Here is a 184406-nt window from a genome sequence, read left to right as displayed (position 1 = left end):
CCCCCCCCCCCCCCCCCCCCCCCCCACCACTCGTCTGTCAGGACAGACGCGGCGGCATCGCGTCGAGCAGGACGGTCTTCGCCTCCAGATACGGCTGCAGGCCCTCCAGCCCGCCCTCACGGCCCATTCCGGACTGCTTGAACCCGCCGAACGAGATTCCGAAGTCGGTCTTGAAGCCGTTGTGCCCGACGGTGCCGGAACGCAGCTGCCGAGAGACGGCCCACGCGCGTTCGAGGTCGTTCGTGAAGACGGACGCGTTGAGGCCGTAGATGGTGTCGTTCGCGATGTCGACGGCGTGGTTCTCGTCGTCGGCCGCGATGACGCTCACGACGGGGCCAAAGATCTCCTCACGCGCGATGGTCGAGTTGTTGTCGACGTTTCCGAAGACGGTGGGCTCGATGAAGAAGCCGCGCTCGAGGTGCGCGGGCCGGCGCCCGCCGGTGACCAGCGTGGCGCCCTCCTCGCAGCCCTTGGCGATGAGCCCCTCGACCCGATCGAGCTGGCGGGACATCGCGAGCGGTCCCATCTCGGTGTCGGTGTCGAACGGGTTGCCGACGCGGATCGCGGACATCGCGGCGCCGAGCGCGTCGACGAACTCGTCGTGCCGGTTGCGGCTGACGACGATGCGGGTCAGCGACGCGCACACCTGGCCCGTCATGAGCCGCGCCGACGTCGCGATGGACTGTGCCGCGGCGGCGAGGTCGTAGTCGTCGAGGATGACGCCCGCGGACTTGCCGCCGAGTTCGAGCGTGCAGCGGGCGATGCGCTCGCCGCACAGCGATGCGATGCGACGACCGGCGGCGGTGGAGCCGGTGAAGGCGACCTTGTCGACGCCGGGGTTGCGCACGAGCAGCTCCGACACTTCCCGATCGGCCGTGACGACGTTGACGACGCCGGCGGGCAGCCCACACGCCTCGGCGATCTCCGCGAAGGCGTAGACGGCGCCGGGAGCCTCCGGCGACGCCTTGACGACGACGGTGCAGCCCGCGAGGAGCGCCGGGGCGACCTTGTTGGCGAGCAGGCCGAGGGGGCTGTTCCACGGGATGATCGCGGCGACGACGCCGACCGGCTCACGGACGAGCAGTCCGACACCCCGGCCCGAGCTGGGCTGGTGCTCCTCGACCCACTCGTAGGTATCGGCCAGGCCCGCGTAGTAGTCGAAGACGTCGCCGGAACCGGCGGAGGCGTAGGAGGAGACGGCGGCGAGGATGCCCATCTCGCTGGTCCAGATCGCACCGAGTTCGCCGCTGCGCTCGCGGATGCCGGCGCCGATCGCCCGCAGGTAGGTCGCGCGCTCGGCGTGGGTCATCCGCGGCCACGGGCCCCGGTCGAAGGCGTCGCGGGCGGCATCGACAGCGTGGGCCATGTCCTGGGCGTCGGCTTCCGCGACGGTGAGGAAGACCTCTTCGGTAGCGGGATTGACGACGTCGAACGTGGCAGACGTGGACGGCTCCACCCAGCGTCCGCCGATGAACAGCCTGCCGGGGTGCTGCAACTTCGGTGACGTCTCGTTCGCGTCGATCAGACCTGTCATCGCGGAATCGGCTCCTTCGCGTTCCTGCGCACCCGCCCTGTGACGGACGCCACTCACGATCGGACGCTAGACAGCACCGGTCCCGAAGAAACCCCGCGGTCTCGATCAGTGGGATGGATCACACCTCAAGCGGACGGAGTCGGGGCGACACGAGCCCCGAAAACAGTTCAGCCCCGACCTTTTCAAGGTCGGGGCTGAATGTGTGGCAGATGTAGGATTCGAACCTACGTAGGCATAAGCCGACGGATTTACAGTCCGCTCCCATTGGCCGCTCGGGCAATCTGCCGGGCTGCGCCCAGAGTATCTTGCTCGCTCTGACGCGTATTGAAGAATACATCGAAGTCCCCCCAGATACGCAAACCGGGTGGATACGGGGGGTAGCGACCCGATAGCGTCAGGGCTACCCACCGCTGTCCGGGTGGGGTCTACCGCCAAGAATTCAGGAGTGTGCCGTGGCTGATTCGTCCTTCGATGTGGTGAGCAAGGTTGATCGTCAAGAGGTGGACAACGCTCTGCATCAGGCTGCGAAGGAGCTGGGCACCCGGTTCGACTTCCGCAACACCGGGGCGAGCATCGAATGGTCCGGCGAGGAGACCATCACGCTGACCGCCGACACCGAGGAGCGTCTCACCGCGGCCCTCGACGTGTTCAAGGAGAAGCTGATCCGTCGCGACATCTCGCTCAAGGCGTTCGACGCCGGCGAGCCCGCGCAGTCCGGCAAGATCTACAAGCTGAGCGGATCCCTGGTCCAGGGCATCAGCAGCGAGAACGCGAAGAAGATCTCGAAGAAGATCCGCGACGAGGGCCCCAAGGGCGTCAAGGCCCAGATCCAGGGCGAGGAGCTGCGCGTGAGCAGCAAGAAGCGAGACGACCTGCAGGCCGTCATCTCGCTGCTCAAGGGCGAGGACTTCGGGATCGCGCTGCAGTTCGTCAACTACCGCTGACGCCACCCCGCTGCCGAAACACAGGCCGCACACCTTCCCGTCGATACGGGAACGTGTGCGGCCTGTGTCGTCTCGAGCGGCTCAGTGCTCCCGGTAGGTCGGGGGAAGACCACCGTCGGACGGGCCGCCGCCGGCCATCCTCTCCAGGCGCGCGATCCGGTCGGCCATCGGCGGATGGGTGGAGAACATCTTGCTGACCCGGTCACCGGGGCGGAACGGGTTGGCGATCATCATGTGCGACTGCGCCGCGATCTTCGGTTCCGGCGGCAGCGGGGCGGCCTGCGTGCCGCGCTCGAGCTTCCGCAGCGCCGACGCGAGCGCCAGCGGGTCGCCCGTCAGCTCGGCGCCCGACTGATCGGCCTGGTACTCCCGGGACCGGGACACCGCGAGCTTGACGACCGTCGCCGCAATCGGGCCCAGGAGCGAGACGAGAAGCAGCGCAATCGGATTGGTCCCCTGCCCGTCACGTCCGCCGAACATGTTCGCGAAGATCGCCATGTTCGCCAGACCCGAGATGACCGCGGCCATCGCGCCGGCCACAGACGAGATCAGGATGTCGCGGTTGTAGACGTGCGACAGCTCGTGGCCCAGTACGGCCCGCAGTTCGCGTTCGTCGAGGATGTCGAGGATGCCGCTCGTGCAGCACACCGCGGCGTGCCGCGGATTGCGTCCGGTCGCGAACGCGTTGGGCGCAGCCGTGGGGCTGATGTAGAGCCGCGGCATGGGCTGGTGCGCGGCCGTCGCGAGTTCGCGGACGATCTTGTAGATGACCGGGGCCTGGACCTCGGTGATGGGTTGGGCGTGCATTGCCCGCAGCGCGAGCTTGTCGCTGTTGAAGTACGCCCACGCGTTGGTACCGACGGCCAGCAGGATCGAGAAGATCAGAATGTTGCGGTTCCCGAACAACGAGCCGATGAAAACGATCAGCGCCGACATTCCGACCAGCAGTCCGAACGTCTTCGCGCCGTTTGCGTAACCGTGCACGACTCGCCTCTTCCCTGTTCACAACCGTGTGGCTTGCTGACCTGACAACGAACCAGCCCGGGAACAAGGTTCCCGGGCTGGTTCGCAGGCTACTTCAGAAGTTGATCAGCCGACGCGTTCGACGGTGTAGTCGACGAGTCGCACGAGCGCGTCGTTCGCCGGCCCCTGCGGCAGCTGGGCCAACTCGGCACGGGCTCGGTCGGCGTACTCGCCGAGCTTCGCCTTGGCGGCGGCCATGCCGGGCGAGCGGTCGAGCAGTTCGAGGGCCTCGGCAACGGCGTCGTCGTCGGTGACCGGGCCGTCGAGCAGGACCCGCAGCCGGTCGGCGTCGGCGCCCTCCTCGCGCAGCGCGTACAGCACGGGCAGCGTGTGGACGCCCTCGCGCAGGTCGGTGCCGGGGGTCTTGCCGGACTGCTCGGACGCCGAGGAGATGTCGATGATGTCGTCGGCGATCTGGAACGCGGTGCCGACGGCGTCACCGAGACGCTCGAGGCGCGCGATCTGGTCGGCGTCGGCGCCCGAGAACGTGCCGCCGAAGCGGCCGCTGGCAGCGATGAGCGAGCCGGTCTTCTCCCACACGACCTTGAGGTAGTGCTCGACCGGGTCCTGCTTCTCGCGCGCGCCGATCGTCTCGCGCATCTGGCCGGTGACCAGTTCGGCGAACGTCTCGGCGATGATCCGGACGGCCTCCGGGCCGAGCGTCGACACCAGGCGCGACGCGTGCGCGAACAGGTAGTCGCCGGCGAGGATCGCGATGCTGTTGCCCCAGCGCGCGTTCGCACTGGGCGCGCCGCGGCGCATCGTGGCCTCGTCCATCACGTCGTCGTGGTACAGCGTCGCGAGGTGCACGAGTTCGACGACGGTGGCCGCGGTGACCACGGCCGGATCCGAGCCCTGCGGCCCGAGCTGGGCGGTCAGCACGGTGAACAGCGGACGGAACCGCTTGCCACCGGCCTTCGCGAGGTGCAACGCCGCCTCGGTGAGGAAGTCCTCACCGTCGGACAGTTCGCTGACGAGAAGCTCCTCGACGCGGGCGAGCCCGTCGCGCACGACGTCCGCGAGCTGCTGGTCGCCGAGATCGACTCCGGCGACGACAGTGGTCGACCCCTCAGTGCTCACGATGTCAGTACTCATTCCTGTAGTCGGTGACGCCCCAGCACGCCCGGAAAACGCAGAAACCACGCTAGTGAACCTAGCGTCAACAACGCTCGGCACCACACCTGCCCTGGCCGCGTCGCGCAACGTCGGCCTGAGAAGATACTGGGGTGGTGGCCGAACAATTCCCGACCGCTGGGTCCAGCGATGCCCCGAACTCCTCGCCGCATCTGCCGTCGAGCACGGAAGTCCTGGTCGTCGGCGCAGGTCCGGCCGGTTCCGCGGCTGCGACGTGGGCGGCGCGCGACGGACGTGACGTCCTGCTTCTCGATGCAGCCACGTTCCCCCGCGACAAGACCTGTGGTGACGGGCTGACGCCCCGCGCGGTCGCCGAACTCGATCACCTCGGTCTCGGCGAGTGGGTCCGCGGCCGGACGATCAACCGCGGGCTGCGGCTCACCGGCTGGGGGCGCGAACTGGAGTTGCCGTGGCCGGGCGGAGAGCTGCCCGCGGTGGGGAGCGCGGTTCCCCGGACCGAACTCGACGACCGTCTGCGGCGCACGGCGGTGGAGGCCGGTGCGCAGATGGTGCAGGGCGCGAAGGTCGTCGGCGTCGAACGGGACGGCGACCGGGTGCGGGCGGTGACGGTGAAGACCGCGAACGGCACGCACACCGTCGGCTGCGAGAAGCTGATCGTCGCCGACGGCGTTCGCTCGACGCTCGGCAAGCAACTGGGACGGCAGTGGCACCGGGACACCGCGTACGGCGTCGCGGCCCGCGCGTACGCGCCGTCGGGGCGCAGCGACGATCCGTGGATCACCTCGCACCTGGAACTGCGTGACGACGCCGGCGCGCTGCAGCCCGGCTACGGCTGGGTCTTCCCGCTCGCGACCGGCGAGGTGAACATCGGCGTCGGCACGCTCGCCACGGCGAAACGTCCGGCGCCCGGCGCGCTGCGCCCGCTGCTCGATCTGTACGTCGCGCAGCGTCGTACCGAGTGGCAGCTGGACGGCGACGTGCATTCGGTGGCGTCGGCGCTGCTGCCGATGGGTGGCGCCGTCTCGAACGTGGCCGGACGCAACTGGGCGCTGATCGGCGACGCCGCCGCGTGCGTGAACCCGCTCAACGGCGAGGGCATCGACTACGGGCTCGAGGGCGGGCGCCTGGTGGCTCGGATCCTGGACGACGCCGACCTGACCGACGTGTGGCCCGCGATCCTGCGGGACCGGTACGGCCGCGCGTTCTCGATCGCGCGTCGTCTCGCGGGCCTGCTGACGCTGGCCCGGTTCCTGCCGGCGACCGGGCCCGTGGCGATGCGCTCGCGCGCGATGATGACCGTCGCGGTGCGGGTGATGGGCAACCTCGTCACCGACGCGGACGCCGACGCCGTGGCCCGCGCGTGGCGGACCTCGGGCGCCGGGTCCCTGCGTCTGGATGCGCGGCCGCCGTTCTCCTGAGCGGAGTCTGTCGTGAGCGGTATCAGCGAGTCGCGCGGTGCAGCGCCACGACGCCACCGGTGAGGTTGCGCCACTGCACGTTCTTCCAGCCGGCGGCCTCGATGCGCTCGGCGAGCTGCTCCTGCGTCGGCCACGCCCGGATCGACTCGGCCAGGTAGACGTAGGCGTCGGGGTTGCTGCTGACCGCGCGCGCGACCTGCGGGAGCGCCTTCATCAGGTACTCCATGTAGACCTTGCGGAACGGCCCGAACACCGGAGTGGAGAACTCGCTGACGACGAGACGTCCGCCCGGCTTGGTGACGCGGGCGATCTCGCGCAGACCGGCGTCGAAGTCGGAGACGTTGCGCAGACCGAACGAGATCGTGGCGGCGTCGAACACGGCGTCGCCGTACGGCAGGTGCATCGCGTCGCCGGCGACCATCGGGACCTGGCGGCCGATTCCGGCCTGCAGCATGCCCTTCGAGAAGTCGGTGGCCACCACCCAGGCGCCGGAGCGGCCGAGTTCGACCGTGGAGACGCCGGTGCCGGCCGCGAGGTCCAGGACCCGCTCCCCCGGCTTCAGGTCGAGCGCGGCCCGGGTCGCCTTGCGCCAACTGCGGTCCTGACCGAACGAGAGCACCGTGTTCGTCAGGTCGTATCGCTTCGCGACCCCGTCGAACATCGACGCGACCTCGTGCGGCTTCTTGTCGAGCGAGGCCCGCAAGCCGTGTGTATCTGCCACGGCGTCAGACGCTACCAACCGCTCACGCGTCGACATCGGCCGCCGGGTTGTCCTCGGTCGTTCGCGCCGGTCGGCGGGCGAGCGAGCGCGCCCGGTTGTGCGCCCACGGCAGCAGCATCGCGACGACGGCGACCGTGACGGCGGATCCGACGACGGCGCCCGCCAGGACGTCGTGCGGGTAGTGCACGCCCTGCAGGACCCGCGAGAGGGCGATCAGCGCGGCCAGCCCGATCACCAGGCCACGCTGCAGCGACGACAGCGTCCGTTCGGTCGCGAGCACGATTGCCGTCGCGAGGCCGACCGCGATGACGGTGTGGTTGCTCGGGAACGACCAGTCCCCGGGCGCCGGGCAGTCGGCGAGCGTGAGTTCGACGCGGCACGGCCGGTCCTCGCTCACGAAGACCTTGACCACCTCGCTGAGGGCGTACGCGACGACGACGCCGAAGCCACCCATCAGCAGGTCGCCGAGGTACGGCGAGCGGGTGCGCCACATCTGGGCGGCGAGCACCGCGAACAGCGCGACGAGCGCGAGCAGTCCGACGTCCGCGATCAGCCCCATACCGGGCAGGTCCGCCGTGTGCGGGACGATCGCACGATAGATCGCCGCACTGACGCCGCGCAGCAGGTACAGGGCCACCACGACGACCGCCGCGGCGACGAGCATCATCCCGGCCCGCTCCGAAGTTCTCCGCATTCGGTCGAGGATAGAAACCCTTCCTGAGTGAACTTCTCAGGAACCCCCGGCGCGGGCCCTGCGGCGGAGCACCAGCAGCACCGGCAGCGCCACGAACCAGGTGATGACGATCACCGATCCGGCCGGCACGATCGCGACGCTCGCGTCCCTGCCGGCGACCCGCACGAGATCGGGTTCGCTGCGCGCGTACTCGACGTCGATGCGCTGGCCCGCCGTGAGATTGGTCGGATACAGCACCCCCAGCTTGGGGTTGTGGGTGACGCCGTCGGGGGTGACGAAGCTGACGGCCGACCGCAGCGAGCCGGCGGACAGCACCTCCGCGGTGGCGGTGCCCATGTCCGACTCGATGGTCCGGTCGTTTCGCCACGCCGCGAGGACCAGCAGCACGGCGAGCACCGAGATCCCGGTCGCGACGACGATCACCGACACCGCCGCACGACGTGCGGCGCGCGGGGTCACAGCTGCGCTCGCACGGCGGCGTGCAGCTCCCGCAGGCCCGAACGCTCGGTGGTGACCTCGAGGACTCGGATGCCCTCACCGGGGCCCGCGAGCACCGCGGTGAGCTCGGCGAGGTCGACCCGGCGGTGCGGCACCCGGTAGGCGGCGCACAGCGCGGCCAGGTCCATGCCGTGCGGGGTCCCGAAGACCCGCTCGAACACCCCGGCGTACTGCGGATCGCCCTGCTCGAGCAGTTCGAAGATGCCGCCGCCGTCGTCGTTGGCGACGACGATCGTCAGGTCGGACGGCCGCGGTTCCCCGGTGCCGATGAGCAGGCCGGACGCGTCGTGCAGGAAGGTCAGGTCACCGAGCAGGGCGACGGTGCGACCCTCCGATTCGTACGCGAGCGCGGCCCCGACCGCGGTCGACACGGTGCCGTCGATGCCGGCGACCCCGCGGTTGGAGAGCACCTTCACCCCCGGCCGCGGGTAGCTGACGAGCGCGGCGTCACGCACCGGGTTCGACGCGCCGAGCAGCAGCTGGTCGCCGTCGGACAGCGCGTCCATGACTGCCGCGGCGACGTGCAGCCCGGTGGCCTTCGGGTGGGAGTCGAGCTGCGAGCGGACGGCCTTGTCGGCGTGCTCGGACAGGTGCCGGCAGCGCGCGATCCACGCGGGATCCGGCTCCCCCGTCACGACGGCGCGGGTGCCGGTCGCGAGGACGTTGCCCGAGACGTCGGGCCAGCGTGGGCCCGTCGTGAGCGCGTACACCGCGACGGACGGGTCGGCCAGCAGCTTCGACACCGGACGGTGCAGCGTGGGACGGCCGGTGATGATCGCCTGGCGCGGCTTGAGCTGCGGCAGTGCGAGCGGGTGCAGCGGGATGCCGTGCATCGGCGCGGTCGGTTCGGCAACCGTCGGCAGGTTCGCCAGCTCCGGCCGGTAGGCGGAGCCGTGCCCCGAGACGACGACCGTGTCGGCGGTGATGTCGAGGTCCACCGGGACGTCGAGGGTGGCGTGGGCGGTCGTGGTCCACGCGGCACCGCCGGGGCGCCCCTCCGGGACCAGGCCCTGCGCGCGCATGTCCGGGACCAGCGGCTCGCGCAGCGGGATGTCGAAGTGGACGGGACCGGCGTTGCCGGACCGGGTGCCGCGGGCGGCGGCGAGCACCCGGCACACCGCGCTCCGCCACTGGCTGTTCTGCTCGTCGAAGCGGATACCACGCATCGACTCGTCGCCGGACTCCTCGGCGAGGCCGAGGCTGATCGCGGCCCGCACCTGGCTGCCGAACAGGCCGAACTGCTCCACGGTCTGGTTGGCGCCGGTGCCGAGCATCTCGTAGGGCCGGTTGGCGCTGAGCACGATCAGCGGGATGCGCGCATAGTTCGCCTCGAGCACCGCGGGCCCGAGGTTGGCGACCGCCGTGCCCGACGTCATGACGATCGGGACCGGCTGCCCGCTCGCGACGGCGAGACCGATCGCCAGGAATCCGGCGGTGCGCTCGTCGATCCGCAGGTGCAGACGGAGCCGGCCGGCCGCGTCGGCGGCCTGCAGCGCGAACGCGAGCGGCGCGTTGCGCGAACCCGGGCAGAGCACGACCTCACGGACCCCGCCGCGGATCAGTTCGTCGACGACGGCGGTGGCTTGCGCAGTGGACGGATTCACGCCTTCCAGATTGGCAGACGCGGCGGCCGACGCGCCGGGAGGGGCGGTGCCACGATGGTCGGATGGTGCGCACAATCTTCGATCCCACCGAGATGGGTCCGGGTCGCTTCTATCCGGTGCTGACCGCGTCGGTGGTGCCGCGTCCGATCGCGTGGGTGTCGACGCTGTCGACCGACGGGGTGCCGAACCTGGCACCGTACAGCTTCTTCACGGTGTCGAGCGCCGAGCCGCCGGTCGTGCAGTTCACGTCGGTCACCCGCAAGGACAGCCTCCGGAACGTCGAGGCGACCGGAGAGTTCGTGGTGAACCTGGCGACCGAGGCGATGCTCGACGCCGTCAACGCCAGTTCGGCGCCGTACGAACCGGGCACCGACGAGTTCGCCGCGCTCGGCATCGCGGCCGAGCCGAGCGAGCGGGTCCGCCCGCCGCGGGTCGCGGACTCCCCCGTCGCGATCGAGTGCCGGCTGCGGCAGGTGGTCGAGGTGGGCACGTCGTTCGTCGTGATGGGCGACGTGCTGGCGGTGGCGGTGCGGCCGGAGGTGCTGGCCGACGACGGCCTGCCCGCGTTCGCCGCGATCGCCCCGCTGAGCAGGCTGGGCCGCGACGAGTGGGGCATGACGCCCGCGGTCCGCCGCATCCAGCGCCCCGGCGCGCCCTGACCGTCACGCCGCCGACACGGCCACGTTAGGGTTGGCTAAATTGTCGCCGGATTCGCGGGACGGAATGTCATGGCCAAACGCTCCAAGTTCGTCAAGCCCGAGCAGCGCGAGATCGTCTCCGCGCACGTGCTGGGCAGCAAACAGATCAGCCCGAACTTCATGCGCGTCACGATCGGCGGCGACGACCTGCGCGGGTTCACGTCGATGGGCTTCGACCACTGGTTCCGGATGTTCCTTCCCGACCCGGAGCTGACCGGCTTCCGGCTACCCACGTCCGCGGGCCACCTCTGGTACCCACAGTTCAAGCTGATCCCCAAGGACGTCCGGCCGGTGCTCCGCAACTACACCGTGCGTGAATTCCGTCCCGCGGGAGGACTTTTCGGGGACGGACCCGAACTCGACATCGACTTCGCATCGCACGGCGACCTCGGTCCGGCGTCGGCGTGGGCCAACTCGTGCGCGCCGGGCGACCCACTGGGCCTGCTCGACGAGGGCCTGATCTACAACCCCACCCCGGACGCCCGCTGGCACCTGCTCGTCGGCGACGAGAGCGCACTGCCCGCGATCGTCGGCATCCTGAAGTCGGTCGACCCGGGGCTGCCGGTGCGCGCCTACATCGAGATCCCGCACACCGACGATCGGCAGGACGTCCCGGTGGGCACCGACGCCGAGGTGCACTGGCTGGTGCGCGAGGATCCGTCGGCGAAGCCCGGCGAACTCGCCCTCGCGACGGTGCGGGCCGCCGATCTGCCGGACGGCCCGTCCTACACGTTCGTCGCGGGCGAGAGCGACCTCGCGACGGGTCTGCGCCGCCACCTGGTGAACGACCGGCGGGTCCCCAAGTCCGATATCGCCTTCACCGGGTACTGGCGCCACGGCCACGCCGCGTACTGAGCCCCGAACGACAACGAGCCCGCCCGGATCACCGGGCGGGCTCGCTGTTGTTCACGACTAGGCGGCGTGCTTCTGCACCAGGTCGCCGAGACGCGGCAGCGCCTCGATCACGTGCTTCTTCGCCGACGGACGCAGCGACGAGTAGACCCTCTTGATCGCGCCCTTGTCGGTGCCCTCGATGCGCTCGTCGGTGACGCCCAGCAGCGCGTCCGCCGCGGCATCGCTGCGCGCGGTCAGGAACGCCGAGAAGCTGCCCTCACCGCTGGCCCCGAACTCCTGCCAGAACGGCTCGAGCCGCGCGACGAACGCCGGCAGCAGGCCCTCGATGGCGTCCGGCACGATCGACGGTCCGACCTTCTTGACGGCGCCGTAGCCGCCCTTGAGCGCCAGTCCGGACGCACCCTTCTTGTCCGAGACCTCCGCGTCGACGAGCGCCTGGACGTCCGCGAGGACCGCGGGCATCCGTGCATCGTCCAGCAGGGTGTCGTTCAGTGCTGCAACCACTTCTTGCCTCCGTATCGACTGGTCCGTATCTGACCGGGCACGAGACTATACGAGGTCGGTGTCGCCGCTGGTGGCGAGGATTTGGTGACAGCGGCGCAGCCGCGCGAGCCACCATTGCGCCCGTTCCGGCGGGGCCGCGAGGTCGGTGAGCCGGGCCGGATCGGGGACGACGGGACCCGCGTCGAGCGTGCCGTCGGCCATCTCCCGCGGGTCGGCGACGTCGGCGGCGAACAGTCCCCCGGTGCCGAGTCCGCACGCGTGGTTCAGGTTCGGCAGCGCCGCGGCCGCGGCCAGCCCCGCACCCATCCCGACCGCGGTGTCGAGTGCGCTCGACACCACCACGGGCACGCCGTACCCGGCGAGTTCGTCGGCGAGCGCGAGCAGACGGCGCATCCCACCGAGCGGCGGCACCTTCACCACCGCGACGTCGGCGCCGCCCGCACGCACCACGCGCAGCGGGTCCTCGGCGCGGCGGATGCTCTCGTCGGCCGCGATCGGCACGCCCGGCAGCCTGCGGCGAACCTCGACAAGCTCGGGCACGCTCGCGCAGGGCTGTTCGGCGTACTCGAGCGGGCCGGCGGCGGTCAGCGCAGTGAGCGCTGCGACGGCGTCGTCGACGTTCCAGCCGCCGTTGGCGTCGACCCGCACATTGGGGATCGACTCACGGACCGCGTTCACCCGGGCGACGTCGTCGGCGAGCGACTGCCCCTTCTCGGCGACCTTGACCTTCGCGGTGGCGGCGCCGGGGAACCGGGCGAGGATCTCCGGCACCTGCTCGGGTCCGATCGCCGGCACGGTCGCGTTGATCGGCACCCGCTCGCGCAGCGGTGTCGGCGGGCCGACCCACGCGGCCTCGATGCCGGCCCGGAGCCAGTGCGCGGCCTCGGCGTCGTCGTACTCGGGGAACGGCGCGAACTCGCCCCATCCGGACGGCCCCTCGAGCAGCACCGCCTCACGAGTCATGATGCCGCGGAAGCGAACCCGCATCGGCAGGCTCACCACGAGCGCGCCGGCCAGGACATCGGCGAGCGGCGGGAAGGTCACGGCTGCCCCGGCAGGAGCTCGATCATGAGCGCCTCGCAGTCGGCCAGGACGGTGCCGTCCAGGTCGCGCAGTTCCGCGGTGCAGAAGAGCTTGCGACCCTCGACGCGGTCGACGCGACCCTCGACCACGAGTTCGGTGTCGAGCGGCGTGACCTGGCGGTAGTTGACGTGCAGATAGGCCGTCCGCGCGATGGGGTGCCCCGACGCGAAGACGATCATCCCGAGCATGTCGTCGAACAGCAGGCCGATGGTGCCGCCGTGCGCGGCGCTGTTGCCGCCCCGGTGGAACTGGCGGAAGACACCGCGGGCGCGGATGCCGTCGGCCTCGACCTTCTCGAACAGCCAGGGCAGGAGCAGCAGGCTGCCCCGACCCGGCAACTGCCGGTTGAAGCCCGCCGGGGACTTGCCCTCCGGAACGCGGTACGGCTCGAGCAGGTCGCTGAGCGCGTTCACCCGAGCGGTCGCCTCCTCGACGACGTCGTCGGGGATGTGCGTCGAGACCGCGAGATCCTGCAGCCGCCGCAGCGACTCGACGAACTCCCCGTAGTTCGGCCCGGCCTGCACCGGCGTGAACACCGGGAAGCCGCCGTGGTGTTCGTGGACGTCGTCCCCGGATCGGACCTCGGGTCGAACACCGGACTGCACTGACTCGCTCATGCCCTGCACGTTATCGCCGGAAAGGGGTGGTTCGGGCGTGAGGCACTGCCCGACACTCCGACGGCCGGGGCATATCCTTCGGTCCGTGACCTTCAACCCGCAGCTCTGGCGTCCCGTCCCCGGTTTCGAGGATCTCACCGACATCACGTACCACCGTCATGTCACCGAGGGCATCGTCCGCATCGCGTTCGATCGCCCCGAGGTCCGAAATGCCTTCCGCCCGCACACCGTCGACGAGCTGTACCGCACGCTCGACCACGCGCGCATGACGTCCGACGTGGGCTGCGTGCTGCTCACCGGCAACGGCCCCAGCGAGAAGGACGGCGGCTGGGCGTTCTGCTCGGGCGGCGACCAGCGCATCCGCGGCCGCAGCGGCTACCAGTACGCGTCCGGCGAGACCGCCGAGACCGTGGACCCGGCCCGTGCCGGACGTCTGCACATCCTCGAGGTGCAGCGCCTGATCCGCTTCATGCCCAAGGTCGTCATCGCCCTGGTCAACGGCTGGGCCGCCGGCGGCGGGCACAGCCTGCACGTCACGTGCGACCTCACGCTCGCCTCCCGCGAGCACGCCCGCTTCAAGCAGACCGACGCCGACGTGGGCAGCTTCGACGGCGGCTACGGCAGCGCGTACCTCGCGAAGATGGTGGGCCAGAAGTTCGCCCGCGAGATCTTCTTCCTCGGCGACACCTACACCGCCGAGGAGATGCACCAGATGGGCGCGGTCAACCGGGTCGTCGACCACGACGAACTCGAGAACGTCGCGATCGAGTGGGGCACCAAGATCAACGGCAAGTCGCCGCAGGCGCAGCGCATGCTCAAGTACGCGTTCAACCTGCAGGACGACGGCCTGGTGGGCCAGCAGCTGTTCGCCGGCGAGGCCACCCGCCTGGCGTACATGACCGACGAGGCCGTCGAGGGCCGCGACTCGTTCCTGCAGAAGCGCGACCCGGATTGGGCGCCCTACCCCTGGTACTATTGACCTCCCCTTTACTCGTAAATCGAGTAAAGGTTCCTACGCCGGAGTTCGAGAATCGGCCCGGCGGGTTCCCACTTCACCGGGGTCTGCGAGCGCAAGCACCCGTCTGACATCCCCTCCATGGGCGTTTAGCCTCTCCGCAAGCCCTGCGGCGAGCAATACGTTGACTGCTGCGTTGTAATCACGGTCGAGGGTCGCTCCGCACCTGCATGTCCACGTGCGGATGCGGAGCGGCTTCGGACCATCGACGGCAGCACATTGCGAACACATCTGAGTGCTCGGAAACCACCGGTCGATGATGACGATCTCTCTGCCGGCCTCCGCAGCCTTCGATGCGAGGAGTCCCAACAGGATTCCCCAGCCCGCGTCGGTGACCGACTTCGCGAGCCGCGTCTTTCCGAGGGCCGCGATGTCCAGATTCTCGACGGCAATGACTTGGTTCTCGTCAACCAACCGGCGTGAAACCTTGTGTAACTGGTCCAAGCGCGACCGCGCAACCTTCGCATGGAGACGGGCGACCTCGCGCCGTGTCTTGTCTCGGTTCCTTCCCCCTTTCGCCTTGGCACTCAGTCGTCGTTGGGCACGGACAAGATCGAGTTCGGCAGTACGCAGACATTTGTTGTTCGTAACGCGATACCGCTCACCTGTGCTTCTCACGACGATTGCGAGATGCGTCAGACCCAGATCGACACCCGCGGCCGCAGCTACTTCGACTCGGGTGACCGCGCAGACCTCGACGACAAAGCTCACTCGATACTGCCCCGACGGTTCGCGAATCACTTTGACGGTGGAGGGCTCGGAAGGCATCTCGCGCGAGAGCCTGAACCTCACCTCCCCGATCTTCGCCAGGCGGACGAATCCCCATCGAGAACACCCGTCCGCACGAACCGAGAAAGCGCTCCTGGTGAAGGTGGCGACCTGTCGCCCAGACTTCTGTTTGAACCGCGGCGGGTTTACCCGGGGTCCGCGTCGTGTTCGTGCAATCGATGCGAAGAAGGCGCGGTATCCCGCCTGTGCGTCTCGCGCAGCTTCTTGGAGCGGCACAGAACTCACTTCTGCCAACCACTCACGCTCTGGCGTTCGTTTCGCCTGCGCGGTGACGAGTGACTTCACCTCGTTGAGATCAGGGACGAAGCCCCGCTTCTCGTACGAGTCCCGGCAGTGGGCCACGAAATCGTTGAACACGACACGCGCGCATCCAAAGGTCTTGGCGAGCATGAACGCTTGCGCGTCATTCGGGTAGGCCCGGTAGCTATAGCGCTTCTTCACGGCACCCCTCCCCAAGCCCGCCCCTGCTTGGTCCGGGAGTGTGCCATCTCCCACCGACAAGTCACGTCGCTGCGGATTCAAGTCCGAACCGGCGATTAGGATGCATCGGACACTGCCGAAGCGGGAGCCGTGGGGGAGATCGATCCAGACTGGTAGACGTGGCGCGCGAGTCGGTCAACTTCGGGCACTTGGTTGGCCGCGGGACACCGATACCTTCCACCAGGTCGACGACCTCGAGACCAGGTCTGACGGCGTGGTGATCAGCCGGTTCCTCGCATCCGGTGCACGACATATCGCCGGGTCGAGTGCCGTGCTGTCATGCCCCGCACCCGGTGCACGATTGCAGCTCTGCGCGGAGCCCGAGAACCCGGTGAACGAACGCGCCGAGCTCATCCGTGAATCCACCGGCGAATCGGTCGCCTACGTCCTGGATTGGCTTCTCGACGACCTCGAAACGCTGTTGGCCCGGGCCAACACCTTCGAAATCGTCGCGGAGGGCATCACTCCCGACGCGCACCCGCACATGCGGGCTGCTCTGCCGTATCGAGGCTCGCCTCGGAGCTTGACCGATACTCGCACGGCGACAGCCACACGATATCCAAGGTTGTCGATGGTGAATGCGATGCTTCCGGAATGGCGCTCAATGACCAGGAAGGCAGATGGGTAGGCAGGATTCAAGATGCATCCGCGATCGCCGCGAGCATGGCCGACGGTATGCGGCGATCCGGTGGCGCCCCACTGATACGCAACTTCCTTTCCTACCTTCGGCAGAGTCCACTCGGCATTGCCTTCGATGCAGCGGCCACGGACACCCCGCCCATCGGGAGCGAACTGGAGCTGATCGTCGCTCCCGTTATCGCGGCGCTGCGCGATGTGTTCAGCGGTCCCGAGCCGTCTCATACCGACGATCTCGTCGAAACACTCAGGAAAGTCGCCATGACGTGCCATACGGCGATGACGCGCCTCGAACTGGCGGACGCGGCTCGTCCTCACTCGGTCCAGTCGGTAATTGACGATTTCGAACGTGACTATCAAGTTTCACTACTCGCGACGCTGACCAGTCAGGTCGGTATTTTTCACATCAGCGCTGAGTGGGAGCGCAAACACGCAGCGACGCGCGGAAACGCGCCCGGATATCTCCATATCCCCAGCCAGCAGCTTGTTACCGAGCCAGGGCCGGGGCGTGTTTCCATGCACGTTGTCAACAGTGCGATCGATAGCGGCCTGGTGATGATGACCCCCTACTCCCAGTCAGTTATTGATCGGCCGCCCGCGCTTCAGCGGATCTTGTTCGGTCAGTGGTTCACATACATCCACGCCACCTGGGAGGACGTATATCGGGGGCGCCTTGCCAAGGCACACGGACACGACGTCGACGGCAACGCTTGGGCGAAGAACGACGTCCGGTCCCTGTTCTTCGCTGAGGTTGCCCTGATTCGTCAGGACTTCGCCCACCACGACGGGATCTGCAACAACAGCGGGACGAACATGCTGCTGAACTGGGCAACCGAGGGCGAGCCGATCCACGGCAATGCCGAACAGATGCTCGGCCTCCTGAATAAGTTCCCCCGCGACGAATTGGCACAGACACCCGTGCGCACGAAGAAGAAGACCTTGCCGCTGCCCTGGCAGTTGCCGGCGGAGTTCGTCGATCGACTGCGCCAACGGGTGAACCGCATTCCCAAGAAGCGTCGCACGACCGTCCTGCAGGAGGTCCTGCAGGCGTGGCTCGACGACAACCCCTGAACCCGCACAAGGACGCTAGCCAGCCTGACCTTGCGACGCCGAGGCGCCCACCGACTGCTCTCGTCGCGTAAGCAACCCTGCCGAACTCCACCATCTCGTCGACAGACTCTGGATCACCAACTCGCGCAGGGTCCTCGCCGGCGGCTGATCGGCCCGGTTCCGCTTGGGTGCCGCCACGATCGGGTGTGCAATGGACAGGTGAGTACCGAGGTCACGTTCGACGTCGACGGCGTCCACCTGTCCGGCGCGCTGACCGATCCGGCCGGCGACCTGCCGGTGGTGGTGTTCGCGCACGGCAGCGGTAGCGGGCGGTTCAGTCCGCGCAACCGCTTCGTCGCCGAGCTGCTGCAGGACGTCGGCCTGGGCACGCTGCTGTTCGACCTGCTCGCACCGGACGAGGAGGGCGACCGGCGCCTGGTGTTCGACATCCCGCTGCTGGCATGCCGGCTGCTCGAGGTGACCGCGCAGCTGCGCGAGACGGCGGCGTCGATCGCGTACTTCGGGGCGAGCACCGGCGCGGCCGCGGCCCTGCACGCCGCAGCGGAGAGGGGCAACGACATCTCCGCGATCGTGTCCCGCGGTGGCCGCCCCGATCTGGCTGGGTCGCGCCTGTCGATGGTGCGGGCACCGACGTTGCTGCTGGTCGGCTCGCTCGACACCGCGGTGATCGACCTCAACCGGCAGGCCGCGAAGCTGCTCGAGTGCGAGCACGAAGTGGAGATCGTGGAGGGTGCGACGCACCTGTTCGAAGAACCCGGCACCCTCGCCGTCGTCGCCGAACGTCCCCGCGAGTGGTTCGTCGCGCACGCGGCCCGATCCTGAAGGATTCCTCTCGCGTGCCGACGGAAATCGTTCAGGATCACGGCCGCGAGAGGTACGCGCGATCCGCAGTCCGCCAGGCACACTGGACCACATGACCGTCGACCGCGAGCAACCCGAACCGGAGCACCGCCGCCCGGACGGCGTCACCGACGCCACCGTCGAGGCCGTCGGCAAGCTGTCGGAGGCCCTCGAGACCGTCGAGCAGGCCCGCGGTCACCTGTACGCGTTCCACCAGCTGATGGGGCGCGCCGACCGGCAGCTCGGCGAGGCGGTGGAGAAGCTGATCGCGTCCGGGCATCCCGCGGCGGCGGATCGTCTACGGACGGCGATGGTGGGGCGCAACGTCCTCGAGGGACGGTGGACCTTCCAGATCGTCGAGGAGTTCGACGACGGCTACTGGTCCGAGTTGCGCGAGCACGAGAAGGCCGTGCGCGGTGTGCTGCTCGACGGCCGACGGCACCTGTTCGAGGCCGAGATGAAGGAAGCGCGGCGCACGAAGGGCCGGGCCGGGCACGAGTCGCGCCCGGCGCCGGAGCAGTGACAACGGGTTCGGCCCGAACAGTGACGCCGGGATCGAGAGAGAGGAACAACCGTGGAGATACTCAGCAGCAGAACGATTCTGCGCCCCCGGGACTACGAGGTGACGCTGGCGTTCTATCGGGACGTGCTGGGGCTGGCGATCGCCCGCGAGTACCCGGGCGGCACGGTGTTCTTCGCGGGTCAGGGCCTGATCGAGGTGAGCGCGCACGGCGGGACCGGGCTGGACAACCGCTTCTCGGGCGCGCTGTGGCTGCAGGTGCGGAACCTGGCCGAGGTCCAGGAGGAACTGGTCCGCGCCGAGGTGCCGATCGTGCGTGAGGCGCGGCAGGAGCCGTGGGGTCTGCACGAGATGTGGATCGCCGACCCCGACGACATCCCGATCGTGCTGGTGCAGATCCCCGAGGACCATCCGATCCGCCGCGACCTGCGCTGAGACAGCAAAGCCGAGACCGGACAGACGAAAGAAGCCGGGCCCGACACCCTCTCCCCCGAGAGGCGTCGGACCCGGCAGTCTCGGGTGTCGACTACTTCGACAGCGCCGCCGCGATCTGATCGGCCTGCGCCTGGCCCTCGTGCAGCTGACGCAGCAGCCACAGACGCAGGACCCGGGCGATCGCGCCCGCCAGGTAGAGGGCACCGCCGATCACGGTCAGCGCGAGGAACGCGGTGGCCAGGATCTGGTACGACGCGATGTCGCGCAGGTCGTTCTGCGTGAGCGACGAGATGTAGACGACGAATGCGGCGACGACACCGACGACCATGAGCGCGAGGCCGGCGACCCGGGCGGCACCGTCGCCGCGGGACTGGCCGGTCTTGAGCTTGAGATCGTCGACGTCGGACTTGAACTGGGCGCGACGCTCGTCTGCGAGAGTGGTCATCGTCATCCTCCTAGGTAGCTGTTGGAAAGTTCGTTCTCGATTTCGTCGGGTGCCCCGACGCGGACCACTCGTCCGTGGAGCATGAGCGCTGCCCGATCGGCGATCGGCAGCACGGCGCGGGCGAACTGCTCGGCCACGAGGATCGTCAGACCCTCGTCGACCAGTTGGCCGACGATGTCGTACATCTGCGAGACGATCCGCGGGGCCAGACCCATCGACAGTTCGTCGAGCAGCAGCACGGTGGGATCGGTGCCGAGTGCCCGGGACAGCGCCAGCATCTGCTGCTCACCGCCGGACATCGATCCGGCCAGCTGGTTCTTGCGCTTGCCCAGGATCGGGAACCGGTTGTAGGCGATCTCCTCGAGCTTCGCCAGACCCGATCCGGTTCCCGTTGCGATCCAGAGGTTTTCGCGAACCGTGAGGTTCGCGAAGATGCCGCGACCCTCCGGGATCGAGCACACGCCGAGCTTGGCGAGGTCGGACGCCTCGGCGCCGTTGACGCACCGGCCGGCCATCCGAAGCTCGCCCTGAGTGATCGGCAGGATCCCCGAGCAGATCTTGAGCGTCGAGGTCTTGCCGCCACCGTTGGGTCCGAGCAGTGCCATCACGGTGCCCGGCGCGACCACCAGGTCCACGCCGTGCAGGACCTCGATCGGCCCGTATCCGGCTCGGACACCGGACAATTCGAGTAGCGGCGTGGGCTCCTCGTGGCGGCCGCCCGGCGCTTCCGCCGCGTTCGTCGTCATCGTCGACATCACACCGCCTCCTCTGCCGTGCCGATGTACGCGGCGATCACGGCCGGATCGTCGCGAACCTGTTCCGCGCTGCCCGACGCCAGCACGGCGCCGTAGTCGAGCACGTGAATGTGCTTGCACAGCTTCATCACCAGCGGGATGTCGTGCTCGACCAGGCAGATCGCGAGGCCGTCCGCCGCGAGTTGCTGCAGCAGTTCCGCGAAGTCCTCGGTCTCCTGCTCGGTCTGACCGGAGGCCGGCTCGTCGAGCAGCAGCAGGCGCGGCGACGTCATCAGCGCGCGCGCCGCCTCGACGACGCGAGCCCGTCCGGTCGGGATGTCGGAGACGTCCTTGTCGGCGACATCGGTGAGCTTGGTGAGCTCGAGGATGCGGTCGGTCTCCGCGTCGACGTCGATGCGGTTGCGGGTGTTCGACCGGTGGATGTCGCCGGCCACCCGGATGTTGTCCCGCACCGACAGCGACAGGAACAACTCGAGTCGCTGGAAGGTGCGGGCCAGACCGCGGTTCGCCCGCTTGGCGGGCGACAGCCGCGTGACGTCGTGCCCGTCGAGCAGGATCTTGCCCGACGCCGGCTTCTGCAGACCGGTGATGGTGTTGAACAGCGTCGTCTTGCCGGCGCCGTTCGGACCGATCAGGCCCGTGATGGCGCCGCTCTCGACGGTGATGCTGACGTCGTTGACGGCGACGTTGCCGCCGAACTTGACGGTGATCCCACGCGTTTCGAGGATGGGGGTGTCAGGCATGGACGATCGCCTCCTTCGGCTTCGCGGCGGACGACGGCTCGCCGAACTGTGCCACCGCGGTGTGCTCGGTGACGACGGCCGGCAGGCCCAGTTCGCGGTCGAGTTCGGCCAGACGATCCTCGGCGTAGGCCTCGTCGATGCCGATCTCCTCGGGCGGGGTGCCCCGCTTGGCCGCGGCCGCCTCGGGACCCAGCACGGCCTCCGGCATGAACATCGGGCCGACGACCGGGAGCATGAACACCGTGACGATCGTGATCGTCGCGAACCACCAGTTGCCGAGAACACCGGTCAGGGAGAGCACGTAGGCGATCGCCACGACGGCCGCGCCACCTACGAGAACCGGCTTGGCGTTGCGCAGATGGCGGTAGCCCTCGAGGACGTCGTGGACCGTGCCGGACGGGTTCTTGCCGACGCCGAGACCGATCAGCGCGGGGCTGACGGCGGCCAGGTGGCCCATGAACGTCCACAGCCCTTCGAGTTCGGGCTGTGCCGCGCCGAGGTTGTTGAACGACACCATGATCACGGCGAAGCCGACGCCGGCCATGAGTCCGCCGAACAGCGCGCCCGTCACGTAGCCGATACCGGCGACGACGGTGAGCATCAGGATCGTGAGGCTGATCATGATCGAGAAGTTCTCGTTCGAGACCGCGCCGATCGCGCTCGACATCAGGATGCCGCCCAGTCCGGCGATGCCAGCCGAGATCATGAAGACGCTCAGCTTGAGCTTGACCAGGTTCTGGCCGAGCATCGCGGCCGCGGCCGGGCTGTCCTTCATGGCGGCGAGGCGGCGTCCGTATCCGCTGTTGCGGAGCGCGACGACACCGATCGCCAGGACCGTGAAGATGGCGGTGACCGTCATGAGGAACGCCGTCTGGTTACTCAGGTCGAGCGGCCCGACCTTCAGCGGCGGGATCGACAGGCTGCCGCCGGTGAACAGCGAGAACTTGACGCCGAACAGTTCGTGCTCGGTGGTGTCGCGCAGCACCATGTTGCTGAGGAACACACCGAACGCCATCGTCGCGAGGGCCAGGTACAGCCCGCGCAGGCGCAGGGCCGGCAGCGCGACGAGGCCACCGATGACCGCCGCGACCAGGGTGCCGATGATCAGGCCCCACAGCGTCAACCGGGTCGCCAGGCCGCTGCCCGACGTACCGAAGTGGTAGGCGACGATCGTCGAGATGGCGCCGAACGAGACCACCGCGAGATTCATCTCGCCCGCATAGCCGGTGAGCAGGGTCAGCGACAGCGCGATGATCGCGAACGACATGCCCAGGGTGAGCGTGGTGATCGCAGACTCGACCATGAGCAGTCGGACCATGTAGACGATCACCAGGAGCGCGGCGCCCCACGCGACGGCCTTGCGCACGCTCGGAACCGTGTACCGCTCTCGGGTACGGACGGCGGCGCCGCGCAGGCGGTCCTGCGGCAGCACGATGAGGACGACGAACAGCGCGATCATCGGCAGCGAGACACGCAGGTTGGAGGTCCACGTCCACTCGGACGGGAAGTAGCCCAGCACGTAGGTGCCGGCGAGGCCGAGGACGATCGCACCGACGAACGTGCGCGGGATGCTGCGCAGTCGGCCGAACATCGCGGCGGCGAACGCATCGATCACGAGCAGGGTCAGCAGGTTCGCCTCGAGCGTGCCACCGCTGATCGGGGTGATCAGGATGCCGGCGACGACCGCGAGCGTGGAGCCGAGGGCCCACGAGAAGGCGGCGATGCGCTCGGGGTTGTGACCGTTGAGGCGCAGCAGGTCCGGATCGTCGACGACGCCGCGCATCGAGACGCCCAGGCGGGTGCGGGTGAACAGGAAGCGCAGGCCGACGGCGATCAGCACGGCGGCGATCAGGCAGATCAGTTCGTGCATGTGCACGGTGGCGCCGAAGAACGAGAAACGGCTGTCGTCGCCGAAGAACATCTTGACGGTCCGCGGGTCCTCGGGGTGCCAGAACCAGTGCGAGAGCGACACGCCACCGAGAAGGATCGACACCGTGACGACGATCTTGGTGACCTCGGCGGTGTCACGCAGGCCGCGCATGATCAGCGCGTACAGCAGAAGCCCCATCAGCGGGCCGGCGACACCGATCGTCAGGAGCAGCGCCAACGGCGTCGGCATGCCCCAGCCGTAGCGGAACTGCCAGTAGAGGAAAGCACCGAGCATCGCCTGCGCGCCGTGCGCGAAGTTGAAGATGCCGGACGTGTTGTAGGTGAGTACCAGCCCGGAGGCGGCGATTGCGTACACCGAGCCCAGGACGAGACCCAGGATCGTGAACGTCACGAATGTGTCCATCTGGAAACCCTCTGAGTTCCAGTAAGGATGGACGCGGCGCCCCGGGGCGGTAGCCCGGGGCGCCGCGTTCATCGGTGGGATCGTTGGTGCCGGCGGTCGATCACCTGTGGGTGTCGGCCGGACGGCGGGGCTGGATCAGGCCTTGGGCGTGATCACGTTGGGGTTCAGGTACTTGGTGGCGACGCGGTCCGCATTGAGCTCGGTGCCCCACGTGCCCTTGTCGGTCTTGACCAGGTACTGCGGGTCGCACTTGAACTCGCCCTTGTCGGCGGGGAAGGCCTGCGTGTACTCGGCCCCCTTCAGCGAGACCATGAGGCCGCACTGGGCGGGGATGTTGGCGCCCGGGTCGGTCGACGCGTGCAGACCGCCACCGTCCCAGTCGTGGATCTGCGACAGCTCGTTGATGACGCACTGACGGGTCAGGTCCGATCCACACTCGTTGGCCGCGCTGGCCCACAGCAGGAACGACGACGTGGCCTGCATGCCGAGCAGCGCGGTCTTGCCGCCGCCCGCGGTGACGAGGTCCTTGTACTGCTTGACGGCGGGATCGTTGCCGTTCTCGAGCATCTGGAACACCATGCCGGCGTTCAGGTTGTCGAGCAGACCGCTGTCCTTGTTGAACGCCTGCGCGGAGTTGGCGTACCAGGTGGCCTCACCGAAGATGATCGGATCGAGACCGGCCTGGTCGACGGCCTTGAAGAAGTTGAACTCGTTCGGGACCGGCGAACGCGAGGTCCACATGCCCTTGGCGCCGCACTGCTTGATCTTCTCGGCGAACGGGACGTAGCTCGCCTCACCCTCGTAGTTGAGGACGACACCGCAGTCCTTGAGATTGAAGCCGGCGGCCTTCGCCATGGACGACGTCTTGGCCAGCGACGTGATGATCGCGGGCATCGTCGAGCCGATGAGCGTGAAGTCGTTCTTCATGTCGGGGTGCATCTCGCCCATCTGGAACCAGGCGGAGGCGTTGGCGATGTCGACCGGGAACGGCACGCCCTGGTAGGACATCGGGCCGTTGGCGGCGTCCGGGGACACGGTGAAGCCCGGCACGGTGGCCATGTTGCAGGCCACGCGCGTCTGCTCCGAGGTGGCGTCCATCGCGAAGCCCTGGCCGACCATCATGAAGTCGGAGCGGCACGAGTCCTGCATCACGGCGTTGGCCTGCGTCATCGCGGCGTCGTAATTGGTGCCGACGATCTTGCGGCCGTTGATGCCGCCCTGCTCGTTGCACCACTTGATCATCGCGCTGACGGCGTCGGACATCTCCTTGTTGAGGCCCGGGCTCTTGGCGTAGCCGCGGTCGTCGCCGTAACCGATCTTGATCTCGGTGTCGGAGACGCCCTGTTCGGTCGCGCCCTTCGCGTCGCCCTCGCCGCACGGGGAGGCCAGCGTGCCGAACTCGACGTCCGCGGAGGACGTGGACTTGCTGTTGCCCGAGTCGCCGCTGCCCGGAACGACGGCGTCGCCGCCGCGGTCGCCGGAACAGGCCGAGACCAGGGCCGCGGTCGCGGCGAGCGCCACGACCAGCTTGGCTGTCTTGTTTCTCTTCACGGTCGGTGTTTCTCCTTCTCAGTGCCCGTGCGACCGGGCCGGGGTCGAACCAACAGAGCGAAATCCGGTCGGAGCTGCGGCGATGACACCGCATGCGAACCCACCCGGGCCTTTCGCAAAAACTAGGTAAGGCAAATACTTTGCTTAGGTAAAGAAGGAAGGGAACGGCGCGCCCCGACCGCCGCCGTCATCCCACCACCGACCTCCGCGAAACTTCGGTCACCGGGACGATGAGCTCCCGGTGGCGAGGACCGTAACGAGCGTCACATTGTCGACCGGGGGCCGATCCCGGTGAGTGGGACCATCCAGTGAGGCCCGACACACCGATTCCGGAACGTGAGTGTCGACACACTCCGGCGACCGTCGTGCGAGGTGATAGCAGAATGTGGTGATGCGCACCGTCTGTTCGCCGGTTGCTCGCTGTACTTTTGCGCCTTCGATACGCACAATTCGGTTGTGACCGCAGAGCTCGTCGTTCTCTTGGTAGTGGTCGTCACTGCCCTCGCTTTCGATTTCACGAACGGCTTCCACGACACCGGAAACGCGATGGCCACCTCCATCGCCACCGGCGCACTTCGACCGAAGGTCGCAGTGGCACTCTCTGCAACCCTCAACCTGATCGGCGCTTTCCTCTCCGTCGAGGTCGCGGCCACCGTCGCGAAAGGCGTGGTCAACCTCGGGACCGTCGGCGGTGAGGATCTACTGCTGATCGTCTTCGCCGGCCTCGTGGGCGGCATTCTCTGGAACCTCGCGACATGGCTGTTCGGCATGCCGTCCAGTTCGTCGCACGCGCTCTTCGGCGGCCTCATCGGCGCCGCCATCGCCTCGATCGGTATGAGCGGCGTGGAGTGGAACGGTGTGATGGGCAAGGTCATCCTGCCCGCGCTGCTGGCCCCCGTCGTCGCGGCGCTCGTCGCCGCGGTAGGCACCAAGCTGATCTACCGCATCACCCGTGACGTCCCGGACGACACGAAGGGCAAAGGCTTCCGCATCGGCCAGGTCGGCACCGCATCACTCGTCTCCCTGGCACACGGCACCAACGACGCCCAGAAGACGATGGGCGTGATCTTCCTGGCGCTCGTCGCGCACGGTTCCATCTCCGCGGACGCCGAGATGCCGTTCTGGGTCAAGCTCAGCTGCGCCGTCGCGATCGCACTCGGCACCTACCTCGGCGGCTGGCGCATCATCCGCACCCTGGGCAAGGGCCTCGTCGAGATCGCCGCGCCGCAGGGCATGGCCGCCGAGTCGTCGTCGGCCGCGATCATCCTCACGTCGAGCCATCTCGGGCTGCCGCTGTCCACCACCCACGTCGCGACCGGGTCGATCCTCGGCACCGGGCTGGGACGCCGGGGCGCGGAGGTCCGCTGGGGCGTGGCCGGACGGATGGCCGTCGCGTGGCTGATCACCCTCCCGTCCGCCGGTATCGTCGGCGCGATCTGCTGGGCATTGGCCCACTTGATCGGCGGACTCCCGGGCGTGCTCGTCGTCTTCGCTCTCCTCGTGGCCCTGTCGGTCTTCATGTACCTGCGCTCGCGCCGCCAGCCGATCGATCCCACCAACGTCAACGCGGAGTGGGAGGACGGGCTGGCGCCCGGAGCCGAGGACGTGGACGCCGGATCGGGGCTGAAGGCCGACACCGACACCGCCACCCACAGCAACACCTGAGAGGAGACGACCAATGGATCTACTGACGCAGACCGCCAACTCGCTGTGGCAGGTCGTCCTCGTGGGGCTGCTCCTCGGTGCGGGCCTGCCGGCCGTCTTCGCACTGGGGCTCAAGTCCCTGTCCGCGGGTGCGCGGACGAACCCGGACGGGACGTCGACGGCGACGACCGCCGGCAAGGTCGGTGCGGTGGCGTGCTTCGCCGTCGTGCTGATCGCGATCATCGCTGGGATACTGATGCTGATGCAGGGCTTCCTGGCAAGCAGCTTCGGCATCCACGTCTTCTGAGCGGGGCCCCAACCCACCCCACCCCCGCTCCTTCGTGAAAGTGATCGCACCCGTGAACAGCAAGTATTCGCTCCGCTCGGTACTCGACTGGCTCCGCGCCGGCTATCCGGAGGGCATTCCGGCGAAGGATCACTTCGCTCTACTCGCCGTGCTGGGACGGCGACTCACCGACGAAGAGATCGGGCAGATCGTCGAACTGTCCATCGCGACGGCCCACGAGCATCCCGATCGACACGTCGACTACGACGCACTGAAGAGCATCATCGCGGGTGTCATCCACGAGGAACCCACCGAGGAAGACATCTGCCGCGTCACCGAACGCCTCGTCGCGGGGGGCTGGCCCGTCGTCGGCGACGAAGAAGCAGACAAGAGCGAAGCAGACAAGGAAGCACCGGATACCCGGAGCTGACGGACCGAGTTCAGGAGCACCATTGAGCCTGCCTCCGTTTCTCTCCTCGATCATCGACTGGCTGCGCGCCGGATACCCCAACGGCGTGCCCGAGCAGGACTACGTCCCGCTGTTCGCACTCCTCACCCGCCGACTCTCGGAAGATGAGGTCGATCTGGTGACCGCGGCTCTCGTCGAGAACGGCGACCTTCCGATCTCGAAGACCGACATCCAGGTCCTGATCACCAAGATCACGAACGAGATGCCGCTCGAGTCCGACGTCGATCGTGTGCGCTCCCACCTCGCGGCCGGGGGCTGGCCGCTCGCCGGTCCCCCACCCGCCTGACCTCTCGGGCGGGCCCCGGTCCTCCGTGAAACGATCGACGGGTGAGTTCGCTGCTGCATCCGCTCCCGATCCCTACCGGCTCCGTGCTCGAGTCGATCCTGCCGCGACTCGAGCGCGCGCTGCGCGGTGACGGCCCGCCGCTGCTCCCGATGCCGGAGGGCGATGCCCGCGAGAGCGCCCGGCTGACGGACGCCCTGCGCCCCGGCGAATCCATCGACGACGTTCCCGACGCCGACGACGTGGCACTCGTGATGGCGACGTCGGGCACCACCGGGGTGCCGAAGGGCGCGCTCCTCACCTCGCGCGCATTGCGGGCCAGCGGTGAGGCGACGCATCGGCGCCTCGGCGGCCCCGGCGCGTGGCTGCTGGCACTGCCCGCTCACCACATCGCCGGGATGCAGGTTCTGCTCCGCGGCGTCCTCGCGGGCACCGCCCCGGTGATCATCGACGTGACGGGAGGCTTCGATCCGTCCGCGCTGCCCGTGGCGATCGCGTCGATGACCGGGCCGCGCCGCTACACGTCCCTCGTGCCCACACAGTTGGTCAAGGCCCTCGACCACCCGGAGGCCGCCGCCGCACTGGCCGACCTCGACGCGGTCATGCTCGGTGGCGCCGCGACACCCGCGCCACTGCTCCGCAGAGCCCTGGATGCGGGTATCCGGGTCGTGCGGACGTACGGCATGAGCGAGACCTGCGGCGGTTGCGTGTACGACGGCGTGCCGCTCGACGGCGCGGAGGTCCGGATCGGCGACGACGGCCGGGTGCTGCTCGGCGGAACCATGATCGCCTCGGGTTACCGCGGCCTGCCCGGCCACCCCGCGTTCGCGGAGCCGGGCTGGTTCCGGACGGACGACGCCGGAACCCTCGCCGACGGAGTTCTCGCGATCCGCGGCCGGCTCGACGAGGCGATCTCGACCGGTGGGCTCACCGTCGTCCCCCAGGTGGTGGAGTCGGTGCTCGTCGAGCACCCGGCGGTGCGGGAATGCGCCGTCCTGGGAGTGCCCGACGACCGTCTCGGACAACGGGTCGTGGCGGCGGTCGTTCCGGAGAACGGGTACGTGCCGACCGCCGCAGAGTTGCGCGCCCACGTGAGCGCCGCACTCGATCCCACGGCGGCGCCACGGGAGGTTCGACTGATCGACACGTTGCCGTTGCGGGGTCCGGGGAAGGTGGATCGCGAGGCGCTGCGATCAGCCTGGAACAGGTAGGCGTCGAAGCATCGGAGTCAGCGACCCTCCCGAGCCACGCAGGGCCGAATTCTCGCTCAGCGCACACCGCTTGACGTGCTCCGCACAGGTAGTTGAACAAGCAATTGAAAAGTCCAGACCCTCGACAGACCGAGATGAAATCGTTACGAATGCCCGAAAGGGCTGAAACGACACAGATTTCCGCTGATCACCTGTCGTTACCGACCGGTAAGAACTATTCTTAGCGCACTCCGACCTGGGAAATTCCTTACTTTCACACTGGCTATCTGTTGCAGAAACCTGCCGCAGGCCAGATGCTTTCGCAAGTGATCTTGGATGTCGGGGACAAGGCGCCGCGGTCACTCTTCGCATGGACTTTTCCAACAAGGGGTAGTGAATGAACCTACGAGCACGAAACCTGCTCGGCCGCAGCGCTATCGGTGTTGCCGCTATTGCCGCCGCCGGAATCGTCGCACCGGCCCTGGCCGGCGCGACGCCCGTCGTCAAGGCACCGATCGTGAACACGTCCGTGGCGGGCAACACCGTCTCGGTCTCCGTGCAGAACACCAACACCGACGCCACCGTGACGTGCGGTGCGGTGGTCGTGATGGCCACGAAGATCACCGAGCTCGAAGCCGATCCCTCCAAGCTCTTCCAGCCCGGGTTCGCGGCCTACCGCACGGCCCCGGCGGAGCGGGTGGCCGCGTCGAGCACCAAGACGTTCACCACGCCGGACCTGAACAACGGCGCGTATGCAGCCTTCGGCGAGTGCGCTTCGAGCGCCGATCCGTCCAATCCGAAGGTCAGCAAGGCGCCGATCGTCTCCGTTCCGGACAACGCCATGTTCGGCAGCCTCCAGAACGGCGCGTTCCAGAACATCATCGACTTCGTCACGACGGGCGCGTTCGACAGCCTGATCGACGCGATCTCCGCCGGCTCCTCACAGCCGGCGCAGTAGGGGATCACCCAGTCGTGCGCGGCGGTTCGGACACCAGTCGGGGATGTCCGAGCCGCCGCGCATTGTTTCATCTGCAGAACGGTACGTTCGTACCGGATTCGATTCTTCCGATTCGCTTGCCAAATCCGGGTTCACCGTCGATGCTGTGCCGCAGGCGATCTTGATCGAGGCCCCGGTTCGAACGAACCGTTGATCAAGGCGCCGCTCCCCTACCACCCCGAAAGGCCACGACCATGCGTACCAACGCCACCGCTGTCCTCACCCGTGCCGCCGCCGGCCTCGCCGTCGCCGCGGCCGCCGCCCTGGCCGCTCCCGCACTCGCATCCGCCGAGCCCACGCCGCTCGTGCCGCCGACGCTGGAGACCGCGGTCGACGGCAACGTCGTGTCCGTCACGCTCACCAACCCGAACCTCGACCCGTACAGTGGTTGCACCGCCGTCGCGATCGACTCTTCCAAGGTGCCGGCGCTGATGGACGATCCCACCAAGTTCCTCGAGCCCGGATTCGTGTCCTGGACCAGCGGCGTCGACGGCGTGACCGCCGGACAGACCAAGACGTACACCACGCCGGCACTGAACGACGGAATCTACGCGTTCATCGGCGGCTGCGTCTCTGCCGGCGATCCCACCCAGCCCGCACTCGGGGATCCGTCGCTCGTCACGATCGGCAACCCGCTCGGCAGCCTCGGCGATCTCGGTGGCCTCACCGGGAGCCTCGGCGACTTCGACCTGGGCGGTCTGCTCGGTGGCCTGCTGAAGTAACCTGCACTTCCCCGGGAGCCGGGGCCGTGGTGTCGTACACCGCGGCCCCGGCTTCTTCCGTGTGACCAGCGTGCAAGCCGGGCGCAAGGCCGCTGCAAGCGGGTGCCGCCACTGTGAGTTCATGAACTTCGACACCTCACCCCCGGCCATCGAGGCCGTCGGGCTCGTCAAGACCTTCGGGCAGCAGCGCGCGGTCGACGGCGTGAGCCTCACCGTGCCGACCGGCGCGGTGTACGGCGTGCTGGGACCCAACGGCGCCGGCAAGACCACCACCGTCCGCATGCTCGCGACCCTCCTGCGGCCCGACGGCGGCGAGGCCCGGATCTTCGGCCGCGACGTCGTCCGCGAATCGACGGCCGTCCGGTCCCTCGTCGGCGTCACCGGTCAGTACGCCTCGGTCGACGAGGACCTCACCGCGACAGAGAATCTCGTGATCTTCTCCCGGCTGCTGGGTCTGAGCCGCGGCGACGCCAAGCGCAAGGCAACCGGACTCCTCGAGGAGTTCGGGCTCACCGAGGCCGCCTCCAAGCCGCTGAAGAACTTCTCCGGCGGCATGCGCCGACGTCTCGATCTCGCCGCCAGCCTCATCGCCCGTCCCCCGCTGCTGTTCCTCGACGAGCCCACCACCGGTCTCGATCCGCGGACCCGCGCCCAGATGTGGGACACGATCCGCCGGCTCGTCGCCGAAGGTTCGACCGTGCTGCTGACGACCCAGTACCTCGACGAGGCCGATCAGCTGGCCGACCGGATCGCCGTGATCGACCGCGGCAAGGTCATCGCCGACGGCACCGCGGACGAACTCAAGGCGTCCGTGGGAACCTCGGCGCTGCAACTGACGGTCGCGGACCGCGACCGGATCGACGAGGCTCGGACGCTCATCTCCGCGGCGCTGGGCCTCGACGCGACCGTGACCCCCGAGTCGGGACGCATCACGGCACCGCTCGCGGACCCGTCGATCACCGCAGACCTCCTCGTACGGCTGCGCGACCATTCGATCGCCGTCGACGAGATCACCGTCTCCAAGCCCAGCCTCGACGAGGTCTTCCTCACCATCACCGGTCACGAGACCGCCGAGACCGAAGGGAGCGCCGCATGACGACCACCCTCACTTCGCCTGCGCGGCAGGCGAACACCCGCACCATCGAGGCCACCGAGCGCATCGGCCTGCGCGAAGCGATCGCGCACAGCTTCACGCTGGCCTACCGCGGTCTGCTGAAGGTCAAGCACAACCCCGAGCAACTGTTCGACGTGGTGATCCAGCCGATCATCTTCACGTTCATGTTCACGTACATCTTCGGCGGTGCGATCTCCGGCGACGTGAAGTCGTACCTGCCGATCATCATCCCGGGCATCCTGGTGCAGACCGTCATCACGGCGTCGATCGTGACGGGCACCCAGTTGCGCGAGGACATGGACAAGGGCGTGTTCGACCGGTTCAAGTCGCTACCGATCGCCCGGATCGCACCGCTGTCGGGCGCACTGATCGCCGACATCGGCCGGTACCTGATCGCGACGACCATCACGCTCGTCGTCGGCCTCGCAATGGGCTACCGCCCGGGTGGCGGCGTCGTCGGCGTCGTGTGTGCGGCGCTACTGATCATGGTGTGCGCGTTCGCGATCAGCTGGATCTTCGCGCTGATGGGCGTGCTGATGAGCAAGGCCGCTTCCGTGCAGGGCACCTCGATGATGATCCTGTTCCCGCTCACCTTCATGTCCAACGCCTTCGTGCCCTCGGACACGATGCCGGGCTGGATGCAGGCGTTCGTGAACGTCAACCCCGTCTCGCATCTGGTCACGGCCGTCCGCGATCTCGCGAACGACGGCCACTTCGGCATCCACGCGGTGTACGCGTTGTTGGGCGCCGCGGTGATCGTCGCGGTCATGGCTCCGTTGACCGTGCGAATCTACATGCGCAAGGCCTGACCGGTCACGAACTGCCCGACACCAGGAGATCGAGGATCTCCCGGCGCGCGGCGGCGCGGGACGTCCTCCGCGAGGACTCCAGCGCCGCCGCGACGGCGTCGTCCCCGAGGACCGCGCGAGCCGCGTCGAGGTGACGATCGAGTCGCATCGACGGATAGTCCTGCCGTGCACGCACTCTCGTCGCCAGGGCGAGCAACCGAATTCCGCGTTCGACGGCGCCGCGGCCGGTGGCGATGTGGAAGCTGCCGACGGCGCAGGCCACCGCCCCGGTCTGCGGCAGGTCCGGGTAGCCCCGGGAACCGAGGCGCGCCGTCGCGACCGCCTCGAGCCGCAGTGCCAGCTCGGAGATCGGCTCCAGGCGTCCCGCGAGCACGTGTGCGTCCACGACACCGGACACCACCATCATCTCGAACGGATCGGCCGGGAGGTCGCCGTCGAGGTCACCGGCGTACCCGGCCGCCCGGCGATACTCGGCCAGCCCCGCATCGACGGCACCGGCGGCGAGGTCGGCCTCCGCGGTGCTCGCGGCCAACGCGGCCTGGTTGTGCACGTCGTGATCGCTGCTGGGGCCACCGCTCGATGCTCCGGCCTGTGCCGGGGCGAGCGACGCGAGTTCGGCACGCGCGTCGGCGATCCGGCCCGCACCGATCAGAGCCGCCACCAGGAAACCCCGCACCTGCAGGCTCTCGTCGTACAGGTGCATCTCCCACAGGATCTCGGCCGAACGCCGGTAGTACCCGATCGCCTCGCCGTAGCTCGCGGACTGGGCGTACAGGCTGCCCAGGTGCTGGCACACCATCGCCAAGCCCCAACTGTCGTTCGACTCCTCCGCGAGGACGAGTGCCCGTCGGGCGTCGGACTCGGAGCCGAAGAGATCCCCGTTGTTCTCCCGGAGATTGGCCCGCGCGACCAACGCGGAACTGCGCGCCCCGGGATCGGGTGAACGAACTGCATTCGCAAGCATCCGCGCCAGGCCACGGCCCGAGCCGGGGACCAGCAGCAGCCTCGCGTACATCCGCGACGACTCACTGATGTCGGTCCGAGTGGCGAGCAGTCGGCGCAGTCGGGTACGGGCGATCGCGACCGCCCGCTGGTTGCCACCCATCGCCATGTGGGAGGCGGCGAGCACGTACACCGCCGCCAGGAGGTCACCCGGAACGTCCTCGGGGGTGTCGAATTCGAGAAGCCTCGGCACCCACGTGAACACCTCGGAGTGCGCGCCCCGCATCGACCACATGCCGCCGATCACCGGGAAGATCGTGAAGACGGCGCGCACGAGCTGCTCCGAGTACGCGTAGCGCAGCACCGCGAGCAGGTTGTCGTGCTCGGCCTCGACCCGGTGCGCGGCGGCAATCTGCCGACCGGACATGAAGTCGCCGAACGCCTCTCGCGAGAACCGCTCCGCCCAGTCGACCGTCCGGGCAAGTACCTCGGCCGCCTCGTTGCCGTCCGACTGCTCCTCACCGAACTCCCGCACGGTCTCGAGCATGTGGTAGCGCAGACCCACCGTCTCGGAGTTCTCCGTCACCGACAGCATCGACTGGTTCACCAGCCCCTCGAGGGCATCGGCGACATCGACGATCTCGCCCCACTGCGCGACCGCCTCCGCGGCGTCCGCGGTGAAACCGCCCGGGAACCGGCACAATCGGCGCAGCGCAGCCCGTTCCGGATCCTCGAGCAGGTTCCAGCTCCACTCGATCACCGCGTGCAGGGTGCGGTGCCGTGCGGGGGACGTCCGGTCCCCGGAGCGCAGCAGCGCGAACCTGTCGACGAGGCGGGCGTTGATCTCCTCGACGCTCATCGTGCGCACCCGGGCGGCGGCGAGTTCGATCGCGAGCGGCAGGCCGTCGAGCGTGCGGCACAGTCGCTCCACCTCGGCGCGGTCCAGGCGCACCGAGGGTCGCACCGCGAGCGCCCGCGCCCGGAACAGCTCGATCGCAGGAGATCCGTCGTCGCCGATCGCCAACGGCGGCAACGGGTACACCGATTCGGCGGTGATCGCCATCGGAGCCCGGCTGGTGGCGAGGACCGTCAGGTGCGGGCTCGCAGAGATGAGATCCGACACCACGTCCGCTACGTCGTCGATCAGATGCTCACAGTTGTCGACGATCAGCAGCATCGGCCTGGCGGACAGCGCGTCCCGCAGGCGCTGCCGTGCGTCGTGGATGCGGGTGCGGGTGAGTCCGCCCGGGGTGAGATCGTTCTCGCTCAGGCCGAGGGTGCCACTGATGGCCGCGATCAGGTCCTCGCCGCTGCGCAGCGGGGCGAGTTCGACGAGGGCCACCGGCATCCGCCTCGCGACCTCGTCGCCGAGAGCGTGCGCCACCCGGGTCTTGCCGGTGCCACCGGGTCCGAGGACCGTCACGACGCGCGACGACGCCACGAGCAGCTCGAGGGCAGCCAGATCGGTCGTGCGCCCCAGCAGCGGATTGGGGGCGGCCCGGAGCCCGATTCTGTTGGGCAGCAGACGCGTCGTCCGCTCCGCTGCGCCGGCCGGTTCGTCGTCGACCGCCGCCGCCGCCGCCCCGCGTCCACCGCGCAGGATCGTCGCGTTGAGATCGATCAGGCGGGCCGACGGGTCGACGCCCAGACGGTCCGTGAGCCTGCCGCGCAGTCCTGCGAACACCTCGAGCGCCTCGTTCGGCCGTCCCGAGCCGTGCAGGCACTCCATGAGCAGCGCGTGCGCCCCCTCGTCCAGGGGAGACGACCCGGCCGCGGCCCGCGCGATCGGCAACGCGTCGTCGTACCGCCCGGAGGCGACGAGGGCCGCGAGTTCGACGGCGTCGAGGGCGTTCCGGTGTGCCGCAGCCTCCGTCGCCAGATCGTCGGCGAGGTCGCCGTCGGGCAGGTCGGCGCCGGGTTCGCCGCGCCACAGCCCTCGCGCCTCCCGCACGGCCTCGAGCGCGCCCGACTGGTCTCCGTCCGCGTGCTGCCGGCCCGCCTGCCGCGCCAGCAGCCGCGCTCTGGTCAGGTCGACCTGCTCCGGTGCGAGCGTCAACCGGTAGCCCGCCGGGCCGGCCTCGACGGCGCCGTCGGGCAGCGCCGAGCGCAACCGGGAGATCTGGGTGTGCAGGGCATTGGCCGGCGACTTGGGCGGGGCGTCACCCCACACGTCCTCGACGAGGGCGGACGCGCTGCGACTGTGTCCCGGACGCCGGGCGAGCGCGACCAGCAGGCTGCGGGCCCGCGGGCCGGGCAGCGACACCAGGACGCCGTTCCGGCGTGTGGCGACGTCACCCAGCAGGGCCACTTCTACCGGCGGTCCTGTGGGTGCCGGAGTCTCGGAATCCCTCGTCACTGGTTGCACCGGCGCTCAGCCTATGGGAGCACCCGACCGTGCGGCCACCCGATTCGGCGGAGGTGAAAGGATCGCCACATGGCTTCTGTCTCGCAGTGGATCGAGGGCGCCCGGCCGCGCACCCTCCCGAACGCGATCGCACCGGTGTTCGCCGGTACCGGCGCGGCGGCGTCCCTCGACGGCGCGGTGTGGTGGAAGGCGCTGCTCGCGCTGGTCGTCTCGCTGGCGTTGATCATCGGCGTCAACTTCGCCAACGACTACTCGGACGGCATCCGCGGCACGGACGACGAGCGGGTCGGCCCGCTGCGCCTGGTGGGATCGGGACTGGCGTCACCGGCGTCGGTGAAGGCCGCCGCAATGGGATGTTTCGCGGTGGCCGCAGTCACCGGTATCGCGCTCGCCCTCGTGTCGGCGTGGTGGCTGATCCTCGTCGGCGCGGTGTGCATCCTGGGCGCCTGGTACTACACGGGCGGCAAGAAGCCCTACGGCTACAGCGGTTTCGGTGAGATCGCGGTGTTCGTGTTCTTCGGCCTGGTGGCGGTGCTCGGCACCGAATTCGTGCAGGCCGGCCGCGTCGACTGGGCGGGCCTGCTCGCGGCGATCGCCGTCGGCTCGTACTCGAGCGCGGTGCTGGTGGCGAACAACCTGCGCGACATCCCCACCGACACCGAGTCCGGGAAGATCACGCTCGCAGTCAAACTCGGAGACACCCGGACCCGAGCCCTGCACCTGGCGCTGCTGGTGGTGCCGTTCGTGGTGACCCTCGCGCTGGTGGCGCGGACGCCGTGGGCCCTCGTCGGACTCCTGGCGCTTCCGTTGGCGATCAAGGCCAATGCGCCCGTGCGCAGCGGTGGCCGCGGCCCCGCACTGATCCCCGCCCTCGCAGTCACGGGACAGTCGATGCTGGTGTGGGCCACGGCCACCGGTCTGGCGCTGGGCCTCGGCTGAGTCGTTCGCAGCCGTTCGTCAGCCGTGCTCGGCGCGGTGCCCGAGCACGTTGACGATCTTGCCGTCCGGATCGCGGACGAAGAACCGTCGCACGCCCCACTCCTCGTCCTGCAGTGGGTGGACGATGGTCGCGCCGCGAGCGACCATCGCGTCGTGCACGGCGTCCACGTCGTCCACCTCGATGCTCAGGTCGGGGTGCACCGGCGCGGTCGCGTCCTCGCGCAGGAACGTCACCTGAGCGGTGGGATTCGACGGCGATGCCATCGTCATCACCCACCCCTGGTTCATCACCTCGGCGAACCCGAGCGCACCGTAGAAGTCTCGGCTGGCATCCATCGATGCCGCTCGGATGTCCGGGACGACCCGTCTGATCGTCATGTCACTTCTTGTCCGGGACGAGGGCGCTGAGCACGAAGTTCACCACCGAGATGATGATCGCGCCCCACACCGCGGTCCAGAAGCCGTCGACGCTCAGGCCCCATTCGGTCTGCGAACTGATCCACGACGTGAGCAGCAGCATCAGCGCGTTGATCACGAGGGTGAACAGGCCCAGGGTGAGGATGAGCAGCGGCAACGACAGCAACTGGACGAACGGCTTCACGAACGCGTTCACGACGGTGAACACCAGCGCGATGCCGAGGATGATCAGGATGTCCGTGCCGGTGCCCTCGCCGGAATCCGCAATGGAGATGCCGCTCACCCACTGCGACGCGAGCCAGATGGCGACCGCGTTGATCACCAGGCGTATCAGGAATGTCATTCCCTCATGCTGGCACGGATCGCGTGCCGCGGAGAACCGGCGGAGTCGCCGTCACTCCCGGCGGACGAGGCTGGCGTTCAGGCGGAGACGTTCGTGCAGCAGATGCTCGATCGCCTCGACCTCGTCGGGCGAACAGTCGAGCAGGATCTTCACCTCGACATCACGTTTGGTCAGGTCGGCGGTGAGGACGATCCCGACGATGCCGGCACCGGACGCGGTTCCCCGGAACACGTCGACGCCCTCACCGTCGCCCCCGCTCGTGCCTTCGAGGTAGCCGTAGTCGACCGGATAGATCACTTCGGGAAACCGCGGATGCGCACCGCCGCGGGGCCGGTCGATGTGCAGCGACGCCCCGCCGACGAGGCGGTCGAGTGCCGAGAAGAAGGCGTGCATCGTCTGCTCCATTCCCACAGCCTGCCACGGCCACGGCGGGGCGACGGCCGAACGCGTCGGCCGTCCCCGAACGCACCGTCATCGAAACGTGACCAATGCCGGGAACGGGAAATCACGTAGATCCCACCCATTCCCGACTAACATCCACCCAATGACCGCGCGCCGCGCCAATTGGCTCATGGCCGTCTGCGCGGGAGTGTTGCTGCTGGTGGTCGGCGTGGTGGCCGGCCGAACGGCAGTCGGGGACGACGCCTCCGTGCGAGCAGGCCGAGAATACGGCTCCAGCCAGGCCGTCATGTACAAGCAGATCAACCATGCCGACCCCAGCGATCACGATCTGGCCCAGTGGTGCACCCAGGGCGCGGAACTGTCTGCGACGACGCAGATCTGGTACCGCGGCGGCGTCATCCAGGTGGGCGAACTCGACCGGAAGCGCTTCGCGGACGGCTGTGTCGAGACCTACCGCGACGGCGTCCGCTGACCGCTCGCGTCGGCGGCGATCGCCCCGTCCACCGCGGCCTGCATTTCGGCCGCAACCGTGCGGGTGATGTTCATGGGCGTCGTCGGGAGATCCACGACCGGGCACGAGACGAAGACGTCGGCGGGGCGGTCCGGGTGGTAGCTGATTCCCAGAGCGAGGAGCGCGGGTTCGGATCCGAGCTTGCGCGCCTTCACCGCGATGTGCCCGACGCCGCTGTTGATCTGCTGGATACGCGCCGGGTCCCCGTCGTTGCACGTGCCCTCGGGGAAGATCGCGAGAACGTCTCCGCGGTGCAGGCGTTCGGCCGAGACGTCCATCATCGCGCGGCCGGCGTCGGCGACGGCCCGCAGCCCGTGGTCCTTGCCGCGGAACACCGGGATCGAGCCCATCATGTCGATCGCGCGGCGCATCCTCGGGCCGGCGAACAGTTCGTCCTTCGCAAGCACCCGGGTTCGTCCGATCACCGGCCGCAGCGGCGTGCGCCAAGCCGTCGCCGCGAGCGTGTACTGGTCCCGATCGGTGAGGTGGTTGGCGACGACGATCAGCCGGGTTCCGCTGCGCAGCAACTCCTGCAGTTGGGAGCGGGCGCCGTCGGCGTAGCTGATCCGCGGCCGGAAGCGCGCGCCCAGCGCGGCATACGCGGCCCGAGCGAGGAACCGGTTCTGCTGGTGATCCAGGTAGAAGCGGTAGACGTCCTCGTAGTTCTCGAGCGTCACTTCTGGCCGGATCATGGCACGCCTCTCGTTCGGATGCCCCCCACCTGACCCACCACGGTACACAACCTACGGTTGCGTAGGTTGTGTACCGCCGGTGAACGCGATCAGTGCAGACGCGCCCGGAATGCCGCGACCAGCTCCGGCAGGACGGCCTCGGTCACGTCCGGATCGGCGTCGATCCCCGCGACCGCCATCATCAGATCCGTCGCGCCGCTCGCGACCAGCGCCTCGGCGCCGTCCATCGTCCGGGAGACGTCGATCGAACCGTCCGCGGCGCGCTCCACGACGAGCCGACCGCGGACCTGCAGCGACTGCGGATCACGCCCGGCGTCCTCGAAACTGCGGCGGAGCAGCGCCGTACCCGCCGCGAGGTCCTCGTCGGTGGCGCCCATGATCGGGATCCAGCCGTCGCCCCACGTCGTCACCCGGCGCACGACGGGCTTCGACAGCGAACCCGACACCCAGATCGGGATGCTGCGGCCCGGCGCCGGACGGGGCGAGCAGTAGGCGTCGTCGAACGACAGGCTCGGCGTCGACACCGCCGCCGGGGCACCCGACCACAGCGCCCGGCAGGTTGCGAGGGCGTCGTCGAGCAGCGGACCGCGCTTCGCGAAGTCCAACCCCGCGACCTCGTATTCCTTTGCCTGCCAACCAGTTCCGACCCCCAGATCGAGACGGCCGCCCGAGATAAGGTCGAGCGTCGCGGCCGTCTTCGCGAGCACCGCACCACCGCGCAGGGCCGCGATCACGATGCCGGTACCCAGCCGCACCCGTTCGGTCTTGCCGGCCAGCAGCGCCAGCATGGTCAGCGGCTCGAGCCACACGGCGTCGGGCTCGGTGGGGAATGCCGACCACGTGTAACCCGAAGTGTCCGAGCCCATCACCACGTGATCGGTGACCATGATGCGGTCGATGCCGGCGCGGTCCGCGGCGACACAGAACTGCACGAAGCGGCCGTAGTCGTCCTGCGCGAGCAGCGGGCCGAAGTTGGGGACGTTGATACTCAGCGTGGGCTTGTCGATGGACACGATCGACCTTTCGGCAAAGTGGGACATGTTTTCGATCACGGGTTGCGGGGCCGGTTGGTCCAGCCGCCCTCGGGCTTCGGGAACCAGCCGCCGGCTGCGAACGTGCCGCCGTCGACGTGCACCGTGGTGCCGGTCGTGTAGCGGCCCAGATCCGACGCCAGGAACAGCGCGGAGCCGGCGACGTCGTCCGGCTGACCCGGACCGCCGAGCGGAGCCCACGTCGGCCACTTGGCCCACTCCTCCTCCGAGAGCCACTCGGTGTACGGCACCTGCACCGACTCGATGAGGTCGGGAGCGATCGCGTTCACCCGGACACCGATGCGCCCCACCTCGACCGCGAGGCTGCGGCTGAACTGCGTGACGGCCGCCTTGTACGCCGCGTACACCGAGTGACCCGGGATCGCCCGATGCGCCTCGACGGTCGTGAGGTTGATGATCGAGCCGCCACGGCCGCGCTCGGCCATCCCCGGCAGCACCGCGTGCGTGAGCCGCAGGACGTGGTCGAGGTTGATGCCGCCGATCTCCGACCAGAACTCGGGCTCGGTCTCCGCGAACGGACGCGGCGGGCGCAGGAAGTGACCGGCGTTGTTCACCAGGACGTCCGGGGCGAATTCGACGATCCGCGCGGGCACCGTGGCGTCGAGGACGTCGTACGCGAGCACCTCGATCGCTCCCCCGGCCGCCGAATCGAACTCGAGCGCCCGCGCCGCGTCGGCGTCGATGTCGGCGACGAGGACCTGGGCTCCGTGGGCGGCGAACGACCGGGCGATCGCGGCGCCGATACCGTGCGCGCCACCGGTGACGATCGCCTTCTTGCCCGCGAGCAGCGGGCCGGGGTTGAACGCCGGCCGGGGCGACTTCGCTTGCTGGGTGGCTTCTGAAGACACGGTTCCTCCTCGATTCGCGGGTGGGCGCCTGGCCCGATGTCACACGCGTTCGGTTGAACTGAACGCGTGTGACATTCGGCCAATGATCGACCGCAGGTGACGGCGTGTGCAGACCGTTTCCCGGCTATCGAGAAACAGCGCCCGCGGGGTTCTGCCGACGGCGCGGACGGCGGGCTGTCGTAGCCTCGAATCGAACGATCACGACACCGGAACGGGAGTACCTCACGATGCTGAACAAGACCGCCACCTCCGCCCTCGCCGCAGCCGGACTCGTCGGCGGCTACGCCGTCGCACGGCAGACCGGAAACCGCCAGCTCGGTGGCGTGGTGCTCGCGGCGGTCGGCGGCGTCTGCACCTACAGCTGGGCCAAGAGCTCCGGACCGGGTCGGGCCGCGGCTCTGCTCGGCACCTACGTCGGCGCCTTCGGTGGCTCGCACCCGCTCGCCAAGAAGATCGGCGCGTGGCCGTCCGTCGGCGTCGTCGCGGCCGGCACCGCGATCGCCTCGCAGGTCGTCTCCAAGGGCTGAGAGTGATCCGACTCGCCGAGCCCGCCGACCTGGCGTATCTCCCCGAGATCGACGTCGCCGCGGGTGCAGCCTTCCGCGACGTCGGCATGGAGGCCGTCGCCGACGACGACGCGCCTCCGCTCGAGCTGTTCGAGGCGCATCTCGCCGAGGGCCGCGTGTGGGTGTGGGGGCAGCGCAAGCAGCCTCCGGCCGCCTTCTGTCTCGTCGAGGTGGTGGACGGCACCGCCCACATCGAACAGATCTCGGTCCGCCCCGACCATGCCCGACGCGGCATCGGCGCGGCCCTGATCGACCACCTCGACCAGTGGGCGCGGGACCGCGGCCTTCCCGAGGTGACACTCACGACCTTTCGGGACGTGCCGTGGAACGCGCCGTACTACGCGCGCCTCGGGTTCACGGTGGTCGCCGACGAGGATCTCGGGCCGGGACTGCGGGCGATCCGCGAACACGAAGCCGAACGCGGCCTCGACCGCTGGCCGCGGGTCGTGATGACCCGCCACGTGCCGATCGAGGCGCCCGACCTCACGGACGGCGAGGACGACTAGGCCGTCCAGCGCCCGGTCGCGGTGAACTCGGCGAGCACCGCGGCCGGGCCGGCCAGGTCGATGCCCTCCGACGCGACCCAGTCGTCGTCGAAGTAGGTTCCGGCGTACCGCTCACCGCCGTCGCACAGCAGCGTCACGACGCTGCCGCTACGACCCTGCCCGAGCATTTCGGCGACGAGCCCGAACGCTCCCCACAGGTTGGTGCCGGTCGAGCCTCCCACCTTGCGCCCCAGCACGTCGCTGGCGTGCCGCATCGCGGCGATGGACCCGGCGTCGGGCACCTTCACCATCCGGTCGATCACCTGGCCGATGAACGACGGCTCGACCCGCGGCCGGCCGATCCCCTCGATCCGGGAGCCCCGTTCGAACGTCGGGGCGGTCGCGCAGTCGCCGCTGCGCCAGGCGTCGAAGAACACCGAATTCTCCGGGTCCACGACACACAACCCCGTGTCGAGCTTGCGATACCGCAGGAAGCGCCCGATCGTCGCTCCGGTGCCCCCGGTGCCGGCGCCGACCACGATCCACTCCGGAATCGGATGGTCCTCCTGCTGGAGCTGCGTGAAGATGCTCTCGGCGATGTTGTTGTTCCCGCGCCAGTCGGTCGCACGTTCCGCGTGAGTGAACTGGTCCATGTAGTGGCCGCCGGTCTCGGCGGCCAGGCGCTGGGATTCCGCGTAGATAGTCGACGGATCGTCGACGAAGTGGCAGCGTCCGCCCTGCGCCTCGATGAGGGCGATCTTGGCGGGGCTGGTGCTCGCGGGCATAACCGCGACGAAATCCAGCCCGAGCAGCTTCGCGAAATACGCCTCGCTGACCGCCGTCGACCCGGACGAGGCCTCGATCACCGTGGTGTCCTCACCGACCCAGCCGTTGCAGATCGAGTACAGGAACAGCGACCGCGCCAAGCGGTGCTTGAGGCTGCCGGTGATGTGGGTGGACTCGTCCTTCAGATACAGCTGGACGTTCCACTCAGGCGGCAGCGGATAGCGCAGCAGGTGGGTGTCGGCGCTGCGCTGCGCGTCGGCCTCGATGAGACGGACGGCGTTGTCGACCCAGGCCCGCGAACCCCGACGGTCCAGGACCGCCGTCACCGCCGATCCTCACCCCGGAGCTTGGCGTGCAGGTCGGCCTTGTCGGCCCGTCGCTGCGCGTCCACCGACGCAATGTCCAAGTTCACCTTCTTGCGGAGCTTCGCGAACAGGACCAGCGACAGCGGCAGCGCGATGAGGACCGCGAAGAGCGCGGCCACGATCAGCGGCACGTCCACGCCGAACGCCTTGCCGCCGAAGAGGATCACGACCGCCAGGAGGACGACGAGGGCGAGTCGGGCCACCGAGTAGAGGGCGACGTCGCGGACCAGAGTCCCGGTCGTCACGGTGCCGGCGGCCGGTGCACTGTCGCCTCGGGCCTGATCAGGACGGTTCTGCGCTGCTTCACTCACACGACCAGGGTACCGATCCGCAGGTCGCGACACAGTGGCGCACTCAGAAGACCAGCGGCAGGACGCCCGGACCGAGGTTGTTGAACGTCGAACCCCACTCCCAGACGCCGAAGGTCGCCATCAGGTTGCCCCAGTTTCCCGTCACCACGGCGTTGCCGATGGTCGCACCCTGCTGGAAGGCCGAGTAGATGGCCTGGATGACGGTCGCGCCGGCGTTGGGGCCGATGAATCCGGTGATCATACGTACCTCCGTCGTTCCTCACGAGTGGTACCGCTTCACGTCCGTCACACGGGCGGGGGCACCACCGGGACTGTGTTGGTGAAGGTCGAGCCGAGTTCGAGCGTTCCGATCGTCGTGACGACGTTGACGAGTCCGCTGGTGAGCCCCGTCATGATCGCGTTCCCGAACGTCGCTCCCTGTTGGAAGGCCCAGTAGACGCTGTCGATGATGTTCGTACCGAGGAGCGGACCGAGGTTCTCCGCGATCATGCACATCCCCCTCCCGGCTCGTACGGACATCGAGCCGCTGCAGACGGTTCCGTGAGACGCGATGCCCGGCACCGACGTCCCGCGCTTCCACCCCCGAAGGTCGACCTCGTCCCGGCTCCGGTGTCCTGCCGGATGTCCGGTCGGACGCTTTCGCGTCGAGGCAGACACGGGCCACCATAGGGGCCGTCCGTGGGGTTCGTACCGCGATTGCCGATTCCGGAGACCCGGTTGATACACACCGGCCCGGGTAGTCCGATTTGTCTATTACCTCCGCTTTACCAACTTTAGATCGTTCGAGTACCTGGGGGGTTGAGTGCCACTATGTCGAAGCCGGTCGACAAACGAACCGGTCCCGAATCTCCCGGCCGACCGTCCTGGTGGGCCCCGAACCTTGGAGGATCGATGAGCGCACCCACCTACAACGGCGCCAAGGAAGCCCTGCTGACCCCGGGCCAGGTCGCCGCACTGTTCCATGTCGACCCCAAGACGGTCACCCGTTGGGCGCACGCCGGCCGGCTCGGATCGCTGCGTACCCCCGGAGGCCACCGGAGGTTCCGAGAGGCCGAGGTGATGGCACTCCTCTCGTCCTTGACCACCGAGGCACATCACAGCTAGTCCCGGGGTCCGGAACATCGGACTCCAGGTGGATGCCGGGAAGACCCGGACGCGGCTACCCTCGTAACCAGGAGGTGCACCGTGATCTACCTACTGGCGCTCATCGGCCTGGTGACGCTTGCGGTCCTGTTCTGGAAGGCGTTCGGGCCCACTCCCACCACCGCGGCACGCGGGGGTGGTCGTGGTACAGGGAAGGGCGGCGGGGCTGTCGGCCCCGACGACGACCCCGAGTTCCTGTGGCGCGTGGATCGCGAGAACCACCGCCGGCACTCGGACCGACCCGGTAGCGATACCCCTACCGACCCGGACGCCTAGGCCACGCGAGAACGCAACGAAAGGAATCGGCCGCTGTATCCACAGCGGCCGATTCCTTTTCGCGTTGTACCGGGTTTTCGCGTTACGCGGGAACGATCAGGTGAGACCCGCATAGGAGTGCAGACCCGAGACCACCATGTTGATGATGAACAGGTTGAACAGCATCGCCACGAAGCCGGCGACGTTGATCCAGGCAGCCTTGGTGTCGCGCCAACCCGACGTGGCGCGCGCGTGCAGGTACGCGGCGTAGATGACCCACGCGATGAACGAAACCGTCTCCTTGGGGTCCCAGCCCCAGAAACGTCCCCAGGCCGCCTCGGCCCAGATCGCGCCGAGGATGATTCCGGCACCGAACAGCGGGAACGCGACGATCGTCGACTTGTAGGCGAGGCGATCGAGCGTCTCGGCGTTGGGCAGCCGCGCCGCGATCTTGCCGAACGGTCCGTTGCCCTCCTCACCTGCCGGGTGCTTCATGCGGTAGAGGAACAGGATGCTCGCGACACCGGAGACCATGAAGATGCCGCTGCTCACGCTGATGATCGTGACGTGGATCGGCAGCCAGAACGAGCGCAGCGCCGGGACCACCGGTGCCGCGTCGGCGTAGAGCACGGTCGCCGCGAGGAACATCAGGATCAGGATCGGCACCAGCAGGAAGGCCCAGAGGTCGGCCGTCTTGCGCAGTGCGACGAGCCCGGCGACGACGGCCGCCGCGCACGCCATCGTCACGAACTCGTACATGTTGCCGAGCGGGAACCGCTCGGTGGCGAAACCGCGCAGCACGATCGACGCGACGTGCAGCACCGCACCGACCACCAGCAGGGCGTAGCCCATGCCGCCGAGCTTCTCGGACCACGTCTTACCGGGCGTTTCGGCCACCCGGCCCGGCACGAGCTCCGGCGCGTCCGCGGAGCCACCGGAGGCGCCCGCCACGACGAGTTCGCGGTCCTGGACCGCCTTGGCACGCATCGACGCGTACCGGGCGATGAGCAGCACCGTCGCGAGCGCGTAGATCGCGAAGGCCGACTCGAACGACCAGTCGCTGTAGCGAGCGAGTGTCTCGTTGATCGTCATATTCATCTCCTGCGCGTCGCGCGCTCGTCGTCCAGCAATCGGGTGCACAGCCGATCGAACTCGTCGCCCCAACCGGCCTGATCGGTCCTGGCGAGACCACCGAGCTCTACTACGGTGCGTCGTTCACCCTCGGCCAATGTAGCCGACATGGTGTCGGCATCCTTGCCGGGGCCGTTCACGGGGTAGATCCGGACCCACACACGACGCCGCTTGATCACCAGCGAGACCAGCAGTCCCGCCATCATCACGATCGACGACACCAGCACCCACTGTTGTGCCGGGTCGTGCGAGACCTGCAGGTTCACGAAGTCCACAGCGCCGTCGAACCGCACCTGGGTGCCGTCGGCGAGGGTCTTGGACTCACCGGGGAACAGGTTCACGCGCTCCTGCTTGACCAGCCGGCCCTGGTTGATCAGTTCCTTGTTCAGTGAGAACAGGCTCTGCGGGTTACCGGTGTCGAGACCGGTGTCGCCCTTGTAGATGTCGATCGCGACGGCCGGATCGTTCATCGCCGGATAGCCCGACGACAGCAGATTCCCGTGGAACACCGCGGTCGGCGCGAACAGGCCCTCGATCGCGACCTGGTTCTTGCGGCGCTCGTCCTCGTCGGCGTACATGCCGCCGGGCGGATCGAATCGCATCGCGCCGCTCGACAGGAACGTCGTGGCGTCGTCCGGGCGCCACTGCAGCGTCTCGGTGCGGGTCTCGCCGTTCGGGAAGGTCACCGTGAAGGTCGGCGCGTAGCCGTGCCCCTGCAGGTAGACGCGGTCACCGGCGACGCGCAGCGGGTGGTTGACCCTGAGCTGGGTCTCGCGCCACGTGTTCGTCTCGAGGTCTTCGCCCGACTGGTACGAGATGTTCGAGGTGAACATCTCGGCCTGGCCGTTGTCGAGGTAGTCCGCGGTGAAGTCCTTGACCTTCACGCACAGCGGGGTCATGCCGGTGCCGTCACGCTCGTTGCCGGCCCGGAAGGAGTCGAACACCGCGGGCGACGTCGTGCACAGTCCGGCGCCGTCGTTGGCGATGACGATGACGTTGCCCTCGTAGCTGTTCAGCTTGCCGACGGCGAGCGAGACGAGCAGCGCCACGAGCGACAGGTGGAAGACCAGGTTGCCGGCCTCGCGCAGGAAGCCCTTCTCGGCGGAGAGGGTGATCTCCTCCGGATGCTTGGCTCGATCTCCACCGACGCGCTGGACCACGCGCCAGCCGCGCAGCTGCTTGCGGACCCGTGCGGCGACCGCCTCGGGATCCTCGTCGACGGTCTCGCTGCGGTGGTGCGGCAGCCGGCCCAGGTTGCGCGGCGCCGCCACGGGCTGCGCGCGCAACGCCTTGGCGTACTCGACGCACCGCGGCAGGATGCAGCCGACCAGCGAGATGAACAGCAGCACGTAGATCGCGGTGAACCAGAAACTGCCGAACACGTCGAACAGTTCGAGCTTGTCCATGATCGGACCCAGCGTGGGCCGGGCCGCGATGTAGTCGTTGACCTTGCCCTCGTTGAGGCTGCGCTGCGGCAGCAGTGCGCCCGGGATGGCCGCCAGCGCCACCAGGAACAGCAGCACCAGGGCGGTCCGCATCGACGTCAGACCGCGCCACGTGTTCCGGGCGAGGGCGACGGCACGCCCGGCCGGCGACTGCTTCGGCGGAGGAGGCGGGTTCTTCGGGGCGTCGGCGGGTGTGCCGCCGTCGCTCACTGTGTCTCGAACCGTCATATCGGCAGGGTCACCTCCGAGATAAATGCGTCACGGACCCAGCCGACGAACTGGTCCCACGCGCCGGTGACCAGCGCGATGCCGACAGCCACCAACATGATTCCACCGATGATCTGAATGGTTCGGGTGTTGCGGCGCAGCCAGCCGACGCCGCGCAGGGCGCGCGCCGAACCGAGCGCGACGATCACGAACGGGAGCCCGAGACCGAGGCAGTACGCAACGATCAGCGCCACGCCACGGGCCGCGGTCGCCCCCTCGGTACCGGACGCGACCGAGATGACGCCCGCGAGCGTCGGCCCCAGGCACGGCGTCCAGCCGAGCGCGAACACCGCACCGAGCAGCGGGGCACCCGCCAGGCTCGAGATGCGGCGCGGAGCCATCCGCGTGTCCTTCTGCAACGCCGGGACGAGACCGATGAACACCAGGCCCATCACGATGGTCACGACGCCGCCGACGCGCTGGAGCACGTCGCGGTTGAGGGCGAGTGCCTCGATGGCCCCGAAGACCGAGACCGTGGCCAGCACGAACACGACCGTGAAGCCCGCGACGAACAGCCCCGCAGCGCCCGCGACCCGCAGGCGCCCGTCGCGCAGCGTCGTCGTGCGCGTGGTGGCCTCGGACGCGGTGACCGCGGGGGCGTCGGCTCCGACGACACCCGCCAGGTACGACAGGTAGCCGGGGACGAGCGGCACGACGCACGGCGACGCGAACGACACGAGACCCGCGAGCAGGCACGCGCCGAGCGCGAGCAGGAGCGGTCCGCTCGCGGCCGCCGACTGGAAGCTGTCGCCGACACTCGCGAGGAGGACGGTGTCGGCCGTCATCCCTGGTCCTGCGGTTCCTGTGCGATCCGTTCCACGACCGGCTGGAGATCCTCGACCAGCAGTTCCTTGAGGAACACCGCCGCCACCCGGTGCTGACGATCGAGCACGATCGTCGTCGGGATGACGCTGGTCGGGTAGTTCTTACCGAGGGTGAGCAGCGTGCGCATCTCGGGGTCGTAGATGGACGGGTAGCCCACCTTGTTGTTGACGACGAAGTCCTGCGCCTTGTCCTTGGTGTGGTCGCGGACGTTGATCCCGAGGAACTGGACGCCCATGTCCTTGGTGTTCTCGTAGACCTTCTCGAGGTCGTCGGCCTCACCGCGGCACGGTCCGCACCACTGGCCCCACACGTTGAGCACGACGACCTGGCCCTCGTAGTCGGTGAGCGACGTCGTCTTGCCGTCGGTCATCAGGTCCTCGCCGGACACCTTGCCGACCGCCCCGCGATCGGACGGCGGATCGTAGAACAGTTCGGTCTTGCCGCCGGGCGAGACGAAGACGAACGTGCCACCCTGCGCGACGGCGTCGTCACCGGTCGCGCAGCCCGCGACGGTGGCCGCGACAACCAGCGAACACGCCGCGGCCGCCAGGCGGAGGGACGGGAACTTCATGCGCCGGTCACCCTCGGGTCCGACGATCCGGCCGGCTCGGAGTAGACGATGTCGACGAGGGTGTCGCCCTCGTAGACCAGGGACGTGAGCGACGCGAGGCCGCACTGACGATTGCGGGGGTCGTGCCACAGGCGCTCGCCCTGCAGGAAGCGGCGCAGCGTCCACACCGGCAGCTGGTGGCTCACGCACACGGCCTCGTGGCCGACCGCGGCGACGCGCGCGGCGTTCACCGCGGCGAGCATGCGGTGCGCGATCTGCAGGTACGGCTCACCCCACGACGGCGTGAACGGGTCGCGCAGCTTCCACCAGTGCCGGGGCCGGCGCAGCGCACCGTCCCCGACGGCCACCTTGAGGCCCTCGAAGTCGTTGGCCGCCTCGATGAGGTTGGCGTCGGTCGCGATCTGCAGGCCGTGCTTCTCGGCGATCGGACCGGCCGTCTCCTGCGCGCGCTGCAGCGGAGACGCGACGACGTGCGTGATGTCGTGGTCGGCGAGCGCCGCCGCGACGGCGCGGGCCTGCGACTCACCGTTCTCCGACAGCCGGAAGTTCGGGAGGCGTCCGTAGAGGATGCCGCTCGGGTTGTGCACCTCGCCGTGCCGGAGCACGTGAACGATGGTCCGCGTATCGGAGTTGTCGGAGTGCGGGTGGTCGGCAGCGCTCGCGTTGTCGGCGACGGTCACGGTGGTGGTCCCTGCGTTTCGGTCGGTCGGCCGGATGGTCTCCGGTCGGTCCTGTCTGGTCAGTTCTGGGCTGCGGCGGCGGCCTTGGCCGCGTGCGGTGCGGCGTCGGCGATCTTCGAGAAGGCGTCGTCGTCGAGCGCCGATGAGACGAACCATGCCTCGAACGCGCTCGGCGGCGCGTAGATGCCGCGCGAGAGCAGGGCATGGAAGAAGTCCGGGAAGCGCCACGTGTCGGCGGCCTTGGCCTCGGCGTAGTTGGTGACGGGGTTCTCGGTGAAGAAGACGCTGACCAGCGTGCCGGCGTACTGGACGCGGTGCGGGACGCCCTCGGCGGTGAGTGCGTCGCCCAGCAGCGTGCCCAGGGTCTGCGCGTTGCGCTCGAGCGCCGCGTAGACGGCGTCGTCGGCGGCGCGCAGGTTCGCCAGGCCCGCCGCGACGGCGACGGGGTTACCCGACAGCGTGCCGGCCTGGTAGACGGGGCCGGCCGGAGCCAGCTTGGCCATGACGTCGGCGCGACCACCGAACGCGGCGGCGGGCAGGCCACCGCTCATGACCTTGCCGAACGTGTAGAGGTCACCGGCGACGCCGTCGCGGCCGAACCAACCGGAGCGGCTGACGCGGAAGCCGGTCATGACCTCGTCCATGATCAGCAGCGCACCGTGCTCGGTGGTGAGCGCGCGCAGGCCCTCGTTGAAGCCGGGCAGCGGAGCGACCGCGCCCATGTTGCCGGCGGCCGCCTCGGTAATCACGCACGCGATCTCGCCGGGGTTCGCGGCGAACGCGGCGCGGACGGCCTCGAGATCGTTGTAGGGCACGACGATGGTGTCCTCGGCCTGCGCGCCGGTTACGCCGGGCGAGGTCGGCAGACCGAACGTGGCCAGGCCCGAACCGGCGTCGGCGAGCAGCGCGTCGACGTGGCCGTGGTAGCAGCCGGAGAACTTGACGATCTTGGAACGGCCGGTGAAGCCGCGGGCCAGGCGCACCGCGCTCATGGTGGCCTCGGTGCCGGAGTTCACCAGGCGGACCTGCTCGACGGGCGCGACGCGGGAGACGATCTCCTCCGCGAGCGCGATCTCACCCTCGGTGGGGGCGCCGAACGACAGTCCGGTGGTCGCGGCCTTCTGCACCGCCTCGACGACGGCGGGGTGCGCGTGCCCGAGGATCATCGGACCCCACGAGCACACCAGGTCGACGTAGTCGTTGCCGTCGACATCGGTGAGGGTGTAACCGGACGCCTTCTCGATGAACCGGGGCGCGCCACCGACCGAACCGAACGCGCGGACCGGGGAGTTGACGCCTCCGGGGATCACCTTGGACGCCCGGTCGAAGAGTTGGGCGGAACGGGCGTCACGAAGATCGGGTCCCAGGCCGGACCCGCTGGAGGCAGCAGTCACGGTTTCCAGTGTCCCAGTTCTGTCGAATTTGCCAACGACAGGGTGTAGGAGGTGGCCGGAATCACACCGCCTCGGCGTGTCCGTTCGTGCTGGTCGGGTGGTCTGCCGTTGCCCAGCGGGACCCGTCCGACCGCATTACCGTCGGTTCATGGCGACCACGGCTGACCATCTGCGGACCACTCTCGACGGCCGATGGGCGGAGGTGCGCGCGAAGGCCCGGATCGATCTCTCCACGGACGAGTTCCGGCCGCACCACACGCCCGACATCGCGGCGGCCCGGGCCAAGACCCTCGAGCAGATGCGGGTCCTCGCGGCCGGCGGCTTCGTCGACCGCGGCTTCGGGGTCGAGATCGGCAGCGGCGCCGACCCCGGCGCGGCGGTGACCGCGATCGAGATGCTGGCGATGTCGGATCTGTCGCTCATGGTGAAGGCCGGCGTGCAGTGGGGCCTGTTCGGCGGCGCGATCGAGAACCTCGGCACCGCGGACCATCACGCCGAGTTCCTGCGCCCGATGATCGACCTCGATCTGCTGGGCTGCTTCGCGATGACCGAGACCGGGCACGGCAGCGACGTGCAGAGCCTCGAGACCACCGCCACCTACGACCCGGCCACCGACGAGTTCGTCGTGCACTCCCCCACCGCATCGTCGCGCAAGGACTACATCGGCGGCGCCGCCGAGCACGCCCGGGTTGCGGCGGTGTTCGCGCAGCTGATCGTCGGCGACGAAGGGCACGGCGTACACTGCCTTCTGGTGCCGATCCGGGACGCCGACGGCAACGACCTGCCCGGCGTCACGACGTCGGACTGCGGCCTCAAGGGCGGCCTGCCCGGCGTCGACAACGGCCGCATCGTGTTCGACCAGGTCCGGGTGCCGCGCACGAATCTGCTGAACCGGTACGGGTCGGTGGACGCCGACGGCGTGTACTCGTCGCCGATCGAGAACAAGAACCGCCGCTTCTTCACGATGCTCGGCACGCTGGTGCGCGGCCGGGTGACGGTGGGCGGATCCGCGGCTGCCGCGGCCCGGGTGGCGCTCACGATCGCGACGCGCTATGCGTTGCAGCGCAAGCAGTTCAGCGCACCGAGCGGCGACGAGACGACGCCGGATCCCGAGGTGCCGATCATGGACTACCTGGTGCACCAGCAGCGTCTGCTGCCGCACATCGCCCGCGCCTACGCACTGGGCTTCGCGCAGAACGAACTGGTCGCGAAGATGCACGACGTCCAGACCGCCGACGAGGTCGATCCAACGGAGCAGCGCGAACTCGAATCGCGCGCCGCCGGACTCAAGGCCGCGAACACGTGGCACGCGACGCGCGCGATCCAGGAGTGCCGGGAGGCGTGCGGCGGCGCCGGTTATCTCGCCGAGAACCGTCTGACGGCACTCAAGGCCGACACCGACGTGTTCACCACGTTCGAGGGCGACAACACCGTGCTCACCCAGTTGGTCGCGAAGGAGTTGCTCACCAAGTACTCCGACGAGGTGCGCGGGATGAGCCCGGTCGAATGGATGGCGTTCGCCGCCAACGCGTTCGGTGATGCGGTCCGTTCGCGCACGGCGGCGCAGCAGATCATCCAGACCATCCTCGATACCCGCCAGGACAACGAGGAGGACGGCAGCCTCTTCAACCGCGGCACCCAGTTGACGATGTTGGAGGACCGCGAGGAGTACCTGCTGTCGACCGCGGCCCGGCGCCTGCAGGCCGCACGCAAGCGTGAGGACGATCCGTTCGAGGCCTTCAACTTCGTGCAGGACCACGTGCTGCACGCGGCCCGCGCGCATATCGACCGGGTGGTGCTCGAGGCCTTCATCGCGGGCATCGGCGAGTGCGACGACGAGGCCGCGCGCGACCTGCTGAACGAGCTGTGCGACCTGTTCGCGCTCACCGTGATCGACGAGGACAAGGCGTGGTTCATGGAGCACCGCCTGCTCTCGGTGGAACGGGCCAAGGCGGTGCGCCGCGGCATCAACGAACGCTGCCGGACACTGCGCCCGCACGCGGCGACCCTCGTCGACGGCCTGGGCGTGCCGGACGCCCTCGCGGGGGCGGCGATGCTCGACGGTCAGTAGTCGACCGGCCGGGTTCCCACGATCGCGGTGGCATCGAGCTCGTCGGAGTGGACGATTCGCGCGAGTAATCCTGCGCGCGTGAAGATGTCGGCCGCGGTGGCGGCCTGGTGAGTGCTGGTCTCGACCAGCAGGTGGCCGCCCGGACGGAGCCATCGCGGCGCTGCGGCGGCTACGGCCCGCTGGACGTCCAGGCCGTCGGATCCGCCGTCGAGCGCCGTGCGCGGCTCGTGATCACGTGCCTCGGGCGGCATCAGCGCGATCGCGCCGCTGGGCACGTACGGGACGTTGGCGACCACGACGTCGACACGTCCCCGCAGCGTCCCGGGCAGGGCGTCGAACAGGTCGCCCGCGTACACGCGCCCGCCTATCGGTTCCACGTTGCGCCGCGCGCACCTGACGGCGACGGGATCGACGTCGGCGGAATGGAGTTCCAGACCCTCGACGGTCCCCGCCAGGGCGGTTCCGATCGCGCCCGATCCACAACACAGATCGACGACGACGTCGCCCGGCCGTACCAGCGCCGCGGCGCGGTGGACGAGCAGTTCGCTGCGGCGACGTGGCACGAACACTCCGGCGTCGACGTCAATTCGCACACCGGCGAACTCGACCCACCCGAGGACGTGTTCGAGGGGCACGCCGGAAGTGCGGCGTTCGACCATTCGGGCCAGTTCACCGGCCTGCGTTGCCGTGTCGACGAGCAGGCGCGCCTCGTCCTCGGCGAACACGCATCCGGCCGCGCGCAGCGTCGCAACGATGGTCGCCGGCGCGAGATGCGGAATGTCCGGTTCAGGAGCTCGCACGAAACGCCTTTCGAGATATCGAAGAGGCTCGTCCGGCGAGACTACCGCGGACCGGAGCGCTACTCCCTACGATTGTTCTATGCCGAAGTGGTTCGAACTGTCTGCCGGTGACGAGACACTCCTGGAGACTGCGCCGTTCGTCCGGCGATTCTCCGTCGACCTCTCGGTTCCCGCGGAATCTGCGTGGGCCGGACTGACCTGCGACAACACGCTCGCATGGTGCGGGTCCATCAGCGGCACCCGATACCTCACGCCGCGCCCCTTCGAGGTGGGCACGCGGCGTGAACTGTCGATGCGCCCGTCTGCCCTGAAGGCCACCGAGGAGTACTTCCGCTGGGAGGAGACCCCACCAGTCCGGTACCGGAACACCTTCTACGTCAGCCGGTTCACCGCCCCCGGTCTGCGACGGTTCGTCGAGGACGTCCTCGTCGAACAGTGCGCTTCGGGTTCGCGACTCACCTGGACGTTCGCTATCGAACCGGGCCCCGTGCTGCGGATGCCGTTGCGACTCGCTGCGGGGGCGGTCACCGCCGGGCTGCACCGCGTCGTGACAGAGACCGCGGAGCATCTCGAACGCGCGTCGGCTAGGGACGCCTCCTAGCCGGCGGTGGGACCCTGCCAGAAGGCCTGACGTACGAGACGTCTGTTCTGCGTCAAGGATCTGCCAGGTTTTGAGCCTGAGGCGGTGCGGGCGAGTCTCGCCCGCACCGCCGGTTCCGTCAGGGCTGGATGCGATGGATGTCCCGGGGGAACAGGGTGGCGTACCGGATGTTGTCGGCTTCGAGTAGTCGTGAGACAAGTCGCTCGAGGCCGATGGCGAAGCCGCCGTGTGGCGGCATTCCGTGCGCCATTGCTTCCAGGTAGGAGGAGTAGTTCGCCGAATCCTCGCCGCTGCGGGCGAGTGCTGTGACGTAATCGGAATGGTTGTGCAGACGCTGTCCGCCCGTGACGAGTTCGAGTCCGCGGAAGAGGAGGTCGAACGAGTTGGTCCAACGCGCGTCATCGGGTTGCGGGTGTGTGTAGAAAGGCCGCTTCGCGGACGGGTAGCCCTCCACTGCAAGAAAATCCGAGCCGAACTCCTTCTTGGCCCACTTCCCCAGAGCACGCTCGTGCTCCGGCGCCAGGTCGGGTTCGCCCGGGTGGGCTCCGACAAGTTCGAGCGCCTCGGTGAAGTGCAGGACCGGCATCTTCTCGGGGACCACCGGTAGGTCGACGCTCAGAGCATCCACCTGCTCGCCGGCGCTGTCACCGATGTGGCCGATGACGGCAGCGAGGGTGTCCCGTAGCAGCGAGAGGACGTCGCGGTGGTCGCCGATGAAGCCGAACTCGACGTCGAGGGAGACGTACTCCGCCAGGTGCCGGGCTGTGTCGTGTGGCTCCGCCCGAAAGACCGGTCCGATCTCGTAGACACGCTCGAACACCCCGACAAGCATCTGCTTGTAGAGCTGGGGTGACTGCGCCAGGTAGGCGGCCGAACCGAAGTAGTCGACCGTGAAGACGTTGGCCCCGGACTCCGAGGACTGGTCGACAATCTTGGGGGTCGTAACTTCGGTGAAGCCTTCCCCGTCGAGGTGCTTGCGGAATCCGGCCATGGCGGCCGCTGCGATCTTCCACACGGCCTGACGGGCGGGGTGGCGCCAGGTCAGTGCTGCGTGGTCGAGCATGGTCGGCAGCGTGGCGCTGAGCTTCGGCCGCCAAAGCTCGACTGGTTGCGGCTGCGACGGCTCACTCAATGCGGTGATGGTCGGGTCGACGATCTCGACGCCGCCGGGCGCTTTTTCGTTCGCTGCAAGTGTGCCGGTCACACGGACCACGGTTTCCTCCGGCAGGTTCGCGACTTCGCCACGGACTGCAGGGTCGGTCACGACGACCTGTGCGAAACCGGAACGGTCTCGGACGACGACGAACGTCACGTTTGCGAGCTGTCTGCGGCGGTGGACCCAGCCTTCGACAGTGACGGGTTCACCGGGCATCGATGTGGATGTCGTGGACAGTGCTGAACTGAGGATGCGTGGCACGATGCTCACCTCCTGGTTGTTGTCCCCGGGAGGTGTGGGCGATCGGGTCCGTCGCGGTGCCACCACACCTTCGCAGCGAAGAACGCTGCCTCTGATGGTCCCTTTTACTCGGTGACCAGCCGATACCGGCTCAGGGCTCGTCACACCCGTCATGGCCGACAACGAGCACTCTATCGCCGAAACAGTGCCAGGTGGAATGACCCACGACACCCCAGACAGCCATTGACTAGAACATATGTTCGAACTACAATCGAGTCATGAATCCGGGGGGACTCAATAATTCGCTCGTCGCAGTCGCCGCGCCGCGACCTGAAGACGTGCACACGCTGCCCGAAGTCTTGCTGCTGCAGACCACCCTGGACATCTGCCATGCGCTCGAACAACTCGAAGCACTACGTGCTGCTGCCATCGCCGAAATCGACGAGCGCGCCGTTTCGTTCGACACCCTCGGATTCCGCAGCGTCAAGCAGTGGCTGGCCGCCAACACCCTTCTGGAAGTGTCGACCGCGGGACGGATCCTCGCGTTGGGGCGCATGCTCGGCCGGCAGCCCGAGGTCGCCGACGCGTTCAACTCCGGTGCGGTGTCGGCGGAGCATGCCGCGTTGATTGGGAAGTTCTGCGAGACACCGCCCCGCGGCATGCCGAACGAGGCACTCGATTCGTGCCGGAAAGTGCTGCTGGACAGCGCCACCGGACCCACAGCCACCACCACGACGGTCCGCACCTGCATCTCCCGTCTCGAGCGGATCTTCGAATCCGACGAACTCCCACCCAGTGAAGACAGCGAACGCAACGAGTTCCACGCCTCGAAGACGTTGAACGGGCGGGTCGCGGTCAAGGGGGATCTCGACGCCGTCACCGGTGAAATGCTCCTGACCGCGCTGTCCGCGTTGACCAAGCCCCGCAACCCGATGGACGACCCCGCCGGCGCCCGCACCCCGGCACGGCAGCGAGCCGATGCGTTCGCCGAGATACTGCGCCGCTACCTCGACTCCGGCGACGCACCCATCGAAGGCGGCGAACGACCGCACCTGTCCCTACATGTGAACGCCAGCGATCTCGCATGCAGCGACGCCGACCACGAGTGGGCGGGATCAGACGGCGATCCGGACCTGTTCGGCGACAGGGACGTTGCGCGTATGCCACACATGGGACCACTCTCCATCGCGACCGCCCGACGGCTCGCCTGCGACTGCCACCTCACCCCCATCGTCATGAGTGACGGCGTCCCGATCGACCTGGGGCGCACCAACAGGACCGTGTCGAAGAAGCAGCGGCGCGCGTTGGTTGCCCGCGACCACGGCTGTGCCTTCCCCGGCTGCGGTGCACCTCCCGCCCACTGCGAAGGCCACCACGTGATGCACTGGGCCGACGGCGGACCCACAGACCTCGACAACCTCGTGCTCCTCTGCGGCTATCACCACAGGCTGCTCCATCACTCGCACTGGGAAGTGATCGTCGGCGCCGACAGACATCCTCCCCCAAGCACTTCGTGCAGGGGGTGCCCCCAGGTTCACACCGCCATCGACGGTGGATCCGTACAAGAAACCCATCCCTGCCCACAACCGCGCAGGCCCACGAGCCGCATGATTCTGCAGCCGGCACCCGAACCGGGTGCCGGCCACCGCGGGATGGCACGCGGGCCGCGGCGTTCCCGGCGGCGATCTGCGGGTCATGCGGCGACCGGGGCCGAGCCCCGAGTCCCGCGCCCCGCGGCTAGCCGGTCGTGAGCGCGAAGACCGGGTGGTCCACGGGTTCCGGCAGCTTCTCCCAGTACCCCTCCACCGTCCTGCCCGCCTTGGCCCGGTAGGCCGCGATGATGGGATCCCGATCCGCGACAGGGACCTCGGCGGCGTTGTAGTGCACGGTGTGGCCGCGGCGGCTCACGTCCACCTCGGGGCTGGCGCGCAGGTTCCGGACCCACTCCGATTCGCCACGCGTGGAGACCAGGTAGCGCACCCCGTCGACGTCGACGGGGACGACGGGCACCGAGCGCGGTTCGTGACTGCGCCGGCCGGTGACGGTGATCTTCTCGGTGCCGCTGATGCCGGTCGCGAGGGCGATACGGTTGAACACCTCGCGGACCAGCAGCGGCGGTTTCAGGTATGCCATGACCGCAGTATGAGCGCCATCCGCCGGTATGTCACCGACGCGGCGGCGCGGATCGATCACGGTACCGGCACCACCCCGCGCGGTAGCTTGGGACGAACCGGACGATTCGAGGGGGAACGATGACGGCGTGGGTCGAGGTACTGGTGACGATGGCCGACGGACCGAGCCTGCCGACGAGGGGTGTAATCCGGAAGACGCCGGACGCACCCGAGCGAATCAACTTCGCGTTTGCCGCGGACCGTGAACCGGTCGTCGTCGGGGTCGGCGGCGGCGATATCCGCGTCTGGCGCGACCGATCCAGGATGCGGATCGAAACCCCCGACGGGCGGCCGGTGTTCATCACCGACGGCGTCAGCGCGTGGCAGTTCGGACCGACCGACGAGCCACCGATCCGCAGCGACGCCCGCCACGTCCGCTACCTCGGCACCGGGAGCGAACTGCTGTCCAACCGGCCCGCACACGACTGGCTCGGCGACGACTACACCCGACCGGCCGGGCCGATCGAGGACGTCACGTTCCTCGGAAGAGACTGCTGGGCAGTGGACCTGGCGCCCGGACCGCGTAAGGCAGGTCTCCTGCGGATCATCGTCGATCGCGAGAGCGGCGCTGTGCTCGAGCAGCGAAACGACACCGCCGAGGTGGAAGTCGCCTACACCGAGATCACGGTCGGGGAACCCGTCGGCCGTGAACTGTTCACCTGGACCGGGCCGTCTCGCGACTTCGACGAAGAGCATCGCGCACGCACAGAACTGGCCCGAGCCGACGACGCGAACAGGCTCGAGTGGTTCCACACCAACGTCGCCGACAGTCTGCCCGTCGTCCGGATACCGCTCCCGCTGCGGGTCGAGAGCATTCACACCCTCAACAAGGGAACCGGTGCATTCCAGGCGTCCATCGCCGCCGGGTTCGTCAATGGCATGCTCGCACGCCGTCCCCGATCCGATCAGCGGTGGAACCTCCGCTGGCACGGAGACATTCAGCGCTGGTCGACCGACGAGTTCGACTGGGCCACAGTTCTGTACCAGAGCGAATTCGACGCCGATACCCTCGCGGCACTGCAGGCCGCACTGCATCCCGGCGAAACCGCGATCACCGACTGAGTGACTCGACGTGCCGGTGTGGGTCAGTCCACGAACGCCAACACCCGGCACGGCCCACCCGACCCGCCGCGATGCTTGGGCGCCCCGACCACGACGGTGGCACCCACCGGCGGCAACGCCGACAGGTTCGCGAGCGATTCGATGCCGTACTTACCCGCGCCGAGGGCCGCGACGTGCGCGCCGTACGTGCGACTGCGCGCGGCGTCCAGGCTCAGTGTGTCCACCCCGATCGCCACGATGTCGCGCTCCTCGACGAGGAACGTGACCGCGTCGGGGTCGAATCCCGGGGAGTGTGGAGTCCCCGTCAGGTCCAACCCCACGTACTTACTCGGGTTCGCGACGTGCGCGTCCCACCCGGAGTTCATCGCGACCACCGACCGCGCGGGTAGTCGCCCGTGCGCACGTTCCCAAGCCTCGAGATCGGCAACCGTGAGCACAGCGTCCGCATCGGCGCGGGCCCTGTCCGAGATGTCCACGACGACGATGGGTGCGACGAAGTCCTCGATCGGCAACTCCTCGACCGTGCAGCCGTCGGCGATCTTGTGGGCCGGCGCGTCGACGTGAGTCCCGACGTGCTCGCAGTACGAGACGCGATTGACGAGGAACTCGCCGTGCGCCGGTCCGGAGGATCCACCCAGTGATCCTGTGATCGACCCGAGTGGACTCGGGTCGATCACGACGACGGGCTCCATCGCAAACGCCTCGCTGCCCGGCCACACCGGGAAATCGGCGGTGAGCGTGTGGGTGAGATCGACGATCGAGCGGGCCTGGATCGAGATCGCCGGGGCCGCGGGAGTGGCGGCAGCAACCCTGGGAGCGAGCACCCCGCCGAGTGCCGCCAGGCCGGCGGCACCGAGCAGCCCTCGTCGGGTCATCCTCGGCCCGGTCTCACCGATCGTGCGGTGGACATGCGTCATCACCTCGGGTGCACACACGACTTGCTCCTACGATGCCGCGGGGGCGACGCGGAGCACCTTGTCACCCGATCCGTTGTCGGTGGTGACCAGCAGGCTGCCGTCGGGCATCCGGGTGGCCGAGCGCAGGCGTCCCTGATCGGTGAGCACCGACTCCGTCTCGGTCACGGCGGTACCGTCGTCGGACAGTTTCAGCAGCAACATCTTGCGCCCCTGCTGGGCGGTGACCGCGAGCGCGCCGTCCCACTCACCCCACGCGGGCCCGGAGACGAACGTGCCACCCGGGGTCGCGATGGTCGGCGCACCCGAACTCCACACCGCCGCAACCGCACCGGGGACACGATCCGGGTCGGTCATCGGAACGCTCTCGTCATAGACGAGCGGGGCACGATCAGGGCGGTACCCGTAGTTGTTGCCGGCCGCGAGCAGGTTCACCTCGTCGTCCCGGCGAGTGCCCTGCTCGATGCCGTAGAGCCGACCGCTGCCCGGCTGCAACGCCAGGCCCTGCACGTTGCGGTGCCCGAGCGTGAAGACCGGGCTGTTCGGGAACGGGTTACCCGCCGCGGGCGAACCGTCCCGGTTGACGTGCAACACCTTGCCGCCCAGCGAGTTCCGGTCCTGAGGAACCTTCGGGCTCGCCGTGTCACCCGTCCCGACATAGAGGGTGCCGTCCGGGTGCGCGAGGATCCGGCAACCGCCGTGGCGCCCGCCTTGGCCGGTGGGGATCCCGGTGAGGACGTCACCGGTGCGGGTCAACGTCGTCCAGTCGGGGTCCACCGTCCACGAGACGACGCGGATGTCGTTGCCGTCGGCCGCGCTACCGAGCGAACCGGTCCCGAGTGATCCTGTTCCGAGCGAGCCGAGCGAACCGTTGCCCGATCCGCGGTGCCCCTGGCACGTGTAGACCGTGCGACTGGTCTCGAAATCCGAGGCGAGCGCGATGCCCATGAGCCCGGTCTCGCCCTCGGCGTACAGATCCGACAGGTCCGCGGTCACCTCGCCGACACCGCCGCCGGGACGCTTGACGACGAAACGGCCGGCGCGTTCACCGGTGAGGATCGCGCCGTCGGGGGCGACCACGACATCCCACGGCTTCGCGAGGCCGTCGATCACCGTGGTGACCTGAAGGGGCGGCGCGGGCGCGACGGGTTCCGCGCACGCCGTCGGCGCCGTCCCGATTCCGATGATCGCTGCCACTACGGCAGCCCCTCCTCCGAGCGTCGACCGGCGCACGAACGACCCCTCCCCTGTCAGCTTGTGATGTGCCGCTCACCCTACGCGGACCCACCGACGAGTTGTGCCGAAGCCGACAGACGAGCCGTGGCCGGTCAGGAACAGGCGGCCACCGCCATGTCGAGGATTCGCGACGCCTGCTCGTCGGACGGCACCGTCGTGCCGTTGGCGGCGAGGCCCTGGACGGCCACCTTCAATTCGTCGTCGCTCGCGCCCTTTTCACGCAGCGCGCACGTGTCCTCGGTGATGGCCTCGATCGAATCGTCGTCGCGGTCGGTCGCCAGATCCGAGTACGAGGCGCGGAAGGCCGCGACGAACGCGGCCTGCTTGGCGCTGTCCACGGCGTCGCCGGCCGCGGCTGCCACGCTGGACGCAGCACTCGACGCCGAGGACGCCATCTCGGAAGCCTTGTCTCCGAGGTCGTCTGACGCCGACGAAGCCGTCGTCGTGGCGGACGCCGTGACCGACGCATCGGTCGAGTCGTTGTCGTCACTGCTGCACGCCGTCGCGAAAGCGACTGTGGCAGCGGCGATCATGATTGCGGAGGCGATCCTGTTCCTGTTCATGACTACGAGTCTTGCACCGCTCGGGAAGTTCCGCCGGGCAACTGTTCCACACCACCTGGGTCCATGTAATACGTTGCACAACAGACTGATCCACGACGAAGGAAGATCAGCGGGACGGAAGCAACAACGCCGAGGCCGCCACGACGAGGGCGGTGAGCGCGACGACGGTGACGGCTTCGAGCACGGAGCGCCCCAGCAGCATCGTCACCGCTCCGGGCACCATCGAGGCGGCCACGCCCAGTACCCATCCCGGCGAGGACACCTGATCCTCGCCCTCCCTCGAACCCTCGGACCACGCGAACTCGCGGCTTCCGGCAACGACCCGTGTTCTTGCCGAGCTCATCGGCGGCAACCTCCCGAACGGACGACGACTGCGGTCCCGGCCGAGTGCAACGACACGGAACCCTGCACGCCGTACTTACCCACGATCACCGAGATCCATACCTGTGACGTCGGCGCCCCTGCCCTCGATCAGTGGAAGCGACGCAGTCGCAGGCTGTTCCCGACGACGAACAGCGACGACAGCGCCATCGCCAGACCCGCGATCATCGGATTGAGCAGACCGGTCGCGGCCAGCGGGATCGCCGCGACGTTGTAGGCGAACGCCCAGAACAGGTTGCCCTCGATGGTGGCGAGGGTGCGCCGCGACAACCGGATCGCGTCGGGCACCGATCGCAGGTCGCCGCGCACGAGCGTCAGGTCGCTCGCCTCGATCGCCGCATCCGTGCCCGTGCCCATCGCGATGCCGACGTCGGCGGTGGCGAGCGCTGCGGCGTCGTTGACGCCGTCGCCGACCATCGCGACGGCACCGTCCTCGCGCAGCCGCGCGATCGTCGCGGCCTTCTGGTCGGGCAGCACCTCCGCGATCACCCGGTCGATGCCGACGTCACGCGCGACCGCGGTGGCGACGGCCTCGGAATCGCCGGTGAGCAGAACCGGGGTCATGCCGAGGTCGCGGATCTCGCGGATCGCCTCGGCGCTGCTGGGCTTCACGGCGTCGGCGACGACCAGTGCACCCCGCACCCGGCCGTCCCACGACACGATCACCGACGTCCTGCCGTCCGGGAGCAGGCCCCGCACCTCGGACGGGACCTCGCCCTGCGCACGGCCGACACGGACCTCGTGTCCGTCCACGACGCCCTCGACGCCGATGCCGGGCCGGTTCACGAACCCGGTCACCGGCAGCGGCTGCGGGACGGCACGCGCGATCGCCTGCGCCACCGGGTGCTCCGACCCGGATTCGACGGCCGCGGCCAGCGCCAGCACCCGGTCGCGGTCCTCCCCCGGCGCCGCGACGACGTCCTCGAACTCCATCCGGCCGGTGGTGACGGTGCCGGTCTTGTCGAGCACCACCGTCTCGATCCGGCGGGTCTGCTCGAGCACCTCGGGCCCCTTGATGAGGATGCCCAGCTGGGCGCCGCGCCCGGTCCCGACCAGCAGCGCCGTCGGTGTCGCGAGCCCCAGGGCGCACGGGCACGCGACGATCAGGACGGCGACCGCGGCCGTGAACGCCTCCGTCGCCTCGTGCCCCAGCAGCAGCCACACCGCGAGGGTCACCGCGGCGATCACCAGGACCACCGGCACGAACACCGCCGACACCCGGTCCGCGAGGCGCTGGGCGTGGGCCTTGCCGCTCTGCGCCTCGGTCACGAGTTTCGCGATGTGCGCCAGTTGGGTGTCGGATCCGACGCGTCGAGCCCGCACGGTGAGCAGGCCGTCGGTGTTGAGCGTGCCGCCGACGACGGCGTCGTCCTCGCCCATCTCGACCGGCACGGACTCGCCCGTGAGCATCGACGTGTCGACGGCCGAGCTGCCCCGGACGACCGTCCCGTCGGTCGCGATCTTCTCGCCGGGACGCACCACGAACTCGTCGCCGACCCGCAACGCCGACACCGGGATCCGCTGTTCGGTGCCGTCCCGCAGCACCGAGACGTCCTTGGCGCCCACCTCGAGCAGCGCCCGCAGCGCGGCGCCGGATCGGCGTTTGGCCCGCGACTCCGCGTACCTACCGGCGAGCAGGAACGTGGTGACACCGGCGGCGACCTCGAGATAGATCTGCCCGGACGGATCGTGCGCGCCCGGCCGGAACGTGAACTCGTGCGTCATCCCGATGTGGCCGGCGGTACCGAACACCAGCGCCCACAGCGACCACCCGTACGCGGCGAGCGTGCCGAGCGAGACGAGGGTGTCCATCGTCGCCATCCCGTGCCGGGCGGTGACGGCCGCGGCGCGGTGGAACGGGTAGCCGCACCAGAACACGACGATCGTGGTGAGGGCGAAAGCGATCCACTGCCAGTAGTCGAACTGCAGCGGCGGGATCATCGACACCAGCACCACCGGGACCGACGCGACGGTCGCCACCGCGAGCCTGGCCCCGAGCCGGTCCCGCGTCCCCTCCGCCTCGGCGGGTTCCTCCGGCGCCGCGACGACGGCCGTGTAGCCGGTCTTCTCGACTACGTCGATGAGGTCCTGCACCGGCATGGCGTCGGGGTATTCGACGTGCGCCTGCTCTGTGGCGTAGTTGACCGTGGCGGTGACGCCGTCGAGTTTGCCGAGTTTGCGCTCGATCCGGGCCGCGCACGACGCACATGTCATGCCGCCGACATCGAGTTCGACGGTGCGCGGCGCGGTGGTGGTCACTACGGGACCAGTTCGTATCCCGCCTCGGTGACCGCGGCAGCGACGGCGATGGTGTCCAGCAGGGCATCGCTGTGCACGACGACCCGGCCGGACTCGACGTCCACGTCGACCCCCGTGACACCGGACAGCTCGCTGATCTCCTCGGTGACCGCGGCCGCGCAGTGCTGGCAGGTCATGCCCTTGACGAGGTAGGTGTGCTCCATCGTGGGCCTCCTTCCGTTCAGGATCGCACCGGACTCAGGATCGCACCAGGCGCGCGATCGCGTCGGACGCTTCCTTGACCTTGGCGTCCGCCTCCGGGCCACCCTTCTTCGCGGCCTCGACCACGCAACCCGCGAGGTGCGCCTCGAGCAGCTTGAGTGACACCGACTGCAGTGCCGACGTGGCCGCCGACACCTGGGTGAGGACGTCGATGCAGTAGCGGTCGTCCGCGATCATCCGCGAAATACCCTGCACCTGGCCCTCGATGCGCCGCAGGCGCTTGAGCAGGTCTTCCTGCTGCGGGCTGTATCCGTTCATGTCATTCATGATACCCCCTACGGGTACTGGAGCGGCGGCGTCGACGGTTGGCGTCGAGCGCCAACAGACCGGACACGAGCACCGCGGCGAACGCCGCCGCGATCCACGGACCCGAATAGTCGGCGGACACGAAGGACGGCGCACCCGGCACGATCGGCGCGAACTCGTCGTCGGTCACACCGCGCGTCCAGCACCACACCGCGGCGGCCAGCAGTGCGACGGCGGCGACCACCTCGCCGACCGGCACCAGCACCGACCGGTTCACGACGCCACACCCTTCGCATCCGCGACCGCCGCGGTCAGCGCGTCCCGCAGGCCCTCGTCGTCACGCGCCCACGCCTGCGCGAGGCTGCCGTCCCGCAGGCGCAGGCCGATGCCCGTCCGCCGACGCGGCACCCCGGACAGTTCACCGAGAGTGCGCGCGCTCTCCCACGGTTGTGGTTCGTCCGCGTACGGATCGGCCTCCGGCAGCACCTCGTCGATCTCGCCGAGCGGCACCTCCTCGGCCCCCTGGCGCAGCAACGAGGCGGTCAACAGCACGCTCACGTGCCGCCGCGCCGCGGCCACCTGCACCGAGACGATGCCGGCCAGGATCGCCGCGAACAGTGTCAGGGCGAACCAGTGCACCACCGGTCCGGTCACCAGTTCGATCACGAGCGCGATCACGCAGAAGACGGGGCCGTACGCGACCGTCCGCCAGCGAGCACCCTCCTCGAGGAACAGCGGCGCCTGCCCGTCGCCGCCGTCCGACTCAGGCACCCCGTCCGACTCTGGCACTCCGTCCGATTCAGGCATTCTGCTCGAACCAGTCACGCGCGCCCTCCCGATAGACCAGCACACTCGCCACCGTCAGTAGCACCGGGAGCGCCAGCAGCACCGGTGCGAGGACGCCGATCACCACCATCGCGACGACGGCCAGCGCGAACACGCCGCACAGAACCGCGACGACCGCCCTCAGCCGCCGGTCCCCTGCGCGCACCGGCGCGGCCAGGAATCCGATCACGACCCCGAACACGACGGACACGACGCCGATCACGCGCAGCAACCACACGAAGGCGTCGGCATCGGAACCGAGATTGCCGCGGATCGCGTCGGCGGACGTCGTCGCCGCGAGCAGACCGAACAGCACCATGACGGCGGCGCACAGCACCCAGATCCAGTAGGCGACCGACACCGGACGCGGGGAACGTTCGCTCACGACCACATCCTGCGGCACCGCGTCTGCGGGCGCATCACAGAGGTCTCGAGCGCGGTTGCGGACGTCACGCAGCGAGGATGCCCGGCAGGATCAACAGCAGCAGCGTGGCGATCCCGAACAGTGCGATCAACCCGATCCACACCAGTTCTCGTCGCCCACCGGTCCGATGTTCGACGCGCATGCCAACCCCCTGAGCCTGACCGAACACGCTGTTCATGTGACTCGATTCACACTACAGCGCGCGGTCGGGAAGGCCGAATCGGAAGAACCGGTCAGCGGCTGGGAGGCGCCGGCGGCAGGTTCAGGAAGTACGCGTTCGATTCCTTGCGGTGCATCAGCACGATTGCACCGATCGCGGCGACCGCCTGCAGGATGCCCGCACCGCCCATCAGCAGTGCGGCGGTGCCGCTTCCCGGCCCCGCCCCGAACACCGTCGGCAGGGCGGAGAACACCGTGAACACGCCGGCCATGGTGAGCAGGATGCGCGCCCAGTTCTTGCCCTTGCGCATCTTGAAGGCGAACAGGATCGTCAACCCGCCGAGCACGAGGGTGAGGATCACGCCGGTGGCGACGAGGCCGAGCGTCAGGAGCTGGTCGACCTCCGCCCGTGTGGGCAGCGGATCGATCTGCTGTTTGGTGAACTCGTCCATCAGCTGGTCGACGAACGACGCCCGGTCGCTGTGGACGAACAGCAGCGCCGCGACGAGATACACGACACCCAACGCCGCGACGACGAACCACAGCTGGAATGCAGTCAGGACGTCGGCCGGCACCGGACGCTTCTCCGGCTGGACCGGCGGCATCGGGTACTGACCCTGCGGCTGCCCCGGGTACTGGGGCGGACCCGACGGGTATTGCGGGGTACCAGGCCACTGGTCGGGCTGACCCGGCTGCTGCGGCGGCGGCCACTGTCCGGTCATGCCAGCCACCCCGCGGCCTCGGCGGCCCAGTAGGTCAGCACGATGTCGGCACCGGCACGGCGGATGCTCAGCAGAGACTCGAGGACGGCCGCGTCACGGTCGATCCAGCCGTTCTGTGCAGCCGCGGTGATCATCGCGTACTCACCCGAGATCTGGTACGCGGCCACCGGCACCGTCGACCGGTCGGCGACCTCACGCAACACGTCCAGGTACGACATCGCGGGCTTGACCATCACCAGGTCGGCACCCTCGGCGAGATCCAGATCCACCTCGAGCAGCGACTCGCGGCGGTTCGCCGGATCCTGCTGGTAGGTGCGGCGGTCGCCCTCGAGTGACGAGCCGACGGCCTCGCGGAACGGTCCGTAGAACGCCGACGCGTACTTCGCCGAGTACGCCAACTGCCCGACGTCGGTGTGGCCGGCGGCGTCGAGACCCTTGCGGATCGCGGCGACCTGGCCGTCCATCATCCCGCTCGGTCCGAGCAGGTGAGCGCCGGCGTCGGCCTGCGCGACCGCCATGTCCACGTAGCGGGCCAGGGTCGCGTCGTTGTCGACCCGGCCGTCGGCGGTCAGCACACCGCAGTGCCCGTGCGAGGTGAACTCGTCGAGGCACGTGTCCGCCATCAGGACTGTCGCGTCACCCAGTTCGGCCCTCAGCGCGGCCAGGCCGCGGTTGAGGACGCCGTCCGGATCGGTGGCACCCGATCCGTCCGGGTCCTTGTCCTCCTCGCGCGGCACGCCGAACAGCATGAGCCCGCCCACGCCGGCCGCGACCGCGTCGGTCGCCGCCTTCCGCAGCGAGTCCAGCGTGTGCTGGACGACGCCGGGCATCGACGAGATCGGACGCGGCTCGTCGATGCCGTCGGCGACGAACATCGGTAGCACGAGATGACGCGGTTCGAGCGACGTCTCGGCTACCAAACGGCGCAGCGCGGGAGTACCGCGCAGACGACGGGGACGGTGAACTGGAAACACGGTTCTCCCGAGGGTGGGGTCAGCGGCGGGCGCGGGACTTCTTACGCGGAGGCGGCAGCGCACCCTCGGCGCGCAGTCGGGCCGCGTGCTCGGCGAGCGCCTCCACCAGCGGTCCCATCTGCGCCGTCTCCGGCTGGACGTCGACGCGCAGACCGAACTCGATCGCGGTCTCCGCCGTCTTCGGACCGATGCACGCGACGATCGTGCGGGCGTGCGGCTTGCCGGCGATGCCGACCAGGTTGCGCACGGTCGACGACGACGTGAAGCACACGGCGTCGAAGCCACCCGTCTTGATCATCTCGCGGGTCTCGGCCGGCGGCGGCGCCGCCCGGACGGTGCGGTACGCGGTGACGTCGTCGATCTCCCAGCCGCGCTCGCGCAGGCCCTCGGCGAGGGTCTCGGTGGCGATGTCGGCGCGAGGCAGCAGGACGCGGTTGACCGGGTCGAACACCTCGTCGTACGGCGGGAAGTCGGCCAGCAGGCCCTCGCTGGACTGCTCGCCCGACGGCACCAGCTCGGGGGTGATGCCGAACGAACGCACCTTCTCGGCGGTGGCCTCACCGACGCACGCGATCTTGACGCCGGAGAAGGCGCGGGCGTCCAGACCGAACGCCTCGAACTTCTCCCACACCGCGCGCACCGCGTTGGTCGAGGTGAACACCACCCACTGGTAGCGGCCGTCGACCAGACCCTTGACCGAACGCTCCATCTGCGCGGGGCTGCGCGGCGGCTCGACCGCGATGGTCGGCACCTCGATCGGGATGGCGCCGTGCGTGACGAGACGGTCGCTCATGTCGGCGGCCTGCTCCTTGGTGCGCGGCACCAGGACGGTCCAGCCGTACAGGGCGCGCGACTCCCACCACGACATCTTGTTGCGCTGCGAGACGACCTTGCCGACCGTGATGATCAGCGGGCCGACCAGCTCGGAACCGGCGTCGTTGAGCGTCGCGAGGGTGGCCTCGACGGTGCGCTGCTGACGGGTGGTGCCGCGGACGGTGATCGCGGCCGGGGTCTGCGGTGCCAGGCCGTGTTCGACGAGCGCGCTCGCCGTCTCGGCCAGGTGCGCGGACGTGGCGTGCAGCACCAGCGGACCCGGTGCGGCGGCCAGCGCGGCCCAGTCCACCTCGCTGCGGACGTCGGCCTCGGTGTGACCCGAGCCCAGCGCCATACCGGCGTAGCTGGGGACCGCGGATCCGGACGGCAGGCCCGGCAGCACCTCGAACACCACCTGGGTGCGGGCGACGGCCGAGACCTCCGCGATCACCGAGTCGGTGGTCAGCGGGTCGCCCGAGACGAGACGGACCACGTCGTGGCCGTTCTTGGCCTCGGCGACGAGGGTCTTGGCGACCTCGGCGGGCTCGCCCAGCGCGGGACGGACCTCGGCGATCGGCAGATCGGTCTCCGGGTCGCGGCCGAGTGCGGTGCCGACGAGGGCCGTCACGCCCTTGTCCACATCGGGGTCGGTGAACGCCAGCGCGGCCGACGCGAGCACGTCGTGGGCGCGGACGGTGAGCAGCGCCGGATCACCGGGTCCCGATCCCACAAAGAGGATCCGTCCGGGGCTGTTCTTACGGACTCGGCTCATCGGTAGTTCTCCAGTGCGGTCTCATGTCGATAGGTAGTAGAAAGCGTGAAATCAGGCCTCGGACGGCCGAGCAGGTCAAGCATCGGCATCACCGTCCTCGGCAATCGTCATCAGATCGCGTGCACCCAGGTCGAGGAGTTCCCGTGCAACCGCACGCCCCAACTCGTCGGCACGCTCGGGCGACCCCACAGCGGACGCCCGAATCACATCGGAGCCGTCGATCGCGGCGGCACAGCCGCGGACCGACAGTTCCTCGAAAACTCTGCCGTCGTCGTCGAGCGACTCGACGACCTCGGCGATCGCGCCCACCGGGGCGGTGCAGCCCGCCTCGAGCTCGGCGAGCAGGGCGCGCTCGGCCACCACCGCGGCGCGGGTCGCGTGATCTTCGAGCTCACCGAGGACCGCGATGAGCTCCGGGTTGTCGGAGCGGCACTCGACGGCCAGGGCACCCTGCGACGGCGCGGGCAGCATCTGGACGGGGTCGAGCGTCTCGGTGATCTCGCCGGCGCGACCGATGCGGGACAGGCCGGCGCGCGCGATCACGATCGCGTCGAGCTCACCGGACGCGACCTTGCCGAGCCGCGTGTCGACGTTGCCGCGCAGCGGCTCGATCTCGAGACCCAGCCCGAGCGCCCGCAGCTGAGCGCGCCGACGGGGCGCCGACGTGCCGATCCGCGATCCCGGCGGCAGTTCGCCGAGCACGAGGCCGTCCCGGGCGACGAGCGCGTCGCGCGGATCCTCGCGCGGCGGGACCGCGGCGATCGTCAGGTCGTGGGGCTGCTCGGTGGGCAGGTCCTTGTAGGAGTGGACCGCGACGTCCACCTCGCCGGCGACCAGTGCCTCGCGCAGCTCGGCGACGAACACGCCGACGCCGATGCGCTGCACCGGTCCGGGGGTGACGTCACCCTTGGTCTTGATGATCACCAGCTCGGCGGGGTGCCCGGCGGCGATCAGCGCGTCGCGCACATGGCCGGCCTGGGTCGTCGCGAGCAGACTGCCTCGCGTGCCGATCCGCAGGGTGCGGGTGTCCGGGCCGACGTTCAGGTCGGTGGCCGGCGACGCGGCCGCATCGGTGCTCATGCCTGCGCATCCTTTCCTGTGATGTCGGGTCCGGTGGTGAAATCGTCCAGATCGATCGGCGCGGCAACCGCCTCCGCCGATCCGGGGCGCAGTTCGAACAGCTCCCGCAGCGCCGCGGCGTACGTGTCGCCGCCCGGAGTGGACGCGAGCTGTTTGACCCGCACCGTCGGCGCGTGCAGCAGCTTGTCGACGACGCGGCGGACGGTGCGCGCCACCTCGTCGCGCTGTGGGTCCTCGAGCCCGGGCAGGCGCGAGTCCAAGCGCAGCAGTTCGGCCTCGACGACCTCGGCCGCGCGCTGACGCAGCGCGGTGACGGTCGGGGTGACCTCGGCGAGACGCTGCGAGGCCAGGTACTGGGAGAGTTCGGAGGCGACGATCGCGCGGGCGGCTTCGGCGTCGGACGCGGCGGCACCGGCAGACGGATCCCGTTGCAGCGCAGCCATGTCGAGGACGACCACCTCGGGCAGTCCGGCGACGGCCGGCTCCACGTCGCGGGGCAGACCCAGGTCGCAGATCACCAGCGGACGGTTCGGCTCGCGTCCCGGGGTTGCCAGGGCCCGGTGCGTGTCGGCGAGCGTGACGACGGAACCGACCGCGCCGGTACAGGTGACGAGGACGTCGGACTGCGCCATCGCGTCGGACAGGTCGTCGAAGCTCATGGCGGCCGCGTCGACGCCGTTGCCCACCGCGGTGGCCGCGAGGTGCTCGGCGCGTTCGCGGGTGCGGTTGACGACGAGGATGCGGCCGATCCCGGCGCGGGTGAGGTGCGCGACCGACAGGCTGCCCATCGCGCCGGCGCCGACGACGACGGCGGTGCGGCCGACCAGTCCGCCGTCACCGAGGATCCCGGCGGCGCGGTCGAGGGCGACGGACACCACGGAGGCACCGGCGGCGTCGATGCCGGTCTCGGAGTGGACTCGCTTGCCGACCCGCAGTGCCTGCTGCGCCAGTTCGTGCAGCGCGCGGCCGGCCGCCTGCTGCGAGTCGGAGGCCGCGTACGCGGCGCGGATCTGGCCGAGGATCTGCTGCTCGCCGATGACCATCGAGTCGAGGCCGCTGGCGACCGCGAACAGGTGCTCGGCGGCGGCCTCGCTGTACCGGACGTACGCGTGCTTGTGCAGTTCGGTGAGGTCGAGCCCGGAATGCGCGGAGAGCAGTTCGCCGATCTCGGTGAGTGCGCCGTGGAACGCGTCGACGACGGCGTAGATCTCGATGCGGTTGCACGTCGAGACGATCATCGCCTCGGAGATGTGCGCCGAGGCGAGCATCTTGTCCGTCAGCTTCGGGCGGTCGGTATCGGTCACCGCGATCCGCTCGAGGACCGAGACGGGAGCACTGCGGTGCGAGATCCCGACGAGAAGCACACTCACGGCCTGATCACCGATCCGTTTCTGGTCGAAGCGCCAACCGCCACGGATGCGGCGGAGGCCTGCTGGGGAGACTGTTCCTCGTTGCGCGCCAGGTTGAAGGAGAGCACCTGCATCTCCATCGCGAGGTCCACCCGGCGCATCTCGACGTGGTCGGGGATCTCCAGCGTGAGCGGGGAGAAGCTGAGAATGCAGCGCAGTCCGGCGCCGACGAGCTGATCGCAGACGTCCTGCGCGGCGGTGTCCGGGGTCGCGATGACGCCGATCGTGGCGTCGAGTTCGCGGCACGCGTCGGCCAGTTCGGCGACGTCGCGAACCGTGAGGCCGCCGATGTCGGCGCCGACCAGTGCGGGGTCGCGGTCGAACAGGCCCACCATCGAGAATCCGCGGCGGTCGAACCCGCCGTAGCCGGCCAGGGCCCGCCCCAGGTTGCCGACACCCACGAGCACCACGCGGTGGCCCCGGTCGAGCCCGAGTGCGGATTCGATGCGGGCCCGCAGCCGGGTGACGTCGTAGCCGACACCGCGAACACCGTTGGGGCCCAGGAACGAGAGGTCCTTGCGCAGCTTGGCCGATCCGACGCCGGACGCGGTGGCGAGTTCCTCGCTGGAGACGATGATGGCGCCCTCGTCCGCGAGTAGTCCGAGGACCCGCAGGTACGTCGCGAGACGCGTCACCGTAGCCTGGGGAATGTCCCGGTGCTGCGCAGCGGGAGGCGTTCCACGCCGAGAAGCGGACGGAGCAGCCCCGGAGACGCCGCGGGCCACTGTCCCCTGCGTCTGGTGCTGTTCACTCACGTCGATGGTTCCTCGTCCGGTCGGCCGTGTACCCCGGCCTTCACACGAAGGTCCGGGGCGTTTGTTCACACCACGGTAACCGCTTGTGAAGCCATGCACAAAGTTGCTCGACCGCCCTCACACGTGCTCTCACCTGCAAAGCGACCGAACCCGATGGTCCGGCGTGACCCTTCCCACTCGACGATGCGAGCGGTGCCCGAGGCCCGGAATCAGCCCGCCGTGAGGTCCGCGCGCAACCGGTCCTCGTCGACCTCCCAGTAGCTGTGCTCCTTGCCGTCGAGGAGGACGACCGGCAAGCGGTCCCCGTACTCGGCACGCAGATCGGGGTTCTCGGCCGCGACCTCGTCGACGTCCACGCAGGTCAGTTCCAATTCGAACTCGCTGCAGATCGCATCGAGAAGCTCGCGCGCCGGGAGACAGGCGCCGCAACCGGCGCGAGTGAGCAGAGTGATCCGGTGTCGCGACTGATCCATGCGCCCCAGTGTTCCTCGAGGCTCGCGGCGGGGTTCGGGAGCGCCCCACCCCCGGGGGTTCCGGACCGTTCCGTTTCGAGACGAACATCACACGCCGTGGACCGCTGGACCATCCAGCGGGATCGGCGCCGACGCGCGGGCTAGGGTGAGCCAGAGGTGAGCCGGAGCTGTCTTCGACACGGGAGGTGCGAGTGCCTGGACGATCACTGCCGAACGGCGCGAAATTCGGTGTGGGTCTGTCCGGGATTCTGCGCCCGGGCCGCCGCAGGATCCGTAACCTGCTGGGGCCGAGCGAGGCCGAGTTGCGGGCGAACCTTGCCGGCGAGGCGAGCGCCGACGCCGCACTCGCGATCCAGGAGGCCGAGGCAGCCGAGGCGGCGGCCGCACTGGAGGCCGCCGAGCCCGACACCGAACCGGGCCTCGAAGTCCCCGAGATCGTCGAACCCCCGGCCGAGCCCGCCGTCCCACGGGATCTGACCGCCGCCGCGTTCTTCGACGTCGACAACACGATGGTGCAGGGCGCGTCGATCATCCACTTCGCGCGCGGTCTCGCCGCCCGCAAGTACCTCAAGACCTCCGACCTGGTCGACTTCGCGTGGAAGCAGGTCAAGTTCCGCATCACCGGCAAGGAGAACAGCGACGACGTCGCGGAGGGCCGGGAGAAGGCGCTGTCGTTCGTCGCCGGCCGGTCCACCGCCGAACTCGCCCGCCTCGGCGAGGAGATCTACGACGAGGTCATCGCCGACAAGATCTGGGCCGGCACCCGGGCCCTCGCGCAGATGCACCTCGACGCGGGCCAGCAGGTGTGGCTCGTGACCGCCACCCCCGTCGAACTGGCGCAGGTGATCGCCAAGCGCCTCGGCCTGACCGGCGCGCTGGGCACGGTCGCCGAGAGCGAGGACGGCGTCTTCACCGGCCGACTCGTCGGCGACATCCTGCACGGGCTCGGCAAGGCCCACGCGGTCCGCACGCTCGCGGTGCGCGAGGGCCTCAACCTCAAGCGCTGCACCGCGTACTCGGACAGCTACAACGACGTCCCGATGCTGTCGCTGGTCGGGACCGCAGTCGCCGTCAACCCCGACGCCGATCTACGGGAACTCGCCAAGACCCGGGGCTGGGACGTCCGCGACTTCCGTACCGGGCGCAAGGCCGCCAAGATCGGCGTGCCCACCGCGCTGCTGCTCGGCGCCGTCGGCGGCGCCGTGGGGGCCATCCTCAGCCGACGCCGCGACCGCGCCCTGCTGGCGCAACTGGCCGCCGATCGGGCCGCTTCCGGGTCCGGCCGTCAGCCCATGAAGACGTTGCGGCGCTGCGCCAGCAGCCGGTAGAGCGTCTGCTGGATGATCTCGCGGACGTGGTCGGTGACCTCGAACAGCACCATCGGATCGTCGGCCTCGGCGGCGTCGTAGGTGTCGGTGGGGATCGGCGTCCCGAACTCGATGTACCACTTGGACGGCAGCGGCACGAGACCGAGCGGACCCAGGTGCGGGAACAGCGGGGTCACCGGGAAGTACGGCATGTTCAGCAGTCGGGCCAGCGGGGCGATGTCGCCGATCTTCGGGTAGATCTCCTCGGATCCGACGATCGAGCACGGGATGATCGGCGCGCCGGCCCGCATCGCGGCGGAGACGAATCCGCCCCGGCCGAACCGTTGCAGCTTGTACCGCTCGGAGAAGGGCTTGCCGATGCCCTTGAAACCCTCGGGGAACACCGCGGCCACCTCACCGCCGCGGAGTAGCCGCTCGGCGTCGGGATGGCACGCGAGCGTGTGCCCGGCCTTGCGTGCGATGTTGCCGACGACCGGCATCTCGAACGCCAGGTCGGCCGCGAGCATCCGCAGCGCGCGCTGCTGCGGGTGGTGGTCGTGCACCGCGACCGAGGTCATGAGCGCGTCGATCGGCACCACCCCGGCGTGGTTGGCGACGACGAGCGCGCCCCCGTCGGCGGGGATGTTCTCCACGCCGCGGACCTCGACCCGGAACCACTTCTCGAACAGCGGACGCAGTGCGGGCAGGAAGACGCCGTCGGCGAAGTGCGGGTCGTACCCGAACTCGTCCACCTCGTAGTCGCCGGACAGCCTTCGTCGCACGAACCCGGCGGCGCCGGCCACCTGACCGGCGACCCGGGCCCGCAGTCCGCTGCCGGACGCGTCGTCCGCCGGCGATCCGTTCCCGGCCCCGTCCGTCCCGTGCGGGTCGTGGAGCGTGCTGGTATCGGCCGCGGGTCGGGACGTGCGTCGGTCCGTCGCCCGGTCACGCGTCGACCGAGCGCGCGCGTCCGCATGCAACGGGATCACCTTCGCCACCTCGTTCACCACAACCCCCTTCGATCCGACCCCACTGCTCTCCCGCTGCACCGAGCCGTCACCCGCGGCGGCCATCCGCTCCGACGAGGCCGAGCGCGGTCGCCTCGACGCGATCGACCCACTCAGGCCGGATCACCGGGGTCAGCCCCGTGCCCCGCACGAAGTCGTCGAGGGCCTCGACGGTCGTCCAGCGCGGCTCGAATCCCAGTTCGGCGCGCATCCGGGTGGTGTCGAGCCCGCACCCGAAGTGGAAGTAGTCGAGCTGCTCGTGCGTGAAGGAGCGCATCTGCGACCCCATCAGGGCCCGGCCGGCGCTGCGGAACAGTGAGAACGGCATCGGAACCTCGACGCGTCCGGCCCGGCGCACGGCCTGCGACATCATCACGATCCCGTCGCCGGCCACGTTGAAGGTGCCGGTGGGCCCGGCGACCGTGGCGCGATGCAGCGCCGTGAGCGCGTCCTCCTCGTGGAGCAACTGCATGCGGGCGTCACGACCGAGGATGCTCGGCACGATCGGGGACGACAGGTACCGCGCGACCCACCCGTGCCGGTGCGGGCCCATCAGGGGCGCGAGCCGCAGGATGGACACGGCGATGTCGGGGCGGCGTCGGCCCATCGCCCGCGCGTAGCCCTCGATGTCGATGCAGTCCCGGGCCCAGGCGCCGCGCGGTGGGCGCCGCGCGCCCATTTCCTCGGTGAACTTGGCGGGATCGGCGGGGCTACCGCCGTACACGGCCGACGCGGACCGCAGCACCACCTTGCGCACGCTGGGCGATTTCTGGCACATCGCGAACAACTGCATCGCGCCGATGACGTTCATGTCCTTCATCGCCGCGCGACTGCCCGACCGGGGGGCCTGCGCGACGGTGGCCGCGTGCACCACGGTGTCGACCTCGGCGCCCCGGATCACCTTGCCGATCAAGGGGTTCCGAATGTCGGCGCGGACGAACTCGGCGCGGCCCATCCGGCGCATCATGTCCTTGCTGGGCGAGACGGCGTCGACTGCGACGACGCGCTCGATTCCCGGGTCCTGGACCAGCCGCGACACCAGGAACCCGCCCGGGAACCGGCTCGCACCGGTCACCAGGACCACCCGTGGCGGCTGCACACCCCGCTCGTCAGGACTCACCGCTACCCCCGTCCATTCGCCCCACCGGGGAGCCTAACGAATCCGGGGGGCGAGGCAAGGGTTCCGCGCGAGCCTTTACACCCTGGCAACACGGCTCCCGGCCCGGCCGGATACGCGGCCCCGAACGCACGGATGCCCGCCACCGCGAGGTGACGGGCATCCGTGAGCAAGTTCTTACTTACCGAGCTTCCGACGCTGGACGCGCGTGCGACGGAGCAGCTTGCGGTGCTTCTTCTTGGACATACGCTTGCGGCGCTTCTTGATCACTGAACCCATGGTGGGTGTCCCTCACAGTCTTCTCTAGCGTTCAGCGCACGCCGGTCACGTACGCCTGTGTCTGCCTCTGGCGCTGAGGCCTCGTTGCCATGGCCGCTTTCACGACCCCAGCGCCTGACGACACCGGCTGGCTGGTACGACGACTAACGATCGTACCGGGGCGGATCGGCTCGGCGAAAACCGAGGCCCATCCTTTTCGACTCCGACGGGTCAGCCGGCGTCGAAATACGAGGTCTGCAGATATTCGTGCACGGCTTTCGCGTGGACGCGGAACGACCGTCCCACGCGGACCGCGGGCAGTTCGCCGCTGTGCACCAGGCGGTACACGGTCATCTTCGAGACCCTCATCAAAGCCGCGACCTCGGCGACCGTGAGGAACTGCGTCCCGACCAGACCGGGCTGCCCTTCCTGTTGTCCCTTGGGGGACCTGTCAGGTTTGTCGATGGATCCCATCTCTTCAATTACCTCCGGCACGTGTCGCGCCGCCGGCTTCCCCTCCGGCGGACCAGACACGCACGTGCTGACACGAGCTTAGCGGGACCAGAGGGATTGATGCGACGGGTGTTGCAAACAAGATCGACAATTACGGGGAAGCCGAGCGCTGCCGCCTAGCCACGTGCGGCGACCGGGGCGCCGTCCGCGCGCCCGGACGGCTCGATGTGGTGCCGTCTGACCAGCAGGATGATCGCGAGGATCGGGTAGGCCAGGATGGGCGCCATGGTGCCGAGGTAGAACGTCTGGTCGACGAGGACGGCGACGCCGCTCAGCAGGGCGAAGTCGAAGAGTCCGTGCATCACGGAGTTGAGCGCATTGCTACCCGAGACGCGGCGCGTGAGGTAGAAGAAGTAGCCCGCGAGGCTGACGATGACGGCCTGCGGGATCGCCGACACTCCGCCGTGCCCGAAGACGTTGGACAGGTGGACCAGCCCGAAGATGAGGCTGGACCACAGCGCGACCTGACCTTCGCGGAGGCCGTGGTTCCGCAGGACCGTCACGCCGATGCCGCGGAACATGCACTCCTCGCCCCACCCGACGAACTGGGTGGCGACGAGCAGGGCGAGGACGAACAGCCACCCCTTCTCGGACAGTGCGCTGTAGTTGATCCCCAGCAGGATCGCGATCAGAAGGATCACGGGCACGGCCCACACCCAACGGTTGACCGGCCGATCGTCCTTCATGACCGGACGCCACCAGCCGAGGGCCGCGACGACGCCGTATGTGAAGGCGAGGGCGATCCCGAGTGGAATCACCATCGTGAAGACCACCCCGCGGGTGGTCAAGGCGTCGCTCTCGTCGGCCAGACCGGAGATCAGGCGGCCGCCGAACTGGATGATCGCCAGGTAGGCGACCACCACCACCGCGAAGGCCACATAGGAGAGGCTGCGTCCGGTGATACGAGGCGACGCCTCGTGCTTCTGAGTGTCCACGGCGCAACGGTAGAACTCGCGCAGGCCATTTCGCGCGATATGGGCGAACTCCCGCCCGTGTCGGGCCGACGCTCGTCGCGCCGGCCCGACCGAGAACTACTCGGGTGCGACGCCCAGTTCGGCCGACCGGTCGCGGGCCGCGGCGAGGCCCTCGTAGAACGCGGTCCGGATCCCGCAGCGTTCCAGGGCGCGCACCGCGGCGGCAGTGGTGCCGCCCGGGGACGTGACCGCGGCCCGCAGATCGGTCGCGCTCTCCCCCGACTCGGCGAGCATCGCCGCCGAGCCGACCATCGTCTGCACCGCCAGCTCGCTGGCCGTCGCGCGGGTCAGCCCGAGCGAGACGCCGGCGTCGATCATGGCCTCGGCGACGAGGAAGAAGTACGCCGGTCCGGAACCGGACACCGCGGTCACCGCGTCGATCTGCGACTCCGGCACCGTGGTGACGGTGCCGACGGTCGCGAGGATTCCACGAACCAGGTCGAGGTGCTCGGCCTTGACGTGCCGTCCGGGAGCGATGACGCTCGCGCCCTGCCCGACGAGCATCGGGGTGTTCGGCATGACCCGCACCACCGGGAAGCCGGCCGGAAGCTTCGACTCGTAGCGGGCCGTCGGGATTCCCGCGGCCAGGGAGACGATGATCTGCTCCCGCTCGCCGTCCAGGTCGACCTTGGACAGCGCGGCGAGGACCGAGTCGACGTCGGTGGGCTTGACCGCGACGACGATGACGTCGGCGCCCTCGGCCGCGTCCGCGGGGGTCGTCACCCGGATCGAGTAGGTCGCAGCCAGTTCCTCGGCCCGCGCCTCGTACTGCTCGGCGACAACCAGGTCCCGCGTCGCGTGACCACCCTGCAACAGCCCAGAGACCAGCGCCTCGCCGATCTTGCCGCCACCGATCACCGCAATTCTCGTCATGCCGACAGCTTAGGCACTGCGTGCCCGTGCACATTTTCGGCAGTCGGAACTACCGAAAAGGCGCACGGGAGCCGGGGCGCCTACCGGGGAATCATCGCGAGCTGGCGGCTCTGCACGACGACCGCGCCGGTCGAGTCGAGCACGGTGTGGTCCTCCTCGAACCACGTGTCCCCCAGCACCGTCGAGCTCGCCATGACGCGGAGCCAGCCCGGCGCGGGACGGCGCCGCAGATACGTCGTCAGCTGGACGGTGGGCGCCCAGCCGAAGATGCCGCGGTTCATCGTGACGGGCGCGCAGATGTCGCCGGTCATGATCGCGAACAGCGCTGCGGTGGCCGCGTCCTCCTCGTCGGCGGCCCACGGCCGCGCCCACATCCGCACCTGGGGTTCGCCCTGCTTGCCGCTCAGGAAGTGCGCCGACGTGCCGTCGACCCGGAGATCGCAGCCCTGCGAGACGTGCACGATCTGCGCCATCGGATGGTCGGCGACGAGTGCGTGCGCCTCCGCGGGCGGTTCGACGGGCAGCTGCGCGAGCGCCTGCTCCTGGGCGTAGTGCGGTTCCCCCGCGTCGGGGACGCCGAGCGTGACCGCGGCGTGCACGGCCGGGCGGCCGTTCTGGGACAGCTCGACGTCGACGAGCGAGACCTGACGGCCCCGCTTGCGGACGGTCGCGACGATGTCGACGTCGCCGGGATCGGGCGCGGCGAGATAGTTGGCGCTCACGGCGAGCGACTGGACGGCCGGATCGACGGGCATGTCCGATGGCGCCGTCCCGCTCAGCTCGGCCCGGGCCGCGGCCGCGCAGACGGCCATCATGCAGCCGCCGTGCACCTTGGGCCCGATGGTCCAGATCGGGTCGATGTGGGCCGAGTACCGGCCGCTGCCGCTCGGGGTGACAGTGGTGAGGTCCCGGAACGGGTGAGTGGTCACGGCTGGTCCTGTCTGTCGGGTGTGTCGAAATCGTCGAAGGTGCGGCCCGCGAAGCGCGCGGCACCGATGTCCTGGTGGGCGAGCCTGCGCAACGCGGCCAGCACGGGTTCGTAGATCGCGGTTCCGAGGACCGCGTACTCGATCGCGGACTCGGCGGAGTCGGTGGGCATGAGATCCAGGTCGATCTCGGCGATGCCGCGGACGTGGCGCGCGTACGCGTCGAGCCGCTCGTCGGTCATCGGGATGCCGACATCCTCGGCCGCGGCGAGCGCCCGTTCCAGTTGCGCGACAACGGGGTACGCTGGTTGGTACACCTGCCCCAGTCGTTCGAGCACGGCGCGGGCACGCGGATAGTCACCGGCCCGATCCTCTGCTTCAGCGGCATACGGCGGCAGCGCGGCGAGCGCCCGGCCGATGGTCTCGAACACGGTGTCGGCGGGGTTGTCGACGAGTCCGACGATCGCGCGGATCTTGCCGAGCGGCAGTCCGACGCCGGCGAGCGCCTTGACGAGCGCGAGACGCCGCACGTGCTGCTCGCCGTATTCGGCCTGCGTCGCACTGCTCGCCGCGCCGGGCATGAGCAGCCCCTCACGCAGGTAGTACTTGACGGTCGCGAGGGGCACGCCGCTGACCGCGACCAGTTCGGACACCCGCACGTCGAACCTCTCCTGCTTGACACCCGGCCACACCGGGTCGACCATGAAACCAGATTGGATAGTTGAACTATCCAATCTGGGATCGAGCCTACCGCACCCCGAGGAGCTCCCCATGATGGATCCCGTTCTCACGATCGTCGTCGGCGTCACCGTGCTCACGGTGGTGGGCATCGCGTCCGGCGGCGCGTTCCTGCTCCGCATCCTCACCGGGCACCAGGGCGCCAACGCCCTGCAGAAGAGTTTCTTCCGCGCCGGTCACGCCCACGCGGGCGTGCTGGTCACACTCGGCATCCTGCTGGCCACCCTCACCGCGGTCGTCGACGCGAGTCCCGGCTGGGCCGCGGCCGGCGCGATCGCGGTGCTCGTCGCCGCGATCCTCATCCCGGCCGGGTTCTTCCTGTCGGTGCTCGGCACGGATCCGGAGAAGCCCGGTCCGATGGTCGCCTCGATCTGGCTCGGCGCGGCCTGCCTGGTGGCGGGCCTGGTGATCTCGGGGATCGCGGTGATCAGCGCGGGCGTGTCCGCGCTGTAGACCGGCCGGCGACCGTCAGCGCAGATTCTCGCGCGCGAAGCTGAGGGCCTGGCCGAGCATCGATGCCCGCTCCGGCCGGGTCCGGGCGTTCTGCGTGTTGATCTCGACGACGACCTGACCGGCGAATCCGCTGTCGCGCAGATGGCGGAACACCTCGACGCACGGCTGGCTGCCGTGACCGGGGATGAGGTGTTCGTCGACCGAGGCGCCGCGACCGTCGGCGAGGTGCAGGTGCGAGAGACCGCTGCCCATCCGGTCGGCCAGTTCGAGGGCGTCCATGCCGGCGGTCGCGGTGTGCGAGAGGTCGAGCGTGTAGTGCCGGTAGCCGGAGTCGGTGGGGTCGTACGACGGGCTGAAGGCGGACAGCGCCGCCCCCGGGCCGCCGCGCTTGCGCAGGCGCTCCGCGCTCTTCTCCTTGCCGCCGAAGAAGCTGTCCGCACGCATCGGGAACATGTTCTCCACCGCCACGATCGCGCCGGTCTTATCCTCGAGCCGCTCGACCTGCTCGGCGAACCCGTCGGCGTACCGGCGCTGCCAGCGGAACGGCGGATGCACCACGACATTCGACGCGCCCAGCGCCTCCGCGGCCTCCACCGACCGATCCAGCTTCGCGACGGGGTCGGCTCCCCACACCCGCTGGGAGATCAGCAGGCACGGCACGTGGACGGCCTGCACGGGCACCGCGTACTTGCGGACCAGACGCTTGACGGCGGAGATGTCCTGACTGACGGACTCGGCCCACACCATCAGCTCGACGCCGTCGTAGCCGACCTCGGCGGCATAGCGAAACGCCGCCTCGGTGTTCTCCGGGTAGACGGAGGCCGTGGACAGCCCGACGAGGACCTTCCGATCCGACATGCGCGCCCTCCCCACGATCCGCTCCGCCCGGTCCGGTCAGCTCGTGCTGAGCAGGAAGGCCAGGGGCCCGAGTGTGACGAACACACCCGCGACGACGGCGATGACCAGGCTCGTGATGTCGTCGGTACGGCGCAGGATCCGAACCATCGCCACCAGCCCGACGATCACCAGGACCGCGAGGATCAGGGCCACCATCGGCAGCATGTCCCACAGCTTCTCGAAGCCCTTGAACATCAACGCACCCGCGACGACCGCGACCGCACCCTGTCCCAGCAGTACCGCCCACTGCTTCGCGGCGCTCGGCTCGTCGGGCAGGTCCTCGGGGTCCGCGGGGCTCTCGTCGTCGAGATCGGCGTCCGCCGCGACGAAGTCGTCCTGAGCCGGCGCCGCATCGCCGTCCCGTCGGAGCAGATCGCCTGCGACGCTCTGGCCCGACAGCAGCCGCGGCTCCGGCTCCACGCTGTGCGCGAGGGACTTGGCCGGGACCGGCTCGAGAACCGTGGTCGCCGCCGACCGCCAGCCGGAGTCGAACGTGCGGTCGGCGGCCTTGCGGTCGTCGGCCTCGACGGCTCGGGTGATCAGGGTCGGGGCGTCGTCGACCGGCTTCGCGTCAACCGGCTTCGCGTCAACCGGCTTCGCGTCGACCGGCTTCACGTCGGCCTTCGGCGCCGGCTTCTCGGCGGCAGGCTTCGCGTCGACCGGCTTCGGGGCGGCCGGCTTCGCGTCGACCGGCTTCGGGGCGGTGACCTCTTCCGCGTCCGCCTTGTCGGCAGCATCGGCGTCGGCGAGCGAGAACGCGGCCGTGGCATCGACGTCCGGCGTCGGGGCGGGCTTTGCTTCGGCGGCGGGCGCCTCGACGGCAGGAGCCTCAGCGGGAGCCTCGGAGACCGGCGCCTCGGCCTCGGTCTCGCTTTCGCTCTCGGGCGTCTCCGATGTCGCGGCGCGGACGGCCTGGAACTCGCCGGTCAGTTCGGCGACGGAGATGCCGCCCTTGACACCGCGACGACGTCGGCCGCCGCCACCGGCACCGACGCGCTGGCCGTTACGGGCCAGCAGTTCTGCAACCGAGATTGCTTGGCTGTCGCCTTCGGGCTCAGTCATCGAGCGCTCACCACCAGTTCTCCACCCATATCCGTATCGAGCTTGCGAAGAATCAGACCCTCACGCAGTGCCCACGGGCAAATCTCGAGAGTGTCGATCCCCAGCGCGCGCATGCTGGCCTCCGCAACGAGAGCCCCGGCCACGATCTGCTGGGAACGGTCGGAGCTCACGCCCTCCAATTCTGCACGGTCCGCCGCCGTCATCCGCGAAATGAACGCGATCAGCTGTCGCAGCCCGCTCGCGGTGAGGGTGCGCTTGACGCGCGGACCTGCACCGGAGGGTGCGGCGCCGGTGAGCCGGGCGAGGGATCGGAAGGTCTTGGAGGTGCCGACGCACAGGTCCGCGCCGCCCGAGGCGCGCAGTTGCTTGGCGGGGGCGGCCAGTTCGGCGTCGAGCCAGTCCCGCAGGACGGCGACGCGGCGCTTGCCGGGCGGGTCCTCCTGCAGCCAGTCCCGGGTGAGGCGGCCGGCGCCGAGTTGCAGCGAGAAGGCGACGTCGGGGTCCTCGTCGCCGCCGCAGGTCAGCTCGAGCGAGCCGCCGCCGATGTCGAGGTTGAGGATGCGTCCGGCGCTCCAGCCGTACCAGCGGCGCACCGCGAGGAAGGTCAGCCGGGCCTCGTCGACGCCCGAGAGGACCTCGAGGTTCACGCCGGTCTCGGTGCGCACGCGGGCGAGGACGGCGTCGGAGTTGTTGGCGTCCCGGACGGCGGACGTCGCGAAGGCCATCAGCTCGCCACAGCCCGACGACCTGGCGATACCCGCGAAGTCGTTCACCGTCTCGACCAACCGGTCGGCCCCGAACGAGGTGATGTCCCCGCGGTCGTCCGTGTTCTCGGCAAGCCGTAGAGCGGCTTTCGTTGAACTCATCGGGGTGGGGTGCCCACCACGATGTGCGTCCACCACGAGCAGGTGGACGGTGTTGCTTCCGACGTCGAGTACCCCAAGGCGCACACGGTTACGGTACTGGGTCTACCGTCGGGCACTGTGACAGCAGGCAGCACCGACAGGTCCCACAAGTTGGCTCCCGCGCCGGAAGTAGATCTCGATTTCCCCCGCGAGTGGGTGCAGTTCGTCGATCCGGAGAACGCCGAGCACACCATCAAAGCCGACATGACGTGGCTTCTTTCCCGCTGGACCTGCGTGTTCGGCACCCCCGCATGCCAGGGCACGGTCCCCGACCGGCCCGACGACGGCTGCTGCTCGCACGGCGCTTTCCTGTCCGACGAGGAGGACCGCGAGAAGCTCGACAACGCGGTGAAAATGCTCACACCGGACGACTGGCAGCTCATGGAGAAGGGCCTCGGGAAGAAGGGGTACCTCGAGGAGGACGATCTCGAGGACGAGCCCGCGCTGCGCACCCGCAAGTACAAGGGCGCATGCATCTTCCTCAACCGGCCCGGACACCCCGGCGGCATCGGGTGCGCACTGCACCAGATGGCGCTGCGCAAGGGCATCGAGCCGCTCGAGGTGAAGCCCGAGGTGTGCTGGCAGCTGCCGATCCGTCGGACGCAGGAGTGGGTGGACCGCCCCGACGGCGAGCAGATCCTCGAGACCACGATCACCGAGTACGACCGCCGCGGCTGGGGCGAGGGCGGCGAGGACCTGGAGTGGTACTGCTCGGGCTCCCCCGACGCGCACGTCGGCACCCGGCCGGTGTGGCAGTCGTACGCCCCGGAACTCACCGAACTGCTCGGCAAGGCCGTGTACGACGAACTGGCGTCGCTGTGCCGCCGGCGGGCGGGCCTGGGCCTGATCGCCGTGCATCCCGCGACCACCGCCGCGCAGGCGAAGGCGCAGCAGGACTGACACCCTTGTGGCCGAATGTCACACGCGTTCAGTCCAACCGAACGTGTGTGACATCCGGCCACAGAGGACTCACTCCTCGAGCTTGTACCCGAGGCCGCGAACCGTCACCAGGTGCTTCGGCTTGCCGGGATCGCCCTCGATCTTGGCGCGCAACCGCTTGACGTGGACGTCGAGCGTCTTGGTGTCGCCCACGTAGTCGGCGCCCCACACCCGGTCGATCAACTGGCCGCGGGTGAGCACCCGGCCGGAGTTGCGCAGCAGGTACTCGAGCAGGTCGAACTCCTTGAGCGGCAACGTGACCGGGTCGCCGTTCACGTGCACCAGGTGGCGCTCGACGTCCATCCGGACCGGACCGGCCGCGAGGACGCCGTCGTCCACGTCGGTGGCGGCCTCGTTGTCGACGCCGCGGCGCAGCACCGCCCGGATGCGGGCGATCAGTTCCCGGGCCGAGTACGGCTTGGTGACGTAGTCGTCGGCGCCGAGTTCGAGGCCGACCACCTTGTCGATCTCGCTGTCGCGCGCGGTGACCATGATGACCGGCACCGACGACTTGGCGCGCAACTGCTTGCAGACGTCGGTTCCGCTCATGCCGGGCAGCATGACGTCGAGCAGGACGATGTCGGCGCCGGAGCGCTCGAACTCGGCCAGCGCGGACGGACCGTCACCCACGACGGTCGTCTCGAAGCCCTCCTTGCGGAGCAGGAACGCCAGCGGATCGGCCAGCGATTCCTCGTCCTCCACGATCAGCACACTCGTCAACGGTTGGCCTCCAGGCTCGTGGCGGCGGCGCCTCGCGCCGCGGCCTTCTTGTCGTTCATCGGGGAATCACGGCTCTCGCCCGCCGCGGCGGCGGACTCGGGTGGAACGGTCTCGAAATGCGCGGGGATCCGCAGTGTGAACGTGGACCCGGTGCCGGGCCGGCTCCACAGGTCGATGGATCCGTTGTGGTTGGCGGCGACGTGCTTGACGATCGCCAGGCCCAGCCCGGTGCCGCCGGTCGCCCGGGAGCGGGCCTTGTCGACGCGGAAGAACCGCTCGAAGACGCGTTCCTGGTCTTCCTTGGCGATACCGATGCCGCGGTCGGTGACGGCGATCGCGACGTCGTCGCCGCGGACGGTGCGGCTCACCGACACCGGGGTGCCCTTCGGGGAGTACGCGATGGCGTTCTCGACGAGGTTCGACAGGGCCGTCACGAGCAGCGTGCGGTCGCCCATCACCTCGAGCCCGCTCGGGGCGTCGGCGTGGACGGTGATGTCCGCGGCCTCGGCGGCCACGCTGGACCGGCGCAGCGCCTCGGCGATGACGTCGTCGACGTCGACCACCTCGAGGTCGGGCAGCTTCTCCGCCCCCTGCAGGCGCGACAGCGCGATCAGTTCGGTGACCATGTTGCCCAGGCGGCCGGACTCGCTCAGCACCCGCTGACCGAAGTAGCGGACCGAGTCGGGGTCGTCGGCCGATTCGAGCAGCGCCTCCGCGAGCAGCCCCATCGCGCCGACCGGGGTCTTGAGTTCGTGACTCACGTTCGCGACGAAGTCGCGGCGGGTGGCCTCCATCCGAACCTGCTCGGAGTCGTCGTCGGCGAACACCACGACGAAGCGGCGGTCCTCCTCGCTCAGCAGCCGCGCGACGCCGCGCACGGCGATCTTGTCGCGGCCGCGCTGCGGTGTGCGCGCTGTCAGGTCGATCTCGACCGGCTCCCCCGTCGCGAGCACGTCGGTGGCGGCGACCCACGCACGGTCGTCGAGCATCCGGTTGCGGACCAGCCCGAGTTCCTCGGCCCGCGGATTGACCAGCACCACGTCGTTGAACTTGTCGACGACGGCGATGCCGCTCTCCGAGGTGAGGACGATCAGGTCGAGCACCTGGGACATGGTCAGGCCCGCCTGGGCCTGCTGGCGCTCGGCGTGACGCGCGCTCAGTCGGGGAACGACGACCCCGCCGACGATGCAACCGACGATTGCGGTCGCGACGGCCAAGATTACGGCCTGAACAACAGTCACACGTGAATCGTACGTTCGCACGGACGGTGCACGAAGGCGGGTGTGACCGTTTTCTCGCACGTCACAGGCCCGAGAGCTGGCGTTTTCCGCCTGTTCACCGTTTGTTTCCCGGCCCCCTCGCGTTTCGCGCACTTATCGCGCTCCGGACGCAGAAAACCCCGCGTTTCGCGCACTTGACGCGGGCCCGGAGGGGCCGTTGTCGCGACAAGTGCGCGAAACGCGGGGCTGAGATCAGGCGCGGAACCTGGGGAAGCTACTTGGCGCCCTGGTTCGCGACGGCGGCGGCGCCGGCCGCGGCGGCAGCCGGATCCAGGTAGGTGCCACCCGGGTTGAGCGGCTTCAGGTTCTCGTCGAGGTCGTAGCGCAGCGGGATGCCGGTCGGGATGTTCAGGCCCGCGATGTCCTCGTCGGAGATGCCGTCGAGGTGCTTGACCAGCGCGCGCAGCGAGTTGCCGTGCGCGGTGACCAGGACGGTCTTGCCCGCCTTGAGGTCGGCGGCGATGGTCTCGTCCCAGTACGGGATGAGGCGCTTGACGACGTCGAGCAGGCACTCGGTCAGCGGGACCTCGGGCAGGTCGGCGTAGCGCGCGTCCTGGTCCTGGCTGTACTCGCTGCCGGCCTCGATGGCGGGCGGCGGGGTGTCGTAGCTGCGACGCCACAGCATGAACTGGTCCTCGCCGAACTCGGCCTTGGTCTGGGCCTTGTTCTTGCCCTGCAGTGCGCCGTAGTGGCGCTCGTTGAGACGCCAGTCGCGCACGACGGGGATCCAGTGGCGGTCGCACGCGTCGAGCGCGAGGTTCGCGGTGCTGATCGCGCGACGCAGCAGCGACGTGTAGAGCACATCCGGGAGCAGGTTGTGCTCGGCGAGCAGTTCACCGGCACGCTTGCCCTCGGCCATGCCCTTGTCGGTGAGGTGCACGTCCACCCAGCCGGTGAAGAGGTTCAGCGCGTTCCATTCGCTCTCGCCGTGGCGGAGCAGCACAAGTGTTCCGGTACTCATGCCCCCAATCCTGGCATGACCCGTTCCGGCGTCTGCGACAGCCGTCGGTGCGCACCCCGCGGCTTCGTCACGACAGGCCGACGGTGTGGTGCGACTCCCACTTCTCGATCACCGGCCCGAACTCGTCGAGGAACGCCCGGACGTGCGCCGTCGTGCCGTGATCGTCGAGCGCCTGACGGCTGTCCCAGTGCTCGAAACAGTGGAACAGCGCCGGGTCGTCGAGGTCCCGATAGAACTCGTAGGTCAGGCAGCCCGGTTCGGCGAGCGTCGGCTCCACCAGGTCGAGCATCGCTCGCGCCGCGCGGTCTGCGTGGTCGGGCCGGACCGTGACCCGGATGAATGCGGTGTGCACGTCGGATGTGTCCTCTCGCCGATCGAACATGTCGCCACACCGTAAGAGGCGCAACACAAATGGCGGCAGGACCCCTCCCGCGGAACGGGAGGTGCCGGGATCTCGCGAATCCGCCGCGTCTTCGCCGCCACGGAGCCCACAATGATGCCGACCCGACGGAAGGGAAAGGCGCTATGCGCTTCGAGACGGAAGTCCTGGTGGTGGGCGCGGGCCCGGTGGGTCTGACGGCCGCCCTCGAACTGCGCCGCCGCGGCATCGACGTCGCGATCGTGGACGGTCTGACCGAGCCTCCGCAGTATGCGAAGGCCGTCGGCATCCAGCCCCGAACCCTCGAGGTGTGGGACGCGATGGGAGTGCTCCGCCCCGCGCTCGACGCGTCGACCCCGATGCGCGGCCAGGTCGTCTACGTCGACGGCGCACTCTCGACCAGGCTCGATCTCACGCTGCCCGACGACGTCCCGTACGGCTTCGTCGCGATGCCTCAGTACGCGACGGAGCGGGTGCTGACCGAGGCGCTGACCGATCGGGGCACCCCGATCCGCCGGGGCGTCGAACTGGCCGGCTTCACGCAGGCTGCCGACGGCGTGACGGCGACGCTGCGCCACGGCGACCTCGAATTCACCGTCACCGCCGAGTATCTGGTGGGCTGCGACGGCGCGCACAGCACCGTCCGGAAGGGGCTCGGCGTCTCCTTCGAGGGCGATGCGTTTCCCGAGGAGTACATGCTCGCCGACGTCGAGGTGGACTGGTCGATGCCGGAAGGCTACGGCGTCCGAGCGATGCGCACCCAGGACGGGCAGACCGCCGACATCATGGTGTGCATCCCGCTGCCGGGCACCGGGCGCTACCGGATCTCGTCGCTGGTCTCCCCCGACCTCGCCACCGCGCCGAAGGATTCCGGAGCGGTGGCCCACGGCTTCGAGGCCGGACGCAGGCCCACGCTCGATCACATCCAGGCGGTGCTCGACCGGCTCTCCCCCGAGCCGACGCGGGCTCGGAACCTGCGGTGGTCGTCGGTGTTCCGGATCAGTCACCGCCTCGCGGGCAGCTATTCGGCGGGCCGGGTCTTCCTCGCGGGTGACGCCGCCCACATCCATCCGCCCACCGGCGCGCAGGGGATGAACACCGGCATCCAGGACGCCTACAACCTCGGCTGGAAGATCGCGCTGGCCGTGCGGGGCCACGCCGCCGACGGTCTGCTCGACAGCTACGACGCCGAACGACGGCCGATCGGCGAGGAGGTCGTCGGCCGCACGGTGCGCCATGCGCGCGCGGGAATCGGTGCGGGCGCGACGGATCCGCAGCGAATACTGCTTCGTGAGGCGCAACTCCTGGTCGGGTATCGCGACAGCCCGCTCGTCGACGGCGGGCCGGGCGAACCGGCTCCCGGCGATCGCGCCCCGGACGCGTCGGGCCTACGGCAGGACACCGTCGCGGCCCCGGTCCGCGTGCACGACCTACTCCGCCATCCCGGTCACACCCTGCTGTTGTGGGCGCCGAGTGCGTCGGACATCGACTCCCACCACGTGACTGCCAGGTCGGTCACCGACAGGTACGGCCCGCTGGTGCGGTCGTACGTGATCACGCCCGATGCCTCGGCGACCGCAGCGGGCACGGTCCTGCACGACGCCGAGACCCGCTTCGCGAAGGCCTACGGCGTCGGCGCCGTGCCCGCGGCTGTCGCGGTTCGCCCGGACGGCTGTCTCGGGTACCGCGGCGATTCACCGACGTTCGGCGATCTGACCCGGCACCTCGACCGGACGTTGCTCCCCCGCAGCTGACCCACCGCGCGGGGCGAGGTCCGATGACGGGCGGTCGAGGTCCGCGCCCCCGACACGGCCGAAGGGTCCCTTCGTGCGCTCGTAGCGCGCGAAGGGACCCTTCAGCTCGTCCGACGGGGCTCAGCCCAGCCCGGCTGTCGAACTCAGTGATCGATCAGAGGTACTGACCGCACACCGGCCATGCACCGCGGCCCTGACCGGCCAGCACGTTCTCGGCGACGCGGATCTGCTCCTCGCGCGAGTTGTTGTGGGCCATGCCCGAGCCACCGAAGGACTGCCACGTGCTTGCGGTGAACTGCAGGCCGCCATAGAAGCCGTTGCCGGTGTTCGCGGCCCAGTCGCCGCTGCTCTCGCACTGCGCGACGGCGTCCCAGTTGCCCGAGGCGGCGTTGGCGGTGCCGGCGCTCAGGGCGAACGGGGCGGCGACGAGGGCGGTGGTGGCGGCGACGGTACCGATGGTGCGCTTGATGTTGAACTTAGCCATGGGGGGTGGATCCTCTCCGTATTGCGGGCGAGGCGGCCTGCGGACGAAATGACATCGATCCGGGCTCTGGGTTGGGCCTCGCTTCTGCCCCTCGAAGGTCTTGCTCTGTCCGATCCCGCGGGGCAGAGCCGGCGGCGGCGGGTCGGGGTCTTGCTCTCTTGCGGTTGTTGCTTCTCGAGTTCGTTCGTCTCGAGCTGGTTACAACCGTAGGCGCCGATCACGGATAGGTCACGGGTCGATTTTGTGAGACGGCCGTACGTGAAATAGGCCATGATCTGGTAAAAGTCGCAGCTCAGGCATCAAGAAGCGCACCGGGACACCGGCGTCGTTGCATAGTCGTTATGTGACTCAGGTCACATGAAATGAGTGAACGGGGTCACGAAATCTCGGCCGTATAACGGCTCGGATGCCCCTGGGACGAGCCGCGGAGCGCTACCGAGACCGGGGATCGGGGCCCCAGCCGGCCCCGCTCGGCGCGTCCTGCGCATCCTCGACGAGATGCTTGAACGGCTCGAGGTTCGCGAGCGACTCGCCCCGCGACACCCGCCAGGCCCACTCACGCTTGATCGACGACGCGAAGCCCAGTTCGAGCAGCGTGTTGAAGTCGCCGTCCGCCGCCTCGAGGATCGAGCCGAGCACGCGATCCAGTTCCGCCCCGGTCACCGCGTGCGCGGAGATGCGGCCCACCAGATAGATGTCGCCGATCTTGTCGATCGTGTAGTACGCCCCGTACAGCCTGCGGTTACGGCGCAACAGGTACTTGTAGACGCCCTCGAAGTTCTCGTCGGGCTTGCGGCACACGAACGCCTCGACCCGGATGCCGTGGTTGCCGACGGTGAGCAGCGTCGTCGTCTTGAGCTTGTGCTCGCCGGGCAGTTCCACGACGAACTGGTTCTCGCCCTGGCGGCTGAACTCGAGTTCGCGCTCCTTCAGCGCCGCGTCGATGACGTCGATGACGACGTCCGCCGTCGGTTCCTGTTCGCTCACGCCCGCACTCCGCTCGTCCGACGCAACTTCCACAACCCGCGCGACCTACGCTGCCAGAGTTCCCCGCCGTCGGCTCGGTGATACATCGCGGTCGCGGCCCGGTAGCTCGCCAGCAGCGCGTCCGCCGTGTGCTCCCACGAGAAGTTCTCGGCGTGCCGCGGCGCGCGCGCGGCCAGTTCGTCGAGGCGATCCGGCGCCGCCACGAGAGACTCGAGCGCCGCCGCCCAGTCGTCGATGCGGTGCCCCTGGACCAGCAGACCGGTCTGCCCGTCCCGCACGGCCACGCCCAGCCCGCCGACGTCGGCCGCGATCACCGGCGTGCCGCACGCCTGCGCCTCGATCGCGACGAGTCCGAACGACTCCGAATAGCTCGGCACCGCAACGAGATCCGATGCCCGGTAGACGTCGGCAAGCTGGTCGGGCGGCTGCGGCGGCAGGAACGTCACGCGCGCGGTGATACCCAGTGCGGCGGCCAACTCGATCAGCGAATCCGGCCGCTCGAGCCCGGTGCCGGAGGGTCCGCCGACCACCAGCACGCGCAGCGGCAGGTCCGGGCGGCGGGCGGCCACCTCGGCCGCGGCGCGCAGCAGGACATCGGGTGCCTTGAGTGGCTGGATCCGGCCGACGAACGTCACGACCGTCTCGGACGGATCGAGACCGAGCGCCGCACGGGCGGCGAGGCGGTCACCGGGCCGGTAGCGCGTCAGGTCGGCGCCGGGCGCGACGATGTCGATCTTGTCCGCGGACGCCCCGTAGGTGGCGGTGAGCTGCGCCGCCTCGTCGACGGTGTTGGCGGTCAGCCGGTCGGCCTCCGCGACCACCTGCTGTTCGCCGATCTGCCGGGCCGCGGGCTCCGGCGTGTCACCCTCTGCGAGCGCCGCGTTCTTGACGGCCGCCAACGTGTGCGCGGTGTGTACCAGCGGCACGCCCCACCGGTCACGGGCCAGCCAGCCCACCTGCCCGGACAGCCAGTAGTGCGAGTGCACGAGGTCGTAGTGGCCGGGCTCGTGCCGGACTTCCTCCCGCAGCACGCCGGCCGCGAACGCGCACAGCTGCGTCGGCAGTTCGTGCTTGTCGAGACCCTCGTACGGACCGGCCGCGACGTTTCGGACCCTCACGCCCGGCGCGGCGTCCTGCACCACCGGGTCGGCCGACGACGTCGCACGGGTGAAGATGTCGACCTCGACACCGCGGCGCGCAAGCTGGATCGCAGTCTGCAGCACGTACACGTTCATTCCACCCGCGTCACCGGTTCCCGGCTGGGCCAGCGGCGACGTGTGTACGGACAGAACCGCGACCCGCCTCGGCGTCGCATTGTGCTTGGGTGTCACGCGTCCATACTGCCCTGTCGCTCTGTCAGGAGGTAATTGCGGCCGCGGTGTTCTCGCCGACCGGGACACCCTCGACGGCGGCCGACAGGAACGCGTCGACCTCGCCGACGAACCGCTCCGGATCCTCGACGAACGGGCCGTGCCCGCAGCCCTCCCAGTACGACGCGGTCGCGTGCGGGATCAGCGCGGCGGCATGCTCACCGGCGGAGACGTCGACGACGGCGTCGGTGGTGCCGTGCAGCACCAGCGCCGGAACGTCGAGCGCGCGCAGCAGGTCGTCGTGGCCGGCGGCCCGCCGGAACAGCGCCGACCGCACCCGCGGCGGCGTGGACAGGCTCGCCCCGAACAGCGCCTGCGACCATGCGCCCTTGCCGGCGTCGTCGCCGATCGGACCGGTCAGGGCGGTCCCGAAGCTGCCCAGTGCCCGGGTCGCGACGTCGGGGTCCTCGGCCATGGCGGCGGGGATCGCGGCCTTCATCGCCGATCCCACCGCGCCGCCGGCCTCGCCGCGTCCGATGCTCGTGATCGCGCCGACGAAGACCACCGCGTCGACGGCGCCCGTCCCGTGCGCGGCCAGGTAGTCGCAGATCACCAGCCCGCCGTACGACCAGCCCAGCAGGGCCGCGCCCGACGTGATCCGCTCCGCCGAGAGCACCGCGTCGACGTCGGCGGCCCAGTTCGCGGAGTCGTCGTAGCCGGCGGCAGGGGCGTCGGAGTAGCCGTGCCCGCGCAGGTCGACGGCGATCACCCGGTACCGCTCCGACAGCGCACCGAGGACGTCGTCGCCCCAGCAGCGCGACGACTGGGCCCACCCGTGGAGCAGGACGAGCGGTCGGGCCTCCGAGTTACCGAACGTTCGATAGACGATGGTGGTGCCGTCGGCACTGACGGTTTCGCGGATGGCCATGCGGCCACCCTAAGGGGCAGCGGTCAGCGACTGCTGCGCGCGCGGTGCAGGAGGTACGCGGCCAGCGCGACGACCAGGGCCACCGCACCCGCGCCCACCGTGACCGCGAAGCCGGCCCGGGTGCCGAAGCGGTCGATCATCTGGCCGGCGAGCGCCGAACCGACCGCGACACCGACGCCGAGGCCCGTCACCGTCCACGTGATGCCCTCGGTGAGCTTGTGATGCGGGACGACCGTCTCGACGAGCGTCGTCGCGATGATCAGCGTCGGGGCGACCGAGATGCCGGCGAGCGCGAGGGCCGCGGTGAGCGTCGGGATCGAGTCGACGAGCAGCAGCGGCCACACCAGCACCGCGACGACGACCGTGGCGAACACCAGTTGGCGGCGCAGCGCCGCACCGGGTCGCAGCGCGCCGAACACGATGCCCGCCACCGCGGACCCACCCGCGAACAGGGCGAGCGCGATCGTCGCGGCCGCAGGGGCTCCCCGATCGGTCGCGAACGCGATGCTCGTGACGTCGACGGACCCGAAGATCGTGCCCATCCCGAGCATCACCGCGACCAGCGCCCAGATCGCCGGGTTCCGGACCACCGAGGCGCCGCCGGACGTATCGTGCTCGGCGACCGCAGGTTCGGTGCCGCGCTGCGCGACGAGCGCGAACGTGCCGACCACCAGCAGGATCAGCGCCAGCAGCGGACCGGCCTCGGGGAACACCGACACCGACAGCCCGACCGAGATCACCGGACCGGCGATGAAACAGACCTCGTCGAGCACCGACTCGAACGCGAACGCGGTGCGCAACTGCGGTTGCCCGCGGTACAGCGCCGTCCATCGGGCGCGGACCATCGCGCCGATCGTCGGCATGCAGCCGGCCGGGATCGCGAGCAGGAACAACACGAAGTCGGGCGTCTCGAGGCGCACGCACAGCAGCATCGCGGCGAGCGCGCACGCGCTCACCGCGGAGGCGGCCGGCAGCACCCGCCGCTGCCCGTACCGGTCCACGGCCCGCGACACCAGCGGCGTGATCGCGGCGTAGGAGAGGGCGAACACCGCCGAGAGCGCTCCGGCCACGCCGTAGTCGCCGCGCAGCTGCGACAGCATCGTCACGATGCCGATGCCGACCATCGCGATCGGCAACCGGGCGACGAACCCCGCGGCGGAGAACGCGGCGGACCCGCGGGCGGAGAAGATCTCCCGGTAGGTGCCGATCATTGCCGGTCTCTCTCCTGACGCATCCGCGACGAGGCGCGCCCGCGCCGGCCGGTAACCAGTTGTCGAGAGAAGTCTCGCACCCTTGCCCCGGGGCTCGATCGGCGTGTAAGCATTCTCCGCATGAGCGTTCTGGTCTGCTTCCACGCACATCCCGACGACGAGGTCTTCGTGACCGGCGGGGTGATGCGCCAGGCCGCCGATGCCGGGCACCGGGTCGTGGTGGTCACCGCGACCGACGGGGCGCTCGGCGAGGTGCCGGACGGCGTGCTCGCCGACGGCGAGACCCTGGCGCAGCGGCGCCGTCGCGAACTCGAGGCGTCGACGAGCGTGCTGGGCGCGCATCGGGTGGTGATGCTGCACTACGCCGACTCGGGCATGGCCGGCACGCCGGAGAACGCGAACCCCGACGCCTTCTGCAACGTCGACGTCGAGACCGCCGCGGCCCGCCTCGCGGAGATCCTGCGCGAGGAGGACGCGGACGTACTCACGATCTACGACCCCAACGGCGGGTACGGCCATCCCGATCACGTGCAGGTCCACCACGTCGGCGTCCGCGCGGCCGAGCTGGCGGACGTCCCGCACGTGTACGAAGCCGCGGTCAGCCGCGACCACATCCGGCGCATGATGGCGGCGAACCCGGAGTGGAGCGAGGAGGCGACCCCTCCCGACTTCGACACCTTCGGCCTCTCCGACGACGAGATCACGACCGTCGTCGACGTCACGGCCGCGTTGGCCGCGAAGCGCGCGGCGATGCTCGCGCACGAGACGCAGATCGGCGACTTCGGCCCGTTCCTGCAGATGCCGGAGGAGCAGCTGCACGCCGCGTTCGGCCAGGAATGGTTCCGCCGCCGCGGGGCGCCGACCGGACTGGCCGAGACCGCACTCCCCCTGTAATACCGCTAACTGCCTGCGGATTCACCGCGCGCGGACCTAGCATCGCCACATGCCCGGTCTCCTCGCGCGCTACCGACGGACCGGCGCCGACGTGCCGTTCGGCAACCCGCTCGCGGCGCACGACGTCGCGATGGAGGGCTACTTCTGGCGGTTCACCCAGCGCGACACGGGCCGGGTGCTGATCGCCCTCGCCGGCATCAACCGCGCCGACGACGGCCACTGGGCCACCCTCGGACTGGGCGCGCACCCGGGCGGGTTCCTCAGCACCGCAGCGCATCCCGTCGCGGCCGCCGACCCGCACGGTCTCGGCGCGTTCGCGGGCCGCGCCTTCCACGGCACCCGCGACCGCCTGCGCGTCGATCTCGGGCCGGACGCGCGGATCGACGTGCGGATCACCGACCGGTTCGAGTGGCCACGCCGACGACTCGGCGGTTCGAGCATCTTCCACACCGTGCCCGCGCTCAACCAGTACTGGCACCCGTGGTTGCTCGGCGGCCGCGCCGAAGGGTGGGCCGACGTCGACGGCGAGCGGTGGGACCTCGACGGCGCCCAGGTGTACGGCGAGAAGAACTGGGGCCGCGGCGGATTCCCCGACGCATGGTGGTGGGGCCAGGCGCAGGGCTTCGACGACCCGCGGGTGTGCGTCGCGTTCGCCGGCGGCATCGTCACGGCCGGGCCGCTGCGCACCGAGATGACGGCGGTCGTCGTGGCGCTGCCCGACGGCACCGTGATCCGGGTGGGGAACCCGGTCATCTCGCCGGTCCGGGCGCGGGTGGACGACGAATCGTGGCAGTTCAGCGGCGGTAACCACCGCTGGTCGGTGGAGATCCGGGGCGAGGCCCGGCGCGGCGACGCGCACGTGCTGCCGGTGCCGCTGCCCGCGGAACGCCGCAACGTCCCGGGCGCGCTGGAGCACCTCGGCGGCAAGTTGTCTGTAACGGTGAGTAACAATGGCCGATGTTGTCTGTCGGGTGGATCACACCTGGCGGGGCTCGAGTGGGGTGGGATCTCTCGGGCGCACGACGAACTCCGGCGGCGCGAGGGCGCGGGCGGGGACAAACAGAACTGAAGAATTCGAGGGGGGATCTTGCGCAGGCTTCGATCGACACTCGTGGCGACCGCCGTCGCCACGGCGGCCCTGCTGGTCGGTGCGCCGACCGCGGCGGCGGCACCGACTCCGGTCGACATGACCGACGTGTTCGGGCCGTTCGTGCTCGACACGTTCCGGGACGGCCGGATCGCGCCGCCCGAGCAGTGGCAGCCCCGCCACCCCGTCACCGATCCGTGGTTCCAGGCCCCACCGGTCGCCGACCTCGCCGCCGGCACCCTGCTCAAGGCCCGCCCCGCGACCGTCCAGGTGTACGGCGTCCAGCCGGCGAACGTGCGCGCCTACCAACTGATGTACGTCACAACCGATTTCGACGGATCCCGGGTGGTGAGCACCGGCATCCTGATGATTCCCGAGGACGGGACCGCGCCGCGCGGCCGCAAGCTCATCGGCTACTCCGAGGCCAACGACAGCCTCGGTCCGGGCTGCATGCCGAGCGCGCAGTGGACCGGCACCGACCAGGACGACCCGTCGCTGTTCTCGGCGCTCGGACCGGTCGCCCAGATGTTCGGCAACGGCTGGGCCGTGATGATGAGTGACACCGCCAACGACGGCGATCCCGCCCCCAACGGGTTCTCGATCGGCCAGTTCTCCGGTGCCGCAACGCTCGACGGCCTGCGCGCCGCGATCGCGCTGCCCGAGGCCGAGTTCGAGCGCGATATCCCGATCGGGATCTACGGCATCGCCGGCGGCGGCGTCGCGGCCGGGTTCGCCGCGGAGAAGCAGGCGTCGTACGCGCCCGAACTCAACGTCGTCGGCACGGTGCTGCAGGCGATGGTGATCGACAGCGCCACGTTCGAGCGCAAGGCGGACGGCGGGATCGGCGCGGGCTTCGTGTTCGCGAACTCGCTCGGTTACGCCGCCCGCTACCCCGAGATCGACCTCGACAAGGAACTCACCCCGCTCGGCAAGCAGATCGCGGACGTCTTCAACCGCACGTGTCAGCAGACCTACCTGATGATGCCCTTCATGCCGCTGAGCGCGCTGTACACACACGGCCGCCCCGCCGACAATCCCGTCTTCGCGCGCGCGTACGCCGAGAACCGCATGGGTCAGCAGGCCCCGAAGGCGCCGGTGCTGATGACGTCGTGCCGGGACGACTTCCTGGTCCCCTACTCCGACGTCGAGAACCTGATCGCGGCCTACCGCGCGGGCGGCACCGACGTCACGGTGAAGCCGAGTCACTGCGGCGTCACCGACATCCTGACCAACCCCTACCGAGTGGGCACCGAACTGCTCGGCATGCAGAACGTCGACTGGTTCGTCGGCAAGTTCGAGGAGACCTCACGATGAGAAAACTGCTCACCGGCGCACTCGCCGCCGCACTCCTGTTGGTCCCGACGGCCGTCGCCACCGCCGATCCCGCACTGGACGCGACGCTCGACGCCTACCTCGACGCCCCGCTGTCGAACGAGAACGCCGAGGGCAACGGCGGCGTCAATCCGTCGTTCTCGACCGACCCCGAGGAACTGGGCGCGCTGCTCGACCGCGCGCGAGCGCAGGGCGTCGAGCCGACGCGGTACAAGGCTCTGCTGCAACAGTTCTGGCTCGCCACGGCCACCCGCAAGGCCGGGCTGGACCTGAACAACTGGGACGCGAACCGGGGCCTGGCGGCGAACGAACAGAACCTCGCCAACACCTTCCGGTACTACGAGCGGCTACAGCTCGAGAACCCGAACTTCCTGTGGACCGGGCAGGGCGGGATGGCCGGGCCGTCGTTCGCGGCGGGCATCATGGACGTCGACCTCGGCCGCGTCGTGCTCGACGTGCGGGCGGTGCGCGACGCGATCGCCACGATCGTCGGCACCCTCGACACCGCCGCAGCCCCGGCCACCGCGAACCTCCCGGAGGACGTGCAGGCCGTGCTCGAGGTCGGTGCGGTGATCACCGCCGACGACATCGCGCACTTCCAGACGCAGGTCATCGCGATGAGCAAGCACATCTTCATGGACCTGATCCCGCAGCACGAGGCCTACCTGGCCGGCGGCATGACGGCGATCGACGAGTACCGCGACGCGGGTCTGATCGACGACAACGCCTACGGCGCCTGGCGAAAGGTCGACACCGGCAACCCGGACCTGGTCGTCGAGGGCAACAAGGAACTGCTCTACCGCGAGCAGTACCAGTCGATCGGCGCGCAGTGGGACACCGCCCGCAACTACAAGGGCCCGGTGGGCCGGGCGCTGACCTACCTGAGCACGGTCGCGGCCGATCCCGCGATCCCCGGCGTCGTCCCGCCGCGCGAGGCCGATCCGCTGGTGCTCACCGCCGGTGACGTCACCGGTGCCGCCACCGACGCGCCGCAGTGGCGCCTGCAGACCCCGTTGCCGGCGTTCAACTGGTCGGACCGCGACGCGCGGTGGACGTACATCACCGAGCAGATGCTGCCGAAGTACCGGGCGCTGAAGGAGACTCAGCCCGACCTGTGGCGGGCCACGTTGTCCAAGCCGATGGAGCAGCAGATCGGCGAGCAGCGCGCGCTGGCGCGACTGCCGCAGATGCTGCTGTCCATGGCCCGGACCACGCAGGCGCTCTACTTCTGACCGCGCGATGCGGAGGGTCACACCCGAACGGTGGCCTTCCGCATCGCCGCCAGCGGATTCGAGTACAGCGAACTCAGCGAGACGACACCGGCCGCGTGCTCCTGCACCCGGTTGCCGAACCCCGTGATGCGCACGTCGGCGCCGGCGACGCGGGACGCCTCCGACAGCGCCCGCGCGACATGCGGTGCGGCCTCCGGGTAGTCGGTGAACGCCTGCCCACCCAGGATCACCCGGTCGGGGTTGAACAGGTCCCGCACCATCGCCACGGCCCGGCCCAGCGCCTGCGCCCGATTCGCGAGGATCTGCTGCGCCGCAGCCGATCCCGATCGCGCCGCCCGGAAAACCGTCGCCACCGGAGGCAGCGGACCGTCGGCCGGGAGCACCCCGGCACGGCGGGCCGCGAGCAGCACCCCACGGTCGCTCACGGTCGCCTCGAGGCAGCCCGTCGCACCGCAGTCGCACTGGACGTCCGACGACGTCGGCAGGTGCGCGATCGATCCCGGCCCGGCCGTGGGCGTGTGCACCTTCCCGTCGAGCGTGAGTGCCAGACCGACGGTTTCGCGGGCATAGAAGTACAGGCCGCTGCCGCGCGCGTCGGCGTTCTCGGCCCGCTGCGGGGTGAGCAGCAGCTCGGACGCGGCCATCGCCTCGACGTGCGCGGCCACCGAGACCGGCAGACCGAAACCGGCCCCGACGACGTCCCCGACGCGGGCACCCGTCCAGCCGAGCCGCGGGTGGTCGACCAGTCCCGTGTCGGGTTCGACGCGGCCACCGATCGCGACGCCCACCCACAGCGGCCGGCGGCGGTGCCAGCGGGCTGCGAAACCGCGGGCACTGGCCGTGATCGTGGCGAGTGCGGCGTCGGACGCCCCACGCGGGGTAGGGATCTCGACGGCGCCGAGGATCCGGCCGCGCAGGTCCGCGGTGATGATGCTGGTGACGACGGCGCCGATATGAATGCCGACGGTCAGGTGCGATTCGTGATCCACCTCGAACGGGACGCGGGGCCGTCCCACCGCGCCGGCCGCGACGAGATCCGGGCGTTCCCGCAGCAGCCCGGCAGCGATCATCGCGGACACGTGCCGGTTGACGGTAGCGATGCTCGATCCCGTTGCGCGCGTTGCCTCGTCGCGAGAGATGGGACCACCGGCGGCGGCCACCCGGAACACCGCGGCGGCGGGTCCGTCGGCGATACCGAGGGTCGGTGACACGATTCGCGACCGGGTCGCGGGCCGGGGTGGGGTGCTGCGGACGGTACGGGAGCTGGCGGTACGGGCGGTCACAGATCTTCCGGTGACGGGAGGTGCTGCGGTGAGCATGGCATGTCCTTGCCTCGTCCCCGAGGGGACGGAAGTCGACGCGGTCTGGGAGACGCGCTGCCGACGTCGATCGCTACCGACGGGAACGTCGGCGGACCGGCACGGAACTACGGGGTGAGCAGCGCGGAACTAGCGGCGAGAGGTACGGCAGGGACAACAGAGTTCCCGCGGGTGCGGCAGCCGAGAACCCAGCGCGGCGGTCACATAGGTGACCCGCGGTGCGGAGGTGGCGCCGGACGACATGACGATCAAGCTAGCATCCCGCGGGCCGTCGGGGCCTCCCCCGTCCCCGACGACGCCCAGATGTCGGCACTACGATCGGGTCATGAGCCTGCCACTGGACACCCGCGTCGCAGTCGTCACCGGAGCCAGCTCCGGAATCGGCGAAGCCACCGCCCGTACCCTCGCCGGCCAGGGATTCCACGTCGTGCTCGGCGCGCGCCGGATCGACCGGATCGAGGCGATCGCGGCGGAGATCGGCGGCACCGCGCTCGAGTTGGACGTCACCGACGAAGACTCCGTCGACGCGTTCTGCGCTGTCCTCCCCCGCGTCGACATGCTCGTCAACAACGCCGGCGGCGCGAAGGGCATGGCCCCGGTCATCGAGGCGGATCTCGACGACTGGCGGTGGATGTGGGAGACCAACGTCCTCGGGACGCTGCGGGTGACCAAGGCACTGCTGCCGAAGCTGATCGCCTCCGGGGACGGGCTGATCGTGACCGTCACGTCGGTGGCCGCGTTCACCGCGTACGACAACGGCTCGGGCTACACGTCCGCCAAGCACGCGCAGGCCGTGCTGCACCGCACGCTGCGCGGCGAACTGCTCGGCAAGCCTGTGCGGCTCACGGAGATAGCGCCGGGCGCCGTGGAGACCGAGTTCTCCCTGGTTCGGTTCGACGGCGACGCCGAGCGAGCCGCGAAGGTGTACGAGGGCATCACTCCGCTGATCGCTGAGGACATCGCGGAGATCATCGGATTCGTCGCGTCGCGACCGCCGCACGTCAACCTGGACCAGATCATCGTCAAGCCGCGCGACCAGGCCGATACCGGACGATTCCACCGCACCACCGGCTAGTCTCGCGGCATGCAGCACCGATTGCAGCCGGGTCCACTCCTGAACGATCACGGGCACCTCGCCGAGGCCGGATGGGCCGACGCCGAGGTCCGACGCTACGACCGCGCCGCGGTGGCCGCGCCGTCGTGGCGGATCAAGGAGTGGGACTACTACTGCGTCCTCACCCCGGATTACGGTGTGGCGCTCACGGTCGCCGACAACGGCTACATGGGACTGCTGGGCGTCTCGTGGCTGGACTTCCGGGGCCGGCGCGAATGCACCGAGAACGTGATGCTGCCGTTCCCGATGGGACGGATGAGCCTGCCCGCGAGCGCCGACACCGGCGACGTCGTGATCGACCACAAGAAGATGCGGATCGCGTTCCGGCACGTCGACGGTGGCCGCGTGCTGAGCATCGACTACGCCGGATTCGACGGCGGTCGTGGCCTGCGCGGAGAACTGCGCCTCGCACAGCCCGACATGGCGTCTTCGGGTCGCCCCGCAGGCTCCGCTCCTGCCCGAATGGTGATCGCGACGCCGTTCCCGAAGGCGCCCAAGGCTTTCTACTACAACCAGAAGATCAACTGCCTGGCCACGACTGGCGAGATCGTCGTCGGGGGCGAGGCGTTCGCGTTCGAACCGACCACCGCCGCGGGGGTTTTCGACTGGGGCCGGGGAGTGTGGACGTACGACAACACGTGGTACTGGGGGTCGGCGTCGGGCGTCGTCGACGGCCGTCCGTTCGGCTTCAACATCGGCTACGGCTTCGGTGACACGTCCGCGGCGAGCGAGAACATGGTGTTCGTCGACGGCGTCGCACACAAGCTGGATCAGGTGACGTTCCATCTGCCCGAGGGCACGTACGACGGTGCGCCGTGGAAGTTCAGGGGCAACGACGGCCGCTTCGAGATGGTGTTCGAACCGATCCTGGACCGTGCCGCCGCGGTGGATTTCAAGGTGCTGCGGTCGATCCAGCATCAGGTGTTCGGACGGTTCACCGGGCACGTCGTCCTCGACGACGGCAACCGCGTCGAGGTGACGGACCTCCTCGGGTTCGCCGAGGAGGTCCGCAACCGCTGGTGAGCGGGCGCCCCTACAACTCGGTGTAGGTCGCGGTCGGCGAGGGATCCTCGACCGGCACCGGGGCGCCGTCGATCTTCGCCTGGTGTTCCCGGTTCGCCTTGCGCACCCGGTACGCGGAGTGCCCGACGAGCGCGACGAACAGCGGCACGCAGACGAGCAGAACTGCCGGAATCATCTGGTGCTCCCTCTAATTCATGTTCAACGAGCTCGACGGCGGGGCCGGGGTCTCCTGAGGGCGTTCACCGCCGCGCAGGCCGTCGGACGCCTCGAGGACCGCGCCCTTCAGCACGCTCTCCACACTCACGTCCTCGCCCTTGACGACATCGCCGGCGGCCGCGCCGACGCCGCCGGTGGTGAGGTCCACGGCCACCCCGGTCGCGACGCGGCGGCCGGCGTTCTCGACGCCGTCGAGCACCATCCCGCCGGCGCCGTCCCGGCCGAGCAGGCCGGTGACCACGCCCTCGGCCGCGGCCCCGAGCGCGTCCTTCCCGAGCGCCCCGAAGTCGAGTCCGTCCCGCTGGCCCTGCGCGAGTTGGTACACCTGGATGCCACCGGCGATCGCCACCTCCCGGACGACGCTCACCGCCACCTCCTGCGCGACGCGGCGCAGCAGTTCGGTGATGACCGTGCGGATCGTGAGCTGGGTGGCGAGCTGGGCCGCAGGGATCGCGGCGGTGCTGGCGCCGAACGTCGCGACCGCCGAGGCGGTGAGAGCGGCGATCTGCGCGGCGAGCGCCACGAGCGCGGCGATGATGGTGAGCTTGGCCTCCTCGACGTCGGCCGCCGTCGACTCGCAGGCGTCGGCGAGTTCCCGGCACACCGCGACGATCTGGTCGATCGCACCGTCGCTCCCGCCGACCGTCGACCAGTGCGCGGACATCGCCTGGTTGACCGCACCGGCCACCCCCGCCAGCGCCGCCTGCATCGCGGCGTCGCCGCCCGCGCCGATCCGCTCGACGTCGCCCGCGACGGACTCCCACGCATCCGACAGCCGGCGCAGCGACGTCTCGTCGGCCTCGGGCCAGTCCTGCCCCGAGGCGAGGGACGCGACCGTCCGCAGCGGACCCGGAATCTCGATGCCCATCAGCAGTCACCGCCCAGCGTGCGGGAGAACCCGGTATCGGTGGTCTCGAACGCCGCGGCCGTGTCCCGCAGGCCGCCCGCGATGCCGTTCAGCACGTCGGTGAGGTTGCGCAGCGCGGCGAGGGCGCCGTCCGCGCCGGGCACGTACTCGGCCGCGAACGCGGCACCGGTGGAGTCGGATCCCCAGCTCGCACCCTCCGCGTCGAGGGCGAGCGCGAGTTGCCGTTGCGTGTCCACCAGATTGTCGGTGACGCGGTCGAATCGCGGCGCGGCCGAGCGCACCTGATCCGCATCGATCCACATGCCGTCAGCCACGATGCGCCTCCCGCAGGATCGGCGCCCGCCAGTCGTGCTGGTCGTCGGAATCGGTGGCGTCATCTGCCTGCGGAGCGTCGGCCGCAAACTCGGTCGCCACCGTGGGCACCAGGTTCCGAATACTCGGAGCCCCGGGGACGAGGTCGGTCAGATCCGGGAACTCCGCGGCCATCGCCGCCACCGGGGACATCAGTTCCGTTGCCCGGGCACGTACCTCGTGTGACGCGAGCTGCGCTGCGGCGCTGAACGATTCCGCGAGACGCTCCGGTGTGGAGCGCGAGAACGCCGCGGGGTCGAGCCGGCTCGACACCACCGTGCCGGACGCGTCCACGGTCACCCGGACCAGCCCGTCCGGCGACGTACCCTCCGCGGTCAGGCTCGCGACGGCCCCCTGCGCCGCCGCGAGCGCCGCGGTCTGCTCGTGCAACCGCTCGAGCATCGTGTCCACCCGATCACGCAGGACGGTGTTGCTCTCCCGCAGCCGCTGCCGCGACTCCCGTCGTTCGCTCGCGCCGTTGTCGCTCATCGATCCCCCTCCGTTCGAACCCCTTCGAACCCCTTCGAACCCCTTCGAGCCCTTCTGCATCGTTGGACGCGGGCGCCGGCCGATCGGTTCCCCGGAGTCCGAAGTCGGTCAGCGGGCCGCGGCCCGAACGGCGTCGAGCAGCGCCCGCACCTCGGCGGCGATGTCGGCCGCGCCCGCGGGCCGGACCACGATGTCGGGGTCGCCCCGCAGGACGTAGCGGCCGTCGTCGCCGAAGTCGAGCCAGTGCATCGCAGCGCCGTCGTCGGTGGGGCGGCTGTCGTAGGCGGAGCCCGCGAACGCGGTGATCTCCCCCGTGCCGCTGCGCGGCCGACCGAGCAACGCGCGCACCTCGTCCCGCAGCCCGGCGGATCCCGCCGACGTGAGCACCGCGCCCTGTGCGGGCTGCAGGTCGGTCCTGCGGAACCGGACGGCCGATCGTGCTCCCGCGGGAGCGGTGGGCAGCGCCGACGCGATCGCGTCCGGGACCCGCGTCGGCGCGACGCCACGGACCAGGACGTCGCCGCCGGTGTCGGGATCGGGACCGGGCAACTGGATCGCGAGCGTGCCCGTGTCACCTCGGATCCCGGCGTGCAGGCGCACCGGAGTGGTGTCGGAACGGCCGGCGAAGCCGAAGACCTCGATCCGTACCGTCGGCTCGGCGAGCGTCACCAGGTGCCGGTGGAGCGTCTCGGTCACCCGGGGAAGCAACGCCGCCGACGCGTCCCGCCGCTGCCGGTCCAGGTCGTCCTGGGTCTCGGCGATCGGACGAAAGCGCAGCGGGTACGGCAGCCGGTCGAGCCCCAGTCGCCGCCACAGGATCTGGAACTCGAGCCCGGTGAACCGCCACTCGTCGCCGGACACCGCGGATCGATTCGAATACACAGCCACGAAGGGGTAGACGCACCCCGGCGTCGTTCGGTTCCCTCAGGTGGCGACCGCACGCACCAACTGCTCCGCCCACTCGCCGGCCCGATCGGTTTCCCCGTCGACCAGCGGACCCGTGTACCCGTGCACGCGGAACGTCTCCGGGCGTTCGACCGGCACGTACCCGAGAGCGATGAGGCGTTTCATCGCCTTCTTCGCGGCCGACCCCGGCAGCCGCGGCTTGTCGACCTTCGTGTCGAAGGTGGCGACCGCGATCGGCCGCGATGGGCGAGGCAGCGCGGCGATCCACTCACGAAGGCCGCGATCGGGCTGCGGTGGTGCTCCCTGCTGTTCGACGGCGCCGGTCCTGGTGGTCGCCGACGGCAGCCCGAAGGCGTGCGTCGGCGACCCCACCACGAGCAGATCCGAGTCGACCTCGTGCGGCGCGTCCGCGGCGGCGACGAGGTCGACGTCGCCGGCCGACGCCAGCCGGGCGGCGATGGCGGCGCCGATCTGTTGCGTGTTGCCCCACACCGACTCCACCACGATCAGGGTGCGCATCGACGTCAGCCCGCGACGGCCGCGGCGGCCCGCTCGATCTCGTCCGACACCTGTCCCGGCCGCGACACCAGCACCGCGTGCGAGGCGCCCGGAATCTCGGTGATCTTCGCGCCCGCGCGCTCGGCCATGAACCGCTCGGAGGCCGGCGGGATGACCCGGTCCTGGTCGGGGATGACGGCCCACGTCGGCAGGTTCCGCCACGACGGGTCCTGCGTCGGTTCGAGGTTCGCGGCCAACGCGATGGACCGCTGATGGGCGAACATGTCGGCGGCCGTGGCGTCCGAGACGTCCTGGCAGAACGCCTCGTGGAAGCTGTCCTCGGCGATGTAGCCGTCGAGGTTCTTGCCGATCGGGGTGGTCGGGTCGTCGACCACCTTCACCTGCAGGACCGGCGGCAGCAGTTGGCTGCCGGGGAACGTGATCGGGTTGAGCGCCGCCTGCGCCGGCTCACCCTGGTCCGGGGCGAACGCGGCGACGTACACCATGCCGACCACGTTGGGGGCGTGCGTGTTGGTGATGACTACACCGCCGTACGAGTGCCCGACCAGCAGCACCGGACCCTGGATGTCGGCGAGGGCCTTCTCGACCGCGGCCGAGTCGTAGCCGGGCCCGCGCAGCGGGTTCGACGGCACCACGACGTCGTGACCGCGGCCGCGCAGTTCGGCGGCGACAGGATCCCAGCTGGTGGTGTCGGCGAACGCGCCGTGCACCAGCACGATCGTGGGCATCGGGTTGGCGGCGGCCGGGGAAACCCCCACCGACAGCACCGCCGCGAGCGCGAGTACGCACATCGCCGTCAAGGTCCGAATCCTGCTCATTCTCATGGCGGATCTCCTCGTGTGGGAAGTCCCCGGATATTCCCACGCAGGCCGGACCCGTCAGTTCCGTTCGGGGCGGCCGAGACTCAGCTGTGCCTCAGTCGAGACTCACACCAGCGCCGACATCGACGTCCACGTCGGCCAGTCGATGGCCCAGTCGTAGATGTCGCCGTCCGCGGCCGACAGGTCGATGCGGGTGCCGCTGACCTCCACCGGATCGCCGTACATCGCGGTGCCGAAGTACTCCTGGGCGTCCGACAGCGACAGGTTGATGCACCCGTTCGTCACGTTCGACGCGCCCTGCACGCCGACCGTCAGCGGGTTGGCGTGGATGAACTCGCCGTTGTTGGAGATGCGGACCGCCCACCGCTCGCGCACGTTCTCGTAGTACGGCGGATTCGACATCATGAAGTCCTCGTGCATCTCGGACACCACGTGGATGCCGCTGCGCGTGACGTTGCGGTTCTCGTTGCCCTCGCCGTAGCTGACGGGGATGTCCATGACGGTGACGCCGTCGCGGACCACCTGCATGCGGTGGCTGGGGGCGACGGCCTTGACGATCTGGCTACGTCCGATCGCGAAGTCCAGCGACACGTCGCCGGCTCCGTAGGCGCCGCCGCCGAAGTCGAGTCCGTACAGCTTGGCGTCGACGTGCACCGTGGTGCCGGGCGCCCAGTAGTTCTGCGGTCGCCAGTGCACCCGGGCGCCGTTGTCGTCGGGCAGCCACGCCCACGACCCGATCGTCGGCGGGACGGTGGTGATGTGCAGGGCCTTCTCGACGGCTGCCTTGTCGGCGATCGGTCCGTCGAACTGCAGGATGATCGGGGCGCCGATCCCGACGACCTGGCCGTCACCGATGTTGGTGCGCACCGAGGTCTGGGTGTCAGGGTCGATCGTGGTGAAACTGCCGGCGACGGGGACCGTCTTGCCGTCGGCGCCGAGCGCGGTGCCGGACCACGTGTACTTCGCGTCGTAGCCGAGAGGTTCGGTGACCGTGAACGACGTCCGGTCGGGGCTGAGCACACCCTGGACCGGCGTGCCGGCCGCGTTGGCGAGCACGACGTTCTCGAGCGTGCCCCGGTCGACCCGGACCGACACCGGTTCGACGGGGTTGACGTTCCGGGCGTCCGGGAGGGGGGTCTGGACCACCTGCGCGACGGGCCCGGCGGCCGCCGGGTTGCCGTCGGCGGCGTCCCCGGTGGGGATGGTGCACCCGGCCAACAGGGACAGCCCCAGCAGCGCGGCCACCACCATCAGCAGCCGCGTCCGATTTACCCGAATCCCCTGTTCACGCACGAAAACCACGGTACTCGCAGCGCGACAGTGGCTTTCGTCACACAGCGGCGATCAGGCCACGATCCGGGAACGATCGGAACCGTGTCAGATCGTGCAGCCGACGGTGACGGGTTCCGGTTCGAGACGGACCCCGAACTCGCGCTCGACGCCGTCGCGGACCGTGCGGGCCAGGTCGACCAGGTCACTCGTGCGGGCCTGCCCACGGTTCGTCAGGGCCAGAGTGTGCTTGGTGGACAGGCGGACCCGCGCATTCTCACCCGGGTAGCCCTTGCCGAACCCGGCGCGTTCGATGAGCCAGCCCGCCGACAGCTTGGTTCCGGCGTCGCCGGGGAACTGCGGGATCCGCACGTCCGCACCGACCTTCGCCCGGATCGCGTCCAGCACCGCGGGCAGCTTTGTGTCGGGAATCACCGGATTGGTGAAGAACGACCCCGCGCTCCACGTGTCGTGGTCGTCGGCGTCGAGCACCATGCCCTTGCCGCGGCGCAGGCCGAGCACGACGTCGCGCACCTCGCCGGTGGGCCGGCGCTCGCCCTCCTGCGCGCCGAGCGCCGCCGCGAGTTCGCGGTAGCCGAGGGGCGCGCTCGAGCCGTCGGGTCGGACGGTCATCTCCACGGCCAGGACCAGCGCGTCGTCGCGGTGCTTGAGGACGCTGGTGCGGTAGCCGAGCCCGAGCTCGGACGGCTCCACCCAACGCACCTCGCCGGTCGTGCGGTCGAGCAACTGCACGCGGCGCAGCAGCGAGCCCACCTCGACGCCGTACGCGCCGACGTTCTGCACGGGCGTCGCCCCGGCCGACCCGGGGATTCCGGACAGGCACTCGAGGCCGCCGAGTCCGGCGGCGACGGTCTTGGCGACGACGTCGTCCCACACCGCGCCCGCCTGCGCCAGCACCGTGTCGTCACCGAGCTCGACACCGGCGTCGGCGACCCGGACCACGACACCGTCGAAGCCGTCGTCGGAGATCACCAGGTTGGAGCCGCCGCCGAGGATCAGCGTCGGGACCCGCGCGTCGTCGAGGACACGGACGACGTCGACGAGGGTCGCGGTGGTCGGGCAGTCGGCGAGCACGGCGGCGGGACCGCCGAGGCGGAGGGTCGTCAGCGTCGCCAACGACGTCTGCTCGGACAACTGCGCACCGGCCTGCTCGAGGCGCCCCCGGATGAGTGGATCCAACACGTGGAAACGGTAGCGTGCCCGGCATGGCCCGACACATCGAGCATTCCGCGCAATACCCCCGTCCCGTCGCGACGCTGCACGCCGCGCTCACCGACGAGGGCTACTGGCAGGCCCGGTTGAAGGAGGTCGGAGGCCCCGGCGCGACGTTCGAGAGCCTGACCGTCGGCGACGGCACCATCGACGTCGTGCTGAAGCAGTCGGTGCCGGCGGAGCACCTGCCGTCCGTGGTGACCTCGATCCGGCCGGGTGACCTGATCATCCGGCGCACCGAATCGTGGGGTCCGCTACAGGGCGATCGCGCGCAGGGCGCGTTCTCGGCGGAGGTCGAGGGCGCCCCCGGCCAGCTGCGCGGCACCATGACGCTCAGCGCCGACGGCACCGGATCCGAGCTGGTCATGAACGGTGACGTCGAGGTGAAGATCCCGCTGATCGGCGGCAAGATCGAGTCCGTCATCGCCGGCCAGGTGCTGGAACTGCTCGACGCCGAGGAGGACTTCACCGGGCAGTGGGTGGCGCAGGCCGGGTAGTCGCTTTCTCCAACCGACGGGCCACCAGCCGGTAATCTGCCGGTCATGGCCCGTCGCATCGACTACTCCGCCAGATTCGAGCATCCCGCCGAGCGTGTGTACGCCGCCCTGCGCGACGCCGACTACTGGGAAGCCCGGATGGAAGAGATGCGCAAGTACAGCGAGAACCACGTCGAATCGCTCGAGGTGACCGCCGACGGGATCGATTTGGTGTTGCACCACGTGCTGCCGCGCAAGGATCTGCCCGACATCGCGCAGACCGTGATGAAGAAGGACCTGATCATCACCCGCAAGGAGCGGTACACCGCGTTCGGCGAGCCGGTGACCGGCACGTACGAGGCCTCGATTCCGGGCGGCCCGGGCAGCCTGACCGGGACGATGGAACTGTTCACCACCGACACCGGGTGCACGCTGCGCACGACGTCGGAGGCGAAGGTGTTCATCCCGTTCGTCGGCGGCAAGATCGAGCAGCTCATGCTGGTGAATCTGGTCGACCTGTTCCGCACGGAGGCCGAGGTCACCGCGTCCTGGCTCGCGCAGCAGTAGCCGGCGTGCGCGAAGGAAAACCCGTCGGCGTCATCACCCGCGGCACCACAGGAATCAATCGGTTGCGTCGCAGCGACCGCTGGCTCGTCCACAGTCCGGTCGTCACCCGCATGCTGCGTGACGCCCCGGATCCGCTGGTCGTGGACCTCGGTTACGGCGCGATGCCGGTCACCACGCTGGAGATGGCCGCGCGACTGCGGACCGTGCGCGCCGACATCCGCGTCGTCGGGCTCGAGATCGATCCGGCGCGGGTGGTCGAGGGCCGCGACGGGGTCACCTTCGCGCGCGGCGGCTTCGAACTCGCCGGGCTGCGCCCGACCCTGATCCGGGCGTTCAACGTGCTGCGGCAGTACCCCGAGGACGCCGTCGACGACGCGTGGGGACGGCTCCGCAGCGGGCTCGCGCCGGGCGGACTGATCGTCGACGGCACGTGCGACGAACTCGGCCGGCGCTGCGCGTGGGTGCTCCTCGACCGGGACGGCCCGCGCTCGCTGACCCTGGCCTGGGATCCGTTCGACGTCGACCGCCCCAGCGACATCGCCGAGCGCCTGCCCAAGGCCCTGATCCACCGCAACGTCGCCGGCGAGCGGATCCACGACCTGCTCGCCACCGCCGACCGGGCGTGGGCCACCGCCGCCGGGCTGGCACCGTTCGGCCCGCGCGTCCGGTGGCGGGCAACCCTGAGCCTGCTGTCCGACCTGGGGGTGCCCGTCACCCCGCAGCGGCGGCGGATCCGGGACTGCGTCGTCACCGTGCCGTGGGAGTACGTCGCGCCTGCCGGGTGACGGACGTCTACTGGCACGCCCCCAGCGCGTGCTCGATGCGCTCGGCGACCTGCTGCGGCCGCCCGATGCACTCGGCCCGCAGCTTCTCCGGGTCGATGCGTCCGATCGCGACGCCGTCGCACACCACCTCGTCGAACAGGTCCTGCGCGATGCCGCCGGTCGCGAGGTCGAGGGCGGTGCACAGCGGCGTGGTGATTCCGAACGTACCGACCACCTCGTAGTCCTGGGCGCGCAGCTCGCGGCGGTGCAGCGCGAGGCGGCGGGTGGGCGCGGGCGCGCTGGCCTGCGTCGACAGGTGCACGAAGCTGGGGTGCAGGTGGCCGAGGCCGTGCAGTTCGGCCGCGCTCTGGTGGGAGACGACGGCGGCACCCTCGAACCACGCGCACCACTTGGCGAACTCCTCGAGGTCGCTGCGCGGGAACGAGGCCAGGCGGAACAGATCCCGTTCGATACGCAACCAGGACCCCTCGGCCAGGCGGCCGCCGATGTCCTCCGCAGTGCAGCCGAGGCGCAGCGCCTGCCCGGTCGTGAAATACCCCGCTTGCCGGAGCGCAAGACGACGGAGATCCTCTCCCGTGTCGGGAGCGGGTTCACGTCGCGGATCTGTCCAGCCCGCCATGCAGTTACCCTACTGCGCCACTGTGGGCCGGATCACAGCTTTTCGGATCGCTCGTGTCCATACCGAGTCCGAAGCCGTGGCCCTTTCACAGAAACCGTTCAGAGTCTTCCGGAAGAATCACTGTCATGTCGGCACCAGTGAACGCACCCCAGATGCCCACGCCCCCGAAACCCAAGCGGCGCAAGGCGGTCACGATCTCGCTCATCGTGGTCGCGGCCCTCGTGGTCGCGTTGATCGGCGGCGAGCTGTTCCTCCGTCAGCGCGCGACCAGCTGCATGGAGTCGCAGTTCGAGAGCCAGCTCGGCTCCCCCGTCGACGTCAGCCTCAGCTGGAAGCCGGTGCTGCTCCAGATGACCGGCAAGAACGTTCCGTACGTGGAGATCGACAGCAAGGGCTCGGCGTTCGGTCCCGCGCAGGGCATGGAGGTGCACGCCCGCGCCAACGACATCCGCGTCACCGACTCCGCCGACAGCAGCGGCACCATCGGCAGCTCGTCCGCCGACGTCAGCTGGTCCACCGACGGCATCCTCGCGACGCTGCAGGCACAGCCACTGGGCGGGATGATCAGCGCGGTGACCGCCGACCCCGCGGCCGGCACCCTGAAGATCTCGGTGGGCGGCTTCGCGGACATGACGGTGCACCCGACGGTGCAGGACGGCAAGATCGACGTCCAGACCGTGAGCGCCGCGATCCTCGGGCTGGGGCTGCCGACCGCGCTGGTCGACGGCATCGTCCAGACCCTCACCGACGGCTTGCAGCAGTACCCGCTCGGCATGGAGCCGACGTCGCTGACCGTGACGGACAGCGGCATCGACGCGAACCTGCAGGGCGGTCAGTACGTGATGCCGGCGGCCGACCCCAACGCGCAGAGTGGCTGCAGCCTGATCTGACGCTGGGTCAGGACTGGTCGGGCAGCCCGTCGAGCACGGTGCGGGTGCCCGACAGTCCCAGCCTGGTGGCGCCGGCATCGATCATCGCGAGCGCGGCGTCCGCGGTCCGGATGCCGCCGCTCGCCTTGACGCCGAGCCGTCCGCCGACGGTTTCCGCCATGAGCCGCACCGCGTGGGCACTCGCGCCGCCCGCCGGATGGAAACCGGTGGAGGTCTTGACGAAGTTCGCGCCCGCCTGTTCGGCGGCCCGGCACGTCTCGACGATCGCGTCGTCGCTCAGCGCGGCCGACTCGATGATCACCTTGAGCACCGGGTCCGGGCCGATCGCCTCACGGACCGCGAGGACGTCCGCGAGCACCGCGTTGTATTCGCCGGCCACGGCGGCGCCCACGTCGATCACCATGTCGATCTCGGTCGCGCCCTGTTCGACGGCCAGCCGCGCCTCGGCCGCCTTCACGACCGAGTGATGCTTGCCCGACGGGAAGCCGACGACCGTCGCGAGCACCAGGTCGCCGAGGTCCGCCGCGCGCATCGGCAGCATCGACGGCGACACGCACACCGCGAGGACACCCAGGTCGCGGGCCTCCGCGACGAGCGCTCGCGCGTCGGCGTCCGACGCCTCCGGTTTGAGCAGGGTGTGGTCGACCATCCCGGCGACGCGGGTGCGGTTGCGCGCTGTCTCGGACATGCCTCGAAGCTTGGCACAGCTCGCTAGCATCGGTGCCATGGCAGGCCCACACGCCGAGGAGGTCGCCGCGACGTTCGACGCGGCCGCCGTCGACTTCGATCGGGTCGCGCCGGAGGTGTGGAATCCGGCCGGTCAGGCGCTCGCGTTCCAGGCGGATCTGCGGCCGGGCGACGCCGTCCTCGACGTCGGTAGCGGCACCGGGGCGTCGGCGCTGCCGGCCGCGGCGGCGGTGGGGCCGACCGGGCTGGTGCACGCGATCGACCTGTCCGACGAGATGCTCGAGCGGGGCCGGGTGAAGGCGTCGGACCGGGCGCTGCTCAACATCGAGTTCGTGTGCGCCGACGCCACCACGTGGGAGCCGCCGAGCACGGTCCCCGACGCCGGGTACGACGCGCTGCTCAGTTCGTACGCCGTGTTCTTCCTGCCCGAGATGGACGCGGCGTTCACCCGCCTGGTCCGCCTGGTGCGACGCGGCGGCACCGTCGGGGTCACGTCGTGGCGCGACACCGCGCTGCGTGAGTTCGCCGCCGCCTTCCTCGCCGCGCTCGGGCCGCACAAGCCCGAACCGCTGCCCGACCGAACGCACGAGATGGCGCCGGCGCAGCGGCTCGACTCCCCCGAGAAGCTGCGCGGGTGGCTCGCCGACGCCGGGACCGAGCACGTCGAGGTGCACGAGCTGTCGAACCTGATCCCGGCGACCGAGGAGTTCTGCTGGAGCTTTGTTATCGGCAGCGGCCTGCGGGGCACACTGACCGGTCTGTCCCCCGACATGGTCGCGCAGGTGCGCCGCGATTTCCTGACGCAGATCACCGACCGCGGGCTGCACACCGTCGACGCGACGACCCTCGTCGGCACGGCGAAGGTTGTCGGCTTTCCGTGACCTGACAGACTGGGGCGCATGAGTTCGACTGCCTCGACCGACGACCGTCGTTACGTCCTGTCTCTGGGTTGCCCCGACCGCACCGGCATCGTGGCCCGCATTTCCGCGTTCCTCGCCGAGATCGGCGGCTGGATCGTCGAGGCCGCGTACCACGCCGACGCCGACACCGGCTGGTTCTTCACCCGGCAGGCGGTGCGGGCGTCGTCGATCAGCCTGAGCCTCGACGAGATGCGCGAGAAGTTCGCGGCCGTCGCCGAGGAACTCGGCCCCGAGACCGAGTGGACGCTCACCGACACCGGCGAGCGCAAGCGCGTCGTGCTGCTGGTCAGCAAGGAAGGCCACTGCCTGCACGACATCCTCGGCCGCGTCGCCGCGGGCGAGTTGCAGTGCGAGATCGCCGCCGTGATCGGCAACCATCCGGACCTCGAGCGCGTCACCAAGCGGCACGGCGTCGACTTCCACTACGTGTCGTTCCCCAAGGACCCGGCCGAGCGCGGCCCGGCGTTCGAGCAGGTCCGCAAGCTCGTCGACGTGCACGACCCGCACGCCGTGGTGCTGGCCCGGTTCATGCAGGTACTGCCGGCCGAGCTGTGCGATCACTGGGCCGGACGCGCGATCAACATCCACCACAGCTTCCTGCCGTCGTTCGTCGGCGCCCGCCCCTACCACCAGGCATTCACGCGCGGCGTGAAGCTGATCGGCGCCACGTGCCACTACGTGACCGCCGAACTCGACGCGGGCCCGATCATCGAGCAGGACGTCATACGAGTCGACCACACCGATCAGGTGTCGGACATGGTCCGGCAGGGACGGGACATCGAGAAGCTGGTGCTGGCCCGCGGCCTGCGGTGGCACCTGGAGGATCGCGTCCAGGTGCACGGCCGCAAGACCGTCGTCTTCAGCTGACGGGCCTCAGTTCCGGCTGCGCAGCCGGTCGACCTCGGCGTTGAAGTCGGCGACGGCCTCGACCGACGTCATGTGACCGATCCCGCGGAGCACGACCAACCGCTCGAGGTGCTCGGCGTCGTCGAGGATCTGCGCGACCCGGCGGGCGTGCGACGGCGGGGTGAGCCGGTCCGCGGTGCCCACCATGACGGTGGTCGGCACCGTCAGGTTCTGCAGTCCGTCCTTGATGTCGAGGGTGCTCAGCGCGGCGCCCCACCCGCCGCGGGTGCGGGGATGGCACTCGCTGACGATGCGCTCGCAGAACGCCACCTCGGCCGGCGTCGAACCGGGTGCCAGGGCCACGTACTTGATGGCCCGGGCGGTCATCGGCGACGACGGCATCGGCATCGCCGACCCGAGGACGGCCCGGGCGACCGGCACGGGCACCCGCGGGGACCGTTGCGGCAGCGGGATGACCGTGGTCTCGGCGACGAGGCTGTCGGTGCCGGTGCTCGCCAGCAGCACCGAATCCGCGTACCGCTCCACCTCCTCGGGATACTTGCCCGCCCACGCGACGATGCTCATGCCGCCCATGCTGTGCCCGACGATCTCCGCCTTCTTCCCGTCCCGCACCGTCGCGGCGAGGACGGCGGACAGGTCGTCGGCCAGGACGTCGGGGCTCAGCGGGGTGGCCCCGATGCCGCTGCGGCCGTGCCCGCGCTGGTCGTAGGTGATGACGCGGTACTTCTCGGCGAGCGCGTTGACCTGCGGGTTCCAGAAGTCGGCCGAGCAGGTCCAGCCGTGGCTGAACACGATCGGATCGGCGTCGGGCGACCCGTAGGCGCGCACGTGCAGTTCGGCGCCGTCGGCGCTGACGACGGGGATGATCTCGGGCTCGAGGCGCGGGGTCGCGAACAGTTCGGCCTCGGTGTCCGGCCCGACGCGGCCGCCGTCACCGGATTCGGTGCTGCGCGATCGGGCCGCGACAGCGACACCCGCCAGCGCACCGAGTCCCGCGACCCCGAGCACCGTCCACAGCTTCCTGTGCGACTTCCGTACAGCCACTTCCACTCCCCTTTTGTTCCAGCTTGCAGTTCGCTAGCCTGCGCGCGAGTCCGTCTCGGGCGCAATCTGTTCGAGCTGGCTCGCGGCCTTCGCGAGCGCCTTCGAGATCTGTTCCTCCATCGCCTCGGCGAACAACGCGTGCACCGCGTCGTACGCGAGCGGGCGCACCTGGTTCACCAGGGCCGCCACTTCCGAGACCTTCGCCTCGTCGAGGTCGAGCGTGCCGCCCTCGGGGGCGAGATAGCGTGCCGACACCAGTTCGACGAAGCGTCCGGCGACGTCACCGAGATCGCGCCGCACCGCCTCGGTCTGTTCCAGGATGTCCGCCAACGGGATTCCGGCGTCGACGAGAACCTGCGCGGCCTCCATCAGGCGGGGGTTGGCGACCGAGTACTCCTGGCCGGCCTTGGCGAGCACCCCCAGCTGGGTGCCCAGCGCGATGTTCTCCTCGGTGGTCTGGTCGCCGAACATGCGGCGCAGCTCCGACAGCGTGAGCTTGGCCGCGCGGCGGTACTTCTTCCACCGTCCGCCCGGATCATCCGTCTCGAGGACGTCGCGCACCTGCAGTCCGTACTGGGCGGCAGTGAGCAGCTCGCTGATGGTGGCGAAGGTGTAGCCGCGGTCGAGCATCCGGCCGATGAGGTTGAGGCGCGCCAGGTGCGATTCGTTGTACCAGCCCGCGCGGCCTTCCTTGCGCGGCGGCGGCAGCAGGCCCCGATCCTGGTAGACCCGAACGTTCCGCACGCTCATGCCGGCCTCGCGCGCGAGGTCGTCGATGCGGTACTCCGTCATGTTCCGCCTTCCCCGTAGGAACCGCGACGACGTCGGCGGTTCCGGCGAGGTCGACGGTGGGGGAAATTCTATCGCGGTGAGTGTGGGCACTAGATGACGTGCGCCCGGCGCAGGAGCACCTTCGACGGGCCTCCGATCAGCCCGCATTCGGCGAGGAACTCGACGGTCTTGCGGGATCCTTCACGGATCATCTCGTGGTAGTGGACGTTGCTGCGCGCGGCCCTCTTGGCTTCCTCGACGTCGAGTCCGGCGGCGGAGTACACCTGCTCGTTCACCAGGCACGTGACGATGAAGTACGCCGTCGCCCCGAGCACCAGACGCTGGTACGCCAGCTTGGGGCGCGACAGGGACTTGACCCGTCGCACCGTCTCCTCGCGCGCGAACTTGATGTGCCGGGCCTCCTCGAGCACGTGGATCTTGCTCACCGTGCGGGTGATGGGCTGGACGCGCGCGTCCTTCATGAAGTCGCGCTGCATCATGTCGAGGATCTCCTCGGCGAACAGCGTGCCGCCGTACGCGAGCGACCCTGACGCGGTCGACTTGAACAGCCGGGCCGCGTTGAGGATCCACCGCTTGGGCCGGTACGACGGAATGCCGAAGCGCTGCGCCGAGCGGGCGAACATCGTGGAGTGCCGGCATTCGTCGGCGATCTCGGTGAGCGCGAACTGGACGTGTGGCGAGGCCGGGTCCTGTGCGTAGATGTCGCGCAGGAGCATCTGCATGAGGATCATCTCGAACCAGATGCCGGTGCCGGCGACACTCGCGGCCTCGTGCTTGGTGAGCGTGATCCGCTGTTCCTCGGTCATCCGCTCCCACAGTTCGGTGCCGTACAGGCTGCACCATTCCGGGGTCATGCCGTAGCGATCGGACGGGATGGGCGCCGCCCAGTCGACCTCGACCAGCGGGTCGTACGACTTGCGGGCGGCGGAGGCGAGCAGACGCGCGGCGGTGTCCTGCCGATCCCCCACCCGCATGTGACGGGAGGGGGAAACCTCGACGGCCTCGCGATGAGTGATCGACATCGTCAACTCCTGCTCGACTGGTGTTCACGCAGGTCATGCCCAATTTCGGGCCTATGTCGACGATAACATCGTCACAATGAGCATTGTCAAGGTTTATCTGTAACTGTTCGTAAACAGTTGGGCCGGGGCGCCTAGCGGCGGTCGGTTACCAGCGCGGACCGCGCTGAATGTCGTCGACGCGCGGACGAACGTCGACGAGGTACACGCAGATCGCCACCACCGCGATGATGCCGAGCATGTGCACCGCGCCGAAGAGGAACACCACCAGCAGCGAGGCGATGAGGATGCCGAGCCAGATCGGCTTGCTCAGCTTGTCCACGGCCGTGAACGCGTCCTTGCGCTGCCGCGCCGCGTGGAAGATCGCGAAGACCGCGCCGGCCAGTGCAAGCAATTGCAGCGCGAAGAGGATCAGTCCGGTGACGCCGTGAATGTTGAACACGTTTCCATCCTACGAATCCGGCGGAGATGCGCGCAGGCCCCCGCGCAACGAATTGCGCGGGGGCCGATCCCCGATGGTGATACGCGATCGTTTCCGATCAGTTGGTGGCCTTCTTGGCGGGCGCCTTCTTGGCCGGGGCCTTCTTGGCAGCCGAGGCCGGAGTGGCCTTTGCCGCGGGAGCCTTGGCGGGGGCGGCCTTCTTGGCGGGCGTCGCCGGCTTCGCGGCGGGAGCCTTCGGGGCGGCGGCCTCGACGCGCTCGGCGGCCGCCTCGGAGGTGGCCTCCGCCCGCTCGCCGGCGTCGACGACACGGCTGGCAACCGAGTCGCCGGTCTCCGACAGACGGTTGGCGACGTTGTCACTGGTCTCGGACAGCACCACGGCGGCCTCGTCGGCGACGTCGCTGATGCGTCCGGCGGCGCGGCCCGCGAGCTTGGCGGCCTGCTCGCCGAGCTCACGCGTCTGACGCGCCACGGTGCCCAGAGCCTCCTCGGTGAGCTCCACGGCATCGCCGAAGGCGGCCTCGGCGCGACCCAGCTGCTCCTCGACGGCCGGCTGCTTGCGGATGCGCTCGACGGCCTCCTCGCCGCGCTCGGCGAGAGCGACGTACAGGTCGGACGCGACCTTCAGGTACGCCTCGGCAACCTTGCGCAGCTCTTCCGCGGTGAAGCGCTCGCGCAGCTCGGCGAGCTCCTCGGGCAGCTCGGACGGCAGCGCGGCGAGACGCTCGCGGAGCTGCTCGACGCCCTCCGACACCTCGGTGGGCAGGTTGGCCCAGCGCTCGCGGGCCTCGTCGAGGCGGTCGGACATGTCGGTGTTGGTGTTCTCGGCGCGGGCGCGCACCTGGGACACGACGTCCGCGACGGCCTGGACCACCAGGTCACCGGTGCCGACGGCGGCAAAGAACGGGGTCTTGATGTTGTCGACGATCTTCGGATCAGTCATTCTCGGATCTCCTGTCGAGGTGGATCTGCGATCTCGTGCTCTTCTTCGTCCGAGGAGTCGGCCTGATCGGCGGATTCGGACTGGTGCGGGTCGTTCTCACGACAGAACGACTCGTAGATCTCGAGAAGCACCTGCTTCTGCCGTTCGGTGATGGCACCGTCGGCCAGCAGAGCGTCCCGGACCGGGCTGTGCGGGCGTTGTTCGAGAATCCCGGCCTGCACGTACAGGACCTCGGACGACACCCGCAGACCCTTCGCGATCTGAGCGAGGACGTCGGCGGACGGCTTGCGCAGCCCACGTTCGATCTGACTCAGATAGGGATTGCTGACGCCGGCGAGTTGTGCGAGCTGCCGCATCGAAACCTGCGCGGCCTCACGCTGTGAACGGATGAAGCTGCCGATGTCCTGGGCGGCGTTACTGACCGCCCGGGCGGCACTGCTCATGTCGTCGGGCTCGTCGACCATCAGTACTCCCTGTTCTGTACGCGAAACCCACGGTAGAACAGGGTGCTAACAATTGCAAGCACTTTGCTAGCAGTTGCTAGCACGAACGGAAACCACGCAGATCAGCCGAACATGAGCTGCGAAATCGTGTAGATCGCGAGGCCCGCGAGGGCGCCGACGACGGTGCCGTTGATCCGGATGAACTGCAGATCCCGGCCCACCTGGAGTTCGATCTTGCGGCTCGCCTCCTCGGCGTCCCAGCGCTGGACGGTCTCGGTGATGACGGCGGTGATCTCGTCGGTGTAGTTCTCCGCGACGTATCGGGTGCCGGAGAGCAGCCAGCCGTCCACCTTGGCGCGCATCTGGTCGTCGTCGCGCAGCCGCTCACCGAACGCCACGACGTTCTCGGCGACCTTGCGGCGCAGCGTGCTGTCGGGGTCGTCGACCGACTCCATGATGAGGCGCTTGGCGACGCGCCACGTGGCGGAGGCGAGGCCGGTGATCTCCTCGCGGCCCATGATCTCGGCCTTGATCGACTCGGCCTTCGCGATGGTCGCGGGATCGTTCTGCAGGTCGTCGGCGAAGTCGATCAGGAAGCGGTTGGCGGCGAGGCGCACCTCGTGCTCGGGGTTCGAGCGCACCTTCCACGTGAACTCGACGAGTTCGCGGTAGATCTTCTCGCCGAGCATCGAGTCGACGAACTTGGGCGACCACGACGGCGAGTCCCGGCTGATGATCCGGTCGATGGTCTCCTGGGAGTTCAGGGCCCACTGGTGCGCCCGCTCGGCGAGCAGGTCCAGCAGCGGCATCTGCCGGTTCTCGCGCAGCAGTTCGGCCAGCACCTTGCCGATCGGCGGGCCCCAATCCGGTTCGGCGATCCGCCGGACGATGGTGTTGTCGATGATCGCGGTGACGTCGTCGTCGTTGAGGACCTCGACTACGCCGCGCAGCAGCGTCGCGGTCTCCGCGGCCACCCGCTGCGCGTGGGCGGGCTCGGCCATCCACGTCCCGACGCGCAGTGGGATCTGTGCGTTCTCGACCTTCGCGGACACGACGTCGGGGGCGAGGAAGTTGTCGCCGACGAAGCTCGAGAGGCTCTCGCCGAGCTGGTCCTTCTTCCGCTTGATGATCGCGGTGTGCGGAATCTTCAGGCCGAGGGGGTGCCGGAACAGCGCCGTCACCGCGAACCAGTCGGCCAGCGCGCCCACCATGCCCGCCTCCGACGCGGCCCGCACGTAGCCGACCCACGCACCGGCGCCGCGGGACTCCTGCCAGCGGCAGAACAGGTAGACGACGGTCGCGAACACCAGGAACCCGGTCGCGATCATCTTCATCTTCCGCAGGTCGCGACGCTTCTCCGGATCGTCGAAGACGCCCGCGAACGACGACGGCGACGGCGGTTGCGCCGGTCGCGGCCGGGGGCGGTCGGGCGACTGAGCTGACTGGACAGGCTGCACATCGACATTGTGCCCAAATACCGGGCCCGACTGCCGAGATAGAGATCACCTCGAGGGCACCGGCCCATTAAGCTGGCCTTCTGGTTCAACCTCGAACGGATGTGGCGAAACGTAGTGCCGAAGCAAAGCGCAGATCTTGAGCAGACAACCGAAGAAAGCCGTCCCGAGACCGGGAAGCCCGACGGGCGCAAGCGGCGCTGGCGCGAGCACAAGATCGCGCGCCGCGAGGAACTCGTCGACGGCACGATCGCGGCCATCCGTGCGCGGGGTCGCGACATCGGCATGGACGACATTGCGTCGGAGATCGGCGTCTCCAAGACGGTGCTGTACCGCTACTTCACCGACAAGAACGACCTCACGAGCGCGACGATGATGCGCTACGTCGAGACGATCCTGGCGCCCCGGATGTACGCCGTGATCGGCGAGGACCTCGACGAATACGACCTGACGCGGGTCGCGATCTCTGCGTACGTCGAGACGGTCGCGGCCGATCCGGACGTGTACCTCTACGTGATGGCCAACAGCGCGGGGCCGAACCGGGACGTCGTGGCCGATTCGGAGCGGATGATCGCGGAGTTGCTCGCGACCGTGCTCGGCGAGCGGCTGCGGGGCATGGGGATGGACTCGGGCGGTTCGGTGCCGTGGGCGTACGGCGTCGTCGGCGCGGTGCAGCTCGCAACGCACTGGTGGATCTCGAACAAGTCGATGTCGACGGACGACCTGATCGACTACCTCGTGATGATGACGTGGGGCGGCATCTCCGGGATCGCGGCGTCGAGCGGTTCGCCGGCGCGGTTCAAGTCGGTTCCGCACCCGTTGCTGGAGAAGGCCACCGAGTCCGACGAGCCGACCGCAGACGCCTGACCCCTCTTGTGTTACCGGCGGTAACAGGTATCGTGGCGGTGTGACTCACTTCACCGACGACGCCGACGGGCACGAACACGACGAGCCCGACGGCTACCGCGGGCCGGCCCACGTGGTCGTCGGGCAGCAACCCGCGGTGATCGTCGACGTCGAACTGTCGGGCAACTTCGAGCCGATCAGCGGCCGGTTCGTGTGGCGCGGCCGTGTCCGCGAGTTGACGCAGGCCCTCGGCGAGGACGCCGCGCCCGCGGGCACGGAACTGACCATCACCACGCCCGACGGCAGCGGCACCGCCCGCGTCGGCGGGCTGGATCTGTGGGGCAGCCACATGGTCGACGGACTCACCCGGCCGCCGTTTCCTGTCATGGAGGACACCGAGGGACTGCTCTAGTGTGACGTGTGGCACCTCGCCACAGAGCACACCTTGCAGCACTTCCTCGTCGCTTCTCGCATCCGGAGGTCTAGTTGGCCGACAAGGTTCCCACGTCCCGCCTCGTCCGCGGATCGAAGCTCGGGCAGGTCGCGGCGGGTCGCGTGATCCGCAACGCCGGCACCCGTGTGTCGATGATCGGGCGCTCCGAGGAGGTGCGCGCCCGGATCGCGGAGAACTCGGTGCTCGCGGCCGCCGACCAGCTCGTGACCGTGCTGGGCAGCATGAAGGGCGTCGCGATGAAGCTCGGCCAGATGCTCTCGATCCTCGATCTCGACCTGGTGCCGGAGGCTCATCGCGAGGAGTTCCAGCGCAAGCTCGCCGCGCTGCGGGACCAGGCGCCCACGGCGTCGTTCGAGACCATGCGCCGCGTGATCGAGGCCGACTACGGCCGTCCGATCTCCGAGGTGTTCGCAGAGTTCGGTTCCGAGCCCGTCGCGGCGGCGTCCATCGGTCAGGTGTACCGCGCCCGGCTGCACGACGGCCGGGACGTCGCGGTCAAGGTGCAGTACCCGGGGATCGATGCCGCGATCCGCGCCGACATGAAGAACCTGACGATGTTCCTCAAGGTGTGGAAGTCGACGGTCCCGACGCTGTCGACGCCCGGGCTGCTCAACGAGTTGCGGCTCAACTTCGAGGGCGAGCTGGACTACGAGCGCGAGGCGCGCACCCAGCATCAGATCGCCGGGCTGTACGCGGGCCATCCGTTCATCGCGGTTCCGGACAGCATCCCGGAGCTGAGCACCCGCCGGGTGCTGGTGAGCGAGTTCTTCGAGGGCACCCCGTTCACCAGCATCTGCGCGCTGCCCCAGGACGAGCGAAACCGCATCGGCGAGATCATCTTCCGCTTCTACATCGGGTCGCTGTACCGGTATCACGAGTTCTGCGGCGACCCGCATCCCGGCAACGTGCTGCTCGGCGCCGACGGCCGGGTCGCGTTCGTCGACTTCGGTCTCTTCAACAGCATGGACGCCGAGCACGTCGAGTTCGAGAAGATGTGCCTGCGCGCCGCAACCGAGGGCCGCAAGGACGACCTGTACGCGCTGCTGGTGCGCCGCGGCGTCATCGCGGCCGACGCCGACGTCACGCCCGACGAATGCCTCGAGTACGTGTACGCCGCGGCCGAGTGGAACCTGGTGGACGAGGAGATCGCGATCACCCCGGAGATGGCGAGCACCGGCTTCCTGCTGGCGATCGACCCGCGGGCGTCGGAGTTCTCGGGCATGAAGAGTCAGAACCTGCCGCCCGAGCACCTGTTCTCGCGTCGGGCCGACTTCCTCACCTTCGGCGTCCTGGGGCAGCTCGACGCGAGCGCCAACTGGCACCGCATCGGCCGCGAGTGGGTGTACGGCGACGCCCCGACGACGGAACTCGGAGTGGCCGAGGACCGCTGGCGTTCGGACCGCTGAATCACCCCTCGGCGGCAACTGTTGTGGCACAGTTCAGTCCATGCCTGCGGACGCGAGCGACCTGTGGACCACCCCCGCCGTCGAAGCGCTGCGCGCGGGGCCGCACACGAAGGTCGCGAAGATCGACCCCAAGGCGACACCGGGTTTCACCGGAAACAAGGCCGACGGCGAGCGACTGCTCGAGGAACGCGGCGCGGTGCTGTCGTCGTTGCAGGAGATGATGTACGCCAACGGGCGTTCGGGCGACAAGCGTTCGGTACTGCTGATCCTGCAGGGCATGGACACCGCGGGGAAGGGCGGGATGGTCCGGCACGTCATCGGACACGTCGACCCGCAGGGTGTCGACCACGCCGCGTTCGGGGTGCCCACTCCCGAGGAGAAGCGTCACCACTATCTGTGGCGGATCAACAAGGCGCTCCCCCGCGGTGGCCAGCTGGGGGTGTTCGACCGCTCGCACTACGAGGACGTACTCGTCGTCCGGGTCCACAACCTCGTCCCGCCCGAGGTGTGGGGCGGACGCTACGAGGAGATCAACCAGTTCGAGCGCGAACTCGTCCACAACGGCACCACCATCGTGAAGGTCGCGATGTTCGTGTCGCTGGACGAGCAGAAGGCGCGTCTGGCCGAGCGCCTCGAGCGACGCGACAAGTTCTGGAAATACAACCCGGGGGACGTCACCGAGCGGAAGCTGTGGCCGCAGTACCAGGAGGCCTACCAGGCGATGCTCGACAAGACGTCGACGGACCACGCGCCGTGGTACGTGGTCCCGTGTGATCGCAAGTGGTACAGCCGAATTGCCGTCACCGAGCTGTTGATCGACGCGCTCCGCCGACTCGACCTGGACTGGCCCCCGGCCGAGTTCGACATCGAGGTCGAGAAGGAGCGACTCGCGCGGTCCTGAGTCGCGCGGCCGACGTCAGAGCATGTGCGGCGTGCTGTGGTGCACCTTGTGATCGTGATGGGTGACGCCACCGAATATCGCGGCCGAACCCGAGAGTGCGGCCAGTGACACCAGTCCGGCGATCACGGCCCATCCGGCGAAGCCGCCGCCCGCGGCGACCAGGAACAGTCCGAGTGTGGCGATACCCGTCAGGGCCAGTCCGTACCCGGCCCAACCAGCGAAGTCGTTGAGAGTCATTCGCTGTCCCTCCTCCGTGTCGGCGTAGAGGTCCGTGCTTCGACGCTACGCCGCACCGACGTGGTGCGCGAGAAACCGACCGGTCGACGGCGCTCCCGAACCGACCCACCACCCGCGCGATCGCGTCCGCGGGAGGCCGGTTCGGGAGCGGGGTCGTCCGTCAGAAGGTGGACGCGTCGATCACGAAGCGGTAGCGCACGTCGCTGGCGACCACGCGGTCGTACGCGTCGTTGATCCGGTCGGCGGGGATCACCTCGATCTCCGCGCCGATGCCGTGCTCGGCGCAGAAGTTCAGCATCTCCTGGGTCTGCGGGATGCCACCGACCAGCGATCCGGCGAGGCTGCGACGGTTCTTGAGCAGCGAGAAGCCGCGGACGCTGATCGGGTTCTCGGGCAGGCCCAGTTCGACGAGGGTGCCGTTGACCGCGAGCAGCGACAGGTAGCGGTCCATGTCGAGGTTCACCGAGACGGTGTTGAGGATCAGGTCGAACTGCCCGCGCAGCGCCTTGAAGGTCTCCTTCTCGGCGGTCGCGTAGTAGTGGTCGGCACCGAAGCGCAGGCCGTCGTCCTTCTTGCTCAGCGTCTGGCTGAGCACGGTCACCTCGGCGCCCATCGCGTGTGCGATCTTGACGCCGACGTGGCCGAGTCCGCCCATGCCGACGATCGCGACCTTCTTGCCGGGGCCGGCGCCCCAGTGCGCGAGCGGCGAGTACAGCGTGATGCCCGCGCACAGCAGCGGCGCCGCGACGTCCAGCGCGAGTCCGTCCGGGATGGACAGCACGAAGTCCTCGTCGACCACGATGTGCGTGGAATACCCACCGGCCGTGATCTTTCCGTCGCGACCCACGGTGTTGTAGGTGTCGACGACACCGTTCTCGCAGTACTGCTCCTCACCGGCCTCGCAGCTGGCGCACGTGCGGCACGAGTCGACGAAGCACCCGACGCCCACACGATCGCCGACCGCGTGCTTCGAGACGTCGGAACCGACCTGCGCGACGATGCCGGCGATCTCGTGGCCCGGAACCACGGGGTACGAGGTACCACCCCACTCGTTGCGCGCGGTGTGGATGTCGGAGTGGCAGATGCCGGCGTACTTGATCTCGATGAGGACGTCGCGCGGGCCGACGTCACGGCGTTCGATGGTGGTCTTCTCGAGGGGTGCGTCGGCGGAGGGCGCCGCGTAGGCGGAGGCGGAGGCGTTGAGCATCCCCCATGCCTACCCGGTACCCGGGAACACACGCAACGCACCCCCTGCAACCTGCACGGACGAATCGGACCGATCCACCCGAAATCGCCCGCACGCGCCATTCGTCCGCCTAGCATCGCCGCAACTGAACACATGTCCACATCTCCGCCCGGATCTTGCTCACCCGACGCGAACCGAGGGATCGAATGGGTAAACACCGTGTCGCGCTCGCCGCCGCGATCGCCGCCTTCTCGCTCGTCGCGCTGCCCACCACGGCAGCAGCGGCGCCACCGCCCACCCCGATCACGGCGCTGCGCGCCGACGGCACCGAGCTGATCGACGGCTACGGCCGCACCGTGCTGCTGCACGGCGTCAACAACGTCGACAAGGATGCGCCGTACCTGCCCGCGGGCCAGACCCTCACGCCACAGGACATCGACATCCTCGTCGGGCACGGCTTCAACACCGTCCGACTCGGCACGTCGTTCGACGCCTTGATGCCCGAGCGTGGACAGATCGACGAGGCGTACCTCGACCGGCTCACCGGCGTGGTCGACGCCCTGACCGCCCGCGGTATCCACGTCCTACTCGACAACCACCAGGACGGGCTCTCGAAACCTTGGGGCGGCAACGGCTTCCCCGCGTGGTCTATCGAGTCCCGGCCGCGGGCGTGGGAGCCGAACCCCGGCTTCCCGCTCTACTACCTGATGCCCAGCCTGAACGCGGGCTGGGACGAGGTGTGGAACAACACGCACGGCGCACTCGACTACCTCGGCACCGCGCTCGGGGCACTCGCGGCGCGGGTCGAGGGCAAGCCTGGTGTGATGGGCATCGAGCTCCTGAACGAGCCGTGGCCCGGGTCGCGGTTCCTGTCCTGCTTCCCGAACGGCTGCCCGGACTTCGACCGCACGTACCAGGCCGCGATGCAGAAGCTGGCAGACGCGGTCCGCGCGCAGAACCCGACGGTCCCGGTGTACTGGGAGCCCAACGTCACGTGGAACCAGATGATGCCGTCGAACCTGTTCAATCCTCCGAAGACACCCTCGCTCACCACCTCTGACGTCGTCTTCGCGCCGCACGACTACTGCATCCCCAGCCAGCTCGCGATCTATCTCGGGCTGCCGCAGGCGCTGCGCTCGCTGTGTGTTCCGCAGCAGGACCTGACGTGGTCCAACATCGATGCACTCACCGAGCGCGCGAACATCCCGACCGTGGTCACCGAGTTCGGCGACGGCGATCCGACGGTGCTGAGGAACACGCTCGCGCGCGCCGACGAACGGTTCATCGGCTGGCAGTACTGGCATTTCGGCGCCGGCAACACCACCGATCCCTTCCTCGGCGACGTGGGACGCCAGCTCGTGCGCACGTATCCGCAGGCCACGGCCGGCGAGCCCGGACGCATGATCTTCGACGCCGAGAACGGCGACTTCGCCTACCGCTACACGCCGCGGGCGTCGACGAAGCCCACCGAGATCTTCGTGTCGGATCTGCACTACCCGGACGGCTACACCGCGCAGGTCGACGGCGGCCAGGTCACGTCGGCGGCGGGCGCCCGGATCGTCACCGTCGTCGCCGACGGCAGCGGCCCGGTCACCGTGAAGATCAACCGTCCGGGCTCGGCGGGCGCCGAGGTGCCGGACGGACCGATCGAGACAAGTTCGTCGGGTAGCTCGGGTAGCTCCGGAAGTTCGGGCAGCTCCGGATCACTCGGCAGCAGCGGATCGCTGAGCAGCTCGGGGTCCTAACACTCCCTGAAACACAGCACACCGGGAGCGGATCCGCAGACGATCCGCTCCCGGTGTGCCGCAAGGGTCGGCGTGCCTACCCCTGCGCGGCACGCCGCCGCAAACGCCGAGCCGCTGCAACGAGGTTGCGCAGCGACGGCTCGAGCTGCCAGTAGTGGCGGGTCTTGAGCCCGCCGTCGGGGTTGGCCCACAGCCGGTCGAGATCCACGGACTCGGCGGCCTCGGTGAGCAGGGCGTCGAGTTCGTCGATGTCCGGGATCCGTGCCGAACGGCTCTCGTACACACCGGGTCCGACGCCGTGCGTGAGCGTCTTCTCCTTGAGGGCCTCGAGCACCCAGCTGATCGACCGGGTCGCGACGATCGCGGTGACGTCGGCGTCGAGTCGCTCGATCGCCTCCACGACCGATCGCTGACCCGAGTAGGTCAGGTGCGTATGGATCTGGGTCGCCGGCTTGGCCCCACCCGTCGCGAGACGGAACGCGTCGACCGCCCAGTCCAGATACTCCTTGCGACCGGTCTCCCTCAGCGGCAACAGTTCCCGGACCGACGGCTCGTCGACCTGGATGATCGCGATGCCGGCGGCCTCGAGGTCCGCGATCTCGTCGCGGATGGCGAGCGCCAACTGGTCGGCGGTCTCGTGCAGCGGCTGATCCTGACGCACGAACGAGCGTGCCAGCATCGTGACCGGGCCGGTGAGCATGCCCTTGACCGGCTTGTCGGTGAGCGACTGCGCGTACGTGATCCACTCGACCGTCATCGGCTTGGGACGACGAATGTCGCCGTAGAGCACCGGCGGGCGGGTGCACCGCGAGCCGTACGCCTGCACCCAGCCGTTGTGGGTGAACGCGTAGCCCTCGAGCAGTTCCGCGAAGTACTGCACCATGTCGTTGCGCTCGTGCTCGCCGTGGACGAACACGTCCAGGCCGATGTCCTCCTGCAACGCGATCGTCTTCGCGATCTCGTCCTGGATCCGCTTGCAGTACTCGTCCCAGTCGAGTCGCCCCTGCCCCAGTTCGTATCGGGCCTGGCGGATCTCGTTCGTCTGCGGGAAGGATCCGAGCGTCGTCGCCGGCACGGGCGGCAGGTTCAGCCGCGCCTGCTGCGCGATCCGGCGCTCCTCGTACGGTGCGCGCACGCGGTCCTCGGGCGTGATCGCGTTGACCCGCGCGCGGACGTCGTGCTTCTGCTTGAAGTGCACCGACGTCGGCTTCTTGCGCCACCGCTCCGACGGCCCCTCGGTGAGGGCTTTGGCGAGCGAGACCACCTCGCCCACCTTCTGTTTCGCGAAGGCGAGCCGGTCCGCGACGTCGCCCGGCATGTCGTACTCCATGAGCACGTCGTACGGGACGTGCAGCAGCGAGCACGTCGTCGAGACGACCAGGTCGGGGGTGACGTCCTTGATCTTGTTGAGATAGGTGAGGGTGTTGAACCGGTCGACGCGCCACACGTTGCGGCCGTCGACGATGCCGGCGTAGATCCGCTTGCGGCGGATACCGGGCACCTTGGCCAGTTCCTCGGCGGTGATGCGCCCGTTGACCAGGTCCAGGCCGAGCGCCTCGACGGGGGTCGCGGCCAGGATCGGCAGCGCCTCCCCGAGCGACCCGTACGGTCCGGTGACGAGGATGCGTGGGCGCAGCGGTGCGTGCGCGAGGTCCTCGTACGCGCGGCCGAGGGCCGCGAGTTCCTCCGGGGTGCGGTCCTCGGTGAAGCACGGCTCGTCCAGCTGGATACAGGTGGCGCCGGCCTTGGCGAGCTGCGCGAACAGCTTCTCGTACTCGGGCAGCAGCCGGTCGAGCAGATCGAGTGTCGCGAAACCCTCCTGCGTGGACCCCGGCGCGATCTTCGACAGCAACAGCAGCGACAGCGGACCGAGGACCACCGGACGCAGTTCGATGCCGCGGGCCTTGGCGCGTTCGAACTCGTCGAGCAGTGTCTCCGAATGCAGTTCGAACGTCGTGGTCTCCGACAGCTCGGGCTGACGGTAGTAGTAGTTGGTGCCGAAGAAGCGCACCAGCTCGAGCGGCGGGAAGTCGGGCCGGCCGCGAGCCATCGTGAAGTAGAAGTCGAGCGGATCGAGTTCGCTCTCGAGCGGCGTGAACCGTTCGGGGACAGCGCCGAACAACAGTGCGTTGTCGAGCACGTGGTCGTAGTACGAGAAGGTGTTGCCGGGAACCTGGGTCAACCCGGTGGCGGCCAACTCGTTCCACGTCTGCTCCTGCAGTTCGTGTGCGACGGAGACGAGTTCGGACTTGGAGCCGGTGCCGTGCCAGTAGGCCTCGAGTGCCCGCTTGAGTTCACGACGGGGCCCGATGCGGGGGTATCCGAGGACGCTGGATCCGTACCCGGCGGTGTTTGCGGCGGACATGCGGATCGACCTTTCCCTTCAAGCGCCTCGCGCCCGTGCGCCTTGTCCGCTGCCGAGGGTGCGGAGAAGACACACGGGCGCCGAGGAGCTGGCTGGTGTTGCCGTAAAGTGCTGTCTAGCTAGCCTTCTTGGTAGCACGGCCGTTGTCGGCGTATTCGTAGAAGCCGGCTCCCGACTTCTTGCCGACGAGCCCTGCCTCGACCATCCGCAGCAGCAGTGGCGGGGCCGAGTACAGCGGCTCCTTGAACTCCTCGTACATCGAGTCGGCGATCGACTTGACGGTGTCAAGTCCCACCAGATCGGTCAGCGCGAGCGGACCCATCGGGTGCGCACATCCGAGCACCATCGCCTTGTCGACGTCTTCCTTGGTGGCGAAACCCGACTCCACCATGCGGATCGCGGAGAGCAGGTACGGCACGAGCAGGGCATTGACGACGAAACCGGACCGGTCCGCCGACCGCACGACCTGCTTGCCCAGCACTTCACTCGCGAAGGCCTCCGCTCGCGCCGACACCGCGGGGCTGGTCTTGAGCGTGGTGACCAGTTCCACGAGCGGGAGGACGGGCACCGGGTTGAAGAAGTGCATGCCGATCACGCGCTCCGGCGCCTTGGTCGCAATGCCCAGCTTCATGATCGGGATCGAGGACGTGTTCGATGCGAGCACCGCGTCCGGATCCGTCACGATCGAATCGAGTTCGGTGAAGATCTCGCTCTTGATCTTCTCGTCCTCGACGACGGCCTCCACTACGAGCTGCCGGTCGGCGAAGTCGCCGAGATCGGAGGTGAAGCGCAACCGCCAGGCTGCCTGCTCCCGCTCGCGTTCGGTGATCTTGCCACTGCTCACGCCGCGATCGAGCGAGCGGAGGATGCGCGAACGCCCCGCCGCCGCAAGTTCGCGGGTCTGCTCGAACACCAGCACGTCGACGTGCGCGCGGGCGCACACCTCGGCGATTCCGGAACCCATGATGCCGGCGCCGATCACGCCGACGCGCTGAATCTTTTCGCTGGTCACGTCAGCTCCTTTTCGAAGTGGAGGTCGGGTTACCCGGGAGGGATCAGCGCGGAGGACACCCCGCCGATCCCTCCCGAGTGGTCGAGAGGCCTAGTGGAACTGGCCCTCTTCGGTGGAGCCCTTGAGGGCCGCCGTCGAGGTGTTGGGGTCGACGGTGGTGGCGATGCTGTCGAAGTAGCCGGCGCCGACCTCACGCTGGTGCTTGATGGCGGTGAAGCCGCGCTCCTCGGCAGCCTTGAACTCGCGCTCCTGCAGGTCGACGAAGGCGGTCATGCCCTCGCGGGCGTAGCCGTGAGCCAGGTCGAACATGCCGTAGTTGAGCGAGTGGAAGCCGGCCAGGGTGATGAACTGGAACTTGAAGCCCATCGCGCCGAGCTCCTTCTGGAACTTCGCGATGGTCGCGTCGTCCAGGTGCGCCTTCCAGTTGAAGGACGGCGAGCAGTTGTAGGCCAGGAGCTGGTCCGGGAACTCGCTGCGGACGGCCTCGGCGAACTTCTTCGCGACCTCGAGGTCCGGCACACCGGTCTCCATCCAGATGAGGTCGGAGTACGGGGCGTAGGCCTTGGCGCGGGCGATGCAGGGCTCGATGCCGTTCTTGACGCCGTAGAAGCCCTCGGCGGTGCGGGTGCCGTCGAGGAACTCGCGGTCACGCTCGTCGACGTCGGAGGTCAGCAGCGTGGCGGCCTCGGCGTCGGTGCGGGCGATGACGACCGTCGGGACGTCGGCGACGTCGGCCGCGAGGCGAGCCGAGGTCAGGGTGCGGATGTGCTGCTGGGTGGGGATGAGCACCTTGCCACCGAGGTGGCCGCACTTCTTCTCCGACGCGAGCTGGTCCTCCCAGTGCGAACCGGCGACGCCGGCCGCGATCATGGCCTTCTGCAGCTCGTAGACGTTGAGGGCGCCACCGAAGCCGGCCTCACCGTCGGCGACGATCGGGGCGAGCCAGTTGTCGACCGAGGTGTCGCCCTCGACCTTGGCGATCTCGTCGGCGCGCAGCAGCGCGTTGTTGATGCGGCGGACGACCTGCGGAACCGAGTTGGCCGGGTACAGCGACTGGTCCGGGTAGGTGTGGCCGGAGAGGTTGGCGTCACCGGCGACCTGCCAGCCGGAGAGGTAGATGGCCTTGAGGCCCGCGCGGACCTGCTGGACGGCCTGGTTGCCGGTGAGCGCACCGAGCGAGTTGATGTAGTCCTCGTTGTTGACGAGATCCCAGAGGATCTCCGAACCGCGGCGAGCGAGGGTGGCCTCCTCGACGACGGTGCCCTGCAGCTTGACGACCTGCTCGGCCGTGTAGTTGCGCGTGACGCCCTTCCAGCGGGGGTTGGTGTCCCAATCCTGCTGGATCTGCTCTGCGGTCCTCGGGGTGCCGGTGGTCGACATCGAAAGCTCCACTTCTTCTCTGCTGCTGCGACCGGTACGGATGTACTGCTTCACATCGTTGCCAGGCCGTTCGGATGTACAAACCGAGAATGGCACAGCCGAAAACCGCCGTCTACCTGTTGCTAATGCCAATCTTCGCTAGCTTTTCAATTCAATCTGCAAAGCTTGCTAATTTCTGCACAGCCAAGCAGTTGCTTGGGTTACCCGCGAGTAGCAAGGAAAGTTACCCGCAAGTAGGCCTTCACCTCGGGGTTAGCGCGAAAACCGGACAGGGTGCCGCGAGGTGAAGTTGGACACGTCGGACACCCGATCCGGGAGGCCCCCTCACCGGGCCGCACACGGGCATGTGAGGGCAATCACAGGAATCGGACATCGTTCCGTACACCGGAACACGCGGGAATCCGCGTCACAGATACTCCGGACGCCCATGGAAGGCTCCACGGAGGCTCCACGGAGGCTCCGTGGGCGGCTACTGCCGGCCGAGAATCGCCACTCGCGCGAAGCCGTACCGCGCGTCCAGGGCGGCCGCCGGCCCCGACAGGTCGTACGCGTGCGATCCGAACTCGGCGCACTCGATGACGGCGGAACCCGTGACGATCGGCGACAGCCGGGTCACCTCCCACTGGGTGTGGACGAGGTCGGGACGCCCGGCGCCGCCGTCGCCGGAGCCGCCCACGAGGTCGGCGCGCCAGGACTGGCAGGCGAGCCAGTCGGGCGTCAGCTGGACTTGCCCGCCGTCACACTCGGACAGCTCGACCCGGCCCACCACTCCTCTACCCACGCCGTCGACGGGAGGAATCGAGAACCCCATGCCGCCGACGCCGTTCACCAGGCTCAGCGCCGTCTGCGGCAGGTCGGGCAGCGAGAAGGGGTCGCGGTCTCCGTCCTCGATCGGTGCACCCACGAGGAAGTCGGATGTGTACGCGCTCTCGTCCTGCTCACCCGGCAACAAACAATTGCACGACATCCCTGCGAACAACCGACCGACCGGGACGCCCACCGTGTCGGAGTCGGCGGACAGCGGTTCGACGATCCACACCGCCAATTGCGGCCGGTCCGCGACCGCGAACGGTTCCGGCAGGAGCGCCCGGGCGTAGCCGGGGGCGATATCGGTAGTGAGAACCAGCCACCGGGCCGCCACGGCCACCGCGTCGGCTTCCGTCGATTCCTCGTTCGTCGCGGCCGCCACGTCGACCGGACCGAGCGCGCTGCCCGAGGGCTCGGCGGAATCAGTGGACGGGACGAGCGCCGGAGCTGGGACTCCGACGCGTGCGCGGCGCTTGGAGGTGAAGATCATCGTGACCTCTGGCGGTTCCTGGTCGAATGCCGGGCCGACGAGGGCCGACCGGCGACTCTGAAGCAGAGAACGGCTCACGCCCAGTTCGGAGGGCGAGCGTGAACCGGGGACCCCACCCGGCGGAGGGCGCCCGCGTCCGTGCGCTCGGGACGCGCGAGCCTCCGCCCCACGTCCCAAACTGCCTAGCAACCAATGCTTTACACAATCGATCAATGACTGTCGCCCAGCTTTTGTCACTGTCACCGAGATGTCAAGACTTGTCTCTGAAACGTCATGATCGGTCTGATGTTCGGTTAGTCGGGATCCACCCCGGACGCCCGGCTGCTAACCCATTCCTTTGCACGGTTAGCAGGGCGCTCGTACGCTGGCTGGCATGTCCAAGACCTTCGTCGGCGCCCGGCTGCGGCAGCTCCGTACCGAGCGTGGCCTGAGCCAGGCCGCGCTCGCCAAGACGCTGGACATCTCCGCCAGCTACCTCAACCAGATCGAGCACGACGTCCGCCCGTTGACGGTGCCGGTGCTGCTGCGGATCAGTGAGGTGTTCGGGGTCGACACCACGTTCTTCTCGTCGCAGGACGACACCCGGTTGATCGCCGAGTTGCGCGAGGTGGCCCTCGACAAGGACATGGGCATCGACGCGGACGCGCAGGAGATCGCGGAGATGGTGTCGTCGCATCCGGGGCTGGCGAAGGCGATGGTCAACATGCACAGCCGCTTCCGGAACACGTCGGCGCAGCTGGCCGCGGCCACCGAGGACCGGTTCAGTGACGGCAGCGGCAGCGGCTCGATCACGATGCCGCACGAGGAAGTGCGCGACTACTTCTATCAGCGGCAGAACTACATCCACGACCTGGACACCGCGGCCGAGGAGCTCACCGCGCGTCTGCGCTTCCATCGCGGCGACATCGCCGAGGGGATCGCGCGCCGGATGGAGAGCCTGCACGACGTGCAGATCGTCCGCCGCATCGACCTGGGCGAGAACGTGCTGCACCGCTACGACCCGGAGACCCGGGTGCTGGAGATCTCGCCGGCGCTGTCCGGCGGACAGCAGGTGTTCAAGTTCGCGACCGAGCTGGCGTACCTCGAGTGCGGCGATCTGCTCCGCCGGCTCGTGGACGAGGGCAACTTCACGTCCGACGAGGCCCGTTCGCTGGCCATGCTCGGCCTGGCCAACTACTTCGCGGCGGCGACAGTGCTGCCGTACGGCCAGTTCCACGAGATCGCCGAGGACTTCCGGTACGACATCGAGCGGCTGTCGGCGTTCTACGCGATCAGCTACGAGACGATCTGCCACCGCCTGTCGACGCTGCAGCGCCCCAAGCAGCGCGGCGTGCCGTGGTCGTTCGTCCGCGTCGACCGCGCGGGCAACATGTCGAAGCGCCAGTCCGCCACCGGTTTCCACTTCTCGTCCAGCGGCGGCACGTGTCCGCTGTGGAACGTGTACGAGACGTTCGCGTACCCCGGCAAGATCATGACGCAGATCGCGCAGATGCCCGACGGCCGCAACTACCTGTGGGTGGCGCGCACCGTGGAGCGGCGCGCGCAGCGCTACGGGCAGCCCGGCAAGACCTTCGCGATCGGCTTGGGATGCGAACTGCGGCATGCACCGCGGGTCGTCTACGCCGACGGCCTGGATCTCGGCGGCAGCACCGCCACCCCGATCGGCGCCGGCTGCCGGGTGTGCGAGCGGATGAACTGTCCGCAGCGGGCATTCCCTCCGCTGGGCAAAGAACTCGACATCAACGAGCACCGCAGTTCGGTGTCGCCCTACACGATTCTCTGATCCACCAGCACCTTTCCCGCTAGTCGGGTCTCGTCCGTCGAGGCCGCGTGAGCTCCTGTTCATGTGTGCGTAATACGCGACACGAACTCGTGATCCACAGACATTCCGGCGCAACAACTTCCGCCTACTGTCTCGAATCACGGATACAGCGTCGTATACGTACCTCTCCGCAGCTCAGCGTCATTCCTCTCGACGGAAAGGCTCGTCCATGCCCACGTTCTCGAAGCGTGCTCTCACCGCCCCGGCCGCACTCGCGGCGCTCGGCCTGGTCCTCACCGCCTGCGGCAGCAAGGCGTCGGACACCTCGGCCGCCGGTACGACGTCCGCCGCATCCTGTGTCGACACCTCGGGCGAGACCGTCAAGGTCGGTTCGCTCAACTCGCTGTCCGGCACGATGGCGATCAGCGAGGTCACCGTCCACGACTCCATCGCCCTCGCGGTCGAGGAGATCAACAACGCCGGCGGTGTGCTCGGCAAGAAGATCCAGATCGTCGCCGAGGACGGCGCCTCGGAGCCGACGGTGTTCGCCGAGAAGGCCGAGAAGCTCATCAGCAGCGACTGTGTCGCAGCCGTTTTCGGTGGTTGGACGTCGTCCAGCCGCAAGGCCATGCTGCCGGTGTTCGAGGACAACAACGCGCTGCTGTACTACCCCGTGCAGTACGAGGGCCTCGAGGACTCCCCCAACATCTTCTACACCGGCGCGACCACGAACCAACAGATCGCCCCGGCGCTGGACTACCTGAAGGAGAAGGGCGTCAAGTCGCTGTACCTGGTGGGCAGCGACTACGTCTTCCCGCAGACCGCGAACCGGATCATCAAGGCGTACGCGGCCGCCAACGGGATCGAGATCAAGGGCGAGGACTACACGCCGCTCGGCTCCACCGACTTCTCGACCATCGTCAACAAGGTCCGCACCGCCGACGCCGACGCCGTCTTCAACACCCTCAACGGCGATTCCAACGTCGCATTCTTCCGCGAGTACTCGAACGTCGGCCTGAAAGCCGCTGAAATGCCTGTTGTCTCGGTGTCGATCGCCGAGGAGGAGGTGGGCGGCATCGGTGCGCAGAACGTCGCCGGCCAGCTCACCGCATGGAACTACTACCAGACCGTCGATTCCCCGGAGAACAAGAAGTTCGTCGACGCGTACAAGGCCAAGTACGGCGCGAACAAGCCTACGTCGGACCCGATGGAAGCCGCCTACACGTCGGTGTACCTGTGGAAGAACACTGTTGAGAAGGCGGATTCGTTCGCCGTGGCCGACGTCCAGGCGGCCGCTGACGGCGTCACCTTCCAGGCGCCCGAGGGTCTCGTGACCATCGACGGCGACAACCACCACATCACCAAGACCGCACGCATCGGCGAGATCCGCGGCGACGGCCTGATCTACACCGTGTGGGAGTCCGACGGCCCGATCCAGCCGGATCCCTACCTCGAGAGCTACGACTGGGCGAAGGGCCTCTCCGGCTCCGGTAGCTAGCTCGCATCAACGACGACGTAGAAGGGCGGGCACCGATGGATGTCGTTATCGGGCAGCTGTTCACCGGCCTGAGTATCGGGTCGATCCTATTGTTGGCGGCACTGGGCCTGTCGCTGACGTTCGGCCAGATGGGCGTGATCAACATGGCCCACGGCGAATTCATCATGGCCGGCTCGTACACCGCATACGTGGTGCAGCAGGTCATTTCGAGCGCCGGGGCGTCACTGCTGATCTCCCTGGTGGTGGGCTTCGTGGTGGGCGGCCTGATGGGCGTGCTGCTCGAGGCCACCCTGATCCGCCGGATGTACCACCGCCCGCTGGATACCCTGCTGGTGACTTTCGGTGTGGGACTGGTACTCCAACAGCTGGCCCGCGACATCTTCGGTGCCCCCGCCGTCAACGTCGTCGCGCCGTCCTGGCTCACCGGCGGCGTCGAGATTCTCGGCGCCGTCGTGCCGAAGACGCGCATCTTCATCCTGGTGCTCGCGATCGTCGCGGTCGCGGCTGTGTCCTTCGCCCTGGCGAAGACGTCGATGGGGCGCCGCATCCGCGCCGTCGTGCAGAACCGTGACCTCGCGGAGACCAGCGGAATCTCCTCGCGGCGAACCGATGTGACGACGTTCTTCATCGGCTCGGGCCTGGCCGGCGTGGCCGGTGTCGCTCTGACGCTGATCGGGTCGACGAGCCCGACCATCGGCCAGTCGTACCTGATCGACGCGTTCCTCGTGGTCGTGATCGGCGGACTGGGCCGGCTGTCGGGTGCGGTGGTCGCGGCCTTCGCGCTCGGCATCCTGAACTCGTTCATCGAGTACTCGACCACGGCGTCGATCGCGAAAGTGATCGTGTTCGTGCTCATCGTCATCTTCCTGCAGGTCCGCCCGCAGGGACTGTTCGTCGCCAAGACAAGGAGCCTGGCATGACCGTGCTCAGTCGCTACCGGGCGTGGGCGGGATTCGCCGTCGCCGCGATCGTCCTCTTCGGCGTCGCACCGGCCCTGCTGTCGGACTTCCGGCTCAACCTGCTGGCCAAGTTCCTGTGCTTCGCGATCGTCGCGGTCGGCATCGGATTGGCCTGGGGCCGTGGCGGAATGCTCACCCTCGGCCAGGGCGTGTTCTTCGGCCTCGGCGCCTACATCATGGCGATGCACCTCAAGATCGCCGACGCGGAGCTGCGCGGGGACGCGGTGCCGGACTTCATGCAGATCGCCGGCATCCGCGAACTCCCCTCCTACTGGACCCCGTTCTCCGACCCGTTCACGACCATCGCCGCGATCCTCCTCGTCCCCGGGTTCGTCGCGTTCCTGCTCGGGCTCGGTGTGTTCAAGCGCCGGGTCAAGGGCGCGTACTTCGCGATCCTGTCGCAGGCCCTCGCCGCGGCATTCGCGATCCTGCTCATCGGCCAGCAGTCGATCGGAGGCTCCAACGGCCTCAACCGGTTCCGCACGTTCTTCGGTTTCAACCTGTCCGACCCGGCGAACAAGCGGATGCTCTTCTTCATCGCCGGGGCGGTGCTGCTCCTCGTCGTCGCCGCGACCCGCCAGTTGATGAACTCGCGCTACGGCGAGCTCCTCGTCGCGGTCCGCGACCAGGAGGAGCGGGTCCGGTTCCTGGGCTACGACCCCGCGAACATCAAGGTCGTCGCCTACACCGTCGCCGCCTTCTTCGCCGGCATCGCGGGCGCACTGTTCGTCCCCATCGTCGGCATCATCTCTCCCGCCGATGTCGGCCTCGTCCCGTCGATCGCGTTCCTCATCGGCGTGGCGATCGGTGGCCGCACCACACTGCTCGGTCCGGTGCTCGGCGCGATCGGTGTCGCGTGGGCGCAGACCACCCTCTCGGAGAACTTCCCGTCGGCCTGGACCTACGCGCAGGGCCTGCTGTTCATCGTCGTCATCGGATTCTTCCCGGCCGGCATCGCGGGCCTCGCCAAGGTGGTCAAGCGTCGCCGCCGGACCACCCCGACCGAGCCCGAACCGGAATCCGCCCGCGAACTGGAGGTCGCCCGATGACCGAACCCCAGCCCACCCTCGGCGGCAACGCCGGGATGTCCAGCGAGTACCTCGAAATCCGCGACCTGCGTGTCACGTTCGACGGCTTCACCGCCGTCGACGGCGTGGACCTGACGCTCTTCCAGGGCGACCTGCGGTTCCTCATCGGACCCAACGGCGCCGGGAAGACCACGCTGGTCGACGCGATCACCGGCCTGGTGCCGGCCACCGGTTCGGTCACCAAGTCCGGTGTCGAACTCCTGGGGCAGAAGGTCCACAAGATCGCCCGGATGGGCGTAGGCCGCACGTTCCAGACCGCGTCGGTGTTCGAGGACCTCACGGTGCTGCAGAACCTCGACATCGCGGCCGGTGCCGGCCGGTCCCCGCTGACCCTGCTCCGACGCCGCAAGAACGTCCTGCCGCAGATCGAGGAGGCCCTCGAGACGATCGGTCTGACCGACCTGCGGGACTGCAAGGCCGGCATCCTGCCACACGGCCAGAAGCAGTGGCTCGAGATCGGCATGCTGCTGGTGCAGGACGCCGACGTGCTGCTGCTCGACGAACCGGTGGCGGGCATGAGCCACGAGGAACGCGAGGACACCGGAAACCTGCTGCGGCGCATCGGCGCCGAGCGCACCGTCGTGGTCGTCGAGCACGACATGGACTTCATGCGGGCCTTCGCGACCTCCGTGACGGTCCTGGCCCGCGGCAAGGTCATCGCCGACGGCAGTGTCGAAGAGATCCAGGCCGATCCGATGGTGCAGCAGGTGTACCTCGGCACCGCGGCCGCCGCCGACGTCCTCGAGGAGGCCTGAATCATGCTGGAACTGATCGACATCCGGACCGGCTACAGCCGCACCGAGATCATCCACGGCGCCACCGTCACCGTCCCCGCAGACGGCGTCGCCGCGGTCATGGGGCACAACGGCGCCGGCAAGACGACGCTGCTGCGGGCCGCCGTCGGGCTGGCGAAGGCGACGTCGGGCAGGGTCCTGCTGGACGGCCAGGACGTCACCAAGCTGCGGCCGAGCGCCCGCGTGGCCCGCGGACTCGCGTACGTCCCGCAGGGTCAGCAGTCGTTCGGCCAGCTGACGTGCCTCGAGAACATGCAGGTGGTCGCCGACGGCCGCAAGCGCGGCAGGGCGCTCATCGACGAGCAGCTGGCGCTGTTCCCGGCGCTCGAGTCACTGCTCGACCGGCGCGCGGGCCTGCTGTCGGGCGGTCAGCGGCAGCAGCTGGCGATCGCGCGGGCCCTCATCACCGAACCACGCGTACTGGTCCTCGACGAGCCGACCGAGGGCATCCAGCCGTCCGTCGTCGCCGAGATCGAGTCCGCGATCGTCGAACTCACCCGGCGCGGCAACCTCGGTGTCCTCCTTGTGGAGCAGCACATCGGGTTCGCCCTGCAGTCCGCGCAGCGCTACTACATTCTCGAGTCCGGCCGCGTCACGTCGAGTGGCGCCGGAGGCGCGGACGCCGAGTCCGTCGTGCGCTCCGCCATGGCCATCTGACGCTTCCTCCCACCGAAGGAGACCACTTCGTGTTTCCCGCTTTCGACACCCTTCTGATCGCCAATCGCGGCGAGATCGCCTGCCGCATCATCCGATCCGCGCGCGAACTCGGTCTCAAGACGGTTTCCGTGTACTCCGACGCCGACGCGTGCGCCGCGCACGTCGAGATGGCCGACGCCGCCGTCCGGTTGGGCCCCGCCCCCGCTGCGGAGTCGTACCTGCGCACCGACAAGGTCATCGAGGCGGCCCTCGCGACCGGTGCCGGGGCGATCCACCCCGGCTACGGATTCCTCTCGGAGAACGAGGAATTCGCCGCGGCCGCGGAGTGGGCCGGCATCGCGTTCGTCGGCCCCACCCCCGATCAGCTCCGGGTGTTCGGCAACAAGCACACCGCCCGCGAGGCGGCGCGCGCCGTGGGTGTCCCGCTGGTGCCGGGCAGCGGTCTACTCGAATCGGTGGAGGACGCGGTCGCCGAGGCCGAGCGGATCGGCTACCCGGTGATGCTCAAGGCGGTCGGTGGTGGCGGCGGCATCGGCATGCAGGCGTGCTTCACCCCGGAGGCCCTGCGCGCCGCGTACGACACGGTGCAGCGGATGGCGGCGGCGAACTTCTCGTCGTCGGGGGTCTTCCTGGAACGTTTCGTCGCCCGCGCCCGGCACATCGAGGTGCAGGTCTTCGGCGACGGCGCGGGCCGCACACTGAGCCTGGGCACCCGCGACTGCTCGCTGCAGCGCCGCAATCAGAAGGTGGTGGAGGAGGCGCCCGCGCCGGGACTGCCCGACCACGTGGTGGAGCAACTGCTGCGCTCCTCGCGCGATCTCGCGTCGTCGGTGAACTATCGTTCGGCCGGCACCGTCGAGTTCGTGTACGACGTGGACCGCGGCGAGGCGTCGTTCCTCGAGATGAACACCCGCCTGCAGGTGGAACATCCGGTCACCGAGGAGGTGACCGGTGTCGATCTGGTGGCGTGGATGCTGCGTCTGGCCGGCGGCGACGCGTCGATGCTCGACGGGCTGCCCGACTCCGGCCCGGCACTGACCGGGCACGCCGTCGAGGCCCGGGTGTACGCCGAGGATCCCGGGCAGGACTACCGGCCCAGCGCCGGTACCCTCACGTCGGTGCAGTTCCCCACCACCGCGCGGGTCGAGACGTGGGTGGACACCGGCACCGAGGTGAGCGCCCACTACGACCCGATGATCGCGAAGATCGTCACCCGCGGCGGCACCCGCGAGGAGGCGCTGGCCAGGCTGGGCGACGCGCTGGCCGAGACGCATCTCTACGGCGTGCAGACCAATCTCCCCCAGCTGCGGCACATCTGCGCCCAGCCTCTCACCGAGCACACGACGTCCGCGCTCGCCGACATCCCCGCCACCGGACCGCGGATCGACGTCCTGCGGGCCGGCACCATGACGACGGTGCAGGACCTGCCCGGCCGGATCGGTCTGTGGGAGGTCGGGATTCCGCCGTCGGGCCCGATGGACGACCTGTCGTTCCGGCTCGCCAACACCGCCGTCGGCAATCCCGTCGGGGCGCCCGGGCTCGAGTGCACGCTGCAGGGGCCGCGGCTGGAGTTCTCCGCGCCGACGATCATTTGTGTCACCGGCGCCGACGCCCCGGTCACCGTCGACGGGCTCGCGGTGCCGATGTGGGAACCGATCGCGATCGCCGCCGGCTCGGTGCTCGACATCGGCACCCCCGCCGACACCGGGCTGCGCACCTACCTCGCGGTGCGCGGCGGGCTGGACGCCCCGCTCTTTCACGGCAGCGCCTCGACGTTCACGCTCGGCGGCTTCGGCGGTGTCACCGGCAGTGCCGTCGCGACCGGCGACGTGCTGGGCATGCTCCCCGAGACCGACGCGCTCGCCGAACCGGCGAGCGTCCCGGCCGACGTGCGCCCCGAACTGACCCACACCTGGCACCTCGCGGTCACCGAGGGTCCGCAGCCGTCGCCGTCGTACTTCACCGACGCCGACATGACGCAGTTCTACGAGACCACCTGGACCACCGCGAGTCACGCGAACCGCACCGGCATCCGGCTCGACGGACCCAAGCCGACGTGGTCGCGCACCGACGGCGGCGACGCGGGACTGCACCCGTCGAACCTGCACGACAACCCGTACAGCGTGGGCGCACTGAACGTCTCGGGCGACACCCCGATCCTGCTGGGCCCGGACGGTCCGAGCCTCGGCGGGTTCGCGTGCCCGCTCACGGTGGTGAGCGCGCACCGCTGGAAGATGGGGCAGATCCGCCCGGGCGACGCCGTGCGCTTCGTCCCCGTGCCCGACGCCGACGCCGACGCGCTGCGCCGCTCAGACCGGATGCGGGCGAAGGACGTGCCGGCCGTGCGGATCTCCCGCGGAGACGGCGGCGTGCTCGGCCGGGCCGAGGCCGGCGACGACCGGCCCGAGGTGGTGTACCTGCGCGGCGGAGACGACAACATCCTCGTCGAGTACGGTCCGATCGCCCTGGATCTCGGGCTGCGGATGCGGGTGCACGCGCTGTCGGAGGAACTTTCGCGACTGCAGGTCTCGGGGCTGATCGACATCACCCCGGGCGTGCGGTCGTTGCACCTGCACTTCGACCCGGACGTGCTGCCGCAGTACCGCCTCCTTGGGCTGCTGCAGGAACTCGAGGGCCAGCTCCCGGCGACGCACGACCTGGTCGTGCCGAGCCGCACCGTGCGGTTGCCGCTCTCGTTCGACGACCCGTCGATCGACGACGCGCTGGCCCGCTACCGCAGCGGCGTGCGGGACACCGCGCCGTGGCTGCCGTCGAACACCGAGTTCATCCGGCGGATCAACGGGCTGGGCAGTGTGGACGACGTCCGCAAGGCTGTGTTCGACGCCGAGTACCTGGTACTCGGACTGGGCGACGTGTATCTCGGCGCGCCGCTGGCGGTCCCGCTCGATCCGCGGCACCGGCTGGTGACCACCAAGTACAACCCGGCCCGCACGTGGACGCCGTCGGACGCGGTCGGCATCGGCGGCAAGTACCTGTGCGTGTACGGCATGGAGTCGCCCGGCGGCTACCAGTTGATCGGGCGGACGGTGCCGATCTGGTCCGGCTACCGGCAGCGCGCGCCGTTCGAGACCGGCAAGCCGTGGCTGTTCCGCTTCTTCGACCGGATCGTGTGGGAACCCGTCACCCCCGACCAGCTCGCGGAGGCACGGGCCGAGTCCCGCGCCGGACGCTTCGACGCCGACGTCAGCGAGGGCACGTTCGCCCTGGCCGACCATCTGAGGTTCCTCGCGGACAACGCGGATTCGATCGCCGAGTTCGAGGAGCGGCAGGGCGCGGCGTTCGAGACCGAGAAGCAGGCGTGGCACGCGGCCGGCGAGTTCGACCGCGTCGATGTCGCGCCGGCACCCGAGCCCGAGACCGCCGACCTGGACGTCCCGCCCGGCGCCGTCGTGGTGGAGGCGCCCATGGTCGGCAACGTGTGGCGGGTGGAACTCGAACCGGGACAGCAGGTTTCCGTGGGCGATCCCGCGGTGATCCTGGAGGCCATGAAGCTCGAGATGCCGGTTCCGTGCCCGGCCACCGGCACGGTGCTGCAGGTGCTCGCGGAGCCGGGCGCCAAGGTGGCGCCCGGGACTCCGCTGGCCGTCATCGGCTGAGGCGCTGCTCCGCGAGTACCTTGACGGATCCCTTGGCGACCTTGCCGCCGGGCGCCAGGGGGAGCTCGTCGACGGTGACGACGTGCTCGGGGATGTACTCGCGGGTGACGCCCTGGCCGGCGAGCCACGTGGACAGGTCGTCGGCGGTCAGGTCGGTGCCGTCGGCGGTCACCACGACGGCGCACACCTTCTCGCCGAACAGGGCGTCGTGCACGCCCACCACCGCCACCATCGTGACCGCCGGGTGGGCGCGCACGTACTCCTCGACCTCCACGGCCGAGATGTTCTTGCCGCCGCGGATGATGATGTCGGCCTTGCGGCCCACCACCTTCAGGCGCCCGTCCGCGTCGATCTCGACGATGTCGCCGAGCAGCATCCAGCCGTCGGCGGTGTACAGCTCGGCGTTGGCCGCGTCGTCGTCCCAGTAGCCGTGGCACATCAGCGGGCCGTTCACGCCCGGCTGGCCTCGGCGCTCGTCGCCGAGCACCTCGGCGCCCGCGTCGTCGAACACCCGGACCCGCGCCTCGTCGACCACGTGCCCGCACGTGCGCAGGCGGGTGTCCGCGTCGTCGTCGACGGTCGTGACGCTCACAGCCCCGGTCTCGTTGGAACCGTAGAACTGCAGCACCGCAGCCCCGGTCCGCTCCTCGAACGCGAGCGCCTCCGAGTACGGCACCGCCTCGCCGCCGGTGAACATCGCGCGCAGCGCGCTCAGGTCGGCGGCCTGAGCCCGCTCGGACCGCAGCAGCATCTTGAACTGCGTGCTGACACAGTTCAATACCGTCACGCGCTCCCGCTCGAGCAGGTCGACCATGGTGTCGGCACTGAACCGCTCGAGCACCACGTTGGGCGCACCGAGCAGGGCCGGCAGGAAGTGCGAGGTCCACAGCCCGAAGCCGAACGGCGCAGGCACCGCACCGAAGAAGACGTCGTCGCCGGTGATCTTCCCGGCCCGGACGGCCACCTCGGAGAAACCGATCCAGCGCCGCTCGGTCTGGGTGACCAGCTTGGGCAGTCCGGTGGTGCCGGACGTCGAGTTGAGCAGCGAGACGTCGTCGACGCCGAACCGCGGGCTGGTGGCGTCGAAGCGCCGGTCGGTGATCTCGACCGGGTTACCGTCGGCGTCCTCGACCTCGACGGAGCCGAGGTCGTCGACGTAGATCACGTGCTCGGGTCCGCCGGTCCGCTCACGTAGCTCCGCGACGAGAGACGCGGTGTCCTGACCGCGCAGCGATCGCGTGGTGACCAGGGTCCGGCACCCGGCGCGGGTGCTCAGGTGCGCCACTTCCTTGACACCCGAACGTGATCCGATGCCGACCGCGATCCGCCCGACGCGGTACGCGGCGCACAGCGCGGCATGGAAAACCATGGTGTCGGGCAGGTACAGCGCGACGGCGGAATCCTCGCCCACCGCCGCCAGCGCGGACGCGATCCGATCGGCGGTGGCGTCGTAGCTCGCCCACGAGATGTGGGCCTCCGGGGTGATGAAGGCGGGGCGGTCACCGATCGTGAGCGCCCAGTGCCGTACCAGCTCGCTCACGCTCAGACCGTCGAGCCTGCGCGGGTCGGTTGCGAAGTCGCCGACCGCGACGTCCAGGGTGGTCGAGAATCGTCCGGTCACCGTCACTGCTCCACTGTCGCTTCCAACATGCCCATCGACTGCTTGTACGCGGCGTCGAGCGACGCCGCATCGTCCCGGATGTCGACGATCCGGCCACGCTGCATCACGTAGCCGCGCTGCACCACCGACTTCAGCGCCGCCAGCGCAGGTTCGGCGACCAGCACCGTCACGCCCTCGGCCGCGAGACCCGCCACGAGCGAACGAAGTTCGGCGACGATCTTGGGCGCGAGGCCCGTCATCATCTCGTCGAGCAGCAGCACCTTCGGCGTCGCCAGCAGGGCCCGGCCCAGCACCAGCATCTGCTGTTCGCCGCCGCTGAGGACGCCGGCGTAGCTGCCGGACCGTTCGCGCAGCACCGGGAACCGGTCGAACGCCGAATCGATCGCGTCCTTCTTCATGCCCAGCAGGTCGGCGCCCACCTGCAGGTTCTCGCGCACCGACATCTTCATGAACAGCTGCCGGCCCTGCGGGACGTACGCGAAGCCCTCCCGGACCCGCGCCAGCGCGGACAGTCCGTCGACCCGGCGGCCGTCCATCGTCACCTGCCCGGTGCCACGGACGGAGCCGTAGACCGCCCCGAACAGGCTGGACTTGCCGGCGCCGTTGGGGCCGACGATCGCAGTCACCGTCCCGGACGGCGCCGTGAACGAGACGCCGTCGACCGCGACGGCCGATCCGTACCGGACCTTCAGGTGCGTCACCTCGAGCGTGGTCATGACACTTCCTCTCCTGCACCGAAGTACACCTCACGCATGGCGTCGCTCGCGAGACATTCGGCGGGCGCGCCGTGGAAGGCGACCGATCCGAAGTCGAGCAGCACGACGGTCGTCGCGAGTTCGGCGATGAGGTCGACGTTGTGGTCGACCAGCACGACGCCGCGGCCCTGCGCCTGGATCTTGCGGACGGCCCCGGCGATCGCCGCGATGCCCGTGTGGTCGGCGCCGGCGAACGGCTCGTCGAGCAGCAGCACCTGCGGATCCGTGGCCATCGCCCGCGCCACCTCGACCAGGCGCTGCCCGCCGAGGCTCAGTTCGCCGCAGGCGCTGGTGGTGTCGTCGATCGCGTACTCGTGCGCGACGGCGCGCGCCCGGTCCGCGGTGGCGTCCCAGTTCTCGAACGGCCCCTTGAGCGCCCACCACAGCGAGTGCAGCGGCGTGCGCATCCGGCGGCCGTACAGCGCGGGCACGATGTTCTCGACGGCGCTCAGTTCCAGCGCCAGCTGTGGGTGCTGGAACGTGCGCGACAGGCCCTGCCGGGCCCGCTTCTCGCTGGGCCCGGCCAGCGGGCGACCGGCCAGTTTCACGGTGCCGGCATCGGCCCGCTGCGTCCCGAAGATGCAGTCCACCAGCGTCGTCTTGCCGGCGCCGTTGGGGCCGACCAGTCCGACCACCTCGCCGGGGGCGACGGTGAACGAGACGTCGTCGACGGCGCGGACACCGCCGTAGTTCTTGGTGAGGCCCGAGACCTCGAGCAGCACGCTCACGTCCGATCACTTCCTCGCTGGTTGGAACCGCCGCGGCCGGTCACCTTGGCGAATGCCGTACTCGCCCAGCCGATCACACCACCGGGTGCGACGACGAGGATCAGCAGGACGGCGGCGGCCAGCAGCAGTTCACCGCTGCCCTGGTAGCCGGGCATGTTGAGGGTCACGATCACGACGATCAGCGCACCGAGTGGGGCGCCCCACGCGCTGTTGCGTCCACCGATGATCGGCATGAAGATCGCCAGGAACACGATGCTGAGCGTGAAGGTCTCGGGCGTGACGGCCTGCACGGACACCGTGAAGAGCGAGCCGCCGGTCGACGCGATCGCCGCGCCGATCGCGAGCGCGATCACCGTCAGGTGGGCCGGGTTGACGCCCGACGACCGGGCGGCGTTCTTGTTGTCCCGCGCCGCCCGCAGGGTCAGGCCCCACACCGACCTCCGCATCCGGTCGACGATCACCGCGATCGCACACACGAACAGGATCGCGAGCACCACGAGGGCGTAGCGCGGTGGCTGCCAGCCGAACAGACTGACGGCCTCGACGCCGGAGATGCCGGCCGAGCCGCCGGTGAAGCTGGGGCCGTCGATGAGCCAGTGCTCGAACGCGATTCCGAACAGCAGCGTCACGGCGGCCAGGTAGAAGCCGGACAGCTTCTGCGTCGCGAGTGCGAGGATCACCGCGACCACCGCCGCGACGAAGGCGCCGATGATCCAGCCCCACCACATCGACAGCCCGGTCTTGACCGAGATCAGGGCCACCGCGTACGCACCGATCGCGGCGTAGGCGCTGTACGCCATCGACAGCGAACCGGCCATGACGAACGGGATGTACATACCGAGCGCGATCAGCGAGTACGTCGCGGCCAGGAACACGAGGTCCTGCCGGTACAGGCTCGGACCCATCCACACCAGCACCCCGGCGACGACGACGAGCGTGATGCCCGCCTCGATCGCGATGTTGGTGAGCGACCGGCGGGCCCGCGAGGGACGTGCCGGCGCTGCCGCCTCCGACGGCGGTGACGTGAGAGTCGACATCAGACGCGGACCTTCCTCGAGAGCAGGCCCTCCGGCCGGAAGGCGAAGAACACCAACGCGATCAACAGGATCGCGGTCTGTGCGGCACTGGCACCGAAGTAGTACGGCGCGAACACCTGCACGAAGCCGAGCAGCAGGCCACCGATCAGCGGCGCCCAACTGCGTCCCGTACCGCCGATCACGAGCGCGATGAACGCGGTGAGCGTCCACGACAGTCCGCTCGTGAACTGCACACCGGCCTTGGGCGCGAACAGCAGTCCGGCGATGGCGGCGATGAGTCCGGCGACGGTGAACGCCACCAGGCGGACCCGGTTCACCGGCAGTCCGAGGACCCGCGCGGCCTCCGGGTTGTCGCCGACCGCGCGCAGCAGACGGCCCGTCTGCGTCGCCTGCAGCCACAGCCCCACCACGACGAACACGACGACGGTGCCGACGATCAGGACGATCGACGAGCTGTCGACGGTGGCGCCGGCCACGGTGACCGGCTGGAAGTCGAACAGCTTCTGTCCGGGCAGCGGCGTGCGGCCGAAGATCGTGCCGGCCAGCTGCTGCACCCCGAACAGGACCGCGGTGACCGCGACGAGCGCGGGCAGTTCGCCACGGCCCGAACGCTTCTGGACCTGCTGGACGACGAGCTTCTCGGTGATCACCGACAGCGCCATGCCGACGACGAGGCCCAGCAGCAGCGCGAGCCACAGTGGGACACCGTGGTCGACGACGACGAAACTGCACGCCATCGCCGCGGCCATCGCGTACGGGCCCATCGCGAAGTTGAAGAAGTCCGCACCCACCACCACCAGGTACATGCCGAGGGCGATGAGCGAGAAGAAGGCGCCGATCTCGAGCGCGGCGAGCCAGAGTTGAGGATCAGTCATCTGTTCTCTCCTTCGTCAGCCGCACGGGGGCTGGTAGGACGCCCACGGCCCGGCCGGCTTGTTGTCGGCGCCGAACTCGACGAGCACCAGGCCGCACAGGCTGTCGGGGGCGAGATGGTCGTCGGGGCCGTACGACAGCGTCAGACCCTCCTGGCCGAACGTCGCGGGCACGTCGGACACCTGCTGCAGCGCATCGCGGACCTTGGTCCGGTCGGTGTGGTCACCGGCGATCTCGAACGCGCGCTTGAGCATCATCACGGCGTCGTAGGCCTGCGCGTCGTACGCGGTGAGCTGGTAGTCGGCGCCCTTGACCGCGCGGATCTTCTCGGTCAACTCGGCGGTGCGCGGATTGTTCGCGCTGAGGCTGCCCATGTAGACCATGCCGGTGAGCGCGCCCGGGTCGGCCAACGCCCACGACTTGGGCTGGTTACCGATCGAGGCGAGCGAGAAGCGTTGCGCGTCCGGGTAGATCTTGGCGAGCGTGTTGTGCGCGAGGATCTCGAAGTGCCCGCCGATGCTGGCGACGAGGATCGCGTCGGGCTTGGTGCCGGTGACCCGGGAGGCCTGCGCGGTGAGGTCGGCGGCGTCGACGGGCGCCTTCTCGACGGCGGTGACGGTGGCGCACTTCTCGAGCGCGGGCCGCAGCGTCTTGATGATGCCGTCGATCGACGCGCTGGCGTCGCCGAGGATGCCGAGCGTCTTGTAGCCCATCTTCTCGAACGCGCCGCAGTACACCTCGGCGTACTGCTTGAGGGAGTTCGGGATCATGAACGAGAACCCGTTGTCCGGCTTGTTCGCGAACGCGTCGGACAGCACGACGGGCGCGATGGCCGGGATCTCGGACTGCTGCAGCACCGACTTGGCCTGGATCACCGAGCCGGACCCGGTGGCGAGCAGGACCGCGCTCGAGCCGTGGTCGACGAGCTTACGGATGATCGACGGCGTCTTGGTGGGGCTGGACTCGTCGTTCTCGACGACCAGGCGCACCGGCTTGCCGTTGATCCCGCCGTCGGCGTTGAGCAGGTCGACGGCGAGGCGGACCGTGCTGCCGGCGATGGTGCTGTACGACGCGCCGGGGCCGGTCGAGTCCTCGTCGAGACCGATCACGATCTCGTCGGGCGACATCTCGCCCGCGGACCCGCATCCCGCGACGCCGAGGATTCCCACGGCGGCGGCCACCGCCGCAGCGGCGACCCTTCCGATTCTCACAACCGACTCCCGTCTGACACCGACCTTCAAGCGTTTGGTCAATCAAGCAAGTGCTTGATTGACCATTCGCGACAGGAGTATGCCCCGCGTCACACCGCGAAGTCAACGCGGCGAGAGTTCAGTAGTAGGAGGGGATTTCAGTTCCCGCGCAGCAGACGCAGTTCGCGGATCGCTTCCTTGAGCTCGCGGACGTCGCGCCGCAGGTCGTCGAACTCCGAATCGTTCGCGGCAGGAGCACCGTTGGGCACTGCGGCGCGACCCAGCACCTCGGACTGCCGCACCGGTCCGGGCGCGGCCTTGGCCGACGCCGATCCCGCCGGCCCGCCCGCCGCGAACCCGTCGAGGAACACCGCGATGAGGTCGTGCCGCAGGCGCTCGGCGTCCTGCGTGAGCGACGCCCGGTTGAATCGCACCGTCGACCACACGGATTCGCGGAGCATGCGGTGGAAGTGCTGCTGGTCGATGTCGAGACGGAACTCGCCCGACTCGACGCCGCGCGCAATGGCGTCGGCCCAGTAGTCGTGGGCCCGGCGCACGGCCACGGAGATCGGGCTGTCCTCCGGCTGCGACGACAGCGCGCTCTCGTTCTGATAGATCTCGGTGGCGAACGGGTGATCGGCGGCGGCGTCGAACGACACCGCCACCATGTGGTCGAGGCGCTCGCGGCCGGTTTCGCCGGGGACCTGGGCGGCCTCGTAGCGTTCGTTGAGGTCGTCGACGAACGCGATGACGATCTCGAACACGATCGCGTCCTTGGAACCGAAGTAGTGGTAGAGGCTGCCGGAGAGGATGCCGACCTCGTCGGCGATGTCCCGCACGGTGGTTCCGGCGACGCCGCGCTCACTGAACAGCTTGGCCGCGTGAAATAGAATTTCTTCTCGCCGGGTCGATGCCACCTGTACGACTCCCCCTCAACGGTGCCGGATGTAGTACCGACCGATCCCGATCGAACGCTTGCTTGACGCCCGCCAATGCTACACGTCCCGCCGACCTGCCCGGCATATCCGACCTGCGGTGCTAGCGTTTCCTTACCGTGGGGTAACCGAGGGGCGGGTGGCAGTCGCGATGGCACGAACGGGGCGGAGACAGGTGCTCGAGGAGCGCCTGGAAGGCCGACGTGTCCTCATCACCGGTGCGGCCCGCGGAATCGGGGCGTCCCTCGCCCGGCGCCTGTATGCCCGCGGTGCCCGCGTCGCGCTGCTCGGCCTCGAACCCGAACTGCTCGAACAGGTCGCCACCATGTGCGGCGGCGCCCCGTGGCAGGTGTGCGACGTCCGCGACGGCGACCAGGTGCAGCGGGCCGTCGACGCCCTCGCCGGCGAACTCGGCGGACTGGACGTCGTGGTGGCCAACGCCGGTGTCGCGGCGCAGCTTCCGCTACTCGGCGGCGATCCCGACGTCATGGTGCGCACCGTCGAGGTGAACCTGATCGGGACCTACAACACCGTGCGCGCGGCCGGCCCCCTCGTCGCACACCCCGGCGGGTACGTGCTGCTGGTCGCCTCGGCCGCGGCCGGCGTGCAGCTGCCGTTGATGGGCGCGTACGCCGCCAGCAAGGCCGCGGTGGAGGCGCTCGGCAATACGCTGCGGCTCGAGACCAAGCATCTCGGGCTGCGGGTGGGTGTCGGCTACCTCGCCGAGGTCGACACCGACATGACCGCGATCGGTTTCGGGACCGAGGCCGCCACCCAGATCAAGGGCCTGGGCCCGTTCACCCGGGTCGCCCCGCGCGCGGTCGGCGTCGACGCGTTCGAGAAAGGCATCGCGGCCCGGGCCCGCCGGATCTACGCGCCCCGCTGGGTGGCGCCGATGATGCGGCTGCGCATGCTCACCCAGCGGACGATCGAACTCCGCCCGCAGCCGCGGATGGCCGCGGCCCTCGACGCCGCCCGCGCCGAGCACGCCCGACTCACCACGGAACTGCCGGATCGAGCCGGGGAGGCCGAATGACCGCGTACGACGAGAAGACCGGCAACCACACCGCGCCGCGCGTCCGGCCGGGCCGGTTCAAGCAGCTCGGGCCGGTGAACTGGGCCACGTGGCGGGTGCTCTCGCTCGGTTCCCGCACCCGCGACGCCAAGCTGTTCAGCACGCTCGGCCGCACCGGCGGGCTGTTCCGCGGCTGGCTGCACTACTCCGGTGTCCTGATGCTGCTGCCCGGCACCAAGCTGTCCCGGTTCGAGATCGAACTGGTGGTGCTGCGGGTCGCCCACCTGCGCGGATCCCGCTACGAGATGCAGCACCACGTCCGGCTCGGCCGCCGCGCGGGCATCACCCCGCAGATCCTCGACCGCATCCTCGCCGGGCCCACCGACCCCGACTGGTCGCCGCGCTACCGCGCGATGCTGGCCGCCGCAGACCAGATGGTCGCCACCAAGAACGTCGACGACGCGACGTGGGCCACACTCGCCGAACACCTCGACGACCGCAGGCTCGTCGAGTTCTGCCTGCTGGTGACGCAGTACGACGGTTTGGCCACCACGATCGACACCCTGCGAATCCAGCCCGACTACTGATTCGCCGACGGTGGCACACTGGTGGCGTGGATCCTGAGCAACTCCGAACCGATTTCTCCCGATTCATGATGACGTACCGGTTCGGCATCACTCAGTTGCTGACCAAGGTGAACATCCTCAAGGACGAGTTCACGCACATCAATCTCTACAGCCCGATCGAGCACGTGACCTCGCGGCTGAAGACACCCGAGAGCATCATCCGCAAGGCGAACCGCATCGGCTGCCCGCTCACCCTCGACGACGTCCGCGAGCAGATCCTCGACATCGCGGGGGTGCGGATCACGTGCAGTTTCATCGCGGACACTTACCGCATCGCGGACATGATCACGAGCCAGCCGGACATCGAGGTCCGCGAGGTCGAGGACTACATCGCCAACCCCAAGCCGAACGGCTACAAGAGCCTGCACCTGATCGTCGAGGTGCCGGTGTATCTGAGCGACCGGGTGCAGACGGTGCCCATCGAGCTCCAGATCCGCACCATCGCAATGGATTTCTGGGCCAGCCTCGAGCACAAGATCTACTACAAGTTCAACCGCGAGGTGCCGGCGGAGTTGCTGGCCGAACTCACCGAGGCCGCGGAGACCGCGCACCGGCTGGACGTGAAGATGGAACGGCTCAACGAGGAGTTCGCGAACCTCAAGGCGCAGTCGGGCGTCGCCGACGACACCCCGGAACTCGAGCTGCCGCCACAGTTGCTCGACGCGCTGCGGATGCGCCTGTCCGAGTGACGCGACCGGCCGTTGCTCACAGTTGCGCGGCCGATTCAAGTCCCCGGACCGACATGTGACTATCCCGACGATGCGGCGGTATTCGATTGCTGCAGTTCCCTGTTCGCCGGTAGCGTCTCCACGTTCGGCCGCGACAGTCGTCCGTGCCACCGATCCGGTAGGAACTGCATGTCCCAAGACGTCCAGGCGACCTCGCGTCCCGACGCCCCCGTAAACGACAACCCCAACCACGAGCGCCGCTGGCTGGTGCTGTGCATCGTCGCGCTGGCTCAGCTGACGGTCGTCCTCGACGGCACTATCGTGAGCATCGCGCTGCCCGACGCCCAGAAGGAACTGGGCATCAGCAACCTGGACCGGCAGTGGGTGGTGACCGCCTACGCGCTGGCGTTCGGCGCGCTACTGCTGCTCGGCGGTCGCATCGCCGACTTCTGGGGCCGCAAGCGCTCGTTCATGGTCGGCATGGCCGGCTTCGCGGTGGCATCGGCGGTCGGCGGCTTCGCCCAGACCGGCATGCAGCTGTTCGCGGCGCGCGCCGGGCAGGGCGTGTTCGCGGCGCTGCTCGCCCCGGCCGCGCTGGCGATCCTCACCACGACGTTCGTCGGCGAGAAGGAACGCGCCAAGGCGTTCGCGGTGTTCGGTGCCATCTCCGGCGGCGGCGCCGCGATCGGCCTGCTGCTCGGCGGCGTGCTGACGCAGTACGTGGACTGGCGCTGGTGCCTGCTGGTGAACATCCCGGTCGCGATCTTCGCGATCGCGGTGACGCTGCCGATCGTCAAGGAAACCAAGGCGCACGGCGACACCAGCTACGACCTGCCCGGCACCGTGCTGGTCGCGATCGGCCTCGGCTCGCTGGTCTACGGCTTCACCAAGGCCGAGCACGGCTGGCTCGAGACCCAGACGCTTCTGTTCATCGGCATCGGCCTGGTCGCCCTCGTGGCGTTCGTGCTCGTGGAGAAGAAGTCCGCGAACCCGCTTCTGCCGCTCAGCGTTCCATGGCACCGCGACCGCGGCGCCGCCTTCATCGGGTCGGCGCTGGTCGGCGCGGCGCTGCTCGGCGGCACCCTGTACCTGACGTTCTACCTGCAGATCGTGATGGGCCTGAGCCCCGTCATGTCGGGTGTCGGCTCGCTGCCGATGGCGTTCTTCATCGTCATCGCGTCCACGATCGCGGCGCAGCTCACCACCCGCATCGGCCCCAAGCCGCTCATGGTCGTCGGCCCGATCTTCGCGGCCGCGGGTCTGTTCCTGCTCACCCAGATCGAGGTGGACACCTCCTACTGGACGCACGTGTTCCCCGGCCTGGCGATCTTCGGTTTCGGTCTGGGCCTGCTGATGGTGCCGATGCAGAACCTGGCACTACTCGGCGTCCCCAACCACGACGCCGGTGCCGCCAGCGCGCTGGCGAACGCGACCCTGCAGGTCGGCGGCGCGCTGGGCACGGCGCTGTTCACCACGGTGTACGCATCGGCCAAGAGCGCGTTCCAGGCCGACAACCCGGCGCCCACTCCCCCGCCCGGCTTCCCGGCCGACGCGATCCCCACCGACCTGGCGAACGCCACGCCGCCCACGGCCGAGCAGATCGCGGCCATGCCGGCGCCCGCGCAGGACTTCGTCGGCAAGATCATGGACTGGATCTTCGGCACCGAGGTGTCCGGGTACGCGCACGCGTTCGGCTGGGCCGGTGCGCTCATCCTCGTCATCAGCCCGCTGGTGATGATCCTGGTCCGCGCCAAGAAGGGCGACATGCCCGCCGAAGGTGCCGTCGGGATGCACTGACCCCTGTTCCCCCTCGGGAAGCTGAAGGGTCCGTTCATACGCTGCCGGCGTATGAACGGACCCTTCAGCTGTTTCACGGGAGCTTCAGAGCGCGGCGCGGAGGACCGTCTCGAGCGGCGTCGACGGGCGTCCGATGAGCCGCTGCAGGTCGCCGCTGGTGATGTCGAGGACCCCGGTCGCGATGCCCGCGTCGGCGTCGGCGAGGACCGCGGCGGCCGGGGCGGGCAGTCCGACGGACTCGAGGACACCCTGGTACTCCGCGACCGGCAGGTTCCGATATTCGACGGGCTTGCCGGTGACGTTCGAGATGGCCTGGGCCAGTTCGGGGTACGACACGTGCTCGTCGCCGCCCAGCTCGTACACCTTGCCGGCCTGGTTCTCGTCGGAGGTCAGCACGACGGCGGCGGCCTCGGCGTAGTCGGCGCGGGCCGCACCCGACACCCTGCCCTCGCCCGCGCTGCCGACGAGGACGCCGCGCTCGGCGGTGCCGGCCAAGTCGTTGGTGTAGTTCTCCCAGTACCAACCGTTGCGCAGCAGCGCGTGGTCGATGCCGGACTCGGTGAGCAGACGCTCGGTCACCTGATGCTCCTGCGCGAGCTGGAGGGTGTTGTTCGGCGCGTCCGGGATGGACGTGTACGCGACGAAGCCGACGCCGGCGGCCTTCGCGGCGTCGATGATGTTGGTGTGCTGCGGCACCCGCGCACCCACCTCGCTGCCGGAGACGAGCAGCAGCTTGTCGACCCCGGCGAGGGCGGTCTCGAGCGCGGGCCGGTCGGCGTAGTCGGCGGTGCGCACCTGGACGCCCCGGGCCGCGAGGTCGGCGGCCTTCTCCGGGTTGCGAACGACGGCGACGACGTCGGCTGCGGCGACACCGCGACGCAGCAGGGCGTCGACGGCGAGGCGGCCGAGGTGTCCGGTGGCACCGGTGACGGCGATGGTCATGAGAACTCCCGAGGTTGAACCTTCAATGCTTCGTTCGCCCTCCATGATGCACTTATTTTTCGTAAGTGCAACCGTTTGCGTCAGCACTGATCGTTTGGCAGGTAGTAACCTCGGGTACGTGAACAGCCCGGACCAGCACTTCGACGACCCGACCCTCGAGGCCGACGTCTTCGCCCGCAACTGCCATTCGCGGAGCGCGCTGCTCAACGTCACCGGGCGTTGGGGCACGCTCGCGCTGGCCGCGCTGGCCGAGGGCCCGTTCCGGTTCGGCGCGCTGCGCCGGCGGGTGGACGGGGTGAGCGAGCGGATGCTGGCGCAGACGCTGCAGCAACTCGAGCGCGACGGTCTGGTGCACCGCGAGGTCCGCGAGACCATCCCACCGAACGTCGAGTACAGCCTCACCCCTCTCGGCGAGGAGATCGCCGAGCGTCTCACCGGCCTGATCGATCTGCTCGAATCGCACATGCCGGACATCTACGCGGCCCAGAATCGGTACGACGCACGCTGACCGACGACGACGGGGGTGGCCATGCCGAGCCTGACCAGTAGGGCCATGCCCTTGGCGATCGCGGTGCTGGGCCGACGCCGGCCGAGCGCCGACGACATCCGCAGGGAGATCGCGGCGCTGCAGGTCAAGCCGAAGCCGTTCACGCCGCCGTCGTCACTGGGGCGCACCCTCGACGTCACGGCGTCCACCTCGGCGGCGGGGTGGCCGGTGTTCACGGTGACCCCGCGCGGGGTGGCCCCGTCGTCGCGGGTGCTGTACCTGCACGGCGGCGCCTACATCCGGGAGATCACCCGGCACCACTGGAAGCTGGTGGGGCAGTTGGCGTCCGCGGGCGCCTCGGTGACGGTGCCGATCTATCCGGTGGCGCCGCGCGGGACGGCGTCACACGTGGTGGCGGCGTCGGCGGATCTCGCGGAGCAGTTGGCGAAGTTCGACGAGCCGCTGGTGATCGCGGGCGACTCGGCGGGCGGCGGACTCGCGCTCGCGGTGGCCCTCGCGCTGCGCGACCGCGGCACCGCCTCCCCCGCCCACACCGCGCTGATCTCGCCCTGGCTGGACGCGACCGGAGAGCATCCGGAGATCCGCGAGATCGCCCCGCGGGATCCGTGGCTGCATCCGGACAGCCTCACCGTGGCCGCCGACGCCTACCGCGGCGAACTGGATCGAGAGCATCCGTGGGTGAGCCCGCTGAACGGCGACCTGGCCGGGCTCGGCCCGATCACCCTCTTCACCGGCACCCGCGACATCCTCAACGTCGACGCCCGCCGCTTCCGGCCGCTGGCGTCCGACGCCGGGATCTCGCTCGACTTCCACGAGGCGCGCGAGATGATCCACGTCTACCCGCTGCTCCCGATCCCGGAAGGCAAGAAAGCCCGCACAATCCTGTGCGGGCTTCTCGCGGACTAGCTCTTCCGGCGGCGAACCGTCAGAAGTTGATCATGTGGCCGGCGAGGCCGTGGATGGCCTCCTGCAGCGCCTCGCTGAGCGTGGGGTGCGTGTGGACGTTGCGGGCCAGCTCGTTGACCGTGAGGTCCCACTTCTGGGCCAGGGTCAGCTCGGGCAGCAGCTCCGAGACGTCGGGGCCGATGAGGTGGCCGCCGAGCAGCTCGCCGTACTTCTTGTCGGCGATCAGCTTGACGAAGCCGTTGGGGTCGCCCAGGCCGTGCGCCTTGCCGTTCGCGGTGAACGGGAAGGTGGCGACCTTGATGTCGTAGCCCTCGGTCTTGGCCTGCGCCTCGGTGAGACCGAAGCTGGCGACCTGCGGCTGGCAGAACGTGGCGCGCGGCATCATCCGGTAGTCGCCCAGCTCCATGGTCTCGGCGCCACCGATGGTCTCGGCGGCGACGACGCCCTGAGCCTCGGCGACGTGCGCGAGCTGCAGCTTGGCGGTGACGTCACCGATGGCGTAGATGCCCGTGACGTTGGTGCGCATGCGCTCGTCGATCGCGATGGCGCCACGGTCGGTGAGCGCGACGCCGGTGTTCTCGAGGCCGTAGCCCTCGACGCGCGGCGCGAAGCCGACGGACTGCATGACCTTGTCGACGGTGACGGTCTCGATCTCGCCGGACTTGTTGTCCTTGATGGAGACGGTGACGTCGGAGCCGTTGTCGACGATCGACTGGACGGCCGCACCGGTCTTGATCTTGACGCCGAGCTTCTTGTAGTGCTTGGCGATCTCCTTGGAGATGTCCTCGTCCTCGTTGGGGAGGGCGCGGTCCAGGAACTCGACGATGGTGACGTCGACACCGTAGTTGGAGAGGACGTAGCCGAATTCCATGCCGATGGCGCCGGCGCCGACGATGACGATCGACTTCGGCAGGTCGCGGGTGAGGATCTGCTCCTCGTAGGTGACGACGTTCTCGCTGAGCGAGGTGCCCGGCAGCAGCTTGGTCACCGAACCGGTGGCGATGATGACGTTGTCGAAGGTCACCGTCTCGGTGGCGCCCGAGCTGAGGGCGACCGAGATGGTCTTGGCATCGACGAACGTGCCACGACCGTCGAACTCGTCGATCTTGTTCTTCTTCATCAGGAAGTGCACGCCCTTGACGCGGCCGTCCGCCACCTTGCGGCTGCGGTCGAACGCTGCGCCGAAGTCGAAGGACACGTCTCCCGAGATGCCGAACACCTTGGCTTCCTTGTGGAAGAGGTGCGCCAGTTCGGCATTGCGGAGAAGAGCCTTGGAGGGGATGCAGCCCACGTTCAGGCAGACACCGCCCCAGTACTTCTCTTCGATGATGGCGGTCTTGAGGCCCAGCTGTGCCGCGCGGATAGCAGCGACGTACCCACCGGGACCGGCTCCGAGGACAACGACGTCATAGTGTGAGGTCACGAGGCCCTAGCGTAGCCCCGCTGCGATTCGATGTCCCGGGTTGGTGCTTACTCGCGAGTAAGGTCACGGATCGCGGCCATGACCCCGAACACACCTGCGACCCCAGCCGCCGGTGGCGACTGGGGTCGGAGGTGCGAATGCGTCAGCTGAACGAGATGGCGCTCCCGAGGTCACCGACGGTGCTACCGCCGAAGACGCTTCCCCGGCTGAGGCTGAGGAAGATGTCGAGCAGGCCCGACATGGAGCCCGTGGCTGCCCCGGTGAACGAACCCATGATGGCGTCCAGATTCATTGCAATCGCCTTTCCTACTGCGCTGGGTGTGTCAGATCAGGAGAGCTCGGTGACGGAACCGAAGTTGACGACGTTTCCGATGACGCCGACCAGAGCAGCGAAGATGGCATCGAGGTTCATGGTTCTTCCTTACTTTCGTGGTGGTTGTGTTGCGTGACAGAGATGGGACTGACTAGCTGAGCTCGGTGACGGAACCGAAGTTGACCAGGTTTCCGATCACACCGATGAGCGCGGCGAAGATGGCGTCAGCGTTCATTGCACTGCCTTTCGGGGGAGATTTGTGTCATGCGTTGTTATTGCTGTGTGATGCTGTTCAGCCCAGGCTGGGACTTCGTCGCGCCGGGGGACCCCGCTACCCCGGATGCACAAAACCCCAAGACATCCCACCCGTTTCGCAGACTGCGCGGCGTGACCGTGGTGTGTCAGCCGCCTGCCTCCCGGTCGGGAAGACGATCGGGTTTATTCGACCGTGATCGAAAGATAAACTAGGTATCGTCGTCTTGTTCGCGTTTTCGTTACACCAACTGGGCAACTGTCCAGGATGCCGGGAAATTCACCCGTCTCCTCACCCCTGGGCCGCGGCGCCCACCACTGGTCCACAACCATCCACAATGGGTCCATGACGCACTCGCCCTCCACTCCCGCGCCGCTCGATGATCCGAACCTCTGGCTCGAGGACGTCACCGGCGACGACGCCCTCGCCTGGGTTCGTGAGCACAACGACAAGACCGTGGCCGACTTCGCCGGCACCACCGCGTTCGAGCAGCTCGAGTCGAAGGTTCGCGCGATCCTCGACACCGACGCGCGCATCCCCTACTCGCGCCGCCGCGGCGAGTACCTCTACAACTTCTGGCGCGACGCCGAGCACGTGCGCGGCCTGTGGCGCCGCACCACGATGGACCAATTCCGCAGCGACGCACCCGAATGGGAGATCCTCGTCGACGTCGACGAGCTCGCCGACCGCGAGGGCGAGAACTGGGTGTGGTCTGGCGCGCAGGTGCTGCGCCCCGAACAGCACCTTGCACTGATCAGCCTCTCCCGCGGCGGGGCCGACGCCGTCGTCGTGCGCGAATTCGACCTCGAATCACAGACCTTCAAGGACGCCGCCGACGGCTTCCGTATCGAGGAGGCCAAGACCGACATCGGCTGGATCGACTCCGAGAACGTCTTCGTCGGAACCGATTTCGGCGACGGCACGCTCACCGACTCGGGCTACCCGCGACTGGCGAAGCGGTGGCGCCGCGGCACGCCGCTGGCCGACGCCGTCACGGTGTTCGAGGGTGAGCAGACCGACGTCGCGATCTCCGCGTGGCACGACAGCACCCCCGGGTTCGAACGCAGCTTCGTCGAGCGGGCCGTCGACTTCTACACGTCGCAGCGATTCCAGCTCCTCGACGACGGTTCGCTGATCCGCATCGACACCCCGGAGGACGCGCGCATCTCCGCGTACCGGGAGTGGCTGCTGGTGCGTCCGCGCTCCCCGTGGACCGTCGGCGACACCACCTACCCCGCCGGGTCGCTGCTGGCCGCGAAGTACGACGACTTCCTCGTCGGATCCCGCGAGCTCACCGTGTTGTTCGAGCCCGACGAGCACACGTCGCTCGAGCAGTACTCGTGGACCAGAAACCACCTGCTGATGGTGACGCTCTCCGACGTCCAGTCCCACGTCCACGTCCTCACCCCCGGCGAGAACGGCTGGGAGACAAGCCCGCTCGAGGGGCTGCCGGAGCTGACGTCGACCGAGATCATCGACACCGATCCGCGCGAGGGCGACGACTTCTTCCTCAACTCCAGCGGCTACCTCACCCCGGCGACGCTGTTCTCCGGCACCGTCGGCGGCCCGCTCGAGGCGCTCAAGTCGGCGCCGGCCTTCTTCGACACCACCGGGCTGGCCGTCGCGCAGCACTTCGCCGAATCCGCCGACGGCACCCGCATCCCCTACTTCGTGGTGCGGCGCGAGGGCGCACCGGCCGGGCCGACGCTGCTGTACGGCTACGGCGGCTTCGAGAACTCGATGACCCCCGGCTACAGCGGCATCAACGGCACCGCGTGGCTGCAGCGCGGCGGCACCTACGTGGTCGCCAACATCCGCGGCGGCGGCGAGTACGGACCCCAGTGGCACACCCAGGCGGTGCGCGCGGGCCGGCACAAGGTGCACGAGGACTTCGCCGCGGTGGCCCGCGACCTCGTCGCCCGCGGCATCACCACGCCCGAGCAGCTGGGCGCGCAGGGCGGCAGCAACGGCGGCCTGCTGATGGGCATCATGCTCACCAAGTACCCGGAGTTGTTCGGCGCCATCGTCTGCCAGGTGCCGCTGCTCGACATGAAGCGCTACCACCTGTTGCTCGCGGGCGCGTCGTGGATGGCCGAGTACGGCGACCCCGACAACGCCGACGACTGGGCGTTCATCTCCGAGTACTCGCCGTACCAGAACACCAGCGCCACAGCGGTGTATCCGCCGATCCTCATCGCCACCTCCACCCGCGACGACCGCGTCCACCCCGGACACGCCCGCAAGATGGCGGCCCGGCTCGAGGCGGAGGGCCACGACGTCCACTACTACGAGAACATCGAGGGCGGGCACGGCGGCGCCGCCGACAACGCGCAGGCCGCGTTCAAGTCGGCGCTCACCTACACGTTCCTGTGGGACAAGCTGGCCCGATGAGCGCCCGACGTCGTCTCGGCGCGGTCACCGTTCTCGCCGCCGCCGCGCTGCTCGGTCTCGCGCCCACCGCCACGGCGGGCGGCATCCCGAATTCGGCTGCCGTGCAGCCGGCGTCGGGCGCGCACGTCACCCGGGTCGAGAACATCACCGACCGCTGGGTGCGGGTATTCGTGTACTCGCCGGCGATGCGCTCGGAGCAGGAGGTGCAGGTGCTGCTGCCGCGCGACACGTCGGTGCCGCGTCCGAGCCTGTACCTGCTCGACGGCCGGTCCGCCGCCCCCGGCATGAGCACGTGGACCACGCAGGGCGACGCCGTGGAGTTCTTCGAGGACAAGCCGGTGAACGTCGTTCTGACCACCGGCGGCCGCGCCGGCTACTTCACCGACTGGGACCGGACCGACCCGGTCCTCGGCACCAACAAGTGGGAGACGTTCCTGACCGGAGAGCTGCCCCCGCTGATCGACGACCGGTTCGGCGGCAACGGCATCCGGTCGATTGCCGGACTGTCTATGGGCGCCCAGTCCGCGATGATGCTGGCCATGCGCTCGCCCGGCCTGTACCGCGGCGTCGCCGCCTACAGCGGCTGCTACGAATCGGCCACGCCCCTGGGCCAGGCGCAGATGGCGTCGACCGTGACGATCGAACGCGGCGGCATCGAGAACATGTGGGGACGGTTCGACGACCCACAGTGGGCCGAGCACGACGTCCTCCTGGGCGCCGAGAAGCTGCGCGGCACCACGCTGTACGTCTCCGCGGGCACCGGGCTGCCCGGGCCCTACGAGACCCTCGACGACCCGGACTTGGTTGCCCACGTGGTGCGGGGCGGGCCGGTGGAGGCCGCCAGCAACTACTGCACCCGCCGGCTCGACGACCGTCTGCGCACACTCGGCATCCCGGCCACGGTCGTCTACAACCCGGTGGGCGTGCACTCGTGGGCGTACTGGCGCGAAGAGCTGGCCAGGTCGTGGCCGACGCTCGCTGCGTCACTGGACATCTGACACCCCGGACGACGAAAGGCGGCCCCGGCGCAATTGCGCGGGGGCCGCCTCTCGAAGCTTGGGGTGGAGACTAGCTCAGCGAGCTCAGCGAGCTGGTGTCCAGCGAGCCGGAAGCTGCTCCGCCGCCGGCGCTGCCCGAGCTGAGGCTGTTGAGCGCAGACACGAGGGCCTTGACGGCATCGAGGATGGCGATGATCTCAGACGAACCCATGGGGACTCCTGCAATTGCTTGTGGTGGTACGCCCCTGATCGAAGCGCTGCGGTCAATATAACGGTGCGGATACAGGAATGCACCGGATTGACGCATTAACACGGGATGAAAATCGAGGGTGAGATCAACCGAGGTCACGGATCCACTCGGCGATCCGGTCCACGGTGGTGTCCGGGGTGCTGATCCAGCCGTTGTGCCCCAACGGTTCGGGTTGGTGCCACGTGGTGACCTCCGACCCCGACAATTTGTCCAAAAGGTTGACCGAGGCACTGCGCGGGGCCAGGTCGTCGCCCTCGATCGAAATCGACAGCACCGGCAGTTTCAGCCGTCCGATCCGCTCCTCGTAGTCGATGTCCGCGCCCGCCGGTTCGATGCGCCCGCTGCGCGCGAACCGCGACCAGTCCGAGATCAGCACCCGCGACTGCCGGCCGAAGCCGCCCACGTCCAACCGGTCCCCCGGCCAGAACCCGGCGACGCTCGCGGTGATCGACATCGCCGCCGAGCCCAGCAGCACACCCGGAGAACGGGTTCCGGGAAATCCTCGGTAATAGGGCGAACCGGACGCCACCAGGATCAGTCCGCCCAGCCGGCCCCGGATCCGCGCCGCATACATCGCCCCGAGTTGCCCGCCCATGCTGTGCCCCAGCAGGAACGGCGTGCTGGCGTCGAACCGCTCCCGGACCACCTCGAACATCGCCGGCAGGTCCACCGACACCAGCTCCTGGTAGCCGAACGTGCTCGACGCGCTCGGCCGCGGACGGCTGTCCCCCTGCCCGCGTAGCTCGCACGTGGCCGCGCAGAAGCCGTGGTCGACAATCGAATTGGCGAACCTGTCGTAGAAGGCGCCGGGGATGCCCAGCCCCGGGACGATCACCACGACGGGCGCGCCCTCGGGTCCGGGGAACAGCCGGACCGGCGTCGTCGTCCCGTCGGGCATCTGGATCGGCACGGTCTCCACCACGAGTTCGAGCCTATGCCCCGGCGATGCGTCGGGCCCGTCATTCGGCACTCCCACCGCTCACTACGCGACGTCACACACTTTTTCCCGGCATCACACACCCGTTCCGTGCGCAAAACGTGTGTGACCCTGGCAGAAGGTGTGTGGTGTGGACCGGACCGCGCGACACCACCCCGAGACGAAAGATCAGGGTGCAGATCCGGGGGAATCCCGATGGTGCCGTGGCCCGCCGCGAACCAGACTCGATGTCATGACCTTCGACAGCGAATCGCCCCGCCCGTTCGTCCGCTCCAGCAGCCAGCGCATGCTCTCCGGCGTGTGCGGCGGCATCGCCGACTACTTCGGCATCGACGTCAACCTGGTCCGCGTCGCCGCCGTCGTCGGCGCGTTCGTCTCGTTCGGCACCGTCGCACTGATCTACCTCGCGGCCTGGATGATCATGCCCAGCGAGTGAGGCAGAAATGCGAGAAGCCCGGGACACCGTGAAGGTGTCCCGGGCTTCTTCGTCTTACCTGAGCTCAGGCGTTCCGATCGTCAGATCAGAAGTCCATGCCGCCCATGCCACCGGTCGGGTCGCCCATCGGAGCAGCGGCCTTCTCCGGCTTGTCGGCGACGACAGCCTCGGTGGTCAGGAACAGAGCCGCGATGGACGCAGCGTTCTGCAGCGCCGAGCGGGTGACCTTGACCGGGTCGTTGATGCCCGCGACCAGCAGGTCCTCGTACACACCGGTGGCGGCGTTCAGGCCGCTGCCGGCGGGCAGGTTGCGAACCTTCTCCGCGACGACGCCGGGCTCGAGGCCGGCGTTGAACGCGATCTGCTTCAGCGGAGCCTCGAGGGCAACCTTGACGATGTTGGCACCGGTGGCCTCGTCGCCCTCCAGCTTCAGGTCGTCCAGGACCGGAGCGGCCTGCAGCAGCGCCACGCCACCACCGGCGACGATGCCCTCTTCGACGGCAGCCTTCGCGTTGCGGACGGCGTCCTCGATGCGGTGCTTGCGCTCCTTGAGCTCCACCTCGGTGGCAGCGCCGGCCTTGATGACAGCAACGCCACCGGCCAGCTTGGCCAGGCGCTCCTGCAGCTTCTCGCGGTCGTAGTCCGAATCCGACGCCTCGATCTCGGCGCGGATCTGATTGACGCGACCGGCGATGGCGTCGGCGTCGCCGGCACCCTCGACGATGGTGGTCTCGTCCTTGGTGACGACGACCTTGCGGGCGCGGCCCAGCAGCTCGATGCCGGCGGTCTCCAGGGACAGGCCGACCTCTTCGCTGACGACCTCGCCACCGGTGAGGATGGCGATGTCGGCGAGCTGCGCCTTGCGGCGGTCACCGAAGCCCGGAGCCTTGACGGCGACGGACTTGAAGGTGCCACGGATCTTGTTGACGACCAGGGTCGACAGGGCCTCGCCCTCGACGTCCTCGGCGATGATCAGCAGCGGCTTGCCGGCCTGGATGACCTTCTCCAGCAGCGGCAGCAGGTCCTTGACCGTGGAGATCTTGGAGCTGACCAGCAGGATGTACGGATCCTCAAGGACCGCTTCCTGACGCTCGGCGTCGGTCGCGAAGTACAGCGAGATGTAGCCCTTGTCGAAGCGCATGCCCTCGGTGAGCTCGAGCTGCAGGCCGAAGGAGTTGGACTCCTCGACGGTGATGACGCCTTCCTTGCCGACCTTGTCCATCGCCTCGGCGATGAGCTCGCCGATGGTGGAGTCGCCAGCCGAGATACCGGCGGTGGCAGCGATCTGCTCCTTGGTCTCGACCTCCTTGGCGGTGTCGAGCAGCTTGGCGGTGACGGCCTCGACGGCCTTCTCGATGCCGCGCTTCAGACCCAGCGGGTTGGCGCCGGCAGCGACGTTGCGCAGGCCCTCGCGGACGAGCGCCTGAGCCAGGACCGTAGCCGTCGTGGTGCCGTCACCAGCGACGTCGTCGGTCTTCTTGGCGACCTCCTTGACCAGCTCGGCGCCGATCTTCTCGTAGGGGTCCTCGAGCTCGATCTCCTTGGCGATGGAAACACCGTCGTTGGTGATCGTGGGAGCGCCCCACTTCTTCTCCAGCACGACGTTGCGACCCTTGGGTCCCAGCGTCACCTTGACGGCGTCAGCGAGGCTGTTCAGGCCACGCTCGAGGCCGCGACGTGCCTCTTCGTCGAACGCGATGATCTTGGCCATTGCGAAGTGATCCTCCGGATTGGGGGGTGACACACAGAGCGATCACTCGTCGGATCGCCCCATTTACGCTTCCGGCCAGGCTCGGTGCCCGCGACGGACGACCAGGGGTGTCTAGGTACCCGGTCTCACCGTCCCGACCTGGCACTCACGTGTCGCGAGTGCCAAGTGCCTTTTTAGCACTCGAGGAAGGTGAGTGCAACGTTCGGGAGGGGGCTCCGCCGGTCACGAATGAGGCGTCCGATCGTTACCGCCCGAGGCAGGTCTGCCCGGTCTTCAGATTCCATGCGAACGACAGCGGACCCATGCAGTTGACGCCGCTCTGCTCGGCGGTCGCACCCGAGCCCCAGCCGGCGATCGCGAACGTCGCGTAGCCGTCGTCGGCCCACGAGTGCGCGATGCCGCCGCCGATCGCCAGCGCGAGCGACTGACCGTTGCCGCGCGACGCGCTCAGCGCGGTGCCGAAACCGGTCGCGAGGCTGTTCGACGAGCCGATGTCCTGCGCGACGGAGACGGCGGTGCCGCTGTCCATCGCGGCCGAGCGGGCGACGCCCTGCTCGAAGGCCTGCGCGCCACAGCTGGCGAACTCCGAGACCTGGATGTCGTTGGGCGCCATCGGCGACGTGCACACGACGGGCGCGGCCGACGCGGATCCCGCACCGATCAGCGAAATGCCTGCTGCCAGACCGATTCCCGCGACGGCGGCGGCCGCCGTCCGAGTCATCCGTCGACCGAGGTTCGAGATCGCACCGAAGCGGGAAATGGTCGACATGCAGACTCCTTCACGAGCGGGAAAGCAGAGAGCTGAGCGTGCCCGGAACAGTACCCGCCGAGGTCCGAGTTGCCCGGGATTTCGATAGCAGGCCGAAGAAGCTCGGCGCGTCACCCCAGCCGATCGAGCAGCGCCGGCAGATCCGCGACCGAATCGATGACGTGATCGGGCCGATCCACCGCCAGATCGAGCACCGGCTGACGGAACTTGCCGGTGCGCACCAGCACCCCCGCCATGCCCACCCGCTGCGCCGGCAGCACGTCGCTGCGGAAGTCGTCGCCCACCATCACCGTCGCCGCCGGGTCCGCCCCCATCAGTTCGGCCGCGGTGAGGAATCCCGCGAGCGACGGCTTGCCCACCGACACGATGCGCGAGCCCGACGCGTCCTCGAGCCCGGGCAGATACGCGCCGGTGTCCAGCCGCAGCCCGTCCACCTCCGACCACATCAGCGCGCGATGCATCGCGACCACCGGCACCCCCGAGACCATGAAGTCCAGCACCCGGCTGAGCGCCTGGTGCGTGAACTCCGGACCCGCGCCGCCGATCACCACCACCTGCGGGTCGACGTCGTCGAACTCGACGTCCGGCATGTCGGCGCGGATGTCGCCGTGATTGAGCAGCAGCACCCGCGCCCCCGGATACGTGGACCGCAGGTACTCGGTGGTGAGCCGCGCGGCCGTCACGATCTCCTCGGGCCGGACGTCGAAGCCGGCCGCATCGAGCGACGACGCGATCTCGTCGCAGGTCCGGGACGTCGTGTTGGTGAGGAACGCGCGCGGGCCGCCGCGTCGGCGCACCTCCGCGAGCGCCTCCACGGCCCCCGGCACCGGCCGCCAGGAGGTGACGAGCACCCCGTCGATGTCGAACAGCACGCCCTCGACCCCGGTCATGATTCCGAGGGTAACCAGCGCGACCGGTCCGTGCCGCGGACCGCGGCGACCTGCCGGAAAAGTGACCTGCTGCACAGTGGGCGCTACGATCACCTGGTACGCGTGACCTCCTGTACCACCTAACCCGAAACCGGAGAGCCGACCGTGACGAACACCCTCGAAGCCAGCATCGAGATCGCCGCCACCCCGCAGGACGTGTGGACCATCGTGTCCGACCTGAAGCGGATGGGCGAGTGGAGCCCGCAGTGCCGCAAGATGCGCGTGTCCGGCGAGGTCCGCGAGGGCACCAAGACGTTCAACGTCAACCGCAAGGGCCTGCTGGTGTGGCCCACGACGTCCAAGGTCATCCGCTTCGAGCCGAACAAGGCGATCGCGTTCCGGGTCAACGAGAACCGCACCATCTGGTCGTACACGCTCGAGGCCACCGAGACCGGCACCCGCGTCGTCGAACGCCGTGAAGCGCCCACCGGCACCAGCCAGCTGTCGCAGTTCCTGATCAAGACCGTCCTCGGCGGCGCCGAGGCGTTCGAGGCGGACATGATCGTCGGCATGAACGCGACCCTCGCCCGCATCAAGAGCGAGGCCGAAGCTCTCGCCGTCGGCTCTCGGTAGCACATGGCGACCCACCGGTTCTCGGTGGTCACGTAACCTGAGTCAGCACGAGCGGCATTCGCCGCCGTCACACCCGAACAGGTAAGAGGAGCTCGTGGCACGTCGACCGACACCCCCTGGCACCCCCCAGCCCACCGGCGTCGGCCACGTCATCGGCCTCGTCAAGGCTGCCGTTCCGCCGCTGCACCCGGCCGGCCTGCCGTTCGTGCTGACCCCGCTCGCGGTCGCCGCGGTGGGACGCAACCGCAAGTGGGTCCGCCGCGCCGGGCTCGCCTCCGCGGCCGCGTGCGCCACGTTCTTCCGGCACCCGCACCGGGTGCCGCCGAACCGCCCCGGCGTCGTCGTGGCACCGGCCGACGGTGAGGTCGCGCTCGTCGACAGCGCCGTGCCGCCCGCCGAACTCGGCATGGGCGATCAGCCGCTGCCGCGCGTGAGCATCTTCCTGTCGGTGCTCGACGTGCACGTCCAGCGCACCCCGGTCGCCGGACTGGTCAAGAAGGTCGTGCACCAGCCCGGCCAATTCCTGTCCGCCGACCTGGCCGACGCCAGCGAGGTCAACGAGCGCAACAGCATGCTGCTCGAGACGCCCGACGGCCACGACATCGCCGTCGTGCAGATCGCCGGCCTGCTCGCCCGCCGCATCGTGTGCGACGCCAAGGAGGGCGACAAGCTCACCATCGGCGACACGTACGGACTCATCCGGTTCGGCTCCCGGGTCGACACGTACTTCCCCGCAGGAACCACGCTGCTCGTCGAGCGTGGCCAGCGCACCGTGGGCGCCGAGACCGTCCTCGCGCAGCTGTCGTGAGACCGGCCCGCCCGAGCGGACGCAACGCCGTCCGATTACTGCCGAGCATGATCACGATCCTCGCGCTGTGCAGCGGGCTGTCGGCGGTCAAGTTCGCGCTCGACGGTGAACTGGGGACTGCGCTCGCCATGATCGGAGCCGCGGCCGTCCTCGACTCGCTCGACGGCCGCATCGCCCGCATGCTCGACGCCACCAGCAAGCTCGGCGCCGAACTCGACTCGCTGGCCGACGCCATCTCGTTCGGCGTCGCGCCCGCGCTCGTGCTGTACGTGACGCTGCTCGACGGCAACAATTTCGGCTGGATCATCGCGCTGCTGTTCGCGGTGAGCATCGTGCTGCGGCTGGCCCGGTTCAACACCCTGCTCGACGACGACACCGTGCCGGCCTACACGAAGGACTTCTTCGTCGGCGTGCCCGCCCCGGCCGGCGCGTTGATCGCGCTCACGCCCCTCGCGGTCTACATCCAGTGGGGCGACGGCTGGTGGTCGTCGATCGGCGTCGTCACCGTGTGGACGCTGCTGTCGGCGGCGCTCATCGTCAGCCGTATCCCCACCCTCGCGATGAAGTCGGTGTCGGTGCCTGGGCACATGGCTGCCGCGCTCTTGGTGCTGGTCGCGCTCGGCGCCGCCGCGCTCGTCACCTACCCGTACATCCTGCTGATGGTGCTCGTCGGCGCGTACCTCGCGCACATCCCGTTCGCGATCCACTCGCAGCGTTGGGTCGCCGCCCGCCCCGAGACCTGGGACATCAAGCCGTCCGAGCGGCGCGCCATCCGCCGCTCCCCCAACGGCAACCGCCGCTCTGCCGCCCGCCTGGGCCTGCGCCGCCCGCGATGACTTCCCGCGTTTTGCGCACTTAGCGCGGGAATCCCGGCCCCCTTCTCGCGTTTTGCGCACTTAACGCGAGGGGCGGGGCCGGGTTTTCGCGTTTTGCGCACTTGTCGCGACGGGTCAGAGGAGTCGAGGCCGGCCACTGCGGGCTTGTAGGAAGGCGCCGTAGATCTCGTCGATCACCGCGTTCGGGTTCACCATCATTTCCTTGGTGACGAAGTGGATCTGCCAGCCGGCCTTCCGGAGCTTGTTCTGCCGGATCCGGTCCCGCGCCAACGCCGAGCGCTGCCCGTGCCACTCCCCGTCGTACTCGACGACCAGGCGCTCCTCCTCGAACGCGAAGTCGACGCGCGCGACGAACTCCCCGTCCGCATAGATGTGCAGCTGCGGCTCCGGGTGCAGTCCGGCGAAGTGCATGCGCACCCGCAGCTCCGACTCGGGTGGGGACTCCGCTCGCGGATCCACCAGCGCCAGCGCCTCGCGTGCCCGCACGATGCCGTGATCGTGCCGGCCCTCGAGATACGACGCCATGCGCGCCTCGGTCGTCAGCTTCGCCCGCAGGATCCTGTCGACGTCCGCGACCGCGCGGATCAGCGGCCCCGTCGAGAGCACGTCGAACGTCATGCGTTCGGGGCGGGCGATCGCGATCTGCTCCCACGGCTCGTGGTCGCCGGCGTCGATCGCGACGCGTCGAACGTTCAATCCCGGACGCCGGTTGACCCGGCATCCGGGGAGCGCGATGGCGTCCACCGGATCCGACGCCGACGCCAGATCGACGCCCCGCACCACCGCCGCCGACCTGCCGGTGAGCACCAGCGTCCCCTCTCCGGTGAGCGCGGCCGCCCTGCACCGCAGTTCGTGGCTGACGCGCACACCGTTCGGGCAGTAGACGCCGCGGAACAGTCGGCGCACCCGCGGCCCCCGCAGCTCCGACGGGCGCAGCGCTCCCTCACGGACGGCATCGCGTCCGACGAACACCTCGGGCAGTTCGGGTCTCTTCCTCCTCATGACCGATCACGGTGCCCTACCGCGCCGACCGCTCCCCCACCGAAACCGGCCCGAACCCCGAGTTATCCACAGCCTCCACGCTTCTCCACAGCCCGCCCCCTTCGCGTTTTGCGCACTTATCGCGAGAAACCCGACCCCGGAACTCGCGATAAGTGCGCAAAACGCGGGGGTGAGGGGCGCGCGGGCGCGATAAGTGCGCAAAACGCGGGGAGACAGGGGACGCGACGGGTCGCACTAGGCTGGACGGCGTGACCTCACCCGAACTGACGCTCACGGTCCGGCTCAACACGTCCGCCGCGGACGCCCGACGCGGGGTGGTGCGCCTGCACCCGGAGGCGCTCGCGGCGCTCGGACTGCGGGAGTGGGACGCGATCTCGCTGATCGGCGCGCGGCGCACGGCCGCGGTCGCCGCCATCGCGCCGGCCGGAACCCCCACCGGGACGGCCCTGCTCGACGACGTCACGCTCTCGAATGCCGGTCTGCGCGAGGACGCGACGGTGGTCGTGGCACCAGTCGCGGTGTACGGCGCGCGCACGGTCACGGTGAGCGGATCCGCGATGGCGCAACAGTCCATCTCCGACGCGACACTGCGGCAGGCGCTGCTCGGCAAGGTCCTCACCGTCGGCGACGCGGTCTCGCTGCTGCCGCGCGACCTCGGCCCGGGCACCAGCACGACGTCTGCCACACAGGCCCTCTCGCGGACCTTCGGCGTCACCTGGACGTCGGAGCTGCTGACCGTCACCGGCGTCGACCCGTCGGGCGGACCGGTGAGCGTGCAACCGAACTCGGCGGTGCGCTGGGGAGCCGGCGTCACGCACGCCACCCCCGCCCCGACGACCACTGCCGCACCGACGGTGATCGAACCGCGGGAGGCCGACGTCGTGCCGGTCGAGGACCTCGTCGGGTCACACGCGCAGGCCGCGAAACTGTCGGAGTGGCTGACCCTCGCCCTCGACGAACCCGAACTGCTGCAGAAGCTCGGCGCCTCACCGCATCTCGGGGTGCTCGTCACCGGTCCGGCCGGTGTCGGCAAGTCGATGCTCGCGCGCTCGGTGCTCGCCAAGCGCCGCGTCGTCGAACTCGACGGTCCGGGTGTCGGTGCGTCCGAGGCACAGTCGCGGCTCGAGCGGGTCACCGCGGCCGTGGACGCCGTCCGCTCCGGCGGCGTGCTGCTCGTCACCGACATCGACGCGCTGCTGCCGGCCACCCGCGAACCCGTCTCGACGCTGATCCTCGACCAGCTGCGCCGCGCCGTCGACACCGAGTCGGTGGCCTTCGTCGCGACCACCGCCCACCCGGAGGGCCTCGACGACCGGCTGCGCGCCCAGGACCTGTGCGACCGGGAACTGTCGCTGTCGCTGCCCGACGGTGCCGGACGCCGCCAGTTCCTCGAACTGCTGCTCCGCAAGGTCCCCACCGTCGACCTCGATCTTCCCGCAATCGCCTCGCGAACACCGGGATTCGTCGTCGCCGACCTGGCCGCGCTGTGCCGGGAGGCGGCCCTGCGCGCCGCGTCCCGCGCGAGTAGCGACAAGGCCGAACCGAAGCTGACACAGGACGACCTGGTGGGCGCGCTCGACGTGATCCGGCCGCTGTCGCGTTCGGGCACCGAGGAACTCGCGATCGGCAGCGTCACCCTCGACGACGTCGGCGACATGATCGAGACCAAACAGGCGCTCACCGAGGCGGTGCTGTGGCCGCTGCAGCACCCCGATTCCTTCGCCCGTCTGGGCGTCGACCCGCCGCGCGGCGTCCTGCTGTACGGGCCGCCCGGCTGCGGAAAGACGTATCTCGTTCGCGCCCTGGCCAGTTCGGGTCAACTCAGCGTGCACGCCGTCAAGGGCGCCGAGCTGATGGACAAGTGGGTGGGCTCGTCCGAGAAGGCGGTGCGCGAATTGTTCCAGCGGGCCCGCGACTCGGCGCCGTCGCTGATCTTCCTCGACGAGGTGGACGCCCTCGCCCCGCGCCGCGGACAGAGCTCCGACTCCGGCGTCTCCGACCGCGTCGTGGCCGCGCTGCTCACCGAACTCGACGGCGTCGAACCGCTGCGCGACGTCGTGGTGCTCGGTGCCACCAACCGGCCCGACCTCATCGACCCCGCGCTGCTGCGCCCCGGCCGGCTCGAGCGCCTGGTGTTCGTGCCGCCGCCGGACGCGGACGCGCGCAAGGAGATTCTGCGGACGTCGGGCAAGTCGGTGCCGCTCGCGGACGACGTCGACCTGACGGACCTGGCCGAGGACCTCGACGGCTACTCCGCCGCCGACTGCTCCGCAGTGCTGCGCGAGGCCGCGCTCGCGGCGATGCGCCGCGACGTCGACGCCGCCGACGTGACGGCAGCCGACGTCGCGGCCGCACGGGAGAAGGTGCGCCCATCGCTGGATCCCGACCAGGTCGCGCACCTCAAGGCCTACGCCGAGAACCGCTGACGCGTAAGAGCTTCCGGCCGCGCTACTGCCAGCGGGCGAGGAGCTCGTTCGCACGGACGGCCAGGGCGGCCTGCAGCAGCGGGCCGAAGCTGACCCGGCCGACCCCGAGGGCAGCGAAGTCGGCCTTCCCGCCGCGCACCGGGTCGGCAATCGCGTTGACGGGCAACGGCAGTGCCGACGTGAGCTGCCGGTACACCTCGTCGCTGTGGAACCCGACCGGGTACAGCACGTCGGCCCCGGCCTCGGCGCACAGGGTGAGCCGGGCGATGGCCCGCTCGACCCGGTCCGCCTCGTCGCCGACCTGCTTGATGAACAGGTCGGTGCGCGCGTTGACGACCATGTGCACGCCGACCGCGTCCGCCGCACTGCGCAGGCCGCCGACGAAGTCCGCGTGCTCCTGCGGCTCGCGCAGCCGGCCGCCCTCGCTGTGCACCGTGTCCTCGATGTTGAGGCCCACCGCGCCGACCTCGACCAAACCGTCGATCAGCTGCTGCGGCTGCAGGCCGTAGCCCGCCTCGATGTCGACGGAGACCGGCAGGTCCACCGCCGCGGTGATCTGCGCGACGCGCGTCGTCAGCTCCGCGAACGACATGCCCTCGTTGTCGGGCCGACCCACCGAGTCGGCGACCGGGTGGCTTCCGACGGTCAATGCCGCGAATCCGGCCCCGGCGGCCAGGTTGGCCGACCATGCATCCCAGACCGTCGGGAGGATCACGGGATTACCGGGCTGGTGCAGTGCCAGCAGAGTGGCTGCCTTCTCGACGATCGGTGCCATGCGTGTTCCTTACCTCGCGGAGTGTCGGGTACCTCGCCGGACGCGCTCTACCGCCGGATGCAGGACGCCTTCGCCTGCTCGACCTGATCGTCGGTCAACGGCGGCGCGGGCAGCGGCGTGCGCTCCGCCCCCTCCGCCCGCATTCCGTCGAGCACCAACGCGAGGTATCGGCGCCAGGCCTCGGGCGCGACCGGTCGGACGAAGTCGATGACGGACTCGACCATCCGACTGACAGTGAACAGGTCGTTGACGGTGACGTCCGGTCGCAGTGCGCCGGCTTCGCGGGCCCGGGCGATCAGCGCCTCGACGACCGGCGTCACGCGCTCGCGGGCGCAGGCGACCTGTTCCCGGCCCTCGTCGCCGGTGAAGAAGACGTCGGCCATGCCGCGGTTGAGCGCCATCTTCTCGCAGGTGAGGGCGACGAAGTCGACAAGCCCCGCCCACGGATCCTCACACTCGAGGGCGGCGGTCGCGCTGTCGGCCAGGTCGTCCATGTGCTGCTGGAACACGCCGTCGACGAGTTCCTGCTTGCAGGTGAAGCGGCGGTAGACGGTGCCGACGCCGACCTTTGCGTGCCGCGCGACGTCGTCGAGCGTGATGTCGATGCCACGGGTCGCGAACAGTTCCGCCGCGGCGTCGAGGATCTTGCGGCGATTGCGCTCGGCGTCGGCGCGCAGTCGGCGACCTTCTGTGACGGTGCTCACGATTTTCATTCTGCCATCCCAGAAATTGCGACATACCCGGACAAACCGCACCGCGCGGAAAAATCAAGTGGAGATATCTCCTCCACTTAGGCGTACGGTGACCTAAGTGGAGCTTACTCCTCCACTTCGATCCGCTTCGGTGACTCAACCCACGACCCACATCCAGAGGGGTTCCTCATGAGCAGCACCACAATCGATCCGCCGGAGACCGTGCCGGAAGAGCAGACGCGAGAGCACCGCCTTCGCTGGCTCGTCCTGGCCGTCATCGGACTGGCCCAACTGATGGTCGTGCTCGACGCCACCATCGTGAACATCGCGCTCCCCGCCGCCCAGAAATCACTCGAGTTCTCCGACGCCGACCGGCAGTGGGTGGTCACCGCCTACGCGCTGGCCTTCGGCAGCCTGCTGCTGCTCGGCGGACGCCTGAGCGACCTGTTCGGCCGCCGCAACACCTTCGTCATCGGCCTCGTCGGCTTCGCCGCGATGTCCGCGGTCGGCGGTGCCGCCGTGAACTTCCCGATGCTGGTCGCCGCGCGCGCCGGACAGGGCGTCTTCGGCGCGCTGCTCGCCCCCGCGGCGTTGTCCCTGCTGTCGGTCACCTTCACCAAGCCCGACGAGCGCGCCAAGGCATTCGGCGTCTTCGGCGCCGTCGCGGGCGCCGGCGGCGCCGTCGGACTGCTCCTCGGCGGCGTGCTCACCGAGTGGGCCTCGTGGCGCTGGAGCCTGTACGTCAACCTGATCTTCGCGGCCGTCGCACTGGTCGGCGCGTTGCTGATGATGGCGCCGCACAAGGCCGAGCACCGGCCTCGGCTCGACATCCCCGGCACGGTCGCGGTGTCCGCCGGGCTGTTCAGCATCGTCTACGGCTTCTCACACGCCGAGTCGCACGGCTGGTCCAACGGCGCCACCATCGCGTGGCTGCTGACCGGCGCGGTCCTGCTGGCGGTATTCGTCGTCATCGAGACCCGCGTCGCGCATCCGCTGCTGCCGCTGCGGGTCGTGCTCGACCGCACCCGCGGCGGGGCCTACCTGGCCATGTTCATCGCCGGCACCGGCATGTTCGCGGTGTTCCTGTTCCTGACCTACTACATGCAGACGGTCCTGCAGTACAGCCCCATTATCACCGGTGTCGCCTACCTGCCGATGGTCGCGGGCATGGTCATCTCGGCAACCACCGCGACCAGCGTGCTACTGCCCCGGTTCGGTCCCCGGCCGCTGATGACCACCGGCCTGACCCTGGTGGCGATCGGCATGGTCCTGCTCGCCCAACTGACCGTGGACAGCACCTACGCGCCGCACATCCTGCCCGGCCTGGTGCTGCTCGGCGTCGGCATGGGCATGGTGTTCGCACCCGGCATGCAGGGCGCGGTCACCGGCGTCCGGCCGGAGGACGCCGGCGTGGCCTCCGCGACGGTGAACACCATGCAGCAGGTCGGTGGCTCGATCGGCACCGCACTGCTCAGCACGATCGCGGCGACCGCCGCCGCGAACTACCTGTCCGACGCGGCCCCGACCCCGCAAGGCCAGGCGCTCGCGGCAGTGCACGGCTACACCACCACGTTCTGGTGGTCGGCCGCGATCTTCGCTGCGGGAGCGGTGATCTCGGCGTTCCTGCTGCCCCGAGGCAAGCTGCCCGCGGCGGCGGGCGACCAGGAGGTTGAGCTCGTGATGGCGCACTGACGTCAACCGGTACATCTGACCGATTCGGCGGCGATCACGCACTGCGTGGTCGCCGCCGGAACGCGTTGCGCGCCAGGTAGCGTCGGGCCGGTGACTCCGACCGTCCGCGCGTATTTGTCCGCCGTCGCCGCCCTGTTCGCCGGGGTGCTCGCGACGTTCGTGCTCGTCAATCCGACTCAGTGGCAGGCGAACTTCAGCGCCTCCGAAGGCCAGCTGAGCAGTTGGAACGAAACCCAGGCGACCGGGGTGGCCGTCGGCTGCGTCCTCGTCGTCGCGGCGTGCGCGGTGCTGCTGCGGGCGGCGTCGACGCGTCCCGCCTGGATCACGACGGTCGTCGCGACGGCCGTGCTGATCGCGGCCCGCCTGACGGTGTCGGGCGTCAGCGATCTGGATCAGTTGACGCTGCTGTACTACGCCAAGTGCCTCGCCGGCGGCGTCCTGCTGGGCGCCACCGTCGCCGCGGTGTGGTCACGTCCCATCGCGCGACTCGTGCTCGTCGGCGCGGTGGGCGCGACGTTCGTCGTCGCGCACACCGCGCACGTGGGCTGGCAGCCGAGCACGTCGGTGCTGGGCGAACCGTTCTGGTGGATCCTGATCCCCGCGCTCGTGCTCGCCGCGGTGTGCACAGTGGTCGACGACGCGGCACCCGGCAACGTCGATCGGGAAACCGTGATCGGGGTGATCGTCGCCGTCGTCACCCTCGCGCTCGCGCACCGACTGCTCGCCGAGTGGATCGAGCGGCAGACCGGTTCGCAGTTCCGGCAGTGGGTCGTCATCGCTTTGTGCCTGGTGCTGGTGGTCGCGCTCACCGAGTTCTGGGCGCGGCGCCTGGACTCGCCGTTCCTGCTCGCGGCCACGGCGGTCGCGGCCGTCACGCCGTTCGTCGCGACGACGCTGTGGTGGGGCCATCTGCGGCTGACGCCGTGGATCCCGGTCGCGATCGGCGTCGTGGCTGTGGCGGCCGGCGTCGCGATCAGCCTGCTGCGGGTCTCACCTCTGGTCGGGCTGGCCGCGCTCGCCGTGATCCCGCTCTTCGCAGCGATCGAACCGACCCCCGACAGCCGGGTCTGGTTCCTCGTCCAGCTCGCAGTCCTCGGACTCGGCATCGGGCTCGTCCTCGGCTCGACGCTCCCCGACCATGCCGCCACCGCCGCACTGGGGCTGGCCATACCGCTGCTGGCGCTGGTGTTCACGACCGGCGTCCGCGTCACGACCGTGTTCGAGACGTTCACCGCGTTCACCCCGGACCGCGTCGACGTCATCGACTACGTGCGCCACGACGCCTACACCGGCAACCACGTCGAGATCGCCCTTCCGCAGACACCCCTCTTCACCCTCGACCGCACCGCCGCCGTCGCGATGCTGCTCGTCGTCGTGTTCTGCGCGCTCGCGATCCGCGGTCTACGCAAGGAGCAGCCCGCCCCGCGCCCGGAGTGAGCGTCAGTCGACCAGATCCAGCTCTCGCAACCGTGCGAAGACGAGGCGCGAACCGGGCGCGGTCTCGGGCATCGCGGCGTACTCGGCCTCGGTGAAGTAGCGGATCTCGGCGACCTCGCTGGTGGGCTTCGGCTCGTCGGTGAGCTCCGCGAGGAAGCACGTCATGTGCAGGTGGGTGCCGGGGCGGTGACCGAACGCGGGCGCCTCGAACACGCCCAGTTCGACGACGGAGCCGTCCACGATCCCGGCGTCGAGCTCCTCGCGCACCTCCCGGTGCAGGGCCTGCTCGGGGGTCTCACCTGGGTCGATCTTGCCGCCGGCCATGTAGAACGCAGTCTTGCCGGCCGAGCGGGCCTGCAGCAACCGGCGGTCACGGATGTGGGCGAGGGCGGCGGTCCGGATCACGGTGGGGTTCTCGTCTGACACCCGTTGGAACGTACTCCCGTCGGGCCCCGCTCGCCGCCCTCGGCCGTTTTGCCCGGTTAATACCGATTGAGGCGTCAACTCGAGCACTTAGTAAGATGATCTCCGTAGTCCACTTTGCTAGCTAGCGAAGGGTCTGCCCGACTCTCGGCTAACGCCGATTCGTCACCCCGCCGCACCACAACCCGACGGAGTGCCATTTGCTTGTCATATTGATCGCCCACGCGATAGCCGCCGTTCTGGCTCCGCTCGTCGTGCGATCAATAGGACGCAACGCGTTCTTCCCGCTCGCACTGGTACCGCTCGCGAGCCTCGGCTGGGTGATCGCGAACTGGGGCACCGAACAGAGTCTGAGTCTTCAGTGGGTGCCCGGTCTGTCGATGAACATCGACATGCGGTTCGACTCCCTCGCCGCGATCATGTCGGTGCTGGTCCTCGGCGTCGGCGCGCTGATCCTGGTCTACTGCGCCCGCTACTTCAAGGACGACGAACCCCGGCTCGGCATCTTCGCTGCCGAGATGGTCGCGTTCGCGGGCGCCATGTTCGGCCTCGTGACCAGCGACAACATGCTGATCCTCTACACCTTCTGGGAACTGACGACGGTCCTGTCGTTCCTGCTCGTGGGTCACTACGCCGAACGCGCCACCAGCCGCCGCGCCGCCACCCAGGCACTGCTGGTCACCACCGCCGGCGGCCTCGCGATGCTGGTCGGCATCATCATGCTCGGCCAGCAGGTGGGCAGCTACAACCTGTCCGACGTCGTCGCGAACCCGGCCAGCGGATGGCTGGCGAGCGTCGCGATCGTGCTGGTGCTGATCGGCGCGCTGTCGAAGTCGGCGATCGTCCCGCTGCACTTCTGGCTCCCCGGTGCGATGGCCGCGCCCACCCCGGTCAGCGGCTACCTGCACGCCGCCGCGATGGTCAAGGCCGGCATCTATCTGGTCGCGCGCCTGGCCCCCGGCTACGCCGACTCGCCGCCGTGGCGGGTCACGATCATCGTGCTCGGACTCGCGTCGATGCTGCTCGCCGGTTGGCGTGCGCTCCGCTCGTTCGACCTCAAGCTCGTGCTCGCGTTCGGCACCGTCAGCCAGCTCGGTTTCCTCATGGTGCTCGTGGGCGTCGGCTCACGGGACGCCGCGCTGGCCGGCATGACGATGGTCGTCGCACACGCCATGTTCAAAGCCGCGCTGTTCATGGTGGTCGGCATCATCGACCACTCCACCGGCACCCGCGACATCCGCAAACTCGCGAGGCTCGGGCCGAGCGCGCCGTGGCTGGCCGCGATCGCGGCCCTGGCGGCGGCGTCGATGGCCGGCCTGCCGCCGTTCCTCGGGTTCGTCGGCAAGGAGGCGGCGCTCGAGTCGATCCTGCAGGCGGACATGCTCGAGCCGTGGGCCCGGACGGCGGTCCTCGTCGGAATGGTGCTGGGCTCGATCCTCACCGTCGCGTACAGCATCCGGTTCGTGTGGGGCGCGTTCGGCCGCAAGCGGCTGCGCCAGCCGAGCCCGCCGGTGGCGAACATGCACGCCCCGAGCGTCCTGTTCCTGGCTCCGCCCGCCCTGCTCGCCGTCGCCGGTCTGGCCGCGGGACCGCTGTCACCGCAGCTCGAGAAGCTGCTGACGCCGTATTCGACGACGCTGCCCGCCGGCCCGCACGCCGACTATCACCTGGCGCTGTGGCACGGCATCAACACGCCGCTGCTGCTCACCGGCGCGATCGTCGCCGTCGGTGCGGTGCTGTTCGTCGCGCACCGCTGGGCGGTCCAGCGGCTGCGGTTCCAGCATCCGCCGCTCGGCAACGCCGACCGCGTGTACGACGCGACGCTGCGTGGCATGGACACGCTGTCGATGCGCCTCACCGGTTTCACGCAGCGCGGTTCACTGCCGCTGACGCAGTCGACGATCCTCGCGACGCTGGTGCTGCTACCGATCATCCTGCTGGCGCTGCGCACCGACGTGTGGGCCGAGATCCGGCTGTGGGAGTCCCCGCTGCAGCTCACTGTCGGGCTGATGATGATCGCCGCCGCGCTGGCCGCGACCGTGCTGCGCAACCGCCTGGCCGCGGTCATCCTCGTCGGGCTCAGCGGCTACGGCTGCGGTGTCATCTTCGCGCTGCACGGCGCCCCCGACCTGGCGCTCACCCAGTTCCTCGTCGAGACGCTGACGCTGGTGATCTTCGTGCTGGTGCTGCGGAAGCTGCCCGCCGAGATCGACGAGCGGCAGGCCATCGGCTTCAAGCTGCCTCGGGCGCTGCTCGCGATCGGTGTGGGCGTCGCCGTCACCACGATCGCCGCGTACGCGATGAACGCCCGCAACTCGGCGCCCATCCACCTCCAGCTCCCCCAGGCGGCATACGAACTCGGCAACGGCCGCAACGTGGTGAACGTGCTGCTCGTCGACATCCGCGCGTGGGACACCCTCGGCGAGATCTCGGTGCTGCTGGTCGCCGCGACGGGCGTCGCGAGCCTGGTGTTCCGGCACCGCCGCTTCGGGATCGCGCCGCGCGTGTCCGACGCCCCGTCCGTCGTGCAGGATGCGGCGTCGGCGAGCACGGAGACGACGTGGCTGCGCGGCGGCGACCTGATCGATCCCAGGCATCGCTCGCTGGTGCTCGAGGTGACCACGCGGCTGATCTTCCCGACGATCATGGTGCTGTCGGTCTACTTCTTCTTCTCCGGACACAACGCCCCCGGCGGCGGCTTCGCGGGCGGTCTCACCGCGGGTCTCGCGCTGGTGCTGCGCTACCTCGCGGGCGGCCGCTACGAACTCGGCGAGACGGTGCCCATCGACGCCGGCAAGATCCTCGGCCTCGGTCTCGCACTGTCCGCCGGCACCGCGCTGATATCGCTGTTCCTCGGCGCGCCGCCGCTGTCGTCGGCGGTGTTCGAGGTGACGCTGCCGCTGCTCGGCCACATCAAACTCGTCACCGCGCTGTTCTTCGACCTGGGGGTGTACCTGATCGTGGTGGGCCTGGTGCTCGACGTGCTCCGCAGTCTCGGGGCCCGCCTCGACGCCCAGGAGGAGGTGAACGCCCGATGAGCGCCGACCTCGCGACACTGATCGTCATCGGTGTCCTCACCGCCGCCGGCGTGTACCTGCTGATCGAACGCAGCATCACCCGCATGCTGCTGGGCCTGCTGCTCGTCGGCAACGCCGTCAACCTGCTCATCCTCACGGTCGGCGGCGAGTCCGGCAATCCTCCGATCGTGGGCCGCGAATCGGTACACGAGGAGATGGCCGACCCGTTGGCGCAGGGAATGATCCTCACCGCGATCGTCATCACGATGGGCATCGCGGCGTTCGTGCTGGCCCTCGCCTACCGATCGTTCAAGATCAACACGGCGGACCGGGTCGAGGACGACCCCGAGGACACCAAGGTCTCCAAGCGGCGCACCCCGGCCGATGCGCCGGACCGCGACCGCTCCGACGACCCGCTCACCGGAGCGCCGTCCAAGGGCGGCGACGCCTTCGATGCCGAGGGCAACCCCATCCCCGTCGACCAACTCGAGGACCCGGAGGACTACGAATCCTACGAGGATCTGCGCGACGGGGACGACGACGAACTGGAGACCGAGACACCGGGAGGTAAGCGATGACGCTCTCCCCCGACCTCATCGGCACGCTGGCACCGCTGCCGGTCCTGATCCCGATGATCGCCGCGGCGGCCACGCTGATCGTCGGCCGCCGACCCACCGCGCAGCGCTGGATCACCCTCGCTGCACTCATCGGCGTCACCGGCGTCTCGGCGATGCTGCTGTACCTCGCGGACCGGCACGGCACCACCGCCATCCAGGTGGGCGGCTGGGACACCCCGATCGGTATCACGCTGGTCGTCGACCGACTGTCGGCGCTGATGCTGCTGGTGTCGTCGATCGTGCTGCTCGCCGTCATGATCTATTCGATCGGCCAGGGCATCCGCGACGGCCACGAACACCAACCGGTATCGATCTTCCTGCCCACGTACCTCGTGTTGACCGCGGGCGTGTGCAACGCGTTCCTCGCGGGCGACCTGTTCAACCTGTACGTCGGCTTCGAGGTGTTGCTGGCCGCGAGCTTCGTGCTGCTCACCCTGGGCGCGAGCGCCGACCGCGTCCGGGCCGGCGTCTCGTACGTCATGGTGTCGATGGTGTCGTCGCTGATCTTCCTGTGCGGCATCGCGTTCGCCTACGCGGCGACCGGCACCCTCAACCTCGCGCAGATGGCGCTGCGGTTCGACGACATCCCCGTCGGCACCCGCATGGCGATCTTCGGTGTGCTGCTGGTGGCGTTCGGCATCAAGGCCGCGGTGTTCCCGCTGTCGACGTGGCTGCCCGACTCCTACCCCACCGCGCCCGCCCCGGTCACCGCCGTGTTCGCGGGCCTGCTCACCAAGGTCGGTGTGTACGCGATCATCCGCGCGCACACGCTGCTGTTCCCGCAGGGCGAGCTCGACAACGTCCTCATGGTG

Annotated in this window: 191 protein-coding genes, 1 tRNA gene and 1 pseudogene (1 of these 193 cut by a window edge); 75 read left to right on the top strand and 118 right to left on the bottom strand. The window is 69.3% G+C overall.

All coding sequences use genetic code 11. The annotated features are described in order from the left end of the window. Positions 1 to 37: 37 nt before the first annotated feature. Positions 38 to 1534: an aldehyde dehydrogenase gene (locus tag LCL87_RS10230; RefSeq protein ID WP_225019237.1), complete on the bottom strand. Its 1497-nt coding sequence runs from the start codon at positions 1532 to 1534 to the stop codon at positions 38 to 40. A 203-nt stretch (positions 1535 to 1737) separates the two neighbouring features. Beyond that, a tRNA-Tyr gene (locus LCL87_RS10225) sits at positions 1738 to 1820 on the bottom strand. Between the two features lie 166 nt (positions 1821 to 1986). On the opposite strand from LCL87_RS10225, the gene LCL87_RS10220 reads away from it, so the two are divergent. Beyond that, positions 1987 to 2478 carry a YajQ family cyclic di-GMP-binding protein gene (locus LCL87_RS10220; RefSeq protein WP_127915597.1) on the top strand — a complete coding sequence of 164 codons (492 nt, stop codon included), beginning with the start codon at positions 1987 to 1989 and terminating at the stop codon, positions 2476 to 2478. A gap of 81 nt (positions 2479 to 2559) precedes the next feature. Here the strand turns inward: LCL87_RS10220 and htpX are convergent, their stop codons facing one another. Then, on the bottom strand, positions 2560 to 3462 hold the full coding sequence (htpX, locus tag LCL87_RS10215; RefSeq protein WP_225019235.1) for a zinc metalloprotease HtpX: 903 nt from the start codon (positions 3460 to 3462) through the stop codon (positions 2560 to 2562). A 105-nt stretch (positions 3463 to 3567) separates the two neighbouring features. After that, a complete protein-coding gene (locus tag LCL87_RS10210) occupies positions 3568 to 4596 on the bottom strand; it encodes a polyprenyl synthetase family protein (RefSeq protein WP_225019233.1) in 1029 nt (342 codons plus the stop codon). Between the two features lie 131 nt (positions 4597 to 4727). Between LCL87_RS10210 and LCL87_RS10205 the strand changes: the two genes are divergently transcribed. Then, positions 4728 to 6014: a geranylgeranyl reductase family protein gene (locus LCL87_RS10205; protein ID WP_510850734.1), complete on the top strand. Its 1287-nt coding sequence runs from the start codon at positions 4728 to 4730 to the stop codon at positions 6012 to 6014. A 22-nt stretch (positions 6015 to 6036) separates the two neighbouring features. Here the strand turns inward: LCL87_RS10205 and LCL87_RS10200 are convergent, their stop codons facing one another. From LCL87_RS10200 to menD, 4 genes are read right to left on the bottom strand one after another with little or no spacing between them, the layout of a single operon-like run. Then, positions 6037 to 6735 carry a demethylmenaquinone methyltransferase gene (locus tag LCL87_RS10200; RefSeq protein WP_225019231.1) on the bottom strand — a complete coding sequence of 233 codons (699 nt, stop codon included), beginning with the start codon at positions 6733 to 6735 and terminating at the stop codon, positions 6037 to 6039. A gap of 22 nt (positions 6736 to 6757) precedes the next feature. Then, the gene (locus tag LCL87_RS10195) at positions 6758 to 7429 is read right to left on the bottom strand and encodes a phosphatase PAP2 family protein (protein WP_225019229.1); all 672 of its coding nucleotides are present in this window, start codon (positions 7427 to 7429) and stop codon (positions 6758 to 6760) included. A gap of 36 nt (positions 7430 to 7465) precedes the next feature. Further along, entirely contained in the window at positions 7466 to 7888 is a 423-nt protein-coding gene (locus LCL87_RS10190; protein ID WP_225019227.1) for a DUF3592 domain-containing protein, read from the bottom strand. Beyond that, complete coding sequence (gene menD, locus LCL87_RS10185) at positions 7885 to 9531, bottom strand: 2-succinyl-5-enolpyruvyl-6-hydroxy-3-cyclohexene-1-carboxylic-acid synthase (RefSeq protein WP_225019225.1); 1647 nt, start codon at positions 9529 to 9531, stop codon at positions 7885 to 7887. The genes LCL87_RS10190 and menD overlap by 4 nt, the downstream gene beginning before the upstream one ends. Before the next feature lie 65 nt (positions 9532 to 9596). On the opposite strand from menD, the gene LCL87_RS10180 reads away from it, so the two are divergent. Next, positions 9597 to 10190, top strand: a complete 594-nt coding sequence (locus LCL87_RS10180; RefSeq protein ID WP_225019281.1) for a flavin reductase family protein — start codon at positions 9597 to 9599, stop codon at positions 10188 to 10190. 69 nt (positions 10191 to 10259) lie between these two features. Then, positions 10260 to 11084: a siderophore-interacting protein gene (locus LCL87_RS10175; protein WP_225019223.1), complete on the top strand. Its 825-nt coding sequence runs from the start codon at positions 10260 to 10262 to the stop codon at positions 11082 to 11084. A 57-nt stretch (positions 11085 to 11141) separates the two neighbouring features. Here LCL87_RS10175 and LCL87_RS10170 read toward each other — a convergent pair whose 3' ends face one another. The 3 genes from LCL87_RS10170 to LCL87_RS10160 are packed head-to-tail and all read right to left on the bottom strand — an operon-like array spanning position 11142 to position 13288. Beyond that, the gene (locus tag LCL87_RS10170; RefSeq protein ID WP_225019221.1) at positions 11142 to 11588 is read right to left on the bottom strand and encodes a DUF6918 family protein; all 447 of its coding nucleotides are present in this window, start codon (positions 11586 to 11588) and stop codon (positions 11142 to 11144) included. Between the two features lie 45 nt (positions 11589 to 11633). Then, on the bottom strand, positions 11634 to 12632 hold the full coding sequence (locus LCL87_RS10165; RefSeq protein ID WP_225019220.1) for an o-succinylbenzoate synthase: 999 nt from the start codon (positions 12630 to 12632) through the stop codon (positions 11634 to 11636). Next, positions 12629 to 13288 carry a PaaI family thioesterase gene (locus tag LCL87_RS10160; protein ID WP_225019218.1) on the bottom strand — a complete coding sequence of 220 codons (660 nt, stop codon included), beginning with the start codon at positions 13286 to 13288 and terminating at the stop codon, positions 12629 to 12631. Before LCL87_RS10160 ends, LCL87_RS10165 begins: the two co-directional genes overlap by 4 nt. Before the next feature lie 85 nt (positions 13289 to 13373). On the opposite strand from LCL87_RS10160, the gene LCL87_RS10155 reads away from it, so the two are divergent. Further along, entirely contained in the window at positions 13374 to 14267 is an 894-nt protein-coding gene (locus LCL87_RS10155; protein ID WP_225019216.1) for a 1,4-dihydroxy-2-naphthoyl-CoA synthase, read from the top strand. A 33-nt stretch (positions 14268 to 14300) separates the two neighbouring features. Here LCL87_RS10155 and LCL87_RS10150 read toward each other — a convergent pair whose 3' ends face one another. Then, entirely contained in the window at positions 14301 to 15533 is a 1233-nt protein-coding gene (locus LCL87_RS10150; RefSeq protein ID WP_225019214.1) for an RNA-guided endonuclease InsQ/TnpB family protein, read from the bottom strand. 253 nt (positions 15534 to 15786) lie between these two features. Here LCL87_RS10150 and LCL87_RS10145 point away from each other — a divergent pair, with 253 nt between their 5' ends. From LCL87_RS10145 to LCL87_RS10125, 5 genes are all read left to right on the top strand, one after another. Beyond that, positions 15787 to 16200 carry a hypothetical protein gene (locus LCL87_RS10145; protein WP_225019212.1) on the top strand — a complete coding sequence of 138 codons (414 nt, stop codon included), beginning with the start codon at positions 15787 to 15789 and terminating at the stop codon, positions 16198 to 16200. Further along, positions 16167 to 17279: a hypothetical protein gene (locus tag LCL87_RS10140; RefSeq protein ID WP_225019210.1), complete on the top strand. Its 1113-nt coding sequence runs from the start codon at positions 16167 to 16169 to the stop codon at positions 17277 to 17279. The genes LCL87_RS10145 and LCL87_RS10140 overlap by 34 nt, the downstream gene beginning before the upstream one ends. Positions 17280 to 17477: 198 nt before the next feature. Then, on the top strand, positions 17478 to 18101 hold the full coding sequence (locus tag LCL87_RS10135) for a dienelactone hydrolase family protein (RefSeq protein WP_225019208.1): 624 nt from the start codon (positions 17478 to 17480) through the stop codon (positions 18099 to 18101). A 91-nt stretch (positions 18102 to 18192) separates the two neighbouring features. Further along, positions 18193 to 18642 carry a hypothetical protein gene (locus LCL87_RS10130; protein ID WP_225019206.1) on the top strand — a complete coding sequence of 150 codons (450 nt, stop codon included), beginning with the start codon at positions 18193 to 18195 and terminating at the stop codon, positions 18640 to 18642. Positions 18643 to 18693: 51 nt separating this feature from the next. Then, positions 18694 to 19074, top strand: coding sequence for a VOC family protein (locus LCL87_RS10125; protein WP_225019204.1), 381 nt, complete (start codon positions 18694 to 18696; stop codon positions 19072 to 19074). A 91-nt stretch (positions 19075 to 19165) separates the two neighbouring features. On the opposite strand, the gene LCL87_RS10120 is transcribed toward LCL87_RS10125, so the two are convergent. The 5 genes from LCL87_RS10120 to LCL87_RS10100 form a co-directional block, all read right to left on the bottom strand. Further along, positions 19166 to 19519 (bottom strand): hypothetical protein, encoded by a 354-nt coding sequence (locus tag LCL87_RS10120; RefSeq protein ID WP_225019202.1) that lies wholly within the window; start codon positions 19517 to 19519, stop codon positions 19166 to 19168. A 2-nt stretch (positions 19520 to 19521) separates the two neighbouring features. Beyond that, the gene (locus LCL87_RS10115; RefSeq protein ID WP_225019200.1) at positions 19522 to 20274 is read right to left on the bottom strand and encodes a branched-chain amino acid ABC transporter ATP-binding protein; all 753 of its coding nucleotides are present in this window, start codon (positions 20272 to 20274) and stop codon (positions 19522 to 19524) included. After that, positions 20274 to 21017, bottom strand: a complete 744-nt coding sequence (locus tag LCL87_RS10110; RefSeq protein WP_225019198.1) for an ABC transporter ATP-binding protein — start codon at positions 21015 to 21017, stop codon at positions 20274 to 20276. The genes LCL87_RS10115 and LCL87_RS10110 overlap by 1 nt, the downstream gene beginning before the upstream one ends. After that, a complete protein-coding gene (locus LCL87_RS10105) occupies positions 21010 to 23310 on the bottom strand; it encodes an ABC transporter permease (protein WP_225019196.1) in 2301 nt (766 codons plus the stop codon). Before LCL87_RS10105 ends, LCL87_RS10110 begins: the two co-directional genes overlap by 8 nt. Before the next feature lie 135 nt (positions 23311 to 23445). Continuing rightward, complete coding sequence (locus tag LCL87_RS10100; protein ID WP_225019194.1) at positions 23446 to 24861, bottom strand: ABC transporter substrate-binding protein; 1416 nt, start codon at positions 24859 to 24861, stop codon at positions 23446 to 23448. Between the two features lie 456 nt (positions 24862 to 25317). On the opposite strand from LCL87_RS10100, the gene LCL87_RS10095 reads away from it, so the two are divergent. The 9 genes from LCL87_RS10095 to LCL87_RS10055 all read left to right on the top strand — a co-directional run bounded on the left by LCL87_RS10095 (position 25318) and on the right by LCL87_RS10055 (position 32375). Further along, complete coding sequence (locus LCL87_RS10095) at positions 25318 to 26526, top strand: inorganic phosphate transporter (protein ID WP_225019193.1); 1209 nt, start codon at positions 25318 to 25320, stop codon at positions 26524 to 26526. Between the two features lie 13 nt (positions 26527 to 26539). After that, the gene (locus tag LCL87_RS10090) at positions 26540 to 26812 is read left to right on the top strand and encodes a hypothetical protein (protein ID WP_225019191.1); all 273 of its coding nucleotides are present in this window, start codon (positions 26540 to 26542) and stop codon (positions 26810 to 26812) included. A gap of 40 nt (positions 26813 to 26852) precedes the next feature. Continuing rightward, complete coding sequence (locus LCL87_RS10085; RefSeq protein WP_225019190.1) at positions 26853 to 27221, top strand: DUF3349 domain-containing protein; 369 nt, start codon at positions 26853 to 26855, stop codon at positions 27219 to 27221. Positions 27222 to 27243: 22 nt separating this feature from the next. Then, positions 27244 to 27546 carry a DUF3349 domain-containing protein gene (locus tag LCL87_RS10080; protein ID WP_225019189.1) on the top strand — a complete coding sequence of 101 codons (303 nt, stop codon included), beginning with the start codon at positions 27244 to 27246 and terminating at the stop codon, positions 27544 to 27546. A gap of 41 nt (positions 27547 to 27587) precedes the next feature. Beyond that, the gene (gene menE, locus LCL87_RS10075) at positions 27588 to 28754 is read left to right on the top strand and encodes an o-succinylbenzoate--CoA ligase (RefSeq protein ID WP_225019188.1); all 1167 of its coding nucleotides are present in this window, start codon (positions 27588 to 27590) and stop codon (positions 28752 to 28754) included. A 376-nt stretch (positions 28755 to 29130) separates the two neighbouring features. Next, positions 29131 to 29691, top strand: a complete 561-nt coding sequence (locus LCL87_RS10070; RefSeq protein WP_225019187.1) for a hypothetical protein — start codon at positions 29131 to 29133, stop codon at positions 29689 to 29691. A gap of 233 nt (positions 29692 to 29924) precedes the next feature. Then, a complete protein-coding gene (locus tag LCL87_RS10065; RefSeq protein ID WP_225019186.1) occupies positions 29925 to 30452 on the top strand; it encodes a hypothetical protein in 528 nt (175 codons plus the stop codon). 121 nt (positions 30453 to 30573) lie between these two features. Further along, positions 30574 to 31548 carry an ATP-binding cassette domain-containing protein gene (locus tag LCL87_RS10060; RefSeq protein ID WP_225019185.1) on the top strand — a complete coding sequence of 325 codons (975 nt, stop codon included), beginning with the start codon at positions 30574 to 30576 and terminating at the stop codon, positions 31546 to 31548. Next, positions 31545 to 32375: an ABC transporter permease gene (locus LCL87_RS10055; protein ID WP_225019184.1), complete on the top strand. Its 831-nt coding sequence runs from the start codon at positions 31545 to 31547 to the stop codon at positions 32373 to 32375. The genes LCL87_RS10060 and LCL87_RS10055 overlap by 4 nt, the downstream gene beginning before the upstream one ends. 4 nt (positions 32376 to 32379) lie before the next feature. Here the strand turns inward: LCL87_RS10055 and LCL87_RS10050 are convergent, their stop codons facing one another. Next, entirely contained in the window at positions 32380 to 35625 is a 3246-nt protein-coding gene (locus LCL87_RS10050; protein ID WP_225019183.1) for a BTAD domain-containing putative transcriptional regulator, read from the bottom strand. Between the two features lie 126 nt (positions 35626 to 35751). Here LCL87_RS10050 and LCL87_RS10045 point away from each other — a divergent pair, with 126 nt between their 5' ends. After that, the gene (locus LCL87_RS10045; RefSeq protein WP_225019181.1) at positions 35752 to 36621 is read left to right on the top strand and encodes a 1,4-dihydroxy-2-naphthoate polyprenyltransferase; all 870 of its coding nucleotides are present in this window, start codon (positions 35752 to 35754) and stop codon (positions 36619 to 36621) included. An 18-nt stretch (positions 36622 to 36639) separates the two neighbouring features. Here the strand turns inward: LCL87_RS10045 and LCL87_RS10040 are convergent, their stop codons facing one another. From LCL87_RS10040 to LCL87_RS10030, 3 genes are read right to left on the bottom strand one after another with little or no spacing between them, the layout of a single operon-like run. Continuing rightward, positions 36640 to 36999 carry a VOC family protein gene (locus LCL87_RS10040; RefSeq protein ID WP_225019179.1) on the bottom strand — a complete coding sequence of 120 codons (360 nt, stop codon included), beginning with the start codon at positions 36997 to 36999 and terminating at the stop codon, positions 36640 to 36642. 1 nt (position 37000) lies between these two features. Further along, complete coding sequence (locus LCL87_RS10035; protein ID WP_225019178.1) at positions 37001 to 37381, bottom strand: phage holin family protein; 381 nt, start codon at positions 37379 to 37381, stop codon at positions 37001 to 37003. 51 nt (positions 37382 to 37432) lie between these two features. Next, complete coding sequence (locus LCL87_RS10030; protein ID WP_225019176.1) at positions 37433 to 37786, bottom strand: inorganic pyrophosphatase; 354 nt, start codon at positions 37784 to 37786, stop codon at positions 37433 to 37435. 139 nt (positions 37787 to 37925) lie between these two features. On the opposite strand from LCL87_RS10030, the gene LCL87_RS10025 reads away from it, so the two are divergent. Continuing rightward, positions 37926 to 38255: a succinate dehydrogenase gene (locus tag LCL87_RS10025; protein ID WP_225019174.1), complete on the top strand. Its 330-nt coding sequence runs from the start codon at positions 37926 to 37928 to the stop codon at positions 38253 to 38255. Here the strand turns inward: LCL87_RS10025 and LCL87_RS10020 are convergent. The 3 genes from LCL87_RS10020 to LCL87_RS10010 form a co-directional block, all read right to left on the bottom strand. After that, entirely contained in the window at positions 38234 to 38986 is a 753-nt protein-coding gene (locus LCL87_RS10020; protein WP_225019172.1) for a lysophospholipid acyltransferase family protein, read from the bottom strand. The genes LCL87_RS10025 and LCL87_RS10020 overlap by 22 nt on opposite strands. Before the next feature lie 89 nt (positions 38987 to 39075). Beyond that, positions 39076 to 40026 carry a TIGR03619 family F420-dependent LLM class oxidoreductase gene (locus LCL87_RS10015; protein ID WP_237691941.1) on the bottom strand — a complete coding sequence of 317 codons (951 nt, stop codon included), beginning with the start codon at positions 40024 to 40026 and terminating at the stop codon, positions 39076 to 39078. An 8-nt stretch (positions 40027 to 40034) separates the two neighbouring features. Further along, entirely contained in the window at positions 40035 to 40886 is an 852-nt protein-coding gene (locus tag LCL87_RS10010; RefSeq protein ID WP_225019170.1) for an SDR family oxidoreductase, read from the bottom strand. A gap of 227 nt (positions 40887 to 41113) precedes the next feature. Here LCL87_RS10010 and LCL87_RS10005 point away from each other — a divergent pair, with 227 nt between their 5' ends. Together LCL87_RS10005 and LCL87_RS10000 are read left to right on the top strand one after the other, a co-directional pair. Continuing rightward, on the top strand, positions 41114 to 41413 hold the full coding sequence (locus LCL87_RS10005; RefSeq protein WP_225019168.1) for a hypothetical protein: 300 nt from the start codon (positions 41114 to 41116) through the stop codon (positions 41411 to 41413). Positions 41414 to 41415: 2 nt separating this feature from the next. Further along, positions 41416 to 41958, top strand: a complete 543-nt coding sequence (locus LCL87_RS10000; RefSeq protein WP_225019166.1) for a GNAT family N-acetyltransferase — start codon at positions 41416 to 41418, stop codon at positions 41956 to 41958. On the opposite strand, the gene cds1 is transcribed toward LCL87_RS10000, so the two are convergent. From cds1 to LCL87_RS09980, 4 genes are read right to left on the bottom strand one after another with little or no spacing between them, the layout of a single operon-like run. Further along, positions 41955 to 43049: an L-cysteine desulfhydrase Cds1 gene (gene cds1, locus LCL87_RS09995; protein WP_225019164.1), complete on the bottom strand. Its 1095-nt coding sequence runs from the start codon at positions 43047 to 43049 to the stop codon at positions 41955 to 41957. The genes LCL87_RS10000 and cds1 overlap by 4 nt on opposite strands. Further along, on the bottom strand, positions 43046 to 43399 hold the full coding sequence (locus LCL87_RS09990) for a DUF4229 domain-containing protein (RefSeq protein WP_225019162.1): 354 nt from the start codon (positions 43397 to 43399) through the stop codon (positions 43046 to 43048). Before LCL87_RS09990 ends, cds1 begins: the two co-directional genes overlap by 4 nt. A gap of 43 nt (positions 43400 to 43442) precedes the next feature. Continuing rightward, positions 43443 to 43640, bottom strand: coding sequence for a metal ABC transporter permease (locus LCL87_RS09985; protein WP_225019160.1), 198 nt, complete (start codon positions 43638 to 43640; stop codon positions 43443 to 43445). A gap of 44 nt (positions 43641 to 43684) precedes the next feature. Then, positions 43685 to 43888: a PTS sucrose transporter subunit IIBC gene (locus tag LCL87_RS09980; protein WP_225019158.1), complete on the bottom strand. Its 204-nt coding sequence runs from the start codon at positions 43886 to 43888 to the stop codon at positions 43685 to 43687. 402 nt (positions 43889 to 44290) lie between these two features. Between LCL87_RS09980 and LCL87_RS09975 the strand changes: the two genes are divergently transcribed. After that, on the top strand, positions 44291 to 44503 hold the full coding sequence (locus tag LCL87_RS09975; RefSeq protein WP_005518137.1) for a BldC family transcriptional regulator: 213 nt from the start codon (positions 44291 to 44293) through the stop codon (positions 44501 to 44503). Positions 44504 to 44584: 81 nt separating this feature from the next. Continuing rightward, positions 44585 to 44818 (top strand): hypothetical protein, encoded by a 234-nt coding sequence (locus LCL87_RS09970; RefSeq protein ID WP_225019156.1) that lies wholly within the window; start codon positions 44585 to 44587, stop codon positions 44816 to 44818. Positions 44819 to 44914: 96 nt separating this feature from the next. Here the strand turns inward: LCL87_RS09970 and ccsB are convergent, their stop codons facing one another. Genes ccsB through hemL form a run of 6 tightly spaced genes read right to left on the bottom strand, consistent with a single transcriptional unit; the run spans position 44915 to position 51110 of the window. Then, positions 44915 to 45889: a c-type cytochrome biogenesis protein CcsB gene (gene ccsB, locus LCL87_RS09965; RefSeq protein WP_225019154.1), complete on the bottom strand. Its 975-nt coding sequence runs from the start codon at positions 45887 to 45889 to the stop codon at positions 44915 to 44917. A 2-nt stretch (positions 45890 to 45891) separates the two neighbouring features. After that, complete coding sequence (gene resB / locus LCL87_RS09960) at positions 45892 to 47583, bottom strand: cytochrome c biogenesis protein ResB (protein WP_225019278.1); 1692 nt, start codon at positions 47581 to 47583, stop codon at positions 45892 to 45894. A 14-nt stretch (positions 47584 to 47597) separates the two neighbouring features. Next, on the bottom strand, positions 47598 to 48425 hold the full coding sequence (locus LCL87_RS09955; RefSeq protein WP_225019152.1) for a cytochrome c biogenesis CcdA family protein: 828 nt from the start codon (positions 48423 to 48425) through the stop codon (positions 47598 to 47600). After that, positions 48422 to 49036, bottom strand: a complete 615-nt coding sequence (locus LCL87_RS09950) for a TlpA disulfide reductase family protein (protein WP_225019150.1) — start codon at positions 49034 to 49036, stop codon at positions 48422 to 48424. Before LCL87_RS09950 ends, LCL87_RS09955 begins: the two co-directional genes overlap by 4 nt. Further along, a complete protein-coding gene (locus LCL87_RS09945) occupies positions 49033 to 49716 on the bottom strand; it encodes a histidine phosphatase family protein (protein WP_225019148.1) in 684 nt (227 codons plus the stop codon). Before LCL87_RS09945 ends, LCL87_RS09950 begins: the two co-directional genes overlap by 4 nt. A gap of 59 nt (positions 49717 to 49775) precedes the next feature. Further along, positions 49776 to 51110 carry a glutamate-1-semialdehyde 2,1-aminomutase gene (gene hemL, locus LCL87_RS09940; RefSeq protein ID WP_225019146.1) on the bottom strand — a complete coding sequence of 445 codons (1335 nt, stop codon included), beginning with the start codon at positions 51108 to 51110 and terminating at the stop codon, positions 49776 to 49778. Between the two features lie 148 nt (positions 51111 to 51258). On the opposite strand from hemL, the gene LCL87_RS09935 reads away from it, so the two are divergent. Next, entirely contained in the window at positions 51259 to 53181 is a 1923-nt protein-coding gene (locus tag LCL87_RS09935; RefSeq protein ID WP_225019144.1) for an acyl-CoA dehydrogenase family protein, read from the top strand. Here the strand turns inward: LCL87_RS09935 and LCL87_RS09930 are convergent. Next, positions 53175 to 53981: a putative protein N(5)-glutamine methyltransferase gene (locus LCL87_RS09930; protein WP_225019141.1), complete on the bottom strand. Its 807-nt coding sequence runs from the start codon at positions 53979 to 53981 to the stop codon at positions 53175 to 53177. The two genes, LCL87_RS09935 and LCL87_RS09930, sit on opposite strands and share 7 nt — an antisense overlap. A 79-nt stretch (positions 53982 to 54060) precedes the next feature. Between LCL87_RS09930 and LCL87_RS09925 the strand changes: the two genes are divergently transcribed. Further along, a complete protein-coding gene (locus tag LCL87_RS09925; RefSeq protein WP_225019139.1) occupies positions 54061 to 54582 on the top strand; it encodes an SRPBCC family protein in 522 nt (173 codons plus the stop codon). A 118-nt stretch (positions 54583 to 54700) separates the two neighbouring features. Here the strand turns inward: LCL87_RS09925 and aspS are convergent, their stop codons facing one another. Next, positions 54701 to 55999: an aspartate--tRNA(Asn) ligase gene (gene aspS / locus LCL87_RS09920; protein WP_510850733.1), complete on the bottom strand. Its 1299-nt coding sequence runs from the start codon at positions 55997 to 55999 to the stop codon at positions 54701 to 54703. Between the two features lie 257 nt (positions 56000 to 56256). Between aspS and LCL87_RS09915 the strand changes: the two are divergent. Further along, positions 56257 to 57589 (top strand): annotated as a pseudogene (locus LCL87_RS09915) (HNH endonuclease signature motif containing protein). A gap of 126 nt (positions 57590 to 57715) precedes the next feature. Here LCL87_RS09915 and LCL87_RS09910 read toward each other — a convergent pair. Further along, positions 57716 to 58111: a nitroreductase family deazaflavin-dependent oxidoreductase gene (locus tag LCL87_RS09910; RefSeq protein WP_225019137.1), complete on the bottom strand. Its 396-nt coding sequence runs from the start codon at positions 58109 to 58111 to the stop codon at positions 57716 to 57718. A gap of 119 nt (positions 58112 to 58230) precedes the next feature. Here LCL87_RS09910 and LCL87_RS09905 point away from each other — a divergent pair, with 119 nt between their 5' ends. Continuing rightward, the gene (locus LCL87_RS09905; RefSeq protein ID WP_225019134.1) at positions 58231 to 59211 is read left to right on the top strand and encodes a hypothetical protein; all 981 of its coding nucleotides are present in this window, start codon (positions 58231 to 58233) and stop codon (positions 59209 to 59211) included. A gap of 23 nt (positions 59212 to 59234) precedes the next feature. Here the strand turns inward: LCL87_RS09905 and LCL87_RS09900 are convergent, their stop codons facing one another. The 17 genes from LCL87_RS09900 to LCL87_RS09820 form a co-directional block, all read right to left on the bottom strand. Next, positions 59235 to 60146, bottom strand: a complete 912-nt coding sequence (locus LCL87_RS09900) for a cyclase family protein (protein WP_225019132.1) — start codon at positions 60144 to 60146, stop codon at positions 59235 to 59237. 9 nt (positions 60147 to 60155) lie between these two features. Continuing rightward, positions 60156 to 61322, bottom strand: coding sequence for a PQQ-dependent sugar dehydrogenase (locus tag LCL87_RS09895; RefSeq protein WP_510850732.1), 1167 nt, complete (start codon positions 61320 to 61322; stop codon positions 60156 to 60158). 131 nt (positions 61323 to 61453) lie between these two features. Beyond that, positions 61454 to 61924 carry a hypothetical protein gene (locus LCL87_RS09890; protein ID WP_225019130.1) on the bottom strand — a complete coding sequence of 157 codons (471 nt, stop codon included), beginning with the start codon at positions 61922 to 61924 and terminating at the stop codon, positions 61454 to 61456. 106 nt (positions 61925 to 62030) lie between these two features. Next, the gene (locus LCL87_RS09885) at positions 62031 to 62267 is read right to left on the bottom strand and encodes a hypothetical protein (protein ID WP_225019128.1); all 237 of its coding nucleotides are present in this window, start codon (positions 62265 to 62267) and stop codon (positions 62031 to 62033) included. Positions 62268 to 62395: 128 nt separating this feature from the next. Beyond that, positions 62396 to 64564, bottom strand: a complete 2169-nt coding sequence (locus LCL87_RS09880) for a heavy metal translocating P-type ATPase (RefSeq protein ID WP_510850731.1) — start codon at positions 64562 to 64564, stop codon at positions 62396 to 62398. Beyond that, the gene (locus tag LCL87_RS09875; RefSeq protein ID WP_225019126.1) at positions 64564 to 64767 is read right to left on the bottom strand and encodes a heavy-metal-associated domain-containing protein; all 204 of its coding nucleotides are present in this window, start codon (positions 64765 to 64767) and stop codon (positions 64564 to 64566) included. The genes LCL87_RS09880 and LCL87_RS09875 overlap by 1 nt, the downstream gene beginning before the upstream one ends. A 34-nt stretch (positions 64768 to 64801) precedes the next feature. Then, positions 64802 to 65083, bottom strand: coding sequence for a metal-sensitive transcriptional regulator (locus LCL87_RS09870; RefSeq protein WP_013416995.1), 282 nt, complete (start codon positions 65081 to 65083; stop codon positions 64802 to 64804). Position 65084: 1 nt separating this feature from the next. After that, positions 65085 to 65348: a hypothetical protein gene (locus tag LCL87_RS09865; RefSeq protein ID WP_225019124.1), complete on the bottom strand. Its 264-nt coding sequence runs from the start codon at positions 65346 to 65348 to the stop codon at positions 65085 to 65087. Further along, the gene (gene mce1N, locus LCL87_RS09860; RefSeq protein ID WP_237691939.1) at positions 65345 to 65878 is read right to left on the bottom strand and encodes a transport-regulating membrane protein Mce1N; all 534 of its coding nucleotides are present in this window, start codon (positions 65876 to 65878) and stop codon (positions 65345 to 65347) included. Before mce1N ends, LCL87_RS09865 begins: the two co-directional genes overlap by 4 nt. Then, positions 65871 to 66281, bottom strand: a complete 411-nt coding sequence (locus tag LCL87_RS09855) for a hypothetical protein (RefSeq protein ID WP_225019121.1) — start codon at positions 66279 to 66281, stop codon at positions 65871 to 65873. Before LCL87_RS09855 ends, mce1N begins: the two co-directional genes overlap by 8 nt. A 272-nt stretch (positions 66282 to 66553) precedes the next feature. Continuing rightward, the gene (locus LCL87_RS09850; protein WP_225019119.1) at positions 66554 to 67201 is read right to left on the bottom strand and encodes a hypothetical protein; all 648 of its coding nucleotides are present in this window, start codon (positions 67199 to 67201) and stop codon (positions 66554 to 66556) included. Then, entirely contained in the window at positions 67198 to 68175 is a 978-nt protein-coding gene (gene hemB, locus LCL87_RS09845; protein WP_225019117.1) for a porphobilinogen synthase, read from the bottom strand. The genes LCL87_RS09850 and hemB overlap by 4 nt, the downstream gene beginning before the upstream one ends. Before the next feature lie 19 nt (positions 68176 to 68194). Next, positions 68195 to 69760: a bifunctional uroporphyrinogen-III C-methyltransferase/uroporphyrinogen-III synthase gene (locus LCL87_RS09840; RefSeq protein WP_225019115.1), complete on the bottom strand. Its 1566-nt coding sequence runs from the start codon at positions 69758 to 69760 to the stop codon at positions 68195 to 68197. Between the two features lie 75 nt (positions 69761 to 69835). Then, positions 69836 to 70840: a hydroxymethylbilane synthase gene (hemC, locus tag LCL87_RS09835; protein WP_225019113.1), complete on the bottom strand. Its 1005-nt coding sequence runs from the start codon at positions 70838 to 70840 to the stop codon at positions 69836 to 69838. Next, the gene (locus LCL87_RS09830) at positions 70837 to 72210 is read right to left on the bottom strand and encodes a glutamyl-tRNA reductase (protein WP_225019111.1); all 1374 of its coding nucleotides are present in this window, start codon (positions 72208 to 72210) and stop codon (positions 70837 to 70839) included. Before LCL87_RS09830 ends, hemC begins: the two co-directional genes overlap by 4 nt. Beyond that, on the bottom strand, positions 72207 to 73004 hold the full coding sequence (locus tag LCL87_RS09825; RefSeq protein WP_225019109.1) for a redox-sensing transcriptional repressor Rex: 798 nt from the start codon (positions 73002 to 73004) through the stop codon (positions 72207 to 72209). The genes LCL87_RS09830 and LCL87_RS09825 overlap by 4 nt, the downstream gene beginning before the upstream one ends. 209 nt (positions 73005 to 73213) lie before the next feature. Then, positions 73214 to 73477, bottom strand: a complete 264-nt coding sequence (locus LCL87_RS09820; RefSeq protein ID WP_225019107.1) for a glutaredoxin family protein — start codon at positions 73475 to 73477, stop codon at positions 73214 to 73216. Between the two features lie 191 nt (positions 73478 to 73668). On the opposite strand from LCL87_RS09820, the gene LCL87_RS09815 reads away from it, so the two are divergent. After that, positions 73669 to 74805, top strand: coding sequence for an HAD family hydrolase (locus LCL87_RS09815; RefSeq protein ID WP_225019105.1), 1137 nt, complete (start codon positions 73669 to 73671; stop codon positions 74803 to 74805). Here the strand turns inward: LCL87_RS09815 and LCL87_RS09810 are convergent. The 8 genes from LCL87_RS09810 to LCL87_RS09775 all read right to left on the bottom strand — a co-directional run bounded on the left by LCL87_RS09810 (position 74763) and on the right by LCL87_RS09775 (position 81111). Beyond that, entirely contained in the window at positions 74763 to 75791 is a 1029-nt protein-coding gene (locus LCL87_RS09810) for a lysophospholipid acyltransferase family protein (protein WP_225019103.1), read from the bottom strand. The two genes, LCL87_RS09815 and LCL87_RS09810, sit on opposite strands and share 43 nt — an antisense overlap. Positions 75792 to 75840: 49 nt before the next feature. Then, on the bottom strand, positions 75841 to 76890 hold the full coding sequence (locus LCL87_RS09805; RefSeq protein ID WP_510850730.1) for an NAD-dependent epimerase/dehydratase family protein: 1050 nt from the start codon (positions 76888 to 76890) through the stop codon (positions 75841 to 75843). 195 nt (positions 76891 to 77085) lie between these two features. Continuing rightward, positions 77086 to 77187, bottom strand: coding sequence for a 30S ribosomal protein bS22 (locus tag LCL87_RS09800; protein ID WP_003402602.1), 102 nt, complete (start codon positions 77185 to 77187; stop codon positions 77086 to 77088). 210 nt (positions 77188 to 77397) lie between these two features. Next, on the bottom strand, positions 77398 to 77640 hold the full coding sequence (locus LCL87_RS09795) for a helix-turn-helix domain-containing protein (RefSeq protein ID WP_225019098.1): 243 nt from the start codon (positions 77638 to 77640) through the stop codon (positions 77398 to 77400). A 155-nt stretch (positions 77641 to 77795) separates the two neighbouring features. Then, positions 77796 to 78614 carry a CPBP family intramembrane glutamic endopeptidase gene (locus LCL87_RS09790; protein ID WP_225019096.1) on the bottom strand — a complete coding sequence of 273 codons (819 nt, stop codon included), beginning with the start codon at positions 78612 to 78614 and terminating at the stop codon, positions 77796 to 77798. A 96-nt stretch (positions 78615 to 78710) separates the two neighbouring features. Continuing rightward, entirely contained in the window at positions 78711 to 79526 is an 816-nt protein-coding gene (proC, locus tag LCL87_RS09785; protein ID WP_225019094.1) for a pyrroline-5-carboxylate reductase, read from the bottom strand. A gap of 80 nt (positions 79527 to 79606) precedes the next feature. Continuing rightward, on the bottom strand, positions 79607 to 80455 hold the full coding sequence (locus LCL87_RS09780; RefSeq protein WP_225019092.1) for a thioesterase family protein: 849 nt from the start codon (positions 80453 to 80455) through the stop codon (positions 79607 to 79609). After that, complete coding sequence (locus tag LCL87_RS09775; RefSeq protein ID WP_225019271.1) at positions 80452 to 81111, bottom strand: MerR family transcriptional regulator; 660 nt, start codon at positions 81109 to 81111, stop codon at positions 80452 to 80454. Before LCL87_RS09775 ends, LCL87_RS09780 begins: the two co-directional genes overlap by 4 nt. A 115-nt stretch (positions 81112 to 81226) precedes the next feature. Between LCL87_RS09775 and LCL87_RS09770 the strand changes: the two genes are divergently transcribed. Beyond that, positions 81227 to 81643, top strand: a complete 417-nt coding sequence (locus tag LCL87_RS09770) for a hypothetical protein (protein WP_225019269.1) — start codon at positions 81227 to 81229, stop codon at positions 81641 to 81643. Positions 81644 to 81658: 15 nt separating this feature from the next. On the opposite strand, the gene LCL87_RS09765 is transcribed toward LCL87_RS09770, so the two are convergent. Genes LCL87_RS09765 through LCL87_RS09755 form a run of 3 tightly spaced genes read right to left on the bottom strand, consistent with a single transcriptional unit; the run spans position 81659 to position 84552 of the window. Beyond that, positions 81659 to 82501 (bottom strand): sugar phosphate isomerase/epimerase family protein, encoded by an 843-nt coding sequence (locus LCL87_RS09765; protein WP_225019090.1) that lies wholly within the window; start codon positions 82499 to 82501, stop codon positions 81659 to 81661. A 36-nt stretch (positions 82502 to 82537) separates the two neighbouring features. Continuing rightward, positions 82538 to 83602: an Rv0497 family membrane protein gene (locus tag LCL87_RS09760; RefSeq protein ID WP_225019088.1), complete on the bottom strand. Its 1065-nt coding sequence runs from the start codon at positions 83600 to 83602 to the stop codon at positions 82538 to 82540. Continuing rightward, the gene (locus LCL87_RS09755; protein WP_225019086.1) at positions 83599 to 84552 is read right to left on the bottom strand and encodes a Ppx/GppA phosphatase family protein; all 954 of its coding nucleotides are present in this window, start codon (positions 84550 to 84552) and stop codon (positions 83599 to 83601) included. Before LCL87_RS09755 ends, LCL87_RS09760 begins: the two co-directional genes overlap by 4 nt. Positions 84553 to 84618: 66 nt before the next feature. On the opposite strand from LCL87_RS09755, the gene LCL87_RS09750 reads away from it, so the two are divergent. Continuing rightward, positions 84619 to 85407 carry a DUF3109 family protein gene (locus LCL87_RS09750; RefSeq protein WP_225019267.1) on the top strand — a complete coding sequence of 263 codons (789 nt, stop codon included), beginning with the start codon at positions 84619 to 84621 and terminating at the stop codon, positions 85405 to 85407. A 69-nt stretch (positions 85408 to 85476) separates the two neighbouring features. Here LCL87_RS09750 and LCL87_RS09745 read toward each other — a convergent pair whose 3' ends face one another. The 4 genes from LCL87_RS09745 to LCL87_RS09730 all read right to left on the bottom strand — a co-directional run bounded on the left by LCL87_RS09745 (position 85477) and on the right by LCL87_RS09730 (position 88789). Then, positions 85477 to 86166 (bottom strand): response regulator transcription factor, encoded by a 690-nt coding sequence (locus tag LCL87_RS09745; RefSeq protein WP_225019084.1) that lies wholly within the window; start codon positions 86164 to 86166, stop codon positions 85477 to 85479. After that, entirely contained in the window at positions 86163 to 87407 is a 1245-nt protein-coding gene (locus LCL87_RS09740) for an ATP-binding protein (RefSeq protein ID WP_225019082.1), read from the bottom strand. Before LCL87_RS09740 ends, LCL87_RS09745 begins: the two co-directional genes overlap by 4 nt. A 253-nt stretch (positions 87408 to 87660) precedes the next feature. Then, on the bottom strand, positions 87661 to 88416 hold the full coding sequence (locus tag LCL87_RS09735) for a phosphoglyceromutase (protein WP_225019265.1): 756 nt from the start codon (positions 88414 to 88416) through the stop codon (positions 87661 to 87663). A gap of 58 nt (positions 88417 to 88474) precedes the next feature. After that, complete coding sequence (locus LCL87_RS09730; RefSeq protein WP_225019080.1) at positions 88475 to 88789, bottom strand: putative quinol monooxygenase; 315 nt, start codon at positions 88787 to 88789, stop codon at positions 88475 to 88477. 143 nt (positions 88790 to 88932) lie between these two features. Between LCL87_RS09730 and LCL87_RS09725 the strand changes: the two genes are divergently transcribed. Then, positions 88933 to 90540 carry an FAD-dependent monooxygenase gene (locus tag LCL87_RS09725; RefSeq protein WP_225019078.1) on the top strand — a complete coding sequence of 536 codons (1608 nt, stop codon included), beginning with the start codon at positions 88933 to 88935 and terminating at the stop codon, positions 90538 to 90540. Between the two features lie 154 nt (positions 90541 to 90694). Here the strand turns inward: LCL87_RS09725 and LCL87_RS09720 are convergent, their stop codons facing one another. The 5 genes from LCL87_RS09720 to LCL87_RS09700 form a co-directional block, all read right to left on the bottom strand. Further along, positions 90695 to 91024: a transglycosylase family protein gene (locus tag LCL87_RS09720; protein WP_225019076.1), complete on the bottom strand. Its 330-nt coding sequence runs from the start codon at positions 91022 to 91024 to the stop codon at positions 90695 to 90697. Between the two features lie 432 nt (positions 91025 to 91456). Continuing rightward, the gene (locus LCL87_RS09715) at positions 91457 to 92011 is read right to left on the bottom strand and encodes a type III secretion system chaperone family protein (protein WP_225019074.1); all 555 of its coding nucleotides are present in this window, start codon (positions 92009 to 92011) and stop codon (positions 91457 to 91459) included. Further along, positions 92008 to 93342 (bottom strand): D-inositol-3-phosphate glycosyltransferase, encoded by a 1335-nt coding sequence (gene mshA / locus LCL87_RS09710; protein WP_225019072.1) that lies wholly within the window; start codon positions 93340 to 93342, stop codon positions 92008 to 92010. The genes LCL87_RS09715 and mshA overlap by 4 nt, the downstream gene beginning before the upstream one ends. Before the next feature lie 25 nt (positions 93343 to 93367). Continuing rightward, positions 93368 to 94249 carry an alpha/beta fold hydrolase gene (locus LCL87_RS09705; protein WP_225019070.1) on the bottom strand — a complete coding sequence of 294 codons (882 nt, stop codon included), beginning with the start codon at positions 94247 to 94249 and terminating at the stop codon, positions 93368 to 93370. A 23-nt stretch (positions 94250 to 94272) separates the two neighbouring features. Continuing rightward, a complete protein-coding gene (locus tag LCL87_RS09700) occupies positions 94273 to 95460 on the bottom strand; it encodes an MFS transporter (RefSeq protein WP_225019069.1) in 1188 nt (395 codons plus the stop codon). Positions 95461 to 95580: 120 nt separating this feature from the next. Here LCL87_RS09700 and LCL87_RS09695 point away from each other — a divergent pair, with 120 nt between their 5' ends. From LCL87_RS09695 to LCL87_RS09680, 4 genes are read left to right on the top strand one after another with little or no spacing between them, the layout of a single operon-like run. Next, the gene (locus LCL87_RS09695; RefSeq protein ID WP_225019067.1) at positions 95581 to 96354 is read left to right on the top strand and encodes a PIG-L family deacetylase; all 774 of its coding nucleotides are present in this window, start codon (positions 95581 to 95583) and stop codon (positions 96352 to 96354) included. Between the two features lie 49 nt (positions 96355 to 96403). Next, a complete protein-coding gene (locus LCL87_RS09690) occupies positions 96404 to 97423 on the top strand; it encodes a tocopherol cyclase family protein (protein WP_225019065.1) in 1020 nt (339 codons plus the stop codon). An 18-nt stretch (positions 97424 to 97441) separates the two neighbouring features. Then, positions 97442 to 98755, top strand: coding sequence for a lipase family protein (locus LCL87_RS09685; RefSeq protein ID WP_225019064.1), 1314 nt, complete (start codon positions 97442 to 97444; stop codon positions 98753 to 98755). After that, complete coding sequence (locus LCL87_RS09680) at positions 98752 to 100005, top strand: Tat pathway signal protein (RefSeq protein WP_225019062.1); 1254 nt, start codon at positions 98752 to 98754, stop codon at positions 100003 to 100005. Before LCL87_RS09685 ends, LCL87_RS09680 begins: the two co-directional genes overlap by 4 nt. 17 nt (positions 100006 to 100022) lie before the next feature. On the opposite strand, the gene LCL87_RS09675 is transcribed toward LCL87_RS09680, so the two are convergent. After that, positions 100023 to 101324 carry an ROK family protein gene (locus LCL87_RS09675; RefSeq protein WP_225019059.1) on the bottom strand — a complete coding sequence of 434 codons (1302 nt, stop codon included), beginning with the start codon at positions 101322 to 101324 and terminating at the stop codon, positions 100023 to 100025. 325 nt (positions 101325 to 101649) lie between these two features. Here LCL87_RS09675 and LCL87_RS09670 point away from each other — a divergent pair, with 325 nt between their 5' ends. Then, positions 101650 to 102399 (top strand): SDR family oxidoreductase, encoded by a 750-nt coding sequence (locus tag LCL87_RS09670; RefSeq protein ID WP_225019058.1) that lies wholly within the window; start codon positions 101650 to 101652, stop codon positions 102397 to 102399. A gap of 9 nt (positions 102400 to 102408) precedes the next feature. Next, positions 102409 to 103461, top strand: a complete 1053-nt coding sequence (locus LCL87_RS09665; RefSeq protein ID WP_225019056.1) for a DUF2804 domain-containing protein — start codon at positions 102409 to 102411, stop codon at positions 103459 to 103461. A 10-nt stretch (positions 103462 to 103471) separates the two neighbouring features. Here the strand turns inward: LCL87_RS09665 and LCL87_RS09660 are convergent, their stop codons facing one another. From LCL87_RS09660 to LCL87_RS09620, 9 genes are all read right to left on the bottom strand, one after another. Then, positions 103472 to 103636, bottom strand: coding sequence for a hypothetical protein (locus LCL87_RS09660; protein ID WP_225019054.1), 165 nt, complete (start codon positions 103634 to 103636; stop codon positions 103472 to 103474). Positions 103637 to 103648: 12 nt separating this feature from the next. After that, the gene (locus LCL87_RS09655; RefSeq protein ID WP_225019052.1) at positions 103649 to 104545 is read right to left on the bottom strand and encodes a WXG100-like domain-containing protein; all 897 of its coding nucleotides are present in this window, start codon (positions 104543 to 104545) and stop codon (positions 103649 to 103651) included. After that, positions 104545 to 104859: a WXG100 family type VII secretion target gene (locus LCL87_RS09650; RefSeq protein WP_225019050.1), complete on the bottom strand. Its 315-nt coding sequence runs from the start codon at positions 104857 to 104859 to the stop codon at positions 104545 to 104547. The genes LCL87_RS09655 and LCL87_RS09650 overlap by 1 nt, the downstream gene beginning before the upstream one ends. Then, entirely contained in the window at positions 104852 to 105385 is a 534-nt protein-coding gene (locus LCL87_RS09645) for a YbaB/EbfC family nucleoid-associated protein (RefSeq protein WP_225019048.1), read from the bottom strand. The genes LCL87_RS09650 and LCL87_RS09645 overlap by 8 nt, the downstream gene beginning before the upstream one ends. A 108-nt stretch (positions 105386 to 105493) precedes the next feature. Continuing rightward, positions 105494 to 106246 carry an ESX secretion-associated protein EspG gene (locus LCL87_RS09640; protein ID WP_225019046.1) on the bottom strand — a complete coding sequence of 251 codons (753 nt, stop codon included), beginning with the start codon at positions 106244 to 106246 and terminating at the stop codon, positions 105494 to 105496. Between the two features lie 63 nt (positions 106247 to 106309). Next, positions 106310 to 106810 carry a hypothetical protein gene (locus LCL87_RS09635; RefSeq protein ID WP_225019044.1) on the bottom strand — a complete coding sequence of 167 codons (501 nt, stop codon included), beginning with the start codon at positions 106808 to 106810 and terminating at the stop codon, positions 106310 to 106312. 5 nt (positions 106811 to 106815) lie between these two features. Beyond that, positions 106816 to 107634, bottom strand: a complete 819-nt coding sequence (locus tag LCL87_RS09630; protein ID WP_225019042.1) for an alpha/beta fold hydrolase — start codon at positions 107632 to 107634, stop codon at positions 106816 to 106818. A 102-nt stretch (positions 107635 to 107736) separates the two neighbouring features. Further along, a complete protein-coding gene (locus LCL87_RS09625) occupies positions 107737 to 108924 on the bottom strand; it encodes a L,D-transpeptidase family protein (protein WP_225019039.1) in 1188 nt (395 codons plus the stop codon). Between the two features lie 84 nt (positions 108925 to 109008). Then, positions 109009 to 110103, bottom strand: a complete 1095-nt coding sequence (locus LCL87_RS09620) for a UDP-N-acetylmuramate dehydrogenase (RefSeq protein ID WP_510850729.1) — start codon at positions 110101 to 110103, stop codon at positions 109009 to 109011. A gap of 23 nt (positions 110104 to 110126) precedes the next feature. Between LCL87_RS09620 and LCL87_RS09615 the strand changes: the two genes are divergently transcribed. The 3 genes from LCL87_RS09615 to LCL87_RS09605 are packed head-to-tail and all read left to right on the top strand — an operon-like array spanning position 110127 to position 111961. Continuing rightward, entirely contained in the window at positions 110127 to 110630 is a 504-nt protein-coding gene (locus LCL87_RS09615) for a DUF2505 domain-containing protein (protein WP_225019037.1), read from the top strand. A 45-nt stretch (positions 110631 to 110675) separates the two neighbouring features. Further along, positions 110676 to 111176, top strand: a complete 501-nt coding sequence (locus LCL87_RS09610) for a DUF2505 domain-containing protein (RefSeq protein WP_225019035.1) — start codon at positions 110676 to 110678, stop codon at positions 111174 to 111176. 5 nt (positions 111177 to 111181) lie between these two features. Beyond that, positions 111182 to 111961 (top strand): O-methyltransferase, encoded by a 780-nt coding sequence (locus LCL87_RS09605; protein ID WP_225019033.1) that lies wholly within the window; start codon positions 111182 to 111184, stop codon positions 111959 to 111961. 7 nt (positions 111962 to 111968) lie between these two features. Here the strand turns inward: LCL87_RS09605 and LCL87_RS09600 are convergent, their stop codons facing one another. Next, entirely contained in the window at positions 111969 to 112580 is a 612-nt protein-coding gene (locus LCL87_RS09600; RefSeq protein WP_225019031.1) for a type IV toxin-antitoxin system AbiEi family antitoxin domain-containing protein, read from the bottom strand. A 152-nt stretch (positions 112581 to 112732) separates the two neighbouring features. Here LCL87_RS09600 and LCL87_RS09595 point away from each other — a divergent pair, with 152 nt between their 5' ends. After that, positions 112733 to 113470 carry an LmeA family phospholipid-binding protein gene (locus tag LCL87_RS09595; RefSeq protein ID WP_225019261.1) on the top strand — a complete coding sequence of 246 codons (738 nt, stop codon included), beginning with the start codon at positions 112733 to 112735 and terminating at the stop codon, positions 113468 to 113470. Between the two features lie 7 nt (positions 113471 to 113477). Here the strand turns inward: LCL87_RS09595 and deoC are convergent, their stop codons facing one another. Further along, positions 113478 to 114158, bottom strand: a complete 681-nt coding sequence (gene deoC, locus LCL87_RS09590; RefSeq protein ID WP_225019029.1) for a deoxyribose-phosphate aldolase — start codon at positions 114156 to 114158, stop codon at positions 113478 to 113480. 37 nt (positions 114159 to 114195) lie between these two features. Between deoC and LCL87_RS09585 the strand changes: the two genes are divergently transcribed. Next, positions 114196 to 115038 (top strand): class I SAM-dependent methyltransferase, encoded by an 843-nt coding sequence (locus LCL87_RS09585; protein ID WP_225019027.1) that lies wholly within the window; start codon positions 114196 to 114198, stop codon positions 115036 to 115038. An 18-nt stretch (positions 115039 to 115056) separates the two neighbouring features. Next, positions 115057 to 115944, top strand: a complete 888-nt coding sequence (gene purU / locus LCL87_RS09580) for a formyltetrahydrofolate deformylase (protein ID WP_225019024.1) — start codon at positions 115057 to 115059, stop codon at positions 115942 to 115944. A 6-nt stretch (positions 115945 to 115950) separates the two neighbouring features. Here the strand turns inward: purU and LCL87_RS09575 are convergent, their stop codons facing one another. The 7 genes from LCL87_RS09575 to LCL87_RS09545 form a co-directional block, all read right to left on the bottom strand. Then, a complete protein-coding gene (locus LCL87_RS09575) occupies positions 115951 to 116994 on the bottom strand; it encodes an alpha/beta fold hydrolase (protein ID WP_225019023.1) in 1044 nt (347 codons plus the stop codon). A gap of 27 nt (positions 116995 to 117021) precedes the next feature. Next, on the bottom strand, positions 117022 to 117780 hold the full coding sequence (locus LCL87_RS09570; RefSeq protein WP_225019021.1) for a MerR family transcriptional regulator: 759 nt from the start codon (positions 117778 to 117780) through the stop codon (positions 117022 to 117024). Positions 117781 to 117869: 89 nt separating this feature from the next. After that, the gene (locus tag LCL87_RS09565; protein WP_225019019.1) at positions 117870 to 118802 is read right to left on the bottom strand and encodes an AurF N-oxygenase family protein; all 933 of its coding nucleotides are present in this window, start codon (positions 118800 to 118802) and stop codon (positions 117870 to 117872) included. Positions 118803 to 118947: 145 nt separating this feature from the next. Beyond that, the gene (locus LCL87_RS09560) at positions 118948 to 119241 is read right to left on the bottom strand and encodes a DUF2516 family protein (RefSeq protein ID WP_005518016.1); all 294 of its coding nucleotides are present in this window, start codon (positions 119239 to 119241) and stop codon (positions 118948 to 118950) included. 97 nt (positions 119242 to 119338) lie between these two features. After that, on the bottom strand, positions 119339 to 120184 hold the full coding sequence (locus tag LCL87_RS09555; protein ID WP_225019017.1) for a heparin-binding hemagglutinin: 846 nt from the start codon (positions 120182 to 120184) through the stop codon (positions 119339 to 119341). After that, entirely contained in the window at positions 120181 to 120648 is a 468-nt protein-coding gene (locus tag LCL87_RS09550) for a helix-turn-helix domain-containing protein (RefSeq protein ID WP_225019014.1), read from the bottom strand. The genes LCL87_RS09555 and LCL87_RS09550 overlap by 4 nt, the downstream gene beginning before the upstream one ends. Positions 120649 to 120749: 101 nt before the next feature. Then, positions 120750 to 121961 carry a DUF445 domain-containing protein gene (locus LCL87_RS09545; protein WP_225019259.1) on the bottom strand — a complete coding sequence of 404 codons (1212 nt, stop codon included), beginning with the start codon at positions 121959 to 121961 and terminating at the stop codon, positions 120750 to 120752. 222 nt (positions 121962 to 122183) lie between these two features. Between LCL87_RS09545 and LCL87_RS09540 the strand changes: the two genes are divergently transcribed. The 4 genes from LCL87_RS09540 to LCL87_RS09525 all read left to right on the top strand — a co-directional run bounded on the left by LCL87_RS09540 (position 122184) and on the right by LCL87_RS09525 (position 125688). After that, on the top strand, positions 122184 to 122948 hold the full coding sequence (locus LCL87_RS09540) for a TetR/AcrR family transcriptional regulator (protein WP_225019012.1): 765 nt from the start codon (positions 122184 to 122186) through the stop codon (positions 122946 to 122948). A gap of 40 nt (positions 122949 to 122988) precedes the next feature. Further along, complete coding sequence (locus LCL87_RS09535; RefSeq protein ID WP_225019010.1) at positions 122989 to 123339, top strand: DUF4873 domain-containing protein; 351 nt, start codon at positions 122989 to 122991, stop codon at positions 123337 to 123339. Between the two features lie 74 nt (positions 123340 to 123413). Further along, positions 123414 to 124787: an ABC1 kinase family protein gene (locus LCL87_RS09530; protein WP_225019009.1), complete on the top strand. Its 1374-nt coding sequence runs from the start codon at positions 123414 to 123416 to the stop codon at positions 124785 to 124787. 40 nt (positions 124788 to 124827) lie between these two features. Next, positions 124828 to 125688, top strand: a complete 861-nt coding sequence (locus LCL87_RS09525; protein ID WP_225019007.1) for a polyphosphate kinase 2 family protein — start codon at positions 124828 to 124830, stop codon at positions 125686 to 125688. A gap of 15 nt (positions 125689 to 125703) precedes the next feature. Here LCL87_RS09525 and LCL87_RS09520 read toward each other — a convergent pair whose 3' ends face one another. Then, positions 125704 to 125925 carry a hypothetical protein gene (locus LCL87_RS09520; RefSeq protein ID WP_225019005.1) on the bottom strand — a complete coding sequence of 74 codons (222 nt, stop codon included), beginning with the start codon at positions 125923 to 125925 and terminating at the stop codon, positions 125704 to 125706. Between the two features lie 160 nt (positions 125926 to 126085). Then, positions 126086 to 127132 (bottom strand): NAD(P)-dependent alcohol dehydrogenase, encoded by a 1047-nt coding sequence (locus LCL87_RS09515; protein WP_225019003.1) that lies wholly within the window; start codon positions 127130 to 127132, stop codon positions 126086 to 126088. Between the two features lie 185 nt (positions 127133 to 127317). Between LCL87_RS09515 and LCL87_RS09510 the strand changes: the two genes are divergently transcribed. Further along, positions 127318 to 128856: an endoglycoceramidase I gene (locus tag LCL87_RS09510; protein ID WP_225019001.1), complete on the top strand. Its 1539-nt coding sequence runs from the start codon at positions 127318 to 127320 to the stop codon at positions 128854 to 128856. A 76-nt stretch (positions 128857 to 128932) separates the two neighbouring features. Here LCL87_RS09510 and metE read toward each other — a convergent pair whose 3' ends face one another. From metE to LCL87_RS09490, 4 genes are all read right to left on the bottom strand, one after another. Continuing rightward, positions 128933 to 131221, bottom strand: coding sequence for a 5-methyltetrahydropteroyltriglutamate--homocysteine S-methyltransferase (metE, locus tag LCL87_RS09505; RefSeq protein WP_225018999.1), 2289 nt, complete (start codon positions 131219 to 131221; stop codon positions 128933 to 128935). Positions 131222 to 131336: 115 nt separating this feature from the next. Next, positions 131337 to 132233, bottom strand: a complete 897-nt coding sequence (locus LCL87_RS09500) for a 3-hydroxybutyryl-CoA dehydrogenase (RefSeq protein WP_225018997.1) — start codon at positions 132231 to 132233, stop codon at positions 131337 to 131339. A 90-nt stretch (positions 132234 to 132323) separates the two neighbouring features. After that, positions 132324 to 133613, bottom strand: coding sequence for an isocitrate lyase (gene aceA / locus LCL87_RS09495; protein ID WP_225018995.1), 1290 nt, complete (start codon positions 133611 to 133613; stop codon positions 132324 to 132326). A 469-nt stretch (positions 133614 to 134082) separates the two neighbouring features. After that, positions 134083 to 134988 (bottom strand): hypothetical protein, encoded by a 906-nt coding sequence (locus tag LCL87_RS09490; protein WP_225018993.1) that lies wholly within the window; start codon positions 134986 to 134988, stop codon positions 134083 to 134085. Between the two features lie 295 nt (positions 134989 to 135283). Here LCL87_RS09490 and ramB point away from each other — a divergent pair, with 295 nt between their 5' ends. The 7 genes from ramB to uca all read left to right on the top strand — a co-directional run bounded on the left by ramB (position 135284) and on the right by uca (position 145285). Next, a complete protein-coding gene (gene ramB / locus LCL87_RS09485) occupies positions 135284 to 136693 on the top strand; it encodes an acetate metabolism transcriptional regulator RamB (protein ID WP_225018991.1) in 1410 nt (469 codons plus the stop codon). A 208-nt stretch (positions 136694 to 136901) separates the two neighbouring features. After that, positions 136902 to 138170 carry an urea ABC transporter substrate-binding protein gene (urtA, locus tag LCL87_RS09480; RefSeq protein WP_225018989.1) on the top strand — a complete coding sequence of 423 codons (1269 nt, stop codon included), beginning with the start codon at positions 136902 to 136904 and terminating at the stop codon, positions 138168 to 138170. Between the two features lie 35 nt (positions 138171 to 138205). Further along, complete coding sequence (gene urtB, locus LCL87_RS09475) at positions 138206 to 139090, top strand: urea ABC transporter permease subunit UrtB (protein ID WP_225018987.1); 885 nt, start codon at positions 138206 to 138208, stop codon at positions 139088 to 139090. After that, the gene (gene urtC / locus LCL87_RS09470; protein WP_225018985.1) at positions 139087 to 140178 is read left to right on the top strand and encodes an urea ABC transporter permease subunit UrtC; all 1092 of its coding nucleotides are present in this window, start codon (positions 139087 to 139089) and stop codon (positions 140176 to 140178) included. Before urtB ends, urtC begins: the two co-directional genes overlap by 4 nt. Further along, complete coding sequence (gene urtD, locus LCL87_RS09465) at positions 140175 to 140972, top strand: urea ABC transporter ATP-binding protein UrtD (protein WP_225018983.1); 798 nt, start codon at positions 140175 to 140177, stop codon at positions 140970 to 140972. The genes urtC and urtD overlap by 4 nt, the downstream gene beginning before the upstream one ends. A 3-nt stretch (positions 140973 to 140975) precedes the next feature. After that, positions 140976 to 141668, top strand: a complete 693-nt coding sequence (gene urtE, locus LCL87_RS09460; protein ID WP_225018981.1) for an urea ABC transporter ATP-binding subunit UrtE — start codon at positions 140976 to 140978, stop codon at positions 141666 to 141668. Continuing rightward, positions 141665 to 145285, top strand: coding sequence for an urea carboxylase (gene uca / locus LCL87_RS09455; RefSeq protein ID WP_237691977.1), 3621 nt, complete (start codon positions 141665 to 141667; stop codon positions 145283 to 145285). Before urtE ends, uca begins: the two co-directional genes overlap by 4 nt. Here the strand turns inward: uca and LCL87_RS09450 are convergent. The 7 genes from LCL87_RS09450 to LCL87_RS09420 all read right to left on the bottom strand — a co-directional run bounded on the left by LCL87_RS09450 (position 145275) and on the right by LCL87_RS09420 (position 152406). Next, positions 145275 to 146912: a class I adenylate-forming enzyme family protein gene (locus LCL87_RS09450; RefSeq protein WP_510850728.1), complete on the bottom strand. Its 1638-nt coding sequence runs from the start codon at positions 146910 to 146912 to the stop codon at positions 145275 to 145277. The two genes, uca and LCL87_RS09450, sit on opposite strands and share 11 nt — an antisense overlap. After that, positions 146909 to 147622 (bottom strand): branched-chain amino acid ABC transporter ATP-binding protein, encoded by a 714-nt coding sequence (locus LCL87_RS09445; RefSeq protein WP_225018975.1) that lies wholly within the window; start codon positions 147620 to 147622, stop codon positions 146909 to 146911. The genes LCL87_RS09450 and LCL87_RS09445 overlap by 4 nt, the downstream gene beginning before the upstream one ends. Then, the gene (locus LCL87_RS09440; RefSeq protein WP_225018973.1) at positions 147619 to 148389 is read right to left on the bottom strand and encodes an ATP-binding cassette domain-containing protein; all 771 of its coding nucleotides are present in this window, start codon (positions 148387 to 148389) and stop codon (positions 147619 to 147621) included. Before LCL87_RS09440 ends, LCL87_RS09445 begins: the two co-directional genes overlap by 4 nt. Then, a complete protein-coding gene (locus LCL87_RS09435) occupies positions 148386 to 149426 on the bottom strand; it encodes a branched-chain amino acid ABC transporter permease (RefSeq protein WP_225018972.1) in 1041 nt (346 codons plus the stop codon). Before LCL87_RS09435 ends, LCL87_RS09440 begins: the two co-directional genes overlap by 4 nt. Beyond that, on the bottom strand, positions 149426 to 150301 hold the full coding sequence (locus tag LCL87_RS09430; RefSeq protein ID WP_225018970.1) for a branched-chain amino acid ABC transporter permease: 876 nt from the start codon (positions 150299 to 150301) through the stop codon (positions 149426 to 149428). Before LCL87_RS09430 ends, LCL87_RS09435 begins: the two co-directional genes overlap by 1 nt. A 15-nt stretch (positions 150302 to 150316) precedes the next feature. Further along, the gene (locus LCL87_RS09425; RefSeq protein ID WP_225018968.1) at positions 150317 to 151510 is read right to left on the bottom strand and encodes an ABC transporter substrate-binding protein; all 1194 of its coding nucleotides are present in this window, start codon (positions 151508 to 151510) and stop codon (positions 150317 to 150319) included. A 137-nt stretch (positions 151511 to 151647) separates the two neighbouring features. Continuing rightward, entirely contained in the window at positions 151648 to 152406 is a 759-nt protein-coding gene (locus LCL87_RS09420) for a TetR/AcrR family transcriptional regulator (protein ID WP_225018966.1), read from the bottom strand. A 169-nt stretch (positions 152407 to 152575) separates the two neighbouring features. On the opposite strand from LCL87_RS09420, the gene LCL87_RS09415 reads away from it, so the two are divergent. The 4 genes from LCL87_RS09415 to LCL87_RS09400 all read left to right on the top strand — a co-directional run bounded on the left by LCL87_RS09415 (position 152576) and on the right by LCL87_RS09400 (position 156530). After that, positions 152576 to 153460 (top strand): SDR family NAD(P)-dependent oxidoreductase, encoded by an 885-nt coding sequence (locus LCL87_RS09415; protein ID WP_225018964.1) that lies wholly within the window; start codon positions 152576 to 152578, stop codon positions 153458 to 153460. Continuing rightward, positions 153457 to 154026: a carboxymuconolactone decarboxylase family protein gene (locus tag LCL87_RS09410; protein ID WP_225018962.1), complete on the top strand. Its 570-nt coding sequence runs from the start codon at positions 153457 to 153459 to the stop codon at positions 154024 to 154026. Before LCL87_RS09415 ends, LCL87_RS09410 begins: the two co-directional genes overlap by 4 nt. A gap of 26 nt (positions 154027 to 154052) precedes the next feature. Continuing rightward, positions 154053 to 154754: a GTP pyrophosphokinase gene (locus LCL87_RS09405; RefSeq protein WP_225018960.1), complete on the top strand. Its 702-nt coding sequence runs from the start codon at positions 154053 to 154055 to the stop codon at positions 154752 to 154754. A gap of 168 nt (positions 154755 to 154922) precedes the next feature. Beyond that, a complete protein-coding gene (locus LCL87_RS09400; RefSeq protein WP_225018958.1) occupies positions 154923 to 156530 on the top strand; it encodes an MFS transporter in 1608 nt (535 codons plus the stop codon). Positions 156531 to 156614: 84 nt separating this feature from the next. On the opposite strand, the gene LCL87_RS09395 is transcribed toward LCL87_RS09400, so the two are convergent. Beyond that, positions 156615 to 157472 carry an SDR family oxidoreductase gene (locus LCL87_RS09395; RefSeq protein ID WP_225018956.1) on the bottom strand — a complete coding sequence of 286 codons (858 nt, stop codon included), beginning with the start codon at positions 157470 to 157472 and terminating at the stop codon, positions 156615 to 156617. A gap of 118 nt (positions 157473 to 157590) precedes the next feature. On the opposite strand from LCL87_RS09395, the gene LCL87_RS09390 reads away from it, so the two are divergent. Together LCL87_RS09390 and LCL87_RS09385 are read left to right on the top strand one after the other, a co-directional pair. Beyond that, positions 157591 to 157980 (top strand): winged helix-turn-helix transcriptional regulator, encoded by a 390-nt coding sequence (locus LCL87_RS09390; RefSeq protein WP_225018954.1) that lies wholly within the window; start codon positions 157591 to 157593, stop codon positions 157978 to 157980. Between the two features lie 21 nt (positions 157981 to 158001). Further along, on the top strand, positions 158002 to 158886 hold the full coding sequence (locus LCL87_RS09385) for an alpha/beta hydrolase (protein WP_225018952.1): 885 nt from the start codon (positions 158002 to 158004) through the stop codon (positions 158884 to 158886). A 19-nt stretch (positions 158887 to 158905) separates the two neighbouring features. Here the strand turns inward: LCL87_RS09385 and lpdA are convergent, their stop codons facing one another. Together lpdA and LCL87_RS09375 are read right to left on the bottom strand one after the other, a co-directional pair. Further along, a complete protein-coding gene (gene lpdA / locus LCL87_RS09380) occupies positions 158906 to 160309 on the bottom strand; it encodes a dihydrolipoyl dehydrogenase (RefSeq protein WP_225018950.1) in 1404 nt (467 codons plus the stop codon). 142 nt (positions 160310 to 160451) lie between these two features. Next, positions 160452 to 160601, bottom strand: coding sequence for a hypothetical protein (locus tag LCL87_RS09375; RefSeq protein WP_225018948.1), 150 nt, complete (start codon positions 160599 to 160601; stop codon positions 160452 to 160454). A 619-nt stretch (positions 160602 to 161220) separates the two neighbouring features. Here LCL87_RS09375 and LCL87_RS09370 point away from each other — a divergent pair. Further along, entirely contained in the window at positions 161221 to 163266 is a 2046-nt protein-coding gene (locus LCL87_RS09370; RefSeq protein WP_225018946.1) for a prolyl oligopeptidase family serine peptidase, read from the top strand. Continuing rightward, positions 163263 to 164264, top strand: coding sequence for an alpha/beta hydrolase (locus LCL87_RS09365; RefSeq protein WP_225018945.1), 1002 nt, complete (start codon positions 163263 to 163265; stop codon positions 164262 to 164264). Before LCL87_RS09370 ends, LCL87_RS09365 begins: the two co-directional genes overlap by 4 nt. 70 nt (positions 164265 to 164334) lie before the next feature. Here LCL87_RS09365 and LCL87_RS09360 read toward each other — a convergent pair whose 3' ends face one another. Together LCL87_RS09360 and LCL87_RS09355 are read right to left on the bottom strand one after the other, a co-directional pair. After that, the gene (locus LCL87_RS09360; protein WP_225018944.1) at positions 164335 to 164475 is read right to left on the bottom strand and encodes a hypothetical protein; all 141 of its coding nucleotides are present in this window, start codon (positions 164473 to 164475) and stop codon (positions 164335 to 164337) included. Positions 164476 to 164599: 124 nt separating this feature from the next. Beyond that, positions 164600 to 165433: an alpha/beta fold hydrolase gene (locus LCL87_RS09355; protein WP_225019258.1), complete on the bottom strand. Its 834-nt coding sequence runs from the start codon at positions 165431 to 165433 to the stop codon at positions 164600 to 164602. 250 nt (positions 165434 to 165683) lie between these two features. On the opposite strand from LCL87_RS09355, the gene LCL87_RS09350 reads away from it, so the two are divergent. After that, positions 165684 to 165887, top strand: coding sequence for a PspC domain-containing protein (locus LCL87_RS09350; protein WP_225018943.1), 204 nt, complete (start codon positions 165684 to 165686; stop codon positions 165885 to 165887). A gap of 85 nt (positions 165888 to 165972) precedes the next feature. Here the strand turns inward: LCL87_RS09350 and groL are convergent, their stop codons facing one another. The 3 genes from groL to LCL87_RS09335 all read right to left on the bottom strand — a co-directional run bounded on the left by groL (position 165973) and on the right by LCL87_RS09335 (position 169257). Continuing rightward, positions 165973 to 167598 (bottom strand): chaperonin GroEL, encoded by a 1626-nt coding sequence (gene groL / locus LCL87_RS09345; RefSeq protein ID WP_225018942.1) that lies wholly within the window; start codon positions 167596 to 167598, stop codon positions 165973 to 165975. A gap of 244 nt (positions 167599 to 167842) precedes the next feature. Next, positions 167843 to 168367: a DUF6764 family protein gene (locus tag LCL87_RS09340; protein ID WP_225018941.1), complete on the bottom strand. Its 525-nt coding sequence runs from the start codon at positions 168365 to 168367 to the stop codon at positions 167843 to 167845. 110 nt (positions 168368 to 168477) lie between these two features. Next, positions 168478 to 169257 (bottom strand): HAD-IIA family hydrolase, encoded by a 780-nt coding sequence (locus LCL87_RS09335; RefSeq protein ID WP_225018940.1) that lies wholly within the window; start codon positions 169255 to 169257, stop codon positions 168478 to 168480. Positions 169258 to 169401: 144 nt separating this feature from the next. Here LCL87_RS09335 and LCL87_RS09330 point away from each other — a divergent pair, with 144 nt between their 5' ends. The 3 genes from LCL87_RS09330 (at position 169402) to pssA (ending at position 171513) form a co-directional block, all read left to right on the top strand. Beyond that, positions 169402 to 169869 carry an SRPBCC family protein gene (locus tag LCL87_RS09330; protein WP_225018938.1) on the top strand — a complete coding sequence of 156 codons (468 nt, stop codon included), beginning with the start codon at positions 169402 to 169404 and terminating at the stop codon, positions 169867 to 169869. A gap of 94 nt (positions 169870 to 169963) precedes the next feature. Further along, positions 169964 to 170677 carry a phosphatidylserine decarboxylase gene (locus tag LCL87_RS09325; protein ID WP_225018936.1) on the top strand — a complete coding sequence of 238 codons (714 nt, stop codon included), beginning with the start codon at positions 169964 to 169966 and terminating at the stop codon, positions 170675 to 170677. 47 nt (positions 170678 to 170724) lie between these two features. Next, positions 170725 to 171513 (top strand): CDP-diacylglycerol--serine O-phosphatidyltransferase, encoded by a 789-nt coding sequence (pssA, locus tag LCL87_RS09320; protein ID WP_225018934.1) that lies wholly within the window; start codon positions 170725 to 170727, stop codon positions 171511 to 171513. A gap of 114 nt (positions 171514 to 171627) precedes the next feature. On the opposite strand, the gene LCL87_RS09315 is transcribed toward pssA, so the two are convergent. Then, positions 171628 to 172515 carry a DUF559 domain-containing protein gene (locus LCL87_RS09315; protein WP_225018932.1) on the bottom strand — a complete coding sequence of 296 codons (888 nt, stop codon included), beginning with the start codon at positions 172513 to 172515 and terminating at the stop codon, positions 171628 to 171630. 248 nt (positions 172516 to 172763) lie between these two features. On the opposite strand from LCL87_RS09315, the gene LCL87_RS09310 reads away from it, so the two are divergent. Further along, positions 172764 to 174941 (top strand): AAA family ATPase, encoded by a 2178-nt coding sequence (locus LCL87_RS09310; RefSeq protein ID WP_225018929.1) that lies wholly within the window; start codon positions 172764 to 172766, stop codon positions 174939 to 174941. Between the two features lie 22 nt (positions 174942 to 174963). Here the strand turns inward: LCL87_RS09310 and LCL87_RS09305 are convergent, their stop codons facing one another. Together LCL87_RS09305 and LCL87_RS09300 are read right to left on the bottom strand one after the other, a co-directional pair. Beyond that, on the bottom strand, positions 174964 to 175716 hold the full coding sequence (locus LCL87_RS09305; RefSeq protein ID WP_225018927.1) for an isocitrate lyase/PEP mutase family protein: 753 nt from the start codon (positions 175714 to 175716) through the stop codon (positions 174964 to 174966). 47 nt (positions 175717 to 175763) lie between these two features. Then, entirely contained in the window at positions 175764 to 176429 is a 666-nt protein-coding gene (locus LCL87_RS09300) for a TetR/AcrR family transcriptional regulator (RefSeq protein ID WP_225018925.1), read from the bottom strand. A gap of 168 nt (positions 176430 to 176597) precedes the next feature. On the opposite strand from LCL87_RS09300, the gene LCL87_RS09295 reads away from it, so the two are divergent. After that, complete coding sequence (locus LCL87_RS09295) at positions 176598 to 178100, top strand: MFS transporter (protein ID WP_225018923.1); 1503 nt, start codon at positions 176598 to 176600, stop codon at positions 178098 to 178100. Positions 178101 to 178190: 90 nt separating this feature from the next. Next, a complete protein-coding gene (locus LCL87_RS09290; RefSeq protein ID WP_225018921.1) occupies positions 178191 to 179537 on the top strand; it encodes a hypothetical protein in 1347 nt (448 codons plus the stop codon). A 3-nt stretch (positions 179538 to 179540) separates the two neighbouring features. Here LCL87_RS09290 and LCL87_RS09285 read toward each other — a convergent pair whose 3' ends face one another. Next, positions 179541 to 179963 carry an NUDIX hydrolase gene (locus tag LCL87_RS09285; RefSeq protein WP_225018919.1) on the bottom strand — a complete coding sequence of 141 codons (423 nt, stop codon included), beginning with the start codon at positions 179961 to 179963 and terminating at the stop codon, positions 179541 to 179543. A gap of 197 nt (positions 179964 to 180160) precedes the next feature. On the opposite strand from LCL87_RS09285, the gene LCL87_RS09280 reads away from it, so the two are divergent. The 3 genes in view from LCL87_RS09280 to LCL87_RS09270 are tightly spaced (each overlapping or abutting the next) and all read left to right on the top strand, a layout consistent with a single transcriptional unit that may run on beyond the window. Next, a complete protein-coding gene (locus LCL87_RS09280) occupies positions 180161 to 182998 on the top strand; it encodes a Na+/H+ antiporter subunit A (protein ID WP_225018916.1) in 2838 nt (945 codons plus the stop codon). Continuing rightward, positions 182995 to 183555 (top strand): Na(+)/H(+) antiporter subunit C, encoded by a 561-nt coding sequence (locus tag LCL87_RS09275; RefSeq protein WP_225018914.1) that lies wholly within the window; start codon positions 182995 to 182997, stop codon positions 183553 to 183555. Before LCL87_RS09280 ends, LCL87_RS09275 begins: the two co-directional genes overlap by 4 nt. Then, positions 183552 to 184406, top strand: the 5' portion of a protein-coding gene (locus LCL87_RS09270; protein WP_225018912.1) for a Na+/H+ antiporter subunit D. It continues 747 nt past the right edge of the window; the window shows 855 of its 1602 coding nt (coding positions 1–855); it begins with the start codon at positions 183552 to 183554; its stop codon lies off the right edge, out of view. Before LCL87_RS09275 ends, LCL87_RS09270 begins: the two co-directional genes overlap by 4 nt.

This window comes from Prescottella equi (assembly GCF_020171745.1).
Taxonomy (GTDB): domain Bacteria; phylum Actinomycetota; class Actinomycetes; order Mycobacteriales; family Mycobacteriaceae; genus Prescottella; species Prescottella equi_A.
This window is presented reverse-complemented; position numbering and strand designations above follow the sequence as displayed.

Coding starts and splice junctions, on each gene's coding strand:
- LCL87_RS10230 (WP_225019237.1), bottom strand. CDS start 1,534: ATGACAGGTCTGATCGACGCGAACGAGACGTCACCGAAGTTGCAGCAC.
- LCL87_RS10210 (WP_225019233.1), bottom strand. CDS start 4,596: ATGAGTACTGACATCGTGAGCACTGAGGGGTCGACCACTGTCGTCGCC.
- LCL87_RS10195 (WP_225019229.1), bottom strand. CDS start 7,429: ATGCGGAGAACTTCGGAGCGGGCCGGGATGATGCTCGTCGCCGCGGCG.
- LCL87_RS10175 (WP_225019223.1), top strand. CDS start 10,260: ATGGCCAAACGCTCCAAGTTCGTCAAGCCCGAGCAGCGCGAGATCGTC.
- LCL87_RS10160 (WP_225019218.1), bottom strand. CDS start 13,288: ATGAGCGAGTCAGTGCAGTCCGGTGTTCGACCCGAGGTCCGATCCGGG.
- LCL87_RS10140 (WP_225019210.1), top strand. CDS start 16,167: ATGGCGCTCAATGACCAGGAAGGCAGATGGGTAGGCAGGATTCAAGAT.
- LCL87_RS10130 (WP_225019206.1), top strand. CDS start 18,193: ATGACCGTCGACCGCGAGCAACCCGAACCGGAGCACCGCCGCCCGGAC.
- LCL87_RS10120 (WP_225019202.1), bottom strand. CDS start 19,519: ATGACCACTCTCGCAGACGAGCGTCGCGCCCAGTTCAAGTCCGACGTC.
- LCL87_RS10115 (WP_225019200.1), bottom strand. CDS start 20,274: ATGTCGACGATGACGACGAACGCGGCGGAAGCGCCGGGCGGCCGCCAC.
- LCL87_RS10110 (WP_225019198.1), bottom strand. CDS start 21,017: ATGCCTGACACCCCCATCCTCGAAACGCGTGGGATCACCGTCAAGTTC.
- LCL87_RS10105 (WP_225019196.1), bottom strand. CDS start 23,310: ATGGACACATTCGTGACGTTCACGATCCTGGGTCTCGTCCTGGGCTCG.
- LCL87_RS10090 (WP_225019191.1), top strand. CDS start 26,540: ATGGATCTACTGACGCAGACCGCCAACTCGCTGTGGCAGGTCGTCCTC.
- LCL87_RS10070 (WP_225019187.1), top strand. CDS start 29,131: ATGAACCTACGAGCACGAAACCTGCTCGGCCGCAGCGCTATCGGTGTT.
- LCL87_RS10065 (WP_225019186.1), top strand. CDS start 29,925: ATGCGTACCAACGCCACCGCTGTCCTCACCCGTGCCGCCGCCGGCCTC.
- LCL87_RS10060 (WP_225019185.1), top strand. CDS start 30,574: ATGAACTTCGACACCTCACCCCCGGCCATCGAGGCCGTCGGGCTCGTC.
- LCL87_RS10055 (WP_225019184.1), top strand. CDS start 31,545: ATGACGACCACCCTCACTTCGCCTGCGCGGCAGGCGAACACCCGCACC.
- LCL87_RS10045 (WP_225019181.1), top strand. CDS start 35,752: ATGGCTTCTGTCTCGCAGTGGATCGAGGGCGCCCGGCCGCGCACCCTC.
- LCL87_RS10040 (WP_225019179.1), bottom strand. CDS start 36,999: ATGACGATCAGACGGGTCGTCCCGGACATCCGAGCGGCATCGATGGAT.
- LCL87_RS10035 (WP_225019178.1), bottom strand. CDS start 37,381: ATGACATTCCTGATACGCCTGGTGATCAACGCGGTCGCCATCTGGCTC.
- LCL87_RS10030 (WP_225019176.1), bottom strand. CDS start 37,786: ATGGAGCAGACGATGCACGCCTTCTTCTCGGCACTCGACCGCCTCGTC.
- LCL87_RS10025 (WP_225019174.1), top strand. CDS start 37,926: ATGACCGCGCGCCGCGCCAATTGGCTCATGGCCGTCTGCGCGGGAGTG.
- LCL87_RS10020 (WP_225019172.1), bottom strand. CDS start 38,986: ATGATCCGGCCAGAAGTGACGCTCGAGAACTACGAGGACGTCTACCGC.
- LCL87_RS10015 (WP_237691941.1), bottom strand. CDS start 40,026: ATGTCCCACTTTGCCGAAAGGTCGATCGTGTCCATCGACAAGCCCACG.
- LCL87_RS10005 (WP_225019168.1), top strand. CDS start 41,114: ATGCTGAACAAGACCGCCACCTCCGCCCTCGCCGCAGCCGGACTCGTC.
- LCL87_RS09985 (WP_225019160.1), bottom strand. CDS start 43,640: ATGATCACCGGATTCATCGGCCCCAACGCCGGCGCGACCGTCATCCAG.
- LCL87_RS09980 (WP_225019158.1), bottom strand. CDS start 43,888: ATGATCGCGGAGAACCTCGGTCCGCTCCTCGGTACGAACATCATCGAC.
- LCL87_RS09975 (WP_005518137.1), top strand. CDS start 44,291: ATGAGCGCACCCACCTACAACGGCGCCAAGGAAGCCCTGCTGACCCCG.
- ccsB (WP_225019154.1), bottom strand. CDS start 45,889: ATGACGATCAACGAGACACTCGCTCGCTACAGCGACTGGTCGTTCGAG.
- LCL87_RS09955 (WP_225019152.1), bottom strand. CDS start 48,425: ATGACGGCCGACACCGTCCTCCTCGCGAGTGTCGGCGACAGCTTCCAG.
- LCL87_RS09950 (WP_225019150.1), bottom strand. CDS start 49,036: ATGAAGTTCCCGTCCCTCCGCCTGGCGGCCGCGGCGTGTTCGCTGGTT.
- LCL87_RS09935 (WP_225019144.1), top strand. CDS start 51,259: ATGGCGACCACGGCTGACCATCTGCGGACCACTCTCGACGGCCGATGG.
- LCL87_RS09925 (WP_225019139.1), top strand. CDS start 54,061: ATGCCGAAGTGGTTCGAACTGTCTGCCGGTGACGAGACACTCCTGGAG.
- LCL87_RS09910 (WP_225019137.1), bottom strand. CDS start 58,111: ATGGCATACCTGAAACCGCCGCTGCTGGTCCGCGAGGTGTTCAACCGT.
- LCL87_RS09905 (WP_225019134.1), top strand. CDS start 58,231: ATGACGGCGTGGGTCGAGGTACTGGTGACGATGGCCGACGGACCGAGC.
- LCL87_RS09890 (WP_225019130.1), bottom strand. CDS start 61,924: ATGAACAGGAACAGGATCGCCTCCGCAATCATGATCGCCGCTGCCACA.
- LCL87_RS09885 (WP_225019128.1), bottom strand. CDS start 62,267: ATGAGCTCGGCAAGAACACGGGTCGTTGCCGGAAGCCGCGAGTTCGCG.
- LCL87_RS09875 (WP_225019126.1), bottom strand. CDS start 64,767: ATGGAGCACACCTACCTCGTCAAGGGCATGACCTGCCAGCACTGCGCG.
- LCL87_RS09870 (WP_013416995.1), bottom strand. CDS start 65,083: ATGAACGGATACAGCCCGCAGCAGGAAGACCTGCTCAAGCGCCTGCGG.
- mce1N (WP_237691939.1), bottom strand. CDS start 65,878: ATGCCTGAATCGGACGGAGTGCCAGAGTCGGACGGGGTGCCTGAGTCG.
- LCL87_RS09850 (WP_225019119.1), bottom strand. CDS start 67,201: ATGACCGGACAGTGGCCGCCGCCGCAGCAGCCGGGTCAGCCCGACCAG.
- LCL87_RS09840 (WP_225019115.1), bottom strand. CDS start 69,760: ATGAGCCGAGTCCGTAAGAACAGCCCCGGACGGATCCTCTTTGTGGGA.
- hemC (WP_225019113.1), bottom strand. CDS start 70,840: ATGAGCACCGATGCGGCCGCGTCGCCGGCCACCGACCTGAACGTCGGC.
- LCL87_RS09820 (WP_225019107.1), bottom strand. CDS start 73,477: ATGGATCAGTCGCGACACCGGATCACTCTGCTCACTCGCGCCGGTTGC.
- LCL87_RS09800 (WP_003402602.1), bottom strand. CDS start 77,187: ATGGGTTCAGTGATCAAGAAGCGCCGCAAGCGTATGTCCAAGAAGAAG.
- LCL87_RS09795 (WP_225019098.1), bottom strand. CDS start 77,640: ATGGGATCCATCGACAAACCTGACAGGTCCCCCAAGGGACAACAGGAA.
- proC (WP_225019094.1), bottom strand. CDS start 79,526: ATGACGAGAATTGCGGTGATCGGTGGCGGCAAGATCGGCGAGGCGCTG.
- LCL87_RS09770 (WP_225019269.1), top strand. CDS start 81,227: ATGGATCCCGTTCTCACGATCGTCGTCGGCGTCACCGTGCTCACGGTG.
- LCL87_RS09765 (WP_225019090.1), bottom strand. CDS start 82,501: ATGTCGGATCGGAAGGTCCTCGTCGGGCTGTCCACGGCCTCCGTCTAC.
- LCL87_RS09760 (WP_225019088.1), bottom strand. CDS start 83,602: ATGACTGAGCCCGAAGGCGACAGCCAAGCAATCTCGGTTGCAGAACTG.
- LCL87_RS09730 (WP_225019080.1), bottom strand. CDS start 88,789: ATGTTCGATCGGCGAGAGGACACATCCGACGTGCACACCGCATTCATC.
- LCL87_RS09725 (WP_225019078.1), top strand. CDS start 88,933: ATGCGCTTCGAGACGGAAGTCCTGGTGGTGGGCGCGGGCCCGGTGGGT.
- LCL87_RS09720 (WP_225019076.1), bottom strand. CDS start 91,024: ATGGCTAAGTTCAACATCAAGCGCACCATCGGTACCGTCGCCGCCACC.
- LCL87_RS09705 (WP_225019070.1), bottom strand. CDS start 94,249: ATGGCCATCCGCGAAACCGTCAGTGCCGACGGCACCACCATCGTCTAT.
- LCL87_RS09700 (WP_225019069.1), bottom strand. CDS start 95,460: ATGATCGGCACCTACCGGGAGATCTTCTCCGCCCGCGGGTCCGCCGCG.
- LCL87_RS09695 (WP_225019067.1), top strand. CDS start 95,581: ATGAGCGTTCTGGTCTGCTTCCACGCACATCCCGACGACGAGGTCTTC.
- LCL87_RS09690 (WP_225019065.1), top strand. CDS start 96,404: ATGCCCGGTCTCCTCGCGCGCTACCGACGGACCGGCGCCGACGTGCCG.
- LCL87_RS09680 (WP_225019062.1), top strand. CDS start 98,752: ATGAGAAAACTGCTCACCGGCGCACTCGCCGCCGCACTCCTGTTGGTC.
- LCL87_RS09675 (WP_225019059.1), bottom strand. CDS start 101,324: ATGCTCACCGCAGCACCTCCCGTCACCGGAAGATCTGTGACCGCCCGT.
- LCL87_RS09670 (WP_225019058.1), top strand. CDS start 101,650: ATGAGCCTGCCACTGGACACCCGCGTCGCAGTCGTCACCGGAGCCAGC.
- LCL87_RS09665 (WP_225019056.1), top strand. CDS start 102,409: ATGCAGCACCGATTGCAGCCGGGTCCACTCCTGAACGATCACGGGCAC.
- LCL87_RS09660 (WP_225019054.1), bottom strand. CDS start 103,636: ATGATTCCGGCAGTTCTGCTCGTCTGCGTGCCGCTGTTCGTCGCGCTC.
- LCL87_RS09655 (WP_225019052.1), bottom strand. CDS start 104,545: ATGGGCATCGAGATTCCGGGTCCGCTGCGGACGGTCGCGTCCCTCGCC.
- LCL87_RS09645 (WP_225019048.1), bottom strand. CDS start 105,385: ATGAGCGACAACGGCGCGAGCGAACGACGGGAGTCGCGGCAGCGGCTG.
- LCL87_RS09635 (WP_225019044.1), bottom strand. CDS start 106,810: ATGCGCACCCTGATCGTGGTGGAGTCGGTGTGGGGCAACACGCAACAG.
- LCL87_RS09630 (WP_225019042.1), bottom strand. CDS start 107,634: ATGAGAATGAGCAGGATTCGGACCTTGACGGCGATGTGCGTACTCGCG.
- LCL87_RS09615 (WP_225019037.1), top strand. CDS start 110,127: ATGGCCCGACACATCGAGCATTCCGCGCAATACCCCCGTCCCGTCGCG.
- LCL87_RS09610 (WP_225019035.1), top strand. CDS start 110,676: ATGGCCCGTCGCATCGACTACTCCGCCAGATTCGAGCATCCCGCCGAG.
- LCL87_RS09600 (WP_225019031.1), bottom strand. CDS start 112,580: ATGGCGGGCTGGACAGATCCGCGACGTGAACCCGCTCCCGACACGGGA.
- LCL87_RS09595 (WP_225019261.1), top strand. CDS start 112,733: ATGCCCACGCCCCCGAAACCCAAGCGGCGCAAGGCGGTCACGATCTCG.
- deoC (WP_225019029.1), bottom strand. CDS start 114,158: ATGTCCGAGACAGCGCGCAACCGCACCCGCGTCGCCGGGATGGTCGAC.
- LCL87_RS09585 (WP_225019027.1), top strand. CDS start 114,196: ATGGCAGGCCCACACGCCGAGGAGGTCGCCGCGACGTTCGACGCGGCC.
- purU (WP_225019024.1), top strand. CDS start 115,057: ATGAGTTCGACTGCCTCGACCGACGACCGTCGTTACGTCCTGTCTCTG.
- LCL87_RS09570 (WP_225019021.1), bottom strand. CDS start 117,780: ATGACGGAGTACCGCATCGACGACCTCGCGCGCGAGGCCGGCATGAGC.
- LCL87_RS09565 (WP_225019019.1), bottom strand. CDS start 118,802: ATGTCGATCACTCATCGCGAGGCCGTCGAGGTTTCCCCCTCCCGTCAC.
- LCL87_RS09555 (WP_225019017.1), bottom strand. CDS start 120,184: ATGACTGATCCGAAGATCGTCGACAACATCAAGACCCCGTTCTTTGCC.
- LCL87_RS09550 (WP_225019014.1), bottom strand. CDS start 120,648: ATGGTCGACGAGCCCGACGACATGAGCAGTGCCGCCCGGGCGGTCAGT.
- LCL87_RS09545 (WP_225019259.1), bottom strand. CDS start 121,961: ATGAAGATGATCGCGACCGGGTTCCTGGTGTTCGCGACCGTCGTCTAC.
- LCL87_RS09540 (WP_225019012.1), top strand. CDS start 122,184: ATGTGGCGAAACGTAGTGCCGAAGCAAAGCGCAGATCTTGAGCAGACA.
- LCL87_RS09525 (WP_225019007.1), top strand. CDS start 124,828: ATGCCTGCGGACGCGAGCGACCTGTGGACCACCCCCGCCGTCGAAGCG.
- LCL87_RS09520 (WP_225019005.1), bottom strand. CDS start 125,925: ATGACTCTCAACGACTTCGCTGGTTGGGCCGGGTACGGACTGGCCCTG.
- LCL87_RS09515 (WP_225019003.1), bottom strand. CDS start 127,132: ATGCTCAACGCCTCCGCCTCCGCCTACGCGGCGCCCTCCGCCGACGCA.
- LCL87_RS09510 (WP_225019001.1), top strand. CDS start 127,318: ATGGGTAAACACCGTGTCGCGCTCGCCGCCGCGATCGCCGCCTTCTCG.
- metE (WP_225018999.1), bottom strand. CDS start 131,221: ATGTCCGCCGCAAACACCGCCGGGTACGGATCCAGCGTCCTCGGATAC.
- aceA (WP_225018995.1), bottom strand. CDS start 133,613: ATGTCGACCACCGGCACCCCGAGGACCGCAGAGCAGATCCAGCAGGAT.
- ramB (WP_225018991.1), top strand. CDS start 135,284: ATGTCCAAGACCTTCGTCGGCGCCCGGCTGCGGCAGCTCCGTACCGAG.
- urtA (WP_225018989.1), top strand. CDS start 136,902: ATGCCCACGTTCTCGAAGCGTGCTCTCACCGCCCCGGCCGCACTCGCG.
- urtB (WP_225018987.1), top strand. CDS start 138,206: ATGGATGTCGTTATCGGGCAGCTGTTCACCGGCCTGAGTATCGGGTCG.
- urtC (WP_225018985.1), top strand. CDS start 139,087: ATGACCGTGCTCAGTCGCTACCGGGCGTGGGCGGGATTCGCCGTCGCC.
- urtD (WP_225018983.1), top strand. CDS start 140,175: ATGACCGAACCCCAGCCCACCCTCGGCGGCAACGCCGGGATGTCCAGC.
- urtE (WP_225018981.1), top strand. CDS start 140,976: ATGCTGGAACTGATCGACATCCGGACCGGCTACAGCCGCACCGAGATC.
- LCL87_RS09445 (WP_225018975.1), bottom strand. CDS start 147,622: ATGACCACGCTCGAGGTGACGCACCTGAAGGTCCGGTACGGATCGGCC.
- LCL87_RS09435 (WP_225018972.1), bottom strand. CDS start 149,426: ATGTCGACTCTCACGTCACCGCCGTCGGAGGCGGCAGCGCCGGCACGT.
- LCL87_RS09430 (WP_225018970.1), bottom strand. CDS start 150,301: ATGACTGATCCTCAACTCTGGCTCGCCGCGCTCGAGATCGGCGCCTTC.
- LCL87_RS09415 (WP_225018964.1), top strand. CDS start 152,576: ATGGCACGAACGGGGCGGAGACAGGTGCTCGAGGAGCGCCTGGAAGGC.
- LCL87_RS09410 (WP_225018962.1), top strand. CDS start 153,457: ATGACCGCGTACGACGAGAAGACCGGCAACCACACCGCGCCGCGCGTC.
- LCL87_RS09400 (WP_225018958.1), top strand. CDS start 154,923: ATGTCCCAAGACGTCCAGGCGACCTCGCGTCCCGACGCCCCCGTAAAC.
- LCL87_RS09395 (WP_225018956.1), bottom strand. CDS start 157,472: ATGACCATCGCCGTCACCGGTGCCACCGGACACCTCGGCCGCCTCGCC.
- LCL87_RS09385 (WP_225018952.1), top strand. CDS start 158,002: ATGCCGAGCCTGACCAGTAGGGCCATGCCCTTGGCGATCGCGGTGCTG.
- LCL87_RS09375 (WP_225018948.1), bottom strand. CDS start 160,601: ATGAATCTGGACGCCATCATGGGTTCGTTCACCGGGGCAGCCACGGGC.
- LCL87_RS09370 (WP_225018946.1), top strand. CDS start 161,221: ATGACGCACTCGCCCTCCACTCCCGCGCCGCTCGATGATCCGAACCTC.
- LCL87_RS09365 (WP_225018945.1), top strand. CDS start 163,263: ATGAGCGCCCGACGTCGTCTCGGCGCGGTCACCGTTCTCGCCGCCGCC.
- LCL87_RS09360 (WP_225018944.1), bottom strand. CDS start 164,475: ATGGGTTCGTCTGAGATCATCGCCATCCTCGATGCCGTCAAGGCCCTC.
- LCL87_RS09350 (WP_225018943.1), top strand. CDS start 165,684: ATGACCTTCGACAGCGAATCGCCCCGCCCGTTCGTCCGCTCCAGCAGC.
- groL (WP_225018942.1), bottom strand. CDS start 167,598: ATGGCCAAGATCATCGCGTTCGACGAAGAGGCACGTCGCGGCCTCGAG.
- LCL87_RS09340 (WP_225018941.1), bottom strand. CDS start 168,367: ATGTCGACCATTTCCCGCTTCGGTGCGATCTCGAACCTCGGTCGACGG.
- LCL87_RS09335 (WP_225018940.1), bottom strand. CDS start 169,257: ATGACCGGGGTCGAGGGCGTGCTGTTCGACATCGACGGGGTGCTCGTC.
- pssA (WP_225018934.1), top strand. CDS start 170,725: ATGATCACGATCCTCGCGCTGTGCAGCGGGCTGTCGGCGGTCAAGTTC.
- LCL87_RS09315 (WP_225018932.1), bottom strand. CDS start 172,515: ATGAGGAGGAAGAGACCCGAACTGCCCGAGGTGTTCGTCGGACGCGAT.
- LCL87_RS09305 (WP_225018927.1), bottom strand. CDS start 175,716: ATGGCACCGATCGTCGAGAAGGCAGCCACTCTGCTGGCACTGCACCAG.
- LCL87_RS09300 (WP_225018925.1), bottom strand. CDS start 176,429: ATGAAAATCGTGAGCACCGTCACAGAAGGTCGCCGACTGCGCGCCGAC.
- LCL87_RS09295 (WP_225018923.1), top strand. CDS start 176,598: ATGAGCAGCACCACAATCGATCCGCCGGAGACCGTGCCGGAAGAGCAG.
- LCL87_RS09275 (WP_225018914.1), top strand. CDS start 182,995: ATGAGCGCCGACCTCGCGACACTGATCGTCATCGGTGTCCTCACCGCC.